Raw genomic sequence first — 230,686 nt, 5'->3', positions numbered from 1 at the left:
CCGCCCACCTGGATCCCTCCTCCAAGAAAAATAATTCTTTTTATAGAGGCCAGGCCTTTTAGCGAAAGTTCTATCCCGATCACAAACAACAGAAAAATGATCCCAATTTCTGAAAGTAATTCTACTTCCTCGCGGGAACTTATAAGGTTGAATGCATAGGGGCCGGCAATAATCCCGGCCAGGAGAAATCCCAGGATCGAAGGCAGCTTGATTTTCTGAAAGCCCAGAATGATAAAGATCGACAGGCCCAGAATCACAACTATATCCTGTAACATTGGGATTTCCATGCGGTGGTTGGTTTAGATTTGTTTTAAAGATAACAAGTTATCTTTTTTCGTTGCTTATGAAAACAAAAAAGCCGCCGAAAATTTTTTTCGGCGGCATTGTACTTATTTAAAATAAGGATTATCCTTTTAGCCAGGCGTGACGGATCTCGATCTCGTCTCCATCGGCATTTTGATTTTCAACCAGTTTTTTCGTTTTGTCCATGGGGGTTACAATCCTGCCTTCAAGTGTAATCTCTTTACCATCGCGAATTACAGTCATAGTGATAGGCGCATCTACGGTCCATGTTTCTGTTTCTTTTATCAGTTCAAAAATATTTTGACTAGTATATTCTTCACCATTTATATATTTCAGAACATCGCCACCTTTAACTCCAAGGCCTTTTAAAAAGGAATTGAGCTCAATATCATCCCGAAAATAGATATCTCCGGTTTGCCGATCGGCAAAAACGTAAGGAGTTTGGCCATTCAGGAAATAACCCACTTCACTCATAACCATTTCTTCTTCCAGTCCAGCCTTGGCAAAAAATTCATAATATGGAATAGGAGTAGTGCCGGTTACATATTTATCAAAGAAATCCTGAATTTGAGGATAGGTCAAATCTACAATGGTCGGAATTAATTCCTCATCGCTGAAAGGTTTATCCTTTCCGTACTTTTCACTGAGCTTTTTCATTAGCTCGAGCACTCCCATTTTTCCGCCGCTTAATTCACGAAGGCGGAGGTCAAGAGCCATTCCAATGAGTGCGCCTTTTAAATAGACATTATAATAATTGTCTTTATAAGGATCTTTGAGGATATTCCGGCTCATTTCAGTAAAAGACATGGAATTGTCAAAATGCCTGGAAGTCTGAATTTTTTCTACCATCCGGTCATAAAACTCCTGATTGGAGATTAGGCCCTGATTTACCTGGAACAAATTGGCAAAATATTCGGTTACTCCTTCGTACATCCATAAATGTTCAGACATTTTCGGATCGTTATAATCGAAATAATGGATCTCTTTGGAATGAATCGAGAGAGGCGTTATGGTATGGAAGAATTCGTGCGAAACTATATCGGTAAGGGATTCTTCAAGAGCCGGTTTTGTCATAGATTCTGAAAGTACCACTACTGTTGAAGTATGATGCTCTAAGGCACCAAAATTTCGTGCGTCAGGCTTATCTTCTTCCGCAAGGTAAAGCAGAATAGCATATTTATCGGTGGTATTGATATCACCCATAAATCGTTTCTGTGCCCTGATCATTCGGCTAACCGCAGGTTTAAGATCCTGTGCGCTAAACTTGTCATTGGGAGAATAAACATCCAGAATAACATCCATTCCCTGTGCGTCAATATGAACTGTATCCGGTTCGGCGTACATGATAGGATGATCGATCACCTCAAAATAACGATTGATATTGTAAATATCGGTTTTAGTATTTTCAGCGTCATCAGCCGTAGTAGTTGAAACTTTTAACGAAGTGCCGGGGATCAGATCAGAAGGCCTTTCAATTACCAGTTTATACTGTTTTTCTTTCATTCCTTTAAAATAGCCCACAAAACCGTGAAGATTTAAAAGGAAATTCTTATCCTTTAAAATATTTGTGCCGGCCATGGAATATAAGCCGCCTTCATTTTCCCAATCGAAAGAGTCATTCACCAGATAAGTCACCTTATCGAGATCTTTCGCATGGGTGATCATCCAGCTGTTTTCGTCGAGCTTTTTGAATTTCATTTCACGGCCTTTGTAGTCGAATGCCTTAAAATTTTCAGAAAACTTTCCGTAGTTATCGGTAGAATAGGTGCCGGGAACGGTTTTAGGAATAAAAAAAGTGGTGGTGTCGCTGGTAAACCTGTCAGGATCTACGCTTACCTGAACTTTATCATTTTGGACATCTACCAGATTGATCGTAGCAGTGATGGGCTGCTCCGGGGTGTTAACTTGCCGGGTCTTACAGGAAAACAGCATCATTGCCCCTGCAAGCCCCATAATTAATTTTCTCATAAAATTTGATGTTTTCAAGGTTAGACCTAATTAATGGGTAATTGTTACATAAAAAAAGCGCCAAACGGCGCTTTTTATTATATAGAATTTCAAATTTATACTCTCACGTGCCCTTCACCAAGTACATAATACTTATTCGTTACTAATTGTTTCAATCCTAAGGGACCGCGGTGGTGAAGTTTGTCGGTTGAAATAGCGAGCTCGGCACCCACGCCCATTTGTCCGCCGTCGGTAAATCGGGTGGAGGCATTGTGATAGACCGCAGCGCTGTCTACCTGTTCCATAAAAGTCAGGGCTTCGTCTTTATCGGTAGTGATAATAGAAGCTGAATGGCCTCCGGAATATTTGTTGATCTTCTCGATCGCTGCATCCAGGCCGTCCACCGCTCCAATTACGATCTTCATAGCGAGGAATTCTTCGTACCAGGTATCTTCAGAAGGGATTTTCTCTTCATCGGTCAATACTTTTGATACTTCCTCATCTACAAGCACAGAAACCTTATTATCGCGGAATAACTGCTGAAGTTCTTTCAATTTACTTTCATAATTGTTGATATTTTTATCAACCAGCACTTTATCTAAAGCGTTACAACCTGAGATTTTATCGATCTTGGCGTTCAGCATCACTTTTTTTGCTACCTCAAAATCGGCATTTTTAGAGACATATAAAAAGTTGTTCCCTCTACCGCTCACCAGAACGGCCCCGGTAGCATGTTCCTTAACAAATGCGATCAGACGTTCTCCGCCTCTGGGTACGATAAGGTCTAATTGTTCCGGCGGATTTTTCAAAAATTCCTGGGTTTGAGTCCTGTCGAGGTGTAAAAGTTTGATCCAGTCTTTACTGAGACCATTCTCTTCCAGTGCTTCATGCCAGCATTCTTCCAGAATTTTGTTAGAATTTATGGCTTCTTTCCCACCTTTGAGATAGATCTTGTTGTTGGCTTTAAAAGCAAGTACGGCCGCCTCGATAGTTACGTCGGGACGAGATTCGTAAATAATAAGAATATTCCCGAAAGGCGCTGTTTTGTTAGTGATGTCAAGACCGGTATCCAGGGTTCGGTGTTCAATTACTTTGCCTACAGGATCTTCCTGCTCCCTCACTTCTTTAACAGATTGGATCATCCCGTCAACTTTCTTATCATCCACGATAAGGCGGTCATACATGGCCTGATCGTCTTTACTAAAAGCGTCCAGATCTTTCTTATTGGCTTCGATAATTTCTTTTCGCCTGCGGTCAAGGATTTTCATCATGGACTGCAGGACCTTGTTTTTAACTTCTGATTTTATCAACTTCATTTCTTCGTTTCTTTAAGTTATTAATATTCTTTACGAGGTAAATTTTGTTCCCACCGATTTTCCGGCCATAATGTCCAGAATTACATTTTCGCGTTTTCCATTAGCGATATAGGTGGTAATATTTTTGGCTGCCGTGCCTTTGGCTATCTTGATCTTAGATTCCATTCCGCCGCGGCCTTCACCCTCACCTTTGTCAGATTCCTGAACGTATTTTTCAACATTTTCATCGATCTGCACCTTATTCAGTTTTTCTGAATCGTCATCTTCCGGATGTCCGGTATAAAGTCCTTCGGTATCACTTAAAATGATCAGTTTTTCAGCTCCTATCAATTCGGCTACAAGACTTGCCAGTTCATCATTATCTGAAAACATAGACATGGTCACCGAAACAGCATCATCTTCATTGGCGATAGGAATGATTCCTTCAGATAAAAGAGATTCATAACAATTGATCATATTTTCCCGGTGAATTCCCGGACTAAAATCTCTTTTGGTAGCTAGAACCTGGGCACAGCGCATTCCATAATCATGGAAAATGCCGTAATAATGCCTCATCATTCTTGGCTGTCCAACCGAAGAATAAACCTGTCGTCTTTTGCTGTCGTCTTTAATATTGATCTCGCCAAGAATTTCTTTCCCGGCAATTGCAGATCCAGACGATACCAGAACGGTAAGTATATCTTCTTCGTAAAGGCTGGCAATCTGGCGAACAAGGCTTTTTAATACCGGTCCAAGAATACGGTTATCCTTGTTGGTCATTACGTTTGTTCCCACCTTTACAACAATTCTTCTTTTTTTATCCATTTTGATCTTCTATGGTTTAACTTTTTTAGAATTATTTTTCTTCTCCCAGTTCAACAGCTCTGTCAAAAGCGGCATAGGCAGCTTCTTTTATGAGCTCTTTTACATTGTTATCATCCATTGAATCTAAAGCAGCACGGGTAGTCCCACCTTTAGACGCTACTCTTTCCATCCAGGTATCGGGAGAAAGGTCGTTGCGGTTAAATAGTTCTACCGCACCTTCGAAGGTCTGACTTACCAGGACGCGGGAATCATTTTTTGAGAATCCCATTTTTAAAGCGGCTTCCAGCATAGACTGCATAAAATAGAATACGTAGGCGGGACCACTTCCTGAAATTCCTGTGGAAGCGTCTATAAATTGTTCAGATTTTACATGGATTGACTCTCCTGTGGTATCGAGCAGATTGCGAACCATTAAAAGTTCAACTCTCGATACTTCTTTAGATTGGGTATAAGAGGTTACTCCTTTTCCCACCTGGGCAGGTAAATTTGGCATTGATCTCACCACTTTTCTGATCCCAAGTCCCTGTTGGATCTTATTAATGGTAACTCCTGCCATTAGAGAAACAAAAATTTGTTCCTCGTTTACCATGGGTTTCATTTCGGCGAAAAGTTCTTCACAATGATATGGTTTTACGGCAATAAAAACCATATCGGCTTTAGGAAGACACTCTTCAAGTTTTTCATATACATCAAAATGGTCAAGATCACGAAGTCTTGCGATGACATCGGCCGATTTATCGAATACCATTAAATTTCTGCGATTCAATATCGGAGATTTGGCCATTCCTTCGGCGTAAGTAAGACCCATGTTTCCTGCTCCAATTACTAATGTTTTCATTTTCTCTTTTTTGATTTATTTTCTGGTTTTAAACCTTTTGGCTGTATATGGCACAAAGACTGTGCGAAGCCGGCAGCCAATTCGGGTAAAATCTGAAATCTGGAAAAATATAAGCTTCAATTCTATAATAAAACATTAATAAAAAATTAAATTCTCATAAATTATCCTCAGTCATCTGTCATATATTTTTAAAAATCACAAAATTACGCTGGTGCTTTTTATGAGTTTCGCATTCAATTCATAAAACAAATAGGAGATCTTCAAAACCTAAATTGGCTCATATTTTTTTCTCCTGCGTAATTCTCAGGTAAAACTTTAAGAATAATTTAGGATTTATAGATAGTTGCGTCTGCCATTTCCGCATGTTACTTTGGCAGTCCCTTTAATGAAAGGAGCTGGCACAAAAGTTGAAAAGTTAAATTTTTTTTAATGGGAGCGATTTTTAACTCCTAAAAATAGGCTTTAGCTCCAATAACCGCAATATTTGTTATAAAAACCGTAATTGGTATGACGAAAATTATTTATAATTAACATTTTATAAGAAGAAGTTATTTGCCTTCACTAAACCTGTGATTGATATTAATGAAAAGAACCAAGGAAAGTCCAAAAAATAATACGGCACAAGAAAAATTAGTTAAACATTCAAGAGTTATTGCCGTGGGAGCCAGTGCCGGAGGTTTGGAAGCTTTAAAATCCTTTTTTAAGAACATACCAGCCAGCGATACCAACTCTTATGTGGTAATTCAGCATCTTTCTCCAGATTATAAGAGCATGATGGGGGAATTACTTACCAAAAACTCCAATTTACCCATAGTACAGATCACAGATCAGATGGAGCTGCAGCCGGGAAAAATATTTCTTATTCCGCCGGCACATAACCTGGTTCTGGAGGATAATAGGCTGTGTTTAAGTGAAAAGCCAAAGAATCAGCAATTAAATCTTCCTATTGATATCTTTTTTGAATCGCTTGCCGAGCAAAGGGAAGAGCAGGCGATAGGAGTGATTTTAAGCGGAACCGGAAGCGATGGAACTCGTGGAGCGAGAGCTATCAAAGAAAAGAATGGAATGGTAATGGTGCAGGAACCTTCAGAAGCGAAATTTGACGGGATGCCTAAAAGTGCTATTAATACCGGACTTGTAGATTACATACTGCCGGTTGCGAAAATGGGCCCGGAGCTGAAAAATTTCATTTCTACTCCACCAATTTTTCATTTTAAGGATGGTGATGTTCAGTATGACGAAAAGGAGCTTAATAAAATTCTCAATTATATAGACGAAAAGGCGGGGCTTGATTTTCGGGAATATAAGTATGCTACCCTGGCACGACGCGTGGCAAGAAGGGTTAATATTTGCAAATGCCCAAACCTCGCCGATTACTATGAATATCTCACAAAAAATGAGGAAGAGGTTGAGATCCTGTATCGTGAATTTCTTATTGGAGTTACCAAATTCTTCCGAGATGAGGAGGTGTGGAAGGTTTTACGAGAAAAGGTCTTTCCTAAACTTATTTCAGAAAAAGAAGATGGAGAAGTCCTAAAAGTGTGGGATGTTGGCTGTAGTACCGGGGAAGAGGCTTATTCGTTTGCCATGAGCCTTTATGAAGAAATGGAAAAGCAAGGGAAAGATCTTACCATCAAGATCTTCGCGACCGATATTTCCAAACCGCATCTCGATATTGGAAGTAAGGGTGAATATCCTGAAAGTATTGTGGCAGATGTTTCTAAAGAATTCCTTCTGAAGTACTTTTTAAGTAAATCGCATAGCTACCAAATCGTGGAGAAAATCAGAAGAATGGTTATTTTCTCCAAGCATAACGTTATCAAAAATCCGCCTTTTAGCAATATGGATATGGTAGTATGCAGAAATTTGCTGATTTATTTTCAGAACAGCATTCAGAAAAAGGCGATGAACGTATTGCATTACGCCTTAAAAAAAGATGGTGTGCTGGTTTTAGGTACAAGTGAAAGTGTGAACAGCAACCGTGATAGTTTTGCCGAAATAGATCGGCGCTGGAAAATTTACAGGAATATAGTACCGAGTAAAAGACTTAATAGTGGTATTACCCCTGGAGCTTCAGCGGCTTCAAAGATCAATGGAGCCAAACTCATAGAGAATAAAATGAGCAGGGATCGAAAATCTTTCAGGAACAATGCTAAAAGCAATCCAATAAAAACGAAGTTACAGCAGCAGCTGCATGAAACACTTCTGGAGCAGTTTGGAGGGGCATCGGTCTTTGTAGATTCCAATTATAACATACTTCATGCAGTGGGGGAATTTCGAAAATACGCCAACCTTCCCGTGAGCGGATTTTCGATTAACCTTTTAGATATGCTGGAATCTGATCTCAAATATGTAGTGCAAACAACCTTTAACCAGGCGAAGAAACAGAATGATAAAGTAATTTACCGCGATGCGATCGTTACTAAAAACGGGATAAACACTGGTGCTGATATTATTGTAAAACCTTTTACCGAACACAATCTTAATGGCGAGGTTAATTATATTATCACTTTTGTTGAAAAAGAGCTGGATCTGGAGCAAATGAAAGAGGTTCCAAAGATCAGCCCTTCAGAGCAGACCAAAGAATATGTCGCCGGTCTTGAAGAGGAACTCAAGAAGACCAAGGAAGATCTTCAAACTTCACTGGAAGAGGTTGAGACCAGTAATGAAGAGCTGCAGGCTGCCAATGAAGAATTACTGGCATCTAACGAAGAATTGCAAAGTACTAATGAGGAACTTCAAAGCGTAAATGAAGAGATCAATACCGTTAATGCGGAGAACATTCAGAAAATGGATGATCTCGCTGCTTTGAACGCCGATATGAACAACCTACTGAAAAGTACAGATATTGGCGTGATCTTTCTTGACAGCAGTTTTAAAATCAGAAAATTCACTCCCGCCATTAAAAAACATTTTAGTCTGATAAATGGAGATGTGGGACGGCCTATAGATAATTTTACCAATAGTTTTGGTTTAAGCCGTAAACGCAGTTTTCTTGATCGCTGCAAAAAGGTTCTCAAAACAGGGAAGATACTGGAAAAACATATCGTTTCCCGGGAAGGTAAAAATTATCTGCAAAGAATTTCCCCTTATATAGAATCTGACGAACAAATAAATGGAGTGGTAATTTCTTTTATTGATATTGAAAGCATTCAAAAATCAAGGGAAAAACTGGAAGCCAGTGAAAAACGCTTTAAATCATTCTATGAAGATGATCCGGTTTTGCACCTTAGCGTCGATCCACGCACCTCACTTATTGTACAATGCAATAAAAAGGTGGTAGAGAAGCTTGGTTATGAAAGCAAAGAAGAGCTTATCAATAAAACTGTTTTTGATCTTTTCGACAAAGATTCCCATACCTCGGCAGATAAACTAAAGGAAAGTTTTAAGGAATCCCGCGAATTGACCAACATCAGCCAGGACATGATCACGAAAGACGGGGAGAAACTCCCCGTGATCCTTAATGCCACTGCCGAGAAAGATGAAAAAGGAAACCTTCTCACTATCAGGTACACCTGTGTGGATATTTCTGCACTTAAAAAGGCTGAGGTACAATTAAGAGAGCAGAAGGCCGATCTTGAAAGGGCCAACCGCGATCTTGAACAATTTGTCTCTATTTGTTCTCACGATCTCCAGGAGCCGCTTTCTACCATAAAGTTTGGAAGCGATGTGCTGGGCAAGATGTATGCCGACAAACTTGACGAAAAAGGAGAGAATTATGTGAAGTATATCAAGAATGCTTCAGATCGCCTTTCTGCACAGATTCGTGCGCTGCTGGAACATTCAAGGATTGGGAAAAACGGGCGAAAAACCACGGTAGATGTGAATGAAGTTGTAGAAGTCGTAAAATACGATCTCACCAAGAGTATAAAAGATTCGAAGGCAAAAATCCATTCTGGTTCCCTGCCTCATATCCAGGGTTATGAAATCGAGTTGAGGTTATTATTTCAGAATCTCATCAGCAACGCTATTAAATATGTTCCGAAAGGCCGAAAACCGGAGATACGGATCTCCGCTTACAGGGAAGAAGATTACTGGGTTTTCTCAATAATGGATAATGGCGTGGGAATTTCTGAAGAAGACAGGAAGAATATATTTACCATTTTTAATCGTGTGCCGGGAAATGACTCCGTAGACGGAACCGGCGTGGGGCTGGCGCACGTTGAAAAGATCGTGCTTTTACATGAAGGTACTATTTGGGTGGATTCGCAGGTTGGAGTTGGAAGTACCTTTTACTTTAAATTAAAAGCCAGCTAGATGTCTCAAAGGGAATACTACCCACAGAAGGTAGATATTAGCAACTGCGAAAAAGAACCCATTCACATCATCGGAAAATCACAGGCTCACGGGGTTATTGTGGTTTGTGATAAGAGAAATCTTGACATCACCCAAATCGGGGAGAATGCCGAAGTTTTCTTCGGCATTTCTTATCAAGAACTGCTCGGTAAAAATTTAAAGCATTTACTTGGCGAAGTGATAAGCGGGGAAATTGCGAATACCAGCCAAAAGGAAGAAAGCCAGGTAGTTAAAGAAATAAGTATAAATAACCGCAATTTCGTGATCATTCCTCATATCTCTGGGGAAAGTATTATTCTTGATTTTGAGCTAAAAGAAACTGGTTATGATCCGTATGAATACCAGCGGCAATTAAGCCATATTCTTAAAAAATTGGGAGCTGCTCAGGGACCAGCCGAGCTATGCAATGAGGCGGCCCTTATTACCAGAAAGATCTTTGGTTATGACAGGGTGATGATCTATAAATTTGATGAAGAATGGAATGGGGAAGTAGTAGCTGAAGAAAAAGAGGATGAACTGGAGAGCTGGCTTGGACTTCATTATCCCGCCAGTGATATTCCAAAACAATCGAGGGAACTTTTTTTAAAGCATCGCGTGAGGATCATAGCTGATGTCAACAGCAGTCCGGTACCCATTCAACCAGAAATATCGCCAATAAATCTGCAGCCTATCGATCTCTCAAAATCTGAATTACGAGCAGTTTCCCCGATTCATATTGAATATCTTCAGAATATGAAAGTGGGAGCCTCGCTTACTGCAGCTTTGATCAGCAATGGAAAACTATGGGGATTGCTGGCATGCCATCACTATTCCGCAAAAATTATAAGCTTTTATCATCGTCAAACCTGTGAATTTTTAACGCAGATCTTCTCCAATGAATTATCGCTAAAAGAAACCCGTAGGTATATTCAAAAGCTTGATGAATGGGGGAAAGTTCGCACAGAACTGGTCGAACAGATGAAAGATGAAGACAAGATCAAAAACGGTTTGCTTAAGCAAAAGACAATTTTTACCGATTTGCTGGAATGTGACGGTGGAGCCTTAATTCTTAATGGAAAAATAAGATTACTTGGAAAAACTCCCACCAAAAAGCAGGTGAAAAAGCTCACGGCAGATTTTTTATCTAAAAGTAAAGAAGCTTTGTTCTTCACCAGGAATCTGAGCAAATTTTATGAACCGGCAAAGACTTTTATCAGTACCGCTTCAGGAATCCTGGCTGTAAAACTGGGAAATAATGACCATGATTTTCTTATGTGGTTTCGGCCTGAGGTGGTTCAGAATATAAGCTGGGGAGGGAATCCCGATAAAAAAGCCAGTTTTGATGAGCAAAAGCAACGAATCACTCCCAGGAAATCTTTTAAAAAATGGACCCAGCAGCTCACCGGCATTTCCAATTCCTGGCAGGATTATCAAATAAGCGCGGCCAGGGCTATTAGGGAAAGCCTGAGCAATATTATCCTTCAAAAGCAAAAACAAAAGATCGAACGCCTCAATGAACAGCTTTTTAAGGCTCATAAGGAATTGCAGTTATTCAGTCACGGACTTTCCCATGATCTAAAAGCTCCTTTGCGCGGAATTGATGGATATGCCCAAATATTAAAAGAAGATTATTACGATAAACTAGATGGGCCCGGCCAACAGGCTATAAGCACCATTTTGAATTCAGTAGCTGAAATGAATGCGCTTATCGACGATATTCTTTCCTTTTCAGGTGTTTCTGCAGTGAAATTGAAGAAATCTGAGTTTTCTGTAAATGAATTATTACAGGATATTTTGAAATCTTTCAACCTTAAAGTTAATTATCCTCATTCAGAAATAATAGTCCAGACAGATATGCCGCAGATGATGGCGGATAAAAGAATGCTGGTGCAGGTTTGGTCGAATATTCTAATGAATGCTTTGAAATACAGCGAAAGAGCAGAGAAACCTAAAATAGAAATCGGATCAAAAGCCCTTCATGATAAAACTGTTTATTTCGTAATAGATAATGGGATAGGTTTTGACCCTGAAAAGAAAGAAGAAATATTTCAACTATTCACAAGATTTGCTGAAAAGCCTTTTAAAGGAACCGGAATTGGTTTAGCCATTGCCAAGAAGATTATCGAAAAACATGGTGGAGATATATGGGCTGAAAGTCAACCGGGAAAAGGCGCCGCTTTTTATTTTTACCTCTGATTTTTAAAAATTTAATAAAAAAGATTAATTCCTGAAGATGATAAAAACGCCCCTGAGAATATTACTTGTTGAAGATAATGAAGTTGATGCAGGTCTTATAAAAAGACAGCTGGGAAAAATTGCCGAAAAATCTCAAATTGAAGTTACCGATACCCTTACAGGCTGCAGGGAATTTCTGATAAATTTCGCACCCGATGTTGTACTTTCAGATTATAATCTACCTGGTTTTACAGGTCTTGATGTACTTGAAATGGTAAAGGAATTTGACGAAGAACTGCCGCTGATCTTTGTTACCGGAACTATCAATGATGAAGAGCTTGCGGCTCATACTATATTAAGCGGAGCCTCCGGGTACATCCTTAAAAAACATATGAAGAACCTGGCCGCTAAGTTGGAGCCTTTTCTTAAAAAAGTGGTGGTGAATATGACTGCCAGGGATGAAGTTCGGGAGCGTATTAGGAATAATAGGATAACCGTGAATCAAATTCATGAATACCTGGCAAAGATCGATGCAGATAATGCCGAACAGGTTGATAATATCGAAAAGATAAAACAGGCCATTAGCCGATTTAAAATTGATGACAATGCTGAATAGGTTGAGAGAAGAAACCCGGGAAATCCATGAAGCACTGGAAAGTAAAAATCTGGCTCAAAAAATTATTGATCACAGTATTAACCACGAAGAATATTTGTTGCTTTTACTTCAGAATTTTCAGGCTTACCGGAAAACAGAAAAATTGCTTCAAAAATATCTCAACTTTCATCCTTTTTTGAAGGCAGAAAGGATAAAAAAGGATCTTGAAAATTTGGGAGTTAAAAACCCCGATTTTTTCTGGGATTTTCCTTTTGAATGTAAAGATGAGATAGAGGCTCTGGGAATTGCCTATGTGGTCGAAGGCTCGGCCATGGGAGGAATGATGATTGGGAAGCAAATAAAATATTGCGGGGCCCTCCACGGGCTTCCCGAACAGTATTTCTATAATGCCTCAAAGGAGAACGCAAAGGGCTGGAATAAATTCCAGAAAGAAATTAGAAATAGAGATTTTTCTGAACAGGAAACTCAACTGGCGTCACAAAAAGCCATTGAAACTTTTCGTTTGTTTGAAGCTGCTTTTAAAATTGAAAGAAGTTTGAGTAATCAATAAATCGATATTGTAATTTCGGGCAACTGGAAATAATGGAGTTTGATAAGCGATAGGTTAAAGTTCGAAAAATTCTTTTTCGATCACCTCTCCCGGCAGCATATTTTCAATTTTTTCATTTCCTATACGAACGCGAACCAGCCGCAGCGTGGGAAATCCTGCGGCGGCGGTCATTTTTCGTACCTGGCGAAATTTTCCTTCGGTGAGGGTGATTGAGATCCAGCTGGTTGCGCCATGCCGGGGATCCCTTATCTTTTTGCCTCGTTCGGGGAATTCAGGTGTTTTGTTCAGTTTAAAAGCCTTACACGGAAGGCTGAGGTAGATTTTTCCGTTTATACTAATTTCAATCCCATTTCTGAGCAGTGATAAAGCTTCTTCGGTAATTTCGCCATCAAGCTGCACGTAATATTCCTTTTCTACATTTCCGGCGGTGATAAGTTTGCTTAATTTGCCGTTGTTAGTGAGCAGTAAAAGTCCTTCAGAATCTTTATCTAGCCGACCTATAGACATGGTCCCTTCAGGAAAATTGAATAATTCTCCCAGAAAATGTGACTTTTCCTGCTTTTTCTGATTTGAGATAAACTGGCTCAAAAAACCATAGGGCTTATAGATCTTGAAATGTTTATACATACCCGGAAAAGTAGAAATTTCTATGGAAGAAAAAAATAAAAAGTGTCGGTAGATACCGACACTTCAACTGTGAGATGAAATAGAGATGATAAGCAATACTTATTGAATGGCTAATTCAAATTTTAATGAAATTTTGATGATCTTGATTGATGAATGATTGTCCCCTTTGAAAGAGTTTATCAAATTGCTTAACATTTCTACTTAAAATTGGGGGAAGGCTTTTGCACCAGGAGGGGAAGTGCAACTAAAAGATCAGTACTAAATTATTTCACTAATATAGAACAGGAAATAATCCCGTAAAAGGGGAAAAACACCCTTTTATTAAAATTATCGACTTCTTATTTCGCCAGGTTTTCTTCCTGCTCAACAGGTGTTCCCTGTAGTACTTTTCGCGGCGAAACACCATATTTTTCCTTAAAGATTTTTGAGAAGTAGCTTCTGCTTGAAAGGCCCAGCTCATAGACTACTTCGCTGACATTTTTCTTGCCATCGGACAGCATATCAAGTGATTTTGAAAGCCTTTCATCGCGAAGGTATTCATTAACGGTTTTACCGTAGATTGCCTGAAAACCTTCCTGCAGTTTATTGGTGTTTATGCCTGCACGGCGTGCGAGCTGTTGTACAGTTCCCGCATTTGCAATATTGTCTTCAATATATTCCACAACTTCCTCTATGGCTTTAAGATCCTTTTCCTTGAGGTTATTATTGTGAAAATCATCTTTTTTGTTCTTAAATCTATAAAGCATATAACTCAAGATCTCCAGGGCTTTTGCTCCCATAAAATTTATACGTGGAAAGCCATCCACATTGCAGGTTTTTATCTCTTTAATAACTTCGGCGGTGCGAAGACTGAATTTACCTAGCTCACAAACTCTTTCCTCTCCTTTTACATCGCTGAAAATATCATAGAATATTGGTTCCGCATCCCTTAGACTAAAAGAGAGATATTCCTGAAAGCGGAGCCTGTCTATTTCGAGATAACATATGTTATAATGCTGATCTTTTCTTAAAATAAAATGATGATTATCTCCCCTGGAGGGGGCGTAAATAAGATGTTGATGATGAGTGATCGTAATATTTCCAGATTTTCCGCTAAAATGATTTTCCAATTCTCCTTCCATGCAATAAACAAACCTTAAAGGCTGGATCTTTCTATGGTTGATTTGAAGTTTAACATCTTTGGATAATTGGCACTGGTACGTATATAAACCTACACCGTTGGGAAAATTTATTCCCATGATGGAACCGCTACCCAGAGAGTCTGGAATAATTAGTTTTTGCTCCCCGAGATTATTTTCATAGCTAATATTTAGAGTATCGGCAAGTTTTGGTATAAAATCGTTAACATCGTCTATTTCTAAATGAAAAATTTCCATTTTTTTATTAGGTTGATTCGTTATTTAAGGTAATCATTCAATCTCTAACTTCGGCCTACTGTGCCGTTAATTATTATTTAAAGAAATTTTTTTATTAGAAAATATTTAGAAAATATAATATTTAATAATATTCAAACTTGAATTGGGGGGTGATTTTCCCCTGTTTAAATCCAGTTTATTATACTAAATTAGATTTGTAGTCGCGTAACAATTTCTATGATAAGTATTTGGAAATTTATTTTTTTAAACCTTTTGCTTTTTTTTTCAAACTTATTAAGCAGTCAGGAGCAGAACTATTGGTTCCGGAATATAAGTGTTGAAAATGGGCTTTCTCAAAATACCGTGCTTGATATTACCCAGGATAGTTTAAATTATATGTGGATCGCTACTCCCGATGGCCTTAACAAATATGATGGTACTAATTTCACCTATTATCCTATATCGTTTGATTTTAATGTTTCCGGAACTGATGTGCGAACGGGAAGAATAGAAGTGTACGGCGAAGATTTATGGATGATAGTTCGTGGGGGCAGACTTGAAAAGATGGCTCTTAAGACAGGCGATTTTTGCAAGTATTTGAAATTTAATAATTCAGAGATTGTTATTCCTCCTTTGATAGACCTATTGATAGAAGATGATAACAAAATATGGCTGGCTACCAGGAATGATGGAGTTTACCTGGTAAATAGGAATATGGATATTATTAGTCGTTTTTATGCTACTGCACCTTTATCTAATAAAATCAGCTCCGATAAAATCAATAAGCTTTTCAAAGATTCTACTAATAAAATTTGGATACTTACAGATAACGGGATAAATGAGATACAGAAAAACCATACCGCTTCTTATTTATCCGGTGAAAATATTATATGGGCTGAAGAATTATTTGGTAATCTTTTTTTTGGCAACACCAAGGAATATCAATTCGTACTTCCGGTAAATTCAAACCAATTCCATAAATCCAATGCTCCTAAATATGTTCATTTATCACATCATCATAAAGATGATGCTATGCAATGGTTGGGAACTTATGGGCAGGGCTTATATCTTTTAGATAAGAAATATAGGAATAATGAGCATTTGGTAACCAATAAAAATAGGCGAGGTACCCTTTCAAGCAATTATATTTTGTGCATTTTTGAAGACAGTGAAGGCGCTATTTGGATAGGCACGGAAGGCGGAGGTATTAACTATTTTGATAAGAGTTTTAGAGATTTTCACTTTTTAGATGTCCAAAATCTATCAAAAGAAATTTCATTATATCAAACGCGGGCCATCACTAAAGATAAGGATAATAATCTCTGGCTAGCTGCAGATGGGAATCTAATCAAACAGATTGATGAATATTCTTTCCAACGTATCAAAGTAGATTCCCTTTTTAAAACCGAAAATAAACTGAGAATCAATGCACTGCGGGCAGATAAGCAAGGAAATATTTGGATGGGAACTCACGGGCGCGGGATTGCCGTAATTAATTCAAAAACCAATGAAAAAAAAGTGTTTGACGATGAGGAGGAGAAAAAAAAGATCATCTGGTGTTTACTGGAAGGCTCGCAGGATAATCTTTGGGCTGGTAGTCAGTCTTCCGGTTTAATTTCTTTAAATAAATCATCTGGAGAGGTAAAAGAATTTTCTCCTCATGGCGCGGATAATAGCGCGGTTAAATCTATAACAAGAATTAATGATTCGCTCATCGCTGTAGGATTTGATCCTGGAGGAATTCAACTTTTCAGTGAAAAAGATCTGGAATTTCAAGAGTTAAGTAAAACTGTAAACAGAGAGTTGAAAAATGTGGTTATAAATACTCTTTATTACCTGAATAACTGGTTATGGATCGGTACTTCTGGAAAGGGATTATATGCCATTAATTTAAATACGGGAAAATTTATAAATTTTGGTAAAAAAAGTGGTCTTACTACCAATATCATTAATGGGATTGTGGAGGAAAATTCCAGAAAATTATGGATCAGCACCAATGAAGGATTACTTCGTCTGACTTACGAAAAGGTCGGCGATAAAATAAATATTGAGGAAATCCAGCAATTTCATCCTGCTAATGGTCTTCAGGGTAAGGAATTTATAGCCGGTTCATATTATAAAGATACCGAAGGCACCATTTACTTTGGAGGGATCAACGGACTAAACTTCTTTACGCCTGATAATTTTAAGTATAAACCCGAAGAGATCGATGTTAGGATCAACGAGGTTTTAGTAGACAATATTCCTATAAAAAGGGATACGAATACTGTATATCTTAAAAATATCCAACTCAGTTACAATCAAAATTCTTTAGCATTAACCTATTCAGCTCCAAATTATCTTTTTTCAGATAACTTTAATTATCAATATATGCTTGAGGGTTATGACAAAAATTGGATAAATTCAGGAAGTCGTAATTTTACATCCTACACCAATTTGCCACCGGGAGATTATAAATTCAAAGTCCGTTTAAATAATGTAATTCATAAATTTGCACCGGTAAGTACCATGGGAATTCATATTGACACACCATTCTGGCGGACCTGGTGGTTTATTTTTCTAATTATTACCCTAATAATTTTAGTCATTTACTCCGTTTACAGGTATAGACTAAACCGATGGATGGAAATGCAGAAGGTGAAAGATAAAATATCAGCAGATCTCCACGACGATCTTGGATCACGTTTAACTTCAATTAATTTGCTTTCAGCTATTTACAGAAACCAGAAAGAATCGGTTACGAAAGTGTTGGAAGATATTGAAAAGGAAGTTCGGGCGTCCTCAGAAGCTTTAGATGAAATTGTTTGGAATATTAGGTTAACCGATGAATCTGTAGAGGAGATAATAGCCAAAATAATTCGTTATGCCGGAGAATTCCTGGAAAGTGCTGATATATCTTATAAGATTATAAAAAATGAAAATTTTAGTTCCGTAAATCTTAAGATGCATAAGAGACGGGAGCTTTTTTTAATAAGCAAAGAGATCATAAACAATATTGTAAGGCATTCAAATGCTCAAAATGTCACTATTGAAATAAGAAAAATTGGTAACTCAATTCGTTTAATATACCATGATGATGGCCGGGGCTTTGATCCTCAGCAGATCACGCACCGAAATGGTTTGGTGAACCTGAAAAAACGCATAAAGAACTGGAAAGGACAATTAGAAATAACTTCCGAAATAAATAAAGGAACAACAATAAGTATTTCTTTGCCTGTTGATAAACCGAATTTGTGGAAAAAATTTTTAGGAAGGAACTAGAAAATCAATTCTGCCCTATAAAGGGGATAGATAAGAGTTAGGATTATATGTAAATTGGTGTATGAATTCACGCCTTTTAATTTTCGAGGATAATGATTCTCTAAGGGCATCTATGGTTTCCTTGCTTCAAAACGAGGAAGGATATTTTCTTGTGGGTGATTTTTCAAATGTTTTAGATGTGAAAAATATACTGGAAAAGTTAAATCCGGATATTGTTATTTTAGATATAGATATGCCGGGTAAAGACGGTATCTGGGCGATACCAATAATAAAGGAATTTAATCCACTTATTCATATTGTGATGTACACCCAGTTTGAAGATGATGAAAAACTTTTTAAAAGTTTATGTGCCGGAGCAGATGGCTACGTTCTGAAAAAAACTTCACCTTTCAAATTGGTAAAGGCAATTAAAGAAGTTGAAAAAGGCGGTGCACCAATGTCGCCTTCGATAGCAAAAAAAGTCTTAAGCTCTTTCAAACAGATAGAAAGAAAATCAACATTCTCTTACGATCTTACTGAAAGAGAAATTCAGGTTTTAAACCTTCTGGTAAAAGGTTACAGTATAAAATATATGGCATCAGAATTGGGGATAGCCTACGAAACCTGCCGTTCGCATTTAAAGAATATTTATACTAAACTTCATGTAAACTGTGGGAAAGAGGCAATAGCGAAAGTACTATCTGAAAAAATTGAACTGGAATGAAAAAAATGATGCTATTTTTTTCTTTCCTATTTCTCTATGCAAATTTGATTGCTCAGGATCAATTTACGGTCAATAGTTCAGATGATTATCCCGATATTGATTTGGCTGATAAAGTATGTGCCGATAAGAATGGAAATTGCACCCTGCGTGCAGCAATAGAAAACGCTAATAAATATCCAGATAAGACACTCGTCTTTTTCAATATTCCCGGCATAGGTCCTCACCGTATAAAATTAAAGAAGAATCTTCCCAAACTAACCGAAACAATAATTTTAGATGCGACTACTCAAAAAGACTATCAACCCGGTTGCTTACAAATAATTCTGGATGGCGCCGAAGTTCGCGGGGTTACTCGAAAACAGCGTATAGAAAATGAAGATTTAACTCCAACGGGTTTTAAATTAGAAAGAAATAGTTCAGGAAGTATTATCAAAGGATTCGTCATTGGAGGATTTGGAAAAAAAATTGTGGATCCAAAAGGTAGGATTATCGAATTTAGTATGGGATGTGGAATAAACATCAATACGGAAAATAATCTTATAGAATCTAATTTTATTGGAGTTGAAGGTGACGGAAAAACTAGATTGCCTAATATTTTTGGGATTTACGTGATTTCTGAAAATAATCAAATAGGAAGTTATAATGAGAATGAGCGAAATGTTATTTCCGGAAACTGGGCTGGGATGTTGATCTCATCTTCCAAAAATAAAATAATAGGAAATTATATAGGAACAGATTGGACTGGGAAAAAGGAAACAGGGCAAATTACAGGTTTAGATTTTTCTCCTAATGGGAATAATAATTTTATTAGTTCAAATTTAATTTCAGCTAATGAGTATGGTGTGGAAATAAGAAGTAGTAATATTACCTTTATTAACAATATAGTGGGTCCTGATGTGAATAAAAATATATCTCTTCCAGTACAGAAAAAAGGGATATTTATACGCGCTAGTAAAGAAAATATAATAGGCCTGCCCGGGCAGGGAAATATTATTGCCGGAAATGAAACGGGAGTATATGTTGCAGATAGATTTAATCCAAAGATAAATTTTAGAATATTTTCTAAAAATAACAGAATCTCGGGTAACTTCTTTGGCACTGATGTAGAGGGTAAACTGGATCTTGGGAATGGTATTGCAATTCATTGCGTTGGGAGCTATTCCAATATCATCGAAGAAAATATAATTGCCAATAGCGATGATACCGGTATTTTACTGGAAAGCACACAACTTAATATCGTTAGATATAACTTCATTGGCACTGATTGTTCTGGAAATATAAACCTGTCTAATGGAGTTGGAATAAAAATGATAGCAGAAGATACCATTTGCGCATATAACACCATACACGATAATCTATTTTCAGGCAACACAATCGCGGGAATTGAAATAAAAAACGCCGATTTTAATTGTTTTTACGATAACAAGTTCATGTCATCTTCTAAACCTAAAGCATCACTATCATCGAGTAAATATGCTATTTCCCTGGAAAATGCGAATGAAAATCTAATAGGAGGAGCCACGCCAGATAAAAAGAATATCATTAAGAATTATCCTGTGGGAATAAAAATCATCAATACAAAACCTTCAGATTCCCTTATCCCCTTAATTTCTGCACTTAAACAAAATAATAAATTTTCTGCCTGCGAACAGTCAGTTCTTACCACCTTTAAATAATTTAATTTTAACTTTTTGGATTTTATCCCCCCAAAAGGGGATTGATTACTATTCTTATTCCATCTATTTTTAAAATTATAAATCCAAGCTTGAGCCGGATTTAAGCCCTCAATCCTTTAGTGTAATTATTTAGAAAATTAATTTTTAAAAGGAATCTTATGAAAACTAATTTATTTAAGGGCTTTTTCCGATTTGCTTTCCTATTAATTATTTTATTGATTTTTGGGTCTTGTACACGGGAAAATATAGTAGAAGAAAATGGTTATAATAAATCTGATCTTTCGGTAAGGCAAAATTCTGATAAATTTGCGGCCGGATATATAATTGTTTTATCTTCCAAACCAGCTGCTATGAGTTCCCAGGCGGCATCAGTACTGAACAATCTTTCTCAAAAACTAAATATTCCTGATCGTCAGGTTAAATATAAATACAAACATACCCTTACAGGTTTTGCTGCTAACTTAAATCCAAATCAGTTAGAAGCATTAAAACATAATCCGTTGGTAGAATTTATAAAGGAAGATCAAACTCTGGCTACCAATGGAGATATTACCGTTCAGGATTATCCTACCTGGGGACTTGACAAAATTGATCAACGAGAGATCAAAATGGATCGGGCTTATACCTATACAGCTACAGGGAAAGGGGTAACCGCTTATATTATTGACTCTGGGATCAATTACTCCCATGAAGAATTTGAAGGAAGAGCTTCCAATGGCCATGATTTTGTTCTTGAAGAAGATCCTGGAAATACTGATCCAAATCAAAATGCTGGTGAGGATTGCCTCGGTCATGGAACTCATGTAGCCGCAACCGTTGGTGGAAAAACTTTTGGAGTAGCTAAAGAAGTCAAATTAGTTTCGGTGCGTGTATTTGGTTGCATTGGTAGTACTCCTGAATCAAGGGTGATAGCTGCAGTAGATTGGGTTACTGCCAACGCAATTAAACCAGCTGTGGTCAATATGAGTTTGGGAGGTCCATCTAATTCTGGAACTAATCCCCTAGACATAGCCATTCAAAACTCTATTCAAACAGGAATTAATTATGTAATAGCGGCCGGAAACAGTAGAGATGATGCATGTCTTTATTCCCCGGCAAAAGTACCCGAAGCTTTGACAGTTGGTGCCAGCGATATTTATAACAGGGCGGCTTATTTTTCTAATTATGGTGACTGTGTTGATCTCTATGCTCCAGGGGTTAATATTACCTCTGCTTCGAACGAAGATAATACCTCGTCAACTGAAAAAAGTGGTACTTCTATGGCTTCACCTCATGTAGCTGGAGTAGTAGCATTATATCTCGAAAAAAATAATGATTCCTCGCCCGAAGAGGTCAGTAATGCCATTATTGCAAATTCCACATCGAACTATATTAATGACGTAGTAGACGGTAATAACAACTTTTTAAATAGCCAGTGGGGTCAAGTTAGTTTTACACCACCAGATCCACCAAATCTTAATTTAAAAGCCCTAGCATATAAAGATAAGAGAACAATAACTATCTCACTCACCTGGGATCCGACCAATGATGAGATGGTAGAAATTTATAAAAACGGCATAAAATATTCCCAATGGTATAATGAGGGAGTATACAAACTGACGACCACAGGCAAAGGCGACGATGTATTTCAAATATGTGAATTGAGTTATGTTAATTGTTCTGAAACCATTACTCCAGTATTTGTAGATGACCCATCGCTGTTGGCCAATATGTCTCCAATTGCTGATTTTGGATTTTCCTCGGAAGGTTTAAAGGTTAATTTTTGGGATGGAAGTACGGATCCTGATGGTTCAATTCAAAAATGGAGTTGGGACTTTGGGGATGGTTCGACCTCTAATCTTCATAATCCTTCTTATACCTATAAAGCAGAAGGAATATTTGAAGTTTCTCTTGTTATTACCGATGATAGGGGAGGAACTGACAATAAACAGATGTATATAAAAGTTCAACCCCTTCCTGAGCCCCAGCCGGTAGACCTTCAATTATCTGCAGAAGTAAGTACAAGTAGAGGTAGATCTTATGCCAATCTTTCCTGGACTCCTTCGGGTACTTCCGATAACATTGAAATCTATAGAAATGGCAGCCTATATGTTACAGTACCAAATGATGGAAATGAAACTTTACAAATAGGCAAAGGTAGTGGTATAGAAACTATAAAAGTTTGCATTCCCAATAGTGCCTATTGTTCCAATGAAATAACGGTAGAGTATTAATACAGTCATACATCTAAAATAACCATTATAAAATAAAGAGTTTCCCTACATACTCTTCTTTAAATATTTCAATTTATAACTAACCATTAAAGAGTATACTTATGGAAACTAAAATTAGCCTCTTCCATGCATGCAGGATGCATAAACTTTTAGTAGGAATTATATTTTTACTGAGTTTTAATTTTTATGCGCAGGCACCAACTACCGCCTCTTCGAATTGGAGTATTTCGAATATAGATGGGGATCGATTTTACGTAAATTTCACGAAAGGTGATGGTGAAAAAAGAATAATTATAGCCGGTACGAATGCGATAACAGCTACTCCCAAGGATGGCACCGATTACTTAGCAAATTCTACCTTTGGTCTGGGAAATGAAATTGCTCCTGGAGAGTTTGTTGTATATAATGGCAACTCTTATTATGCCAATACGGGAGCTTACATATACGGTTTAAATCCTTCGACCACCTATTATTTTAAAGTTTTTGAATACAACGGCAGCGATTTTTCTACTGAATATCTCATCGATACTTATTTAGAAGGTAGTGGTACTACGCTTTCTGCTCCTACTATGCAGGCGAGTAATATTACTTTTAGTAATGTAAAAGGCTCAGAGATGACAGTCAACTGGTCCAGTGGCGATGGAACACGTAGAATTTTGATAGGGCGGCCGGAAATCGCCGTGGACGCAGAGCCTCAGGATTTAATTAATTATAGTTCTTATTCCAATGCACTGGCCTATTCTGGAAGTAATAGCTACAGTATAGAGACCAATGATCAAAAAGTTCTATACGAAGGAAGTGGAACATCAATAAGGATAACGGGATTAAATCCGAATGTGACCTATCATTTTGCTTTATTTGAATATAACGGCAATTATGGTCCGGTTTATTTAAGACCTGGTGCTACTGGCAGTCAGCTTACCAGTTCTTATCCTACAGTGGCGGGTAGTAGCTTTTCGACAAGTTATAATGATGGGGATCGTTTGGTCTATTATTTTACTCCAGGAGATGGGCAAAAACGCGTAGTAATTGCTAAACAAGGTAGTGCTGTGACTGCTGTACCTGAAGATGGTATTGACTATACTGCAAATGCAACTTTTGGAAATGGTACAGAAATAGCTCCTGGAGAATTTATAGTTTATAGTGGTACGGGAGGTTCTGGTACTTGGCTCTATGGTTTAAATCCATCTACTACTTATTATTTTAAAGTTTTTGAATATAATGGGAGTGGTACCGAGACTTATTATTTAACGGATACTTATTTAGAAGGTAGTGGCACTACGCTTTCTGCTCCTACTATGCAGGCGAGTAATATTACTTTTAGTAATGTAAAAGGCTCAGAGATGACAGTCAACTGGTCCAATGGCGATGGAACACGTAGAATTTTGATAGGGCGGCCGGAAATCGCCGTGGACGCAGAGCCTCAGGATTTAATTAATTATAGTTCTTATTCCAATGCACTGGCCTATTCTGGAAGTAATAGCTACAGTATAGAGACCAATGATCAAAAAGTTCTATACGAAGGAAGTGGAACATCAATAAGGATAACGGGATTAAATCCGAATGTGACCTATCATTTTGCTTTATTTGAATATAACGGCAATTATGGTCCGGTTTATTTAAGACCTGGTGCTACTGGCAGTCAGCTTACCAGTTCTTATCCTACAGTGGCGGGTAGTAGCTTTTCGACAAGTTATAATGATGGGGATCGTTTGGTCTATTATTTTACTCCAGGAGATGGGCAAAAACGCGTAGTAATTGCTAAACAAGGTAGTGCTGTGACTGCTGTACCTGAAGATGGTATTGACTATACTGCAAATGCAACTTTTGGAAATGGTACAGAAATAGCTCCTGGAGAATTTATAGTTTATAGTGGTACGGGAGGTTCTGGTACTTGGCTCTATGGTTTAAATCCATCTACTACTTATTATTTTAAAGTTTTTGAATATAATGGGAGTGGTACCGAGACTTATTATTTAACGGATACTTATTTAGAAGGTAGTGGCACTACGCTTTCTGCTCCTACTATGCAGGCGAGTAATATTACTTTTAGTAATGTAAAAGGCTCAGAGATGACAGTCAACTGGTCCAATGGCGATGGAACACGTAGAATTTTGATAGGGCGGCCGGAAATCGCCGTGGACGCAGAGCCTCAGGATTTAATTAATTATAGTTCTTATTCCAATGCACTGGCCTATTCTGGAAGTAATAGCTACAGTATAGAAACCAATGATCAAAAAGTTCTATACGAAGGAAGTGGAACATCAATAAGGATAACGGGATTAAATCCGAATGTGACCTATCATTTTGCTTTATTTGAATATAACGGCAATTATGGTCCGGTTTATTTAAGACCTGGTGCTACTGGCAGTCAGCTTACCAGTTCTTATCCTACAGTGGCGGGTAGTAGCTTTTCGACAAGTTATAATGATGGGGATCGTTTTGTCTATTATTTTACTCCAGGAGATGGGCAAAAACGCGTAGTAATTGCTAAACAAGGTAGTGCTGTGACTGCTGTACCTGAAGATGGTATTGACTATACTGCAAATGCAACTTTTGGAAATGGTACAGAAATAGCTCCTGGAGAATTTATAGTTTATAGTGGTACGGGAGGTTCTGGTACTTGGCTCTATGGTTTAAATCCATCTACTACTTATTATTTTAAAGTTTTTGAATATAATGGGAGTGGTACCGAGACTTATTATTTAACGGATACTTATTTAGAAGGTAGTGGCGCTACGCTTTCTGCTCCTACTGTTCAGGCCAGTAATGCGTTTATAAGTAGCCGAAGCACAAGTAATATAAATATTTCATGGACCAAAGGTGACGGAACTTCTCGAATATTAATTGGAAGAGAAGAAGGCCCCGTGTCAGTTGAACCTGAAGATTTAAAATCTTATTCTAGCTACGCTGGTGGCATGGGCAATTCCTATTATGAAATTGGTACTACAGGTAACTTTGTTTTATATTCTGGAAGTGGTAATAATGTAAACATTTCGAATTTAAAATCTGGAACTAATTATAATTTTGCTTTGTTTGAATACAATGGAAGTTCTGGAAGACTCTATCTACGGCCAGGATATAAATTTGCTTTGGAAACATATGGAGAAAGACCTATTACACAAGTTTCTTCGGCAGAGTTCACCAATATTAATTATAATTCTTTTGATGTTAACTTTGTCGCAGGGAATGGTTCCAGAAGGTTAGTGCTTGCAAGAGAAGGAGGGCCCGTTAGTACAGACCCTGCCGATTTTACTACGTATAATTCAAACTCCACTTTCGGATCAGGTCAGGAAATAGGGAATGGAAATTTCGTTGTATATGATGATGTTGGCAATAGTTTTAGCCTTGACGGTTTAAACGCTGGTAAAGAATATTATTTTTCGTTCTATGAATATTCCCTATCCAGTACAGGAGAGCTCTACATGGTTCCCGCCTACACCTCTAGCCAAAAAACCCTTGGACCACCAACCACCATTTCATCAAATTTAAGTGTTACTGATAATTGCACTACAAACCCTACTATTTCATGGACGAATGGAGACGGGGACGGACGTATTGTTGTGTTAAGTAATGAACCTATAAATGTTACTCCTACAAATCTAACGACATATTCTGCAAATGCTGTGTATGGTAATGGTGATTTGTTAGGAGGAGGATATGTTGTGTTTGACGGAACAGGAAGTTCGGTTGCAGTTTCAGGATTAGAACAATACCAGGAATATTACGTGAACGTCTTTGAATATAATACTTCTCTTGATGGCCCTCTATACAATATGACACCCTTGAATGGTATGTTAGGAGATACCGAATCTCCTCAGGTACAATGCAACGAGGATTTTGAGGTGTTTTTGGATGAAAATGGAGGCGCCAGTATTAATCTTTCTGATATAGAGGTGAGTTCTACGGATAACTGCGGAATTGATACTAAAGAACTTAGTATTTCGAGCTTCTCTTGTACGGACGCCGGTAAAACAATTCCCGTAACTTTGAGTGTTACCGATTATTACGGCAACGTTGGAACCTGTACAGTAAACGTAAAGGTTAGTGATAATTTTTCTCCTGCAATTACATTAAACGATCCGATTGTTACTTCTGCCTGTTCAGGAGAGGTTCAAATCGTAGAGCCTACTGTAATAGATAACTGTAGCGGATATACTGTTGAAGCCTTTGTTGGAAATCAATTAATTTCCCTCGATAATTATACATTACCTCAAGGAACAACAGTGATCACCTGGAAAGTTAGTGATGCGGTCGGAAATATTGCCACAAAAGATCAGACGTTTGACGTAAAAGTTGCAGCTACGGCTACTTTATCTTCTGTAGCTTCCTACAACCTTGATCAATTCGTCTCACCTCAAAATGGAACTACTGATGCCAATTTTGAATTTAAGGTGGTTTATTCCAATCCTGATGGCTCATTACCTGCGAATGGTTTCCCAAAAGTCGAATTAGATGCTAACGGTGATGGGGATGCTTTAGATCCACTTGATCGAATAATAAGTATGCAGGAATTAGATGTCACAGATACTGACGTTACTGATGGAAAAATATATACGGCCAGCGTTACAAATCTCGAAGAATTACAATGGTATTCCAGAATTATAACTGAAACTGCAGATGGCTGTATGGTAGAAACCTCTTTTAGTGCGGCTCCTTTTGTTTCCGATAATCTACTGGATCTATCAATATTTGCAAGTGATATTTCCTTTAGTAAAGAAAATCCGGCATTAGACGAACCCATAAAAATTTATGCGCGAATTCATAATCCTTCAGATTATCCGGCTGAGAATTTTGTGGTTTCGGTCTATGCGGAAGATCAGCAATTATTTTCACAAACTGTTCCTTTAATTGAAGCAAATTCAACCTTGACCCTTGAGTGGGAGCATAGCTTTGCTATAGCTGAATTTTACCCAATAAAGGTTGTTATCGATGAAACTGATTTACTTGATGAGCAGAATGAACTTGACAATTTTGCAATTAGGCCGGTTATAGTAGGAGATTATGTAATTCCCGGAGGTATAACGATCAACGCTTCTTTAACAGAAAATCAATTATATCCAAAAGATTATATTCATATTACTGGTAATTCAATCTATTATGGAATTGCTGAAGGAGTAGATCCAGATGTAGCAGGAGCAACTTTAACCGGCACAATAGAAGGAGGAAGGTCCGGTCAAACCTATTCCAGATCAGATGGGACGTTTGACCTGTATATTCAGGTACCAGATACTCCTGGAACTTATTCAGTATCGGGCGACATTACAGATTATACATTATCACAAGAGTATGGACCTTTGACATTTGAGGTTTTAGAAACTCCTCCAAGCCCCGATTTAATATCAGACATTAGTCTTTCTAACGCTAATCTTTTAGCAGGGGAACAGGTTTCCGGAACGGCTACAGTTAAAAATATAGGCAATTTAACTGCTGAAAATTTCACCTTCAAATATTATAATTGTGAGCAAGTGATAGGGGAAGTAGCTATAAGCTCTTTAGAACCCGGAGCTTCTCAAAGCTTTCCATTTTCAGTCACTGTGAATTCTGTTACCAATTGCCTGAATCCTAACAATTGTAGTTTTATTTCTACTGCTGATTCAAATAATACCGTAGCCGAAAGCAGTGAATACAATAATTCAACAAATAGGGCAGTAACGGTTCTTCCAAATTCTCCGGATCTTATATCATATCAGTCAAGCATTCCTTCACGGGTGAATATGTTGGAGGCAACCACTTTTAATATTCGTGTGAATAATATTGGTGGAGTAGGTGTGACATCAGCATTTAACGCCAATGTTTATATAGATGATAATCTAATTCATACTGAAACTGTTTCGGAAATAGATAAATGCGGAGCTTTTGTTTTTGAAGTTCCTTATAATTTTAATGATACTAATGATCACGTATTATCTGTAAAAGTTGATGAAGAAGGAGCAATTACCGAATATTCAGAGTCTAATAACAACTATTCTAAAACAATATCACATTTACCACCTCCGCCGGAGCTTCCCAATCTTAAGATTAACGTTGATAATTTGACGGTAAATCCGGTCTTACCTCTTGAAAGTACAAATTTTGAGATACAGGCTACTTTTAGAAATAATGGTACAGGTACGGCTATAGCCCCTTTTGATATCAAATTTATTATTACTGAAAATGGGCAGCAGCGAGAAGAATCACTAACGATCACAGAAAATGTTGATCCGGGAATGACTATTTCCCGTTCTGTCCAAACCAGTATTGCCAGCTATGGTAATCATAATGTACAAGTAGTACTTGACCCCGGTTTTTCTATAGTTGAAGTATCTGAAAATGACAATCAGGCAACTATGCCTTTATGTATTGACTTCAAGCCGGATCCTGCAGGAAGAGTTTGGAATGGCGGATTTTATCGTGATACTCAGCAGCAACTCGAAGCCTTTATTAAAAATAAGGGTCTTTTTACAGCTCCCGATGCTGAAGTTAATTTTTATCTGGATGGTGAACCTATAGCCAGTACAACTTTAACTAATGTGGGACCAACTTTTTACTCCTCAGGCATTGTGGTGCAGATTCCTTATACATTTTCAGAAGCCGGAGAACATATTTTGAAGGTTACTGTAGATGACCCTGATAATTATGTAGAATGTAATGAAGCCAATAACAGTTATGAAAAATCAATCTTTATCAGGGAACCACAGCCAGATCTAAGAGTTTTGTCTGAGTATATTTCACCTACCGAGTTGAATCCAGACATAGATGAACCTATTAATATATTCCTATCGTATGAAAATATAGGAGTAATGAGATCAGATCCTTTTATGGCGAAAGTAGTAGTCGATGATGTTTTATTAGGTGAAGAAATTGAAATACCGGCACTTGATCCTGGTCAGGATGGAACTATTGCAATTTCAGCTCCGTTTGCAAGTTCGACTGGAGGAACCAGGATTATTAGGGGATTTGTAGATCCTGATAATCTTATTGGTGAATCTAATGAATCTAATAACGAAGCTTCGAGGGCTATTATAGTTGGTGATGCTCCAAACCTGACATTTGAAAGCCTTAATTTTGATATTGAATGTCCGGTTGGTGGAGAAGAAGTGAATATTACAGCAAATCTGGTCAATGAAGGAGATCTTGATGTAGATGCTGATATTCAGTTTTATTATATAGCCCAAAACGATACGATTCCTATAGCCAAAAACTCGATTTCAGCAGCAGCCAACGGTAGTTTGTCTACGGCAATTCAATGGACTGTAGTTAATACAGATTATAAAATATATGCTGAAATTCAAAATACATCTTTACCTGAATATGATATTCTTGATAATTCTATAACCGGGGAATTTTGCACTGCAGCCCAGTTTGTCCTTAAGGGGAATACTCAAGGTCAGGGTATAATTAAAAAAGATCCTCTCCTATACAAATATGCACAGGATGATCAGGTAACTGTTCAGGCGATTCCTGCACAGGGATGGTACTTTAAAAATTGGACTGGAGACCTTACCGGTTCTGAAAATCCAGCCTCTGTTTTAGTAGATGCAGATAAGAATTTTACTGCAATTTTTGAACCTATTCCAGATGCCTCCTATACCTTGGCGGTTGATATTCAGGGACAGGGAACCGTAGCAAAGTTACCTGATAATTTAACTTATAGCTCAGATGAGACAGTACAATTAACTGCGACTGCTGCTGAAGGTTGGACATTCCTGGAATGGCGCGGCGATATCTCCCAAAGTAATAGCAGTACAAGTGTTACCATGGATGCTAATAAATCTATTGTAGCTGTGTTTGTCGAAAATCTTCATCTTTCTTCATCAGTAATTAATGAAAGCTGTAGTTCTGCAGCAGATGGTTCGGTGATATTGAATGTTAGCGGAGGTACTTTGCCTTATCGTTACGACTGGGATAATGATGGATTAGCACCAGAAGATACTGAAGCTGACTCAAAAGACTTAAAAAATGTCTCAAGTGGTACTTATACAGTTTTCGTTACTGATATCAATGGTTTTACCGCTCAATTAACTGCTGAAATAGTAGTGGAAGATAACGAACCACCAACCATTGTAGTTCAGGAAAATGCTACGCTATCTCTTAATGTTGATGGAATAGCTACATTAACAGTTGATGATATTGATAATGGAAGTACAGATAATTGTGCCATATCTACAATGATATTCGATCGTGTAGATTTTACCTGCGAAGATCTTGGTGTACAGACTGTTCTCTTTACAGTTACCGATTCAAATGGAAACTCAGTAGAGCAGGAGGTGATCTTTGAAGTTACATTAGGAGACTATTCACTTTATACGTGGTATCCGGATGAAGATGGAGATACATACGGTACCGAGACCGGAGCTATTGAAACTTGTAATGCTTCAGAACCTGGTTACACTTCCAGGGCAGGTGATTGCGATGATTCTGACCCAGAAATCAATCCCGGCATGACAGAAATTCCTAACGATGGTATTGATAATGATTGTTTAGATGGAGATCTTATTACTCTGGGTGATGAAGGTTGCTCAGCCGATTTCTGGAAAAATAGGATTACCTGGTGTGATAGTCATAATCAACAGGACGATTTCTATTCTACTTTTGGAATTACAAATGAACAGGGACTTGGTCATCTTACACTCCTTTCTTCCCTGGATGGTAAAAAAGGAGAATGGGGAAAACTGGCGCAACAGGCTACAGCTGCAATTCTTAACTCTTGTGATACAGGTGTTTTATATTCCATTACGGAAGTTGATATAGTTTCACGCGTGCAGGCTGTTTTTGATGATCCTGCTGCCGGTAGAAATGAAGCAAAGGCCTTAAGAGGGGAACTTGAATTAGCTAATAATGCAGTTTGTCCTCTTAATCAGGTAGTTGTTGATCGAGAAGGATGTAGTACAGATTATTGGTTTACCACAAATCTTTGGTGCTCAAGTTATTCCCAAAATCAAAGTTTTTTCACTGTTTTTGCAATTACGAATACCTCAAGAATAGGAGCCCCATCATTGACCTTGCAAGAAGCTTTGACATTAAAAGGCGGAGGCTTTAATAAATTAGCTAAAGAAGCAACAGCTGCTCTTTTAAATGCCTGTAATACCGGCGTGGACTTTCCATTAACTGCAAATCAAATTCTTGATGGAACGAGAGAACTTTTTGATAATCCTGTATATGGGAACAAAGAGGCTAATGACCTGAGTTCTTTGTATGCCAACGCAAATAATGCTAATTGTCCGCTCGCAGCTTCATTACAAATGGCAAGTACTTTATCAAGCGATATAGGGATGACATTAGATATTTATCCCAACCCTCTTCAGCCAGAAGGTGTGTGGTTTAATTTTTCGCCAAGAGAAATTGACGAAACATTCCACGTAGGAGCTTACGATCTCTACGGAAGACAGCTGGATGAGACTTCTCTTGAAGTTAGTAATAATGGGGGAGAATACTACTGGCCACTAGATCATAGTGGATGGGAGGAAGGAATCTACCTCTTTGTGGTGAAAAGTTCAACCCAGGAATATCAAATTAAGGTTATTAAATAAAATTAGCTCAATAAGTAAAAGACTCTCACTTTAGAGAGTCTTTTTTATTGATTATTAGTTAATTAGGGTGTTTTTCCCCTTTTCAGAATTTACATGATTATTTATATTGCACCAACCTACTTTTTTGATACAGAAAGATTACAAATCCCATTCGGTATTCCCTACGAGACTCTTTACTTATAATTAAAGATATTTATAATCAAATTCTAAGCAAGATTGGATTGAACTGAAAAAAAATAACCGCTAGAAAGCTTTCAATCGAAGCAAATTTGAAAGATCCTTATTAACTGATTTCCTAAGAGATAGAGAGAACCTTTATAAAATTTATAGCTATGAAAATAATGATAAGGAAAAACTAAAATAAAGGGTTTTCCTTTATATAGGAAAACGATAAAAGCCCTTAATTTAAACTTCCAAATAATTGGTATCCAATTATTTAAAATTTATACAAGAAATTGTATAATATTAAATTCCCTACAAGTTGTCCCTTTTCTTTTAAAATTGATCTGCTTTTTCCTACAGGTAATTTTACTAACTAACACTTCTAACAATGGGAAATTTTTACCTTTTCTTAAGAGATAATCTATTTTATCTTTCAATTTTATTGTCTTTAACAATAACTGCGCAAAATCAAATTAATATTAATGAGGGAGGTTCAATTCCTGGCGAAATTGGATCGGCAGAGAGAAATCGGCCTTTTTTCTCCAATGCAAGTAGAGCAAGGCCTTTTCAGCTTAATTCGGAAATTAAAAATTATAAAAGGTTAAACAAAGGTGATCTCATCAAATTGGAATTATTTGACAATAGGAAATTCAATTCTGTTATTCAGAATATGAATACTGATGTTAACGGAGTAACCTCAATAAATTTAAAACTTAAAAATTATGAATATGCCTTCGGGTATATCACTATTTCGAAAAGTTCTTATTTAATAAATATTGAAATACCTGAGTTAAATGCCCGGTATATTACAAAGAAAAATATTGCTACAGGTAAAACTTATTTATTTCGCCTGGATGAAAAAATATATAAAGACTTTAAATGTGGAACTTCTTCAGATGGAATACAGAAAAAAACCTCAAAAAATTTAAATAATTCTTTTAAGGCATCAAATATTATTGTTGACCCTTCAAGTTGTTCAGTCACTTTACCAGGAGAACAGGAAACAGCAACAATAAATTTGTTGGTAGTTTACACTCCGGCAGCCTCAACATGGGCTATAGACAATGGCACCGATATAGATGCAGTAATAGCAAGTGCAATTTCTCAGGCGAATCAGGTTGTAACTAACAATGGCGTAGGCGTAGTATTTAATTTAAGTCATTCGGAACAGGTAAATTACACCGAACAAAGCCTGGGTACAGATTGGGGAGCTCTTTTGCAGATTAATGACGGAATTTTAGATAATGTTCATGAGCTCCGAAAAAATTATGCTGGGGATTTGGTAATTATGCTTACATCTTATCCCACCTCTGGTAATGGAGGTATTTCTACTCCGTTAAAATCTCGTTTCGGAGCACCTGCACAAGCCTTTTCTAACGTCAGGGTAAATTATGCCTTATATACCGATGCATTTATTCATGAGATCGGACATATGATGGGCGTTGGACATAATAAATATCAAGCCACCGATCCGGGGCCCACAAACTGGTATGACTGGCCGGAAAATACCTGGTCTGCAGGATGGAGATGGCAGGGTTCTGATGGCTTATATTATTCTGATATAATGACCTATCAGAATTCAACAGAATTTACTGATGGAAATCCAACAACACACATACCCTATTTTTCAGATCCGGGTGTTACTCATTTAGGACAAGCGGCTGGCGATCCTGTTGAAGGAGATGGGGCGAGGACAGTCAGGGAGATGAAACATTATGTAGCGAATTATGACGAATCAGCGCAATATTGTTTATTTAATCCTCCAAACAATTATTTAGATGAATTTTACATAGCCTCTGTTAATATAGGGGGAATCTCCAACACTAGTATTGGAGAGGGGTATGCTGATTATACTTCTTTAGCAACATGTATTCTTCCAGGAGAAATCCAGGCTTTAACTGTTGATGTGGGAGAAACCCAGGATTATAATCCCTACTTGTCTGTTTGGATTGACTGGAATGATAATAAAATTTTTGATTCTTCGGAATTAATGTATGAGTCAGAGAATGGAGGTAATCAGTTTCTGGCAGATATAACGGCTCCTGTAGGTTATCCTGCCGGTCCAAAACGAATGCGAATACGAACTCATTATACGTCAGTTGGAGATCCCTGTAATGGTGATAATTATGGTGAAGTTGAAGATTATACCATTTTTCTTGGTGAGGCCGCTGCCTGTACGGGGCCAACAGTACCTCAAAACTTTATTCTTACCGGCGCGGGAAGCAATTATGCTTCCTTTTCATGGGATCCTATTGAGGGGGTCACATCTTATGAATTAAGATATCGAAAAACCGGATCTACAATTTGGAATAATATTCCCGATATTCGATATCCTTTTTATACGTTGAATGGCCTCGAACTTTTAACCGAATATGAAGTTCAGATTCGAAGTATATGTGCTGGAAGTCCATCTGACTATACTAATTCGGTGATTTTTTCTACCACCGACTATTGTTCATCCAGTGGAACAAATGCTAGCGTTTCTATTACTAGAGTTGCATTTTCTACAATTGATAACTCATCTACTGGGGATGATTCAGGATATACAGATTTCACGTCAATTTCTACAGATCTTCAACAGGAAAATCTTTACAATATTACAATTGAAAACACCGGTCCTTCCGGTTCAGGCTTTCCAAAAAGTTATAGGGCGTGGATTGATTATAATGCTGATGGAGATTTTGAAGATCCCGGAGAATTGGCAATAGATATTAGTAGTTCTAATAATGTAGCCAGTGCTGATTTTACCGTTCCTGCCACTACTAATTTAGGGCCAACGAGGATGCGGATTTCTATGAAAATGTATTCTAAGCCTTCTCCATGTGAGGAATTTCAGTATGGCGAAGTTGAGGATTATACCGTTAACATTCTTCCTAATTGTGAGACTCCATTACGTTATTATGTTGATAGCGATGGTGATACCTATGGAGATAGCAGTGATCCAGGGACCTTATTCTGTAGTGATCCTGGTACCGGCTGGAGTTCAACCAATGATGATTGTGATGATACGGATGCTACTATCAATCCAGAAACGGTATGGTATGCAGATGTTGATAGTGACGGATATGGAGATCCCGCAGTATCGACTACCTCTTGTACACAACCTTCCGGTTATGTTTTAAATAACACCGATTGTGATGATACGGATGCTACTATCAATCCAGAAACGGTATGGTATGCAGATACGGATGGTGATGGTTATGGTAACCCGGCTGTATCGACTACCTCTTGTACACAACCTACAGGATATGTTTTAGATAATACCGATTGTGATGATACGGATGCTACTATCAATCCAGAAACGGTATGGTATGCAGATGCTGATAGTGACGGATATGGAGATCCCGCAGTATCGACTACTTCTTGTACACAACCTTCCGGTTATGTTTTAGATAATACCGATTGTGATGATACGGATGCTACTATCAATCCTGATACGGTATGGTATGCAGATGTTGATAGTGATGGATATGGTGATCCCGCAGTCTCGACTACTTCTTGTACACAACCTTCCGGTTATGTTTTAGATAATACCGATTGTGATGATACGGATGCTACTATCAATCCAGAAACGGTATGGTATGCAGATGTTGATAGTGATGGATATGGAGATCCCGCAGTCTCGACTACTTCTTGTACACAACCTAGAGGATATGTTTTAGATAATACCGATTGTGATGATACGGATGCTACTATCAATCCAGAAACGGTATGGTATGCAGATGTTGATAGTGATGGATATGGTGATCCTGCAGTCTCGATTACTTCTTGTACACAACCTTCCGGTTATGTGTTAGATAATACCGATTGTGATGATACGGATGCTACTATCAATCCAGAAACGGTATGGTATGCAGATGTTGATAGTGATGGATATGGTGATCCTGCAGTCTCGACTAATTCTTGTACACAGCCCACGGGTTATGTTTTGAACAACACCGATTGTGATGATAGCAATGCAGCCATTCATCCGGGAGCTACAGAAGTCTGTGATGGTATTGACAATGACTGCGATGGATTGATTGATGATGAGGATCCTAATCTTGACCTGAGTACCGCCTCTACTTGGTATGCAGATAGCGATGGAGATGGCTATGGTGATCCTGCAGTCTCGACTAATTCTTGTACACAGCCCACGGGTTATGTTTTGAACAACACCGATTGTGATGATAATAATGCAGCCATTCATCCGGGAGCTACAGAAGTCTGTGATGGTATTGACAATGACTGTGATGGATTGATTGATGATGAGGATCCTGATCTTGACCTGAGTACTGCCTCCACGTGGTATGCAGATAACGATTCTGATGGATATGGAGATCTGGCCACTTCTGTTCAGGCTTGTTCAGCTCCTTCAGGATATGTTGCCGACAACACTGATTGTGACGACAATGATGCTACAGTCAATCCGGGAGCTAAAGAAGTCTGTGATGGTGTAGATAACAACTGTGACGGACAAATTGACGAAGGCGTAAAAACTACGTATTATGCCGACACTGATAATGATGGATACGGTGATCCTGGAAATACTATTGAGGCTTGTTCAGCTCCTTCAGGATATGTGTCCGATAACACGGACTGTGATGATAACGACAACACGGTTTATCCCGGAGCACCGGAGATTTGTGACGGAAAAGATAATAACTGTAATGGTCAAATTGATGATGGCGCTTCTCCTGCAACCTGGTATGTAGATACCGATGGTGATGGATATGGTGATCCTGCAGTCTCGACTAATTCTTGTACACAGCCCACGGGTTATGTTTTGAACAACACCGATTGTGATGATAGCAATGCTGCCATTCATCCCGGAGCTATAGAAGTCTGTGACGGTGTAGATAATAACTGTGACGGACAGGTAGATGAAGGCGTGAAAACTACGTATTATGCCGACACTGATAATGATGGATACGGTGATCCTGGAAATACTATTGAGGCTTGTTCAGCTCCTTCAGGATATGTGTCCGATAACACGGACTGTGATGATAACGACAACACGGTTTATCCCGGAGCACCGGAGATTTGTGACGGAAAAGATAATAACTGTAATGGTCAAATTGATGATGGCGCTTCTCCTGCAACCTGGTATGTAGATACCGATGGTGATGGATATGGTGATCCTGCAGTCTCGACTAATTCTTGTACACAGCCCACGGGTTATGTTTTGAACAACACCGATTGTGATGATAGCAATGCTGCCATTCATCCCGGAGCTATAGAAGTCTGTGACGGTGTAGATAATAACTGTGACGGACAGGTAGATGAAGGCGTGAAAACTACGTATTATGCCGACACTGATAATGATGGATACGGTGATCCTGGAAATACTATTGAGGCTTGTTCAGCTCCTTCAGGATATGTGTCCGATAACACGGACTGTGATGATAACGACAACACGGTTTATCCCGGAGCACCGGAGATTTGTGACGGAAAAGATAATGACTGTAATGGTCAAATTGATGATGGTGCCTCTCCCACAACCTGGTATGCAGATACCGATGGAGATGGCTATGGTGATCCTGCAGTCTCGACTACTTCTTGTACACAGCCCACGGGTTATGTTTTGAACAACACCGATTGTGATGATAATAATGCAGCCATTCATCCGGGAGCTACAGAAGTCTGTGACGGTGTGGATAACAACTGTGACGGACAAATTGACGAAGGCGTAAAAACTACGTATTATGCCGACACTGATAATGATGGATACGGTGATCCTGGAAATACTATTGAGGCTTGTTCAGCTCCTTCAGGATATGTGTCCGATAACACGGACTGTGATGATAACGACAACACGGTTTATCCCGGAGCACCGGAGATTTGTGACGGAAAAGATAATAACTGTAATGGTCAAATTGATGATGGCGCTTCTCCTGCAACCTGGTATGTAGATACCGATGGTGATGGATATGGTGATCCTGCAGTCTCGACTAATTCTTGTACACAACCCACGGGATATGTTTTGAACAACACCGATTGTGATGATAGCAATGCTGCCATTCATCCGGGAGCTACAGAAGTCTGTGATGGTATTGACAATGACTGCGATGGATTGATTGATGATGAGGATCCTAATCTTGACCTGAGTACCGCCTCTACTTGGTATGCAGATAGCGATTCTGATGGATATGGAGATCCGGCCACTTCTGTTCAGGCTTGCTCAGCTCCTTCAGGATATGTTGGCGACAACACCGATTGTGATGATAACGACAATACGGTTTATCCCGGAGCTCCAGAGATTTGTGACGGAAAAGATAATGACTGTAATAGTCAAATTGATGATGGCGCTTCTCCTGCAACCTGGTATGTAGATACCGATGGTGATGGATATGGTGATCCTGCAGTCTCGACTAATTCTTGTACACAGCCCACGGGTTATGTTTTGAACAACACCGATTGTGATGATAGCAATGCTGCCATTCATCCCGGAGCTATAGAAGTCTGTGACGGTGTAGATAATAACTGTGACGGACAGGTAGATGAAGGCGTGAAAACTACGTATTATGCCGACACTGATAATGATAGCTACGGCGATCCCGGAAATACTATTGAGGCTTGTTCAGCTCCTTCCGGGTATGTTTTAGATAATAACGATTGTGATGATACGGATGCTACTATCAATCCTGATACGGTATGGTATGCGGATGTTGATAGTGACGGTTATGGTGATCCTGCAGTCTCGACTACTTCTTGTACACAACCTTCCGGTTATGTTTTAAATAACACCGATTGTGTTGATAATAATGCAACCATTCATCCGGGAGCTACAGAAGTCTGTGATGGTATTGACAATGACTGCGATGGATTGATTGATGATGAGGATCCTAATCTTGACCTGAGTACCGCCTCTACTTGGTATGCAGATATCGATTCTGATGGATATGGAGATGCGGCCACTTCTGTTCAGGCTTGCTCAGCTCCTTCAGGATATGTTGCCGACAACACCGATTGTAATGATAGCAATTCTGCTATTAATCCTTCCGTAACCGAAATTTTAGGGAACGGAATTGACGATGATTGTGACCCTAATACACCTGATACTGTGGAAGGAACAGATTCTGATGGTGATGGAATAGTTGATTCTCTGGATAATTGTCCTTTTACGTATAATCCACTTCAGGAAAATTATGACCGGGATGCAGAGGGAGATATCTGTGATCCAGATGATGATAATGATGGAATTGCTGATGAAGAAGATTGTGATCCTTTCGATGAAAATATCGGTAGGGCTACCACAATTTATTATGTTGATAATGACAATGATGGCTTTGGAGCTCAATCTGATTCTGGGGAAACTTATTGTTCAGATCCTGGAGAAGGTTACAGTTTATTAAACACTGATTGTGATGATTCAGATAATTCCATTTATCCAGGAGCCTTTGATGTTCGTGGAGATGGAATAGATCAGAATTGTGATGGAATTGACGAACCTCTTGAATGTATAGGTAATGATATACTTAATATTTCGGAAGTATGCTCAGATGTCGAAAATATGAGCCGTTGGCTGGTCAACAATCCTTCTTCATGTAGTGTAGAGGTGAATTGGCAGGTTAAGAAATATAAAGGAAGTGCAGGAAGAGGATCCTTTATAGCAAATCCCGGAGATAATTATTTCTATACTCCTGTACATCCCAAAGGAATCACTCAGGTAACTATTTCCTGGAAAGATAGCAAAGGAAAGGAAAAGAAAAGGACCATGGTTTCTACTGGCTGTTATTCAGCAAGTTTGTCCTTATACTCGAACAGCTATCGATTAACCGTTTATCCCAACCCTCTTCAGCCAGAAGGTGTGTGGTTTAATTTTTCACCAAGAGAAATTGACGAAACATTCCACATAGGAGCTTACGATCTCTACGGAAGACAACTGGATGAAACTTCAATTGACGTAAGTAAAGATGGGGGAGAATACTACTGGCCACTAGATCATAGTGGATGGGAGGAAGGAATCTATCTCTTTGTGGTGAAAAGTTCAACCCAGGAATATCAAATTAAGGTTATTAAATAAAAATAGCTCAATGAGTAAAAGACTCCCATTTTCGGGAGTCTTTTTTATTGATTATTAGTCAATTAGGGTGTTTTTCCCCTTTTTTACAATCTTTATTTTTAATACTTTATGTTTCTCATCCCCGGAAAGAATCAATTTAAAATGTATTCAAATGAAATCTCAGCAAAGTTGCCATTATTGCGAGTTCGAGGAAAAGAGGTATGTGGGCGGGAAATATAAGATTTGTGCTTATTGTATGCGGCCTGTTAAGCCTGAAGAAGAAAGAATAGATCATTCTTCTTCGGAAAATAAGACGAAAAAAGCTAAAGTATCTTTTTACGATAATGTAGGCGGCCTTAGGGAAAGCACTTCTTTTCTAACTACTTCCGGTGTTGCTTTTTTCGCCATTTTCGGACTGCATTTGTCATCTTTTAACGCCTTTATTCTGGGAATAATTTCTGCAATTTTGATGGTAGGCTTGATTAAACCAACCATTATTATGCTGAAAATCCTGGTGTCTCTGGTTGTTTTATTTTTATTGGGAGGTAAAATAATACAAGGAGTATGCTTCCTTGTAGATCAGGCTATTAAATATTTTGAACTTTGGAAGTTGCTGGAGAAAAAGGATGAGCTGATAAGAGGTTTTTCCATGGTCTTTCTACCTGGTACTTCTATAAAATATCTCCGGAAAATATTTTCTAACTTTTAATTTTAGGAAAATGGATCATAAAAGTAGATCCTTTTTTAGGTTGGCTACATACTTCGATCTTCGCATCGTGTTCTTCCAGAATGTTTTTTACCGAATTTAGACCAATACCGGTACCTGTTTTTTTATTGGTGTAAAAAGCATCGAATAATCGTTCTTTTTCTTCTTTTTTCATCCCAATTCCATTGTCTTTTATGATGAGGATAAATGAAGAATTTTCACTTTTGATCGTAATTTCAACTTTCCCTTTTTCGGGAGGAGTTGCTTCGCTGGCGTTTACAAGAATATTAAGGATCGCGATTTCCAGTTTTTCTTTATCTGCCTTTATTGAATAGACACCATCGAAATTTTTCTTTAGATCGATGCCTGCGAGATAAATCCTGTCTGCAGCTTTTTCAATACTGGCCTCCACAATTTTCCCCAGATCTTCCTTGCGAAGTACCGTTGGCGAATAGTTAGAAGAGTTCAATAGATCACCAACCAGTACATTCAATCTTTTGGTGCAGCGAGTGAGAATATCCAAATAATTCTTCAGATCTTCTTTTTGTTTTTTTTCCATTTTATGGCCGATGACCTCGGTAGCCATTCCTATACTTGCAATCGGATTTCGTAATTCATGGGCAAGTGTACGGGCAATTTCTCCCTGGATCGAAAATTTTTCGGCTTTCAATAATGCCTGATTTGTTTTCTTCTGCTGATGAATATTTCTTAAAAGGAGCACATATTCATCTACCCAATTCTCATCCCGCCTTTGAAAAATAGAGCCACGAACGCTAAACCATTCCCAGGTGGAACCATCAAGTTTTAAACGGATTTCTGTATCATGAATTTCCTCTTCACCAGATTTAAGAAGTGTGCGGTGGAGACCTGTAATTTTTTCCCTGTCTTGCGGATGAATGTATGGCAAAATCTCAGGAAGGGAAGTTCCCTCAATCCTTTCTTTCGTCATGCCTTCTTCTGAAAAAAGGTCCTTATTGAGATATCGCACAGAAAAACTATTGAGATTGACGATCATAATAGTTTCCGGCGTGGTCCTTACCAAATGTTTTTTGAAGCGTAAAGCCTCGACAAGCTTTTGGGCTGCGAGTTTTACCCCGGTAATATCTTCAATACTTACGATTAGAAGATCGGAATGAGGCCTTGCGGTTATTCTGAACCATAAATTTTTTCCTGCACGGTCAAGATGGATCTCCTTATCCATGTCATTCCCACTGCGTATCACTTCGCTGAAATCTTCAAATAATTCCGGACGGAATCCAAATTTAGCAACTTCCAGAAAGGTCTTGCCAAGCGGATCAACCTTTTTATATAAGTCTTTCAATACTTTATTGATGCGCAGGTATAAGAAATCTTTTATCTCTCCCTTGTCATCAAATTGGGCTTTTAAAACGGCAATTCCGAGGTTAGTAGTATCAAAAACAGTTTGAAGCAGCTCTTTTGATTTCTGAAGCTCCTGCTGGTGACTTAGAATATTTTGTTGCAGTTTTTCTGAAGTTTCCTTCTGGCTGAGTTTTGCCATTTTCTCCTCGGTTATATCCCGAAAAAGAACCGCTACCTGTCTGCTGTTTTGGTCACCTCTTCTTAAGGCAAAAAGATCAAACCAGCGCTGCTTGGTTTTTTTCGCCTGATACTGAAAACGAACTGATTTGCCTGAAAGCGCGACCTTACCATAGACTTCAAACCAGTAATCTTCATGGTCAGGGATGAGTTCCCGCATGGTTTTCCCCACAACATTTCCGAGTCCTATCTGTTTTTCAAAAGCGGGATTTGTTTCCAGGAATAAATAATCGGTCGCTTTCCCATCGCAATCGTAGATCATTTCAAAAATACAGAAAGCCTCATCTATAGTATTGAACATCTGCCGATAATCATCATCTTTTGGCTCTTTCTTATTATTTTTTGCCGCAATGCTGAGAAGCATATTTTTCTGCTGATCTTTATGGCCTTTGTATGGCCGATGCTGAAATACATATTCTTCCCAATTGGAATCAGGATTTTTTCTGAATCGAACAACCTGTTCCCGTCCAAAACTACTTGCCGGTTTTTTAACTCTTTTCAAAGTTTTTAGAAAATCTGAAAGGTCGTCCTGATGCACCAGATTTTCATAAAAATCTTCCATACAGGGTCTATTTTTCCAGTTTTTTTCCTGCTCCAACCGAATTTTATCGTTGCAATAAACGATTTTATGGTCATCCAGATCAGTGATGATCAACAATTCACTCGAGGTGATCGAGGATAGTTTTGCAGAGCTGGCAGGCATATAATTTTTTATAGGAAAACAGATTAAAAGTTAAAGTAATCTTAAAGATATGTAAAATTTGATTATGAGCATTTTAGAAATTGAACTTTGTTGGATACAGTTACTTATAAAACGATACGGGCTAAACTTCTTTTCTCAAAACCTGAAGTGGTGGACTTTTTAATACGCTCAAACTACTTGACAGGCCTATGACCACCACAAGTATTACAATGGCCGGAAGCAGGAACACAAAGGGGCCTACAGATGGAATAAAGGTGGAATCAAATACAAAATAGGCTAATAACAGGCTTCCCAAAAGAGAGAGGAATATTCCCGTAATACAACCTATCATTCCTAAAAAAAGATATTCCAGCGCAAGAATTTTCAGGATCTGTTCTTTCCTGGCCCCGAGCGTTCTCAACAGCACACTTTCCTTTATACGCTGATATTTACTCGTCCTAACGGCGCCGATTAAAACTATTATTCCTGTGATGATACTGAAAGCCGACATAAAATTGATCAGCCAGGAGATTTTATTTAAAATTTCCTGAATGACGCTTAGCACCTGCCGCAGATCAATAATTGAAACATTTGGAAATTTTTCTACAATAGCCTGCTGTAATTCAGCCGATTTCTGCGGGTTGGGGGTTTTTGTTGTTAATACCAGGAATTGTGGCGCCTCTTCAAGTACTCCTTTCGGAAAAACGATCGAAAAATTCATCTGCATCCTGCTCCAGTCAACTTTTCTAATGCTTTCCACGTTCGTTTTCAAAAGAACTCCCTGGACATTAAAAATAATTTCATCACCTACTGAAACTTCAGCGTCTTTTGCAAAATCTTCGCTCACCGAAATAGGTACGATTTCCTGATCATCTTTCATTTTTGGCACCCAATTGCCATTGCTTATAGATTCGGAAGAAATTAATGAATCACGGTATGTAGTGCGAAATTCATGATCCAGGATCCAGCGGTTAATTTGGGAAGTCGTGTCTTTTCTGATCTCTTCAACCGGTTTTCCGGCAAGACTTTTCACCTTCATCGTCACAATTGGAATTGCTTCGATCACCGGCAGATCCTGTGCTCTTACGGTTTGAGCTACCGAATCTTTCTGATTGGTTTGTACGTCAAGCAGGATGAGATTCGGACTATTAGCCTGATCTTCCAGTTTTGCCTGAGAAAGCAGCATATCTTTGGTAAAATAAAGCGTACTAATTAAAAATGCTCCAAGGCCAATGGCAAGGATCAGGATCAGGGTTTGGTTTTGCGGCCTGAAAAGATTCAGTAAACTTTGTCTTGCCTCGAAACTCCATTTCGAAGGAAAAAAATGCCTAATCAGATAAATAAACAAACCTGCGATTCCGGCAAGACATAGAAAAACCACCGCTATTCCACCTAAAAATGATAAAGAATACTTCCAGTCTTCAAGCAGCCAAAAGGAAAAGCCAAAAAGGAAAAGCACCAGGAGGCCTCCTATTATTGCTCCGGCTTTTTTAGAACCGGAAGTTTTGCTTTCATCAATTCGCAATGCCTGGAGCGGAGAAGTTTTAAGAGTGAAAGTGAGTGGATAGAGTCCAAAAAGCACCGCCATTGATACTCCTATGATCATTCCCATAAATATCACTTTCCAGGCGATGGATATTTCAAGTTCAAGAGGAAGAAAATCCTGCATAATTAGCGGGAAAAGCTGTTGCAGGCCAAGCCCCACCAGAATTCCGAGGATGCTTCCAAGCAATCCGATAGCGATAAGTTGTATAAGGAATATGATGAAAGTTTGCCTGCTGCTGGCCCCGAGACATTTTAAAATCGCTACCGATTTCAGTTTTTCCTGGATATAAATATGGATGGCGCTCGCGATCCCGATACAACCTAGCAGAAGCGCCACAAAGGCTACCAGATTCAGGAATTTTCCGAAGTTTTCATAGCGCCTGCCCAGCCGTCTGCTGGTAGAAAGGTGCGTATCTATATCGGCATCGTGAGCATCCAGAATAGGATTCAGTTTTTTTTCCAGTTTTTCCAAATCGGTACTCGCGTTCGCTTTAAAATAAAATTTATAATCGATCCTGCTTCCGGTTTTGACCAGTTCCGTTTCCTCAATGAACCCGTATGGAATAAACACCGGCGGCGCGATAGAACTGAATAAGCCAGAACTTCCCGGTGTGGAATTCAAGGCGCCTCCAACAGGTAAAATTACTTTCCCGATTTTGATACTATCGCCAACTTTTAGATTCATTTGAAGCATAGTAGTGGCATCTACCAGGGCTTTTCCATTTTTCAAACTTTCGGAAGCTCCTGAAGGTGTTGTTTCCAACTTTCCGTAAAACGGAAAAGCTTTTTCAATTCCCCGCACCTGCATGAGCTTTGTATTTCCGGTTCTGGAAGTCGCCATCATGGAAGCAAAACTAATTTCCCGCGCATCGGCCCCTCCAAGGGAATCGATGATCTCCTGCACTCTTTCATCCGGTGGATGGTTGCTTTCAATTATATAATCGGCACCCATTAAGGATTTGGATTGCAGCGAAATATTCTTCTTCAAATTATCGCTAAAAGACTGGATGGAAACCACGGCAGCAATTCCCAGCACTATAGATGCCATAAAGAGGAAAAGTCTGCCCAGGCTGGCTTTACCATCGCGCCATGCCATTTTCAGCAACCAGCCGGAAGATCCTGAATTTTTAAAGCTTTTGCTCATGGCCGGAGGTTTTTACTAACTCCGGAAGTTTTTCCACCTTTGATATGCAGGATATTTTCGGTTTTCTGGGCCAGTTCCATATCGTGAGTGACGATCACAAGCGTGGTATTTGAAAGCTGATTTAGTTCCAGTAACAGTTGAATTACATTGCCGCCGGTCTCCGCATCCAAATTCCCGGTAGGTTCATCGGCAAAAAGAATTTCAGGGGAATTGCTAAAAGCTCTTGCCACCGCCACTCGCTGCTGTTCTCCACCCGAAAGTTGAGAAGGGTAGTGGTCAAGCCTGTCGCCAAGGCCTACCTTTTCCAGTAATTTCCTGCTTTTTTCAACGGCTTTTTTATCGCCTCGCAGTTCAAGAGGCACCGCCACGTTTTCAATTGCCGTAAGCGTAGGTATAAGCTGAAAATTTTGAAAAACAAATCCTATTTTTTCATTTCTCAGGGCCGCTTTTTCATCTTCATTTAACAGCCGGAGGTCAGTGCCGGCAATCTCGACCATTCCGCTATCGGGATTATCCAGTCCGGCGCAAAGGCCTAGAAGCGTGGTTTTCCCACTTCCGGAAGGCCCTACAATGGCAAAAGTTTCACCTTTTTCAACCTCAAAATTGATATTTTCGAGCACTTTTATATTTTTCGATCCGCTTTTATAGGATTTATTCAGGTTTTCGATTTTTAAAATTTTTGCCATTTCACAGCTTTTGGTTTTCTTTACTCACAGGAGGATTTTATGGCCCGGGAATAAAGAACTAAAAAATTAACCACCTCATTAAAAACTTCTCTCGCAATCCGGGAGAGTTGAAGTATAAAGCTAAACAAACAAATGGTTTTTAAAAATAAATACCTTTCAATGAACGAAACTTTCAAAAGTTTAACGCTTGTTCTACTGTTATTGATCACTTCCTGCGGGAATTCTGAAAAAAAGGAGCAGAAAACTTCAGAAGAATCAGAAGCGAAAACGCTGGTTTCCAAAGATCAAAACCAGGAAAAAACCATCCTTTTTTTCGGCAACAGTCTAACGGCCGGTTATGGTTTGGAGGAAGGGCAGGCTTTTCCGGAATTAATTCAGAAAAAAATAGATTCGTTGGGACTGAATTATGAAGTGATAAATGCCGGGCTGAGCGGGGAGACTACGGCTGCGGGTAAAAATCGCCTGGATTGGGTGCTGAAACAGGGCGTGGATATTTTTGTTCTCGAATTGGGGGCCAATGACGGCTTAAGGGGAATACCCCTGGAAGAAACGCGAAAAAACCTCCAGGACATCATTGATAAGGTGAGAAAAAAGAATCCGGAGGTAAAGATCATTCTCGCCGGAATGCAGATCCCGCCTAATATGGGACAGGATTATACGGAGAAGTTCCGTAAAATTTTTCCAGAATTGGCTGAAAAGAACAATGTGTACCTGATCCCGTTTTTATTAAAAGGTGTGGCCGGAAACTCTGAGCTTAATCAGCAGGACGGGATTCATCCCACTGCGGAAGGCGATAAGATCGTAGCCAAAAATGTCTGGGAAGTGCTTAAACCTTTACTAAAAGAAAGTGCCGGGCCGGAAGCCTAAACTTATAGCCTGGCACTTAAAAAAATTTTATTTTCCTTCTGCCTTTTGTGGTGGCACGGAAGAGCTAATTATATCGCGAAAGATAAGCCAGTCGCCATTTACCTTTTTCCAGAGAGTAGAGTAGTAGCCCGTGTCGATAGTTTGATCATCGGCATTTATAACCTTATAAGTACCTATTTCTGTAGCAAATTTATTATTGGCATAGACCTCTTTGGTAGTTGCGTCGATTCTAATTCCATGCTCTGCCATAGGTCGGTGCATATCTATAATTGCCTGCCGACTCGTAACGGGGTCTTTGCCCGAAAACTTTATCATTGCATCTTCGGTCCAAACGGAACCGAATTTCTGAAAATCCTTTTGTTGCAGAGCATTCTCAAGCTTTTGAAGATTATTTTCTATAGCCGTCTTTGCCTCGTTGTTTTCCTGCGCAAAAACAAAATTGGTAATGAGTATGAATAATAAACTTAGCTGAAATAAATTTTTCATAAAAATTGGATTTTGGTTAATTATGGTTGAACTACAATTTATAAAAAAAATTTCATTTACCTGATTTTCAGTAAATACGAGCTTTATTTAAAAAAAATTATTAAATTTAAGAGTCCCTCATTAATGAAGGAAATGAATCTTCCCTACACCATATCATTTCCACATTTGGTTTTACTAAGCAGATTAAGAAAATAACTAACCAAAAACCTTTACTCATGAAAAAAAAAGGAACACAAATTTCACGTAAGCAATTCTTAAAAAGCCTCGGTCTGGGAGCTGGAGCCCTGGGAACAGGAATTTTCTTTCCAAACATGCTTGCAGCTCAAAGTTTTATTAACGACAAAACTAATAAGCCTAAAAAAGTGCTGGTTCTTGGGGCTGGTCTTGCCGGCCTGGCTGCGGCATGGGAACTTAAGAACGCCGGTCATGATGTGACCATTCTTGAAGCAAGAAATCGTCCAGGAGGCAGGGTTTCCACTATTAGAAAACCTTTTTCTGAAGGACTATATGCTGAGGGAGGTGCTGCAGGATATTCTGATGCTTATACGCATGCGAAAAAGTATATCAACGAATTTGGGCTGGAAAAAGCACCGTATCCATTACCTGAAAAACCTGTCATCTATTATCTGAACGGAAAGCAATTTACGGTGGGAGGTGCAGAAAATGTGAAATGGCCTTATGACCTCACCGAAGAAGAGCAGAAATTAGGACCCATGGGAATAGTGAAAAAATATATTATAGACACTCTTCCCCAGGAAATTGGCGACCCTGATCTGTGGGATAAAGAACCCCTGGTCACTCTTGATAAAAATTCTATGGCCGAATACCTGAAAAATCAGGGAGCCAGCGAAGGCGCTGTAAACCTTATACAGGCAACACAATGGTTTGGAGCTGTTCCAACAAAAACTTCTGCTTTATCGATGGCGGTTTCAGATTTTGGTTTATTTATGGGTGGTACTCCCTTTGTACTTGCGGGAGGGAATGATAAACTTCCACGTAAAATGGCTGAAAAACTTGGTAATATCATACATTATGAAAAAGAGGTAAAGAAAATTGAAGATACGGGATCAGGAGTTAAAGTTACTACCATGGGTGGAATGCCTGAAGTCCACGAAGCAGATTATGTGATTTCCACCATTCCTTTAAAGGTCATGAATAAAATAGAATTTAGTCCGGAGCTGAGTGCGTCAAAAAAACGCGCGTCTGAAAACTGGCCTTATCTAAATATTACGCGTACATATTCGCAAATAGACAAACCTGTTTGGGATGAAAAAATATCGGGGGTTGCAATTACCGATCTGCCAATAGAGCAGGTTTATCCGCATTTAACAAACGGCACATCCATGACTCAACCGGCTGTGCTGGAAACTATGACTGCCGGTCCGCCTGCTGGTGAGATTGGCCGCAAAACTGATGCTGAACTCAAAAAAATGGCCCATGATAATCTGGCGATAGTGTATCCAAATATCGACGGACATTTTCAGAAATTCTATTCCAAGGCCTGGAGCGAAGATCCTTATGCTCTTGGAGGGCCAAGCTGGCCTGGCCCAGGGGATGTTACCAAATATCTGAAAGATCTTCAGGCACCGCATGGAAGAGTTCATTTTGCCGGGGAGCATACCAGTATTTTGAGAAGTACCATGGAAGGAGCCCTGCGCTCGGGAGCCAGAGCAGCAAAGGAAATTCATGATTTGGCTTAAGCAAAAAAATCTGGCGGGTAATAAGATTTACTCCGCCAGATTCTTTAAATGTTTTCAGTGAAATTTCTTATTCGAGGCCCAGTACATTCACTCCCTGGTCAAAAACCACGTCTACAGGAATATTTTTATCCTGGAGCTGTTGAAGGGCAGCTTTAAGCTGTTCGTCGATCTTTCCTTTTTCTTCGAATAATTTTCCAGTGCCTTCATAATCACCTTCTCCCTGGAGCACGAGAATATCATTGGAAAGAGCATTAATGGCATCTTTGAATTTTTCCATATTTACGCTGTAACGGCCATTTTCATTGAGGGTAAAGGCGCCTTTGTCTTTAAAATAATTAAAACGAACGATATTGGCCTTTCCATGGGCTTCAGAAGCTCCAAATCTCACTGAACGAAAGATACTGGCAAGAAAGGTCACGTAATAATCCTTTAAATCGGCGTCTTTTAATTCACCTTTTTCGTGAAGTTTGGTGATCATATAAATCCCAAGCACGTCAGCTTTTCCTTCCTCTAAAGCCGAATAGTTTTCTTTCAACGCCTCGCGAACGGTACCTTTTTTATTGATGGTATTTTTAATTCCCAGGCCGTGAGCGACCTCGTGGAACATTGTATTGGCAAAGAAGGCGTCAAAAGTGATGTTCTTTTGCTGGTCTTCGGCAATAAGTTCATTGGCAATAGGAACGAGGATCTTATCATATTTCGCGCGCATCGCATTTTTTAGCTGAAGACGCCTGCTGCCATATTTACCCTGAACCCGTTCATCGTTTGGCAGATTAATGGCAATGGTCTTACTTCCGGCATTCGAATCACCCGCATAATAGACCACGTCATAGGCGTTAAGATCAGATTCCGTTCCGGGCTTTTCGGTTTTATATTTCGCTTTTACCGGTAATTCTTTTTGAAGCATGGGAAGAAAGGCGATATATTTTGCCAGTTTTTCGCTCCATTCTTTGTCTTTGATAAGTACATACGATTCGTAAGAGGTCTTGGTTCCAAAAAGACGATCTTCATAAGACTCTATAGGCCCGGTAACCATATCTAGCGAATTGTTCTTCATTTGCATCCAGGCCACGTCACTCTGGTAATATTCATCGGTTAGCAAAGCTTCGGCACGAAGCTTAAGGTATTTTTTAAATCCTGGGTCTTCAGCCAGTTCGGCAGCCTGCTTTAAAAGATCGGCTGCTTTTTTCACTTTTTCAGGAAACATTTCATGGTACCAGATCCCTTTCAGGTTTCCGTTTTCATCCCTCCTGATAAAAGTGTACTGGCTGTCTTTATCAGAGACATCTGCCGATTTAAATTCTTCTTTGGTCATATCTACCGGATAAAAATTAGCCCCTTCCGGTTTTTCTCCGTAGCCCTTGATAAAAGGCTCAAGATTATTCAGCCTGTCCCACGGACCATAATTGATCTGAACATACTTTGCAGCGGTTTCATCAAGTTTCGGCATTAAAGTATCCCTGCCGCCAAAAGACTGATACCAGAAAAGGCTGTCGGTAATTTTTGCTGCTTCAATCAAAAGAGGAATTATTTTCTTCTGATTTTCGGTGAGCTTAGAAACATCTGAAGTGAGTTTCACTTCGGCATATTGGTTCACCTTTTTCTGAATATCAATTCCTGAAGCCACCATAGTGGAATCCTGTTTTTCGATAGTTTCATCATTTTCCCGGCTTTCATTTTTACAGCCTGTCAATAGAATTGAAGCTAGTAATAATGAAGAAAAAAAGTATTTATTCATTTTTTGTGTTTTTGGTTAAATCGAGCTTAAAGTTAGTGGTTTTTCTGTGTAGGTAACAGGTTGCCGGTTTAAAAAGTATAGTCAATATGAAATCTGGCCGTAATATGAGGAGCTTCTTCTCTTTTTGATAATGGTGGGATTTCCATATCTATAAATTCGATTTTTCCGTTATTATTCTTCCAAACACTGAATATTGTAGGTAGCAGTTTGTTTTTTGGAGCATTGATCAGTTGTGTGAAATATTGATGAACAGTTGAATTTTCTTTTTTGACAATTTCCTGATTATTGACGGCCCAACGCTGCGCTTCCATACCATTTTTTTGATGGGTAATAACGGTAATGGTATCATCGGTAATGGTAATTGAAGTATTTTTCCATTTATACGGGGAATCTAATTCGTAACTGCCGTAACGGTATTCGGTAAGTGAAGAATTGAAGGTCTGAGCTTGCGCACTGCAGAAAATCAGTAGGGAAAGAATTAAAAATCTGAACCGGAATTTCATATCCGGAAGATATGCAATTTTCGAATTTGGAGAAAAATTCAGGATCTGTAGTTTCAGAATAGGAAATAAAAATGAATAATAGGAAGGAATAATTCTCAATATTATAAGTTGAAGTGCTAAGATTTGTCAGTTTTTATAATTACTTTTGAAAAATTTTAGTGTGGGACAGAAAAAATCCCCCAACTATCCGAATACATCCTTCAAAAAGATACTTCCCGCTCATTTACCGGAATTCGTTTAGTGGTTCAAAACATGAAAAAGAGTATTCATTAAATAACATATATGGCAAAATCCAGACAAACACAAAGTAAAATTGAAAAAGAGAAAAAAAAATTAAAAAAGCGTAAAGAAAAAGAACGCAAAAAGCAGGAGCGTAAAGATAATTCTAATAAAGGTGCTTCTTTTGAAGATATGATCGCCTATGTAGATGCCGACGGAAATCTCACCGATACGCCTCCGGATCCTTCCCAAAAAGTTGAAGTTGCCGCCGAAGACATTGAAATCAATGTTCCCAAAAAAGAAGATCGCGAGCCCGAAGAAGTTGAAACCGAAGGAAAAGTTACCTTTTTCAATCATTCCAAGGGATATGGCTTTATTAAAGGAACCAAATTCGGCGAAGAATATTTTGTTCATATCAGCGGCCTCGTGGATGAAATTCAGGAAAACGATAAAGTGAGTTTCGATCTTGAAAGAGGAATGAAAGGAATGACGGCTGTAAATGTGAAAAAATTAGCTTCTTAATATCCTTATTCTGTAGTTTATTGAAAATTAATCTGATAAAATAGTTTAAGCTATTTAAATAAGACTATATTTGCTGCGTTGTTCAATTTAGTATTCTTCACTTTTTAATTTCTTACAGGATCTTCTCAAGTTAATCTGAATTACCAAAAAGACGACGTTTAAAAATAATAAGTATCAAAAGTAATCCAAGATTCAGTCAAAACAGAGGATCTGATTTTTCAAAGACTCTGAGACAACGGGTAAATTCCTATTTCAAGAAAAATAACCTGAGTAAACATGCCAATGGCAGTATGATCGCGAAGACAGTGATCATGTGCCTGTTGTACCTGGTTCCGCTTGTTGTCATCAATACTGGGATCGTGGAGAGTATTTGGCTTCTTTTTAGCCTTTATATTTTAAGTGGTTTTGGAATGGCCGGAATTGGTATGGGGATCATGCATGATGCCATTCATAATTCGTATTCCAAAAACAGCCGGGTAAATAAATATCTTGGTTATACCTTGAATTTAATCGGTGCCAATGCGAGTGTTTGGCGAATCCAGCACAACGTTTTGCATCATACCTTTACCAATGTAGAGGAAGCTGATGACGATATTAACCCGCCTTTCTTTTTAAGATTTACACCTCATACCCGCAGGTATGGAATCCATAAATTTCAGCATATTTACTCCTGGTTTTTTTATGGATTGTCTACTGTTTCATGGGTGACGGTAAAAGATTTTGTGAGAATGGCACGCTATCGTAAAATGGGATTCTTTAAAGATCAAAAATATTTCAGCAATGAGCTTATGAAGGCGATCATGTGGAAGTTGATTTCATTTTCACTGGTATTGATAGTACCCATTATTGTGGTTCCTATATCCTGGTGGATAATTGTTCTGGCCTTTTTAAGCATGCATTTCGTTACCGGTTTACTTATTACCACTGTTTTTCAGCTGGCGCATATTGTACCCAACAGCGAATATCCTTTACCCGATGAAAACGGGTTTATCGAAGGCGACTGGGCGAGCCATCAGCTGATGACCACCAGCAATTTTTCTCCAAAAAGCCGCATTTTTTCATGGTTCATAGGAGGATTAAATTACCAGATAGAACATCATTTATTACCTAATGTATGTCATGTACATTATCGTAAGATTTCCCATATCGTGGCAGAAACCGCACGGGAATATGGGTTACCATATCATAACAAACACACTTTTTTCACCGCTATAGGTCAGCATTTTAAAATGTTACGTCAGTTAGGACAAAAAGACGGCCTGAGCGCGGGATAAAATAAAGATAAGGATTGGAGGCCATACAATCTAAAAACGAAAATGGCGAAGTAATAATATTAATACGCAAAGTAATGCAAGAAGGAAAAGTAAAGTTTTTTAATACTTCCAAAGGATTTGGATTTATTAAACCAAGTGATTCAGATGAAGATATCTTCGTTCACCACAGTGGACTTATCGATGATATTCGTGAAGATGACCACGTAAAATTTGATGTAAGTGAAGGAAAAAAAGGATTGAACGCGATCAATGTTGAGTTAATCGACTAATCCAGAAGTTTATATTCAAAAGGTAAAATCCCGCTTAATGCGGGATTTTTTATTGCTTAATTTCAGAAAATTTACAGTGGTCTGACCCAGATATTTCTGAATTGAACCGGAGTGCCATGATCCTGAAGGGAAATTACATCTTTACCGTGGGCTTCGGGATAATGGTGCAGCCCGATATAAAGGGTAAGGCCATTAATTATAGAATTATTTTGAACAACCACTCCGTTATGAAGCACGGTTATTCTAGCCGGATATTCTACCTTTCCATTATCGTCAAAGCGAGGCGCGGTGTAAATCACGTCATAACTATTCCATTCATTGGGCGGACGCATGGCATTGACCAATGGAGCATGATCTTTATAGATACTGGCTGCCTGACCATTACGGTAGGTTCGGTTTTTATAGGAATCCAGGATCTGGAGTTCGTACCGATTTTGGAAAAAGAGTCCGCTGTTACCACGTCCCTGTCCCTGGTTATCTGAATTATCAGGTGCACTGAATTCTAAATGCAGCTGGAGGTCACCAAATTTCATCTTTGTCTGAATCCCACCACTTCCGGGAACCACTTCAAAATAACCATCTTTTATCGCCCATGGAGCGGTTTTGGTGGTGTCATTTTGGCTTACCCACTGATCAAGGTTTTTACCACCGAATAAAATAATGGCATCTGAAGGCGCATCTCCAGGCTTTTCTCCGGGAGTGATGACAGGAACTTCAGGTTCCCAGATCTCAGTCATTTCCGGTTTCATTGGCATGGGTGAAACTTCAGGAGGAGTGTTTGGGTATTCCTGGGCGTTGGATAAACTTGTGATGCCAAACAGGCAAAAGATAAAGAGGTAAAGTCTGGATTTTTTCATTTTTTTAAAATTTGAAAGAAAAGTACGAAATTTTCAAAATAACATTGATATTTTCCAGAAGCTTTGCTGCTTTTCCCTTTTTTTATAAGTTTTTGATCACTTTGTCAAGTTTATTTTTAATTTCCTCAGCAATAGGTTTTAGTTTCTCATTATCAATAGCCATCATAGAGGCGATGGGATTTATAGCCGCGACCTCAACTTCACCTGCGTCAGTTTCCTGAACGATCACATTACAGGGTAACATGGTTCCAACTTTATCTTCAGCGGTCAGCGCTTTATGGGCATAAGGAGCATTGCAGGCGCCAAGGATCCTGTATTTTCTAAAATCAATATCGAGTTTCTTTTTAAAGGTCTCGTTGACATTGATCTCGGTAAGCACGCCAAAACCTTCTTTTTCAAGTTCCTTTTTTGTTTTTTCAATCACCTCTTCAAAAGAACCTTTGACTTTCTTTACATTATAATATTTCATTAGTTTCTGTATTTAAAATTAGACCATAATTTCAGAAATTTAATGCTCTTAGAAAGTAACAATAGTTACTAAAGGCTTTTTTTAGGAAGATTTTAATATAACTTTTAAAGATCCTTTTAATGCCTTTTTAATTCAGCGACCTGTATTCATTGGGAGAATAGCCGGTATTCTTCTTAAAAACCCTGCTGAAGTGTTGCGGATATTTAAAACCTAATTCATAGGCGATCTGGCTAATAGATTTATCGGCATCGAAGATCCTGTCTTTAGCGATATCGATCAATTTTAACTGAATATGCTCCATCGCCGATTTTCCGGTTTCCTTTTTAACGAGGTCGCCGAAATAATTAGGAGACAGATTCAGTTCTCCCGCGAAATAACTCACTGAAGGAAGACCGTATTTTTGTGGATTTTCAGATTGAAAATAATCATTCAATAACTTTTCAAAATTCGCCAAAACTCCCTGGTTAAGGTTTTCACGGGTGATGAACTGCCGGTCGTAAAAGCGTTCACAATAGTTCAACAGCAATTCGATATTATTAGCAATGATGGTTTTGCTGTGCTTATCTATAGACTGATCTAATTCATAATCTATTTTTGAAAACAGGTCTTTGATGATCTGCTGTTCCTTTTCCGATAAATGCAGCGCTTCATACAATTCGTAAGAAAAGAAGGAATAATTGCTCATTTTTGCTCCCAGGGCGGTGCCTTTTATAAAATCGGGGTGAAATAGCAGCGCGTAGCCTTTTGGGTTATAATCTTTCTGGCTTTTGATGCCCACCGTTTGTCCGGGACCTACAAAAACCAGGGTTCCTTCCTCATAGTCATAAGAATTCCGGCCATACTTCAGTTCACCGCAATTCACACCTTTTAAAAAAACGGCATAAAAGCCAAAGTTGAACTTGCCGCTGGGAAGAGGTTTAGCATTCGCGCTATCAAAAAACGTGATAAGCGGGTGTCTGGTTTTAACTTCCTTCAAAGCGTTGTACTGAGAAATCGTCTCCAGTTTTAAAATATCTTCCATTTTTTTCAAATCTTATATGCTCTACAAATATAGGGTTCAGATTATGAGAACGTTAATTGAATTCACCAAATCAGTAAAAATGGTTGTGATCCCAGTAATTTATATACTTCAAAAATCTTTATCTTAAAGGATATTTGTTAAAGCTTTAAAATTCAATAATATGAAAAAGAGAAAATTAGGGAAAAGTGGTCTGGAAGTTTCAGCCCTTGGTCTTGGTTGTATGGGATTGAGTTATGGTTACGGTCCGGCGACCGAAAAAGATGAGGCGATAAAATTGATACATGAAGCCTATGATCTCGGCGTCACTTTTTTTGACACTGCGGAAGCCTACGGACCCTTTAAAAATGAAGAATTACTGGGAGAAGCCCTGGCGCCTATCAGAAAAGAGATCGTCATTGCTACCAAATTCGGATTTAAAGAAGGAGAGCCCGCTAAAGGTTTGGATAGTCACCCCGAGAGGATCAGAAAAGTGGCAGAAGAATCTTTAAAAAGACTGAATACCGATGTGATCGATCTTTTTTATCAACATCGAGTTGATCCTAAGGTTCCAATGGAAGATGTTGCAGGAACGGTGAAAGATCTTATCCAGGAAGGAAAAGTAAAGCATTTTGGATTATCTGAAGCCGGTGTGGAATCAATTCGAAAAGCCCATGCCGTGCAAGCGGTAACCGCACTGCAAAGCGAATATTCGCTGTGGTGGCGGGAACCTGAAAAAGAGATAATTCCCACTCTGGAAGAACTTGGAATCGGATTCGTACCTTTTAGTCCGCTGGGGAAAGGATTTTTAACAGGAAAAATTGATTCCAGTACAAAGTTCAGTGAAAATGATTTCAGGAATAAAGTTCCACGCTTCAATGAGGAAAACCGAAAAGCGAACAAGGCACTGGTCGATCTTTTAGCTAGAATAGCAGAGGAAAAAGAAGCTACTCCTGCGCAGATCGCCTTAGGCTGGCTACTGGCTCAAAAACCTTGGATCGTACCAATTCCCGGAACTACGAAAATCCATAGATTAAAAGAGAATATCGGTGCAGCTTCTGTACATCTTTCAGCTTCAGATATTCAGGAAATCGATGATGCTTTCTCAAAGATCGATATCAAAGGCGCCAGGTATCCTGAGCAAATGCAGAAAATGATTGATAAAAAATAACAGAAAAACCTAATACACAAAAACATGAAAAAGTTACTTATTTTATTCCTTGGAATACTTTCTACGCCCGGATTTTCACAGGAGGCAAATATTTTTCCGATAGGAGAAAAAGCACCAAATGTGCACCATACCGGTGATGTTTGGCTTAACCATCTGGCCGAGGCCGATGAGACCTTCGATTTTAACGGGACCCTTGCCACTTTTGCTCCCGGAGCGAAACTCAACTGGCATTATCATCCAAAAGGTCAGCAATTATATATTACCCAGGGTGTGGGTTATTATCAGGAAAAAGGGAAAGAGGTCCAGGTGGTTAGAAAAGGTGATGTTATAAAATGCGATCCTAATATTGAGCACTGGCACGCTGCGGCACCTAACAGCGACTTTGCTTACCTGGCCATCACCATGAATGAGCCCACCGTCTGGACTGATACGCTTAGCGCTGAAGCCTACAACGCGATCAAAGCCCCGGAATTGTCTCAAAAAGACACCAAACAGGAAATTCTCGATCTTTCCCAAAAGAAATGGGACTGGATGGCCGAAAAAAATACCGATTCTCTTGCCGTTCTTTTCCATGACAAAGCGCAGTTCGTTCATATGGGCGGCAGCTGGGGGAAAGACCGCGAAATTCCTGTAATAAAAAGTGGAGGAATATGGTATAAAAAAGCCGATGTTCATGATGTTTCAGTTGATATTATAGGAAATACCGCCATTGTACTCAGCAATATCACCTTGCTGGCAGAGGTGGGCGGCAATGAGGTTTCCCACGATTTTATAGTTACTGAAGTGTACGTTAAAGAAGGAGGTGACTGGAAACTTGCCAATCTGTCGTTTGTAAATCAGCTTAGAGGTCCACGAGAAGATTAATTATGAAGCCTTTGTTGATCATATTCTGCCTTTTGCTTTCAGTATGTAGTAATACAAAAACTGAAAATGAGGTAAAAAATATGCCCATGTCAAAGTCAGGAAATATTCTGATCATTTACCTAACCCGGACCAATAATACAAAAGCCGTTGCTGAGATCATTCAGGATAAAGTGGGAGGCAGGTTAGTCGCTTTGGAAAAAGAAAATCCTTACCCGGAGAATTACCAGCAGATAGTGGCACAGGTAGATCGTGAAAATGAGGAGGGCTATCTGCCACCTCTAAAGACAAAAATTGAAAATCTTGAAGCCTATGATACGGTATTTGTTGGATTTCCCACCTGGGATATGCAAATGCCTCCGCCAATGAAAAGTTTTCTAACCGAAAATGATCTAAGCGGGAAAACGGTCATACCTTTTAATACCAATGCTGGTTACGGTGTGGGCCAGGGATTTGAGCAGCTCAAAAGATTATGCCCTAATAGCAAAATACTCGAAGGATTTTCGGTAGAAGGAGGTTATGAAAAGAGAGGCGTTTTTCTGGCGATAAAAGGCGACAGGGAAGAAAAAGTAGCGAAAAAGGTAGAGAACTGGTTAAGAGATATTGGAGTTTTATAGTAGAAAGAGATTAAGATCCTAAACCGAAGGATCCGGTAATTGATGAAAATTAAGAAGTTGAAAAATTTAATGTTGTAATGAAAAAAGTAAAACTGAATAACGGAGTTGAAATGCCGGTTTTAGGTTATGGGGTTTACCAGATTCCTGACTACGATGAATGTAAAAAAAGTGTATTGGCGGCACTCGAAGCCGGCTATAGAAGCATTGATACGGCGCAGGCCTACCAGAACGAAAAAGCTGTGGGAGATGCCATTAAAGAAAGCGGAATCCCAAGAGAAGAAATATTTGTGACCACAAAACTCTGGATTTCTGACTATGGCTACGAGAAAGCGAAAAAAGCATTTTCAGCTTCCATGGAAAGATTGCAATTAGATTACCTTGACCTTTACCTTTTGCATCAACCCTTCAATGATATTTATGGATCCTGGAAAGCTATGGAAGAATTGAACAATGAAGGGAAGATAAGGGCGATTGGAGTTAGTAATTTCTTTCCCGACCGTCTTGTTGATCTTATTTGTTATAATGAAATCCCACCGGCTTTGAATCAAATAGAAACAAACCCGTTTTACCAGAGAGAAAAAGCGCATAAAGTGATGAAGGAATACAATGTTCAACATGAGTCCTGGGCACCTTTCGCCGAAGGCAAGAGCGACTTTTTCAGCAATCAGGTTCTGTCGAAAATTGGAGAAAAATATAATAAATCGGTGGCCCAGGTTAGTCTTCGGTGGATGTTGCAGCGAGACATTGTCGTAATCCCCAAATCGGTTACCCCATCACGAATTAAGGAAAATATCGATGTTTTCGATTTTCAACTTAGCCCCGAAGACATGGAAAATATTCAAAAACTGGATACCCATAAAAGTAAATTCTTTGATCATCGCGATCCGGAAAAAGTAAAATGGATGGCTGGTTTGGTAAGATGACCTTATCTGGCCAATGTCTTTGGAGAGAATTTCAATGATCTTCACTATTTATATGGGAAAAATAGTAGGATTGACACTTGTTAATTCAGCTTTTCTACTATTATAAAAACGGATATTTTTAGTATTTTAACAGGATTAAAATTAAATCTCACGTATCATGGCAGAAATCAGTTTAAAAATTAATGGAAAAAGTCATACTATTGACGTGGATCCCCAAACTCCCTTACTCTGGGTTCTAAGAGATCACCTTAAAATGGTGGGTACAAAATACGGTTGTGGGATCGCCCAATGTGGTGCCTGTACCGTTCATCTCAATGGTTCTGCCATTAGATCCTGCCAGCTTCCGATATCATCGGCTGCAGGTAATGAGATTACTACCATTGAAGGACTTTCAGAAAATGGGGATCACCCGGTGCAGAAAGCATGGCTGGAGGTTGATGTTCCACAGTGTGGTTATTGCCAGGCCGGGCAGATTATGACTGCTTCTGCTTTGCTGAAAAGAAATCCGAATCCGAGTGATGAAGAAATAGAAAACGCCATGAACGGAAATATTTGCCGTTGCGGAACCTATACAAGAATAAAAGCTGCTATTAAAAAAGCTTCCCAGATCGTTTAGTCAGTTTAATTAAAAATCCAGAAAATGAGTATTGTAAAAACAGGAATAGGAAGAAGATCCTTTTTAAAAACGGTATCTATTGCAGGTGGCGGTTTGGTGATAGGATTCAACTGGCTGGCATGTAAACGTGCTGAAGAAGCAGGCGCTGAAGAAATGGCAATGGAAATGCCTGATGAGTGGTTTGAAATTAATGGTTATCTGAAAATCGGAGACAACGGCGTGGTGACCATCTATTCGCCCAATCCGGAGATAGGCCAGAATGTCAAAACCTCTATGCCTATGATCGTGGCCGAAGAGCTCGATGTAGACTGGAACAATGTGATCGTGGAGCAGGCACCTTTGAATACCGATATTTTCACTCGTCAGCTTGCCGGAGGAAGTCAGTCTATCCGCCAGGGATGGGAATCTTTACGAATGGCGGGAGCTACAGCAAGATATATGTTATTGACTGCTGCGGCGAATCAATGGAACGTTCCTGTTTCAGAATTAACAGTTGAAAATGGTGTTATCAGGCATTCGGGGAGTGATGAAACTTTGGGCTATGGAGATGTTGCCAGTGCGGCTTCCAAGCTGGAAGTCCCCGGGGAAGTAGAGCTGAAGAGCAAAGATGAATTTAAAATCATCGGAACCTCGCGGAAAAATGTCGATGCCAAGAAAATTGTTACCGGTCAGCCGCTTTACGGCCTTGACACCTATAAAGATGGGATGCTTATCGCCATGGTAGTGCACCCTCCGGCTTTTGGAATGCAGTTCAAATCTATGGATGCTGAAAAAGTCAAAAACATGCCGGGCATTAAGGATGTTTTCACTATTACTACCTATCCTGAAGATATGGAAAAGGAATGGAGTGACGTGGATGCTTTTCCGAATCCCGTGGTTATCGTGGGTGAATCCACCTGGCAGGTGATGCAGGCGAAGAAAGAGCTCAATGTGGAATGGGAATTAAATCCAGAGCTTACCAAAGAAATCCAGATACTCGAGAAATCTGCGGGAATGAAAGGTGCTACGGGACTGGAGAGTACGGCTATTCACAGTGCGCTGATGGAAGAAGGAAAAGCGAAAAAATCGGAGGTGGTCAGGAAAGATGGTGATCCTGAAAAAGCATTTAAAAACGCGGCGAAAGTGATCGAAAGATCATATACCTGTCCGTTTCTTGCCCATAACTGTATGGAACCCATGAATTTTTATGCAGATGTTAGCAATGGTAAAGCTGAATTACTCGGTCCTGTTCAAACTCCTGAATATGCCGAAAAGAGCGTGAATAAACGCCTGGGAATGCCATTGGAAGATATAGATATCCAGATGACCCGAATGGGTGGTGGATTCGGCCGTAGGTTGTATGGTCATTTTTTAGTTGAAGCCGCGGTGATTTCAGAGAAAATGGAAAAACCTATCAAACTGGTATATTCCCGTGAAGATGATATGACAGATGGTGTTTACCGTCCTGCTTATCACGTAAAATATCGTGCAGCCCTTGATGAAAATAATAACCTTCTGGCCTTTCATGTGAATGCCGGTGGAATTCCTGAAAGTCCGCTTTTTGCCAATCGTTTTCCGGCTGGCGCGGTAGATAATTACCTCGCTGAGAGCTGGACCATTGGTTCGAATATTTCTACCGGAGCTTTTCGGGCTCCACGGTCTAACTTTATTGCTGGAGCTGAGCAATCGTTTTTAGATGAACTTGCCGAAGAAATGGGAAAAGATCCTATTCAATTCCGCCTTGATCTGCTCGATCGTGCTGAAAAGAATCCCGTGGGCAAGGAAAATGATTACGATGCCGCCCGGTATGCAGGCGTATTGAAAGTGGTAAGGGATAAATCTGGTTGGGAAAACGGAAATTCCTCTTTAAGCCGTGGCGTTTCTGCCTATTATTGCCATAATTCATACGTTGCCCAAATTCTGGATATGACGGTGAAAAATAACGAACCCATTATTGATAAGGTCACCTGTGCCGTTGACTGCGGAATCGTGGTGAATCCCGATGCGGCTAAAAATATGGTGGAAGGTGGTACCATTGATGGTATTGGCCATGCTCTATACAGCGAAATGACTTTTAAAGATGGAGTGCCTCAAAAGAGCAATTTTGATACCTACAGGTTGATTCGTCATAAAGAGGCGCCGAAAGAGGTGGAAGTTCATTTTGTGAAGAACGATATAGATCCCACGGGTCTTGGTGAACCACCATTTCCTCCTGTGCAGGGAGCCCTTGCTAACGCCCTTTATAAAGCCACCGGAAAAAGATTTTACAATCAGCCGTTCATTAATCAGTTAAGAAATAGTGCGGGGCAAAGTGATTTGAAGACATAATTAGATCACTTTCAATATGAAAAAGGTCAAATTTAAATGCTGGGTGGAAGATGATGGAGAAAAGTTTTATGGCCCCGGGCCCAATGAGCTTTTAAAGTTGATTCAAAAGCAAGGTTCTTTATCGAAGGCGGCAGAGCAGATGCACATGTCTTATAAAAAAGCCTGGGAACTCGTTCAAAGGCTGAACGAACATTCTGAAGAACCACTGGTGATTTTGAAAAAAGGCGGTCAGCATGGCGGAGGAGCCGAGGTGACTCCCAGAGGTTTGGGAATTATAAAAGAATATGAAAACCTTCAGGGAAAAATGAAGGAATTAGTTGATCAGCAAACCGGTTTGATCAAAAGCTTAAAATAAAAATGAAAGGCTTCAGGATCGTCCTGAGCCTTAAATTTTAAACAGCGATATATTTACAAATACATAACGCTTTTCAATGCCAGTAGAGAAGAAAATATATCTTGATTATAACGCGACCACACCGGTGGATAGCCGGGTGCTGGATGAGATTTTGCCTTACTTTACTGAAAAATTCGGAAATGCCAGTAGCGACCATGTGTTTGGCTGGGACGCCGAAGAGGCCGTGGAGACCTCAAGAGAAAGAATAGCGAACCTTCTCCAATGTAAACCGACAGAATTAACCTTTACTTCGGGTGCGACGGAAGCTGCAAATCTTGCTTTATTCGGTTTCTGTGAAAAAAATCGTTCTAAAGGGAGACACATTATCACCTGTAAAACCGAACACAAAGCTGTACTTGATACTGTAAAAGCTTTGCAAAAAAGAGGTTTTCAGGTCAGTTTTCTGAATGTGGATTCTGAAGGAAATATCGATTTGAATGAGCTGGAGAATTCTATTACTTCTGAAACTATTCTGGTTTGCCTGATGCTCGCCAATAACGAAACCGGACTTATCCATCCTTTGCGAAAAATTGAAAAAATAGTTCATTCTAAAGGCTCGAAGCTTATGAGCGACATTACTCAGGCAGTAGGAAAGATTCAGGTTGACATTGGTCAGCTGAATTTAGATCTCGCGGTTTTTTCTTCTCACAAAATCTACGGACCCAAAGGTGTTGGCGCTTTATATATCAATAAAAAAAATAAGGTGGAGATAGAACCTCAGGTATTCGGTGGCGGACAGGAAAAAGCATTGCGTCCCGGCACCCTGAATGTTCCGGGAATCGTGGGATTTGGTAAGGCATCGGAAATTGCTTTTTCTGAATTGGAAGAGCAATCGACCAGGTCAGAAGAATTGCGAATTAAACTTGAAGAACTACTTGGAAGTATTGAAGGTGCTCAAATCAATTCTAAAAATTCCCAACGGCTACCCAATACAGTGAATGTCACTTTTGAAAATATAGATGGTACTCAGCTTCTTAGAAGGCTTAATTCACTTGCTGTATCCCGGGGTTCTGCCTGTACTTCCAATACTGTTCAGCCTTCCCATGTTTTAAAAGCGATGGGTTTAAGCGATGAGCAGGCTTTGGCTTCACTGCGGATAAGTCTGGGGAGAAATACGAATTTTGCCGATATCAAATTCGCAGCTGACGAAATAAAAGCACAGGTAACTATGCTTAGAACAGCAAAAGTATGAGAGAACTCGATGCAATCATAACGGAATATGAACGCCTGAAAAAGAGCGGAACCGGCTGTGTTCTGGCCACGGTGGTTCATGTTGAAGGCTCTTCTTACCGACGTGCCGGCGCCAGGATGCTCATCGATGAATTCGGTAATATTACCGGCGCAATCAGCGGGGGCTGCCTGGAAGGTGATGCTTTGCGCAAAGCACTTCTTGCCCTGCATCAGCAAAAGAATAAGTTGATCACGTATGACACCAGTGATGAAGATGACGCGGTGATAGGTGCACAGTTAGGCTGTAACGGTATTATTCAGGTTTTGTTTGAACCTATTAATTATGATGATCATCTGAATCCTTGCGAGTTATTAAAGTTGATTATAACCAGAAACGAACCTGTAGCGGTTTTGATCCAGTTTAATTTGAATAAAACGAAAGTTCAGCCGGGAACAAGCCTTGTGATCAATAAGGATTTAGAGAAAACCGGAAAATATCCCGAAAAGGATATATTTAAAAAGATCCTGGAACATTCAGAAACCGTATTAAAAAACAATAATTCTGATTTTTTGGAATATGGCTTCGGGGAAGAAACCAGCCATGTTTTTATTCAGAACTATCAGCCACCGGTGAAACTCATAATTGTCGGCGCAGGGAATGATGCTCAGATCCTTGCACAACAGGCTGAATTACTTGGCTGGGATGTGATCGTGACCGATGGAAGGCCCACTCATGCCAATAAAGAGAGATTTACGAGTTCCTGCCAGGTGATCGTTTCAAAACCGGAGAAAACCCTGGAAAATATTGAAATCGATAACCGAAGTTGTTTTGTGCTGATGAGTCATAATTACAATTATGATCTGGCTGTTTTGAAGCTCCTTTTAGACAAAAATGAGATTCCGTATATCGGAATTCTTGGTCCGAAGAAAAAATACCAGCGAATGCTTGATGATCTTTCGGATGAAGGCTTTGAACTAAAAGAAGGGTTTTTGGATAAAATTCATGCTCCTGTTGGGCTAGAAATCGGCGCGGAAACGCCGGCAGAAATTGGGTTATCCATTTTAGCTGAAATTCAAATGGTTTTGACAGGGAAAAGTGCCAGATCCTTGCGTGATAAAGAAACGCCGATACATGAAAAGAAGAATAATCGCTTTCAAAAAGTATTAACGTATGATAGTAAGTTTACGAGATCCTGAGAGAAATTCAGGATAACGCGTTTTAAAAATTAAATATAGAGTTTGATCGAAAATAAAAAAATAGGAGTAGTGATCCTGGCGGCGGGAGCTTCCAGTCGGCTTGGTTATCCAAAACAACTGGTGGAGTTTGAAGGGAAAAAATTGCTTCAAAAAATGATCGATCTGGCCGATGATTTTTCTTTCGATTCCAAAGTGCTGGTTTTAGGAGCAAATGCGAATGAAATTAAAAAAGAGATCGACAGTAAAAATTTTAGTATAGCTATCAACGGAGAATGGAATCAGGGAATGTCCTCGAGTATTATAAAAGGAATAACCTCTTCCGAAGAACTTGAAAAACTGGATCATCTCCTTATCCTTCTTTCAGATCAGCCGTTTGTAAATCGCGAAAAAATCGAGCAGTTGATACGGCTTCAGATTGAAAATAAAAGTGAGGCAACTTTTTCTGAATATGAGGGAGACATTGGTGTTCCCGCGATTTTTTCCAGGTCGGTTTTTCAAAAATTGAAAGAGCTAAAGGGAGATCACGGTGCCAAAAAACTCATTTATAATGATAAAATAGAGTTTCAGACAATAAAATTTGAAAAAGGAAATTTTGATGTGGACACCAAAGAAGATGTGGAATTATTAAAGCAGTTGGAAAAGAAATGAAAGTGAAGGTAAAATATTTCGGAATGATCGCCGAGGCAGCAGGAAAGAGTGAAGAAGTGCTGGAGCTTGAAAATAAGCTTTCGGTTTCCGAATTAAAAAAAAGACAAATAGTAAACTATAAAATTCCAGATCCGGATGCTGTACAGATTGCAGTTAACCACGATTTGAAGACTGAAGTAGAATTAAAAGAAGGCGATGAGGTGGCATTTTTACCACCCTTTGCAGGAGGCTGATGAGATACGACCGACAAATTAAACTAGATGAGGTTGGGGTTTCCGGACAGGAGAAACTTCGTAATGCCAGCGTGCTAATTCTTGGCGTTGGCGGACTTGGTTGCCCCGCCGCGCAATACCTGGCAGGTGCTGGTGTAGGCAGAATAGGATTGATGGACCATGACAGGGTTTCTCTTTCTAACCTGCATCGACAAACCTTATTTAATGAAGGGGATATTGGAAAATCCAAGGCTGAGGTAGCTCAACAAAAGCTGCAGCGACTGAATTCAGAGATCTCACTGGAGGCTATTCCGGAGGCTTTGAGTATCGAAAATGCGCAGAAAATTTGTGGGGAATATGACCTAATTCTGGATGGAACCGACAATTTCGAGACCAAATACCTTATTAATGATGCCTGCATTCTTGCCGATAAACCCTGGGTGTATGCTTCTATCTATAAAAATGAAGGTCAGCTTTCGGTTTTTAATTATCAGAATGGGCCTTCTTATCGCTGTCTTTTTCCAAAGACCACACGGCAGAATATCAGCTGTGAAGCGACTGGAGTTCTTGGCGTGACACCCGGAATCCTCGGAACCATGCAGGCCACTGAAATTTTAAAAATCATTCTGGGTGCAGGAAATGTACTTTCAGGAAAATTAAAACTGATCCATGTCCTATCTGGGCAGGATCAACTTTTATCTATTTCAAAGAGAGAAGAGGAGATCGGGAAGATCAAAGACCACGGAATTATTCCGGTTCGTATAGAATGTAAAGTAAAGGATGAGAACAGGAAGTATCTGGACATCCGGGAAATCTTTGAGCAGCCGAAGATAAATTCAGAAAATGTTATTCAAATTCCCATGAGTGATCTTGATGAGCGTTTATGGGAAATTCCGAAGGAGGAAGAAATCCTGGTCTTCTGCCAGTCGGGTAAGAGAAGCCGTAAAGTCGTGGATTTATTAAAAGCAGAATATGGCTTCGAAAATTTAAAGAATGTTGAAGGAGGAATAGAAACAATTATTGATGAATGAAATTAAACTGTTATTTCCAGTCATGCTGAACTCAGAAGAACGTCATGCTGAACTTGTTCAGCATCTATTGAGATCGAAGGGAAAAACATTTATGATGAGACCCTGAGTCAAGCTCAGGGTGACGATAGAAATTAGCACGTCATGCTGAACTTAGAAGAACGTCATGCTGAACTTGATTCAGCATCTAATGAGATCGAAGAGAAAAACGTTAATTAATGAGACCCTGAGTCAAGCTCAGGGTGACGCTAAAAAAAAGACGATAATAAGAAAAGGTATTAATCGATGAATAAGAAAAAACCAAAAAAAGTATTCGTTCAGGGTGCGATTCCGCCGGAAAAGATCGCGAATTCCATTGGGAATCATCAATCTAAAACAAATATTGGTGCGCACAGCATTTTTCTGGGTCAGATTCGAGCCGATGAGATTGATGGCAAAACAGTAAGCGCGATAGACTATTCGGCTTATGAAGAAATGGCCGAAAATGTATTCCATGAGATCAGGGAAGCTACCTTTTCGAAATTTGATATTACCTGCGCCCATATTTATCATAGCCTTGGCAAAGTGAAAACCGGGGAAATTTGTCTTTTCGTGTTCACCTCTTCGGCGCATAGAAAAATAGCCATAGAGGCCTGCAATTATTTTGTAGAGGAAATTAAGGCGAATGTACCAATTTTCGGAAAAGAGATTTTCGAGGATGAAACTCATCAATGGAAAGTGAATAAATAGATGGTAGATATAACGCATAAGATAAAAACGCTACGGGAAGCTACCGCAATTGCTGTCGTACGAACTTCGAGAGAAGAAACAATAAAAGCGATTAGAGAAAATAAGGTTCCCAAAGGGAATGTTTTTGAAATGGCCAGGGCCGCCGGCTTGTTGGGCGTCAAGAAAACACCTGATCTACTTCCCGATTGTCATCCGCTGCCTATTGAATATTCTGAAATCGAGTATGAAATTCACGGACTTGAAATTACCATTTCGATGACCGTGAAGACCATCTATAAGACCGGTGTGGAGGTGGAAGCCATGCACGGCGCCAGTGTCGTTGCGCTTACGATGTACGATATGCTGAAACCAATCGATAAGAATGTGGAGATTGGGACAATTCGGCTTCTGAATAAAAAAGGTGGAAAATCATCTTTTAAGGTCAATTCTGAAGGATTGACTGCCAAAATTGTGGTTTGTTCAGATACTATTTCAAAAGGTGAGGGTGAAGATAAAGCCGGGAAGGCAATTGCTTCAAAATTGAAGGAATTCGGAATCAATTCAGATATTATCATTATTCCCGATGAACCCGAAGAAATTAAATCGGCTTTAAAAAATGCCAAAACCGATTTGGTCATTTTCACCGGTGGCACGGGAGTTGGCCCACGTGATGTAACTCCTCAAACCATAGAACCATTGCTGGATCTGAAACTAAAAGGCGTAGAGGAGCAAATGAGGAATTATGGGCAGCAGCGAATGCCCTACGCGATGTTGTCAAGATCTGTAGCCGGGATAATGGACGGAAAAGTGGTACTGGCATTGCCAGGTTCGACGAAAGGTGCCGCAGAGTGCATGGATGCGATATTTCCGCATGTATTGCACGTTTTTAAAGTGATAGATGGAAAAAGACATGATTGAAGAAAAGAAGCAAATAGTAGACAATTTTGGAAGAAAGCATACGTATCTCAGGATTTCCCTGACCGATAGGTGTAATCTTCGATGTTTCTATTGTATGCCGGAAGAAGGGATCGAGCTAATGGAAAAAGAAAATATCATGAGCCTGGAGGAAATCATAAAACTGGCCACAAAATTCCGGGATTTGGGGGTGGATACGATTCGATTAACCGGTGGGGAGCCTTTGGTGAGAAAAAATTTCGGTTACCTGGTGGAGGAACTGGCAAAACTCGGAGTGACTTTAAAGATCACCACGAACGGGATCATGCTCGATAAATATTTGGATCTTTTTCAGAAGATTGGTTTAAAAAAGATCAATCTGAGTCTTGATACCCTTAATAAGGCGAAATCTGTTTTCATCACCAAGCGTGACTATTTTGACCGGATCATGAAGAATCTTGAAAAGGCGCTGGAGATGGACATGCAGGTCAAGCTGAATATCGTTTTGATAAAAGGTGTCAATGATAATGAGATCAATGATTTTATAGAACTTACGCGCTATAAAAACCTAACCGTTAAATTCATCGAATTTATGCCTTTTAAGGGTAATAAATGGGACTGGAGTAAGGGTGTTTCAGAAAAGGAAATTCTAGATATAGTTTCAGAAAAGTTCGGGAATATTGAGGAATTAAAAAATCCGAAACACAGCACATCCAATAATTTTAAGGTAAAAGGACATGCCGGAAGTTTCGCAATTGTGAGCACCATTACCAATCCGTTTTGTTCTGAGTGCAATAGAATCAGGTTAACGGCCGACGGGAAAATGAAGAATTGCCTTTTTGCCAATTCTGAAACCGATCTTTTAACGCCGCTGCGCAATGGCGAAGAAATGGATCCAATTATCATAAATGCGATCAAAAGCAAGAAATATTCCCGGGACGGAATGGATGTGAAAATGGATCCCGAACATTACGAAAAGAACAGATCAATGATTTCAATAGGAGGCTAATGGTAAGCATCGAAGAAGCTTTAAAGATCATTTCAGAACAGCAGGTGGAACTAAAATCTGAATTCCGGCAGCTCCATGATTGTTTAGGATATTCCCTTTCCAAAGATATTATTGCGCCTTTTGATATGCCTGCTTTTGATAATTCAGCTATGGATGGTTACGCCTTATGCGGAATATTTTCTGAATATGACATCGTAGGGGAGGTCGCGGCAGGAGATATGAGCGAAATAAAACTGAAGGACGGGGAAGCTGTCAGGATCTTCACAGGCGCTAAAGTCCCGGAAAATACTACGGCTGTGATGATGCAGGAAAGAACCAGTGTGGAAGGAAGTAAGCTTTTTCTGGAACTGGAGCCTAAAGTAGCCCAGTATATTCGAAAAAAAGGCGGGGAGTTTGAAAAAGGACAGGTGGTTCTCGAAAGAGGTTACTCCATTACGCCAGCCGGAATAGGATTGATGGGAAGTCTCGGATTTAATAAAATAGAGGTTTTTAAAAATCCTTTAGTTAACCTGATCACCACCGGAAACGAACTGGTAGAACCCGGGAAACCTAAAAGGGAAGGACAGATCTATGAATCGAACAGTTACGCCCTGGAGACCGCCTGCGCACAGTTTGGGTTTAAGTGTGAAAACAAGAAACAGATTAAGGATGACTTTGAGGCGATTAAAGCTGGAAGTAAAGAATCCATTGAAAATGCTGATGTTTTGATACTTTCCGGTGGAATTTCGGTTGGAGATTATGATTTTGTAAAACAGGCACTGGAAGAAAATGGCGTGGAAGAACAATTTTATAAGGTTTTTCAAAAGCCGGGAAAACCGCTTTATTTTGGAAGAAAAGGCAATAAGTTCATATTCGCACTGCCCGGGAATCCTGCGTCTTCATTAAGTTGTTTTTACATTTATGTATTGCCGTTCCTTCAGAAATTCAGCGGCTCTAAAAAAATCGGACTTCCTAAATATTCATTTCCTGTAAAACATGATTTTGAAAACAGAGGGGATCGGCCTGCTTTCCTTAAAGCAAGAATTATCAATAGCGAGGTGGAAATTTTGGATGGACAGAGTTCGTCAATGATCCAATCTATGGCGGTTGGAAATGCCCTGGCTTTTGTTGATGCTGAAACTTCAGTTAAAAAAAAGGAAAAAATAGAATGCTATCTAATTTCATAATATGCCCATAGAATACCTGCCGTTCATTTTCTTCTTTATCGCCCTTTTCTACAGTTCGGTTGGTTTTGGAGGCGGCTCCAGTTACCTGGCAATTCTGAGCCTTGTCCTTACCGATTTTTACGAAATACGCTCCACGGCGCTAATTCTCAATATTTGTGTGGTGACCATTGGGACGATGGTTTTTATAAAAAACGGCGTTTTAAAACTAAAGTTGATATGGCCATTTTTTATTTTTAGTATTCCTATGGCCTACCTGGGTGCACAGATCAGGCTTTCACAAAAAGTTTTCTTTTTGATCCTGGGAAGTGCGCTGGTTCTTGCCGGGTTTTTTATGATCTTAAAATTTGTACAAAGCAAGCTGGAATCTCATGATTTTTCAAATCCTAAAAAGTTTTTATTAGGAGGAAGTATTGGTTTATTATCCGGGGTTTCGGGAATCGGAGGCGGAATTTTCCTGTCTCCCGTTTTAAATTTACTTAAGTGGAAAGATCCGCGAATCATAGCTTCCCTGGCTTCGGTCTTTATTCTGGTGAATTCGGTTGCCGGACTGGTTGGACTCAATGTCGCGGGGACCTTTCGGGTAGATGGTGAACTTATTTTCAAACTGATCATCGCTGTAGTACTGGGAGGAAGTCTGGGCTCTTACCTTTCCAATAAAAAATTCAACCTGAAATTTTTAGGAATTCTCACCGCTATTCTGGTTTTCTATGTGGGTCTGAGGTTGATATTATTAAATGGATTTGGAATTCATATTTAGTAGATAAAATAAGCTTTCCATAAATCGAAAATCTTCCCTTTAAATAACCAAAATAAATTATATAAAGTATGATAAGTGTCATTGGTTAAGGGCATGTTATACATTAATTTAACTCTGTTATTCTATTAATACTTCAGGTATGAAAACTTTAACCAGAGAAGAATGCCTCAATATTCTTAGCCACAATTATATTGGCCGAATTGCTTATACAGCGAAGGGAAATCCCGAGATCGTTCCCATTACCTATTATTTTGATCCGGCTCAGGAAGCAATCATCAGTTATTCCGGTGAAGGAAATAAGATTAATTGCATGCGTAAAAATCCTATAGTTTCCTTCCAGGTTGATGAAATTGAAACCCTGGTAAAATGGAAATCGGTTCTGGTAAAAGGTTCTTTTGAAGAATTAAGCAGGAGCGATGCCAAACATATGTTGCACAGTTTTTCGGAAGGAGTGAAAAAAATAATTTTGGATAAGAAAAATAAAAATCTCACCTATTTAAAAGAATTCTCAGCAAAAATGGATGCCCCGGATGAATCAATCATTTACCGGATCAAAATAAGTGATATCCAGGGAAGAAAAAGAGAGGACAATGAAATTTCCGAATAACTAAATCCATTTTTACCATCCTTAAGCCATGGAGTATGAAAATTCAAAATATCCAAGCTCCTTATGCTGCGACCATAGATGAGGTTGTAGAACAAATCCAATCTGATACAGATGAAGGGCTTGGCCAGGATGAGGTAATAGAGCGGCAATTAAAATTCGGAAAAAACATACTCCAAAAGCAGAAGAAAAAAAGCGTCTTTCTCATTTTTGTTAGCCAGTTCCTCGATCCTATAATTTACATTTTAACTGCGGCCATGTTCCTGGCTTTCATTTTCCAAAATTGGATCGAAGGCCTGGCGGTACTTTTTGTCATTGTCATGACAGCTCTTATAGGTTTTTTTATGGAGTTACAGGCAGTAAGATCGGTAGAGGCACTTCAGAAACTTTCGCCTGCCATGTGCAGGGTTTTACGGGATTCAGGCATTCAAAAAATTAAATCAAGTCTATTAGTCCCTGGGGATATCATTCTTTTTGAAGCCGGAGATGTGATTCCGGCTGATGGGAGAATAATTAAATCGAACAGCCTGGCGATCAAAGAATCGGCTTTGACCGGTGAAAGTGACCAAATTGATAAGACTGCAGAGGTTTTACAAAATGGAATTTCCCTGCCGGAACAAAAAAATATGGTTTTTAGTGGAACCATTGTCTCCCGGGGTAACGGAAGGGCTATAGTTACAGCTACTGGCAATCATACCAAAATAGGTGAGATCACAAAACTTTCGCAGGAAGCCGAAAAATCTCGATCACCATTAGAAAAAAAATTAAGGAAACTTAGCAGGAAACTTATCTGGCTCACCATTATTCTCGCTGCAATTACTGCTCTTAGCGGATATCTGCAGGGAAAAGATCTTGTATTTATGATCAAAACCGGCATTGCCCTTGCCGTGGCCGCTATTCCCGAAGGTTTACCAATCGTTTCAACCATTGCCCTTGCAAGAGGTATGCTCAGACTATCCAGGGAAAATGTGATCATAAAGAATTTAGAGTCGGTTGAAACCCTTGGGGAAGTTGGGATCATTTGCACCGATAAAACCGGAACGCTTACCGAAAACAAAATGAGGGTCGACAGCATTATCCTTCAGGAAGAAAAGATCAAAAATTCCAGTATTGCCAGGGATGGTTTGGCATGTAGTAAGGCAGTTAAAGATCAGATTTTAAAGATTGCGGCCCTTTGTAATAATGTGGGTTTAGATGAGCATAATTCTGGTGATTCTTTAGAAGCAGCACTTATTGAATTTATAAAGGAACAGAAAGGAAATGTAAAGGAGTTAAGAAACAATTTTCCACGTGTTAAAGAAATTCCTTTTGAAACTGAACGCAAGCGGATGATCACCATAAATGAGGAAAATGAAAAATATCTTTTTTGCGTAAAAGGGGCTATGGAAGCCGTGGTGCCACATTGCAACAGGGTTCAACAGGGAAACAGGATCGTTCCTTTACCGAATAAGAAAACCTGGATGGAAATGGGGGAGCAGATGGCTTCTGAAGGTTTACGCACGCTGGTTTTTGCTTACCGAAATGATAAAATAAAAAGAACGGATGTCGGTGATGACCTGGTGCTTTTGGGTATCCTCGGCTTTGAAGATCCTCCCAGGAAGGATATTTTTAAAGCCATCCAGACCTACCGAAATGCAGGAGTAAAAGTAGTAATGATCACCGGCGATCATCCCAAGACGGCGCAAAAAATAGGACAGGAAATAGGTTTGTTAACGCCTGAAACCACTTCAGAAAATATAGTGACTGGTACTGATCTGCCAGATTTGGAAAACTGCAGTAAGGAAGAAAAAAGCAGGTTTTTAAAGGCCGATATCTACGCCCGAATGATTCCCGAACAAAAGTTGCAACTTGTAAAATTTTATCAGGGAAATAATTACGTGGTAGGTATGCTTGGTGATGGGGTCAATGATACTCCCGCCTTAAAAAAAGCCGATATTGGTATCGCCATGGGGATAAGAGGTACTGAAGCCGCCAAAGAGGTTGCCGATGTGATACTCATGGACGACAAATTCACTTCTACTGAACTTGCTATCAGGCAGGGCAGGGATATTTTTGATAATATTCGGCATTTTGTGATATTCTTGTTGTCCTGCAATTTGGCAGAGATCATCACAGTGGCTATTGCCGCTGTCTCAAATTTACCGCTACCACTGCAGCCATTACAAATACTTTTTCTAAATCTGGTAACCGATGTTTTTCCTGCTTTGGCACTGGGAATGGGAAAAGGCAATAAAAATGTTATGAAACAACCACCGCGTCCTTCAGATGAAGCTATAATTACTCCAGAATTATGGCGTTCCATTGCAATGTACAGTTTTTCTATTATAGCTTCAGTAATTGGTATTAGCGTTTATGCGGCTTTTTATCAGGATTATAGTAATGCGATAATTAATAACATGGCTTTTTATACCTTAATCTTAGGACAACTTTTAAATGTTTTTAACCTGCCGGAACGGAAAACATCGTTTATTAAGAACAAAGTGACACGAAACCTGTGGGTATGGGGCGCCATTCTAATATCTTTGCTCATTATGGTACTGGCTTATTGGATCCCTTTTTTAAATACCATGCTTTCTCTTATTCCATTAAGTGTTAACCAAATTTTGGCAGTGATCATTTTTGGAATCTCTTCCGTCATTCTTACACAAATAATAAAAAGGGCAGGAGGAATTATTTAAGCTTCAGATTACCTGCATTATGGGAAAGGATAAAACCAAAAAAGTCCCGCGCTTGAGCCGCAGGACTTTTTTTTATTCAGATTTGAGCTAGCTTAACTTTCAGTTGTTACCGGGCGTTGTACGGATCGAAGCATCTGATCAACTGAATATCTTCCGCTGCCCAGGATCAGCAAAGGCAGGTAAAGGAAGAGATAAAGCAATCCTAATTCCTGGTTTGCAAAGGGATCACTGAGGTGGATCATAAATACCGCTATTAACATGGTGATAATGGGAGGAATTACGGCTAATCTGGTTGCCAGTCCTAACAGGATCAATATGGAACAGAAAAATTCAGCAAAGACTGCAAGGCCAAGCGAAAAAGCAGGGCTTAATCCCATTACGCCCGGAAACTGGATTTCACCGCCAGCCAAAAGGCTTTGCAGTTTTGGAATTCCGTGGGTAAGCATTAAAGTTGCTACCGCTACTCTTATGATCAATAATGCACCGTCAACCTGTGAGGGTGAAAAGTCAATTTTAAATATTTTATTCATATTATTTATTTTAACCAATTTTTACTGAAGTCATTGTTAAAGACCCGGCTACTGCTGAATTTTAAAGAGAGGAAGCCGGTAGGGTGATCCAAATCTCTGAAGCTTTGAGATCTTCAGCTCCCTCCTGAAAAAGATCTATTGTTTCTTGAACTCGGTATCGATATCAAGCAATATGTTGTCGCTCAGTACAGCTTCAGGAAAACCTGACCCTAAATTGTAATCAGATCTTTTTACATTTCCTGAAATGGCAAAACCCGAACTGATCTGACCGTTTTGAGGATTTTTCACCTGACCGCGGTACCATACTTCGAGAGTTACCGGTTTGGTAATTCCGTGGAAAGTAAGGTCTCCAGTAACGGCATATTTATTGTCATCAATTTTTTTAGAAGAGGTGCTCTTAAAAGTCATTTTTGGATACTTTTCTGCGTCAAAGAAATCGGCACTTCTTAAGTGGTTATCACGCATTTCTACTCCAGTATTAATAGAAGGAACATCAATGACCATTTCATATTGAGCGTCGCTAAAATCATCTTTAGTTGCTGTAATACTGCCATCGAATTTGTCAAATTTTCCTTCCACTTCAGAAATTCCCATATGGGTTACTCCAAAAGATATCTGTGTATGTGCCGGGTCGGCTTTCCAGCTGGTTTGTGCAAAGATGGGGACGCTAAAAAACGCAATTGTTAATAAAGTAAATACTTGTTTCATTTTATTCATTTTTAAAGTAAAGTTTAATTTATCTGTTTTTTTTAAGAAGCGCAGCGGTCTTTTCTCTATTTTCATAAAGCGTAGCGCTCTTTTTTTTTCAAGGATTTTTTTTCTAAAACTTCTGGACCTACAAATCCCGTAGTGTCTAAAATTGCAGTTTTATTTTACTCTTTTCTAATCACAGGTTCCATCCGTAGAACAGGAATCACCTTCGGATATCTTTAATTCCGGATTTCTTTCTTCCCAAACTTTTTCAAGGGTCTGTAAGAATGCTTCGGTGGGCTGGGCTCCGGAGATGGCATATTTATCTTCAAATACAAAAAAAGGAACTCCTCTCACGCCAATATTCCGGGCTTCCATTTCATCCTGTTTCACCTCGTAAGCGAAAGCATCAGATTTTAAAGTATCACGTACTTCTTCAGTCTCCATTCCTATAGATTCGGCTAGCTGTACAAGAACTTCGATATCATCAATATTCTTTGCTTCTTCAAAATGAGCTTTAAAAAGGACTTCTTCGATCTCATTTCCCAAATCTTTGGTTTTGGCAAGTTGAATGAGTCGATGTGCCATAAACGAATTAGCCAGGATCCCTTTTTCGATATTCAGGTTTATTCCTGCTTCTTTCGCCATGTTTGCAGCTCCGCTAAACATTTGTCGTGCCTGTTCTTCACTTACACCTTTGGTCTTTACAAAATACTCAAGAGTGCTGGAGCTTGCATCTGTTTTCAGCGAGGGATCTAACTGAAAGCTTTTCCAGATGATCTCTACCTCATCTCGCTGCGGAAACTTTTCAAGCGCTGCCTCCAATTTTTTCTTTCCTATATAACAGAAAGGACATCTTACATCTGACCAGATCTTTACCTGCATAATTTTATTCTTTAATTTGATAGTCTGAATTTTCAAAAAACTGACGAATCTCTGACTTAGCTTCGGCATCTTTACCGCAAAGAGAAATTTCTTGTGTCTTTTCCTTCAGGCCAATTTCTATTACCCGTGAATTAGGAAGCAGTTGCTTAAGGTCGACCTGTTTTGTGGCTTCAGGATCTTCTGAAATTACCCAGACAGGTTTTTGAGTAGCAACCTCTTTTATTTTTTCAATGAGTTCTACCGAAGGCTGTTCTGGTTTCAGAACCACGATCCTATCGGCTTCCCAGCATCCTTCTTTTTCACAACTGGTGAAATCGATCTCGGCATTAAGCTCTAAGGGTTTTAATACTTCAATAAGACCTTTTTTGTTGTCTTCATCTTTCGCAACAAAGAGCAACCGGAGCTTAGGCTTATCCAGAACCTTTAATAGTTCAGGGGATATTTTCCAGCTCTCTGCCAAAATTGCTATTGTTTTCGTCGCCATCAGTTTTGTTATTTTTTTCAGCAGTTCCCCGGAAGGTGACTATTTCACCTTCCGCTGCTGCTAATGATTTATGCCTGTTTTATGAACTGAACCTCTACGTTTATTCTTACCTGGTCGCTCACTACCACGCTACCTGCCTCGGTAACAGCATTCCATTTTAATCCGAAATCTTTTCGGCTGATCTTTCCGCTTACTGTCAATCCTGCTTTTGTCTGACCGTAAGGATCTTCTACTACTCCTCCAAAATCAACATCAAGAGTGACAGGTTTGGTCGTGTTCCTTATAGTTAATTCACCCTGGATTTCATCTGAATCCACATCAAAACTTTCAGCTTTAAAGACCAGTTGAGGGTGTTCTTCTGCTGCAAAGAAATCGTCAGATTTCAGGTGTTCATCACGATCTTTGTTGTTAGTATCTATAGATTTTACGTCGGCTTTAAATTCAATATTCTTTACCTTTTTAAAATCCTCGCCTTCGCTTTCAACCTCGCCTTCAAAAACTTTAAATTTTCCGGTTACGGTAGAGATCATTAAATGTTTTACTTTAAAAGTTACTTCACTGTGTGAAGGATCGATATTCCATTTTGTAGCTGCCATAATTTTCGGTTTTTAGATTACTAATTTATTTATAGTGCAAATTTAAGGGGATACCCCTCTTAAGAACAATGACCTATGATAAGAAATGGGTGTGATCTATGTCACATATTTTTACTAAAGAGATGTTAATTCAGGGAAAGGGGGGTAGGTATGATCACAGAATAGATTTTTTCGATATAAAATTAAAGCCGGACCACAAAATAAGGGGTTCTATTAAGGATACTATTGCTTTTTCTACCTCCGGATTGCTTTACCGGATCTTTCAATAGCTAAAATAAATCTTAATTGATTAAGAGTATGGTACTAAAATCAAGGGTAGGCTCAAATATAAAAGATAAAAAGGTCTTTTATAAAATTATTTGTATTTTTGACTTTATTAAAACCCAACAAAGTGATCTCAAAATCCTGTAAATATGCAATTCGAGCAGCGATCTTTTTAGCGTCCCGTGCCGGAGAGGATGTTAAATTTGGAGTAAAGGAAGTTGCCGAAGAAATTGAAGCACCCAGTGCCTTTACCGCAAAGATCCTGCGAAACCTCAACAAATATAAGATCGTAACTTCTCTCAAGGGGCCTTACGGTGGCTTTTACTGTGAGAACTATCAGCTGCAATTACCCGTAATTGAGATAGTGAATGCAATAGATGGCCTGGCTGTATTCAAAGAATGTGTAATGGGGCTCCACCAATGTTCAGATGAACATCCGTGCCCTATGCATCATACTTATGCAAAAACACGTAACGATTTCTTCAAATCTTTTGAGGAGACCACTATAGGAAGCCTGGCATCAGACCTCTCCAAAGGAGCTGTATATCTAAAGAATCCTTAAGATGATGAGATTAAAACACCTAATTTTAATTTTAAAAAGGATAAACTTGTCCTTTATAGAATTTATGTTTAACTTTGAAGTGAATTTAAAAATCAGAAACTCATGAAAAATTCAGCAAAACCAAGGTCAGGAAACAGCAAGAATCTTGTTCTTCAACTTTTTCTTCTTCTTGCCTTTTTAACCGGGCCTTTAACTTTCGCTCATTGTGATTCTTATGACGGGCCGGTGATAAAGGATGCCTATGCAGCGCTAAAAGCGGAAAAAGTAGCACCCGTTCTAAAGTGGATCGAGCCAAAATATGAGGACGAAATCACTATTCTGTTTAAGAAAACGCTCCAATATAAAGAAAAGGATCCCCAGGTCTATGACCTTCTGAAAATGCACTTTTTTGAAACCCTTGTACGTCTTCACAGGGAGGGAGAAGGGGAGCCCTATACAGGTTTGAAACCTGCAGGCAATATTTCTCCAGTAATTCAAAAGTCTGATGCGGCAATGGAAGCCGGTACAGTTGAACTTCTTTTGAAGGATCTCAATAGCCGCACAGGAAATCTTTTAAAGGAAAAATATGAGCGGCTCCTTGAATTAAAAGCTCATAAAGAGGAATCTACAGCCCAGGGCAGAGCCTTTGTCGCGGCTTATGTAGATTATACTCATACGGTGAAAGCCATATATGATCTACTGGCGGAAGCTTCAGATGGACATCATGTTCCTGCAATTGAAAAAATTCACAAGAATTAATCAACACAGATATGGAAACTAAAAATTATTCAAAATTGGTATTATGCGCTATTAAAGGAATCCAGGAAATGGAAGAATGTGCAATACACAATGGAGTGGAGCAGCAACTTTTGGAGCTGGTAAAACTAAGAGCTTTTCAAATTAATAGTTGTACTTCCTGCGAATCATTGCAAATGGACGATTCCCGGGAACGGGGAGAAGATATGTCGCGGCTTGAAATTCTTTCAGATTGGAAAGAAAGCGATCATTTCAGCGAAAGGGAGAAAGCAGCTCTCACCTGGACCGAGGCACTTATGTATTCGCCTGTCAAAGTAGATATAGATCAAATCCTCGAGGAAATAGGAGCTCATTTTACAGAACAGGAACTTATCTCCATAACTGTAACCGTAAATGCCGTGAACAATTGGAACAATCTTTCGCTGGTCATTAAAGCCGCCTACGGAAATTAAGACCAGGGGTGTAGTTTTAAAAATGTCAATCATAAAGTTGTAAAAAAATTAAGCTGCTTCTGGGCAGCTATAAAAGTCCAGAAAAACTTAAATATTCACCTTCCGGAAGTAAAATGAAAACTTCGGAAAAAATTAAAAAAATGAATACATACCTAATTTCAGTTTCAGCAGCACTTGTCATGCTCTTTACCGGAAACAATTCAGCAGTCATTTCAGAAAAAGAAAACCCAGTAAAAATTGAAGAAAGCAAAGCGGTTCGTACTATTGTGATCAATGCCAATGATCAAATGCGATTTGACACCAGTGAAATTAAAGTCAAAGCAGGAGACCGCGTCAGGCTTACCCTGAACCATACGGGGAAATTAGCCAAAAATGTGATGGGCCATAATTTCGTGTTGCTTACCCAGGGCACCGATGTTGCAAAATTTGCGCAAGCCGCTATGAGTGAAAAAGACAATGATTATATTCCTTCAACGGGATTTATTGCTCATACAAAAATTGTTGGGGGCGGGGAATCTACAAGCATAGAATTTAACGCGCCAAAGAAGGGAACCTACGACTTTCTTTGTAGCTTTCCCGGGCATTATGCCATGATGAAAGGTAAATTCATTGTAGAATAAGGGTTTTTTAGAATTAAGGCGCCCGACACTTGCTTTGGCGGGCGCAATTTTGAGGATAATCAGCTTGAAAGAGAAAAACGAAAGAATATTATGGATAAAAAAAAGCCAATAAAACGAGATCCAAATCTGCAGCCTCTTAGCAGGGACCACCATCATACCTTGTTGCTTTGTTGGAAGATAAGAAAGGGGTTTTCAAAAAACATCGAGGTCGGAAGGATCAAAGCCTATACAGACTGGTTCTTTGAAAACCACGTGCTTCCACATTTTAAGATTGAGGAAAAATACCTTTTTCCGGTGCTGGGTGAGGAGGATGCGATGGTCAAAAAAGCACTTGCAGAACATCGTCGGCTGAAAAGGCTTTTCAGGGAAGAAAAGGACGTGGAGAAATCACTTAACCTTATTGAGGAGGAGCTGGATCAACACGTGCGATTTGAGGAACGGGAGCTGTTTGGAAGGATACAGGCAGCCGCGACCGCTGAGCAACTGGCTTTTATAAAGCAGCACCATACAGAGGCGCAATTCGAGGAAAATACCAGGGATGAATTCTGGAATTAATCAAAAGTAATATTTCAATGACGGCAAAACTATTAACGCGGTTTAATGATGACCACGAGAGACTTAGAGAAATGTGCCTTCATATTAGGCAGGGATTGAGCACGGGAATTGCTACCAAAAGGATCAGGCACTACGTGGATTGGGCAAGTAAAAAATTCCTAATTCCTCACATTCAGAAAGAGGAAGAATTCTTAACCCACCAGGATAAAAATACGCGCATAAAAAGAGCTATGGCGAATCACAGGAGGATTCTTCGGCTTTTGACCTGCAGTTGTGAAGACATTAAAGTCCTCAATCTTTTGGAAGAGGAACTGGAAGTGCATATCAATTTCGAGGAAAAAATTGTTTACAAAGAAATTGAAGAAAATTCCACTTCCACAAAAAATACTTCCCATTACGTGAGTACGGAAGAAAATTCCTGTAAATGGAAAGATCCATTTTGGGAAAGCTGAAAAAAAACCATTTTTCAGAAGGAAATTTTAACCCATAAATGATTTTGATCCTCCTTAAACGATGCAGGATAACAAACTTTAAAATAAAAATATTATGAAAACAGCTTCATTATTAGACAATCTCAGTTTTGATGACAAAAAGCCTGCAGTACAGGTACTAATGGATACCGATAGCAGCAAGGAGATCCGCATAGCGATGAAAAAAGGTCAGCAAATGAAAGAACATAAAACACCTTATCCCATTGTGGTGGAACTTTTTGAAGGCATGATTACTTTTGGCGTAAATGGCGAATTGTACGAAATAAAAAAAGGGGATATGCTGACTCTTGAAGGCAATGTACCTCATGATCTGCGAGCTGAAGAGAACAGCATCATACGTTTGTCCCTTTCTAAACAAGATACCGCTGAGCGTGTAGAAGGAGTTGCCCGGGATTCTCAGTAAAAATTTGGTTTTGGCTTGAATTGTTAAAAATGCCATAAGAGAAGACTTAAATTTTTCTTTCTATGGTTAATTTTAAAATAAATCAGGAACAAATATGTCCACTACTTCAGAAAAAAAGGTCCTTTATACCATAGGTCACTCCACTCGTACTTTCAAGGAGTTTGTGGCGATATTGCGCTCCTTTTCTATTGAACAGGTTGCGGATATAAGACGTTTTCCCGGTTCGCGTAAGTTTCCGCAGTTCAGTAAGGAAAATTTGGAGATTTCATTACCTGAGAAGAGCATTAAATATACTCATTTTGAGGCTTTAGGAGGAAGAAGAAAATCCGAACCTAATTCTGAAAATACTTCCTGGCGCAATCAATCATTTAAAGGCTATGCAGATTATATGGAAACCAAGGCTTTCCGGGAAGCAGTAGGGAAATTATCTCGATTAGCAGCAAAAAGAAACCTTGCAATCATGTGTTCTGAAGCGGTTTGGTGGCGCTGCCATCGGTCCATGATCTCTGACCATTTTAAGTCAAAAGGCTGGAAAGTGATGCATATAATGGGGGAAGAAAAGAGCAGGGAACATCCATATACGCAGCCGGCAAGGATCATAGAAGGAGAACTCACTTATAAGCCTGAAAAACAATAAAATAGCTGAGAAAAGACAAAATAATGAATAATATGGACCTTTTAGATTATGTATTTTCCTATTTCACAAAGCCGAAAAAGGAGGTGAGGGAGCCCTTGCCTGATGGTGAATGTCCTGTTTGCTGGGGATACCAGGAATACGACAGCAAGATCCGCACGATCTCAAGAGATAAGCACATCGATGTAAAGAACCACAAAGACCATTATATGAAAGTCCAGAGATTTATGGTAAAGCACCTTGATGGCATTCGATATAAAGGAGGAAAAATTGAACAAAATTGCACTTCTGCCAAAAATATCTCTTGAGGGTGTTGAAAAAATCTTCTAGAGCATTGGATGCTGCCATAGACCTGCAGGGAATTCAGGATAAATAAAATGAATGGGGCTTCATTGTTAACTATTCTGAAAATAAGACTGGGAATAACTTTTCAAAAGTGAATATCAATACAGCTGACTTCTCAGGCGGCTCAGGGTTTCACGGGTTACTCCAATATAAGAAGCGATCATGTGCTGGGGGATGCCACTTTGGTCTTCAACTGGTTTGTCACCAGTTCCATAAATAACGGTCATATGGATAATAGCAATATAACCAGTTTTTGCGCAAATAGTGTGCTGGAAAAGCAATGCAGTAAGAAAAACAATCGATTGAATAGCTCGTTTATTGATTTTCAGATCATTCATTGCTCGCATCCAATTTTAATTTGTGCTTTCTACAGGAAGGTATTTTTGTGGTATTTTATCGTCTTCGTTTTCATTCTTGTAGTACATATTTAGTACATACCATCGATTTCCATCATTATACAACTGGATGCTCGCCGTGCCTATTTTAAATGGTTCAGAGTCATTAGGCCCTGAGAATGAACCATAAGTACTAAAGACCTGGGCCATGTTACCAAAAACTTCCGTTTCGTGGATCAAGTCCTTCTCATAAAGGTCAATGCCCTTGAAATAATCTCGGTAAGTATCAATGTATTCGTCGACACTTAAGAATTTGACCTCGTATTCTCCTTTGTCATTGGCGAAATTAGATATGATTCTTGCCTTGGGATGAAAAATTGTTTTGTGTAGCTTCCAATTTCGGTCTTCCCCTTTTTTACCCGAGATCACCTGGTAAACGGCGGATACTATACTGTCAATCGAACTTACCTTTTCAGAAAAATCTTCATTTTGTGAATTAGCGATAATAGAGTAAAAAAACAGCATCAAACAAGCAGTTACTTTCATGAGTATTCATTTTTTCTAAAAGGATAGTTAAAACTAAAGAAAAATTGTTAGCTGCCAAAATCTCAGTGTTGAGACTCAATGATAGCAGTTTCACCTCATATTCGCCATGGCGAACAGCCAGAAATTTTCATCTTCACGTAGTTCTAAATTGTTCAGTGGCAGAACAAGCAGTCCTTTTCAAGTTTACCACCCTCCTTTTCTTTTTTTTTCATCAAAACTACAACATTCAAGATCGGAGACGTCATAAAGCCGTTTGGCCGCGCCTGCGCTATTTTTACGTCTCTTTCGACCGGAATGTGGTCCTGGGTTGGACATTAAAAGCTTGAATACTGGCTGGAAAAAAATCTCTGTTCAATCAAAATACAGCGTCATGAAAACTCTCGTCAATGAATTCACCATCCACTACAATGGGAAATTAAAAATTGGTCAATCCCCAAAAATTAACTCCTCAAATCATGCCTATGAAATCCTCTTCTCCATATGGAACTTGTTTTAAGCTGGATCAACAAATCTCTTGATTGACTGTAAACGCATTGCATTTTCGGTTTCCTTTTCTACTGAAATTCCATTGACGTTGGCCTGCTAATACCGGCATTATGAATAAGGATGTCAATACCGCCCATGCTTTTAACGGCTTCAGCCACCATCTTCTCAATGCTTTTACAGGCCCCAATGTCGCAATACAGAACAACAGAACCCGGTGTTTCCCGAGAAAGATCTTTCAGTGAGTCCCTGTTAATGTCGCAAATACAGATTTTATCTATTTCCTCCGCAAAAGGTTTGGCGATTTCCTTGCCTATACCAGAAGCACCGGCAGTAACTAAAATACGTCTATATTTAATGGTTTTAGGTTTAGGAGGTACAAAAACTAGCAGTAAGATGTAAAATATAATTTGAATAATGTAAGCCTACTTTATTCGTTTTGAATCTTTAATGCAAATGGTTTTCCTACACTGGCAGAACTAATTCGCTAAAGAAAATTTATTAATACAGCTGACTTCTCAGGCGGCTCAGGGTTTCACGGGTTACTCCAATATAAGAAGCGATCATGTGCTGGGGAACCCGCTGACTGATATCGGGAAAATGCTCAAGTAGCTTAAGATAGCGCTCCTCAGCAGTGGTACTCATCGTTCCCATTAATCTTCTTTGGGTAGCAATAAGATTGTTTTGAATTAGAATTCTGAAGTAGCGCTCAAAGGCCGGAACTTCCTTTAACAGCAGGTCCCAGGAATCTTTGGTGATAAGCAGGAGTTCACTATCCTCCAGCGCTTCAATATTATAATCTGAAGCTTCACCGGTAAGAAAGCTGTAAAGATCGGCCACCCACCAGCCCTGCATTGCAAATTGCAGGATGTGCTCGTTCCCCTTGTCATCTACCGTAAAGCTACGTAGTAGACCTTTTTCTACAAAGGTGGTATAAATACACGGCTCTCCATCTTCCAGCAGAAAGCGTTTCTTGCGCAGTTTCTTTGGAATAAACAGGGTTTTCGCATATTCAAATTCTTCATCGGTGATGCTGATGGTTTCTTTTACCTTTTTATGAAGAAAATCGTACATATTGAGCTAAATCAAAGGAGCTTTAAATCCTGTTTTTCCAATTGGTGTATAAAAGTAGAAAAATATGAGGAAAAATAACATTATAATATCCTGCATCCCATCTCTGCCCGGACGGATTTACAAATGGAGCTATGGTCTTTAAACGCATCAGAAATTTTCATATTTTGATAATTTCGCTAGTTCACTTTTTGTTTTTCTGAAATGGGATATTTTCCATTCTAATGGATTCATTCCAATACTTGGAAAATTCTTTCTATTTTTACCTTTTCTGAAGTCCCAGTATGAAAGATCAGTTATTTGCGGTTATTGATGTGGAAACCACTGGGGGAGGGATCAACGGAAATCGGCTTACCGAGATCTGTATCGTTCTCCTGAAGGATTCGGTGATCATTGATAAGTTCACGAGCCTTATCAATCCTGAAAAGGAGATCCCGCGGCAGATCACGGCGCTAACGGGCATCGATAATGCGATGGTGGAAGATGCTCCCAAATTTCATGAAGTTGCGGGAAAGATCGAAGAGCTCACCCGTGACGCCATATTTGTGGCTCATAATGTGAATTTCGATTATAATGTGCTGCGGAATGAATTCCGTGAGCTCGGCTATGAGTACAATCGAAAGAAACTTTGCACCGTGCGCCTCTCCCGAAAACTCATCCCCGGCCTGTTCTCCTACAGCCTGGGCAGGTTGTGCGATTCCATTAACATTCCTATTTCCAATCGTCACCGCGCCGAAGGAGATACCGATGCTACAGTGATCCTGTTCCAGCGCCTGCTGTCGCTGGACGATGATTTTAAAGTGATCAATTCTTTTCTCCACGTACGTTCCCGTCAGGCCACTTTGCCGCCACACATCGAAGCCGAACAGATCCAAGAACTTCCGGAAAGTCCCGGAATTTATCTTTTCAAAGACCGTCAGCATAAGGTGATCTATGCCGGCAAGGCGATCAACATCAAAAAAAGGGTAGTTTCTCATTTCTATGACCGAATGAGTAAAGAGTATAATTTGGGGCAGCAAACTTATCACATAGACCACGAAACAACGGGCAACGAGCTAATCGCCCTCTTGCTGGAAGCCGAATGTATCAGGAAATATTATCCAAAGTTCAACCGTGCACAAAAGAGGCCGGGGCCGGTGTACCAGATAGTGAGCTATACTAATCAGCGTGGTATCCTGCAACTGGCCCTGGAGAAAACGACCAAAAAAAGAGAGTCTATCGGCACTTTTTACAGCAGAACACTGGCCCAGGAAAAACTGGAGTATTTGTGCCGGGAATTCAAACTATGTCCTAAATACTGCAGCCTCCAAAGTAATGTAGAGGAGTGCTCCCATTATTCCATTGTGAGTTGTGAGGGCATTTGCTCGGGAAAAGAACCTGTTCATGCCTACAATAAAAAAGTAAAAGCTGCGATTGCTTCGCTTGTCGAGGAATCATCCACCTTTGTGATCAGGGAAAAGGGGAGACACTTTGAGGAAGAAGCTTTTGTTCTGGTAAAATCCGGCCAATACCAGGGTTTTGGGTTTATTGATACAGATGCGCAGGTAAGTAGGATTGATGATTATGAACCTTTTCTAAAGCGTCAACCTGCAACTTATTACACGCATAAGATCCTGAGCAATTATTTGCGAAAGCAGGGAAAACCGAAAGTGATCTTTTTTGAGGAAGAGCCTGAAGTGCCGCAGCAGGTAAATACAGCAAGAGCTGAAATGAATGCAGCGATCCTGGCATCACATGGAACTTTATCATTGTTCAGTTAATTTAATTCACTAATCTACCAATTAACCAATTTCAATTTGAAGATTTTCTATTATCCAACAATCCAACAATCCAACAATCCAACAATCCAATTAACTATTTAACAAATCCCCAATTCTAACGAAGAGATTTCGGAACAAATTGAAGATGAATTTCCAAAGCAAGGTATGAGAATCAGTCTCTTTAAAGGGTTCCATTGTAAGAAAATACTTTCGATTTATTTGCTCCTACACTCTTTTTTATCTCAAATAAAAAGCCACAGAATTAGATTTTCTGTGGCTATTTCTAATTATAAAAATATCTTGTATTGTCCTTATAGCGTAGCCCAACAGGATTTTGTATGGAAGATAATATAGAATTTTCCATCTTTATTGGTATCACCCGAATTGACAAATTTTCCGGGAGCCGGTCTTTTTACGGGCAGGGTTTCTCCAACATAGACATGTATGTCATTGCTTATAGACGTGTAGAACCAGGTAGGAATTGCAGTAACAATTCCATTAGCATCTACAGAGACAGTAACTGTACCTATTTGGAAACCCTTATCCAGATCATTCAAACCTGCGCCTGCCCAAATTTCAAAAACTTCTGAAGATCCAAATACGGCTGTATCATAATATTGATACCAACCCCAGTTTACATTAGATTTTTCATGGTAATAACTATTTAAAGTAGTTTCCGGATTGCTTAGCATATAGGCAGAGTCGCAAACTACAACTTCATCATCTAAAGCACATTCCCCATATTTAAAATACCACCATAGTTCGTGGTGATCATTGCCTCCTAAAATATCTCCTGCATAATGCTGGGTATCGGGACCGCCGGCAGTAAAAATTGCCCATGGTGCTATATAAATACAACTCTCAGGAAAATCAGATAAGGGAAATTCATAAATATATTCAGAAACACCTCCCTGGTTTTCGAAGCTGCCCATTTTTCCTGGAGGTAAATTTCCTCCATTAGTGTCAAGAAAATCTGCTGGATTTGCAACGATGTCAAGTCGGGAATTGATTAATTTGTGACCTTGATTGGCCACGAATTTTACATATAATGTTTCAGCATCATTATATACGGTCACATAACCTGCTGGTCCAAATGATTGGGTGACAGGGTCATTAACAACACTTAAATTAAAAACAGAAAGAGCGTCATTAGTCTGTTTTTCTTCATGGTCAACACTACAGGATGTTATTCCGAGTAAAACCAAACTCAGGTAAAATAAATTTTTCATAATTAAGGAAATTAGGTTAATAAATATCCAAAATTAGGCTTTTTTAATGTCTGTAAAACACTGGTTTTCAGTAATTAGACGTAAAAAATAAATAATCGACAGGAATCATTTTTTATAGCTGCAAGAGATAAATATTTCTTCAAAATTGTAAGAATTTGAACCGGGTTTCTATTTGTTAATATTTATCAAAAAAAGTAGTTAAATTTTGTCTGGTGCTTATATCAAGATTTGCAGATTTTCTTTTTTCCAGTCATCCAGTAATCCAGTCATCCAGTAATTCAGTAATCCAGTAATCCAGTGATCCAACAATCCAATCCTCAATTAACCAATTCACCAATCACCGAGCCCTAATCACTATTTCCCAACATACACCACCTTTTTATTCAAAAACTCCATCATCCCGTCTTTAGCGAGTTCCCGACCGTAACCGGAACGTTTGGTGCCTCCAAATGGTAGTCTGGGATCTGATTTTACGAGTTCATTAATGAAATAAGCACCGTCACTTACGCGGTGGGCATATTCTACAGCTTTGGCAGTATCTTTCGTAAAAACTGTAGTCCCGAGTCCATATTTGGATCTTTCAGAAAGCTCAAAGGCCTCCTCTATATCTTTTGCTTTGATTATCGCCGCCAAAGGTCCGAAGGTTTCATCATCGAAGGCTGGCATTCCGGGCTTTACGTTGGCAAGTAATGTAGGCTGGTGAAAACAATTTTCCTGTTCTCCGCCAAGCAGAAGTTCCGCGCCTTGTGCGATAGATTGTTTTATTTGGCGATTAAGCTGATCGGCCAGATCTTTCCGGGCCAGCGTGCCCACCTGTGTCCCATCATCCATAGGATCTCCACTTTTAAGCTCGCTTACCGCCTGGGTAAATTTAGAAACAAACTCGTCATAGATGCCTTCCAGAATGATGAAGCGTTTGGCAGCTATGCAACTTTGTCCGCAGTTAAGCATCCGGGCCGAAACCGCCGTTTTTACTGCCTGATCAATATCGGCTTCTTCCCAAACGATAAAAGAATTATTCCCACCCAGTTCCATCAGACTTTTCTTCAGGTATTTTCCTGCAAGCTGTGCCACTGCTGAACCTGCCTTCTCGCTGCCGGTAAGCGTTACGGCTTTTACCGCGTCGTGGGCTATTATTTTTTCGGTTTGGTCCTGATGAACAATAATATTCTGAAAAACTCCTTTTGGATATCCTGCTTTCAGGAACACCTCTTCCATCATTTGAGCGCAGCCAAAAACATTCGGAGCGTGTTTCAATAAACCGGTGTTTCCGGCAGTAAGAGTAGGTGCCGCAAACCGGAAAACCTGCCAGAAAGGAAAATTCCACGGCATAATGGCAAAAACGGCTCCCATAGGGTCGTGTCTTACAAAACTCCGTTTGGCATCGGTAGCTATCTCTTCAATTTTTAAAAAATCTTCTGTATTTTCCGCATAATGATCACATACCCAGGCGCATTTATTTACTTCGGCGCGTGATTCTGAAATGGGTTTACCCATTTCCATAGTGATCATCCGGGCATAATCTTCCTGATCATCCCGCAGCAATTGTCCTACTTTTTTGATCAGATCGGTGCGATGGGAAAGCGGTTTTTGGCTCCAGCTTTCAAAAGCAGTGGTAGCGCGCTCCAGGATGGCATCAAGTTCTTCTGAAGTATGCGCGGTATATTCTCCTACCTGCTTGCCGTTATACGGATTCACGCTTTTAAATTTCATAATTGTTTCTATTGAATAAATGATGTTTATTTTTTGTCTTTTTCAGCAGACCGATTTTTTGGCTTGCTCCAGAATCCGGCGAAGCTACTCCAGGAAATCACTCCAGGTTTCAGGATCTTCCGGCGCAGCTTTTCCAGCTGTGACTTATCTAAATCTGGATTTTCTTTAGCCACCGCATGCACAAGGCTTTCAGCGAGGTTTTCTTTCCAGTCTTCAGGAGGATATTTTTCGGAGGATGTTTTTCCTGTTCCCGGTTCTTCCCAGGATGAAACTATCTGTTCTTCTTTACTAAAATCGATTTTGGTGTAAGCCTCGCTGAAATTTTCAAAGGTTTGTACCAGTTTTTCGCCGGGCCAGTGCAATTCTGCTATTCCTTTTTCCGGACGGTAAACCGCCGTATAGAGTGTCCCAAATCCTTCAGAAAATCGAGTGTTATAAAGCGGTGGCTCGAGAAAGGCCTGTAAAATTCCCTCGGGATCCATTTTATTGATTTGCAGGGTTTTTTCCAGGGAAGCCGATCGTTTTAAGGTTTGATTATGCAGCGCATTTTCAGGCCAGTGTATAGTCTCCTGGTGGTTGGTTGCAAAATTAGCTTCAGTGACAATAGCTGGCTTATCGGGTACCAGGCGTACTGTTTTATGGTTTCCGCTTTTATCTACCACGGTTACATTATAAGCCATATGCGACGGAATCCTTTTTAAAGCTACAACCGCTTCTTTTGTGGTACTGCAGAATTCAAGAATATAGCGGAGGATAAACGGAATACCGAACCCATATCCCACCTTTTTCCGACCTCCAAAAGAAAGGGAGATCGCCAGGCCGTCTTCGTTTATTCCATCCAGAGCGCCTATAAGGCAATCACCGGTCGCAATAACCTTTTTTCCGTTCCACGAGCTCAGGAGCTGTGTGCCCTCTAAAAGATGGGGATGGTAATCGTAATTACGAATTAGCCGTACTTCCTTTCCCTTATGAACCGCCTGGGCACATCCAAAAACGTAAGCCGGTGGCTGAAAACCAGTAAGGAATACTGCCGCTTTGCGATCTGCCTTTACCAGTTTACACAAATGCCTGTGGAGAGGAAGCATTTCAGGCATATATTTTTTTAGCGCTGCTTTTGAGGCTTTTAGCGTGGGTAGTTTGTAATCTTTTTTTGATTCCAGCCAGTTTTGATAGGCCGGCCAATGTGTATTATATAATTTTTGCCATTTCTCTCCCGGTTTCCCGATTTCTGAAATCGCATAAAAATGAAGTTGCATATTGCAGGGCAGATTACAATTTATTCAGGATTAAGAAAAAAGTTCCCGAACAAATATGAGGAAATTCATGGTATTGCCCGGAAACTATTGTGTTATTTAGTTAAAGTACCGCTTAATTTCGGCTTCTTTTTATCTTCAACCATCTCTGATTTATACTGGTTTCTTATCGCCTTTATCCAGTGTTTCGCACGGTGGTTGAGTTGAAAATCATCGGTCATCATGCGGCCCCGGGTAACAAGAATTCCCATATCGGCTCCTTCATAAAGATAATCTCCCTTTTTGGTAATTCTCAGGAAGAAAGCCTCGTTCTCATTTTCAACGGCCCTTCTGTGTGTATCCATACGGTCAAACTGAATATGGCCGGTGTCGTACATTCTGTAAATACCCGATTTTGGGGCTTCGGTCACATATTCTATGGTGTCTTCGGTACGTTTGATGATAAGCTGACTCCAGCTATCAATATTTTCCTGCCTTGACCAACGATCATTAATAGCTTCCACATCTAAATCATATTCAATATCCATCCATTCCAGGATATGGAAAATAAATAGCGGAGCGTCGGCAAGCGCAAAAACTGCGTGATTGGTGATGGAACTCGCACCGGTAACACGGGGATTGAGCTCTCCAAGATAAATTTCACCATTGTCCTGATCGATAAGGAAATCAAGTTCAAAATAACCTTTATAGCCTTCTTTTCTTAACTGATTACCGAAAAGCTGCGTGTATTCAACCGCTTTTTTTCTTAATTCGGGTGTAAAAGCATTAGGATAAATTTCATTACCACACCAGCCGCCTTCATAGGGAGTAAGGTTTGAAAATCCTACAAGCTCGGTCATTAGCGGAGCAACTATAGTCCCATGCCTGGTAACACAAGCCTCAATAGCCGATCCCCTGCAACGTATACGTTTCATGATCTTAACTTCCTTCTCCTCGATGATCTCAGCTTCGTGCTTTTTGAACTGCTCTTCATTGGAAATAAAAAAGGTGGTATGGCCCGAATCTCCAAAGGGAGTCTGAATTACGAGTTCACTACCCAGCTTTTTAGCCTTTTTTGTAAGATCTTTATAATCCTTTACCTGCGATAGCACATAAGGAACACAGGGAACTCCTGCTTTTTCGGCGATCCTGTTGGTGTTCACCTTATTGTCCATAGAAGTCCGCATCTCGGCTTTCGGGAACATGATTTCAAGACCCAGTTTTTCAGCAAGCTCTTCGGTTTTTTCATTGAACATTAAGAACATGGCTTTACCGGCACGACCGTCTACAGATCTTGCTTTTATATAATCCTGTACTTCGGGATGGGAAAGCAGGTAATTGTTGATGTCTTCAATTCCTTCAAAATCATCATGCGGAATTTCGTTTTGCGGAGAAAACACATTTGGATGTAAGCCGTCAAAACATTCAATATGGCAGATGAATTTGAAACCTTTTATCCACTCGTCTGCACCCAGAAGATTGAAATTCGTGGCGCTTATAAAATAAAGAGGTTCTTCATTCTTATGAAATGATCTTCGGATATCTGAAACACCGTTTAACTGGGTTTTTTTAGTGCGTTTTGTTTCCGGTTTTGCAGAAGCTGTCGTTTTTTTAGCACTGCTTTTTGCCGAAGCAGAAGTTGTTTTCTTTCCTTTTGCCTGCGTTTTTGTTGCAGGAACCCTGGTTTTTGAAACCGCAGGCGTCTTCTTTTTATTCGTGGCTTCTTTTGAGTTAGAAGTTGTTTTCTTTTTTGTAGCCATAATGTTTTTATTTAGTGATTAGTTTTTTATTAGTATTGTTTTTAGATCCCATAGAAGTTATGGTTTTCTGCCTGTTCAGTACGCTGTCTTTAAAAAGCCGAAGTCCCAGGTCGGCACGGTAGCCATGGATTTCAGAGACGTCCAGTGCCAGTAGGAAACTTACGATCTCTTCACTCACAACCTGGCCGGGAACAAGCACCGGGAAACCGGGCGGATAGGGAATAATGAACGACGAGGCCACCAGTATTCTTCCTTCTTTAATGGCAGGAAGGCAATCCTTAATTGGCATGTATTCATAATTATCTTCGTTATATGCCAAAAAGAAGGCTTCCCGTATATTTCCTCCGGGTACACCGGGTACTGCCTGAAACGAATGATGGAAATAACTGAAATCAGGTAATGGCGGGAAATCTTTGGTTAGCGATTGTATTTTGTCCTTGCGTATTTTTGCTTCTTTGGCGCTGAGTGAAATAAATTCTTTATCCAGCTCATCGGCAATTTTTAGCAAGGCATTGGTAAGGTAGGTAACACTACCGCGGGTGGTCCCAATATTCGTCATAAAAAGCACCGTATTTCTTGATGTTTTATTGATCTGAATATTAAATTTATCCATCAGGTATTTGTTCTTGAAAGTATCTCCATCAACGCCCGTACGGCCAATGTGGAGCGTGATCTTTGTGGGGTCGAGAACAAATTCATCATTTGCCCATGCATTTTCCATACGATTCCAGCCATCTTTCTGACTGTAATATTCAGAAAGTCCCGATTCCCGGTATTCCTTCGGAATGAAATCGCTAACCGTAAGCACATCAAAGTATTTGTTCAAACGTGGGTGGTTATTGACCTTGGCCCGTAATACCATCGCCATTTCAATACTTTTTTCTACCAGTTCATAGCCCTCAAACTGTACCTGCCGGCGTCCGGCATCTAATGAAGCAAGCATCTGATAATTGGGAGAGGTAGAAGTATGCGTCATATAGGCTTCCATAAAAGTGTTCTCGCTTTTTCGGCGAAAATCCTCATCCCATATATGGATCATGGAACCCTGCCGGAAACTGCTTAAAGTTTTATGTGTACTCTGAGTTGAATAGACGCGGATCCTCACTTTATCAGGGTCAGGCAACTTCGGAATTTCATCTTTTTTAAGACTTTTTATATGGGCCTTATATTCTTCGCGATAGCTGTTGCTATTGTACTTTTCGTGCAGTTTTTTCGCGGTAAACATTCCGGTTCGCTGCTTATAATTATAGGTAAATCCGGCGAAGGCAAACCAGGCTTCATCCCATAGAAAGACCATATCTGGTTTAATGGCAAGTACTTCTTCCATTACCTTTTCCACGTTATAGACCAAACCGTCGAAGGTGCAATTGGTTAGAAGCAGCATTTTTGCCAGATCCAGTCTTCCTGCTTTTTTGAGTTTCAGGAGTTTCTCCTTTATTTGTTCCAGGGGCACAGCGCCGTACATGGAATATTCCTCAATAGGGTAGGAGTCCAGGTAAACCGGGTAAGCTCCGGCAAGCACAAGACCGTAATGATGTGATTTATGACAATCTCTGTCGATCAGTACAACATCGCCTGGCCGGATCATCGCCTGTACCACAATCTTGTTGGCCGTGGAAGTACCATTAGTAACAAAAAAAGTATTGAGTGACCCATAGGTATCTGAAGCCATTTTTTGCGCTTTTTTCAGTGATCCCTTGGGTTGCAGCAGCGAATCTAAACCGCCGGTTGTCGAAGAGGTTTCGGCAAGGAACATATTGCGTCCATAGAAATTTCCAAAGTCATTGATCCACCTGGATTTGAAAACCGAATTTCCTCTGGAAATAGGCATCGCGTGAAAGATACCGGTTGGCTTTTTACTGTATTCTTTTAAAGCGGAAAAGAACGGTGTTTCATAGCGTTCGCTAATTCCTCTTAAAACTGAAAGGTGTAGTTCCTGAAGGTCTTCCACACGATAAAAGATACGCCTGAAGCTTTTGAGGGTGCTGTCTTTTAAATTATTAAGTGCTGTATCGGTAACGTAATAGGTGTCTATTTCCGGTCGGAATTTTTTGATAATTTTTCCAAGGATAGGACCGAGTTCGGTTTCGGGATATGAAGAAAAATCAAGATTCAGCGCGTTTTGAATAAATGGTTTTATAAGAGAGGTAATATTTTTAGACCTGTATGGTGGAGCATAACGTACGACCACCGCCTGAATATTGTAATTAAAGAGCAGAGCGATCATAGCATCTTCAAAAGAACGCTGTACCACAATACCATAACTAAACTGCTCATTGGAACCCCGAAGATCCTTGAGGTCATGCCTCAATTTTGTTTCTTCTTTCGCTGAAATATCTTCTACAAAAAGGACTTCAAAATAGTTTTTTCGAACACCCTGCTGCAGTTCCCCGTTTTCGGATTCCATACCGGGTTCCTCATCTTCGGTAAAATCAGGACTATTTCGGTACCCATCACTCACCAGTAATCTTGTAATTTCAGCAACCTGATGCGAAAGAGCGGTAAATTCCTTTCGGTTTAGCATTTCACTTAAGCCATTGATCTTTGCCAGGCCCGGAAAAGCAAAATAGCACTCAATACCCATGCAGTCTTCCAGTAATTTTAAAACCTGTTGACGGTGGGTTTTATAATCATCAGATTGTCGCTCGGAATTTGCCAGTTTCGCAGTCTCCCTCTTCAGACTGTTCCATTGATCAATACGCAACTGCCCAATATTATAGTAATGTGAACTGATATTTTTCTTCTCTATCATAAATTAATTTTTTGAATGCAGGGCTAATTTGTTTCCTTCAGAATCGATAAAAATCGCGAAGTAGCCTGATTCTTTATTGATCAGGGTTTTGGACATTACAATCCTTCCGCCGGCCTCTTCTACTTTCTGAAGAATGGCATTGAGATCATTACCTGCATTGAGGTAGATCAGTGGTCCTGAATCGCTGGGTGTGGAACCTGGGCCGGCCACTATTGCACCACCAATACCATTTTTAGCGGGAAAGAAAGCCATGGCGTAATTGCCATTTACATTTTTTTCCATTTCAAACCCGTAAATATGATTGTAGAAATCTACGGCCTGCTGAAAGTTTACCGCAGGTATTTCAAACCAACTCACGTAATTTTTGATTGGTTTTTCTTCCTTTTTATTTTTTGATGGTACTCCACCCATATTTAGTTGTTTTTATTATAATTCTCCAAATCCCTTATAGCCGGTAGGTCCTGATGGCGGTTCATATTCATTTTCCTTCATTTTCAATTTTGCCAAAGCCTCCATTTTCGTCGGTTTTATTAGTGGCCCCAGCGAATTGAGATAGGGCAGATGTGCTCCCGGCTGGTAAATATTAAACTGCCCAATGTGATCGCGAAAGCTCTTCAGCGGTTGGCCGAGCCGTAGAACTCCATATTCGCGACTTCGCCGAACTCGTTCAATATTAAGCTCTAACGGAAATATCTCTTCGTTTCCTTCAGCCTGGTAAATAACTCTTCCGTCAGGTCCGCATACGATAGATTTACCATTACCCCCAGATTCGAGCCCGTTGACATCAAAAAGATAGCATTGGTTGACCGCAGCCATGGCACGGACGATGGAGAGTTCAATATCCCGATCTATAGTTCCGGTCATGGTGGGATGCAGAATAACTTCGGCACCCATAACCGCCAGGGTACGTATGGTTTCCGGGAACCACATATCGTAACAGATAGAAAGTCCGAATTTCGCTACTCCGGGAACATCAAAAACGCAGTAATGCGATCCCGGGGTCACTCCGACTTCATAAGGATAGAACGGGAACATTTTCCTGTATCGGGTAACTACCTCTCCATCCGGATTGATAACGGTAGCCGTATTATAAATTTTATCATCATGTTTTTCGAAAATCGAACCGGGCAGCAACCAGATATTATGCTTTTTTGCCAAAGCCTGCATCTGGTGTTCAAAATCGCCAGGTATATGAGTAGCGGTATGAGTTAAGGGGCCGTAGCCACATAATTCACTGAAAACAACCATTTCTACCCAGGGATAGAGGTTCATGGTAATATCCAGTTTTAGCTTCATCATCTCTACATTTGGAGTGACCGCCGAAACTTTCATTTGTATTCCTGCTATTGCAAATGGTCTCATTAAAGGGGTGGATTATTTTATAATTATTCTTTTTTTTAAGCTTAGGCGTACCTTACTTTTTAGCAATTCAACATGTAGGTGCTAACTATACTTTCTAATTTGACTCTCAAGAATATCAAGTCCCTGTTCCAACTGTTCATCGGTAATTACCAGAGGTGAAAGTATCCTTACCACATTCTTGAAAGTCCCGGCGCTTAAAAGGATCAATCCTTCTTCGGCACAGCCTTTCACGATCTTATCGCAAAGTTCAGAATCGGGATTGGCGGGATCATTGTCTTTTACAAACTCAATTCCTATCATAGCGCCTATACCGCGCACATCTCCTATGGCGGAAACTTCAGATTGAATTTTTTCCATGCGTTGTTTAATGATCTTTCCTATATGCAGGGCGCGCTGGTTAAGGTTTTTGTCCTTCATATACTGAATGGTAGCCGAAGCTGCAGCACAACAAATAGGGCTACCAATGTAGGTGCCTCCGATTGTTCCCGGAGCGGCCGCATCCATAATATCGGCACGACCTACAACCGCAGCTATAGGCAAACCTGAACCCATTGATTTCGCATAGGTGCTCAGGTCGGGCTGAACACCGTAATGTTGCCAGCTTGCCCAGTGACCGGTTCGGCAAAAACCACTTTGGATCTCATCCATTATAAGCAGAACTCCATGTTCATCACAAAATTTACGGAGTCCTTCAAGGTATTTTTTAGGAACGGGATTAAAACCACCTTCCCCCTGGATGGGTTCAATGATTATGGCGGCTACACTGTTGACATCAACCATACTATGCGCACTGTCACTCAGTCGCTGGAGCTCTGTTTCTACAAATTCATCCATATCACGTGTTCCGTGGTATTTATAGAAATTAGGAAATGGGATACGGTAAACTTCGGGTGCGAAGGGTCCGGAAAAAAACTTGTAATTGACCTTACTGGTGAGGGTCATAGCCATAAGGGTACGCCCGTGGTAGGCATCGGTAAAACACAGCACAGCAGGTCTTTTTGTGGCCTGTCTTGCTATTTTTACAGCATTCTCTACGGCTTCAGCTCCGGTACTGATAAGCATGGCTTTTGTCTTTTCCCCATGAGGCAAAATTTCAGCCAGCTCTTCACATAGCTGAATATAAGGTTCATAGGTCACCACATTAAAACTGGTATGGATATACTTTCCGGCCTGTTCGCGAATCGCTTCTACAACGGGTTCGGGACAATGCCCCGCATTGACCACACCTATGCCACCGGCAAAATCTATGAGTTCCCGGCCGTCCATATCGGTAATGATGGCTCCTTTTGCTTCCTGTACCGTTGCGGTGTTATAGACACCTACACCATTGGCCACTATATTTTTTCTCCTTTCCAGGAGATTTTGGGATTTTGTTTGTTCTTCAATCATATAAACTATGGGTTGGGTAAATTAATCAGCCGCACCAACAGATTGGAATTTTTTAATTTTCGAAAGATTTTATTGAGATTTTTTTTATTCAGATGCGACATCTGTGTTAATATACAATCTTTTTAATCAAAATTTTGCGAATGTTATCTTAAAACTTTTTTGGCTACTCAGTGAAGGAGTGAAGGAGTGATGGAGTGAAGAAGTGAAGAAGTGATGTTGGGATGTTGTGAAGTATTGAAGTTGTGTGAAGCAGTCCCCTCGTCTCCCAGTCCCCACGTCCCCAAGTCCCCTGGTCTCCAATTCACCCATCCCCAATTAATTACAAAACCCACTATTTAATCTCATTTAAAGTAATAACTTTGTATTTACAAAAATAAATATTATGGAAGCTTCGATTATACAAATTGGAAATTCTAAAGGACTTCGTTTGAGCAAAACAATCCTTGAAAAATATCAAATAAAAGATAAAGTGGAACTTATTTTAGAAAAAGACGAAATTATACTTCGTCCAATTGATTCGCCCCGAAAAAATTGGGAAGAAAAATTCCGGGAAATGGCCGAAAATGAAGATGACCAACTTTTAATGAATGATGTCTTTGATGATGAAAATTTCGATGAATGGAATTAAATCAATACGATATTGTGCTTGTGAACCTGGATCCGACAATTGGCAGCGAGATCAAAAAAACAAGGCCTTGCGTGATCATTTCTCCAGATGAAATGAATAAATATTTAAGGACCATTGTTATTGCTCCTATGACAACAAAAATTAAAGAATATCCCACGCGGGTTCCTGTAAAATCTAATGAGAAAAAAGGAATGATCGCCATTGGCCAGATTCGGACAATTGATAAACAAAGAATAATCAAAGTCTTTGAACATCTTTCCGCCTCTGAAATTAAAAGATGTAAAAAAGTGCTTAAGGAAACTTTTGTTGATTGAAGAAGTGAAGCTGTGATGCTGTGAAGCAGTCCCCTTGTCTCCCAGTCCCCAAGTCCCTAAGTCCCCACGTCCCAAAGGTCTCTAATTCTTCCAGTTCAAACCAGGAGATCCTGAAACAAGTTCAGGATGACGTGGTAATTGATAATGAAGAAGTGAAGTTGTGATGTTGTGATGCTGTGATGCTGTGATGCAGTCCCCAAGTCTCCCAGTCCCCTCGTCTCCCAATCCCCACGTTTCCCAATCCCCACGTTTCCCAGTCCCCACTTCTCCAAGTCCCAAATCTCCAATTCACCAATCTCCATCCTACAGTAACAGCAAAGGTGCAATCAGGCCAATGCGTACTTCATTTTTGTTATAACTGGAAGCGTTCAGGTTGTCAATGGCATAATTGGAATAATCATAATAGCGGCCGATATAAGCCAGAAAAAATCGAAGATCAATTTTTTCAAACGGACTGTAATATACGGTTGGGATCATGCCGTAGCTCGTTCTAATGTGGTCATTGCTGGTGGTGGAATTTCCGTAAGCGGTGCTGGTCATGAGGGTGAGCAGGCCTTTGAACTTCGGACTGAAACGGTATTCTGCTCTTAACCAGTTTTCGATATAGGTAACATTCTCAGCGATCTGGTCGTTTCCAAAAATATTTGTTACGATCCCTTTGGTATCAACTTGTTCATAGCTGTAATCAAAGTCATACATCAAGGTGAGATTACGGTTCTGGTACTTGTGGCCCAGTGTGAAAAAGTAAGTTCCTCTTTTTCTTACCTGGTTGGAGTAACTAAGGCTGTAATTTGTTTCTAACTTTCCGTCTAAAAAGCTGCCGCGCCAGTTTCCTACCACCGCGACCGGCCAGTCGGGTTCCTGGATGTCTTCTGCCACCACGTCTCCGTAAATATCGGAGTAGAGCATGGTACGGGAATTTAATACCTGCAGGCCAAATTGATGATCTTCAAATGCCTGAAATGTAATTCCCGCTCCCGTTACATACGCCAGCACGTTATTGTGGATATCATTGTATTCCAGGACGAACATTGGGCTGAATTCATATTCATATCCGCCGAAAAACGCGCTCATTTTTCCCAATAAAAGGTCCACTTTTAGGCTCAGGTCCAGGTCGAGGTATGCCAGTTCTATATTGCTGCCAAGCTGATCCAGTGTTTGCACGGCACCACCTTTGTTAAAGCGGTTTCTAAAATGAAAGTCAAGCCGGTCATGCAGTTTTGCGGCAAATCCCATGGCCGTATATCCGTTTTCAAATTGAATTCCGTTGTAGTAGTGATCGCCGCCCCTAAAGGTATATGCCTGGAATTCCATGCGCATATCAAAGGTGATATTTATATTTTTCAGAAGTTCGATTTTTGAAGTGGGGATAAGTGGTTCAGAAAGGCTGTCTCTTACCTGGGAAATCATAAGAAATGGGGTTAAAAGAAGAACGCTGATCAAAAATGATTTTAATGATTTTCTCATGATAATGCCGGGCTTTAACTCCAGTTTTTTCTGTTTACTGAAGCATTTTTCAATATTTTCTAAGATCTTCATCCTAATTAGCCGAAAAAGTCTTACAAACAGAACCTGGAAAACCAGGGGCACCGGTGAAGGTCAGCAGATCTATCAGCTAATTTTTCCTTTTCCAGCTTAAGTTAGCTATTTTTTTTAAAATCGGATTTTTAGAAAATATCCCAGGGTTTGCGAATAATACTTATTCTACCGGTTTTCTTTTTAGGTTCCTGTGAGAAATAATTATTAGAATGGAAATGACAATTACCGAAACAATTGAAGAATTCAGTGTTCCCAGGTCCAGACCGCCTTTGGCAACGGGTTTGGTTAAAAAATCCCCAAAAGTTGCTCCAAAAGGCCTCGTGAATATAAAGGCGATCCAAAACAAGATCACCTCGTTGATTTTTGTGAAGTAATGTAATAGCACCACGATAAGGATTATTCCGGCAGTGACCATGGCACCGTATATATAGCTTAAGCCCACCACGTCACTTAAATAATCACCAAAAGCGGTTCCCAGACTATTTGAAAATAAGATGGCGATCCAGTAATAAATTTCTTTGTCCCTTTCAAAAATAGGATAAACACTTAAGGATCCGAACCTCTTTTTCCAGAGAACCAGGCTTAGAATTAAACCCGAAAATAAGACCAGACTGCCTAAAGTATATCCCAAATGCAGACTCCTGTCAAGAAAATCGGATATTTCAGTACCTAATGTAGTTGTTGCAATAATTACCAGCCAGTAGAAAACCGGGATGTATCTTTTAGCTGTTAACTGAATGGAAAGTACCACCAAAAAGAAGATCAGTGTTATGATTATTCCCGTTAAATAGCCAAGATCTAAGGTCATCGACAAATAATCTCCAAGCGTTTCACCGAGGGTTGTTGCCACAATCTTCATTAACCAGAAGATCAGGGTTATTTTGGCAACTTTATTAAGTTTTTCCATATTCTGTTATCGAAAGACCACCGCATATTGATTGCGCTGAAGAATTTTGAAGGTACTAATTTTCTTTTTAAGTGAAGTTGTGAAGCTGTGAAGCTGTGAAGCTGTGAAGGAGTGATGCAGTCCCCCAGTCTCCTCGTTTCCCAGTCTCCAAATCTCCCAGTCCCCAAGTCCCCCAGTCTTTAATTCTCCCAGTCCAAACCATAAGATCCTGAAAGAAGTTCAGGATGACGATAATTATACCAGCAGAATCTGAAGGAGGTGCCGTATTAATTTAAAAAACAGACAAATAGGTGTTATAAAGGATAATTTTCAGAATTTGAGTTTTCCTTTTTCTTTTAATCTTTTCTGCTAAAAAAGAATTAAGCCCCTCGTGATCACGAGGGGCTTTTGAATTGATTGAGATGACCTTTAGTAGTAGGAATATTTGATGTTTTCCTGGTTATCATTGCGTTTGCGTTCTATCAAATTTCCTTCTGTATCGAAAATGTGGAGATAGTAAAAATTATCTGTGATGCTGTTGTTTTGAACTTTCAGGATCATGTAAAGATTCTGTTGCGGGAACAGGAATGGAGTAACTTCTAAACCATAAGAAGGATCTGGTAACTGGCTATAGGAATTGAATGTATGGGTAGAAATTTCTGTCCAGACTCCATTTATAAGGGTAGTGTGTACTTCTGTAGCTAAGGTCCCGTCGCTATTATAGGTATAGGCATATCTATCAGTTTCATTTGCATTTCTGTTAAGATCAAGATTAAAATCTCTTTTTAAACTCAACTTGCCATTTTGATGTTCATAAACACTTTGCCTGATTCCGAAGAATCCAACGACTACTTCAGATCTTACGATCTTTCCATTCTCCCAGAAGAAGGCTTCATAATCCCCGGCAATTTCAGCAATACCGGTTAATTTTCCGTTTTCATCATACCAATAGGTTTGAGTAACGATATATGACGAACCGTTTGTTTCCCTTTTCACCTTGGAAATGCGCCCGTTGGAATCATACTCAATAGTTTTTAAAACCTTTCCGGCTCCTGTGGTTGTCTCTACCGTATGAAGTTTCCCTGCCAGCTCATCATCCTTAAGCAGTAATGATAATTGCAGTCTGTTACCTTTTACTAGCGAACCTGTGGCTTCAATAATGCTGAAGTTGATCGTGTTGTGTTTCTCAAGTAGATTATTATTAACAGGTTTCAATTTAATAGTGGTGGAAGTTGCTCCGGATGGGATTGTTATCTCTATGACATTATTGGCATCCATTGCCGGTACAGTTTGTAGTAAATTAGCTACAGATTCCCCTTGGACCAGAATCTTTAGTTTTCCCTCTCCCGGAACAGCCGTCGGGAAATTGATGAAAATTTCAGGCTCTGAGGTGTTATTCTCTAAAATCTCAAGATTTGACCACGCAAATTCCGCAGCAGAAGCCTGCTCATTGTCAAGAATGGTTACTTCCAGAATATTTTTTTCCCCCACCAGGAAATTGTCATCCATTTCCACCAATTCAAAATAGATTCTTTGGTTTTCTTCAAACTGGTCGTTATCCTGGGGAATGAAGCTAAAAGAGGCTTTGGTAGCACCCTTGGCAACAGGAATGTTAATTTCACCATTTGAAATTGCAGGTACTGTTGTAAAACCTGTAGCATTAAGGTCACTCAATTCAACTTTAATTGTTCCTGCGACTTGAGCCGGTTTGTTGAAGTTGATGTTGATCTCCTGCCCTGTAGAGAGCTCAGAGATCATTACATCTGCGGTGAATTCCATCGTTACCGGTAGTGCTGCTGCCGGATTTTCGTCATCATCCTTTGAACAGGAAATGGCGAGAGCCGTAAAAAGGCCTAATATTATGTTGTTTAATGTTTTCATTTTATTGATTTTAATGATTGATTGATGTGTGATTGATGAAATTAGACCTCCCCACCGGTTTGGATGGGGAGATCTTTTAATTAGATCTTATATTCAAGCCCCAGGTTGACGGCTGAAACAGTGAATCCGTCACGATTAATTCCTGAATAAGAACCCAGTACTCCGAGTTTTCCGAAGTTCACTCCCACGTGAGGTTTATAGTAAAGTCCGCCTTTGTTACCTTCATTGATCCCTACAGCATATCCAAGATCTCCACCTGCAAAGAATCGCTTTACATTTACACGGGCAGAAGCCGCTAAAGGAAGAAATTGAATGTCTTCAACTTCCCAACTTCCGAATTCATCTTCTCCGGAATCCCCAAAGAATTGTGAGTAAGCTGCAAGTGCACCAACTTGAACTTTTTGTCCCAGGTTAAACCTGTAGGCTGCATCTGCACCAAGATTAAAGGTGGTAAATTCTTTGATTTCACCGGTAGGTACAGCACCACTAACACCAACACTAAAATTTCCTTTTTGGGCGTTAGCCAGACCCATGGTCATTACAGCTACAACTGCTAAAAAAACTGATTTTTTCATTTTGATTGATTTAAGTTGATAATTGCTTTTTTTGATGATTTGAAGAAGTCCCCATTTCCTGCTTTTTGTTACCAGAGAATATGAAGAATTCTACCATACAAAGATGTGGCAGAAAGCGGAAGTTGGAAATACCTGAACGGCAGGGTTTATTATACCAAAGGCAGGGTATTTTTAGTCTAGTCAAATACCACATAGAGGGTAGTACAGAAGAAAAGAGGCTGTAAATAAAAGAAAAACAGCCGGCTGGACAGCGACTGTTTTTAGATAGGTTTCATAAAAGGCCTTTTTTACTACTCTTCCAGGAGCTTATGTTTGACCGCAAACTTATAGACTCCCAATGAGTTTTTAACCTCAATTTTTCTCATGAGGTTTTTCCTGTGTGTTTCCACGGTCTTCGGACTAATAAAAAGGAGATCGGCGATTTCTGTATTGGAATGCTCGAGGGCGATTAACTTAAGGATCTCCAATTCTCTTTCGGTAAGGCTTTTTAAAGGATCTTCTAAATCGTTCTTTTGTTGGAAATTGCGTAGAAGATTCTGTGCAAGTTGATTACTAATTGTTTGACTAAGATAAGGTTCTCCTTTCATAACCTGCCTTAACGCCAGTTCAAGTTCTGTTTTCCCGGTGTTCTTTAGAATGTAACCTGAAGCTCCTGCTTCCAACATACGGGTGACGAGTTGAAGATCATTTTCCATAGTAAGGCCAAGAACCTTTATGTGCGGATATTTTTCTTTGATCTTTTGGGTGGTTTCGAGCCCGTCCATGACCGGCATGTTAATATCCACAATAACAAGATCTGGAGCGAGACCGGTAAGTTTAAGCATTACTTCCTTTCCACTGTTCGCGGTAGCAATCACCTCTACATCCTCTAATTGAGACAGGAGGGAGGCGAGTCCGTCGAGGAACATTTGATGGTCGTCTGCCAGAATAACCTTGATTTTTGCCATTTTTTAAACCTTAGTTGGAATACTTATATTAAAGACAGTTCCATTGTTGATCGAAGAGTCGATATCCAAATGGCCGTCCAGCAATTTGATACGCGAGTAGATATTTTTCAGCCCGAGGCCAAAGCTTGTAAGATTTTTATCAAAGCCTTTCCCGTCGTCTTCCACAAGCAGGTTAACAAATTGGTGATTTGTAGTCAGAGTAATGATCACTTTACCGGCCGAGGCATGTTTAATAATGTTTTGAAAGATCTCCTGGAGCACCCGGTACAATGTGTACTTGCCAGCTGGAGAGAGGTCATCCCCCGAGCCATAATAACTGAAACTATATTTTATCTCCCCGGTTTGCCTATATTTTTCAATAAGGTTTTCGAGTATTTCTTTCAAGTTCTTGTGATCAAGATCTGGTGGCATAAGGTTGTGGGAGATAACTCTTACATCTGAACAACCTTCGTCTATAAGTTGCATGACCTGTTCCAATAGAATTTTCTGCTCTGTTTGAAGTCCGTCCTCATGAAGGCGGGACAGGTTGATCCTGCTCAAAGCCAGAGTTTGGCCTAGGCTGTCATGAAGGTCACGGGCTATTCGCTGTCTTTCCTTTTCCTGAGATTCAATCACAGCTTCAATCCTGTTTTTTTCCTGCCGCTTGAGTTCTCTGTTCAACTCATCATTATTATCATAATAGATCTTGCTTGCAAGTTTCGAAGAAACAAGTTCTAAAAGGAGCAGGAACTCCTCTCTTTCAGCTTCAGAGAAATCGGGAGAGTTTTCCAGGTAAAGCAAACCTACGGTCTGACCGCTTTGGCTTATAGGAAAAACAGTGAGATTTTCAGGTTGTTCTTTTCGCAGGTAAGCATCTACAGCAAAAAGAGGATCTCTCGAAAGATCCTTTAAAAATATTTTTTCTCCTTTTTTAATGCTGTAGTTTATTACACCCACAGGCAAGTGCGCTTGCAATACACCAATAGATCTGTTAATTATCCTTCTGTTATTAGGTGTAAAGGCTATAACTTTCCAATGGTTCTCATCACAAAGAATAACGCCCGCCTTTTCCGCAGCTTTTTCTTTTAGCAGGAGAGCAAGTAGATGTTCTGTTAATTCTACCAAAGAAATTTCACTTCGGGTAGTAGTTTGACCAAGAATATTTCGAACTGTTTCAATAAATCTCACCGATTGTGCAGCATCGCCTGATGCGGTCCTATCGCTGTAGAAGGCAGGATACAATTCTTTAAGCTGATTGACCTTGGCAGTTGCCCCCCAGTCTCTGTAGAATTTGATGCTTTTCTTTAAATAGCTTTTCGCCTGTTTGTTTCGGCTCTTATCCCGGTAGTATTCAAATGCCCTTTCAGCAGCGATGGCAGCGTGATGAATGAATTCCTGTTCTTCAGCCTCCTCAATGGCCAGATCATACAGCAGGGTAGCCTGTTCAAAATCTCCTTTACATTTGGCAATTTCGGCTTCCAGAAGATATACCTTGTGAAGGTAATTTCCGCTTTTAAAGGTGGAAAGCCGCTGTAGTTCTCCCAGCATAGGCGCTATATTTTCCAATACCTGCGGAAGTATATTAGGTTCGTGATAAGCCTTCTGAAGCAGGCTTAAAGAATAGAATAAAAAATGCTCAAGTTCTATTTGATATCCTTTGCCAACAAATTCCAGCCCGGCACATTCTTCTCCGGCTGAAATTGCATTATCTAAGAACCCGCCGATGTAGTTCAATTTTTCCCTTGCCAGGAGTAGATTATATCTGCTGGTGGGGTTATATTTTGATTCTGTCAAAATTTCTTCAGAAAATTCGAAATGTCCCCGGGTAAAACCAGGCTTTTCTCCGGTGAGATAAGTCGCAAAAACATGATCTGTGCCTCTGATGAAAAATACATGATAATTTTCCAGTTTTGCACAATCATTAAGGTGCTGTACAAGGTTCTTACCTCTGTAATTATTCTTAATGCGAATGATTGTCTCGCAAAAAGAGGCAAAATGAAGGTCTCCTGCTTCAATAGCCTGTTTAGCAGCCTCTTCCAGCTTTTCAATGCAGAGTTTGTAGTGAAGATCCCAGGGCAGGAAATTTAAGGCTGCAACGTAATAAACCATATAAGAGTACCTCTTAAAAGGCTCTTTTTGAATCATCTTGAGCGCCATTTTTCCGAGAGAATGAGCTAAATCCCGATTTTCTTCACTTAAAAAACCGGTAAAAAAGCTGGCAGAAAACAGAACAGGCGTAACCGGAGTAAAACCCTTCTCCAGGCTAAGGAGCAATGTTTTTGACACCATATACAAAGACTTGTAAGGATCTCCATAATACATTAAAGTCATTGAGGTAGAAACCAGGTTCATAAGATCCTGATATTCAATGTCTGCGTTGATGAACCTTGTAAAATCGACCTGCTGTTCTAAAAGTGTAGCTTTTTCAATGAGCCTGAGACAATCTTTGGAACATTTTTCTATAATTTTTTCTCTATCAGCAGGAATGTCTATTCCGTAGGTTGAAAGACACCCTTCAAGACTGGCAATGGCATCGAAGAGGATGTGTGGAACATTATTTTGATGTACAAGGGCAGAGCAGATCATCATTTTGAGAAGAGTCGCCTGCAGGCGTTGATGCCGGCTGCAATCAAGACCCATTATTTGTTGTACGTAATCAAGCGCGCCTTTAAAATCCTGAAGCAGGAAGGAAGTTTGGGCATGGCCGTAGTAAATTGAGAAGTGGATGCTTGTTTTATCGATATCAACTTCTTTAAAAATCTCATTAAGCCTGTGATCTGCGATCTTTATATTTGAAATATTTTCTGAAAAAAGATCTTCTGCAGTAGAAAAATACCTCCGGGCTGTTTCAAAGGCCGTATTCTTTATAGCTATATTTCCTGCATGAAGGTTCAGCAAGATCTGTTCACTTCGACCTAATGTTTTGGAAGGGTTTAGTTGTCGGGCCTGGTTGAGATGGTTAACAGCACTTAAGAATTGCCTGCCTTTGAAGGCTTCCATTTTTTCAAGTAAATGACGGCCGGTTCTGTAATGAAACTCAAACTTTTCAACATTTGAAAGTAGTGAGTTAGCAGCAGAAAAAATGGTGTCATGGCTAAAGATATAAATGTTTCTTTTCCTAATAAGTAGCTCCATCCCCGTAAGTTGCCGAAGGTGATTTGTAACCTCCCTTTCGGGGAGGTTTAGAATTTTCTTCAGCAAAACCGAGTCGAAGGAATACCCCAGACAGGAAGCTGATGCCAGGACCTGTAATTGATGGAACGGCAGGTCACGCAACCGTTTTTGAATAAAAGCTATGGTATCTTGTTGGGTTCCTAATTTTGGCAGACTTTCCCAAAATGATGGATCGTGTAATTCGATTCTGTCTGACCGGTCCCGTTCAATAATCCTGAGGATCTCTTTTATACGAAATGGATTGCCACTACTTTCCAGCCATAGATAATTTTGAAACTCTTCCAGGTGCTGCTGTGAAAAATTCCAATGCGCCGGCACCATTTTTTTGACAGAATTGCGCGACAGTGGCTTCATTGGGATAAAAGTTACATTTTTAAGATATTTCAGAGAATGGTAGTCAGAAGGCTTTTGTTCTGGTTCTTCAATGGCCGGTCTCGCTGCCGTGACAAAACACAACCCCTTGACATCATTGCTGACCAATAGCTCTTCCAGGAGGAGGTAAGATGCCCTGTCACACCACTGCAGGTCGTCAAGAAAAATAATGATCCTGTAACCTAAAGCGGTAATGCTTCTAAAAAATTTCTTCAGGAAATAATAGAATCTTGCCTTTAGCTGATGTGGCTGGACCACAGAAGAATTACTTAATAAATACTTACGGCTAAAGAATACTTCTAATTCCTCAAAAATATCTGTAATTGCTGTGACATTGGTTTGCAGGGCAGAGGTGACATTATCTTTTAAAGAATCATACTCCTCGTCAGGCAAAAGAAGGATTTGCTGTGCCCAGGAGGAAAAAGCCTGTCTAAAAGCAGAATATGGAGTATTCTCCCGGTGGTTCTCAAACTTCCCATAGAGTTGAAAGCATTCGGGATCACGGCAATTTTCAAGTACTTTTTTGATCAACGTAGTTTTGCCAATTCCGCCCACACCTTCGATTAGCAATAATGAAGTGCCCAACCTGTGGTCAAGCACCAAGGCTTTTTCAATCGCTTTTAATTCTTTATCCCTTCCAATGATGGGTTTGGAAACCGTGGTGGACAATTTTTCTAGTGGACCTGGCATTTGCTCGTATGTAACGTTCCTGATTAAGAGTTGTTTAGCCGATAAAGGTTTAAAAATAAATTAAAAACCAAAACGAAATCTAACTCTTGATAATTTTTTTTGAAGCGTAAAAATAATAGTAAACATTTGATAAACAGGTGACTGATGTTCAGGTAAGGAGGCAGGAAACAGCCAAAACAGCTTTCTCAACCTCTTGGTATTTTTATTCATTCAGCCTGAGAAACTTCCTTTTGCATACTTTGTTCCAACCATTGTGCTGCATCATGTATCCTTTTGAAGATCCTTATTCTAAAGATCTTGCCCGGTTGTATCTCTTTTTCCATTTCCAGATTGCTAAAGAGATTTTCTGGAGAAACGTATGCCACTTTTGAAATCCCCGCCTTGAACAGCCTTAATAGATTTAGCCTTTCTACCCACGCCAGGTCCTCGGGAGGTAAGATCTTGCCGTTGTTTACCTTAATGAGATATGCTTTGAAGCTGCCGGAAGAGATCGTGTTCAATATCTGCTTTAGTTCGAGTTTAGTCAAAACATGAGCTCTAAGATGTTCCTGGTAAAGAATTGTTCCCGCAGGATTAGAAGACAGGCTATAATCTTCATTTTCTGCCAGTATTATTTCCTGAAAACTAAATTGTTTCATAATTGCGATTATAGGGGTCAAAAATCAATTTATCTGCGTTTAACCAAATTAAGATGAATCAGCTTTTCAGCTTTTATAAACGGCAGAAGTTAGCTTGTTTTTAAGACCTCTTCATTTATACAAAAACCAACTCCAATTGCCCGTTTTGTCCTAATTCGAAAATTAAAATTGCGTACTACAAATGTGCAAACTAAAAAGGTTTCGACGAATACCCTTTTGGAGGGGTTTTATCTACCCTGTTCATGGTATTTGTAACAAAAAATATGCTTTTTAGAATTAGGATAATAGTAGAAGGAGTGAAAAAGTGATGTTGTGATGCTGTGATGCAGTCCCTTCGTCTCCTTGTCCCCCAGTCTCCACGTCCCCTCGTCCCCAATTCTCCCAGTCCCCAAGTCTCCTGGTCCCCATGTCTCCAAATCCCCCTGGTCTAATCTTCTTCTTTTATAATCTCAATTTTATCGATCTCTTTCATGATTCTGTCGGTTTCGGTGAGGGCGACGATGATCTTCTGGTAATGCAGGATATCTTCAAAGCTCAGTTTTCTGCCCTTGCGGTCTTTTAGCCATTTTTGTGCGGGCTGGTAACCGCCGATGTAAAATTCCCAGGCGACTTCGGGAACATTATCGAAATATTGTTCGTCGTTGATCCAGACTTTTCCAACTGGAGACTGCTTCGTCGTTTCTCTTCTCACAGTGACGTTTTTTTCGCTGTTCTCGACTTCCTGCCCGTCCGGCAGGCGGGCGCTCGAACTGACATTGTTCCCGATTTCATTGGGACTGCTATCGTTCCCGACTCTCTTTGAATTATCTTTTTCGTCATGCTGAACCTGCCTGTCCGGCAGGCGGGCTTGATTCAGCATCTCTTTATTTTGAGATCCTGAACCAGATTCAGAGGGATGAGCGTTCTCGACTTCGATCGAACTGACATCTGAGCTCGAACTGACCTTGTTCCCGACTCCCTTTGAATTATCCTTTTCGTCATCTTGAACCTGCCTGTCCGGCAGGCGGGCTTGATTCAGCATCTCTTTATTTTGAGACCCTGAACCAGATTCAGGGTGATGAGCGTTCTCGACTTCCTGCCCGTCCGGCAGGCGGGCGCTCGAACTGATATTTTCACTGGAACTGACATTTTTTTCGAAACCGGGTGAATTTTTGGTCATTTTTCGCGATACCAGGTTGTCTCCGCCGGCGGGATAAGTGGTGATAAAATCTTCCACTTTCTTGCTTTCCAGTAAATGAATGCTTCGCAGTTCACCGCCCAGTTTTACAAGTTGCCAGAATTTCTCCTGGGCTTCGGGATAGGGAACGCGCGGGAAATCGATCTTTAAAAATTCTTTATAGGTTTCGCGGTAGGTGGGCGAGTGGAGCACGGCATAGATATAATCCAGCAGGTCAAGCGGTGTAAAATATGTTTTGAACTCGGGTCGCAGTTCTTTGCTTTCTGCAAAACAAACTTCGCCTTCTCCCGGTTCTTCGGCTAAAAACTCCAGACCTAATTTTTGAGAAATTTGCTCGACGATCTTTTTGTTGAAAGCAGGAATTCTTTCTTCTTTAGGCTTATCAACCTCATAAAACCGGGCATTTACAGAATCTAAATATTCTTGTAAAGACATGCAGTGGTTGTTAGCATTAGGCAATTCGACTGGCAGGGCAGAGGTATTGCAGATTTCAGGATCATAAATCTATAAAAAATTTGGAGGTATTTGCTAACAGAAAACAGATTTATACACGAAAGCCACACTTCACCTTCATAAATTAAACTCAATTTGTTACCAGCGGAGGGTCTTTTTCTAAAGCTGTTATTCTTTTAAGAATAGTCGAAAGGATCAAACTGAATAAGACGAAGCCAATAAAGATGAGGAAGCCCGGTTGTAAAGATGTTTTATTGGTTGAAATGCTCACCAGGGAATTCGTTTCCATGTTAAGCCTGGAAAGCTGGTTATCAAAAATTCCCTGAAAGCCTATGTATGCCATAAAGATAGCGATTACATACACATCGGCCATGCTCCATTTCCCTGATTTAAATGCGAAAAAATGCAGGATTTTGTTCTTTCTGGTTTTTTCATTTCCGCCCAGATATATTTGTGTGGCCAGTAATTTTGAAATCGGAAAAATAATGCTGAAGGTAAGGATAAGCAGCCCTACGAGGTAGGAGTCCACTTTTCCGGTATTAAAGAGTATCCCAATGACCTCGAGGATGCTCTTGCTTTGAAAGAAGATCACCTGATCGTTAAATGTTATGCTTTCGCCTATCAGCTGAAAATCGACATGTTGAAAACGGGCATCAATTTCGATCATTGGCGCCGTAATACCCGAAAAAAGAACTACCAGAGATACCAGCACAGAAATAATGAAAAGCGGCGTGTGTAGCGCTTTTTGGTTTCTTAACAGCCACCACAACACAAGAAATATTCCGATGATTCCAAGGAGTATAAAGGCGTGAAAATAAGTTTGAGCTTCCAGTTCTTCAATCTTCTGCGGCATTTTCTCATTGAACCCATGGAGATCTTCTACTTCATACTTGTCTAAAAGGGTTTTTAACCGTAATTCTGCCTCTTGTGAATCATCATGAGTAAGGTCACTATATTCCTGCAACTTGCTTTTTATCACATATTTGAGGGCCTCCTTGTTTTCCGGCTTCTGAATTTCATTGACGATAGTTTGAGCGAACATGGGAACAAGAGCTCTTATCTTATCTTCGGGAACCAGGGCTTTTACTGCAAATTTTCGAACTTTAGCCTTGATGCCTTTCTGTTTTTGGTCCAGAAGGTCGGCGCCCTTATCAATGCCCGCGGTTAAAATATTTTCAACCTGGATCACCAGAGTATCTTCCTGGGCCTCTGTAAACTCAAATTCATCAATGCGATTGAGGACCATGGTCGTGAGGTGGTCCCGCCAGAGGTTTACTGACATTAATCCGTGGGTAATACTGTTGAGCTCGCTGTAATCTCTTTTGATTTCGGCTGCTTCCGAAGAATATCTATAGACCGAATAGCTGCTCCATCCCGCGAGTAGCAATAAAGCACCCGCAAAAAGAATCAATAAGAACTGCTTTAAAATTCTGGACATAGCGGCTGAAATTTATTAAAGGTAGTCTTTAGATTGATTACCTGTCACTTACAGCTTACCTATTGTAAAAAATAAAAGAGATTGTTTTTAAAATTCACTAAATACGGGGGATACCCTTTCGTTTATAAAATCAACTAATTTTTCTGAGCGGTATTAAATGGTCGGTGATTGGACAGCTTTCGGAAGCAAATCCGGATTTCATAGAAGATGAGAAAAAAACTCTGTGGAAATCAGCGGGGATCAGCGGGGAATTTAAGGAAGTAGGAAACAAGATTTTATTTGAATTCACTTTCATTAAATTCTGGATTAACCAATCTCGAATCCCCAATTAACTATTCCCCAATTAACCAAACTTACTTCCCAATACATAAATTAGTTTTGCAGTAATTATGGTGTTTTTGAGAGTTTGAGGTACAATAGGCCTCGGAAAGTAACACAGAAATTAACAAGTCATCCAAATTTATAATTTTCTAATAAATTCTCCAATAATTTCTCCCTTCTAGACAAATAGTATGTATGGTTGATAATTGGGGTTTCATTTTTGAATTATTAGCTTTAATAAGTTAATATTTTAAATTCAAAATGATGGAAAATTTTTCATACAGATATGCAGTTTTAGATCTACTTCACCTGCAGGATCAAGTAGAGCGTCTTATCAAAAAATATCCAAAATATAAGGAGATCGCTGAAGTGCTTTGTGGGAAAGACTATTTTGCCGAGGATTTTCATATTTCTTTCCCAACGATGGCTTCGATAAGTCGAGATACAGATTTACCTTATTCAAGAGTTAAAAAATATATTAGGGATATTCATGATTTACTATTTACTGATGATGCGCATAACCTGATCTTTAATAAAGTAAAATATAGATTCTGTTTTGCTTTTGATGAAGACCATTTCGAGTTTACTTTGAATAGTCTGCCGGTTATTCCTAGAGTAGGTGAAAATATTTATATCCCTTTTTTTAAAGCAAATTTAAATATGGACTTTTTTTACGTGGAAGAGGTAGATTATGTTTTCGAAAAAGGATTTCAGATAGTTGAGATTTGGTGTAAATCAGGTTTTGGAAATCAATATTTGAAATTGAGAAAAGATAAAGCACAGGCTCTAGGCGAAATAAGCAGTGATGAAATATGGAAATTTAATAATTCGGCAATACAAAGAAAATTAAGGAGTAGAGAATTAGATCTATAATTTCAATCCTTAATGTGTTCTTCTTAAAATTGATATTTACTTCATGAAAGTTCTATAACTATGTTTATCCCCTACATATTTTATCTTAAAGAGTTATATTGGTCCTTATATAACGAGTTGTAGCGCATTTATTAAACAATGAGAATAGTTAAATACTTAGTTTCAATTTTATTAATTATCTGGGGGATATTAATTGGATGGATAAAATTATATTCAGTTGGGTTTCACATTCCAATTCTTACAATAATTACCACAATAGCGATAATTAGTGGAATTTCTAAAAGTAAATATTCTAATATCATATTTTTTATCTCAGCTATTTTATGGGTAATAGTAAGTGCAGAAAATATTGGATTCGTTATATTTTTTGATAATGGAAACTATGAAAGAATGATATTTGGGATTATTCCACTTATTCTTAGTACTACAATATTATTTACTACATCAATAGAGTTTAAATACATTAATTCATTTTCAAAAAAGATTTTTCTGCTAGTTGGTTTAGTATTATTAGGAATTGGTTCCTATATCTACAAACCCACAATTAAAGAAATAAATTGCTGGTACTACTTTGATAAAAATCAAGATTTTAAAATTTCATTTGCAGACTCGCCTAATAGTAAATTTGAAGTTGAATTAAATTCGGATCAATTAAAGAAACAAGTAAAAAAAGAAGGTATGCAATATTCTAGTAGAGAAGGATATCACTGCCCTGAGACAAAGGTTCGAGTTATAACAAGCTTTGGAAAGATAATTTCAGCTAAAATAAAATCATTTAGAAATACAGATATAGATAAGAAAGTGGTCTTTGAAGAACCAACAGAAATTCCAATATATAAGATAAATGGAAATCGAGAAATTTTAAAACCATTTATGATTAACCTTTGGAATTAATAAACGCGCAACAACAACGGTTACCGCAAATGGCGGGTTTCATAGAAAAGAACTAAATTAGTTTCCATAACAAACAAAACCGTAAGCCGACAAATTCGCTTCTATAATTCCGCGCCACTTGTCGTTAACCGGGACCGTTGTGCAGCATTAAAGAAAGATGGAAAAAAGAACAAAATTTACTCAACAAGAAATTGACATTTTAGAATCTCTGATCAAAAAAAGAATTAAAGCCGACAGAACCGAACAAAAATCTATCAGGAACAAAATGAGAAAACTTGGTTTTTACGGCTCTTATTTCGGCATATCTGATCTACAACCATCTGATTTACAAAATTTAATTCGCTCCAGAAGAATTACAATAGTTGATCACAATAAAGAAAATAATCTTAATCCAGAAATTAAAAAAACTGTAGTTAAAGAACAAGGTATTAAGACTTCAGAAGAATTTGAATTTTTAGTTTTTAATCCACAAAAAAGTTCAATTACAGATATACCAAATGAGCCTGGAAATTATATTGTTTGTCTGAATAAGAATTCGAAATTACCTGAAATTGGTATTGAACCAGAACTAACAAAATTTAAAGGATTAGAAGTTATTTATACCGGAATAGCAGGAACAAGTTTAAGAAAAAGAGATTTTAAACAGCATTTCACAGGTAATAATGCTGGAACTTCTACACTTAGAAAATCAATAGGTTTATTATTTGGTTTTGATAAAATACCAAGAGATAAAGATCCAAATACAGGAAAAACTAAATTCAAATATGACGATGAATTGAAATTATCAGAATGGATGAATTCTAATTTGACTTTATACTTTATATCCAATCACAAACACAATGAATTGGAAAATGAACTCATTAAAAAATTAAATCCACCACTAAACTTGAGTAAGAACAAATCGATTATAAATCAAGATTATAGGAAAAAACTATCGAGATTGAGAAGGGCTTAACGCTGCACAACAGCGGTTCATCTGAAATTCCGGGTTTAATCGAAAAAGTGTAATTTTAGAAACCAGGAAAAAAAATGGTTAAGCCGACAAAGCCGAGTCCCACTCCACCACATACGAACCGTAACCGTTGTAGCGCATTTTTCTATGGTTGGCGGTTATAATATTAAGAATAAATCTTAGGACATTTGTAAATTATGAACCAACTTTTTCTTAATATAATATTAGAGATAATGGCTTTTAATTCTACTAGATGAAAATTATCTTAGTTCGAAATTCAGTTAAAATTAAGGACAAAGATTATTCATTTTATATGTATAATTATGAATACCGCTATTTAATTTTAATTTGGAAAACTGATTTGAAAATTGAGGAGGACGAGAATAATTATCACGAAAATGAAGACTGTACTATTATAACAGAGCAGACACTTGAATCACTTATTTATGTAAAAGCATTTTCCAATTTATTCAGGCTTGAACCTAATTTTGAAAATTTTAATGTGATTCATCAAATTGAGGATCAGAATAGAGCAACATTTCATTTTTATGAGAACTTTATTGTCCCAGTATATAAATTCAGAAACTCTGCAGAAATAGAAAAATATAAAAAGTTTCCAAAATTACATTTCTGTACTTGTCACTATGGCGGTAGATCCTATAATACGGAGTATACATTTTATCCAATTAATGACATAACTTGTTTAAACACAAAAAAAGTTTATCATGATCAATCTTTAGAAATTTGTAATTTTTGTGAACCAAATAACTATTACAAGGAACTATTAAAATCTGGCATTGCATTCCATACTTCAAATTTCTTTTATAATATCTCAAATGAAAATTTAAGGTAGTATCAAATAAATAACGATCGTATCCTAAATTTGAAGTAAGAATCGTTACCAAAAACGCGCAACAACATTGGTTCATCGCAAATAACGGGCATTCTGTTGAAAAGTGTTATTTTAGAGATCAAGTAAAAACCAACAAAGCCGACAAGAACGTGTCCCTAATCCACGCCACTTGCCTTAACCAAGACCGTTGGGTGCAAGCTTTAAAATAAATTATGAGTAAACAAGATAGATTATTAAGAGAAATAGAAGAGAAGAAAACAGAATTTAAAACCGATAGCTATCCAATGTCAATCGGAGAACTGATTAATCTTCATAAAAATGACGAATTGTTAATTAATCCAGATTTTCAGAGATACTTCAGATGGAGTAATACTCAGAAAACAAAATTGATCGAATCTATTCTTTTAGGAATTCCAATTCCTTCGATATTCGTATTTCAAAGAGAAGATGGAATATGGGAAGTTGTAGATGGTTTACAAAGAATATCAACTCTTCTTCAATTCATGAGTGAATTACCAGAAGTAGAAGATGTTCCTAAAAAAGATAGACTAGTTTTAGAAGGAACTAAATATCTACCCCACTTGGAAGGAATGGTATGGGAGAAAAAAAACGATGATGATATAGAATTACCTAGTCCACTAAAATTACACATTAAAAGGTCTAAACTGAATCTCTCAATCATCTTGAGTGACTCAGGTCCAAATGCAAAATTTGATGTGTTCCAAAGATTAAACACAGGTGGTTCATATGCATCAGATCAAGAAGTTCGGAATAGTGTAATGATAATGATTAAAAAGGACACTTTTACGTGGTTTAAAAAACTGTCTAATAATGAAGATTTTAAAAATACTATCTCTTTAAGTGAACGATTATATGATGAGCAATATCCTATGGAACTTGTATTAAGATTCATTGCATTGACAGAATACGATTACACAACAAAAAAAGAACTTAGTGACTTTTTTGATGAAATCGTAGAAACTATTCTTGAAGATCAGCAATTTGACTACCAAGGGATAGAGAGTAGATTTAATAATGTTTTCGAAGCAATTAATAATGTCCTAGGTGAAGACGCCTTTAAAAGGTATGATGGTACAAAATTTAAAGGAAAATTTTTAGAATCTGCATTTGAAGCAGTTACAGTAGGTCTTTCCGAGAACTACAGTAAATATACTTTTCCAGCAGATAATGAAATATTTAAAGAAAAGGTTCAAGAGTTGCATAATGAAGCTACATTTCAAAGGTATACTGGTTCTGGTTCTAACGCAAGAACAAGAATTCCAAAAATAATTCCATTTACCAAAGATCATTTTGATAAATAATGGGTAAAAACGTAATCACATTTGATCAGTTAACAGATAAAATTATTGCAGATTTTTCTTGGAGAAGAAAGGAACTTACAGTTCTAAAAAGTAAAATTCCGAATACTAAAAATCCACTTCAAACCGCAATGATAAGAGCCACAATGCCCTTATTATATGCTCATTGGGAAGGATTTGTAAAAATTAGTTTGTCATATTATTTAGAATATGTTTCGAACAAAGGTCTCAAACATGATGAGCTTAAAAATCAATTTGTTGCACTTTCACTTCAAAAAAAATTAGGCACCCTTCAAGAAAATAGTATAGAAAGTAAAACTCAAATTATTGATTTTATTTTTGATAAAGCAAGTAAACAATCAAATATTCCAACCAAAAACGTCATCAATACAAAGTCCAATTTAAAATATCATGTTTTAGAAGAAATACTTTTCATAATGGATCTAAAAGATGTTTATTTTGAAAGTCAGAAAGATCTAGTTGATGATTTGGTAGATGAAAGAAACCATATTGCACATGGTGAGCATAAGTTGGTGGACTATGATACATTTATAGAGTTTCATGATGATATTATTGCTTTGATGGAATATTTAAAAACTAAAATTGAAAACAGTGCAGTACTAGAATCTTACAAAAAGCCAGCACCCAACACCGCTTCATCGCAAATAACGGGTTAAATCGAAAAAGTGTAATTTTAGAAACCAAGATAGAAAATGGTAAGCCGACAAGTCCGCGTCCCTACTCCCGCAACTTGTGTTAACCGTATTCCAAGATCAAATCCAAGCTATTTTACTTTAAATTTTAAGCTGCATATTTACACAAATCCACGTATGGTGTTCCTCGTTTGATTACTGCAAATACCCTGGATAACAGTTTATTTCGGACATTATTTAATGCAACCATCTTCGGTTTTCCTTCTGCTACCTTTCGTTGGTAATATTCTCGTAATTCACCATCATGCTGAATGGCTGAGACACTGGCCATACTCAGCAGACTTTTCATCTTGCGGTCACTCATAGGATGCCCTTTTGCTCGTCTAAAGACACTGGTGCCTGAACTATGTTCAAAAGGCGCTGTACCACAATAACTCGAAAACTGTCGCCAGCTGCTGAAGCGCTCAAAGTTACAGGTGTGATAAATTAACTGACAGGCCAGGATCCTTCCTACTCCTTTTAAACTGGTGAGTAATTTGTAATTCATTCCCAAACGTTCTTCTCTTTTTAAGAGCTGGTCGATCTGCTTCTCCAGTTTCAGGATCTGTTTACTCAGGTAAGCTATGGTGTGCTTTAAACTTTTACAGCTAACATCTGTAGAGGGGCTGGATAAAAGCCCCGTAAGCTCTTCTAAGGTTCCCATAAGACCCGTGCGATTTCGCACTAGCTGATCTCTTAGACTTAATAACCTTCCCAGTTCTAATAAAGCTTCATCACGAATACTGCTGCATTCTAACTCTTCCCTGTGCAACCAGGCATACCTGGCGATCATTTGGGCATCCACGCGATCTGTCTTCGTGCGAACCAGTCCGGAAGATCTTTTAATAACTATGGGATTCTCCTGTACATAATCCAGACCGTTAGCCTGCATGAAGATGGCCAGCTTTAAGGAGTAATTTCCAGTATGCTCAAAACAGTATAAAATATCATTTTCTGTTTCTGAAAATTGACTCACCCATTTCACAAGCGAGAAATAACCTGATCTATTGTTATCAAATACCCGATGTTTACTATGGTTATGAATAAAAACATCTAAGGTTTTTTTGGACACATCAATCCCTACCGCTAACTCGTAATTTTTCATATCTTTAAAATCGATTAATTATTGAGTTGCGTTAACTATCTCCTTTAACGGGGCCTACAAGACCTGGTATTCCAATTAGTTCTTCGCAACAGTTAGTAGAAGCTAAGGGGACTCTTACGCTTAATAGGACTTTACTAGAGACCGTTATGGTTCTCCCCTTAGTTTCTCTCTTAAGATAGTAAACAAAGTAAAGGAGACCGTTGGCAACAAGCAAAATGAAAACTCAACTTAAAACGAAATGATGGAAAATTGGAATAAACTCTGCTACTACCTTTCAGAAAAAATTCAAACTGATATTCCTGAAAATGAATTTGAACCCATTGTTGAGAAAGGATTAGAAATTTTAGGTTGGGATGAATTCTCTGGAGATTTTGAAATTAGACCAAATTACCAATTGGGATCGACGAAAAATAGCTTGAGACCTGATTTTGTAGTTAAATCAAATGAAACGGGAGAAAAATTATTTGTTGTAGAAATCAAAAGACCAAAAGTACCTTTAAGTAGCCAAAACCAAACTCAACTATCGACATATATGCGGCAGTTTAAGTTAGATTTCGGAATTCTAATTGGACCTCAAATTCAAATATTTTACGACGGACATTTGAATAATAAGGAAAATGCAACATTAATTGAAAACATTGAATTTAAACGTGAAAATGAAAAAGGAAAAAAGTTCATAGAATTATTTTCAAAAAGTTCATTTGATAAGAATCAACTGGTCAAATTTGCACAGAAATCCTATAAAAGGATTAACGAACGTGAGACTGAGAAAGAAATAAAAAAAGAAATATTATCAAAGGAATTTAAAGAGAGCATCTGGGATTTAGTTATAAAAAAACTATCTACAGAGTATGATATTAATTTGGTTTCAAATGTAATAGAGAATTTCAAATTAAATATTTCCGAAATAAATAATGAGACAATTCCTGAGAAGACTTTTCAAAATTACACTTCTAACAAGGTGAATTACTCAAATGATATTTTGCCGATTGAATTAAATCCTCCATCGGAAAAAGAATTCAAAGAAAAATTGCTGATAACAAAAACAGCTTATATAACTACCTTTTACAAAGATGGAAGAATAAAAGAGAAAGTTTGGAATGCAAATAGATTTAGTGAAGATTCTCACCTACTTGGAAATATAAGATCTAGACCAGATTTTAGGAATGGGACTTGGCAAAAATTAAAAATTGAAAAGGTTTTAGTTTCTATACATAAGTAAGGTGAAATTTGCCAGTTGCCAACAACGTGTACCGCAAATGGCGGGTTTTACAAAAAAGAACTAAATTAGTTTCTATAATAAACCAAACCGTAAGCCGACAAATTCGCATTCATAATTCCGCGCCACTTGTCGTAAACCGGGACCGTTAGCTGTAATTTAATATTAAATTTCTAATAAAATTAAACCATGAACAATTCCCTTAAAAATGAGTAACCTTCTACATCGAAACACTAACCGCTGCCAATTAATAAAAGATGTTTCAAAACAATTTTGGGAAGACATTATTTCATTTCATTCTACTGGCCAAAATTCTTCTGAAATATATTACACAAAAAAATTGGTTTCAACTATTTTGGGACACGCAACGTCTTTAAACTATTCAATTTTTGCTAAAGAACCAGGAATGGAAAAAAGATGGGGAAGTGATATTGATATTTATATAGAAAGAGGTGTAAATGACTTTCTTCTTTACGCATTTCAAGCAAAATTATTGAAAACTGGTCAAGAATATAGTGACTTAGATAGAAACAAAAACGGTATATATCAATATCAAAAACTTGTAAACTATGGAGTTTACAAGCAATGTTATGTCTATTATCTATTTTACAATGGAGTTTTGAACTACACTCACTCTGGAAACAATAAGTGTAACACAGCATTTGATGAAGACCAGTTTGGCTTAAGTTATGTAGAAATTGATGACATTCAAACCGTTATACCTCATAAGATAAATTGGACTTTTAATCATTTTCACCCAAATTTAGCCTCGCCATTATCTCAGCTTGTTTGTTGTAAAAATAGTAGGCGAAATAATATAAAATCATACGATTATGAAGAAATCATAAAAGAGTTGGAAGATTATGAAATAATAAACCAAGAAAATGTAGAAGCTTTTTTTGGTAAAGCGATAGATCTGAACTCGCAACAAACTACTGATCAAATTGATAAAATTGAGTCAGAAAGAAAATCTGATGTTGTTATAGTAATAAGAAATACAAAGAGTACATATTAAACTACAGCTAACAGCGATTAACGAGGCCAATATGCGGTTTTCAAGGAAAAACAATAACTTAGAACTCCAAACAACAAAAAAATAAGCCGACTACTCCGCGTGCTAATTTCCGCTCACTGGCGATAATCGCAGCCGTTGTGTGCAATATTTAATCAAGTATGGATAAAGCAGAAAAATTTATTGACACTTATAATAAGATAGATAAGTTTCTAAGAGAATCTGAGAATTCTGGGTCTTACGTCACATTTTCTCAAAAGATTAAAAATTCAAAAAACCAGGTTGTCCAACGTTATGGAGATGAGTTAATATCTCTTGGTGAATTGAGAAATGCGATTGTTCATAATCCTAGATATGGAAATAAACCAATAGCAGAGCCATATGAGAGTACAGTAAAAAGAATTGAGGAATTATTTGAAAAAATAACAAACCCTAAAAAGGTTATTCCTTTATTTCAATTTGAAGTTTTAGGCGCACAAGAAGAGGATTTTGTAAATGATATATTGATCCAAATGAAAAAGAACTCTTTTTCTCAATTTCCAGTATTTGATGAAAATAAGGAAGTAATAGAATTAATTAACAATAATACTATTTCAATATGGCTTTCAAGCCAATTGGAAGAAGATGGAACTATAATGACAGAGAAAGTAAAGATAAAGGATTTAATTCCCGAAATTGAATTTAATGAAAATTATAGATTCGTTTCTAGATCAACATCAATTTATGAGGCTTATCAAATGTTTATAGATCAAATAAATAATAAAGAAAGGAATTTAGATGTAATTTTTATTACTCATTCTGGTAAGAAAAATGAAAAATTATTAGGACTCATCACTATAGAAGATATAGCAAATCAAGTATAGTACAAATACTGCAAACAATAAGGTATATGGTGCATGGTCTCCTAAAGCCAGCCGCGATACAAAATACTAATCGTTATTCAAAACTTTGAGCCGTCTTGAATAAAAGCTACGTAATTTAAATGGATTTTTTGACCTAAAAATAGGTAATTCATATCTATTTAGAAAAGTGATGGTTTATAATTCCAAACCCTTCCAAACCTTAAACGGATCCATTTTTGCAAGTATTTGGTCTTTTCTATTAATTGACGGATCCATCCAATCTGCTTTTTCGCGGGCCCAGCTAATTAATTGGACTCGTTCTTCTGAATATTCAATTAAATTTAGTTCTTCAAGATGATCTATATAAGCTCGAAATTATTGAACCCGGTGCCATTGTTCAGATTGATCTATTAATTTCTTTAGCTTACTAAGTTCAGCGTCCCTTTTAGCTTTAATCTTTTTTTCTTTATCCTCTCTAATTCTTTGTTCGGCCCAACTTTTTTCCAGCCTGGCCTGGTATTCTTTTTCATTTTTTGCGAATAGTTCTAAACCCGCAAGAATGGTTAAAATTTTATCTTCAAGTGGTTTGGTGGCAGACCCATACCATGACTTATCATGAAGACTCCGGTATACCTGGAAAATTAAAATCCCGGTTGGTACTAATTTGGTAAAGGTATAATGACCAATAGTTTCATCTGGAACTCTTTTATTTTTTTCTCTAAGCCTTATGGTGAGTTCCATTCCATCAATCACTACTTCTGATTTATCACCCTTAAAGTCTAGTTTATGGCCACGTTTTCTCAAAGCTTTGAAAATAGTATTTAAAATACGGAAGGCTCGAGGTAGTAACTCTTTAGAAACTTCAGGTACGAAATACTCTATCCCTTTAGAATCACTCTTTTTAAATTTCTCATGTAAAGGTTCTAATTTACCCGTAACAATTTTCTTTGATGTTTTATTATTGGATCTGGATTCGCTAGTCTGTCAGGAACAACCAGAGATAAATTTTTATCTTTTAATAATTCTTTCTTGATTGAATGATACTTGTAGGAGGCACTATTTTCATTTGGAAGAGCGGAGGCATTTTCACCAAATACCTTTCTCTCATGATCCCCTTGTGGCAATGAAATTTGGGGAGAAGACTTCCCAAATTTAAGCTTTATCCAATGACCATTCTTTGGAGTAGGTATATTGTATTCTTCGCAAATCTTTTTTAATTCATTATATGAACATCCTAACTCCTGAATTAATTGGTTAATAGGTTTGGACCATATCAATTCATAGATGTCTTTCACGGTTAAGTTTTCTGTTGATTTTTTATTTTCCATCATTACGGTTTTAAACTATACTGATAATCATACAATTAGGAACTTTATATTTTCATAGGGATTTTTCTTTAACATTACACTAAGATTTTTCTATATTTACTTCTGGCAAGGCCATTGGAACTTATACTAATTCGCCCTCATTCTAGAATTATTATGCTGGAATAATAGGATTGTAAGATAAATTTGGTCTATTTATTACCCTACATGATATTCGCTTATAAGCTAGGCGAGTTACTTTAAATTCAAAAACTCAATGTCAAAAAATAATTTATCAGTGGATAGGAAATATATTGAACTATTTGCTGGTTGTGGCGGTTTAAGTTTAGGCCTTGAATCAGCAGGCTGGAAATTAGATTTAGCAAACGAGATTAGTCCAATGGCTGGAGAAACTTTTGCCTATAATATATTAGGTGAAAATATAACTCAAAAGAAGGATGGTACTGAAAGTAAAGTATGTAACGTTAACGATCTTCACTCTATCAATATCGATGAATGGAAAGGTAAAAAATTAGTCATTGGTGATGTTGTTCGCTTAGTTGATACTCTTAGGCAAAACCCTAAATTATCGAAAAGATTTAAGAATATAGATTTGGTTTCCGGAGGTCCGCCTTGCCAGGGTTTCAGTATGGCCGGAAGGAGAACGGAAAGAGATCCAAAAAATCGTTTGCCTTATGCCTTTGTTGATTTTGTTGAATTGATAAAACCAAAAACCGTAATTCTAGAAAACGTGGAAGGTATCTTACGACCTTTTAAAAGTGAAGGAGGAACTAAGGAACCATGGTTAGAAATTGCGAAAGCTTTTGCTTCTATTGGTTATGCTCCATTGTGCTTTTTGATTAATGCGAGGAACTTTAAGATACCTCAAAACCGGCCTAGGTTTATAATGCTGGGTATCCACAAGTCATTAAAAAAAAGAACTCTATCTAAACTCAGTGATAATTTAAATTCAGAAATAAAAAGAGTTTTTGAGCATGCCTTTATTTTTGCAGAAAAGGATCGGGAGTTTATTTCAAATTATAATGGTCATGATCCGGCAGTTCACATAGATGTAATTAAAAATGACTTTGCGAAAAATAGGAATCTTCCATTAAAGGAAATATTTAACAGCCATAACCTTTTTCCTGAAATGAACTCAAGGGAGGTTAGTGTAAAAGCAGCAATCGAGGATCTCTCTAATAATGCAGGTATAAGAGAAACTAAGAATAAGGAGCTATTAATTAAATCATCAGAAGGATCTGAATACTCAAATTTTCTTTCAAGGAGCTTATCTAAAGTTCTAAGACATCCGCAAACCCACGTAAAGGGATTGTACAACCATGAGCTCAGGAAACATTCTTCAAAAATTGTGAAGCGTTTTACTTTTCTTCAAGAAATAAAAAAGTTAAACGATGCAAAAAGTAGAACAATATTTGAATCTTGTTTGAGAGGAAAAGAAGTTTCAGAGGAAGATCTCGAAAAAGCTAGGTTAGAGCTTGCCAAAAGCACAAGATTAAGAGAAGTAATTGATTTCTCCTCATCTGCTAACCTCAAATCTTCCATTGAAATGATCAGGTCGAAAAAGCATTCTCAACGAGCTATTAAAGAGGATGAGCCTGCACCCGCACAAGTTACAATTCCAGATGACATTTGTCATTATTCGGATAAACAACCTAGGGTCTTGACAGTAAGAGAAATGGCAAGAATCCAATCTTTTCCTGATGATTTTGTATTTAGAGCGAAGGTCACAACTGGGGGGGGAATAGAAAAACAGAAGTACCTCAATACACGCAAGTTGGTAATGCTGTACCCCCATTGCTTGGTAAAACAATTGGAACTTGGGTGAATAAAATTCTAGATTAAATTATTGTTTTATGAGCAGAATTCCAGGTGGAGAAAAAAATAAAAAGTCAGGAAAAAAATGGAGTGAGGACGAGCTACGTGAAGTTTATTATCTATATAAAAAGCTAAACGGGGAAGGGCTACATGAAAGAAATCCTCTAATTAAAGAAATAGCTAAAAGGTTAGGTAGAACCGTTAGGTCAACTGAGGCCCAAACTCTAATGTACAGGAATTTAGACAGGGGAGGGGAATATTCACATGGAAATATGAATAAGTTGTGTAGGAAGATTTGGTTAGAAGAGGAAGGGGATTACATTTTAAAGGAAACTGTTAATACTGCGAACTTAGATTTTAAAGACACTAAAAAAAATCAACAAATGTTATATCCGTCAGCTTTACTTGATTGGGCTGGTTCTGGGAGTGGAGGTGTGAAAAAACCTTTTGACGTTAATTCCGGAAGGCCAACTGGGGAACATATACAGACTTCTCTTACCTATAAAATTGATAATTGGATTAAGGAAATACCTAACCATTCTCCTCGGATTATTCTTCTGGTTGGTGGACCAGGCAACGGAAAAACTGATTCCTTGGAATACCTTGTTCAAGAATTTGATAAAGAGTTTAAGACAGATTATTTCATTGAAATAGCTCATAATAATAGGGATGCAGGAATCACCCCACCAAGGTCAATTACTGTAGATTTGAATATTAAAGATCTTCCATACAAAAGATTAAAGGTGGTTCAAGATGCTACACCGGGTGAAGGAAATGTTTCAAGTGAGCAAAGTCTTATTAATGATTTTGAGGAAGCGATTAATGAAAATATGCTATATATAGCATGTATTAATCGAGGAATTTTAGCTGATACCATTAGATTAGCTGAGAAGAATAACACTGAAATCTACAAAATATTAAAGACAGTAATTACTGGTCTAACTGATTATTTGGATCCAAAATCGTTATGGCCTTTAACAATAAAAGGAAAATTGAAAGACCAAATTGGTGTTTGGCCGATGGATGTTGAAAGTCTTGTTGAAGCAAATGATAAATTTAAAAGCCCTGCTGAAAAAATTTTTCAGGCTGCATTGAATAAAGATAAATGGAAATGTAAAGTTTGTACTGTCAATAAAGACTACTGTCCTTTCTACCAGAATAGAAAAAATTTAAGTAAGACCGAAAATCTTGATGGTCTTTTAAGAGTTTTACGGGATTTTGAATTAATTTCTAACAAACGGTGGACCTTTAGGGATTTATATGCATTGATTCCATATTTAATTGTTGGGTCTAGAAAAGAATTTGCCAATCAGGACCCGTGTAAATGGGTTGATCGAAATATAAAAGTCCTTAACAAACCCATGGTAGATCAAAGGATTAAAACTGTATGGAAACTTTCTGATCATCTTTACCATGCCAAGCTTTACAGTAAATGGCCAAGTTTTCACTCATTTGTGCGATCTAAAAAGAATAGAGATATAAATCAAATTTTACATCATTCAGAATATGCTTCTGCTCTGCTAGGTTATTTTTCTTACAACAGGTCTATGAATGTAAATAAACCAGTTATAGGATCTTTTCTGGATGACCACTTTTTTCCGCTCATTAATCCCAGCCAGTTAAGTAATATTAATGACGATTTTAATAAGCTTTTTGAGAACGTTAAAAAAATTGAATCTTACTTTTCGTACTCTGTTCGAGCAGGTTACGATCAAATAAAAGAATATTTGAATCCTCTAGAAAATGAGCTTTTCAACCAATTGATTGAGGTAGAAAGGGAATTGGATGAAAAGGTAAGGGAGATAAACTCTTCAAATTCGCAAATAGATAGATTTTTATCAATTGTTAGGATTATAGCTATAAGGTATTTCAAAAGGGTTTACTTCACTAGCAAAGGATTGTCTAAGGATGAAATTTATTTACGAGAATATAGACAATTGAATCCACAAATTGATAAGAGTAAGCAGCAATTAAAGGAAGCCAAAAATTTATTTGATTCCTTAATCCAAGGTAAAGATGACTTATCCTTAGTGTTGAACTCTTCAATTTCGCAACCATCATTATCCATAGATTCCCAAGTTAAACTCATAGTTGGAAGGGTAACATTGGATCATGAGTATGTCATTAATGATGTGGATGATGTGCCTAGGAATAATATTGCAGTATTTAAAATAGTTTTTGCTACAAAAGACATTCCAGTTCCTCTCACTTATCAATTATATAAGGCATTGGCGCAATTAAAGGAGGGTGTTAGAGCTTCCTCCCTTCCAACCGAAGTGTTGGCAATGTTAGACAATATTAAATCTCGACTTACCGGTATAACGGTTCGAGGAGGTTTAAATATTTTGAGAAATGCGAAAATACAAATAGGAGATTCTTCATTCTATTATCGGGTAGATGATCCTAGGAAGGAATTTGAAATTACAAAACAAACATATGAATAATGAAAATTAATGGTATTCCTAAAGATACAGAGATTTATTCTGATTCAATATTCAACTTAGGTTTTAGTCCTGAATACAGTAATGGAGAGGTTTCTCTTGCGGCTTTATACCGCCATGTAGGATGGAAATTGAACAAAAAAAGATTTCCAGAAGATAAAGTAAATGAATATGGAGAAATATTCTTTGATAAGGAGAAGAACTCAGAATCACCAGAGAAAGATGATATACTGGATCTTCAAGATTGGAAAAAGTTAATTTTATCCTCGCTTGCATCTCCTAAAATGCCTAGACAAAAAAGAATTAATCCCACATTATATCCCTATGTGCCGGATTGTGCTTTATATTCCAATTCAGCCAGAGAAGGAAATAATCCATGGAACCCAGGAAACCTATTAGAACGATTAGTAATTCAAGGCAGCGGCTCTCAAAAAGATGCTGATGAACTGTGGGAGAAGCTTTTTGTCGCACTATCAAGTAATTTTGAAATTGAAGAAGAAGATATATTTGCAAGGTTAGTTACTAAACATTTTTATAATCGTAGACCTGAGCAGATTGAATGGGATATAAATCAACTTTCATTACCGAATTCTTTAGAACATTTAGAAGAGGAGGTGAAGGAAACTTCGCCAGCAGCTAGATTTTTTAAGGATTTAAATAAAATTTTAGATTTAAAATCAAAATTGAGTAGGAGACAATGGTTAGCTATTTTAGAATCATGCCTTAGGATAGGGGGAGCTTCTCACGTTCTTTGGATTTGTAGGCTAAATACTGTGGCATGGGAGTACCTAAGGGCTCAAATAAATGATCAAAAAGAAATATCCGAAAATGAGCTTCTAAATAAATTTAAAACAGATTCTCTTAAGTTCTGGAAAATCGAAGAAAAAGCAACAGAAATAATTCAAAAAGAGATGCAGTTTTATGTTAGAGCACAAGTTGGCATTAACTATATATTAAAAAAATTTGATGATGAAGGGGTAAAGGTAAAATTAGGTTCTATTAGAGATCTTTATCGTTTAGGAGAGAAGTTAAATAAAAAAATTCGCACTGGGGATTGGAAGGATGATATCTTATTAGAGATTCACAACATTTATGAAGCAAATCCGAGAATTATTTCTTGTAAAGATGGCAGAACAAAAAATTTGTTTGAATTTATTCGTCATTCTTTAGGACAGAAACAGACAGCCGAATCTCATAAGAAAAATTATGACCAATCCTATTGGCTCCAGAGGAAGGGGAACCGGTACAATTCCCCATGGATTTTAGAATTGGGTCCTGTATCTATACTATCAATGGTATATTGCTGCAGTTATAAAAGCGGTGAAAACAGAACAATTCTTGATTTATTAGACCACCTTGGAAATTATGGGATATCTATGTCTCAAACCGAATTAGAACAAAGCAATTTAATGCAAACTTTACAAACTTTGCAGGTAGTACAAGATTCTCCAGATGCAGAAGGAGGGATGGTAATTATTAACCCATTCTAAATTATTATCTATGAATATTTTCCATGAAAATTTAAAAAATTATATCGAATCGGAAGCTTCAAAGCTTTTAGAAAAATCTGAGGGAACTAACCGGTTATTATTAAAAGGATTACCTTATACAATAGCAAAGGATTTCATTTCTTTTATTAATGAGGACAACCCTATGCAAGTTAACGACAGGATTGTACCTATATTTCTATTCGATAAACACATTCCAGAAGGCAAAAAACCCCGAGATACGAAAATAGCTGGGACTTGTGGAAAAGATTATGTTCTTAATTTTAGAAATAGTGTGCATATTCAGGAAATAATTATAATTCTATCAGAAGGATCTTCATTGGATAAATCCAATATTACAAGTTTTGAACCTTTTGGAATTTCGGAAAAAACTGATGAGGAAGATTGGGGCGCACACCCAATGGTAGAGTCACTATTAATTCGTTCCATCAAGAATGGGAGCTTAATGAAAAAGTGTTTGAATGACATTTCATTTATTTTTAACCGATTTAATTCAGGTAACTTTTCTAAAGAAGATCATTCTGATCAATGGAAACTAATCCAGTACATTAGCTCGATTAGGGGAAATCTCACAATGCAAAAATTAAGGTCAATATTTGGTTTAATTAGCGATCCAAATACCGAAGTTTTTCGAAATGATAAATGTGATTTTATATTTAAAAAAATTGCAGACTCCTTCGAAAATTATGGAATTAAAAACTCTATATCAGAATGGATGGACCAAGATATTAAACAGGAAGCAAAAGATGCCCTTCTAGATTTTCAAACGCATTTTATTAAAAGTTGTGATTTACCTCAGGATTTTAGTCAAAACCCTTACTATTATTATAGTGAATTGGCTCGCAATGGTGATGGTGATAAATGGTGGAGCCTACTAGACGTCAAAACTTGGTTAGAAATTCTAGGTGCTAATAAAGATGATAATACTAATTTTGATCTCAACATCGCTAATGAAATCTATCCTAACAGCAAAAATAACCTTTCTCCTATTGTTTTAAATGAAGCAGAGTTTATTTTCTATAATACAAAAGGGTTTCCTAGTGATATCAATTTATCGGTATTTGAAGGAAATAAAAAAATTGGATCACACCAACTTCCAAAGGGAGATAAAAGATCTAATTACAACCTTCAACCGGGAGATCACAATTCGCCGATCAGGTTAAAATTTGATACAGGAAATAGTGAAATTAGCGAAAAAATAATTTCCTTATCAAATTATGAACCGGGATTTGTATTTGATTTTCCTGACTTAGTCAAAGTCAAAAAATTATCTAGGAGGAAAAATGGAGGGTGGAGAACAAATGTTACGGTAAGTAATTCTGGAAACCAAGAAATTGAATTTTATTTTTCAAATTCTAAATTAGAATTTGAGAAAATTACAATTAGTGATTTAGAAGACGATGCCTCAGAAACTTCATTACCAGTCAATATTGAGGAAGGAAAAGGAGTATTGAATTTCGAATTATTAAGTACTGAAAGCAAACTAAAATTCTACTTTGTAAATATTGAAGATTCAAAGGAACACTTAATAGAATTGCTGGTAAATGTAAAGGAATCTGATCCGAGAGGTGTGGATAACGTTTTTCAAAAATTGTTATATCAAAACAGGTCTTCTAAAGGCATTTTGACCAATTTGTTTGTAAACCCGCCGAAATGGAATATTCTGGATAAAATCCAGAATTCCCTATCAAAAAGGGATAATAAATTTTACCCAGTTATTCTCGGTTCAGATCTTAACAAGGTTTCTGTAAAAAAATTATCATCAAATAATTTAATCACGAATGGCCAGTTAATTAATGACTGCAGACCTCCTAAGAAAGAATTTAATCCTCCCGAGGAATTATTAAAAATTAGGGAAGAGATCATAGCTATCACTGTAAAACGGCATGGCGAGGACGATCATGAATTTAATAGCCTAATTGAACAATGCGAATTATTCCAGAATAATATTAAAGGGAAGTTAGAAAAACTTATTGAAAAATATTTAGATGAATATGAAAAATGGCATAATGAATTCCCTAAGCTTGCTTCCTGGTTCGAGGTTGTAGCAATATGTGATGTTTCTGATGGTGTAATTGATAGTGAACCTTATGCAATAATGTTGACACCTTTTCACCCGGTTCGCATTGCTTGGCTTTTCCAAAGTCAAAACTATATGTACGAAAGTCTTAAAAAGAAAATTCCATGTCCTGCCGCAGGAATATTAGAATCACCAAAATTCCCCGATTGTTACGTATTATCCGTTTTTCGTCCTCATGGACAAAGTCAACAGGATGTCTTTTTATCAGTTGATAATGATAGTGATTACTGGAATATTCTATGGAGAGGAAGCCTTCTAAAAGATTTACAATCGTCAAAATTAGCAGGTATATTTAATGATGAGTTAGGGGCTGAAGTTCAAGGATTGGTAGGCGGACTTACTTCTTCCCAAGTAGAGAGAACCCTGAGCGATATTTTCAAAATAAAATCTGCTCAAAACAAGATCAAGGTTAACGTTCACAGTGAATCAACAGAAACTCAACTTTTTAATGAGGGAGTTGAAAACTGGGTGCATCAAAATCTTGGTAATCCTAGTAAATTAAATGGGAGGAATGAAAAGGATATATGGTTCTCAAGTGGTGGCAGGGAATTAAGGATTAATGATACTAGGCCTTGGAACCTTCAGCCTTCATCAGAGGAATTACTCGATACTACCATTGATTCCGGCTATACTCTTACTTGGTATAATAATAAGCAAAATATGGAAAGACTTTCTGATATATCAATTGTAAGTCATTTATCTAACCTTAGTCCAATTTTGCTAAATTCAAAACCATCCTCAGTAATTTTCAAAGGAGGTGTATGTCGCCAAAGAATACGTCATTCTTCTATCAGTTCTTCAGGTGATTTAAACTTTATTGAATCGCGAAGTTTTATTGAATCAAATCCAATAAATGAAACCAATGCTCTTTCAAAAAGACTTATTAATTTAATTAATAAAATTGAAAGTAAATCCAGCGATTTACAAGGAGGTCATTTAAGTTCAACTCCTAAACTTAGGTTTATAGAAGAACAATTAAATATTTCAGATTATTGTGCCATCTCCTCTAATGTTGTGGATCCATCAGCATTTTTCAGCTCACATGGAGAAACATATATTTGGGATTACGACCTACCATCTTATTCTTCCAAACATTCTGCCCAGAATGGATTTTATTTATTAGCTAAAAATTCAAAAACTGTTTCAGATGCCGTGAAAAAAAGTTTAGAAGCTATGCCCAATATGGAAAGAATAAGTGCTGAGTTAACATCAGAACTTCTCCAAGAAATATCAGGCAGAGGAATTCCAACATTAAAATCTTTAGCCTCCGGTGGTACAAGTGCTAATGGAGAGATTGGAATGTTAGTAGCTATGAGATTGCTTCAAAACCTGAACTCACAAGAGGGAGATTTCGAGTTTTTACCCTTTAAAAAATCTGACTCTTATAATATTTTAATTCCGGTAGATCCATATACAAGCCAATTAAATACTTTATCTCAGAGATTAAAAATTGATAAATTAAGACCTGACCTTTTAAGCTTAAGTTTTCAATTTAAAAAGGGAAAAATAGATTGTGCAAAGATTACACCTATAGAGGTAAAATATAGGTCTCAAAGGATGAATCAAAAAGACCTAAAGACTGCCCATTTTCAATGTCAAAATTTTCATCTATTTTATGAAAAGTTGTTAGAAGTGAGTCGTGAATCTACTTTATGGGATTTAACAAGAATTAGGCTTTTAACTGATATGATATCATTCGCTTTTTCTATTTATAGTAAAAAAATGGAAAATGATGACGACAAACTAGAATGGGCCCAAATCGAAAATTCACTATTAAATTCTTTAAATAATCCTCACACTATAAAAGTCGATAAACAGGGTAGAGTAATAGTGCTTTCTAACTATTCTATTACAAAACTGGTTAAGGTATCCTCCAAAACAATCGAAGATACTTTATTATTAAGTTTTGAAGACGCAAAGAATCTTCTGATTAAACAGAATCTAGATGATTTCAAAAAATTAAGTTTAAAAATTAAAAACTGGGATTTAATTTGCGAATGCAATGCCGAAACTAGAGAATTAATAACCAATAACGAATTAAAGGCTGAAGTTGCAGAGGAGTCTGAAGAATTAATCGTAAAAGACAGTCAAAACGAGAATGAAATTAATTCTAATCAAGAACCATTAGAAAAAGATCTTGAAATAAAAAATAAACAAACTGAGGGATCAAATGGATTTAATAATGTTGGCATTAAGTTCATGGTAGGCCGTCAAGAGGGTGTGTTTGAAAACTTGGATTACATTTATTATCCTAGTAACACTAATTTGAACCAACTAAATATTGGTGTCGTTGGTGATTTAGGCACAGGGAAAACTCAATTGTTAAAGGCATTAATCTATAATATTTCAAGGTATCCAGAAAAAAATAGAGGCAAGGCACCTAAATTTTTAATAATGGATACCAAAAGAGACTATGATGGCAGTGGTGACAAAAAAAGTGACCAAAATTTTATAAAAAATATTAATGCTAAAGTTGTACAACCAGTTAATTTGCCAATAAACCTTTTTGATATTAAGAATTCGCAAGATGGAAACCCAGCAGTTTCTAAAGCAGAATTTTTTATAGATATTTTAAAGAAGATTTTTGGTGGGATAGGTGGCAACCAAGAACATAATATTTTGAACGCTGTTCTGGGAGCATTTGAGGATAGAGGCTACCAGGCTCACTCGGATAATTATCATGATTTTGTTTCACCTACCTTGCAAGATATTTTAGAAAAATACGAAGAAATTATTGGGGATAAAAAGGACGTTCCTTACGCCATAATGTACAAATTATCTTTAAATAGGTATTTTGAACCAGATCCTGGAAAAACTATTGATTTTAAAGATTTTTTCAATCAATCAGTTGTTCTTAGTTTAGGAAACCTTGCAAGTAATGATAAGAATTTAAAAATGGTGATGATAATCTTCCTAAATATGTATAGGGATTATATGTTAGGTGTTAAAAAATCAAAATATTTACCAAAAGGCGATCATCAATTACGAAAAATTGATAGTTATTTATTGATTGATGAAGCGAATCTGGTAATGGAATACGAATTACCGGTACTTCAAGATATTTTACTGAAAGGAAGAGAATTTGGTGTTGGCGTAATCCTTTCTTCACAATATTTAAGACATTTTAGAAAAACAGCAACTAATTATATGGAACCATTATTGACTTGGTTTATTCATAAAGTTCCTAACATCACAGTCAAGGAGTTAGAGGCTCTAGGTATGAACGAAATTAGCAAATCTCTAGTTAGTGAAATAAAAGCTCTTCAATGTCATTACTGCCTTTATAAAAGCTTAGATTCGAAAGGTGATCAAATTAACGAAATAATTAAGGGAATACCTTATTATATTCTTGATGATGAAAATTCATAAATTTTATTCGAGGATGTTGTCGTTAAAGTAGAGGCAATTTTCCTTTAAAGGACAAATTTGGCAATTAGGATTTTTTTTCTTGCAAACCATTGCTCCTAGGTCTAGAATTGCCCAGTTTATTTTTTTGGGAAATTTATGGTTGACAACATCCATTGATAATTTTTTTAAATATGGGTCATATCTAATATCTACAAGTTTACGAGGTCCAAAATACCTTTCTAGAACTCTCGCCATATTCACATCGAGTAGGGGAGCAGGTTTATTTAGTATGAATAACTCATAAGCATTCGCAATGTATTGACCCATCATAGGTATTTTTTCCACCTCTTCTCTTGATTTTGGGAATCTACCATTCTTACATCGCATTTCTTGGGCCATTTTATATAGTCGAGAACCTTTTTGATTATAAAGTCCGATGGGTCTTAATACTGATTGAATGTCTTTTTCTGACGCCGTGGATAATTTTTTCCAAGATGGATATAATTTTAAAAAATCGGAAAAAAAATTTGCTATTGTCTCGGCTTTTGTTCTTTGTAAAAGGACTTCTACTATAATTTTTTGGTAATTGCTAGCTGAAGGGTTTCGCCATTTAAAATGACGGCCATTTTCTTTATACCAGTTTAAAATAACCCTTTGAAATTTAAAAATTTTGGTATCCGGAATTTCTTTCATTCATTGCTGATTTTGTGCTCAATAAAACAATTAGAGCATAAACTATTCCTAGAACTTTATAAACTAATGAAATCTAAATTTTAAAGAAATTGAAAGAATAGAAAAGTTATAATTAAGTAAACGAGGTAGTAATTTGATTAATGTTAAACTAAAAGAAAGTCTTTATTTTTCCAATAGTAGTTTACTTGAGATCTAAATTTTTAAAATCAATATTTTAATTCCGAAGGTCCTTTTCTCATTATTTCAGGCATTTCGTGAGGATATCTATCTAACTTTAATTTTTCTTCCTTTTTCTTACAGGTACGGCATAACACCATCAACCTATTCCCATAAATAACCTTACCTTTAAAATCATTTTCAATATTCGAAATTGAAATGGAATGGTTACCCCGGTTAGGGATATCTTTGATAACGTTTTTTAATACTTTTTTTGAAGTTAGAACTGGCTTTTCAAAGACGGAGGGGAATTCTCCACTTCCACACCGTTGACACTTTGGATTATCAGTCAAATATTTCTCTTGCACCTCTTTTTCCCAGTTGTTTGATAAAGGTTTAAGGTGCTTATAAATTTGTTTTCTAGTCCCTACCAAATCGCCTTTAATTAACTCCTTTGGTTGATTGGGTTGAAAAAGATTTATAAAGAATTCATAAATCTTTTTGAAGATCGATTGCCCTCGATTCTCAGTTTTTCTCTTGATTCTGTTCTTAGCTGTTGATCTAGGTTTTTTAGATGACTTAGTATTTTTAAATTTTTTAGATATTGGATGTGATTGTCTATACCTATATAAAGCTTTAATAGCGGCTCTATATAGTCCATGGCTTTCGTATCCAAATTCTGAAAATCTTCCATCAGTGTCATAAAATCCTTTAATTCTTTTCAAGTGGCCATTATCTACTTTATAAATGTTAGTAGGGTTTCCTGTATGACTACTGTAATGTTCAGAAAGTCTATTAATTGCTCTTGAATAACTGCGCCCAGTGGCTTCAATTTTTCCTTCAACTTTTACTAACCAAGCACTAAATTTTTCCTCCATCTTCTAAGGTTGTTAGTTATTATAAATTTTTGATTATATAATTATGGTTATCAAATCTGGTTTATGTCAATAATTTAACGGCCGTTGCCAAACCATTGCAACGGCTATTACAAGATTTATTGAAGAGCCATTGCTAGGCCGTTGCAATGGTTGATATAGATAAATGTAATTAAAATAAATTTTATAAGATGCTGTATTATAGCTTAATATGATATTTGGGATTATCTAGGCTATGGCAGTCAAAAGTTGCCTAGCTTATATATTTTGCTGATAATCCTGCTCAATATTCCCCTGCAATTTTAATATCCTTTTTAGCTTAAACTGCCTTCTGATTTTAAGTTTTTTTTCCATTAAGATATTAAGTTCCACTTTGATTTCATCTAATCTTCTCTGAACTAATCCAAAATCAAATCTTCCGGTAGGTTGTATAATTTTATAATCGGCTCGATCTAGCTTGAAAAACAATAAAAGTGATTTTAATTCATTTTCAGTGATAGTATATCTGCTGTCATGCTCCTCTTGCCTATGAAGGATCTGAATATTCTCATAGTCAAAGTAGACCTCTTTATTACCTTTTCCATGAAGTTTAAATGCATGTTTCCTTTTGATTTTATCCCGGTTCGATGTAGTTTCTTCGAATCCAAATTTTATCAAAGTATTTATAAGTACCTCATTTGCCTTAAATATCTTCATTGTAATTATTTTTATTTTAATATCTACTAACGGTCTGAGTTAAGTTACCCCTGCAACGGTTCTATTAAGACCAGTTGCGGTGGCAATTGGAAACACCGTTGCAGCCGTTTTAGTTATAAATTTATTTATAGTACTTCTTCAATGGTTTTGTTAAGTGAATTAAGCTTTTTAAAAAAGGTTTCAAGAACTATTTCTTTACATTGAATCTTCTGATTATTTTGTCCAATTTGAATTTTATGAAGAATTGATTTTAATTCTTTACGATCAACATGTTTTTTTTCCTTGGATTTGTATCTTCTTTTTATTGCCTTACGCTTAATTTTTTCTCTATACCTTTTGGTGTGAATTGGAAGTAGTCCACGCTTATACAGAACATCATAAACATAGGCCTTACCATAAGGTATTTTCCCTGAGATTTTAAATTCCTCAAAACATTCAATTATTCCATTTAAAACCAATAATGCCTTTTCAACTTCAGACATACTTTTTTTCTCAATAGGCTTTGAGATAGGAAGATTATTATTTCCTCGGATATTCCGTAGCCAGACCTTATATTTTATTAGTATAGTAGAAACATATTGGGCATTGAACAGCTGGAAATGAGGTGTAGGTTCCCCATGCGTGCCATATCTATCTATTTTGAATGCGTAATCTATTTCTTCTAATGAAAGACCTCCAAATCGGCTTAAAATTAATTCTAAAATATCTTGTTTGTTATTTGGGCTTATTGGATCTTTTATTCCAACCATGTTAGACGCTTTTGTGAATATTACTGAAAGTCCATGCTGGAAATACTTTTTATCATTTTGATCTTTAAGATTAAAATCTTTGATTTTGGTATACTCGTGAGTCTTTTTTGCAAATCCAACCTCAGTCAAGGTCCCAGCCTTGGAGATTTTGGTTAATAGTGTTTGCTGTTTGACGGTTAATTCTTTGCTCGTCGTTTCCATGATGATAGTTTTTTGATGATGAATTTTTAAAATCGGATATTCTCTTTATCCAAGAGCTGACAGATGGTTTCCAGCTCACCATTTTATTTTTTCCTACTTTCCAGCCATTAGATTCATAATGGTTGAAATAAGCTTGAGATTCTTTTTCGGCTTCAATAGATTCTAAACCTAAATTTTCCATTTCATGTAATACTTCATTGACTGAGGGAGCGCAAAAGTCTACATCTCTTCTTTCTTTTTTTAATTCTTTAGTATTCTTAATTTCTTCTATTGTATGCCGTTCATGTTTCCCTTTTGGGTTCTTTATTGTAGTTGTTAATGTATCGTTTAATGATTCCCTATCCGTTTGATATTCCTCGTAATTGGTAATGTTTATAAGGGTTGTAGAGTGTTTCCCTTTTCCTATGGTCTTCCTGGTTATCATCTCATCACTTTCAAGCAGATCAAAAAAACTTACAGTTGCTTTAGGCCCACAATTAAAAAGCCTTGCCCAGGTCCTAATTGAATTGGTTGATGATCCTCGCTCTACTCTTAGTAGACTATTTCCAAGGACCATTTTACCATGGGTATAATTCACTTCTAATAACATCGTTATCCACATCTGGGCCTTTACAGGGTCTTCCCAAATCCAATGATTGATTGTCTGCCTATGAACCTTTATCCATCCTTTAGAAGACATTTAATACCGGTTATTTAGAAGATATTCATCAGCTTTTCTTTTTATATCCTCGGTGGTAGTTTTCTTCCCGTTTTTAAGCCATTCCATTATTTCTGACTTGAGGAAAAATAATTTCCCTCTCTTGTGATAAGGTATCTTGTTCTTCTGGACTAGTCCGTATATGGAAGTTTTCTTATAACCAATCAGTTCGCCTAACTCTTCAATTGTTAGGTATTGATCTTCTTGACTTACGTCTTGCTCGAGTAACTGCTTAAGAAGAATTTTAGCTATCAAGTGTGCGTTTTCTTCAGTTACTTCGTAAACTACTTTTCTCATTTTGTTATTTATATTGATTAATAATCTTCAGCTAATAAAGCGACGTTTTAGAGGGTGACGAAAGATGTAGTTCAGGCGCAGTAGATGGTAGTTGAAATCAAAGAGCCTCACAACTAAGGGATTGTGAGGCTCTTTTTATATAAGAAGATCTTATTATTTACGTAAAATAGTTCATTTTTTCTTTATACTCCTTTGAAACTTCACTTCTTTTTGTCTTGCGAGATCCACTTTTATGGCTCCTTTTAAGTTGTCAATTTCTAAATACTCTATCTGGCTATATAACATTTTTAATTTCGCGGTAGCCTTCTTTGTTCCATAGTATTTATGTCCTTTTTGAATTTTATTGTAGAGTGTATTTTCTCTTGCACTTTCTTGAAAAATTGAAATGTCTACTGGGGTTTTTCCAAGCAGAGCAAAAATCTTAACCTTTTCAGTGTTCGTTAGGGATTTATATTTTAGTAGGTAATGAATTAGAAGTAGCTTTTCATCATCGTCTAAGTTAGGAAGAGGGGAATCTTCTATGGGTTTCTTTTCTATAGGTTTTGATTCTTTTAAAATTTCATCTTTTTGATTTTCAATATAGAACTCACCATAGGGATCTATATCTATCTTCTCTAAATCTGTACTACTATAGGAAGGATATTTTTCTTTTACCAACCGATTAAAATCAGAGTACTCTTTATAATGATTTAGAGGTTCTAATTTGAACCTGAATAGTTCGTCTTGGTCATAATAGGTTTTTACTATTCTACTTATTCTTCCAGATAAGTTATATACATCATAGATGGCTTTATACTTTGAAAATGTTTGGATAAATTCAATGTAGGATCCGAATGTCGAATTTTCGTTTTCTTCATATAAATCTCTAACCTCGTTGGAAAGAATCTTACTTATGCTATTGCTTGTGTAGTGCTTGTCTTTATTATCAAAGCCTTGTGCTATTTCGTAGAAAAAGTTTTCTTGATTTTTAGGAGGAATAGCAAAATAGTCATCATACACTTTTTGTCTGCTTCTTTTTTCAGCGGATCTATAGGTTCGCTCCTCCTTTTTGTATTTAACCAATTCCAGCTTTAACCACTTTTCGTAATGTCGAAAAGTGGATTTATAATACTGTTCAAATAGTTCTTTATAATCCATCAAATTCAAGATTTAGTTTTTTCGAGGCTTCAATTTTTTGTCGGTCCATTACTTTGCCATAGATCTGGGTTGTAGTAACATTCTTATGACCTAACATTTTGGAAAGCGTGTAAATGTCGGTTCCTTTTGATAATTGAAGGGTAGCATAAGTATGGCGGAAATTATGAAAGGATATTTTTTTTTTGATATCTGCTGCGTCTAACCAATCCTTTAATGGGCGGGTAATTTGAGAATACTTGATATTTTTAAAGACTTTTCCTTTTGTTGTACCTTCCTTTACCAATAGAGCCTGAGCATTATTAGGTATGAAGTGATTTTGAATATTTCCGGTTTTTCTTTCCTTAAGTTTAATGTAATACCCTTGAGATTTGTCATGGAATACATTCTTCCACTCCAGATTATTAATATCCGCAAATCGTAACCCTGTCATCACAGAAAAGAATGCCATCCGTTTGAGAGAAGGAAGGGCACAGGTTGCTTTAGAAAGCTCTTTTAATTCCTCTTCTGTTAGGTATTCGCGATAGGTTTCTTCCTCCTTAATGTAAACTGCATCCTCCGCTAAATTAGATGCTAATAGCTTCTTTTTATGAGCTCTTTTTAAGACATTAATAAAGTTTTTATAATAGGCAGAAGCAGTGTTGCGTGAAAGATCTTTTTCGTTATTCCTCAAGGTTTTTGCGGATAACAAAAAATCACGGAATTTTTCTACGTGATAGGGTAAAAGCTGTTTACTCATTAGGCTCTTCCCAATATACTTTTCCCAGTAATCTAAAGAAGACTTCCAGGAATGATAATTTCCTTTACTACCGTTGTTGTAGTATTCACCTACAATACTCTTGAAGAAGTCATAAAAGTTGATGTCCAGATTCATATGTTCTTTTAGACCATATTCTTTATTTCTTATATCTATTAGTCTTTTGGCTCGAATTTGTTCTGCAAGTTGAATTTGTGTGGAATTATGTTCACGCTCAATTTCATTTTTGGGATTTTCAAAGATCTTGAGTTTTAGAAACTCCCTACGGGTTGGTTTGCCAGTTTTAGGATTAACTATTTCTGGATAGAAGTCAAGATAAAGGCTTAGTTTTCCTTTTGCCAATTTTTTACTTCTCAATGTTACGTTAGCCATAGAATTGTTTTAATTTTTAAATAAATTATCAATTTCACTTCTTTTTACCCGGGTAGATCTTTGGGAGAATTTAACCGCTTTTAAATTCCCCTCTTTAATTAATCTATAAACTGTAGCTTTAGAAAGCCGCAAAAGTTTAGCTACTTCTGGAACAGTTAGAAATTCAGTTTCTTTTATTATGCTCAGGTAGGAGGAGGAAGGTCCCGGAACCTTTTTAATAATTTCTTCATTATTAGAAACGCTGTCACCATTTAACTTTTCATACTTTTTTTTCTCTTTATATGCTCTGCTATTGCAAGTGTGCGAACAGTATCTGGTGACCATTGTCTTAGCTATAAACGTTTTGCCGCAGTGTTCGCAAATTTTTTCAACCCTAATATTAGTCGCCATTTCGAAATAAATTAGTTCTATAAATACTTCTAAAGATTTTTAAGAATCTATTGGTTACATTAAGAATCATTTTCTCGCCATTTATATGTTTGTTCTTTTTCAATTAAAAACGAGGTACAACAAAGGTACAATTTTGACCCAAGTTTAAATGATTTTTCCTGATTATTAATTAGAGTGTAAAAATAAAACCCCTATAAAATAAGGGTTCGTGAATAAAAATACTTTTTAGTAAATTAGATCATTTGCCAATACAAAAATTCGCAAAGATATTCCCCAGTAAATCATCGTTGGTGATCTCGCCGGTAATCTCACCAAAATGGTAGAGCGCCTGGCGAATATCGATAGCCAGAAGATCTCCCGATAGATCCCGGTTCAAGCCTTCTTCCACCTTATTGATCTCTTCCAGTGCTTTTAAAAGGGCGGCGTAATGCCGACTGTTCGTGACTATCGTGTCGCTGTTTCTCAGGGCGCCGGTGTTCACATATTCCAAAAGTCTTTGTTTTAATTCTTCGACCCCGGCTCCGGTTTTTGCGGAAAGCAGCAAGTATTGAATGTATTCTACGGAGCCTGTGCCGAGCGAAGCCGAGGTGCTCGAAATGACTTCCAGCTCCGACTTTAAATTATTTAATTCTTCTTCGGAAAGTTTATCAACCTTATTCGCAATAACGAGAATAGGTTTTTGAGGAAATTTGTTCCTGATCTTCTCAATTTCCACTCTGAACTCTGAACTCCGAACTCCGAACTTTTCTGCATTCAGCAGAAAAACAACTACCTGCGCCTGTCCGATCTTCTCAAAGGTCTTTTTTATACCTATGCTTTCAACCACGTCTTTGGTTTCCCTGATCCCGGCAGTATCGATAAACCGAAAACCCACACCGCCAATGCTCATTTCATCTTCAATCGTATCACGCGTAGTCCCGGCAATTTCGGAAACTATCGCTCTTTCTTCATTCAAAAGTGCGTTCAGTAAGGTCGATTTTCCCACATTGGGTTCACCAACAATGGCTACGGGAATTCCGTTTTTCAGCACATTTCCGGTGGCGAAGGAATCGATCAGCCGTTTCAGCACCGTTTGAATTTTTGCGATAAGTCCTTTGAACTGGTCACGATTGGCAAATTCCACGTCTTCTTCAGCAAAGTCGAGTTCCAGTTCAATTAGGGATGCAAAATTGAGCAGTTCTTCGCGCAATTTCTGAATTTCATTCGAAAATCCGCCGCGCATCTGCTGCATGGCCATCTGGTGAGAAGCTGCATTTTCAGAATTGATCAAATCGGCAACCGCTTCGGCCTGGCTGAGGTCCATCTTTCCGTTTCGAAAAGCCCGAAGGGTGAATTCCCCCGCTTCCGCAGCACGACAACCTTTTCTGATCAGTAATTGAATGATCTCCTGCTGGATATAAGGGCTTCCATGACAGGAAATTTCCACGGTTTCTTCCCCGGTATACGACCTGCTGCCTTTAAAAATAGATACCAGCACTTCATCTATGGTACGTTGCCCGTCCATAATATTGCCGAGGTGTAGCGTGTGAGAATCCTGTTCCTCAAGTTTTTTTCCGCTTTTAGCTTTAAAAAGAGGAGAAACAATCTTCAAAGCATCCGGCCCGGAAACCCTTATCACGGCTATGGCTCCGGCACCTGATGGAGTTGCAAGCGCTACAATGGTATCGTTCATTTTCATGCGGCAAATTTAGCAAAGAAAAAATTGCCTGCTAAAAATATGTAACAAAGCCTGATTGCAGGCGTCTTTATAATACAGCCAACCATCAAAATTTAAAAAAATGAGAGAAGATAATCAGTTGATCATGCTAACGCACTTGAGTCAGTTATTAGATTTAGTTACGGGATTTGGCGGATTTATCGTTCCGCTGGTGATCTGGTTAACGCAAAAAGACAAGGTTGCGGGAATGGATATGCACGGGAAAATGATCCTGAATTTCCAGATAAGTCTTTTTATATATACCATTCTTTCGATCCCGCTAATACTTTTATTCGGATTGGGAATTTTCGTTTTAATGGCTGTAGGTCTTCTCGCCCTGATATTTCCTATTATTAATGCGATCAAAGCAAGCAATGGAGAAATGCCGTATTATCCTCTTTCCATTGAAATTATTAAATAGAAAGTAAAAATAAGCTTTCCTTAAGGGATATAAAAAAAGCCATTGCTCCGGGCTCGGAGATGGCTTTTAATATTTCAGTTCTTAACTGTTTTATCAGGACGAAGAACCTGCTTCTTCTACAGTTATGGTTTTTTCTATGAATTCATTGGGAGCAGTCTGGAATTTTAAAACATACTCTCCGGTAACTTCTGGTGTGAATTCATAAGTTGCTGTTTTGGTAGTTATGACCTGTGCACAGGCGCAACCTTCATAAACAGCTTCAACGGCAATGGTTCTGGTGGTTCCGTCAATGCTTTCATCAAATTGGGCAAATTCTCCGCAGGCGTTCTTCACCTGAAAAGTAACATTCACACTAACCACTTCATTAACCGTAGCAGTTGCCGGTGCTTCTACATTGGTCACCTTGGCTACATCGTCATAATTAATACATTCTTCCTCATTGTCATCTTCTGAACAGGCAATAAAAAAGAAAATACTTAAGAACAGAATTAAAATGTTTCTCTTTTTCATGGCTTTAAAATTTTTATGATTATTAATTGCTTTAAGAAGGTATCGATATAGGCAATTAAAGTGTAGGGAAGGGGGCTGCTGCTTAGTTTCTTGCAGATCCCCGTGATTGAAAAAATCAGGATATCGATACCTGCATTTGCCTTTAATTTAAAAAGTAACGTTGAAAAATTCTTCTGTTTAACAGAGTTTATAATTGCGGCCGGAAAATTCAAAAATGAATCTTAAACAGAAGGCAAAACGGAGATAATTGTTAAATTTTCTTCGGATGAATTCCTATTGAAAAAGCTGTTTTCTAAGGTTTTGGATATTTAATTTTATGGATAAAAAAAACCCGCCTAAAATTTAGACGGGGATCTCTATTTAAATTGAATTAGCCTTTCAATTATTGAGCATCACCGGCATTACCAACATGGTGATCTTTTCGCCTTTATCAAGGCCGTCAACCGGGGTAAGGATTCCCGCACGATTGGGCAGGCTCATTTCCAGCATCACTTCGTCTGAGGTCAAATTCCCAAGCATTTCGGTAAGGAAGCGTGAGTTGAAACCTATCTGCATATCGTCTCCCTGGTAAGAACAGGTTAGACGCTCTTCCGCTTTATTGCTGTAATCCACATCTTCAGCAGAAATATTCAGCTCGGCACCGGCAATTTTTAAACGAACCTGGTGCGTTGTTTTATTAGAGAAAATCGAAACCCTTCTAACGGAACTCAAAAATTGATTTCTCTCGATGGTTAATTTATTAGGATTTTCCTTCGGAATTACCGCTTCATAATTCGGATATTTCCCGTCAATTAAACGGCAAATAAGCTGTGTATCGTCAAAAGTGAATTTGGCGTTGGAATCGTTGTATTCGATAAGAACTTCGGTTTCACTTCCGGCAAGTATACCTTTCAGCAGGTTCAAAGGTTTTTTAGGCATGATGAATTCAGCAGCCTGGTTGGCTGAAACATCTTCACGCGAATATTTTACCAGTTTATGGGCATCGGTAGCCACGAAAGTGAGTCCGTCTTCCTTGAACTGAAAGAAAACGCCACTCATCACCGGTCTCAAATCATCATTACCAGAGGCGAAAATAGTTTTTGCAATAGCAGTAGCAAGGATATCGGCTTCGACAACAGTGCTGCTGGGCTCTTCAAGCTCTACAGGATTGGGAAATTCCTCCCCATCGGCATAAGCCAGCGCGTATTTCCCGTAATTAGAGCTAAGCTCGATGGTATTATTTTCTTCAACTACGAAAGTAAGCGGTTGTTCAGGAAAGGTCTTCAGGGTATCTAAAAGGAGTTTCGCCGGCACGGCGATCTTTCCTTCAGAATCTGATTCTACTTTTAGTTTAGCCGACATTGTTGTTTCAAGATCGGAAGCGGAAACGGTTAATTCATCATTTTTAAGATCGAACAGAAAATTGTCTAAAATCGGTAAGGTATTGCTGTTATTGATTACCCCTCCAAGTATTTGTAGCTGTTTCAGCAGATAATTGCTGGATACAATAAATTTCATCGGCTTTTCTTGATTTATTTTGAATCAATTACAAATATATTTTAATAAGTCAAAAATTCAGGGATGGAGGCTGAGTTTTTATTAACAGAAAATAAGGCTTTTACATATTTAAATAATTGAATTTCAATTATTTAATGATATTTGTTTGAATAAAATTGTTAATATGTTGACTTCTGAAAAAAATGGCTTTTTTAGAGGCTTCCTATTTTACGTATTTTCTTTTTCGGTAGAAACGGAAAAGAATGCCAAAGATCAGAAGCAGTAGCAAAGGCCCGGCCAGATTGAGAATTTGCCAGAATTGTCTTTCTGAAGCCACCTTTTCAGTATCGAGAAAAGGGATGCTGATCTCTTTTGAGCGTATGTTGATGAGCCCGGTATCGTCGAGCAGGTAATTCACCGCGTTCAGCAAAAATTCTTTATTTCCGTACATGTTGCCGGTGTATGGCTGGAAACCGAGTTCCAGAGGCCTGCCGTTCTGCAGCTCGTTCCTGATCACATCACCGTCTGAAACCACCAGCAATTTGGTCTCTTTGCTTTCGTCTTTTGAATTAGGGATCTCAAAAGGCTTGATCCTGTTCTTATAAACCGATTTGAATCTCCCTTCCAGTAAAACGGAAAGTGGTTGTTCACCATCATCATATTCGCTTATATCTGGCTTTTTTCCAACCATTCCCAAACTGATTTTTTCAGGAAGCCCTTCCACCTTTGTCCGCGGGGAACTGCTGAGTAAAATTGTCTTTTTAACTTGGTTTTTCAGGGTATCCATGGGATTGGCATATTCAAATTTTACCGCCTCGATATTATTGATTATCGGATGTTCGTTAGGTGAAGTTGTAAGCGGACTGTAAAACCAGGGATAGGGGTTAAAACGGGTGTCATTTCCCTGACCTGTTGCCAGGATGATGGGAGCTGAATAAAGATCGTTTACCAGCGCGGGATTGATGCGAACTCCATACGAAAAGAAATAGTCGCCAAGGTTCAGGTCTCTGGGCAGGGCAATGGCCATTCCCTCTTCGTTGAGCAGGCTGTCTTTTTCCATATTGGTCATTTCAACCAGCCAGAGCATTTTTCCACCATTCATCAGGTATTGATCGAGTACGTATTTCTCCTTTTCTGAATATGGCTGAGTTGGTTTTGGCTCCAGGATAAGATCATATGCCTCGAGTTGCTTCAATGTTTTTTGCGGATTTGCTTCCACCGAATCCAGGGTGAAAGGCGCGGTGAAATAATATTCCTGGACCGTCTTAACAAAATCGGCGATTTTGGCATCCGGAAGTTCGCCATTTCCCCGCATAACAGCGATCTTCTTTTCCCGCGGATAAATAAGTTTGCTCAATCCATTCGCCAGGACGTATTCCAGTTGCTGTACCGAGGCGGTAATTCGCTCCTCATCGCTGGCGCCGATCTGGTTTTTAAGAAGCGGGATCTTTACCGTTTTCTTTCCATAATTTACAATTGCCCAGGGAAAAATAATGCTTTCGCTGTTCTTTCCATTTTCTTTTACATTTACCCGCGCCGGGGTCATTCCCATTTTATAGAATTCTTCGGCTACGGCCTGCGCATCTTCGCCTTCTTCCAGCGGATTGATAAAATTGAACTTGATATTATGGTTATAAGCCGCGAATTCTTCCAGCATTTGCCTCGTTTCATTGCGAAGTCTTCTGAATTCTGAAGGGAAACTGCCTTGGAGAAAAACATCGAAAATGATAGGCTGATCAACGTCTTCAATAATCTTACGCGCAGCAGGAGAGAGGCTGTACCGCTGATCCTGAGTGAGATCAAACCTGTAATAGAATTCCGAAGCAAAGAAATTCAGGATTATAAGTCCGGCGATGATAATGAGCAATGATCTTATTCTGTTTCCTTTCTTCACTACCGGCGGTTTTTAGATTGCGAAAGATTGAATTCCGTTAGTTTCAGAAACAGAAAAATAATGCTCAGAAAATATATGATATCCCGGGTGTCGATCACGCCACGACTGATGCTTTGGTAATGATAGCTGATGCCGAAATATTCCAGGATGTAGCTTGAATTTCCAAAAATTCCCGTCTCGCTGAGGCCTTCAAATCCGAAATAAAGTACGAAACAAAAGAAGAGAGCAAGGAGAAAAGACACGATCTGGTTGGAAGAAAGACTTGAGCTGAAAATACCAATCGCGGCATAGCTTCCGCCTAACAAAATGAGTCCGATGTACGATCCCAAAGTAGCCCCGGCATCAAAATTTCCGGGAGGTCTTCCTAATTTGCTGATGGTGTAAACGTAAAGCAGGCTTGGTAAAATGGCTAGTATGACTAAAATTACCACACCTAAATATTTTCCGAAAATCAGCTTTTTTAAACCAATTGGTTTTGTTAGCAGGATCTCCATAGTGCCCATACGGTTTTCATCGGCAAAACTGCGCATGCTTATAGCCGGAATCAGAAATATAAAGATCCAGGGCGCGAGATTAAAGAACGATTTCAGATCGGCAAAACCGCTGTCAAGAATATTGTATGAACCTGAAAAAACGAAAAGAAAAAGTCCGCAAGCCAGCAAAAACAGACCAATCACCAGGTATCCCGTGAGGGAGCTGAAGAAGGATCGTATTTCTTTATTTAGAATGGCAAACATCTATTTCAATTAACAATTAACAGTTATCAATTATAAGTGATTGGGGATTGGGGATTAGGGATTGATTTATATCTATTTTCAGCATACATCACAACTATACAATTTACATTTCTCAATATTAAGTATTCACTACTAACTACTCACTACTAACTACTAACTACTCACTACTCACTACTCAATACTCAATACTAACCAACTTATCCACGCTCCAGGCTTCCGGTTTTTCGTTAAAAAGCACTTTGGTATTTGCCCAGACTTCTTTAAAAAGTGAGGAATTCCTGTAGTTTTCAAGAGATTCTTCATCTTTCCAGTAACTATACGTAAAAAAGCGGTTTGTATTGTGTTTATCTCGGTATAGCTCCAAAAATTCACAACCTTCAAAATTCCTTATCTTCGATTTATTCTTTTCGAAATTTGAGAGAAACTCATCGATTTTTTCTTCCTGAAATCCCATTTTCACTATTCTCACAAACATTTATTCAAAATTTATGCTTATGGTATCCAGATAATCCAAACCAAATAAAGTGGAAGCTCCGCCCACAGTTTTAAGATTGCTCTTGTAAACAGCCAGTTCGATAAAACCTGCCGAATTGAAAAGTGCTAGTTTTTTACCGTCTTCTTCCTGCCTTTTATCCTTTTCAACATTGAAATTTATCGCATGGCTGTAGGTCTCATGAATACTGGAAAAACTGGTATTTCTTGCCCTGATTGTAAAATCTCTTCCTTTTCCAACATTTTCAAAAAATTTCCGGGAGATATTGGTGACCACATTTCCATAATTGTCAATATAGATCACATGCCCAAGTATCTGGTTTTTGTCTGAATTAACCGTTGGTTCGTACTGTTTTATATATTTAATATCCTGAATGCTTTTTCCTATTACCTCAAGGGTTCCGCCACGAGCGAGATGACAGGCAACCTTTACAAACACGTCAAGCACTGTGAAATTTGTCTGAACTTTATCATGAATGTTGATCTCGACGATCTTTTCTGGTTTAATTTCAGAAGCGATCAAAGAAAGGATCCCGTTATTGGCGCAAATGAAATAATGCTCATCGAGTTTTACTGCAAGGTGCTTGTTTTCAGGTGTAAGTTCAGAATCGATTCCTATAATGTGAATGCTGCCTTTTGGAAAATTCTTATAGGCATTTTTAATGATGTAAACAGCCTCGCTAATATGAAATGGGGAAACCGAATGCGAAATATCAACAATTTTCACGTCATTTAATTCACTATAAATAGCTCCTTTAACCGCGCCAGCGAAATAATCTTTTTCCCCGAAGTCGGTCGTTAAGGTAATGATGGCCATAGGCGATTGTTAATATTTTTTTAATCTGAGACTGGTTATTTTCCTTAAGTTTGTATAGAAGGCGAATATAAATTTAATTTTTAGGGATTCGCTTTAGCCAACTACATTCATTTCCAAAATTAGGATATTGAAAGCGAAGGACAAATAAAAATTTAAGAAACAAATTCTAATGCTTCACATTAAAAATACCTGCTTTTGAACGAACTTCTTATAGAACTTTCAGAGATCAGCCCACGCGAATTCTTCGGGCAACAAAACGAACACATTGAATTATTAAAAAAGTACTTTCCTAAACTCAAGATCGTAGCCCGCGGCAGTAAAATTCGCGTCTTTGGTGATGAGGAAATGCTTGAGGAGTTTGACCGGCGGTTTTCTATGCTGATGGATCACTTCGGGAAATACAATCGCCTCGATGAAAATATCATTGAACGGGTGCTGACCAGTGAAAGTGAAGAAGATTATCAAACTTCAGCAGAAAGTGGGGAAACGCTGGTGCATGGTGTAAGCGGGAAAGCAATAAAAGCGCAGACAGCCAATCAGCGCAAATTGGTGGAGCTTTCCAAAAAAAATGACCTGGTTTTTGCCATAGGACCGGCGGGTACCGGAAAAACCTATACCGGCGTGGCTTTGGCAGTGAAAGCACTAAAAGAAAAGCAGATAAAAAGGATCATTTTAACACGTCCCGCAGTGGAAGCCGGCGAAAATTTAGGTTTTCTTCCCGGCGATCTAAAAGAAAAACTCGATCCGTACATGCAGCCTTTGTATGATGCCCTGAGAGATATGATCCCGCATGAAAAACTGGAAACTTTTATCGAAAAAGGAATCATCCAGATCGCGCCACTGGCTTTTATGCGCGGACGTACTTTAGATCATGCATTTGTAATACTTGATGAGGCCCAGAATACCACCCATGCCCAAATGAAAATGTTCCTTACCCGAATGGGTAAAAACGCCAAATTTGTCATTACTGGTGATCCGGGGCAAATAGATCTACCCCGGCGGGTGATTTCAGGATTAAAGGAAGCATTATTGATCCTGAAAGACGTCAAAGGCGTTGGTATTGTTTATCTCGACGATAAAGATGTGATTCGTCACCGGCTTGTGAAAAAGATCATTGCCGCATACAAAACCATTGAACACAACGATTAACAGAAAAAGGATTTTTTCCTGATGAATAACACTATAATTAAAACAGATTTTAATTTCCCCGGACAGGTTTCGGTATACAAGGGCAAAGTACGGGATGTTTATTTTTTAAATGATGACCGGCTTGTCATGATCGCGACAGACAGGCTTTCGGCTTTTGATGTGGTCATGCCGAAGGGCATTCCGTACAAAGGTCAGATCCTGAACCAGATCGCGACCAAAATGATGGAGAAGACCAGCGATATCGTTCCAAATTGGCTGGAAGCAACACCAGATCCCAATGTTGCAATAGGAAGAAAATGTGAACCTTTTAAAGTGGAAATGGTCATTCGCGGATACCTTTCTGGCCACGCTGCCAGGGAATATAAGGCTGGGAAAAGGGAATTATGTGGCGTGAAAATGCCGGAAGGGATGAAGGAAAATGATAAATTTCCTGAACCTGTAATAACACCCGCAACCAAGGCTGAACATGGCGATCACGATGAGGATATTTCACGTGAAAATATTATCAAAAGGGGAATAGTTTCTGAAGAAGATTATAATAAACTGGAAGATTATACTCGTAAACTTTTCCAAAGAGGAACCGAAATTGCAGCAAAACAGGATCTTATCCTTGTAGATACCAAGTATGAGTTTGGAAAAACTCCGGAAGGTGAGATCGTATTGATCGATGAGATCCATACTCCAGATTCTTCCCGATATTTTTATGCTGATGGCTATGAAGAAAGACAGCAAAAAGGAGAACCTCAAAAGCAGCTTTCCAAGGAATTTGTGCGCCAATGGCTAATTTCGAAAGGTTTCCAGGGAAAAGAAGGTCAGCAGGTGCCGGAAATGAGCGATGAGTACATTGAAACAATTTCAGAAAGATATATTGAACTTTACGAAAATATCACCGGCGATAAATTTAAAAAAGCTGATGTCTCTAATATTCTTGCAAGAATTGAAAAAAATGTCGTTGCTTATCTCAAAGCTTAAGAATTTGCTCATAAATTAAAAATTTATACTAATTTCTTCGAATTTTTAAAAATTTTGATCTTTTTGTAATTGCTTTATTTTTTGAATTGGAAACGATTTAATAATTTTAGAAACCAAAACCGGTAAAGGCCGGTTTTCTTTTTCTAAAATCAAATACAAAAAATGAGTAATTATCACATCAAGAATCTTGAAGAGTACTTTCAGGTATACCGAAAATCTGTTAGAGAACCCGAAAATTTCTGGCAGGAAGTAGCCGAAGAACATTTTGTTTGGAGGAAAAAATGGGATAATGTTCTATCGTGGGATTTTTCCAAACCAGAAGTAAAATGGTTTGAAAATGCCAAACTCAATATTACCGAAAACTGTATTGACAGGCATCTTTTAACCAAAGGCGAAAAAACGGCGATTATCTGGGAACCTAATGATCCCAAAGAAGAAGCGCTTCATATTTCTTATAATGAGCTTCACAAAAAGGTAAATAAATTTGCCAATGTTCTAAAAGACCATGGGATAGAAAAAGGGGATAGGGTTTGTATTTATCTGCCCATGATTCCCGAACTGGCCTATGCTGTATTGGCCTGCGCGAGGATTGGCGCGATCCATTCGGTGGTTTTTGCGGGATTTTCATCTTCGGCACTTGCTACACGAACCCTGGATGCCGATTGTAAGATGATGATTACTTCAGATGGTTCCTATCGGGGTTCAAAAACAATAGATTTAAAAGGCATTGTAGACAAAGCGCTGGAAGAATGTCCTGATGTGAAATCGGTACTGGTTGCGAAAAGGATAAATTCTGATGTTGAAATGAAAGAAGGGCGTGATGAATGGTTGCAGCCGTTGCTGGATGAGGCTTCTGAACATTGTGAGCCGGAAGTTATGGATGCTGAAGACCCATTATTCATTCTTTACACCTCTGGTTCAACAGGCAGACCAAAAGGAATGCTCCACACCACTGCCGGGTATATGGTTTATACAGCTTACACTTTTAAAAATATTTTTAATTATCAAAATGATGATGTTTACTGGTGTACAGCAGATATTGGCTGGATTACCGGGCATTCCTATATCGTTTACGGTCCGCTTGCCAATGGAGCCACCACGATGATGTTTGAAGGGGTGCCTACGTATCCGGATTCCGGACGTTTCTGGGAAATTGTCGAAAAACATAAGGTTAATCAGTTTTATACCGCCCCCACAGCGATTAGAGCACTGGCCAAGAAAAACATTGATATTTTAGATAATTATGATCTTTCTTCTCTAAAAGTCTTAGGAACCGTAGGTGAACCCATAAATGAAGAGGCCTGGCACTGGTATAATGATAACATTGGAAAAGGAAAAAGCCCGATTGTTGATACGTGGTGGCAGACAGAAACCGGCGGTATCATGATCTCGCCTATTCCATTTGCCACACCTACCAAGCCAACTTTCGCAACCTTACCGTTTCCCGGTGTTCAGCCCGTTTTGATGGATGAAAATGGTGAAGAAATAAAGGGTAACCAGGTTGATGGCCGACTTTGCATTAAATTTCCATGGCCTTCAATGGCAAGAACTATCTGGGGAAATCATAAAAGATACAGGGACACCTATTTTTCAGCTTTTGAGAATAAATATTTTACGGGTGATGGAGCGCTTCGTGATGAGGTGGGCTATTACAGGATAACCGGTAGGGTAGATGATGTGATCATCGTTTCGGGCCACAATCTTGGAACCGCGCCTATAGAAGATGCTATCAACGAACATCCGGCCATCGCCGAGTCCGCCATAGTTGGATTCCCTCATGAAGTAAAAGGAAACGCGCTTTACGGATTTGTTATTCTGAAAGAATCTGGAGAATACAGAAATCAGGATAACCTAAGAAAAGAGATCAATCAGCAGATCTCCGAAAAGATAGGTCCCATTGCCAAGCCTGACAAAATCCAGTTTGTAGAAGGACTTCCGAAGACCCGCTCTGGAAAGATAATGAGAAGAATTCTAAGAAAAATAGCATCTAAAGAAACCTCTGATCTTGGGGACACTTCTACTTTGCTGAACCCTGAAGTGGTTGATGAGATCATTAAAAATGCGTTGTAAATTTTAAATTCTTGTAACCCGGTAAAAATTTATTTTCTGTTTTTCCGAGGGTTTAATAATAACTAAAGGTTGTTTGAAAGAATCGAATTTCGTCAAAAAAAGACGAATTTAAGATTTTTTCAGGCAGCCTTTTTTATAACCTGTATCTGAACAGGTTCTTAGAATTCATTTTTTTAGATTTACTTATTCTGGCCAGGATCTTAATGAAAATGATGGCTGTAATATAAGCATCTCCTAAAGCGGTATGCCTATCAGACAAGTCAATATTATAAGCTTCAGCAATCTCATCGAGAGTATAAACTTTTTCCCGGTCTATCAAATTGGTAAGAATTCGGGTTCTTTTATAAAGTAATGCAGTGTCCAGGTATTTGTTTTTCAACTTCGGTAAATCATGCCGTTCCAGGGCCTTATTGATCATTTTTATATCAAAATTGGCGTGGTGGGCAACCAGGACCGAATTTCCAATGTATTTAAGAAATTTTTTTAAAGCCTCTATTTCAGATAATTTTTCGGTCTTTTCACTTTTTATAATTCCGTGAATCTTAACTGTTTCAGGATTAAAGATTTCCTGCTCCAGGTAAATTTCAAAATTCCTGTTGATCTCGATGGCCTGTTTTTCTACAGTGACCGCTCCAATACATAATATCCGGTCGTTCTCAAAATCGAATCCGGTCGTTTCGGTATCGAACACGATATAGGTAATATCCTGAATATTTTCCGGGATCTCCTGTTGGAAAAGTCGGGCGTATTTTTTCCAGAAATCTGGCAGGTTCTCCGGTTGATCTTTCTTTTTAAACCAATTAAGAATCATAAATAGAAACTGGTTTCGTATCGTACTTTAATAAGCTCCTGTATATCTTTAATGCTTTTAAAACAACGTTTTAATTTGATCTTATCTTCTTTGCCCAAACTTTCCAGATCGATAAAACGACCACTGTCTTTATGTAGAAGTCCCTGGCGTGTCCTGAATTTAATAAGAGCTTTAGAGGAGTAGGCGCAGGCCTGGTAAATTTCTTTATTATTGGGTTCCAGCTGGGCCAGCTTTTCAAATCGATCAGCGGTATTGCTGATATTTTTTACCCGATGATCGAGAATGAGAAGTCGTGCAGCATCGGTAAGCGGCATAATTCCTCGTTTTTTAATATCAAACAGGTCTTTTTTCTCTCCATCCTGCTCCACCAGAAATTGTCGGAAAAAACCTAAAGGAGAGGGATTCCGAAGGGCCTGCACAGCCAGGCCTTTAATGAAATGTCGGTTCCCTTTTAAAGTATCGAAAATATGATCAGAAATGGCATTGGTAAGTTTAATATCCCCGTAACTAATATCAAAATCAAAGAAAATCTGGCAAAGTAGAATCTCATCGTTCCCGGAAGTGGTGATCCAACTTGTGAATTGTTGTTTCCACTCGCTTTCAGAAAGACAATACTTCGGATTTCGAGCCATCATTTCAGCGGGACAAAATTCATAACCAATAATGTTCAATCTTTTGGTCACTTTGGTAGCCAGTTTCAGAAAATAGCTGCGGGTTTCTTCCAGTTTTTCCTCAGGAACATCTTCAAAAACAAGCGCGTTATCCTGGTCGGTTTGGAGTAATTGCTCCTTGCGGCCCTGGCTTCCCAGCGACATCCAGGCGAAATTTACCGGAGGCGGGGAATCCATTTTCTGAATGCACCTGTCAATAACACGTTTAATTGTTGCATCATTCAGCTCGAACATTATTTTGCTGATATGGGTAAGAGGAATATTGCTTTTGATATAACCTTCCAGCAAAAACATGATTTTTCCGCGAATGCGGTTGAGCTTTGCCGTGCTTCTGGCTCTTTTAATAGCCTTCATAAGCACCGAAGGATTATTTCCCTGTGAGAAAATGATATCGTGTTCAGAAACTATTCCCTTGACCTTAGTGTTTGGGGTGCCGTCTTTGGTGATGCAGATGTGGTTAATATTATGCTTCATCATGGTTAGCTGGGCCTGGGCAAGCGTTAGATCTTTGGAATAACAAATCACCGGCGACTTCATTATTTTACCTATTTCGGTACTGGTTTTAACTTTTCCGGTTACCACCTTTTCCCGGAAATCAACGTCTGTAACAATACCTACGGGAATTTTGTTTTCCACAACGATCACAGAGCCAACCTTTCTCTTACTCATCTGGCTGGCGGCTTCCTGTATACTTGTACCCGGAGTGACCATTAGCATCTTTTTGCTAATTTGAACGGGTTGTAGATCAAAGAGGGCTTCTTTTTTTAAAATTACGTCCTGTTCTTCGGAAAATAATTTCCCTCTATGTTCATTGGAATATGGATTTCGGGTATTGGAAGCAAAACTTTCCATCAGGAAATTCCCTACTTCTGAATTTGTTATCGCGAAAGGTTTGAAATCGGTTAAAGGAATTGCATACAGAATACTTTCCTCTGCGGTGATCGCATTTATTTGGTAATTTTCTTTTGCGAAAAGAGGCCGAAGCCCAAACACATCGCCTTCATCACATTTGTCGATGGTCTCGGGTAGATCTTCTTTATCTGTTTTCTGAAGATCAACAGCTCCTTTATGAACAATATAAAAATAGTCGTGGCCGGCTTCTCCTTTTGAGAAGACCATTTTTCCCTGCTCAAAGTAAAGAACCTTTACTTTTTCTGAAATTCCCAGTAACTGACCGGCTTCCAGCAGGGAAAAAGGAGGAAAGTTGCCAAGGAAATCGGCAATTCGAACGGCAATTGTGTTACTCATACAGCAAATTTACCTAATTGCGGGAAACTTTTTTAAACGTCTTAATTAGATAATTCAATCTTATAATCTTTTATAAGTTTAAGAATTGTTTTTTCAGTTTCTGAAAGTTCGGTATAAGCAGGCTCCCTGTCATCTTTCACTTTCCGAAAATAAGGGACAATTTTTCCGTTTTCGTAGGTTTCCACCACTTTTGGATGAACATAATAACTACGGCAAACAGATCTGCTGTTACCTAAACCTTCTGCCGCAGCATCAAAAGCCCTGATGATATTTTTTTTATTCTCTTTTTCGACTTCGGTATACCCAAGTTCCCGAAGGGTTTCAAAGAAGATCTTGGTTGCAGACCAGGTTCTGAAATCTTTGGCTGAAAAAATATCTCCGCTAATTTCATGAATATACTCATTTATCATATTGCTGTCAATGCTTTCTTTTTCGCCATTTTCATCATAAAATTTAAAAAGCTCCCAGCCGGGAATTTCTTCACATTGATTGATGAGTTCTACCAATTTGCGATTTTCAACCGTTATAGAATGCTCTTTTCCTTTTTTTCCGACGAATTCGAATTTGAGTCCGTTTTTGAAGGTCTTTACATGTTTGGTTCTGAACGTTGAAAGTCCATAGGTCTTATTCTTTTTAGCATAATAATGGTTGCCAATTCTAATATGCGTTTCTTCCATTAATCGAATTACCAGTGCAAGGACTTTGCGCTTTGGCATCCCTTCAAGATCAAGATCTTTATTTACCTGTTTTCTGATTTTCGGCAAGACTTTTCCGAAAGCAGCCATTTTAAAGAATTTGGTCTGATTTCTTATTTTGGACCATACCGGATGATAAATGTATTGTTTCCGCTCTTTTTCATCCCGACCAACAACCTGTATGTGTCCGGTTTTCAAATGTGTAATTCGCACGTTTTTCCAGCCTGGTGGGATCACAAGATTTTTAATTCTTTCAAGGGTTTTCTCGTCAGATATTTTTTCATTTTTCCTGTAATAAGAAAATCCGCGTCCTACTTTTTTACGTTCAATCGAGAGGTGATTTTCATGAACATAGGTAAGGTTGGCAAGTTGCATTGCTTCCTGCGGATCCTTGATGAGAGTTGTAATATCCTCCTGCGATAGCGCCATAGCCTTTTTCTTTAAATATAAACTGAAAATGGGCGGAGGTTATTTAAAATAATGTGAAACTTTTTCAGGTAGAGGAGAAGCATTAAAAAAAGCCTTCAAAAAGTCATTTTCTGAAGGCTTCTTTATAAAAAAATGATCAATTATTCGAAATAACTGAAACTCTCCTTTCCTTTTATTTCAAGTAAAGTCTCATAGATCAGGTTGATCACATTTTCCACGTCATCGCGATGAACCATTTCAACAGTGGTATGCATATACCTTAGCGGAAGGGAAATTAAAGCTGATGGAACTCCGCCATTGCTGTACGCGAACGCATCGGTATCTGTACCCGTAAATCGCGAGGAGGCATGTCTTTGAAAAGGAATTTTTTTCTTTTCGGCAGTATCCAGGATTAGCTCTCTCAATTTATTTTGAACAGCCGGAGCATAAGAAATTACCGGCCCATCACCAATTTTTGTGAGTCCGTTGGTCTTTTTCTCGATCATCGGCGTGGTAGTGTCATGAGTAACATCGGTCACTATGGCAACATTTGGCTGGATCCGGTGAGTGATCATTTCGGCACCGCGCAGGCCAATCTCTTCCTGTACCGAATTGGTGACGTAAAGACCAAAAGGGAGTTTCACCTTATTTTCTTTGAGTAACCTTGCCACCTGGGCGATCATAAAACCTCCCACACGGTTATCAAGGGCACGGCAAACAAATTTATTTTTATTTAAAATGAAGAATTCATCAGGATAGGTAATCACGCAGCCAACATGTACCCCCAGTTTTTCTACTTCTTCTTTTTTGGAACAGCCAACATCAATACAAATATTTTCCAGTTTTGGCGATTGCTCCTTTTCTTTATCCCTGGTGTGGATTGCAGGCCATCCAAAAACACCTTTTACAATTCCTTTTTTGGTGTGGATGTTTACGCGTTTTGAAGCCGCAATCTGGTGGTCGCTTCCACCATTCCTGACGACATAGATTAAGCCGTCATCACTAATGTAATTCACATACCACGAAATCTCATCGGCATGCCCTTCAATTACTACTTTGTACTTGGCTTCAGGATTGATGACTCCCACGGCAGTTCCGTAGGTGTCGGTAATGAATTCGTCTACATACGGCTTCAGGTATTTCATCCAAAGCTTCTGACCTTCTGATTCATAACCGGTTGGCGCAGCATTGTTAAGATAATTCTCTAAAAATTTAAGTGACTTTTCGTCTAGAATTTCAGATTTCTTCATATTTCTACAATTTTAGCGAAATTAAGAAGTTTTGAATGGAAGACAACGCCATATTGATTAATTTTGGAATGATTTTGGTTCAAACCATATTCAATTAAGAAATGTTTATGAGAAGGAGAATTTTTTTGCTGATGTCTTTTTTGATTGGTGTTACAGGTTTTTCACAGGAACAACAAAAACCTGAAGAAACCGATAGCCTTTCGCCGCGATATATGATTATTGCCGGTGATTCCATTCCTCGTGAAACAATAGACCTGGAAGAAGTCGTGCTTCTGCGGAAGTTGAAATTTAATAGTTACGAAGACCGGAAACGTTATTTGATTTTACGCCGAAAAACAAGAAAAGTCTATCCTTATGCCAAATTGGCTTCCGAAAGGCTGGTAGAACTGACCGCCAGACTCGATCAGATCAAATCGAAACGTGACAGAAAGAGATACACAAAGATCGTTCAGGAATATATTGAAAATGAATTTTCGGGAGAGCTCAAAAAATTAACTCATACCGAAGGACAGATTTTGGTTAAGCTCATCCATCGCCAAACTGGTTATACTGCTTTTGACCTGGTAAAGAATCTTAAAAGCGGATGGAGGGCATTTTGGTATAATACTACCGCAGGTTTATTTGATATATCTCTAAAAGAAGAATACCATCCTGAGTCGAGCCAGGAGGATTTTTTAATAGAAGATATTTTACAGCGTTCATTCAGGGATAACATTCTGGAAAGGCAGGCAAGCGCGCTGGATTTTCAGTATCTCGACCTTACAGACAAGTGGAATAATCACTCATCAAATAAAAGGAGCCGATAATTTTTGTATATTTGTAGTTGATCTTCAGGATTTTAATTTTTGATCCATAATTTCTCTGAAATTTTTTAAATTTTAATTTGGAATAAAACGAATGTTCGTTTTATATTTGCACCCGCTTTCTCAGGGAAGCTTAGTTCATTGAAGGGGTAGTTTGATTATAGAAGTAGGGGAAGTTAGGGATTTTTCTTAGGGTAAAAAGGTGCTGAGATTTTTTTAAAAATAAAGTTTAAAAAGTTTTGGTTGGAAAAGAAAAGTCGTTGTATATTTGCACCCGCTTTGAAAAACAAGCGACGTTCTAAAAGAGAGAGTGAGATAAAAACAGAAACCACCCGGATGGGGGGAGAAGGGGTTCGAGTCCTCGGGTTTTGGCAAGACAGTGATCAATTAACAATGATCAATAAGCAATGAGAAGTTGTGATAATTGTTAACTGTTAATTGATAATTGGTTCATTGACATATTGAATTGACAGGGATTACATTATAAAGATGTAATCAAGTATATAAGAATTAAGACAAAAAGACGTCAACTGAGCAATTTCTACTAGTAGTTGTTAAGAGATATAAGAATTAACGATGAAGAGTTTGATCCTGGCTCAGGATGAACGCTAGCGGCAGGCCTAACACATGCAAGTCGAACGGTAACAGGGATTAGCCTAGCTAATTTGCTGACGAGTGGCGCACGGGTGCGTAACGCGTATACAATCTACCTTCAAACGGGGGATAGCCCATGGAAACGTGGATTAATACCCCATGGTATTATCGGTTCACCTGGACTGGTAATTAAACATTTATGGTTTGAAGATGAGTATGCGTCCTATTAGCTAGATGGTAAGGTAACGGCTTACCATGGCGACGATAGGTAGGGGTCCTGAGAGGGAGATCCCCCACACTGGTACTGAGACACGGACCAGACTCCTACGGGAGGCAGCAGTGAGGAATATTGGACAATGGAGGCAACTCTGATCCAGCCATGCCGCGTGCAGGAAGACTGCCCTATGGGTTGTAAACTGCTTTTATACGGGAAGAATCACTCTCACGTGTTGAGGGCATGACGGTACCGTATGAATAAGGATCGGCTAACTCCGTGCCAGCAGCCGCGGTAATACGGAGGATCCAAGCGTTATCCGGAATCATTGGGTTTAAAGGGTCCGTAGGCGGGACAATAAGTCAGTGGTGAAAGTCTTCCGCTTAACGGGAGAATTGCCATTGATACTGTTGTTCTTGAGTTGTTATGAAGTGGTTGGAATGTGTAGTGTAGCGGTGAAATGCATAGATATTACACAGAACACCTATTGCGAAGGCAGATCACTAATAACCAACTGACGCTGATGGACGAAAGCGTAGGTAGCGAACAGGATTAGATACCCTGGTAGTCTACGCCGTAAACGATGGTCACTAGCTGTCCGGCCTAATTGAGGGCTGGGTGGCCAAGCGAAAGTGATAAGTGACCCACCTGGGGAGTACGTTCGCAAGAATGAAACTCAAAGGAATTGACGGGGGCCCGCACAAGCGGTGGAGCATGTGGTTTAATTCGATGATACGCGAGGAACCTTACCAGGGCTTAAATGCAGTCTGACAGGTCTGGAAACAGATTTTTCTTCGGACAGATTGCAAGGTGCTGCATGGTTGTCGTCAGCTCGTGCCGTGAGGTGTCAGGTTAAGTCCTATAACGAGCGCAACCCCTTTCGTTAGTTGCCAGCGAGTGAAGTCGGGAACTCTAACGAGACTGCCGGTGCAAACCGAGAGGAAGGTGGGGATGACGTCAAATCATCACGGCCCTTACGTCCTGGGCCACACACGTGCTACAATGGTAGGGACAGAGGGCAGCTACCCCGTGAGGGGATGCGAATCTTGAAACCCTATCACAGTTCGGATCGCAGTCTGCAACTCGACTGCGTGAAGCTGGAATCGCTAGTAATCGCACATCAGCCATGGTGCGGTGAATACGTTCCCGGGCCTTGTACACACCGCCCGTCAAGCCATGGAAGCCGGGGGTACCTGAAGTCGGTCACCGCAAGGAGCCGCCTAGGGTAAGACTGGTAACTGGGGCTAAGTCGTAACAAGGTAGCCGTACCGGAAGGTGCGGCTGGAACACCTCCTTTCTAGAGCAACGCACGCTTATACGTGCTAGCGCAATTACTGGAAACAAAGGAAGTGTAAAGAAGGCCTCTTTGGTCTTGATTCTTATCTGTCAATTTGATATTATAGTACTGAGTACACAGTATTGAGTATTGAGAAGCTTAGCGCTTGTCTAAATACTCATTACTAGCTACTCACTACTAAAGGACAGTCTCATAGCTCAGCTGGTTAGAGCGCTACACTGATAATGTAGAGGTCGGCAGTTCGAGTCTGCCTGAGACTACTCGTAGAGTAGACGCAGGGAGCGAGAGGTTTACCCTGAGCGAAGTCGAAGGGAGTCTGCCTGAGACTACTCGTAGAGTAGGCGCAGGGAGCGAGAAGTTTACCCTGAGCGAAGTCGAAGGGAGTCTGCCTGAGACTACTAATCGCGCACAGCGCGATAGTTATGAGTTAAAAGTTCTGAGTTCAGAGTTTTTGCTCAAAGGCAACTAAGTTCATAAAAAAGTATTGAAAGGAAATTCTAGAAGCTAAGAATTCTAATTCTAAATTCTGAATTCTAAATTCGGAATTCAAATGGGGGATTAGCTCAGCTGGCTAGAGCGCCTGCCTTGCACGCAGGAGGTCATCGGTTCGACTCCGATATTCTCCACCTACGCTCACCGAAGTGAGCTTCGGTGGACTCAGGTCCACAGAAGGTTACGAAGGCGAGCCTCGCATAGAGCGATCTATCGAGTAAACGTTCATTGACATATTGAAGAAACAAAGAATACGAGAACACAAATAGATAGAACTATTTTAAGTAAGTAATACATTAAAAATTCCGGGCTATAGGCGCGAGCCAATGGTCCGGGACGAGCATTAGAAGCAAAACGCATACAAGCTAGATAAGGGCGTATGGGGGATGCCTAGGCTCTCAGAGGCGAAGAAGGACGTGATAAGCTGCGAAAAGTCGTGGGGATTGGCACATACAAATTGATCCGCGAATATCCGAATGGGGCAACCCACTATACTGAAGGTATAGTACCCGACTTGTCGGGGGCAAACCCGGGGAACTGAAACATCTAAGTACCCGGAGGAAGAGAAAACAACAGTGATTGCGCTAGTAGCGGCGAGCGAACGCGCAAAAGCCCAAACCAATGAGTTTACGGACTTATTGGGGTAGTAGGACTGCGATATGGGTTGTATAAGGAACTAGAATCATCTGGAAAGATGGGCCATAGACGGTGACAGCCCGGTATAGAGAACTTGATACAATCTTAGCAGTATCCTGAGTAGTGCGGGGCACGAGAAACCCTGTATGAATCTGGCGGGACCATCCGCTAAGGCTAAATACTCCTGAGAGACCGATAGTGAACCAGTACCGTGAGGGAAAGGTGAAAAGAACCCTGAACAAGGGAGTGAAAAAGAACCTGAAACCATACGCTTACAAGCGGTCGGAGTCCGCCAATGGCGGATGACGGCGTGCCTTTTGCATAATGAGCCTACGAGTTAACGTTTCCAGCAAGGTTAAGCACTTAAGGTGTGGAGCCGTAGCGAAAGCGAGTCTGAATAGGGCGAGATTCATCCTTAGGGGATGAAAGCGCACTTGTGCGCTTAGTTGGTAGTGTTAGACGCGAAACCGTGTGATCTACCCTTGGGCAGGTTGAAGCTGTGGTAACACACAGTGGAGGACCGAACCCGTTGACGTTGAAAAGTCTTGGGATGACCTGAGGGTAGGGGTGAAAGGCCAATCAAACTCGGAAATAGCTCGTACTCCCCGAAATGCATTTAGGTGCAGCGATATAGTTAGTTTTATAGAGGTAGAGCTACTGATTGGATGCGGGGGCTTCACCGCCTACCAATTCCTGACAAACTCCGAATGCTATAAAATGATGCATATCAGTGAGGGCATGGGTGCTAAGGTCCATGTCCGAGAGGGAAAGAACCCAGACCATCAGCTAAGGTCCCCAAATGTATGTTAAGTTGAAGAAACGCGGTTGAACTGCCCAGACAGCTAGGATGTTGGCTTGGAAGCAGCCATTCATTTAAAGAGTGCGTAACAGCTCACTAGTCGAGCGGTTCGGCATGGATAATAATCGGGCATAAACATACTACCGAAGCTATGGATTTCATACAAAGGTATGGAGTGGTAGGGGAGCATTGTAATGGGGTTGAAGGTGAACTGCGAGGTTTGCTGGACTAATTACAAAAGAAAATGTAGGCATAAGTAACGATAATGCAGGCGAGAAACCTGCACACCGAAAGACCAAGGTTTCCTCAGCTATGCTAATCAGCTGAGGGTTAGTCGGGTCCTAAGGCGAACCCGAAGGGGGTAGTCGATGGACAAGCAGTTAATATTCTGCTACTTGCCCCACGTTAAAAGCGGACGGAGGCGTAAAGTTGGTGCGTACTGACGGAATAGTACGTTGAAGCCAGTGGTAACACGGCGATAGTACACCAAAGCTACGGCGGCGGTGATAATCCAGCGGCGCGACTTCCAAGAAAAGCGAGTGGCGGCAACCCGTACCGTAAACCGACACAGGTAGTTGGGAAGAGAATTCTAAGGTGCTCGAGAGATTCATGGCTAAGGAACTAGGCAAAATTGGCCCGTAACTTCGGGAGAAGGGTCGCCCCGAGCAATCGGGGCCGCAGTGAAAAGATCCAGGCGACTGTTTATCAAAAACACAGGGCTCTGCTAAATCGAAAGATGATGTATAGGGCCTGACACCTGCCCGGTGCTGGAAGGTTAAGGGGAGACGTCATCCGCCATTGGCGGAGAAGCGTTCAACTGAAGCCCCAGTAAACGGCGGCCGTAACTATAACGGTCCTAAGGTAGCGAAATTCCTTGTCGGGTAAGTTCCGACCTGCACGAATGGTGCAACGATCTGGATACTGTCTCAGCCATGAGCTCGGTGAAATTGTAGTATCGGTGAAGATGCCGATTACCCGCTACGGGACGAAAAGACCCCGTGCACCTTTACTATAGCTTAGTATTGACTTTGAACAAGTGATGTGTAGGATAGGTAGGAGACTTTGAAGCAGCCTCGCCAGGGGTTGTGGAGTCGTTGTTGAAATACTACCCTTTACTTGTTTAGAGCCTAACCCCGAGAACTTGGGGGACAGTGCTTGGTGGGTAGTTTGACTGGGGTGGTCGCCTCCAAAAGAGTAACGGAGGCTTCTAAAGGTTCCCTCAGCACGCTTGGTAACCGTGCGTAGAGTGCAATGGCAAAAGGGAGCTTGACTGAGAGACATACAGGTCGATCAGGTACGAAAGTAGAGCATAGTGATCCGGTGGCACCGCATGGAAGGGCCATCGCTCAAAGGATAAAAGGTACGCCGGGGATAACAGGCTGATCTCCCCCAAGAGCTCACATCGACGGGGGGGTTTGGCACCTCGATGTCGGCTCGTCACATCCTGGGGCTGGAGAAGGTCCCAAGGGTTGGGCTGTTCGCCCATTAAAGTGGCACGCGAGCTGGGTTCAGAACGTCGTGAGACAGTTCGGTCTCTATCTGTAGTGGGCGTTAGAAATTTGAGTGGACCTGACTCTAGTACGAGAGGACCGAGTTGGACCAACCTCTGGTGTACCAGTTGTTCCGCCAGGAGCACTGCTGGGTAGCTACGTTGGGAAGGGATAAGCGCTGAAAGCATATAAGCGCGAAACCCACCACAAGATGAGATTTCTTTAAAGGACCGTGGGAGACTACCACGTTGATAGGCCACAGGTGTAAGAGCAGTAATGTTTGTAGCCGAGTGGTACTAATACTCCGTAAAGCTTGATGCGCAAGGCCCCTTCTAAAGGAGGGGCCGGTAATGCTTTTAGCATGTAAAGCTGCTGTGTTTTAAGTGTTTTTTGTTTCTTTAAGTATGTCAAGATATTGGTCACGCCCAGGCGTGACAGTTAAAAAGTGAAAGAGTGAATAAGTGAAAAGAGCTTTTCTTTACAACTTTAGAACCTTTGAAACTTTCTAACTCAAAATTTAAGGTGGCTATAGCAACGGGGCTCACCTCTTCCCATTCCGAACAGAGAAGTTAAGCCCGTTAGCGCCGATGGTACTGCTTCTTGTGGGAGAGTAGGTCGCCGCCTTGCTCGCCTGCCGAAAGGTAGGTTCTTGAAACCCTTCATCTTTACCGATGAAGGGTTTTTTTATGATTAAAAATCACGAAGCCCTATTCTTAATGGGATTTGCTAATTTTAGAATATCTATATTTGAGAAAAATATTCTGAATAATGTCCAAAAAGCGCGATTACAAAGTGGTTATACTTATCCTAATCACTTTTTTTGTTATCTCTTTTCTAACCAATATCCTCGGAGCATTAAATCCCAGTGCCACAATTAGTTTTGATTTAAGTGAAACCATGGCCGGTTTTTTGCCATTTTCCTTTTTTATAGCCTATGGTATCATGTCTATTCCCGCAGGTTTCTTACTTGAAAAATTTGGAGAAAAAGTAATGATGATTTCGGGATTTGTGCTGGGTCTGGCCGGTTCAATACTCTTTGTGATTTTTCCTTTTTTTAAAGTTTTTATTTTGAGCCTTTTTATTATTGGAGCAGGAATGGCCATTTTACAGGTGGTTATAAATCCGTTATTGAGGGTTGCTGGAGGAGAAGAGAATTATGCGTTCAATTCAGTTTTAGCACAATTATTTTTTGGTGCTGCTTCCTTTATCAGTCCATTTGTTTATTCATGGCTTCTGCTAAACACCGGTGATACTTCCATTAAAGATCTACCTTTTATGGAGGTTTTAATTTCTTCAGATAAAATTTGGATCATCATGTACTGGTTATTTGCAGTGATTTCTTTCGTCATGATTTTCATTGTTTATCTTATCCCTATACCAAATGTTAGTTTAAAGGAAGAGGAGAAAGTTGGAAGCATAAAGGTTCTTAAAGATATGATTACCAATAGAACAGTAATTCTTTATTTCCTGGCTATTTTTGCCTATGTGGGAACTGAACAGGGGATCTCTTACTGGATGTCTAAATTCCTTTCCATTTATCACGATTTCGATTTTAGAACCACTGGTGCCGTTGCTGTAGGCCGGTTTTGGGGCTTAATGACCATTGGAGGAATATTTGGTTTATTTTTGTTAAGACTTCTTGACAGCAAATTAGTACTTAAAATTTTTACGTTTCTAGCCATTTTAAGTCTTGCGCTCGCACTTTTCGCACCGGCTATCATATCTCTATATTCCTTTCAGGCCTGCGGATTTTTCCTTTCCGTTATGTATCCTATAATTATTTCTTTAGGATTGAATTCTATTAAAGAACATCACGGCTCTGCTGCCGGAATTTTCATGTCGGGAATAATGGGTGGTGCAGTCGTGCAAATAGCAATAGGAATATTAGGGGATGCTTTTTCTTTAAAAGCAGGAATGCTTTTAATTTTTCTTACGCTGGCCTATATTTTGAGCATTGGTTTTTGGGCTAAGCCACTTATTCGAAATAAAACAATTACAAATAATTAAAAAATCCCTGCGGTTTAACCGAAAGGATTTTTTGAACTAATTCAGGCAAAATTCAAATCTTTATTTACCTGCATGTAAAGGGTATACATGGATGGAATATTCTATACCATTTTAATCTTAAAATTCCGCTGATTTAACTATTGAGTCACAAAATTCAATCCTCCGGAGATAATATTTGCGGTAAGGCCGGTATTCCTTTTATAATGGTCATACTTTAAATCCACGCTTTTCAGCCCAAAATTTCCTAAATGGAAACTGGTAAGTATATCGGTATAGTTGATTCCGAAGCCAAATTGATTGGCGTTAAATGCCGAAAGGTCATAATCTGAGGTATAATATTTTTCATTTGAAGTATGCTCTTCGTAAGGAGCAAAATAGTCGGCAGCGGTTTGGGAATAGTATCTGTAGGCCGGATAAATAGTGAATTTATCACTTATTTTTAAGGGTATTTCAATGCTTGCGGTGTGGGATTTTATTCCCCAATCATCACTATAATATCGATAATAAGTTCTGAAGATCAGTAATTCGCTTAAATAATAATTCAGCCTTCCGCCAAGGGCAACTTTAAATCTGGAAGATGGAAGATGTTCAATATCATCGGCCAGCTGAAAGTTTTCTATATAATAATCATTCCTATCACTAAAATATACTCTTTGGAATGGCGTGGATAAAAGCCCATTTTGCAGCACCAGGTCTGTCATGAGCGATCCCTGTAGTTTTTCTGAAAGAATTTGTGAAAAATTCAACCCCAGAGAATATGAATTTCTTCCTTTAGAGTTTAATTCTTTGAAATCGGGATTGTAACTGCCATCGCCAGTGATATTATAAACCTGGAAAAGAAAATCATTGAATCCCCGGCCATTTCCCGTGAAAGGCCGTAATTCATACGGATAGATCAATTTCCAGGTATCTATATAAACATTTCCGTGCAGGCTTATTTCTGTATTCCTTTCATTGAAAAGTTTGGTGAAACTCCCGCCAATGCCAAAAGAAGAATAATCAAATTCGTTGGAGACGGAAACTTTTCCTGTCCAGATAGTATTTCTATCATCACTGCTGTGGCTGTAGGTACCTGTTGCGCCAAACCAGGTATCACTATAGGAAGCACCTGAAGACGCATCGAAAGGATCGGCCTTTGCTCCATCAAAAGGATTTATGTTACTGGAAGAAGCAGAAGTATATGCCGATATGCCTGCATCAATAGAAAGTACATCATCTGCATTCACAGGAATGGAAACCACCACAGTAGGAGCTCCTTCCGTGAGTTTTTCAGTTCCTATTCCGCCGCTCACTGCAGCATTATTCCCATCCTGTGCATAATAACTCGCGAGGAAATCTACTTCGGTGGCTTCTAAAACCCTTTTCTTAAAAGAAGGAATGGTATCCTGGGAAAATCCAAAAAAACTGAGTGAAAACACGCAAAAAAACAAAATAAGCTTTTTACTTTCCATAAGTCTTCTAATTTAATTACAGCCGCAGCCACCGCCTGTTTTCCCCCCATTTGCACCCGCAGCTGCTTCACGGTACGCGTGGAAATTAACATCAAATCTCTCAATTTTTTTCGTTCCCAGTACCATATTGGGATCATTGATGTAAACCTTTTGATATTCTTTGACTGCTGTGCACGAACTAAAAGATAGTAGCAGAATTAATAATGCAGCGAATCTCATTTTCATAAAGCTTCGAGTTTAATATTATTAGAAGTATGGACTTTTCCCTCTTCATCTACGATAATACATTCTACTCCGGGAAGTTGATTTATACGGTCAATGCCGGCATCGATTCCCATTACGAATACCGAGGTAGCAAGCGCATCGGCCAGTTCGGCTTTGGGAGCGAAAACAGTAGAACTTATAATTCCAGTTGCGGGATATCCGGTTTTTGGGTTTATAATATGAGAATACCTTATGCCATTGAAATTCACAAATTTTTCATAGTCGCCTGAAGTTACCACCGCCCGGTTTTCAATAGGCAAGAGAGCAAAGGCATGCTCTTTGTTCATCGGGTTGGTAATCGCAATTTTCCAGGCTTCACCGTTTGGTTTGGTGCCCCAGGTGTTCATATCTCCTGAAGCGTTTATAATTCCAGCTTCAACTCCTTCCTTCATCAGAAGCTTTTTAGCCTGATCGGCGGCATAACCTTTGCCAATTGCGCCAAAACCAATTTTCATCCCTTGCTTTTTTAGAAACACAGAGGTATCTGCAGGATTCAGAATAATATTTTGATAACCGACTTTAGAAACCGATTCTTTTATTTCATCTTCTGAAGGCATCTTCGTCATGCTTCCGTCAAATTTCCAGATTTTATCCATGGAGGCATAACTTATATCGAAAGCACCATCAGTAATTTCTGAAATTTTAAGAGCGCGATCGATCAAATTGTAAAGTTCAGGAGAAACTTTCACCGGTTTTATTCCGGCATTCCTGTTGATTTGGGAAGTTTGAGTGGAAGGATCCCAGCTGGAGATAAGTTTTTCTATTCGGGTAATTTCGTTTACCGCGAGCCCTATATACTCTTCAGCTTTAGACTGATCAGAAGCCGTAACGGTAATTTCGAAACGGCTTCCCATCAGTTTTAATGTCTTCTTATAAATTTCCTGCGCATGGCCGTAAAGACCGAAAAAGAGAAATAGGATGCACAGTGATCGCTTCAAATTTAGCTTTTAAAAGAATCTAGGATGTCAATAAATTCATCAACTGAAACATTCTTGTAGCCCGTCTGGCCAAGAACCTTTCCATTTTCATCCATCACCACCACTAACGGGAAATAGCCATGTGGATTATATTTTTCAGCTAATTTTTCATTTTGTTCCATCTGTTCCTGGGGAAGCTGGTGATCTTTTTTCTTTGGAAAATCGGCCTGGAGCATTACATAATGGTCTTTGGCGTACTTTTTAAATTCACCGGTGCTCCAAACCTGCTTATCCAGTTTGATACATGGTGCGCACCAGTCTGAACCCTGAAAGACCAAAACAATAGGTTCATGCTTTTTTGAGGCGATCTCTTTAGCTTCTTTGAAGTTGGTATGCCAGGTTTGCGCGTTAGCCGAAATGAAGAATATTCCGAAGAAAAGGCTTAAAATTATCTTTTTCATAGCGTTAAAATTAGAAGTTTTAGTCAGTATAATGCAGTTATCATACCAGATTAACTTCCATTTAATACGAAACGTTAAAATCATTGTCTCTAGTATGCGCAGCCTACTTCATTCTTTAATTCTTGTGAAGATCTTTTTATCTACGAACTTTTTGGTTATCTAAAGAGTTTACTAATTTTTGATGAAATCCGAGAATTCGGTAAAGAATTCCTCCAGTAATTTCATGTTTGTGGCCAGAAATTCTTTCACTACTGGCCAGTCATTTTTGTTGTGAATATTGACATTTTCAAGCTCCACATAAATCCTGGAAATCACTTTTTCTTCCGGTAGTTCATAATTTTTTTCAAAAATTGCTTCAGGGAGATATTCAGCTTTTAGAATTTTTTTCAAGGATTCCAGTTTTTCAAAGTAGTATTCGCGAATCAGTTCATCTGCATTATCAATATCCAGAGAAACCTGCGCAAATTTGCGGTTAAAAGTAAATTTCAGCTGAATTTCCTTCATTTTTGTATTGTAGAGCAGCCATTTCCGCGGATATTCTTTTCCGAAGCTCGTCCAGAATTCCTGCCGTATCTTTTTGGATTCCTCCCGACTGTACATCAGATAAAATAAGCTAATAGAATTCCCAAAATTACCACGAAGAGTTTTTTGGCATTGAAAGAATGATTTTTTGAAGATTCAAACAGGATCGTAGTCGAAACGTGCAGAAAGACCCCAATAACCATGGCATTGACGTAGGGAGCATAGTTATTGAAAACTTCTACATGATTTTTCAGCCAGCTTCCGGCCGGCGTCATCAACGCGAAAAAAACCAGGAAAAGAAGAATTTTCAATTTTCCCAACTTGCTTTTATGAAGAAATACGGAAAGAATGGCCGCCACAGGAATTTTATGCACGACCACCCCATGTAATAAATGGGAGTCCTGATCAATAGGGAAACCTTCCAGCAACGAGTGTAAACTTAAACTGATAAGTAATAGCAGGGGAAAATTCCTCGATTCTTCATGAAAATGCAAATGTCCGTGTTCCACGCCTTTCGAAAGAAATTCCAGAATGATCTGAAATAACAGTCCCAGCATAATGAAAACTCCAATTCCCTGATCGCCTTTTTGGTAAACATCAGGTAATAAATCGAGGACCGTCACTGAGAGCAAATAGGCCCCACTGAAAGCCAGCAATAATTTAAAGCCAGATGAATCACCGGTCTTTAAAAATAGTGAAATAATGTAGCCAATAATTACGGCCAGGATGGGAAGGATATAGATGTAAAGCTGGTTAGACAAGAACTTGAATATTTTTGGCTGGTTTTTAAAACAGTTTGGATGAATTCTGCTTTCGCACAAAATTAACCTATTTTTGTGGTTCTGTAAAGAAGCAATATGGACAAAAATTTTAAGATGACGGCCAAGACGATGTATGGTTTAGAAGCTGTACTGGCTAAAGAATTACTCGAGCTTGGCGCTATGAATATTGAACAGGGCACCCGAATGGTTAGCTTTGAGGGAGATAAAGGCTTTATGTACAAAACAAATCTTTGTTTAAGGACGGCCATTAAAATTTTGAAACCCTTAAAAGGTTTCAGGGTGAATTCTGAAAAGGAGTTATACGATCAAATTTATGCGATGCCCTGGGAAGAATGGATGGATGTTAATGATACTCTGGCTATCGAATCTACCGTTCATTCTGAAATTTTTACCCATTCCAAATATGTTGCCTTGAAAACCAAAGATGCCATTGTGGATCGCTTCAGGGATAAGTTCGGAAAGCGGCCAGATGTTGATTTAGATTTTCCGGTATTGCGGGTTAACATCCATATTGAAAAGAATTTTTGTCATGTAAGTCTTGACAGCTCCGGCGAATCCCTTCACAAAAGAGGTTATCGTTCGGCTACCAATATCGCCCCGATCAATGAAGTTCTTGCCGCGGGAATGCTTTTACTTTCCGGCTGGCAGGGGCAATGTCATTTTCTTGACCCCATGTGCGGGAGTGGTACAATTCCTATTGAAGCGGCGATGATTGCATGTAATATTCCACCAAACCTCCATCGTAAAGAATTTGGTTTTGAGAAGTGGAAAGACTGGGATGAAGCTCTTTTTGAAAAAATTGAAGAATCAGTGCTTAATAAGATCAGGGATTTTCATTTTAAAATAAAAGGCTATGACAAAGCTCCATCAGCAGTGATGAAGGCGAAAGAAAATGTAAAAAATGCCCATCTTTCAGATTTTGTGGAAATCGAACAGAAAAATTTCTTTGAATCTGAAAAAGAAAATGAAGGTTACCTGCACATGCTTTTTAATCCGCCTTATGGGGAGCGTCTTGAGATTGATGTGGAAAAGATTTATGGCCAGATTGGTGATACTCTCAAACAGAATTATCCCGGGACTCACGCCTGGTTTATTTCTACAAATTTTGAAGCGATAAAAAGTGTGGGACTTCGTGCATCCAGAAAAATTAAGCTTTTTAACGGACCTTTAGAAGCTAGGCTTTTAAAATATGTAATGTACGAAGGTTCGAAAAAGCAAAGCAAGCAATGATCAATGCCGGTTTTTCTTGTATAGCGGAATAAGATAAGAGATGGTATAACCATAACCGGCACCAAACATACTTTCATCATAAGTGCGCCCGAAGCCGGGGATTGCCAGATTATCAAAATTATCAGGAGTTTTTTGGGCTATCCTTCGTTTTAGCTGAACATTGGCCGAGAGAAAAAGGTTGTTGAAAAGTTCAACTTTTATACCTATCATCATTTCTATCCAACTGGCGTTCAATCCCGAAACTTCATTGTTTACCATTCTTACATCCGGCCCGTAATAGGCAGAAGACGAATAAACCCGGTACCAGTCCAGGGTTTGGGAAAAAGTTGAAAAGCCGTAACGCAGTCCCACAAAAATGATATTCTGCATATCCTGCCAGTTATCATAAGCATTATAATCAGCTCCAATTTTTATATAACTGCCATTTGCAGTTGTCCCTATATTGTCACCTTCAAAGGTTAATTTTTCATTTCCCAGTTCGGCAGCGGCATAGAATTTTTCACTTACCCGGTAATCACCAACTAATTCCAGCCCGGAATAACCATCTTCAAGGAATGTTCGCAAAGCTTTGCTAATGTCGATCCCCACACGCAAACCATATTTATCCTTATATTGAAGACTGTCGGAAAGCTGTTCATTCTGAGCCTGCACAGAGGTAAAACTGAAAAACAAGAGCAGTAATAATTTAGAAAAATATCGATACATGAGCCTGTTTTTCATCTTCTACGTTGGGTTGTTCTATAGTAATATCATCGATCCAGTTTTCAGCGGAAGCAGGATCGGTAAGTTCGATATTTAAACCTACAAAATTAACTTTGTAGGCGCAGGCCCTGTTTAAATATTCCTGTTCCCTTCCGTAGGAAAATCGGAGGGTATCGGTAATTCCAGGTACAGGATTCGTAGCTGAAGTATCTGGTGCATTTACAGTGAAAAGAAGTTCAGTTACGTCCTGGTCTGTTCTCAACGGAATGGCAATACTATCGCGGCTGTATCTGTAATAAATATAACTGCTATCATTTCCCAATTCCCTAACATTGAGGTTTTGGGGAGCCTTTAGGTCAAAGGGATCCTGGTTTTCATGAAACCTGATAATAAGAAGGGGAGTGGTATCGGTCTTTTCCGGACAAATATCATCACGCTGGCAACTTATAACCGACACCAAAACCAGTAATATCAGTATGACTGAAGATCTTTTCATTTTCTTCTTTCCAGTTTTACCACATTCTCAACATGATGGGTTTGCGGAAACATATCCACTGCCTGTGTAGCGGTAACTTTGTAATGTTCGTCCAGCAAAGCCAGATCTCTTGCCTGGGTTGCCGAATTGCAACTAACATAAACGATTCGTTCCGGCAAGATAGCAATAATCTGAGCTACCACATCTTTATGCATTCCATCTCGCGGAGGATCGGTAATGATCATATCTGGCTTCCCGTGTTTCTGAATAAACGAGGCAGTAAAAACCTTCCGCATATCACCAACATAAAATTCAACATTTTCAATAGAATTTCTTGTGGCGTTTTCTTTTGCGTCTTTGATGGCTTCAGGAACAGCCTCCACACCAATCACTTTTCTGGCTTTTTTTGCGATGAACTGAGCAATGGTTCCAGTGCCCGTGTAAAGGTCATAAACCAGTTCATCGCCCTTTAAATTCGCGTAATCCCGAGCTATTTTATACAAATTGTAAGCTTGTTCAGAATTGGTTTGATAAAAAGACTTCGCGTTGATCTTAAACTGAAGACCTTCCATTTCCTCAAAAATATGATCACGGCCTTGATAGCAAATGATCTCCTGGTCGTAAATGGTGTCGTTCGCCTTATTGTTGATGACGTATTGCAGCGAAGTGATTTCAGGGAATCTTTCAGCGATGGCAGCCAATAAAAGTTCGCGTTTTTCTTCGTTTTCTTCAAAAAACTGAATTAGCACCATAATTTCGCCGGTAGAGGAAGTCCTTATCATAAGGGTACGGAGCAAACCTTCCTGCTGGCGTGTATTAAAAAATGAAAGCTGGTGCTCTGAAGCGAATTCCTTTACAAAATTCCTGATGTCATTGCTCGGGTCTTCCTGTAAATGACATTTTTCGATATCGAGGATTTTATCCCACATTCCCGGGATATGAAAACCAAGGGCATTGCGATTTTCGATATTTTCACCACTTTGTATTTCCTGTTGAGTGAGCCATCTGCTATCGCTGAATGAAAACTCCATTTTATTTCGGTAAAAATAGATCTTTTCGCTTCCCAGAATAGGAGTGATCTCAGGCAGCTCTATTTTCCCAAGCCGTTTCAGGTTATTGGTGACCTCGTTTTGTTTGTATTCCAGCTGATATTTGTATTCCATATTCTGCCATTTACAACCACCGCAGGTTCCAAAATGCCTGCAAACAGGAGTGGTTCTTTTTTTTGAGAATTCATGGAATTTTACGGCGGTACCCTGGTAATATGATTTTCTTTTTTTGATCGTCTGTATATCAGCCACATCGCCTGGAACAGCATTGTCTATAAAAATCACACGGCCATCTGGAGATTTGGCTACCGCCTTACCCTTAGCGCCGGCATCGATAACTTCAATTTGAGTAAAAAGCTTATTCTTATTTTTTCGCGCCATAGCGCAAAAATAGAATAATTAACAAGATTTAAAGGCTGCCCGGTTGAAATTTTCCTTAACTATTTAGTATTTTGCAGGAATTCAAAAAATGGGATGATTTCTCTCCTTTTTCCTTTAAAATTAAAGGAAGCGAAGAAGGAATAGTAGAACACTAATACACAAAATTCAACTAAAAAATGCCATTACAAAAGATCAGTTCTTCAGAAGAAGCTATCAAACTGGAAGACCAGCATGGAGCTCATAATTATCATCCGCTGCCTGCTGTTCTTAGCCGTGGCGAAGGAGTTCATGTTTGGGACGTAGAAGGCAACAAATATTACGATTTTCTTTCTGCTTATTCGGCAGTGAACCAGGGGCATTGTCACCCTAAGATCGTGGAGGCGTTACACCAACAAGCCTCAAAACTCGCTCTTACTTCCCGGGCTTTTCATAATGATGTGCTGGGAGCCTATGAGAAATACGCTACCGAATATTTCGGATTTGACAAACTTCTGCCCATGAATACGGGTGCTGAAGCTGTTGAAACGGCTATTAAAATTGCGCGAAAATGGGCTTATGAGAAAAAAGGTGTAAAAGAGACTGAAGCCGATATCATTGTTTGTGAAAATAACTTCCACGGAAGAACAACTACTATAATTTCATTTTCCAACGATGAGGAAGCAAGAAAGAATTTTGGCCCTTATACACCGGGATTCATCAAAATTCCTTACGATGATCCTGAAGCCCTTGAAAATGCAATCAAGAATAACCCTAATGTCGCCGGATTTTTGGTAGAACCTATCCAGGGTGAAGCAGGAGTTTATGTGCCTTCAGATGATTTTATCCAGAGAGCCAAAGATATTTGTAGTAAAAATAATGTGCTTTTTATGGCTGATGAGATCCAGACGGGAATCGCCAGAACAGGCGGGTTACTTGCCGTTTGTGGTCATTGCACCTGTGAGGGACATTGCGAAAGACAGGAAACTTATACACGGCCCGATATTCTCATTTTAGGGAAAGCGCTTTCTGGAGGAAATTATCCCGTATCGGCAGTATTAGCCGATGATGATATTATGAATGTGATCAAGCCGGGGCAGCACGGTTCTACTTTTGGAGGAAATCCTGTGGCTGCGGCAGTAGCTGTTGCGGCGCTTGATGTGGTAAAAGATGAACACCTTATCCAGAATGCCAGAAAACTGGGAAAACTTTTTAGACGATTGATGGATGACTACATCAGGGAATCTAATATCGTAAATCTTGTTCGTGGTCGCGGGCTGCTGAATGCTATTGTAATCAATGACTCAGCCGAAAGCACCACTGCCTGGGATATTTGTTTGGCTTTAAAAGAAAACGGATTACTTGCAAAGCCAACTCACGGCAACATCATTCGTTTTGCACCTCCACTGGTAATGACCGAAGAACAGCTTCGCGATTGCGTGAAGATCATTACAAAAACCCTGAAGCAGTTCGAAAAATAAAACAGCAACAGGCTGTCTGCCACCAGATGCCGTCATTTAAAGAGAAACGAAGTAAAACTGAAAACTTTTAAGTTTAAAATTACTTCGTTCCTCAAAATGACGGTTTTTTTAACCTCCGTATTGGCGTGAAATTTCCTCCATGGCATCCTGCCAGGCGTCAAAACCACCGAAGAATACCAGACCAATTATTGAAGCTATAATGCTAATAGCACTTAAAGCAAGACCGATGATTGCTAAAATTCTTCCGGTTTTTACATTTTGAAATCCGGTATATAGTTCAGGATCGGCGTTATAAATTTCTATAGCGCGTTTAGACATTACCAAAGCGATAATACCAAAAACAACTCCTAAAACACCGTAACAGCAACAGCCTAAAATTGATAAAATTCCGAATACAAGAATGAGCGTGGAATTGGGTAATTCTCTTTTTTCCATAAGGTTTAATTGGTTAGTTGAAAAATATGATACATTTTTAGAATATAAGCTACCGCGATGACCACTGCATTAAATATGATGAGGCCAATTTTAATGCTGTAATCATATTTGAATTTAACGAAAAGGTTAAAGATCAAAAAGAGCAATAAAAAAACGAGACTGTAAATGGCCGGATACATCTGGAAAGCCTTTAGAAACTCTCCCTGAAAAAGAAATACTGCAGCACGCTGAGCCCCGCATCCCGTACAATCCACTCCGAAAAGCGTTTTGTTCAGGCATGGTAGCATGTATTCCTGTAAATCTTTCAATTTTTAACAGTGATTTTTTTGGTGAGCTCTTTATTGTCGGTGGTTTTTACCTTTACAATATATACCGAAGAACTCAGTTTTCCTGTTGGAAGATAATATTCTTTTTGTTTTTCTTTAAAATTTTGACGAAAAATAAGTTTACCGTTCAAATCATAAAGCTGAATATTGCTGAAATCGGTGCTATATAAAATTTTCAGTTCCAGTCTTTCTTCAGCATTATTCTGAAAAATATCGATGCTGTTCAGGAGAACATTTTTAGGTTTGGAAACGGAAATTTTCTTTCCTTCTTTTAGAATTTCTTCCGCGGGTAAATTCTCAACAAAAGTCAGATAAAATCGGTTTCTATAATCTCCTGCAGGCAGTGACATTTGAAAATATCCGGTTTTTATTCCATAATAAAGATCTTCTTTGGTATCAAAAATTAAGATACGGTCTGGATTGAAATTAGATAATTCGCTAACTGAAATATTAAGGGAGGTAGCTTTATTAAGAGAAATAAATAAAGGGATCAGGTCTTTTTCTTTTGCCGGCAGTACATTTATAACAAAATTTTCCCCGTCTATATCCCAGCTTATATCGCTGATGGCAGCATCGAGATTTCTCGCATCCATCGCGTGATCTTCCTTTAATGTGGAATCATTTCTGAATGCCAGCGCCAGTTGCCTGGTATAACTGGAATCCATTTCAACATTTATTTTAAGCGAAGGAATTATCCGGATAGGAGATTTAAATTGTGACAGATCTTTATCTTCTTTTTGATAGGCTCTTTGGTTATTACCGAAGAAAAGCTTGCCATTTTCCTTTCCTATAACCATAAAACCCTGGCCGATTGGGCTAAATTTTCTTCCGTAGACTTCTCCGGTATTGCCGGTATCTTTTCCTTCCAGATATTTCTGAAAAATAGCCGGAACATATAAGCTCGCGCCCGGAGAATAGGTTCCATATCCTCCTTCGTAATCGGAAAGCATGTGTGAATTTACATCCTTTCCTGAATCCCAGAAATAAGCGATTCCGGTGGTTGCGGTATTTTCGGTTAGAAAAAGATCGAGGTTCAGCGTGGACGGATAAGGATTTCCTACTAGCAGAATTTGATCTTTACTGATGGGCAAATCAATTTGGCCGTTATTGGGAATTCCTCGGAAATCATAAACCTGTGCAGAACCCGAATTTATTATTTGACCTTCAATTACGCTATTGTTTACACCCTCGACTCCCTTCATTGTAAAACCCTGGCCAGGCAATAGGTCAAAATTTTCCCCGGCATACTGCCAGTTAGAATAATCTATTCCTGAAAAACTGTAGATCCACTTCCTGGAAATTGTTAATGGAGAACTGGAACCATTCAAAGAATTTGTGAGCCGTGATTTACGACTTTTAGTCTTCCCCATGGGTTCATAAATAAAATCATTAAGCTGAGAATTAGAACCATTTCTCCTGACAGGAAGACTCCAGTAGTTATAATCATAAGCATTGGAAGTGCCCTTTTGATAAACAGAAATTTTGCCTTCACCAGGATTTGGTAAATTATTTTCTGAACCCTGGACAAGTTGGGCATCTTTCCTTAAATAGATACTCGCACTCGTCTCGTCCTCACGATTTTCCTGAAGGTTGAGTTCATTTTTCACAAATATCACTCGATCCCGTACATATAAATAACTATCAGAATTTTTAGAAGGGGCCACATATAACTGCGCATAAAGGCCACTTGAAATAAAAATTACCACAAAAAGGAGAGGAAGCTTCATGAAACCTATAAATTTGCAATAAATGTAATAAATAAAACATTCCGAAATTAAGCGGTATAAGTTTTAATGTATTGATTATGAAGAATTCACAGGTTTTAAATACTATTTTAATCATCATAGGTGGAGCATGTCTTATTTATGCTATCGCCGTTGAAAATACGAGTCCATTTATTAAAATCATTGGATTGGTGATCATCATGTTCGGACTTTACCGTGCGACCAATCACTGGGCTTCCACCAAGGATGATCATTTAGATGAAGAAAAAGAAAATCAGCAATGAATTTGATCCCCGGAGACAGAGTAGAACTGCTCGATGATGAGTTATGCGGAGTCGTGGAGCAGGTGGATGAAGATGAAGTTTTGATTAAGACTTCAGAAGGATTTTTGATGAAATTTCCGGTTTCACAGGTGGTTAAAATTGAAGATGATTTGGAGAATTTTAAAGATGGAGCCGAAATAGAGGAAATTCTGAAGGAAAAACAAATAAAGAAGAAGCCTTCTTCCTCGAGAATTAAGCCTAAAGAACGCAATGCTCCTCCCATGGAAGTAGATTTGCATATACATCAACTGGTGAAATCTTCAAAAGGGATGAGCAATCATGAAATACTTAGTCTTCAGCTCGATACGGCGCGGCATAAACTGGAATTCGCCATGAGAAAACGTATTCAAAAGATCGTTTTTATACATGGAGTAGGTGAGGGAGTTCTTAAAATGGAACTGGAATATCTTTTTGGTCGGTATTCCAACGTGAAATTCTACGATGCCGATTATCAGAAATATGGACTTGGAGCTACCGAGATCTATATTTATCAAAATGCTTAATCCCATTTACTGGCCTCCATTACAAGAAGGATCTACACTGGGGCATTGTGGAAAGGGTATCCCGCTTTCCTGTATATTTCCCAGATTATAGGTTTGAAACTGAATAGATTCGCCTGAACCATCACTACGGGTAAACTTGAGATTGTTAACCGTGATCTGGTAGCCATATTTTCTGGTGATATCATGGTCAAGATAAATATCGTGCTGCAGGCTAGCCGTTTGTTCCGGATTTAAATAATTGGGAATTCCCTGTGCGGTTTGGAAAACCGTAGGATTGTTCTCATCTCCTTCTTTTACTTCAAAGCGGGTCAAAACCCCATCATTATCATCATCATTATCCAGATAATTGGGAATTCCATCTTCATCGGTATCTCGGTAGCCGTTTTCGTTTACGGGATCATTGGCGCTATTGGCAAGTTCGGTCACTGTTTTTACATTATCATTGTCATCATCAATATCGAGGTAATTTGGTATTCCATCTTCGTCTGTATCCTGGCTTTGTCCATTCGCAACCCAGCCTTCTTCTGAGTTCTTAAGGCCATCTCCGTCAGGATCGGCATTTCCCGTTTCATCGGCAAAACCTGTTTGTATTACCACAGTCGCACCACTTCCGCTCACCCATTCTTCAACAACTGCCGGTTCGCTCGGCGGCACCACATTACAAAAATAATCGGCTGGAACATTTCCGTTGTACATCCTGTAAACCATTCGGTTATTTCCTGAAAGCTGGAAACTGTACGGGTCATTTTCAGGTGGCAATATATTCCCATTCTCGCCAAATTCCAGAATAGAATTGCTGAACTCAAGGGAAATAGATTCATTTACATCCTGATTGTTTATGGCATAGATCACATTTTTATTTGTTCCGCGGCAGGTTTTCAAGGCGCTGTTTTCAAAGTCAAAATTGGTAACAATTATCCCTCCGTCATCACAGGAAATAAATAATATCAGGATGAAAATGCCTAAAAACGATCGGTTCATCAGGTAGCTTTTTCAACAAAAATAAAGGAATCAAACTTATAAGAAAGGCTTGCACGAAATTATTTTATTTGCTTTAATTTTGCGGCCATGGAAAAAGTTTATTTCGACTCAGCGGCTACTACTCAGTTACGTGATGAAGTAATAGAAAAAATGACCAGGGTTCTAAAAGAAAATTACGGGAATCCTTCTTCTACCCATAGTTTCGGTCGTTCTTCCAAGTCACTTGTCGAGCAGGCAAGAAAGTCTATTGCTGGGATTTTGAAGGTGAAAGCTTCAGAAATCGTATTTACTTCCGGTGGAACTGAAGCAGATAATCTTGCCCTTAACAGTGCCGTTCGCGATCTTGGAGTTAAACGTATTATCACTTCCAAAATTGAACATCATGCGGTGCTTTATACTGTTGAACAGCTCGAGCAGTATTATGGGATTACCGTGGAGTATGTCAGGTTGAACGATAAAGGTGAAATTGATCTTGAAGATCTGGAAAAACGTCTTGGATCTTCTAATGAAAAAACCCTGGTAAGCCTGATGCATGTGAACAATGAAATTGGCAATAAACTCGATCTTAAAAGAACTTCGGAAATTGTAAAATCTCATGGAGCTTTATTCCATTCAGATACCGTGCAGTCTATAGGTCATTATGAACTTGATCTCGAGAAAATTCCTGTCGATTTTACTGCGGTAAGCGCTCATAAATTCCATGGACCCAAAGGCGTGGGTTTTGCTTTTGTTCGGAAAAATTCTGGTTTAAAACCTCTGATCTTTGGTGGAGAGCAGGAGCGAGGACATAGGGCGGGCACAGAAGGAGTTCATAATATTGTAGGCCTGGCCGAAGCTTTTAAAATTTCTTATACTAAACTTGCAGAGGAAAAGGATTATGTACTTTCTCTGAAAAATTATTTCATCCGGCGACTTAAGGAAGAAATTCCCGGTGTGAAATTCAACGGGACCTGCGAAGATCCTGAGAAAAGCACCTATACGCTTATAAATGTTTGCCTCCCGGTAAGCCAGGAAAAAGCACTGATGCTTTTATTTCAGCTCGATCTTAAGGGAATTGCCTGTTCCAAAGGAAGTGCCTGCCAGAGCGGAAGCGACAAAGGCTCTCATGTTTTAAGCGCTTTCCTTCCGGAAGAAGACCTTCAGAAACCTTCTCTGAGATTTTCATTCTCACATTACAATACCCAAGAAGAGATTGATTATACGGTTAATGTCCTGAAGGAATTTATTGAAGGCTAGTTATTGTTTTCTGTGGAAAGTAGCCTGATAAACAGTAGTGTTACCTACATTGTCTGTTACTACAACTTTAAGGTTGTTTTCTCCCGCATCAGTGACATTATCTGAAAAATCATAAGTGAGCGTATTGTTCTTATATTCATACTCCATGAGAATCCATTTTCCGTTCACGGTAGCGCGATAAGCGTTTATTCCGGAAAGGTCATCACTGATCTTCAGCTGAAGTGTTTCGTTATTGGAGATCCACTGTCCGTCATAAAAATTTACCGGCCAGACTTTGGGAGGAGTGTTATCTTCAGCTAAGGTGTAGGTGCCGAAATTCCTGGTACTCGTGGTAAAACGGTTTCCTTTTTTATAAGTGGTGGAATATTCTGGTCGCCCGGAACTGCTGATTTCAGCAACAAAAAGTTTCTCTTTTTCTTCTTCTGAATATTTGCTCACATCAAAACCGATGGTAAAATTGTCGGCCAGCGGAATTATATCACGATGGACCTGTACGGTGTCGCCTTTAAATTTGATGTCGAGATAACCATCTTGATAAAGGCTGCCTGCCGGGATAAAAACATCAGCCTTTTCGCCTTTCGCTGAAAAGTTTTCCCCGGAATTGACGAAATAATCGGTTTTTTCAGGTTCTTTTTTTTGAAAATTGTCGCTAAATCTTCCCTTTATAGGAATTCTCACGATTTTCTCATTTCCTTTTATATCACTCACTTTAATGGTGTACAGATAGTCAAGGCTGTCTTTTATGTTTAATTTTCCGTCTGAATTCTCGGCGTACATACTGAAATTATTGTCGGGATTTTTGAACAATTTCTGGATACGCTTGTGCCTGTCTTTATAATATTCATAGTCAATGAGACGGTTGATATTCCTGGTTTCTGAAAACGCGAATTTGTCAAAATTTATCTCAAAAACTTTTTCGCCATTCAAATCTGCTTCGATGGTGAAAACACCGTTATGGTTATAAGCCCCATCCTGCTGGTCTACTGTTGAAATTCCGAAACCAATTTCGCCACAGGCATCTACTTCGGGAGTGGTGTAAGTGCCGTCGTTTTGAGGAATAAGCCGTAGCTGCTGTCTTTCCTGAGAATTGTTTACATGGGCGTCTTCTCCAAGCGGGTATGCGTAAAGCCCTTCAACTAAAGGATCTTTATGATCGGGAATATCAATTCCGAAGAGCTGCGCGTTCATTGGCCTCTGGCTGCCGTCCCTGATCTCAAAATGAAGATGAGGCCCGCCGCTGCCACCGGTATTTCCGCTAAAAGCGATCACTTCGCCCTGTTCGATCTTTAGTTCGCCGGGTTCAGGAAAAAGTTCGATCTCATAACTTTCCTTTTCATATTGACGCCGTTTCAGATATTCCTGGAGTTTGGGCGCGAGTTTTTTTAAATGTCCGTAAACAGTGGTGTAACCGTTTGGGTGCTGAATATAAAGAGCTTTTCCGTAGCCATAATGCTGAATATTGATGCGGCTCACATAGCCTGCAGCTGCGGCATGAACCTCCAGGCCCTGTCTTTGTTGGGTTTTAATGTCCAGCCCACTATGAAAATGGTTGGAACGCAATTCTCCAAAACTTCCCGCGAGTACAAGCGGAATATCCAGAGGATTTTGAAAATAATCTTGTGGTAGCGGGTTTTGTGCCTGTATGGATGTACATAAAATAAGGAAAATCAGGCTTAGTGCTCTCTTCATAAATCTGGGGAAAAATATCATTTTTAAGCTTGGCCTAAATGTAAGTAATCTTGCTTTAAAATTAAATAGCTTCCTGCCAGACAATTATTCAAATTGTTAACTATAATTTGAAATCGGATGAAAAAGTATTGGGATATTTCAAAGCGTATGTTAACTTTGTATGGGTTGACATCGCTTTTTTACGCCTATGAGTGAAATTACAGAAATAGTTGATAACCTTGAGAATAGAATCAGTAAGTTGCTGCATAAGTTTGAAATTATGAAGCAGGCGAATGAATCTCTTCAGCAGGAATTGACTTCTGTTAAACAGGAATACCAGAAACTGGAAGAAGATTTAGAAGCTTCCAATAATCAGGTCCAGACGCTTAAGGCGGCGAATGCGATGCTTGGCAGTACCGACCATAAAAGAGAAACAAAGCTCAAGATAAACAGCCTGATCAGAGAGATCGATCAGTGCATTGTTCAGTTATCAGAATAAGAATTATGGAAGATAAGCTGAAAATAAAAATTTCAATAGCAGATCGTGTATATCCGCTAACTATTCAGCCTAAGCAGGAGGAAGGTTTGCGTAAAGCGGCTAAGAAGATCGAAGCTATGATCAAACAGTTTGAGCAAAATTATGCGGTAAGGGATAAGCAGGATGTACTGGCTATGTGTGCGTTACAATTTGCCGCCCAGACCGAGCAAAAAAATATTGAAAAATCAAGTGAAATGCTTGAAGCTGAAGAAAAACTGAAATCACTTAACGATCTCATTCAGCAGCATTTGGCTTAGACGTTCTTAAAATAAACAAGGTTACTGCCTGTATTAGTGCTTTTTTGATAAACTCAACGCGAATTCTTTAAAAAGGGTGAGTCTAAGTTGTAAAAGCGTGCCGTGTCCTTTCCGGTTTTACCGGAACAGGAGAGCGGATTCTTGATCAGCTTGTTAGCCCTAAACCTGATTTTAAGGAGTTTTATACAAAACCCAACTAATACAGGCTTTTTTTATATATAACTAAATTGAGAATATGGACATATTGATCATAGCGATAGCCGCCATTATAGGGATTGCCCTGGGGTTTGGAATCGCAAAAATACTGGAGAAAAAGCAGGCGTCACAAACTATAGCTGATGCAAAGAAAGAAGCCGCCGGTATTATAAAAGAGGCCAAAACAGAAGGAGAAAGCATCAAAAAAGACAAGATCCTTCAGGCCAAAGAGAAATTTATTGAACTTAAATCGGAACATGAAAAAGTAATTTTAACACGTGATAAAAAGATCAATGATGCCGAAAAGAGGATCAAAGACAAAGAATCTCATGTTTCCAATGAACTTTCAAAAAACAAAAAGCTTAACAAAGAACTCGAAGATAAAGTAGCCGATTACAATCATCGTTTAGATTTTCTCGAGAAGAAACAGGAAGAAATTGATAAACTTCACAGCAGTAAAGTACAGCAGCTCGAGGTGATCTCTGGACTTTCAGCCGAAGAAGCCAAGGCCCAGCTTGTAGAATCGTTAAAAGAGACTGCAAAAGCCGATGCCATGGCCCTCATCCAGGATACTGTAGAAGAAGCGAAACTTACCGCCCAGCAAGAGGCTAAAAAGATCATTATCAACACCATTCAACGGATAGGAACTGAAGAAGCCATTGAGAATTGCGTATCGGTATTCAACCTTGAAAGTGATGACGTAAAAGGAAGGATTATTGGCCGTGAAGGTCGAAATATTCGTGCCCTTGAAGCAGCAACAGGAGTAGAGATCATCGTTGATGATACTCCTGAAGCAATCATTTTAAGTTGTTTTGATTCTGTAAGAAGGGAAGTGGCAAGGCTTTCATTGCATAAACTGGTAACCGACGGCAGGATCCATCCTGCGCGTATTGAAGAAGTGGTGAAGAAAACCAGTAAGCAAATTGAAGAAGAAATTATTGATATTGGTAAAAGAACCGTAATTGATCTTGGAATCCACGGTTTACAGCCCGAATTGATTAAAATGGTAGGGAGAATGAAATACCGTTCTTCTTATGGCCAGAACTTATTACAACATTCTCGTGAAGTTTCTAAACTTTGTGGAGTGATGGCTGCAGAATTGGGATTGAATCCGAAACTGGCAAAACGCGCCGGTTTACTGCATGATATCGGGAAAGTCCCAGAAACCGAAACAGAGGTTCCTCACGCCATCCTCGGTATGCAATGGGCGGAGAAATACGGTGAAAAACCTGAAGTTTGCAACGCTATTGGAGCCCACCATGATGAAATTGAAATGAATTCATTACTCTCACCAATTGTTCAGGTTTGTGATGCGATAAGTGGAGCAAGACCAGGAGCCAGAAGACAGGTTCTGGATAGCTACATCCAGAGATTGAAAGATCTTGAAGATATAGCTTTTGGTTTTGGTGGCGTCAAGAAAGCCTATGCTATTCAGGCCGGGCGGGAATTGCGAGTAATAGTGGAAAGTGATAAAGTGACCGATGATAAAGCTGCAAATCTTTCTTTTGAGATTTCACAAAAAATCCAAACAGATATGACCTATCCCGGTCAGGTAAAAGTGACAGTGATCAGGGAAACCCGGGCTGTCAATGTTGCCAAATAACCTAAACCGCCATAGAAAAAAAGGGGCTGCAAGCGCAGCCCCTTTTTTTTGCTTAATTTTCACCTAATCATCATAGATATTCTGGTATGAATTGCCTTCAACTTCAAAGAATTTACCTGTGACGTATCTATAATGTCTGTCCAGATCGGCAATTTTCTTCATATCCTTTTCATCCAGCTGAATTTTATCGCTTTCCAGATTTTCCTTTATTCTTTTTTCATTGGTAGATTTTGGAATTACGGCCGTACCTCTTTGTACACTCCACTTGATAAGGATCTGTCCTGCTGAAGCTTCATGTTTTTCAGCAATTTCCTTAATAACAGGATTTTCAAGAAGGGAAGGTTCGTTATCGGCTTTTAAATTATCCGGCCTGTCCCCGCTTCCCAGGGGAGAATAGGCGGTTACCCTGATAGAATTCTTGTTGCAGAATTCCAATAAATTTTTCTGTTGCAGGTAAGGATGCATTTCCACCTGGTTCATTTCAGGATGATGATCTGTTTGAGCCATCAACCTTTGCAATTTTTGCCTGCTGAAATTGGAAACCCCAATGTGTTTTACGAGTCCGTCTTTTTGAGCTTTTATCATTTCATTCCAGGTTTCGATAAGTGGAACTTCTTCCAAAGAAAGGTAATCATCAGGACCTTCGGGAAAACCATTGATCTCTGGTTTAAAGGCTACCGGCCAGTGGATAAGATAAAGATCCAGATATTCCAGTTGCAGGTCTTCCAGCGTTTTCTTTAGGGCCGGAATAACATCCTCTTTTTTATGGGCATTGTTCCAAAGTTTGGAAGTCACCCAAACCTCTTTTCTTTTTATCTCACCCTTTCCGAAGACTTCAACCAAAGCATCACCAACTTCCTTTTCATTTCCGTAAGTAGCGGCGCAATCTATATGGCGATAACCATTTTCCAAAGCAATGCGTACAGCATCGGTTACTTTTCCTTTATCTGATTTCCATGTTCCCAGCCCAATGGCGTCCATAGAATCACCATTCTTAAATTTAAGTTGCTTCATTTTTATTTTTTCCTGAATTTAATAAGAAACTTTCCCGAATTAAAGAAATAGCAGGGCTTTAGCAGAATTTTAATATCTGTTACCGTCGTGGATGGAATTTTTCTACTACCTGTCGCAGGTGGCTTCGTTCCACATGCACGTAGACCTCAGTGGTAATGATGCTTTCATGGCCTAGCATTTGCTGGATTGCTCTTAAATCAGCTCCATTTTCGAGCAGGTGAGTGGCAAAAGAATGCCGGAAAGTATGCGGACTCACTGTTTTCCTGATCCCTGCAGCTTCAGTTAATCTTCTTACAATTGTAAAGATCATGGCTCGAGTGAGTTTTTTTCCTCTTCTGTTCAAAAAAAGGGTGTCAGTATGGGCAGGGGAGATCTCCAGGTGGTTTCTTACTTCATCTTTATAAATATTGATGAATTTAACAGTGTAGTTGGAAATCGGAACAAAACGCTGTTTATCACCTTTTCCGGTGACTTTAATAAAACCTTCTTCAAAAAAAAGATCAGATACTTTTAAATTGATAAGTTCAGATACCCGTAATCCGCATCCATAAAGCGTTTCAATAATCGCACGGTTGCGTTCTCCTTCATTTTTACCTAAATCAATGGCCGCAATAATTTTGTCAATTTCAGAAATTGAAAGCGTATCAGGCAGTTTTCGCCCGATTTTTGGAGCTTCTATTAATTCAAGAGGATTGTCTTTTCTATATTCTTCAAAGATCAGGAAGTCGAAAAATGAACGCAATCCTGATATTAATCGTGATTGAGATCGTGCATTTACCTTTTTAGAAGCATCATAAATGAATTCCTGGATGGTTTTTTCTGAAATCGAGAGCGGACTATCACTAATTCCGTTAACATCCAGGTATTTCATCAGTTTCTTTACATCGAGGCCGTAATTTTGAATGGAATTCGCTGAAAGTCCCCGTTCTAACCGAAGATAAAACCTATAATCGTCAAGAGCCTGCTGCCATTTCATATGTTAAAGATACTAATTATGAGCCGCAGTCTTAGCAATACTTTAGCCTAGCCTAACATTTTTTTAACAGGGTGAGCCCTACATTTGACCTGAATTTAAAAACCAAAAGTGATGAAAAAGACAGTTTTATTATTTGCAATCGCGTTATTTGGAATAGGCGCTAGTGTAAATGCTCAGGAATACTGGAAATTTGGGATTAAAGGTGGCGTAAATTTCACCAATATGACCTCAGATGGTTTTGATGAGACAAACTCCCGTACGGGTTTTAATATTGGTTTACTGGCAGAAATTCCTGCCGGAGATCGTTTTTCTGTTCAGCCGGAAGTTCTATATTCCACTCAGGGAACAGAAGCTACAAGAACTGTTGCGGGTAATACCTACACAGGGGAATACCAATTAGACTATATTCAGGTACCTGTACTTGCTAAATTTTATCTTGTAGATGGTTTAGCACTGGAAGCAGGTCCGTCTTTCAATTTTTTAGTAAATGAAAAATATGATTACAGCGGAACGCTTTTAAATTCAGAGACCAATACCGATATGGCAAGTAGCTTTGAATTTGCCGGTGCAGCAGGCCTGAGCTATAAATTTAATAATGGTTTCTTTTTAGACGGTCGTTATGTACAAGGATTCACCGATGCTTTTGATAGCAGTAATTGGGACGAGGATGCCGTTAAAAACAATGGCTTTCAACTAGGCGTTGGATTTGAATTTTAAGTTTTAGAATATACCTATGAAAATCAGAGAGCGGAAAGAAATTTTCGCTCCTTTTTTTATTTGAAAATTTGATATTTAGATGATGAAACAATGAAATAGTGAAGTATTATAGATTCTTTTGAAGTTCCGATTGATTTAATCAGTACATTAGATATGTAACAAACTAAAAAACAATTAATTATGAAAAAATTTATCGTTTTAGTAGCACTGATTCTTTGTGCAACTACCTCTGGATTTTCTCAGGGTTTTAAAGCCGGCTTGAATTTAGGTATTCCTGTTGGTGATGCTTCAGATTTTTCGAATCTTCAGTTTGGAGCTGACGTGGCGTATTTATTTGCAGTAGCCGATTCTTTTTCGGTGGGACCTATGCTCGGCTATTCTAATTTCTTCCCGGAAGATTCAGATAATTTTGACAACATTCAATTCTTACCCATTGCCGCTTCTGGCCGTCTGGGAGTGGGTGACGCCTTTTTCCTGGGTGCTGATCTGGGCTATGCAGTTGGAATTGATGACGGAAACGATGGTGGCTTCTATTACCGTCCACAAGTAGGTTATGATTTTGGCCTCATCGGTCTTATCGCTTCTTATTCGGGGGTGAGTAGGAACGGTGGTTCTATAAGTTCTGTTAATCTGGGAATTGAATTTGGTTTGTAAAAAGAGAAATCAATAAATAACTTAAGCGGGCATTTGCCCGCTTTTTTTATCTTTTAATTTAAAATATCTTTACGATATGAAATTAATAATCATAAACGGCCCAAATCTGAACCTTTTAGGCAAAAGAGAGCCAGACACCTATGGGAATAAGGATTTTGAGAGTTTCTTTTCAGAACTCCAATTCAAGTTTAAATCTGTTGAGCTATCCTATTATCAAAGCAATATTGAAGGAGAACTTATAGACGCGATCCAGAAAGCCGATGAAGATTTTGATGGTATCATTTTAAATGCCGCAGCTTATACCCATACTTCGGTGGGAATAGGGGATGCGGTAAAGGCTATTAAAATACCGGTAGTAGAAGTACATATTTCCAACACTTTTTCCAGAGAGGAATTCAGGCATAAATCTTATATTTCGTCTGGTGCCCGTGGTGTAATTCTCGGCTTTGGTTTGCAGAGTTATGAACTTGCCATACAAAGTTTTCTAAACGATCCAGAATGAAAAAAGCCTGGTTGAACTGGAGTAGTGGAAAAGATTCAGCCCTGGCTTATTATTATATTCAGAAGGAAAATCTTTTGAAGGTTGAAAAACTTTTCACCACTGTTGACGCTGCCTCGAAAAGGATTTCCATGCATAATATAAAAAAGGAGTTGTTGCTCGCTCAGGCGGATAGCATTGGAATAGGCCTACAAATTGCTGATATTTCTACCGAATCTTCCTTAGAAGAATACAATCAAAAAATGGACGAACAGATCGGGCGTTTTAAAAACGAGGGATTAACGCATAGTATTTTTGGGGATATATTTTTAGAAGATCTTAAAGAATATCGGGAATCCCAGTTACAAAAAGAGAATATTAAAGCGGTTTTTCCACTTTGGAAAAAAGATACGGCCGAATTAATACATGAGTTTATTTCCCTGGGATTTAAAGCGATTTGTGTTTGTACCAATTCAAAATATCTGGATGACATATTCTGCGGAAGGATCATTGACCAGAAATTTATTTCTGAATTGCCTGAAAATGTTGATCCCTGTGGTGAAAATGGCGAATTTCACAGCTTTGTTTTTGACGGACCTATTTTTACAAAACCAGTTAGTTTTAGGATAGGAGAGAGGCAAAGGCAATCTTTTCCTTCTAAAGTTAAAAAATGGGACGCTGAGTTCTGCTATCTGGATCTACTTCCGGAATCCTGAGATTGCTTCTAAATAAATCAGAATATAGAGAATTACCAATTACGATAATTATTAATTCAGGTGAAGGGCGTTAGGCTTAAAGCTTACTACTTATAGCTTTTTTTCACTGTTAAATTTCCAAATAAGAAATCCCCGGCAATTTCTCACACGGGGATTTTTCTAATATCTAACTTCTAAAATCTAAGTTCTATAAATGAATTACTTCATCATAAGCATCGGCTACGGCTTCCATCACCGCTTCACTCATGGTTGGGTGAGGGTGAACGGTTTTTAGTACTTCATGGCCCGTAGTTTCGAGTTTTCTGCCAAGAACCGCTTCCGCGATCATATCGGTTACACCGGCGCCGATCATATGGCAGCCCAGCCATTCGCCATATTTTGCATCGAAGATCACCTTTACAAAACCATCAGATTTTCCAGCGGCTTTTGCCTTACCAGATGCAGAAAATGGGAATTTTCCAACTTTAATATCATAACCGGCTTCCTTTGCCTGTTTTTCGGTCATCCCTACTGAAGCAATTTCGGGAGTAGCATAGGTACAGGCGGGAATATTGCCGTAATCAAGCGGCTGAACATTCATTCCTTTTATTTTTTCCACGCAAATGATCCCTTCTGCAGAAGCGACGTGCGCGAGAGCCGGCCCGTGAACCACATCACCAATGGCATAAATTCCTTTTACATTGGTTTGATAGAAATCGTTCACCACGATCTTATCTTTTTCGGTTTTTATACCTAATTCTTCAAGACCGATATTTTCAATATTTGTTTTAATACCAACCGCCGAAAGAACCACATCGGCTTCAAGAGTTTCTTCTCCTTTTTTGGTTTTTACTTTAGCCTTAACCTTGTCTCCAGATTTTTCAACGCTTTCTACTGAAGAATTGGTCATCACTTTAATTCCCGCTTTCTTCACGCTTCTTTCGAATTGCTTCGAAACATCTTCATCTTCAAGAGGCACAAGGTTTGGCAGGAATTCAACGATGGTTACATCAGTTCCCATTGAGTTGTAGAAATGAGCGAACTCAACACCGATGGCACCGGAGCCTACTACGATCATTTTCTTTGGTTGTTTTTCCATAGACATCGCTTCGCGGTAACCAATCACGGTTTTTCCATCCTGTTTAAGATTTGGAAGTTCACGAGACCTGGCGCCGGTAGCCACGATGATATTATCGGCTTCGTAGGTTGTTTTTTTATTGTCTTTATCGGTAACCTCGATCTTTTTGCCAGTTTTCAGTTTACCAAAACCGTAAATAACGTCAATTTTATTCTTCTTCATCAGGAATTGAACACCTTTGCTCATTCCATCGGCCACATTTCGGCTTCTTTTAATTACCGCGGAAAAATCCTTATCGGCTTTTTCAAGTTTTAGACCGTAGTCCTCGGCATGTTTAAGATAATCGAAAACTTCGGCACTCTTTAAAAGTGCTTTGGTAGGAATACATCCCCAGTTGAGACAAACCCCACCGAGGTTTTCTTTTTCTATGATGGCCGTCTTGAATCCTAATTGCGAAGACCTGATAGCGGTTACATAGCCCCCAGGGCCACTACCAAGAACAATAACATCGTATTTACTCATTATGGTATGTTTTGAATCTGTTTCAGAAGTTGCGAATTTAAGCAATTATAGGCTAAACTAAAAGGATGAAGGGCAGGTAAAAGGCAATAAAAAAAGCCCCTCCGTAAGGATAGGGCTTTATAGGGTTAAGCTTTTGCTTATTTATCCATGCTGTGGGCAACGGGAAGATTCGCGTCTTTAAGATCTAACGCAGCTTTTACCGCCTGGTAATTATTGATATCTACTCCAGAATTCAGAGCGTAATCTGCAGGTAAAACTACCAGTCTGAAGGTCTGATTATCTGTAAAAGCTGGTCCTAAAGTACTCAGGTCTACATTTCCGTGCAGATAAATATTTACGTCACTTGAGGTGTGATTATAATTATATTGCACTTCTCCGCTTCCATCTAAATAAAATGTTTGAGGTAAAAGACTCCATACATCGGCACCTGTTTGGTCATCTACGCTTTCAAGAAGGTACACGAGCACAATATCGGTGTCAAGCACCTCAATTCCAGCTGGGATATCAACAAACACCGAATAATTTGGATCGGTAAAATCAACAGTCGCTTCAAAAGCCTGGCCTACTATATACTGGCCATCTTCACCGGGAGGACCGGGAGGGCCAGGAGGGCCCGGATCACCTGTACAGGAAATAAACAATATGGAGGTTAATGCTAAAAGTGATAATATCTTCTTCATAATTAAAAGTTTTAGGTTATTTATTAAAATCTATACTTGCAGAATTTACACAATATCTCTGGCCTGTTTCGGTAGGGCCATCATCAAAAACATGGCCTAAATGGCTGCCGCAATTGGCGCAAAGGATTTCGGTACGGATCATTCCAAAACTTCGATCCTGTACATATTCTATTTTGCCTTCAATCGCATTATCAAAACTTGGCCAGCCACAACTGCTCTCAAATTTGGAATCGCTTTCAAAAAGCTGCTCTCCGCAAGCGGCACATTTATAGGTTCCATCTTCAAAATGAAGGTTATATTTACCGGTGTGGGGAGCTTCGGTGCCTTTTTGCCGTAAAACACGGAATTGTTCAGGAGAAAGTTCTTCTTTCCATTCCTCCTCGGTTTTATGTACTTTATAATTTTTCATTTTATTTGTCATCAGGAATAAAATTTAAGGCCACTCCGTTTATACAATGTCTTTTTCCTGTGGTTTCTGGTGGACCGTCGTTAAAAACATGGCCCAAATGACCTCCACATTTTGCGCAATGGACTTCCTTTCGTTCAAAACCCAATTTTGAGTCTCTGCCATAAGCAACCCCGCCATCAATGGGACGATCAAAACTTGGCCAGCCGGTACCGCTATCGAATTTATATTTTTCTTTATAGACAGGGTTTCCGCACGCGGCGCAAACAAAAGTACCCGGTTCATCCACCTTCAGCAATTCGCTCGAAAAAGCCCTTTCTGTAGCGGCTTCTCTTAAAACGGCATACTCCTGAGGGGAAAGTTCGTTTTTCCATTCGGCTTCTGATTTTGTCACAGGAAATTTCTTCTGATCTTTTGAATCAGAATTTTTTTGAGCATTTCCGTTACATCCCAGGAAAATTGCACAAACGGCAATGAAAAGTATCTTTTTCATAATTTATTTTTCTTAAAAATACAAAGATTATGCCGTGATGAAAGTTGTGATTTTGTTAATTACAATTTCATTTCCCAGGATCCTACGATGCCCCAGTCCGTGTGTGATAAAAATTTCACTATTTTCCAGTGCTTCATGAAGTTCGTAAGCATCGCTTACCGGCACATCAACATCTTTCTCATCATGGATAATTAAGACAGGTAATTTCAAAGTTTTTGCTGAAACCGCCCCGGAATATTCTTCCATGTCTTCACCAAATTTCCGGTCGAGGTAAGATTTCATTAGTTCTGCGACCTTATGGTTCATATTCATAGTTGTTGCGAAATCACGACTTATTCTTGTAACGCTGTTAGCTGTACCTATAATAACAAGCTTTTTGGTGGAAAATCCTTCTTTAATAGCCCGCAGGGAAGACATTCCTCCCAAAGAATGACCTATAACAGCTTCAAAAGGGCCATATTCCTTATTCAGAAAATGCATGCTTTTAATAAAAAAAGGCATCATACTAATTTTACCCGGAGCTTTTCCATGGCCGGGGGCATCAAAACTCACCACGGCGAAACCTTCTTTTAAAAGATGTTTTGCAATCTTTGCAAGCTGTGTTCCACGGCCACTCCAGCCATGAACCAGAAGGATTTTTCTGGTGGAATTGCCGTACTCATATACCACAATTTCCCGGTTTATAGCGGGCACCAGTCTCATGGATTGGGCAGAATTTTTATCCATTTCTTTTTCCCTTTCCGGAAGCGGATATCTAAAAGGTGTTAGAAAAAGTCTGGCGGCAAATCTACTGGCAAGAAATGGGGAAAGAAAGGTTAGGAATTTTGAAATTTTGAGAATATAAGAGGGAACCAGTAATCGCTGAACTGGAAGCTTATCTCTGCTTTCTTTAGTCATATTTTAAGATATCGACAAACTTAGGCTTTTCAAAAGTAATAAAATTGAAGGGAAGCTTAAACCCTGTAAACACAGGGAATATGAACAATGGTATTGTTTTTGAAACATGTTATTTGTTAAATCATACTTAAACGCTGAAGAGCCGGAGTTTAGCTTTTGTAAATTTAAATCACTAAACAAACAATTATGAAACCAAGAAAAATTTTTATAGCCTTTAGCATGCTGCTTTTATTGGTGGCTTGTAAAACAAACCCCTTCACGGGTGAAAAGACTCTGAATTTCGTTAGTAATGACCAGTTATTTCCAGCCTCTTTCGCTCAATATAACCAGTTTCTTGATGAAAATAAGGTGGTTACCGGCACCGAGGAATCCCGAATGGTTAAACGGGTAGGAAACAAAATCGTAAATGCGGCAGAAAGGTATTTGAATGCCAATGGCTACCAGGGATTTATGAATGATTTTGAATGGGAATTCAACCTTGTTAAAGATTCGGCAGTCAATGCTTTTGCCATGCCTGGAGGTAAAGTAGTTGTTTTCACAGGAATTTTACCAGTGGTAAAAGACGAAACAGGCCTTGCAGTAGTGATGGCACATGAGGTTTCTCACGCCCTGGCCGATCACGGTGCACAGCGAATGAGCGCAGCCCAGCTGCAACAATTAGGTGCTGTTGCAGGTAGTGTTGCCTTAAGCGGAAAAAGTGAACAAACTCAACAGATCTTTGCCCAGGCTTATGGTTTGGGCACTCAGGTGGGAGTAATGCTACCTTTTAGTAGAAGGCACGAAGCAGAGGCCGACAGGATTGGCCTTACCTTAATGGCCATTGCCGGGTATGACCCTGATGAAGCAGCGGATCTGTGGAGAAGGATGCAGCAACAAAGCGGTGGACAGGCTCCGCCAGAATTCTTAAGCACCCACCCTTCAAACCAAACCAGGATCAATAATCTTGAAAAATGGGCACCGGAAGCAAAAGCTGAAGCTAAAAAATATGGAGTAACCTCTTTCAAAGAATAACTTTACATAAAATACATTTGAAAAGCCACTGTTTTCAGTGGCTTTTTCTATTTTTAGGGAATGAAGAAATTACCAAAGGGAAGTAAAAAATTAATTCAGGCCTGGGCCTTCTATGATTGGGCCAATAGCGTGTACAGCCTTGTGATCTCTTCAGCTGTTTTTCCCATTTTCTATGGAGCACTTACCATTGTAAAAGATGAAAATGGAAATAAAATCAAAGATACCGTTGAGTTTTTAGGAATTTCATTTAATAATGATTCGCTCATAAGTTATGTTACCGCATCTGCCTTTTTGCTGGTTAGTTTTTTAAGTCCTTTGCTGTCTGGAATAGCCGATTTTGTGGGAAATAAGAAGAATTTCATGAAATTCTTCTGTTACCTTGGGGCTGTTTCGTGTATAGGTTTATACTGGTTCAGCCTCGAATTTCTCTGGTTTGGCTTACTTTGTTATTTTCTTGCGTTAATAGGTTTTTGGGCAAGTCTTGTATTTTATAATTCATATTTGCCTGATATCGCCTTTCCCGATCAGCAGGACAAGGCAAGTGCCAAAGGTTTTTCCCTTGGATATATTGGAAGTGTTCTTCTACTTATTCTTTGCCTGGTCATGATCCTCAATTATGAGAAATTCGGATTTGAAAGTGAAGCTTTTCCCACGAGACTTTCTTTTGTGCTTACAGGCCTGTGGTGGATTGGCTTTAGCCAGTATACCTATCATTATCTTCCGAAGGGAAATAAAAAATCAGGAATTTCCCGGCATGTCTTCTTGAATGGTTTCCGCGAAATAAAAAAAATATGGCATGCTTTAAAGGAAAATATCCAACTGAAGCGATACCTGATCGCTTTTTTTGTGTACAGCATGGCGGTTCAAACAATAATGCTGGTGGCTACTTATTTTGGAATTGAAGAACTTGAATGGGGTCAGCAGGATCCTACTACCGGGCTAATTACGAGTATTTTGCTTATACAATTAGTAGCTGTGGCCGGGGCGACCCTTACTTCTCGTCTGGCGGTAAAATATGGTAATATCAAGATACTGATTTGGATAAACCTTGTGTGGATAGCCATTTGCGGGTATGCCTATTTTATTACACTTCCCGTCCAGTTTTATTTTGCCGCGGCTATGGTCGGACTGGTAATGGGAGGGATTCAATCTTTATCCCGATCGACCTATTCAAAAATGTTGCCTGAAGATGCGATTGATACCGCAAGCTATTTTAGCTTTTACGACGTTTCAGAAAAAATAGGAATTGTAATAGGAATGTTCATGTATGGTTTTGTGGCGCAGATCACTGGCAGCATCAGGTATTCCATTCTTTTTCTTGTTATCTTTTTTATTGCGGGAGTACTTTTATTATTAAGGGTTCCCAAAAAAGTTATTGCATAAAAAAACTGCCCGAAAATCCATTTCCGGGCAGCCTTTTCAAATATTTTATAATCAGTAAGAAGAAACACTCCCCGAACCTGAAGTATTAAAATCTTCTTTTTTAGGATTTCCTTTATAAACAACATCTCCGGAGCCTCCAACAGAAGCTTTTAAAGATTCAGTCGCGGTTACCTGAATGTCTCCTGAACCTGAAATTTTAGCTTCCACATTTTCAGCTTTAAGATCAAAGGCTTTAAAATCGCCGCTTCCGGTCACTTTACATTCCAGATCCTGGGCCCTTCCTTTTAATTTGATGTCACCTGAACCTGTGATCTGCCCTTTAAGATCATTCACATCCACGTTAAGCAGAATGTCACCTGAACCGGTTACCTGCATTTTAAAGTTATTGGCTTTGATCACGTCATCATTCCAAATATCCCCGGAGCCTGTTATAGAAACTTCGTGAATATCCCGAAACGGAACAGTGATTTTTATTTCTTTTGTCGGATGGATGTTTACATCGTCATCAGTAGAAATTTTAAGGACATTATTTTTAACCTCGGTTTTTATATATTCCTGCAGGTTACTTTCAGCTTCGATTTTCAAATTTCCTTCATTGCCTGAAACCAGTACAACATTCATTGAGCCTACAAGCTGAACGCCATCATAGTCTCCAACACTGCGTGATTTAGTAATGACCTCTCCGTTTCCTTTTACTTTATCTTTACTCCACCACTGTGCATTTGCCGATGAAAAAGCTAATAACAGGCTTGTGACGATTAAAATTGTTTTTTTCATGATTTTCTTATTTTGATTGATGATTTACTTTCTATTGAAATTTACATTGCCGTAGCTGGTTGAAATATTAATTATGGCGCCATCGTTTTCAGAACCATAATAGCCTGAAACTTCGTTGCTGGTGTTTTCTTTTCTCCTTTTGGTTACATTTAAACCATCCAGGCCGCTAATATCTCCGTATGAGGTTTTTACCTGGAACTGGAATGCCATCTCATTGTCATATCCAATTTTCACTCCGGTATAATCGGTTTTAATATTTATTTCCCTTGCGCCTTTTATGATCTTTTCGATACTTAGGGATCCGTAATCCATATTTACATCTACTGAAGTAAATACCCGGTTGATCTTGGTGGTTAGGTAATCGCCATTTCCACGAAGTATTTTTACCTTGTCTAAAGTAAGACTTCCGTAGTCGCAGGAAAACTGCATACGGGAAACCTTGTTGATCTTCGAATTTGTATAATCTGCATTTACCTTAAGAGAACTCGCTTCTCCCACTTCATAATCAGAATAATCGGCGTTGATCTCAGCGTTAGTTACAAAACCAATATGGCTGTTCCTGGAATAGTCGAAATTGAGATAATTTGAATCTCCATGCAGCTCCCCAATATCTATTTTTCCGTAATCACAGTTGATCTTTGTATTTCCTGAAGTTTTGTCTATATAGATTCCGCCGTAATCGTTGCTCAGGTGGAGATTGTTTTGAACCGGAGCCTTGATTACATAATTGATCTCCATGTTTACGTTGTTAAAACCTTCAAAAAGGCTTTTCCACCATGATTTCCCTTCTTTAGAAAAGCGTGTTTTAGCAATGACACCAGAAGAATTCTGTTCAAAATCTACAGAAATATTATCAAGTTTACTTTTTACTTTATCTTCATCATCACCACTGGTTTTTACAGTCACCTCTATCACCACCCGGTTCTCATCCCAGGTTGTAACATCTACATTGCCATAGGAGTTGTCAATAGTAAGGTCACTCGTAGCGCTTACATTAAAGGCTTTTTTTATTTTCTTTTCTTCGGTGTGTTTAGCCTCTTTTACAGAATTCTTCTGCCTTTCATTTTCAGGAAGGCTATGAGGGAAGATCGATATTCTTGGCCCCAGGACCGCCATAAAGATTAAGCTAGATAATATTGTTTTCATGGGTGTTTGTTTTTAGTTGTTTGATATGTTCAATTTTTTCGAGAACGCTATTCAATAAGTCAATTCGTTGTTGGAAATTTTGGATCATAGCATAGATTACACGATTATCATTACCGCTTTCATGCAGGTCTTTTTTAAGTCCTTCATACTCTTTCTCCAGTTTTTCCATTTGTTTCAGCGCATCATTAACAATAGCTTCGGTTTCTGGAGTTTTTTCTTCAGCAAGGGAACTCAGTTCTTTGGAAATCACGCTTGTATAAAATTCCTGTGTTTGTTTCATTTCAGGAGAAATGCTTGCCAAATCGGCCTGTTTAGTCTGAAGATCATCTCCAAAGAATTGGCCGGCCAGGAATATTGCGAACAGAAAGCCTGCTGCAATGCCCATAAAAGGATTCCAAAGCTTTCTTACTTTAGACTTTCTGGAAGAACCCGATTGCTTTTCCAGTTTTCTGCGGAAGCGCTCCCGGTGTCCGCTATGTGGCTCTTCTATATCGAAGTTGAGGTCTTCGAAAAGCTCTTCCATATTTTTGTTAGTTTTCATAGTGCTGCAAATTTTTTCTCAGACTTTCTTTGGCCCTGGATACCGTTGTGCGGCAATTAGCATAAGAAATATCCATAATTTCACAAATTTCATCGTAGTCGTAACCTTCTATCAGGTGGAGGGTAAGTGCAAGCCGGTAATTTGGTTTCAGCTTTTCCATCTGATAAAGGATAATACGAACCTTTTCGTTGTTTCTATCTTCGCTATCTAAAGCAAGGCCTCCATCATCCACTTCATTTTTAAGCTCATCGTTGTAGCTCACTTCGCTCAGTTTTTCTTTTTTATGATAGGCGCTGATGCTTTCGTTTACCACAATTCGTTTGAGCCATGCGCCAAATGTTGAGGTACCCTGGAAACTTTCAATTTTTGTGAAAGCGCTTAAAAAAGCTTCCTGCATTACATCTTCGGCTTCAGCCGGGTGCCTGGTTATTCGCAAAGCGGTATTGTACATAGCTTTATGATAGCGTTCATAAATTTCCATTTGCGCCCGTTGATCGCCATGGCGGCAACGGTCAACTAGTTCATTGATATGTGTGATGGTTTGTGTCAATTAAAACTTAGTTTCTACTATAAAGATGGGCTTAAGTTACGATTGTTACAGTTTTGAAAAATTATTTTAAAAAAAAGCATGGCATAGGAATTGAATAAATGAAATAGAAATCAGCAAAAGTTTGGAATTCACTTATAAATCAGGACTTTTGAGAATGTAATCGAATTTGGAAGAATCCGGATTCTGTGACAGTTTGACTTAAAAACAGCTATGGCGAAAACAAAATTTACAGATATTGACAGTTTGTCATTACAGGGAATGGACGAGGATGCAGAATTAATTCCTCTTATGACCCCTGAAGACGAAGAAGAAATAAATCGAGAAAATCTCCCCGAAACCCTGCCCATACTTCCGCTCAGAAATACGGTATTGTTCCCTGGGGTGGTTATTCCAATTACCGCGGGAAGAGATGCATCTATTAAACTGATAAATGAAGCGAATAACGGAAGCAAGATCATTGGGGTGGTTTCTCAAAAAGATGAGGAAGTAGAAAACCCCAGCGGGAAAGACATTAATAAAGTAGGAGTTGTCGCGCGTATTCTACGCGTTTTAAAGATGCCCGATGGAAATACCACAGTGATCATCCAGGGGAAAAAACGTTTTAGAATTACCCAGATCGTTACCGAGCAGCCTTATATGAATGCCACGATCACCGAAATGCCTGAAACCAAACCTGAAAAGGGAAATGCGGAATTCTCAGCTATTATAGATTCAATTAAAGATCTCGCGCTGCAAATTATAAAGGGGAGTCCGAATATACCTTCTGAGGCTTCTTTTGCGATTAAAAATATCGAAAGCAACTCCTTTTTGATCAATTTTGTTTCATCTAATATGAGCCTTTCTGTGGAAGAAAAGCAGGCCCTGCTTGAAATGAACGATTTGAAAGAGCGCGCCCTGGCCACTCTGAAACATATGAATACTGAATACCAGAAACTGGAACTCAAAAATGATATCCAGAGCAAGGTGCAGAGCGATATGAGCCAGCAGCAACGCGAATACTTCCTTCACCAGCAAATGAAAACCATCCAGGAAGAACTTGGAGGGGTTTCTCATGAGGGTGAGATTGAAGAAATGAGGCAAAGCGCCAAAGACAAAAAATGGGGTAAAGACGTTCAGGAGCATTTTGAAAAGGAACTTTCCAAGATGCAGCGAATGAATCCTCAAGTTGCCGAATATTCTATTCAGCGTAATTATCTGGATCTTTTCCTGGATCTTCCATGGAATGAATTCAGCAAGGACAAATTCGACCTTAAAAGGGCGAAAAAAATACTCGATCGCGATCATTATGGTCTCGATGACGTAAAACGAAGGATCATTGAATACCTCGCGGTGCTGAAACTGCGAAATGATATGAAATCTCCAATTCTTTGCCTTTACGGGCCTCCGGGGGTTGGTAAAACTTCTCTTGGGAAATCTATAGCTGAAGCTTTAGGCAGGGAGTATGTAAGAATTTCTCTGGGAGGTTTACGTGACGAAGCCGAGATTCGCGGACACCGAAAAACCTATATTGGAGCAATGCCCGGAAGGATCATTCAGAGTTTGAAGAAGGCCGGAACCAGTAACCCGGTTTTCGTACTCGATGAAATTGATAAACTTGCCATTGGTAATTCCGGAGATCCGTCTTCAGCTTTACTGGAAGTGCTGGATCCTGAGCAAAATCATGATTTCCACGATAATTTCCTGGAAATGGGATTTGATCTTTCCAAAGTGATGTTCATCGCGACCTGCAATTCTTTAAGTACCATTCAGCCTGCGTTAAGGGATCGTATGGAGATCATCAATGTGACCGGATATACCATTGAAGAAAAAGTTCAGATCGCCAAACGACATTTATTACCCAAGCAACTTGAAGAACACGGTTTAAAAGCTGAACATCTTAAAATTGGTAAAAAACAACTCGAGAAAATCATCGAGGGATATACCAGAGAATCTGGGGTTCGAAGCCTCGAAAAGCAAATCGCAAAGGTGGTTCGTTATGCCGCCAAAAATATTGCGATGGAGGAGGAGTACAATGTTAAGATCAGCAATGAAGATGTGATCGAGATTCTGGGAAGTCCGAAAATGGAACGGGATAAATACGAAAACAACGATATTGCCGGTGTGGTTACAGGTTTAGCCTGGACTAGCGTTGGTGGGGATATTCTTTTTATCGAATCTATTCTCTCTAAAGGAAAAGGAAACCTTAGCATTACCGGGAATCTTGGAAAAGTGATGAAAGAATCTGCCACCATCGCCATGGAATATATCAAGGCGAATGCTGAAAGATTAGGAATAATTCCTTCGATTTTCGATCAATATAATGTGCATATCCACGTGCCCGAAGGAGCAACACCAAAAGACGGTCCGAGTGCGGGAATCACAATGCTTACTTCCCTGGTTTCCCTCTTTACTCAGAAAAAAGTGAAAAAGAGTATCGCCATGACCGGTGAAATCACACTTCGGGGAAAAGTGCTTCCGGTAGGGGGGATCAAAGAAAAAATACTCGCTGCCAAAAGAGCTCGTATAAAAGAGATCATTCTTTGTGAAGATAACCGCCGGGATATTAAAGAGATAAAAGATGAATATCTCGAAGGTCTTACTTTTCATTATGTGAAGGAAATGAGCGAGGTAATTGATATCGCCATTACCGATGAAAAGGTGAAGAATGCTAAAAAATTATAAAATTACGAATGCTGCCTGAAAGCTGAAATACGAGGCAATCGGAATTTGACAACGAACCTAAAGCATTAAATATCAAAGGCTTTAGAATCGCGACCAAATTTAGTTATCCGAACCCCGCCCTTTTAGCCGGCCTTTTTTCATTCTTATTTTATAAAGAAAAAAGTACCTTTACCTGCGCAGAAAAAATTGAATGGATAAAAAAATAACAATTGCAATAGACGGATTTTCGTCAACAGGCAAAAGTACCGTAGCAAAGAAGCTGGCCAGGGAGCTTGGATATGTATATGTAGATACCGGCGCGATGTACCGTGCCGTTACCTTATATATGATGCGCAAGGTTTTTGTGGCCGATGGTAATTTTGACCGCGAGGCAATCATTCGGCATCTTCCTTTCATCAACCTTAAATTTGTCTTTAATAATAGCCTTGGTTATGGAGAAATTTATTTGAATAATGAAAATGTGGAAAAAGAAATTCGTTATCTGGATGTTTCTAAACACGTAAGCCAGGTGGCTGCGATACCTGAAATTCGTAAAATGCTGGTAAAACAGCAACAGGAAATGGGAAAAAATAAAGGTATTGTTATGGATGGGCGTGATATTGGGACAGTGGTTTTTCCTGGGGCAGAATTGAAAATTTTCATGACCGCTTCTACCGAACAACGGGCAAAACGACGTTATGATGAACTGAAGGAGAGGGGCGATAATATTGAATACGAAGCGGTACTTAAAAACGTCAAAGACCGCGATTTTCTTGACTCTACCCGTGAGGATTCCCCACTTCGGAAAGCTGTAGATGCGGTTGAATTTGACAATTCTCGCATGAATTTGGAGGAACAATTTGAAAAAGTCTTAAAACTTGCAAATGATAAAATAAAAGAAGTAAATTCTTAATACTTGAAAATTACCTGAATAGCTGCAATTAATTGGAATATTAGTTGCAGCTTATTTTATATAATCTTATTTTTGCACTCCTTTTTGGCAGAAGACCGGAAATCCAAAAAAGGTTTGATAATCAAAATTGTAAAATCACTTCTGTGTTTCATTTTTGCTGAAAGATTTCCGGAGAAACTCAGAATACAAAATTTATAGTCAGTAATGGCTGAAGAAACAAAAAACAAAGAAGTTCAGGATTCTACTGAAGAACTTGAAGTACAGGATGTTGCAGGTATGGATACCGATTCACAACCTGAACCCGAAAAACAACAGGAAAGTCCTGAAAAATTCCTAAAAGAATTCAACTGGCATAATTATGAAGAAGGAATTGATCCTATCGATGATGAAAAGCTGGAAGAATTTGAAAAGCTGGTTGAAGAGAATTTCGTAGACACTTTAGACGACGAAGTTGTGACCGGAAAAGTGATCAATATCACCGACCGTGACGCAATTATCGATATAAACGCGAAGAGTGAAGGAGTTATTTCTCTAAACGAATTTCGTTATAATCCAGATCTTAAAGTAGGAGATGAAGTTGAGGTATTGATCGATGTTCGTGAAGACGCAACCGGTCAGCTTATCCTTTCTCACCGTAAAGCCCGTGTTATTATGGCGTGGGACCGTGTGAACAAAGCACATGATGAAGGTCTTGTGGTTAACGGATTCATTAAATGTCGTACCAAAGGTGGTATGATCGTAGATGTTTTTGGAATCGAAGCTTTCCTTCCAGGTTCACAAATAGACGTGAAACCTATTCGTGATTACGATGCTTACGTTGGTAAGAACATGGAATTCAAAGTTGTGAAGATCAACCATGAATTTAAGAACGTGGTAGTTTCTCACAAAGCGCTTATCGAAGCCGATATCGAAGAACAGAAAAAAGAGATCATTAGTCAGCTTGAAAAAGGTCAGGTACTTGAAGGTACCGTTAAGAACATCACATCTTATGGTGTATTTGTTGACCTTGGTGGTGTTGACGGACTTGTTCACATTACAGATCTTAGCTGGTCAAGGATCAACCATCCAAATGAGATCGTTGAACTGGATCAAAAATTGAATGTGGTAATTCTTGATTTTGATGAGTCTAAAACAAGAATCCAACTTGGTCTTAAACAATTAAGCCAGCACCCATGGGATGCTCTTGACGAAAATCTTAAAGTAGGTGATAAAGTGAAAGGTAAAGTAGTTGTGATCGCAGATTACGGTGCGTTTATCGAAGTAGCTGAAGGCGTTGAAGGTCTTATCCACGTTTCTGAAATGTCCTGGAGTACTCACTTGAGATCTGCTCAGGATTTCGTAAATGTTGGTGATGAGGTTGAAGCTCAAATCCTTACTCTTGACAGAGAAGACAGAAAAATGTCTCTTGGAATTAAACAATTGACTCCAGATCCATGGACAGATATAACTTCTAAATATCCTGTTGGTTCTAAACACAAAGGTATCGTGCGTAACTTCACCAATTTTGGTGTGTTCGTAGAACTGGAAGAAGGAATCGACGGACTAATCTATATCTCTGATCTTTCCTGGACTAAGAAGATCAAGCATCCATCTGAATTCTGTAATGTAGGAGATGAGCTTGAAGTAGTTGTACTTGAATTGGATGTTGAAGGCAGAAAATTGAGCCTTGGTCACAAACAAATCGAAGACAACCCCTGGGATAAGTACGAGGAAGAATTCGCGGTTGGAACCAAGCATACAGCTAAAATTGGTGAGATCGTAGATAAAGGAGCGACTATCGACTTTAATGAAGATATCACTGCTTTTGTACCTCAGAGACATCTTGAAAAAGAAGACGGAAGTAAACTGAAGAAAGGTGAAGAAGCCGAATTCCAAATCATTGAATTCAACAAAGAATTCAAAAGAGTGGTAGCTTCTCACATGACTGTTCACAAAGAAGAAGAGCAGAAAATTGTTAAGCAGGCTGCTAAAAAAGCGGCAGCACAAAGCAATGACAAAACCACTATTGGTGATGTAAATGCCGATCTTCAGGCACTTAAAGATAAAATGGAAGGGAAGAAATAATTTCCCTGTTTCTAAAATAGAAGAGGTTGTCTATACAGGCAGCCTCTTTTTTTTATAATGCCGGAGAAGGAGTGAAGGAGTGAAGGAGTGACGAAGTGAAGGAGTGATGAAGGATGAAGCTGCTGCCAGTTTACCTGTTAGATCGGAGGTTTGGCAATTTGATGTACATAAAAGCACACGAACTGTGAAAATAAAAATGCCAGAATTATTAACTTTTTTTTTAAACTAATTTCACGAAATTAGCCTCCCGAATTTATCCTGGATCATTATAAAGATTAAAATTTATTCTTTATTCCAGATTCATTACCTATTTTAAAATTAAAACCGGATTTTTTAAGATTTGTATAGGTATATATGCTTTTTTTACGAAAACGTTTTCTTGAATTTTTTACGTAGATCTTTATTTATTAACAATTATTTATATAAATTAGTCGCTGTTGTGAGCTTTGATTAAACTATTCCAAACTAAAACTAAATCTTATGAGAAAAATTATTTTCAGGAGCCTTTTGTATGCTTTAATCTTTTTGGGTTTCAGCATGGCAAAAGCGCAAACTGTATCGGGTACAGTAACAGATGAAAGTGGTCCGCTTCCCGGTGCAACAGTTGCCGTAAAGGGAACATCTAATGGTACTACTACCGATTTTGATGGAAATTACACTTTGAACAATGTCCCTAGTGATGCTGTTCTTGTTGTAAGTTTTATCGGTTATGAAACGCAGGAAGTAAATGTAAATGGAAGATCCGTTGTTAATGTTAATCTAGCGGTTGATGCTTCTGAACTTGAAGAGGTTGTCCTTATTGGATATGGCCAAACAACTGTTCGGGATGCAACTGGTGCTGTAGCTTCGGTAACTGCTGAGGAATTTAATAAAGGAAATATTTCCTCTCCTGAAGAACTTATTCAGGGTAAAACTGCTGGGGTGCAGATCACTCAGGCCAGCGGGGAACCAGGAGCCGGAGTGGCCCTTCGGGTAAGGGGAACTACTTCAGTAAGATCAAATAATAACCCATTATTTGTAGTGGACGGGGTGCCTTTAGCTGGAGATGATACTGCGGCAGGTACTGGTGATTTAGGATTCGGATCAAGTTCTGCTCGAAATCCTCTCAATTTCATAAACCCTAGTGATATAGAAAGTATAAGTATTTTAAAAGATGCTTCTGCTACCGCAATTTATGGTTCCCGTGGAGCTAATGGAGTTGTGATCATTCAAACTAAATCTGGTAAAGGTGTTCAGGGAAGTAGTTTCAGTTATGATGCGTCCGTTGCCCTATCTAAGCCTGCCAATAAATTCGATCTTTTAAATCGCGAAGAATATTTAAATGCCATTGAACAATATGGAGGAGATCGAGAAGCCCAGGATTTTGGAGCCGATACTGACTGGCAGGATGTAATTACACGAACAGCAATTTCACAAAATCACGCACTTTCCTATATGAATAACTATAATTCAGGAAATGTGAGGGTGTCTTTTGGCTATAATGATATTGAGGGGGTTGTCGAGAATTCTGATATGGAGCGTATAACCGGAAGAATAAATGCAAATCAAAGGTTTTTCAATGATAAATTAAACCTTAGTTTACAATCTACAATTTCAAGGGTGAATGACCAGGCAGCACCTATTAGTAATAATGCCGGTTCTACCGGAGATTTGTTGGGTGCAACTTATTATGCAAATCCAACATGGCCTGCCGATCCAACATTTGAAGTAGGAGGCGGCCAGATTAATCCATTGGGCTTACTGGAATATTCAAGTGATATCACCCATACAGACAGGGTATTATTAAATTTTTCAGCAGATTACGATATTTTATCAAACTTGAACGCTAAAGTAACAGTTGGTTATGACAAATCAAGTTCTGAAAAAACCGCGGTAATCTCTGGAGATATTTCTGGACTAACAAACGGTACTCCAGGGAATGGAAGAGGATTTATTAATGATTTGGATAATACCAACACACTTTTTGATTTCGTTCTAAATTATGAGAAAGAGTTCGAAAATTCCAATTTTAGCGCATTGTTAGGATATTCTTATCAAAAATTCAATCGGGAAGGCCGTTACGCCAGTGGTTTTGGATTCGGAACTACAAATTTAGACGCAATGCGGTCCAGCTTTAGGAATGATCTTGATGCTCTGGCAGGAACTATAGACCAGTCTTATCAGCAACTTTATTATAGTGATGCTGGTTTTTTTGCAGATGGTTTATTTCCTGAAATATATAGAGGTCAGGAATTCACGGCGCCTTCAGATATATCATTAAAGGCAATTACGAGTGGTGTATTTGATAACTATGATGAACTACAATCTTTCTTCACAAGGTTGAACTATTCCTTAATGGATAAGTACTTATTCACTTTTACCTTGAGAGCAGATGGTTCCTCTAAATTTGGACCTAATAACCGATATGGTTATTTCCCTTCAGGTGCTTTCGCGTGGAAAATTGACGAGGAAGATTTCGTTTCTGAAACGCTCTCTACCTTGAAATTAAGATTAGGATATGGAATCACTGGAAACCAGGATGGATTAGGTTATGGTAATTTTACCATCCGAAGGGTATTAAGTGGATATGGAATTGACAACGGTGGAAATATAAACGGAGGTGGTCTTGCAAATGCCGGATTTAACAATCCTGATCTAAAATGGGAGGAAACAACACAAGCAAATATTGGTCTTGATTTTGGATTCTTCAATGATAGATTATCAGGTAGTATAGATGTGTACCATAAGGACACAAAAGATTTACTTTTAATGGCGCAGCAGGCACAACCAGCTCCTGCACCATTTGCTTTCGAGAACATTGATGGAAATGTTATTAATAAAGGGGTCGAATTTGCTATTGATTACGATATTTTTGATAATGCAGATTTTTTCTGGAATTTTGGTTTTAATATTTCCTATAATGATAATGAGCTGAAAAATTTTGACGGATTAATCGAAACTGCTCAAATTTCCGGTCAGGGTTTAACAGGAGCTTTTGCTCAATTATTAGCAGAAGGTAGACCATTATTTTCTTATTATTTAAGAGAATTTGGTGGTTTTGATGAAAATGGACTTTCCATTTATCCAAACGGAGATGAACAGGTGTTCGTAGGAAAAAGTGCTTTACCTACAACAAATATCGGTATAAACACGAGAGCTGAGTATAAGCAATGGGATGCTTCATTGTTTTTCGCCGGGCAATTTGGACATTATATTTATAATAACACCGCAAATGCCTTCTTTACCGCAGGTAGTATAAATGGAGGTCGAAATGTGACTCAGGATGTATTGACAAATGGAGAATCTCCTGCGAATGCTCCCGATGTTTCAACACGGTTCCTTGAAAAAGGAGATTTCTTACGTCTGCAAAGTGCCGGGATAGGATATACTTTTGTTTTGCCACAAGATTCTTTCCTGGATAACTTAAGATTATATTTGAATGGACAAAACCTTTTTGTGATAACCGGTTACAGCGGTTTAGATCCTGAAGTTAATACTCAAACACCTCTTAATGGTTTGCCTACGGCCGGTATAGACTATACTGCTTATCCAAGACCAAGAACTTTCACTTTTGGTTTTAATGCAAAATTTTAAAAAGTTGATCATGAAAAATAATAAAATAAAAATTTTTATCGTTGGTGGTGCCTTGGCCTTTAATGTTTTCGCATGTACCGACCTTGAAATTGATGAAACCGATTCTCTAATTGTCAACCAAACAGGAGAATTTACTGGTGTAGCTGATGTTGAAGCAACTCTTGCAGGAATTTATGATGCATTAAGAGGTCAGATTGAAAACCAGGCCAACCTTTATGCGCTTAATGAAGTAAGTTCAGACGAATTAGTAGTACCTACCAGAGGAACGGATTGGGGCGACAACGGTGTTTGGAGGACCCTTCATCAGCATTCCTGGTCAGCAATTCACCCCTACGTTAGAGATACATGGAATGAACAAAATTCAAATGTTTTTAGAACTACAGAAGTAATAGACTCTAGAAGTAATCCTTCTGCGCAACAAGAGGCAGAAGCAAGATTTCTTCGAGCATTCAGCATGTTTTGGATAATGGACCTTTATGGCCAGGTACCGTTTAGGGAACCAGACGAAGGAATTGATGTTGATCCACGTGTTTTTTCTCGTTCTGAGGCTTTTGATTTCATTGTAAATGATCTCACCACAGCTTTACAAAGTCTGCCAGAAACAGGACCCGGTCCTCAAAACGACAAAGCTACGGCCGCTGCTGCCCATTTTTTATTGGCCAAATTGTACTTGAATAAGCATATATATTATGGTAATGAATCTGCAGATCCGGCTGATATGGAAAAAGTTGTGGAGCATGTAGATGCCTTACAGGATCTGGGTTTCGGGTTAGTAGACGGATATTTCGAAATATTTCAGCCTGATCTTGATAATGAAACTATTTTTTATACCCATTCAAGTGTTGGTAACAGAATTTGGAATACCCTTCACTATAACCAGAATTCACCTGATAATGAAGGTGGAGGTTGGAATGGTTTTACCACCCTTGCTGAATTCTATGATCTTTTTGAAGGAGATCCTAATACTAATTTTGTAGGAGACGGTCAGGAAGAAAGAAGGGGATGGGTTCCAGATGCTACTACGGCCAATGATCAAAACTATGGTATTGGATATGGCTTCCTTATAGGTCAGCAATATGACACTGACGGTTCAAAATTAAAAACACGTCCTGGAGCTGATCTTGTTTTTACAAAACAACTTCCGGGGCTATTGGGTAATAATGAAAGAACTGGAATTCGAGTTATAAAATATCACCCGTTTGATGGAACTGAAGCAGCTTCTTTTAGAGGACATGAAATCGTTTTCAGGTATTCCGATGCACATCTAATGAAAGCTGAAGCAATCTTTAGAGGTGCTTCCGGAGATGCTCTTGCTCTTGTAAATGAACTTCGAACCCTTCGAAAAGCAAGTCCTTTAAGTAGTTTAACTGAAAAGGATTTAATAGATGAAAGAGGAAGAGAGCTCTACGGTGAATTTTGGAGAAGAAACGATCAGGTTCGCTTTGGAACCTTTACTACGCCTTGGGCCTTTAAAGAAAATACTCAAGATTTTAGAGTTCTTTATCCAATCCCTGCTTCAGCAATCATTTCAAATCCTAATTTAACTCAGAATCCGGGATATTAAGAAGAATCTAAATAGTTTGTTAAGAAAGAGGGTGTTAACGCCCTCTTTTTTTTAATATAAATTTATATATTTAGCCCGTGTTGTGAGCTAAACTTGTTTTACGGGCTTAGTTTTTTATGAAGTTATACTCCGGAATTTTTCTTTCCCTCTTGCTTTTATTGGGAATATCTTCCTGCGAAAAAAAAGATCATCTTTTTGAGAAATTAGATGGCGAAGCTACCGGTGTGCACTTTTCTAACGTCCTGAATAAGAAATCTTCTTTAAATATTTTAAACTATCTATATTATTATAATGGCAGTGGTTTGGCCGTAGGCGATTATAACGGCGATGGAAATATAGATATCTATTTTACGGCTAACGAGGCTCCCGATAAACTTTATCTCAACAAAGGCAATTTTAAGTTTCAGGATGTTTCTATAAGATCTGGAATTAAAAATCCCGATGCCTGGACCACTGGTATTACTAATGTTGATATCAATAATGATGGTTTACTGGACCTGTATATCTGCAAAGTTTCGGGTGTTGAAAATATTAAAGCTCATAATCTGTTGTTGATCAACCAGGGAAATGACGCTGAAGGAATTCCGGTTTTTAAAGAAAGTTCTTCTGAATATGGTCTTGATTTTTCTGGTTTTTCCACGCAGGCAGTGTTTTTAGATTATGATCGCGATGGTGACCTGGATATGTACCTTTTAAACCATTCCACTCATCCTAACCTCAATTATGGGAGAGGCTCCAAGAGGAATACTGTTGATGAAAAATCCGGAGATCGGTTTTATGAAAATATTCATGGAAAATTTGTCGATGTTTCTTCCGCTACTGGAATTCACCAGGGAGTAATCGGGTATGGACTTGGCATATCGGTTGGGGATCTCAATGCCGATGATTATCCTGATATTTATGTAGGGAACGATTTTTTTGAAAACGATTACCTGTATATTAATCAGAAAAATAAGACTTTTCTTGATCTTATTTCCACAACTCCTCAAAACCTGGGACATACCACCCATTTTTCTATGGGTAATGATATTGCAGATGTAAATAACGACGGTCTGGCTGATATTGTTTCCCTTGATATGTTGCCTGAAGATCTCCAAACCTATAAGACCTCCGGCCTTGAATATCCTTTTCAAACATATGCGAATTACCTGAAAAAAGGATTTTCTCCTCAGTATATGCAAAATACTCTGCATCTAAATAACGGTAACCTTCACTTTTCAGAAACAGCTTTTCTTAGCGGAATTGCGGCTTCTGAATGGTCATGGGGAGCCCTTCTTGCCGATTTTGATAATGATACCAATAAAGATCTTTTCATTACCAACGGGATTAAAGGAGCCACCAATAATATGGATTTCATCAAGTATATTTCTAATGAGAAAATTCAGAAAAAAATAAGTCAGGGTGGGAATGCTGATTTTGAAGATCTAATTAAAGACCTCCCGGAAAAAAAAGTGCCCAATTATATTTTTCAAAATAACGGCGATAATACTTTTTCTGATAAAAGCAGGGAATGGCTAGATTCGAAAGCCAGTTTTAGCCACGGACTTGCTTATGCCGATTTTGATAATGACGGGGATCTTGACCTTGTGGTTAACAATATGGATGACGAAGCGGGGATTTTCAAGAATAATTCTGAAAAATTAAAAAAATCCAATCACTACCTTGATCTTAATTTTGTGGGCGACTCACTAAATTTGCTTGGAATTGGAGCCAGGGTTAAAGTGTTTCTGAATGATAAATTCCAGGTTCAGGAACATTATTTGAGCCGCGGGTATCTTTCTTCGGCTGCTCCCGGGATGCATTTTGGCCTTGGAACCCATACTTCAGCAGACTCTGTTGAGATAGTCTGGCCCGGCGGAAAGATTCAAAGGCTTTATAAAATTCCCGCTGATCAGAAAATAACTTTGGATATAAAAAATGCTGACCTGCGCGGGACCAATGTTATCGGAGAACCAGTTCCTATTCTCCAAAAAATTGATTCTGTTCTGGCATTTCGGCACGTGGAGCAGTCAACGCTGGAATTTAATCGGGATATTTTGATTCCTTTTGCTTACACTAATTTAAGTCCTCGTATAGCCGTGGCAGATATTAACAATGACGGGCTTGATGATCTTATTGCAGGAGGCGGAAAATCCCAACCTGCAAGTCTCTGGTTTCAAAATAAGGAGGGGAAATTTGCCAAATCCCACAGTCCGGTTTTTGAAAAAAATGCGATTTCTGAAGATACCGATGAAGTTTTCTTTGATGCCGATGGCGATGGCGATCAGGATCTTATAATCGTGAGTGGTGGAAATGAATTTAGATCAGGGGAAGCTCTTCAGCCTCGATTTTACAGAAATAACCAGGGAAGTTTTTCCCTGGAAGAAGTTGTTTTTAAAGGGATTTCCATGAATGCTTCGCGAATTTCCATTGTCGATCTTGAGAATGATGGTGATATGGATATTTGTATTTCTGCAAATGTAGTTCCGCAGGAATATGGAAAAACTCCGCGCCAATTTCTTTTCAAAAACGATGGAAACGGGAATTTTACCGATATCACCAAAGATTTTGCCCCGGGATTTTTGAATGTTGGGATGGTGCAGGATATAGTTTGGGCAGATCTTGATAAGAACGGTTATAAGGATGCCATAATCGTCGGACACTGGATGCCTTTAAAGATCTTCCTTAATAATGGAAAAAATCTTCATGAAGCACAAACCGGTCTTCGAAAATCAAATGGGTGGTGGAATTCTGTTAAGGTAGCCGATTTTGATAAGGATGGCGACCTCGATATCGTTGCTGGAAACTGGGGGTTAAACTCGAGATTATCGGCTTCAGAAGACCAGCCCGTTAAACTTTACCTCAATGATTTTGATGGGAATGGTTCTACAGATCCGGTAATGACCTATTATTATCAAAATACTGAAACGGCTTTTTCGTCAAAAGACGAATTAGACAAACAAATGCCTTTCCTTAAAAAGAAATTTCCTAATTATGCCGATTATTCCAAGGCATCTTTTGAAGATGTTTTTCCGGCAGATAAAATTTATAAATCTACAAAGAAGCAGGTTTATGAGCTTGCAACCTGTTATTTCGAGAATACCGGAAAAAACTATTTTGTGAAGCATAAACTTCCTTTTGAAGCTCAGGTTTCAACAGTTTTTGCAATTCAGAATTACGATTTTAACGGGGACGGATTTGAGGATATTTTGCTGGTGGGAAATAATTATGAGATCAGTACCCAGTTGGGAAGACTTGATGCCTCTCACGGAACACTTCTGTTAAACGATAAAAATGGTTTTTTTGAGGTTTCCAGCACAAAATTGCCTGATATTTCGGGCCCTGCCAGGGATATAAAAAAAATCAGGATTGGAAATAAAGACTGTTTCATAATAAGTATGAATAATAATGAACCAATTGTATTGAGAAGTAACAAATAAACTATGACAAAGAAATTTTTTCCAATATTTTCGCTTGCTACCTTGATGGTTTTATTTTCCTGTAAATCAGATGAAGAAAATAAATCTGCCGCGGTTGAAAAAGTGAATAAGAATACCCTTTATTCTCTTATGCCTTCTTCAGAAACAGGCGTCACCTTTGTTAATGAAGTAAAGAACCGTCCCGATTTTAATATTTTTAAATACAGGAATTTCTATAATGGCGGAGGGGTTGCCATTGGGGATATCAACAATGATGGTCTGCCAGATATTTACCTTTCCGGAAATATGAAGCCTAATAAACTTTATCTTAATAAAGGTAATTTCAAATTTGAAGATATTTCGAAATCAGCCGGAGTGGAAGGCAATAAACCCTGGTCTACGGGAGTGAATATGGTTGATATCAACCAGGATGGACTACTGGATATTTATGTGAGTAACGCCGGGAATATGGAAGGCAACAACCATGACAATGATCTCTATATCAATAATGGCGATCTTACCTTTACCGAAAAAGCAAAAGAATACAATCTCGCTGAAACAGGTTTTAGTACCCATGCCTCCTTTTTTGATTACGATAAAGACGGCGATCTTGATGCCTATATCCTTAATAACAGTAATATTCCGGTTACCAGTCTGGGCTATGCGGAACAGAGAAATGTAAGGGCCCAGGACTGGGAAGGGGTTCCTAAAATTTTCAGGGGTGTGGGTGATATGCTTATGCGAAACGATAACGGAAAATTTGTTGATGTTAGCGAAGAAGCGGGAATTTACGGAAGTTTAATAGGCTTTGGACTGGGCGTGATGGTGAGCGATTTCAATAATGACCTGTATCCTGATATATACGTTTCAAACGATTTTTACGAACGTGATTATTTGTACATAAATAACCAGGATGGAACTTTTACCGAAGATATCGAAAACTGGACCTCTCATCTTTGCCTTTCAGCTATGGGAATCGATTTTGCCGATATCAATAATGATGGTTATAACGATATTTTTATCACTGACATGCTTCCAGATTCTGAAGAACGTACCAAATCGGTCATGGAATTTGAAGGCTACAATGTTTTCAAATTAAAACAGAGCAAAGATTTCTTTCAGCAATACATTCACAATACACTGCAGCTTAATAATGGTAATAATACATTTTCTGAAATAGCCCATTTTAGCGGTGTCGAAAGCACCGACTGGAGCTGGGCAGGGCTCATGTTTGATATGGATAACGATGGGAACCGCGATATTTTTGTAACCAACGGAATCAATCATGATCTTACGGATCTTGATTTTGTACAGTTCTTTGCCAATGAGATCATTCAAAAAATGGCTCTTACAGGTAAAAAGGAAGCCATTGATTCCATTATCAATAAAATGCCGGTTACTCCACTCCCCAATTATGCTTTTATGAATACCGGGGACCTGAAATTTAAAAATATGGCCAGTGAATGGGGACTTGGTATTCCAAGTCTTTCTAATGGCTGCGCTTACGGTGACCTTGATAACGATGGTGATCTTGACCTGGTGGTGAACAATGTGAATATGGAATCTTTTGTGTATCGCAACAATACCGAAAAACTGAAAGATCGAAATTATCTCAAAATAAAACTTGAAGGAGATGAGAAAAATAAATTTGCCATTGGCAGCAGCGTGCGTTTATATCATGACGGACAGGTAATTCTTCAGGAAGAAAATCCTTCCAGGGGCTTCCAGTCTTCGATGGATTACACTATGAATATTGGCCTTGGAAAAACCAAAAATATTGACAGCCTTCGTATTATCTGGCCAGACGATTTTACGCAATTACTAACCAATGTGGAGCCTAATCAAACGCTCCTGCTTAAGCGGGCAGACGCTACCGAAAAATATAAGATCCCTGCTGCCGAAAAGCCAAAACAGTTGCTCACAGAACTGCCCAATACTACTTTTGATACCCATCATGAAAATAACTATACCGATTTTGATTACGAGGGAATGATCTCTAAGCAGCTTTCTCAGGAAGGACCTGCACTTGCCGTAGGCGATATTAATGGGGATGGGAATGACGATATCTTTGTTGGGGGCGCAAAAGAGCAGCCAGGAGTTATTTATATAGGTGCAGGAAATGGAAAACTTCGAAAAACTACTCAGCCGGCTTTGGTGACAGATTATTTATTTGAAGATACTGCTGCCGAACTTTTTGATGCCGATGGGGATGGTGACCTGGACCTGATGGTCGGTTCTGGCGGAAATGAAATTGGAGAACAGCAAAATTATCGTCCGCGTTTGTATCTAAATGATGGAAAAGGAAAATTTACTCCTTCAACTGAAATAATTCCATCTGTAAACCAAAATGTCTCTGTGATCGCGCCTTTTGATTTCGATAATGATGGTGATATTGATGTTTTCGTAGGCTCCAGGAGTGTACCGGTGAATTATGGCGTGGATCCTCAGCATTTGTTCCTCGAGAATCGCGGTGGCGGTAAATTTGTAAATGCTACCGAACGCATTGCTTTCGATACCAAATATGCCGGGATGATCACCAGTGCGATCTGGGAAGATATTGATGGAGATAAAATCAAGGATCTGGTAACGGTTTCCGACTGGGGTGCACCCATGATTTTCAAAAATTCAGGTAAAAGGCTTTCAAATTATAAAACCAATTTGAGCAATTATACCGGCTGGTGGAACACCGTTGCAGCTGCCGATCTTGATAATGATGGTGACCAGGATCTGATTATTGGCAATAATGGCACTAATATCGCCTATGAAACTTCTAAAGAAAATCCCATGCGAATGTGGATCAATGATTTTGACAATAACGGAACGATAGAACAGATAGTAACCAAGCAGAAGGATGGAAAAGATTATCCCTTACACATGAAAAAGGAAATGATCGGACAGCTAAGTTTTCTGAAAAAGCAAAATTTGAAGGCTTCAGATTATGCAAAAAGAACCATTCAGGAATTGATGCCTAAAGACAAGCTCCAAAATGGTATTATGAAAGAAGCGATCATCTCGGCAACCGTGATCGCCGTAAACAATGGGGATGGCAGTTTTGAAGTTAAGGAACTTCCCGGCAGGGTTCAATTTTCCTGCGTTTGCGGAATTTCCTGTTCCGATATTAATAATGACGGGAATCTGGATCTGCTTATGGCCGGCAACAATTTTGAATTCAAACCTCAGTTTTCACGCCTGGATGCAAGTTTTGGGAATGTTCTTTTAGGAGATGGTAAACTGAATTTTGAATGGCAGGATTATAATAAAAGCGGATTTGCAATAAAAGATGAAGTTAAGTATCTGAAAAGATTTAAAGACAGCAAAGGGAGGACTTTTATCATAGCGGCAGTTAACAATGAAAAACCAAGAATTTTTGAAATTACCAATTAATAAAATAACGATCCTATTATTGGGACTGGTCATTACTGCCTGTAGCAATAAGGAAAAAAAGTTTTTTTCAAATCCTTCAGCTAAAGACTCGGGCCTTGATTTTACCAATACCCTTACCGAAACCAGGGATCAGAATATCCTGGACTACCTGTATTTCTATAACGGTGGGGGAGTAGCCATTGGAGATATTAATAATGATGGCCTTGTTGATGTTTATTTTACAGGAAATCAGGTGAAAAATCAGCTTTATTTGAATAAAGGAAACCTGAAATTTGAAAATATTACCGAAAAAGCAGGTGCTGCCGGAAACAGTACCTGGAATACGGGCTGCACAATGGCCGATGTCAATGGAGATGGACTTCTGGATATTTACGTTTCAGCGGTCGTGGGAATAAACGGCTTTATCGGGCATAATGAGCTCTATATCAATAATGGAGACCTCACTTTTACCGAAAGCTCAGAAGAATATGGTCTTGACCTTGAAAATTACTCTTCTCAGGCCGCCTTTTTTGATGCCGATAATGATGGAGATCTGGATGTCTATATTCTGAATCATGCGGTACATACCAATGAGTCTTTTGGACCCGCTGATATCAGAAATCATCGTGTGAATGAAAGCGGCGATAAACTCTTTCTAAATGAAAATGGAAAGTTTGTAGATGTTAGTGAAAAAGCTGGTATTTACGGAGGTGCGAACAGCTACGGCCTTGGCATAAGTACCGCCGATTTCAATAATGATGGATTTACAGATATTTATGTAGGCAATGATTTCCATGAAGACGATTATTATTATCTGAATAATGGTGACGGGACTTTTTCTGAGCAATTAAAGTCGAAATTTGGGCATATTTCGCGTTTTTCCATGGGAAATGATGCTGCAGACATCAATAATGACGGATTTGTTGATCTAATTACCCTGGATATGCTTCCGGAAGATGAAAAAGTGTTAAAAGCTTCTGCCGGAGAAGACAATGTTAATTTGCACAATTTCCGGATCAATAAGCTGGGTTATCATCCGCAGTACAGTCGAAATATGTTGCAGATGAACCAGGGCGGTGAATTTTTTGCTGAAACAGCTTTAATGAGTGGAGTAGCGGCTACCGACTGGAGCTGGGGTGCACTTTTCGCCGATTTTGATGAAGACGGTCAGCAGGATCTGTTCATTTCTAACGGAATTCCGAAGCGGCCGAATGACCTTGACTATGTGAAATTCACTTCTAATGAGCAAATTCAGCAGAAACTCGATCAAACCACTCTGGTAGATAAAAAGGCGATTGACCTGATGCCTTCGGGAGCGGTGACAAATTATGTTTTCAAAGGTGGTAAACAGGGGGAGTTCGAAAATATGTCAAAGCACTGGATTTCTAATGATTCCATTATCTCTACCGGGGTAGCTTATGCCGATCTTGATAATGACGGTGATATTGACATCATCACTAACAACATCAATAAACCGGCGTCCATTTACCTAAATGATTATGCCGAAGGTGATTTCCTAAAATTGAAACTTTCAACATCTACAAAGAATACCCGCGCCATTGGTTCTAAGGCTATCCTCTATACCAGTGAGGGCAGGCAATATCGGCAGCTCTATGCTACAAAGGCGTATCAAAGTTCTTCAGAGCCCACACTGTTCTTTGGGATTAAAAAGGCTGTAAAGATAGATTCTTTGAGTATTATCTGGCCAGATCAGCGCTTGCAAACCCTTGTGAATGTAAAACGTAATTCAACTTTAGAACTGAGCCCCAAGCCTGGAGATAAAAAAGTAGATATCCATAAGTTGTTTTATGAAGATCAACCAAGGTGGTTCACACCGGTTTCCAGCGATCATGGCCTGGACTTTAAGCATGAGGAAAATCTTTTTAACGATTTTGACCTTCAGAAATTAATTCCTCACATGCTTTCAGATTATGGGCCAGCCGTAGTGGTTAGCGATTTAAATAATGATGGTAATGAAGATGTGGCTTTTGGATCTTCAAGATATCATCCTTCTAAGATTTACCTTCAGAACAAGGATGGTTTTCATGATGATCTCCAAATTGATGAAATAAGGAATGATTCCCTCGCTGAAGATGTAAATATGCTTGTGGAAGATTTCAATGCTGATAATTATAAAGATATACTTATTGTTTCGGGAGGGGGCGAATCTGTTGGCAAGAGCGAATGGCTTTTAAACCGTCTCTATTTTGGTTCGGCTGAAGGAAAATTCACAAAAGATTCTTTATTTCCCAAAATATACAATAACGCTTCTGTTGCCAGGGCTGCAGATTATGATAATGACGGGGACCTTGATATTTTTATCGGCTCCAATGCCAGCAATTATGACTATGGGGCCATTCCTTCCTCTTACCTTCTAAAAAATGATAATGGCCATTTTTCTGTAGTTAAAAATAATGGACTTTTCGACGATCTGGGAATGGTGAATGATGCTATTTGGGAAGATTTTGACGGCGATGGTGATCAGGATCTTATCGTGGTTGGAGAGTGGATGTCTCCCATTTTTCTAAAAAATGACAAAGGTAATTTCAGTAAAGCCCAGGGAATTCTTGAAGATGAAAACCTTAACGGTCTTTGGCAAAAGATCTTGGCTTTTGATATAGATGGCGATGGTGATAAAGACTTTTTATTAGGCAATTGGGGATTGAATACCAAACTCCAGGCTTCTGCTGATCATCCATTATTAATGTATTATAAAGATTTTGACGATAATGGGCTCAGTGAAACTTTAATTGCTTCTGCTAAAAATGGCAAGTATTATCTTATAAATGGTATGGATGAGCTTGCATCACAGCTTAGTCAGTTAATCAGAAAGCGGTTTAATACCTATAAAGAATTTGCGGGGAAATCTGTAGACCACGTGTTTACAAAAGAAGAGCTGGAAAGTGCCAAACTTCTTAAAGTGCATACCATGGCTTCGGGTTACCTGGAAAATAACAATGGGCACTTTAGCTTTAAACCCTTTGATCATCAGCTGCAGGTAGCACCTTTGCGTGCAATGTTGGCTTATGATTTTAATAAAGACGGAAAAAAGGAAGTCTTGCTTGGAGGTAACTACTTTGGAATCACCCCTTACCATGGGAAATTCGATTCTTTTGGTGGTGCGTTACTTATAAATTCATATAAAATTCTTAATTCCAGCCAGATAGGTTTAAATTTGTCGCAAAAATCGGTTAAAGATTTATCGGTTCTGCATATTTCCGAAGACCCCTATTTACTGGTTACTATTAACGATTCAAAGATTGAGTTATATAAAATTAATTACTGATATGAAAAGGATTGTAATACTTGCTGTTTTTAGTGCTTTTTTGATTTCCTGCAACCAGGGAAACAAAGAGATAACAGTAACTGCAGATGATTATCACTATGCTAATGATAATGTGAGTAAAACCATGGTGCACGACATTTTTTCGCCACCTGTGGCCAGCAGGGTATATGCTTATACCAACATCGCTGCCTATGAGGTGATGGCCCAGTTTGATAAAAATTATAAAAGCCTTGTGGGTCAGGTTCATGGCCTAAGTCCAGTACCAAAACCAGATTCTGATAAGATCAATCCCGATATTGCAGCGATTGTTGCTTTTTATGATATAGGGACCGAGCTGGTTTTTTCTGAAGATATTTTAAAAAGTAAGCGGGACAGCCTTTTTATTAAATGGAAAGAAATGGATGAGGAAACCTTCAATATCTCTGAAAAATATGGATTGAAGGTGGCATCACATATAAAAGACTGGATGGCTAAAGATAATTATGCCGAAACCAGAACGATGCCTAAATTCTCAGTTCATACTGAAGATGAAGGACGCTGGCAGCCTACACCTCCTTCGTATATGGACGGTATTGAACCTCACTGGATGAAAATCCGACCTTTTGTGATTAAAACCTGTGATCAGTTCAAACCCGCACCACCGCCAACTTTTTCTATGCAGGAGGGAACCAAATTCCACAATGAACTGATGGAGGTTTATAATATTAAAGAAGAAATAGATTCAGTTGGCGATGATGATGAACGAATGGATATTGCCAAATTCTGGGATTGTAATCCTTACGTGTCCATCAACCGCGGTCATCTTATGTTTGCTACTAAAAAGATCACACCGGGGGGTCATTGGATTGGCATCACCAAAATCGCCTGTAAAAAGGCCAATGCCGATCTTGACAAATCCATTTCAGCATATACTCAAACCGCTATTGCGATAGCCGATGGTTTTATTAGCTGTTGGGATGAAAAATACCGAAGTAACCTGGTTAGACCGGAGACTCTTATCAATAAATATATAGATGAAAACTGGACGCCGGTATTACAAACTCCTCCTTTTCCAGAATATACCAGTGGACATTCGGTGGTTTCGGGAGCTGCCGCTATTTCACTAACCGATATTTTTGGAGATGATTTCGCATTTGATGACGATACTGAAATGGATTATGGGCTGCCTATAAGAAGCTATAATTCTTTTAATGAAGCATCGGCTGAAGCTGCTAATAGTCGTTTATATGGAGGGATCCATTATAGATCGGCTATCGAGGTTGGACTTGTTCAGGGCCGCCAACTTGGCAATTATGTGATTAATAATCTTCAATTGACTAATACTGATCAGGATCAGGTAGCATCTAAATAATTTATGAAGAAATTGCTTTTTTTTCTGCTTTTTTTAGCAGCCGGAGGATTATTATGGTTCCTCTTTTTAAAGAAATATGATTATGAATTCAGGATGGATGCTAAATATGGCCCCGGCTCGGTTTACCGGGAGATTTTTGAATGGGAAGAGTTTATAAAACAGAATTCGGGAGAAATAAAGATAAAAGATACTATACCTTACCGGCAGCTTGTTCAGGAATTTAATTCGGGAACACCTGAACAGCTCGATTTATTGTGGGAATTTGAAAAGGAAAATGACTCAGTAACCGGGATCACCGTAAATGTCAGAGTTCCTAATGACAGGTTGAAAAATCGCCTCGCAATTTTAAATCCATTTAAAAAGAGCGAACTAGTAGACAGTCTTAAAAATAAATTGCTGGATTTTAAGCGTCAGTTAAATAAAAAACAAGAAGCTTATCGTATTCATATCTCCGATTCTATTGTGAAATCTCCGGCAATGGACTGCATTTGCCACTCCTCCAAAAACATTAGCTTAAATGGAAAGGCCTGGGAAATGCTACAAACCATTGAGTTTTTACAAGATTATGTTATGGCCAATGATTTGGATTTAAGTGGAAGTCCTTTTGTTAAAGTTACGCGCTGGGACAGAGAAAAAGATTTAATGGATTTTGATTTTTGTTTTCCCGTAAATCTCGTGCAAAGCCTTCGCGAAACAAAAGACGTGCAATTCAAAACTTATTCTTCATCTTCTTCCTTAAAAGCTGTATTTAACGGAAATTATCGTAGTTCTTATCTTGCATGGTTCGATTTATTGGAGAAAGCCGAAGAAAGAGATCTGAAATATTCTGCTCTTCCCCTCGAAATTTTTCATGACAACCCCCAGTCGGGAACTGATGCTATTACCTGGAAAGCCGATATTTATCTTCCGGTTCTTCCGCAGGGAAATCCTTAATTTGGTTTAGGAACGGCTATTTTTAATTTTTGAGGAAGTATCCTTATTTGCACATCGGTTACTTTTCCAAGGTATTCACCGTCTGCCTGAAAGGCCTCGGGTTTGCGACATTTAATACGGGCACTTTTAACAGGGAGTATCTCGACCACTGAAGGGTCAAGATCTACTTCGTTTCGAAGGGTTTTTATGATTTCCATAAAATTGAGCCTTTTGAAGATCAGAATTTCAAAAACCCCGTCATCTGGCTTTCCTTTTGGATTCACATTGGCTCCCGTACCATATTTGTTCGCATTGGCAATACCCAGTAAAACCGCTTTTTCTTCGCGCTTAAAATCTTCTGTTTCAATAGTAAAATGAAAAGGAAATTCGCTTTGGATGAGTGTGGGAAGGGATTGAAGTAAATAGCCAAACTTCCCGCGAATAGAAGAATCTTCGTAATTTCTGATCAGTTCAGCGTTTATACCAAGATCGCTCATGTGTAAGCAAATGATCTCGTTAAGGCACAGAACATCCATATTGATATAATGACCTCCAAGAGCTATATCAATTTGCTTGTCAAGCTGTTTGGGGATATTTAAATTCACAGCCAGCCCATTCGCCGATCCGGCAGGAATTATTCCCATACTTACATCAAGCTCCTTTATCGCGTCGGCAACCAAATTGATAGTTCCATCACCACCACCAACCAGAAGATGGTCAATTTTTTTATCGCCAATGAGATTTTTGATATCCTGTATATCTTCCTTGCCCGAAGTTGTATACAAGTGAAAACCGACCGATAATTTTTGTAGCCTTTCGCGGACTTTTTCAATGATTTCTTTTTTGGAAATTCCTCCCGAAATGGGATTTACAACCAATAAAACTTCCTTAAAATTTACCATATAAGCAGAATGTTCTGCCTAAAATTAATTAATTTGTAAGGAAAGGCTTTGTAAAAAAAACACAATATTTTGAAACTTGACCTAAAGTTGTACCGTGGTTATGTTAACCATGAGGAACTTATCGTTTTTGGACATCTTTTTAAATCCTGGGCGCCTGATAAATACAGCCTCGAAAAGAAAGGTATAAAACATGCTTATTCCATTTTGCACAAATTCAGGATTAAACCTCTATATAATGTTAAGATCAGGCTTAGGTTTAAAGATATTGATGTCACCACCAAAACCTGGGAAGATGGATATTTCCGTTTTAGTATTCCTTTTCATCAGGAACTGGATCCCGGCTGGCACAGTTACGAGGTAACCTGTGATCTTCACGATTTCGGAATAATTGAAAAAGGGGAACTTCTCAAACCATATCCCAGCAAAATGGGAGTGATTTCAGATATTGATGATACTTTTTTAATTTCCCATAGCAATACATTTTTTAAGAAACTATATGTCATGCTTTCCAAAAACATCAATAAGAGAAAGATCTTTGATGATGTTGTAAAGCATTACCAGAGGCTTAGCCTTGCCGGCCAGGATAGTGAAAAAGCATCTAATTCCTTTTTCTACGTTTCAAGCAGTGAATGGAATTTGTATGATTTTATAGAGGAATTTGCCACTTTGCACGAGCTTCCCAAAGCGGTAATCAAATTGAAAAAAATTAAAACCGGCCTGAGGGATTTTTTACGCTCCGGAAGAGGAAATCATGAGCATAAATTTGTGAAAATTAAAGATATCATCTCCTTTTACCCCAATTTGAAATATGTGCTTTTAGGAGACGATTCACAACATGATCCTTTTATTTATGAAAAGGTAGTAAAAACGTTTCCCCTGAGTGTTCGGGCTATTTATATCAGGCAAACTACCCATCATCAAAAGAAAGTAGTCCAAAAGGTGCTGGCAAATATTGAAAGTATGGGAGTGAGCACCTGTTATTTTAGAAATAGTGAAAAAGCCATCAATCACTCAGAAAGAAAAGGTATTATATAAGAAAAGTCCGTTGAAAATAGGTCAACGGACTTTTAATTTAGGTAGTTAATTTCCTATAGTTTATCACGGTTTGTGAATTCCCTCCTGTCATAAAAAGAATCTTCACGCTCCTGTTCCCGGGTTCTTCGTTTACGGGTAACGTAGGGATCTTCACTTTCAAAATTTCGATCCCTTTCCCAATTGCTATCTTCATCCAGTGTTTGTTCAGGATGTACATCGGTATTTAAATGATGGGTTCTTCGCGGAGGATTGTATTCATTATCTACGGGCTTATCTCTGTCGGATTTATAGGTGAGATTTTCCTTTTCTCTCCTTATTTTTTCATCCATATCAGTAGAAGCGGTACGGCTATCGAATTTCCTTCCCGAGCGCGGTTGTTCTTCCCGCATCTTTTCTTCTTCTTTTCTGCGCAGATCACGGTCTGTCATTTCATGTTTTTGCTCCGTTTCTTCTGGCCATAAAGTTCTGTCCCCACGATTGTAAGATCCCAGCACATGCCTTTCGTAATCCCGTGTAATTTCGGTTCCGGGGCGGTAACGTTTTGTTTCCGCAAAGGTTTCATAATTGATATTTTCAGTATAGACAAATTTTTTGTCACTGTTTATATGAACAAGACCTATGGGAATAATAATATGATTTTCCCCTTTTTCATTGATAAATTCGTGCAGGGAAGGATCATGATGAGGCGAATAGGGGTCATGATTAGCATCGATGATGCTTTCATCCACTTCCACATCAATATAGACAACTTTTTCCTTTTCTTTGTTCACCAGAAGGTTATCTACCTTTCCAATAACACGATTATCGCGGTCTTTAACACTCCATCCTCTTACGTCAGGGTCTTTATGATTGACCTTGTAATCTTTTAGCTCGTCAAGTTTATACAAATGTTTTTCGCGTGTACTCATGATTGTCGATTTTTTTAATTTGTTCTACATCCTTCAGTTGCAGGAAATCCTGCGTGTTGACTGAAGTCACATCTTCCATTTCTTCTGTTTGAATTTCCTCATTGTCATCGTCATCACTTCCGTAAATAAATAGGAAAACGACCACGGCAATGATTACAATTAGAAGTATCCATGGCCAGATTGGCTTTCTTTTTTCTACTCTGATATCGGCCATAATAATTTTTTTTGGTTCCTGACTAAGGTAACCATGACGAATGCTAATTTTTTTTAAGCTTAGTGTAAAGTATTGTTAATTAAGATTATGTGAAGAAAAAAACCTGAAAATGAAGAGGATATTCGGGCCATTTAAAAATTAAACAGTAAAACCAGATGAAGGCCAGTCTTCAAAATTTTATTTTCCGGAAAATAAGATTTGCGAGGTTCCCTCGAATTGGTTTTAAAGAACCAGGAACTAGGATTCTTTAAGGAGATTCTTTAATCGTTGCCAGGCCTTGTTATAAGCAGCACGATTGCCCTTATCTGCTTCAGGAGATTCGCCCATTCTCATAAAGGCATGCCCGGCATCTTTATAAATTTCAAAACTGTATTTCTTTTTAAGAGAATCCATTTGTTCTGCCGTTCTTTCAATTGTTGAATTTACCCTTTCGTCTTCCTCTCCATAATAACCATAAACCGGAGCCTGAATTTTTTTTATTGCAGCACTTTCCTTTGGTGCGGTGCCGTAAAATACATGAACTGAGGAAATTTCAGGATTATGGGTCGCATATCGGAAAGCCTGCGATCCACCCCAGCAGAAACCTACCACAGCGACGTTTGCATTAGAAGCAGGATCATTTTTAAGAAATTCATAGGCTGCATCAAGATCGGCGGTCACCTGTTCAGGGTCAAGATCATAAATCGCCGTCCTGGCAGCATCGGGTGATTCAAAATCGCTGGTTCTTTTTTTGCCTTCAACTGAATTGGAAATAAGATCAGGTGCCATGACCAGATATCCTTCTTCCGCAAGTTTATCGATGAAAAGTCTTGCCCAGTCATTAAGGCCACGGTTTTCATGGATCAGCAGGATCGCCCCGGTGGCATGATTTGTTTGCGGATAAGTAACAAAAGCTTCAAACTCCCGGTCACCATGAGAAAGTTTTACCCACTCATGATGCCTTGGCGAATTTGAAAGTTCTTCAGCTTCGCTTTTTTCTCCGGGTTTTTCATTTTTCTGATCTTTACAGGAAACCAAAGAAAAGAGGATAACCAAAGCTGAAAAAATAAAACCTTTATTACTCATATTTCTTATTATCTAAAAACTCCCGAAGGAAAAGTTACCAGACTTTCATGTCCGTCTTTTCCAACCGTGGCCACCCCGAAGAAATAATTATCGACTACGATTCCTTCAAGAGTAAACCCGGTGACATCACCTACAAAGCGTGAATATTGCCAATGCGGTGCAGTTGTATCCCGCCAGTAAATCTTGTAACCTGCGATATCGCCCTGCACTGGTTCCCATTTAAGTTTTACTGAAGGTTCAACAGCCCCTCCAATTTCCACATTTTCAGGAGCAGGCGGAGCCCAGCCCAGAGCTGCAAGGTTGATAGCATTTACCGCAGTAAGTTTTTTAGCATAATCAAAATTAACGCCTTCAACCACATCACCATATTTTATTCCATTTTCAACACGAACATCCTGATGCTGACGGTTATAATTTTCGTGAGCTTCCATAATACGCACTCCCGCATAGCCCAGGTCATTGAAGGAACGATGATGCCCGCCTCGTCCAAATCGATCGAGACGATAGATCATCATAGGGTTCATCTCTGGCATATAGGTTTCGGTGGTTTTATAAATATAGCGCGCCAGCTGGCGGGATATTCCATCAACTTCGCCTCCATAAAAGCGTCGCATGGTACGCTGTCTTTCTGTTTCGTTAGGAGGGACAGGCTCAGAAAATATCCTGAA

Annotated in this window: 186 protein-coding genes, 2 tRNA genes, 3 rRNA genes and 1 other RNA gene (2 of these 192 cut by a window edge); 97 read left to right on the top strand and 95 right to left on the bottom strand. The window is 38.8% G+C overall.

Translation table 11 applies throughout. The features are described from left to right. The 5 genes from C7S20_RS17285 to proC form a co-directional block, all read right to left on the bottom strand. A protein-coding gene (locus C7S20_RS17285; RefSeq protein ID WP_107013640.1) for a monovalent cation:proton antiporter family protein crosses the window boundary here: on the bottom strand, positions 1–287 show its 5' portion. The gene continues 1,720 nt to the left of window position 1, outside the view; 287 of the gene's 2,007 nt are visible here — the first part of the coding sequence; its start codon is at positions 285–287; the stop codon falls past the left edge of the window. Between the two features lie 118 nt (positions 288–405). Then, positions 406–2,271, bottom strand: coding sequence for a M61 family metallopeptidase (locus C7S20_RS17280; RefSeq protein WP_107014293.1), 1,866 nt, complete (start codon positions 2,269–2,271; stop codon positions 406–408). Positions 2,272–2,366: 95 nt separating this feature from the next. After that, entirely contained in the window at positions 2,367–3,566 is a 1,200-nt protein-coding gene (locus tag C7S20_RS17275; RefSeq protein ID WP_107013639.1) for a glutamate-5-semialdehyde dehydrogenase, read from the bottom strand. Positions 3,567–3,596: 30 nt separating this feature from the next. Continuing rightward, complete coding sequence (gene proB, locus C7S20_RS17270; protein WP_107013638.1) at positions 3,597–4,370, bottom strand: glutamate 5-kinase; 774 nt, start codon at positions 4,368–4,370, stop codon at positions 3,597–3,599. Between the two features lie 31 nt (positions 4,371–4,401). Further along, positions 4,402–5,208: a pyrroline-5-carboxylate reductase gene (gene proC, locus C7S20_RS17265; RefSeq protein WP_107013637.1), complete on the bottom strand. Its 807-nt coding sequence runs from the start codon at positions 5,206–5,208 to the stop codon at positions 4,402–4,404. 582 nt (positions 5,209–5,790) lie between these two features. On the opposite strand from proC, the gene C7S20_RS17260 reads away from it, so the two are divergent. From C7S20_RS17260 to C7S20_RS17245, 4 genes are read left to right on the top strand one after another with little or no spacing between them, the layout of a single operon-like run. Further along, on the top strand, positions 5,791–9,465 hold the full coding sequence (locus C7S20_RS17260) for a CheR family methyltransferase (RefSeq protein ID WP_107013636.1): 3,675 nt from the start codon (positions 5,791–5,793) through the stop codon (positions 9,463–9,465). Beyond that, positions 9,466–11,679, top strand: coding sequence for an ATP-binding protein (locus tag C7S20_RS17255; RefSeq protein ID WP_107013635.1), 2,214 nt, complete (start codon positions 9,466–9,468; stop codon positions 11,677–11,679). Between the two features lie 37 nt (positions 11,680–11,716). Further along, a complete protein-coding gene (locus C7S20_RS17250; RefSeq protein ID WP_107013634.1) occupies positions 11,717–12,274 on the top strand; it encodes a response regulator in 558 nt (185 codons plus the stop codon). Then, positions 12,264–12,824, top strand: coding sequence for a biliverdin-producing heme oxygenase (locus C7S20_RS17245; protein ID WP_227009042.1), 561 nt, complete (start codon positions 12,264–12,266; stop codon positions 12,822–12,824). Before C7S20_RS17250 ends, C7S20_RS17245 begins: the two co-directional genes overlap by 11 nt. A 54-nt stretch (positions 12,825–12,878) precedes the next feature. Here C7S20_RS17245 and C7S20_RS17240 read toward each other — a convergent pair whose 3' ends face one another. Both C7S20_RS17240 and C7S20_RS17235 read right to left on the bottom strand, forming a co-directional pair. Next, a complete protein-coding gene (locus C7S20_RS17240; RefSeq protein WP_107013632.1) occupies positions 12,879–13,451 on the bottom strand; it encodes a pseudouridine synthase in 573 nt (190 codons plus the stop codon). Between the two features lie 338 nt (positions 13,452–13,789). After that, a complete protein-coding gene (locus C7S20_RS17235) occupies positions 13,790–14,827 on the bottom strand; it encodes a helix-turn-helix domain-containing protein (protein WP_107013631.1) in 1,038 nt (345 codons plus the stop codon). A gap of 252 nt (positions 14,828–15,079) precedes the next feature. Here C7S20_RS17235 and C7S20_RS17230 point away from each other — a divergent pair, with 252 nt between their 5' ends. The 7 genes from C7S20_RS17230 to C7S20_RS17200 all read left to right on the top strand — a co-directional run bounded on the left by C7S20_RS17230 (position 15,080) and on the right by C7S20_RS17200 (position 41,026). After that, positions 15,080–18,067 carry a ligand-binding sensor domain-containing protein gene (locus C7S20_RS17230; protein WP_159039973.1) on the top strand — a complete coding sequence of 996 codons (2,988 nt, stop codon included), beginning with the start codon at positions 15,080–15,082 and terminating at the stop codon, positions 18,065–18,067. Between the two features lie 61 nt (positions 18,068–18,128). Further along, positions 18,129–18,770 carry a response regulator gene (locus C7S20_RS17225; RefSeq protein WP_107013629.1) on the top strand — a complete coding sequence of 214 codons (642 nt, stop codon included), beginning with the start codon at positions 18,129–18,131 and terminating at the stop codon, positions 18,768–18,770. After that, positions 18,767–20,446, top strand: coding sequence for a right-handed parallel beta-helix repeat-containing protein (locus C7S20_RS17220; RefSeq protein WP_107013628.1), 1,680 nt, complete (start codon positions 18,767–18,769; stop codon positions 20,444–20,446). The genes C7S20_RS17225 and C7S20_RS17220 overlap by 4 nt, the downstream gene beginning before the upstream one ends. Before the next feature lie 158 nt (positions 20,447–20,604). Continuing rightward, positions 20,605–22,659: a S8 family serine peptidase gene (locus tag C7S20_RS17215; protein WP_107013627.1), complete on the top strand. Its 2,055-nt coding sequence runs from the start codon at positions 20,605–20,607 to the stop codon at positions 22,657–22,659. Between the two features lie 101 nt (positions 22,660–22,760). Beyond that, positions 22,761–32,171 carry a CARDB domain-containing protein gene (locus tag C7S20_RS17210; protein ID WP_107013626.1) on the top strand — a complete coding sequence of 3,137 codons (9,411 nt, stop codon included), beginning with the start codon at positions 22,761–22,763 and terminating at the stop codon, positions 32,169–32,171. An 832-nt stretch (positions 32,172–33,003) separates the two neighbouring features. Then, the gene (locus tag C7S20_RS17205; protein ID WP_159039972.1) at positions 33,004–40,338 is read left to right on the top strand and encodes a MopE-related protein; all 7,335 of its coding nucleotides are present in this window, start codon (positions 33,004–33,006) and stop codon (positions 40,336–40,338) included. 151 nt (positions 40,339–40,489) lie between these two features. Next, positions 40,490–41,026 (top strand): hypothetical protein, encoded by a 537-nt coding sequence (locus tag C7S20_RS17200; RefSeq protein ID WP_159039971.1) that lies wholly within the window; start codon positions 40,490–40,492, stop codon positions 41,024–41,026. On the opposite strand, the gene C7S20_RS17195 is transcribed toward C7S20_RS17200, so the two are convergent. From C7S20_RS17195 to C7S20_RS17185, 3 genes are all read right to left on the bottom strand, one after another. Next, entirely contained in the window at positions 41,016–43,283 is a 2,268-nt protein-coding gene (locus C7S20_RS17195) for a PAS domain-containing sensor histidine kinase (RefSeq protein ID WP_107013623.1), read from the bottom strand. The two genes, C7S20_RS17200 and C7S20_RS17195, sit on opposite strands and share 11 nt — an antisense overlap. A gap of 121 nt (positions 43,284–43,404) precedes the next feature. Next, positions 43,405–45,951 carry an ABC transporter permease gene (locus C7S20_RS17190; RefSeq protein WP_227009041.1) on the bottom strand — a complete coding sequence of 849 codons (2,547 nt, stop codon included), beginning with the start codon at positions 45,949–45,951 and terminating at the stop codon, positions 43,405–43,407. Beyond that, positions 45,948–46,637, bottom strand: a complete 690-nt coding sequence (locus C7S20_RS17185) for an ABC transporter ATP-binding protein (RefSeq protein WP_107013622.1) — start codon at positions 46,635–46,637, stop codon at positions 45,948–45,950. Before C7S20_RS17185 ends, C7S20_RS17190 begins: the two co-directional genes overlap by 4 nt. Before the next feature lie 159 nt (positions 46,638–46,796). Here C7S20_RS17185 and C7S20_RS17180 point away from each other — a divergent pair, with 159 nt between their 5' ends. Further along, positions 46,797–47,504 carry an arylesterase gene (locus C7S20_RS17180; protein WP_107013621.1) on the top strand — a complete coding sequence of 236 codons (708 nt, stop codon included), beginning with the start codon at positions 46,797–46,799 and terminating at the stop codon, positions 47,502–47,504. 27 nt (positions 47,505–47,531) lie between these two features. Here the strand turns inward: C7S20_RS17180 and C7S20_RS17175 are convergent, their stop codons facing one another. Then, a complete protein-coding gene (locus tag C7S20_RS17175) occupies positions 47,532–47,990 on the bottom strand; it encodes a YybH family protein (RefSeq protein WP_107013620.1) in 459 nt (152 codons plus the stop codon). 215 nt (positions 47,991–48,205) lie between these two features. Between C7S20_RS17175 and C7S20_RS17170 the strand changes: the two genes are divergently transcribed. Next, complete coding sequence (locus C7S20_RS17170; protein ID WP_107013619.1) at positions 48,206–49,690, top strand: flavin monoamine oxidase family protein; 1,485 nt, start codon at positions 48,206–48,208, stop codon at positions 49,688–49,690. A gap of 67 nt (positions 49,691–49,757) precedes the next feature. Here C7S20_RS17170 and C7S20_RS17165 read toward each other — a convergent pair whose 3' ends face one another. Both C7S20_RS17165 and C7S20_RS17160 read right to left on the bottom strand, forming a co-directional pair. Next, the gene (locus C7S20_RS17165) at positions 49,758–51,428 is read right to left on the bottom strand and encodes a dipeptidyl-peptidase 3 family protein (protein ID WP_107013618.1); all 1,671 of its coding nucleotides are present in this window, start codon (positions 51,426–51,428) and stop codon (positions 49,758–49,760) included. 68 nt (positions 51,429–51,496) lie between these two features. After that, positions 51,497–51,931 (bottom strand): hypothetical protein, encoded by a 435-nt coding sequence (locus tag C7S20_RS17160; protein WP_159039970.1) that lies wholly within the window; start codon positions 51,929–51,931, stop codon positions 51,497–51,499. Positions 51,932–52,213: 282 nt separating this feature from the next. On the opposite strand from C7S20_RS17160, the gene C7S20_RS17155 reads away from it, so the two are divergent. From C7S20_RS17155 to C7S20_RS17145, 3 genes are all read left to right on the top strand, one after another. Beyond that, on the top strand, positions 52,214–52,672 hold the full coding sequence (locus C7S20_RS17155) for a cold-shock protein (protein ID WP_107013616.1): 459 nt from the start codon (positions 52,214–52,216) through the stop codon (positions 52,670–52,672). A gap of 290 nt (positions 52,673–52,962) precedes the next feature. After that, positions 52,963–53,946, top strand: coding sequence for a fatty acid desaturase family protein (locus tag C7S20_RS17150; protein ID WP_107013615.1), 984 nt, complete (start codon positions 52,963–52,965; stop codon positions 53,944–53,946). A 74-nt stretch (positions 53,947–54,020) separates the two neighbouring features. Further along, positions 54,021–54,215 carry a cold-shock protein gene (locus C7S20_RS17145; protein ID WP_107013614.1) on the top strand — a complete coding sequence of 65 codons (195 nt, stop codon included), beginning with the start codon at positions 54,021–54,023 and terminating at the stop codon, positions 54,213–54,215. Between the two features lie 71 nt (positions 54,216–54,286). On the opposite strand, the gene C7S20_RS17140 is transcribed toward C7S20_RS17145, so the two are convergent. The 3 genes from C7S20_RS17140 to C7S20_RS17130 all read right to left on the bottom strand — a co-directional run bounded on the left by C7S20_RS17140 (position 54,287) and on the right by C7S20_RS17130 (position 56,562). Beyond that, on the bottom strand, positions 54,287–55,072 hold the full coding sequence (locus tag C7S20_RS17140) for a 3-keto-disaccharide hydrolase (protein ID WP_107013613.1): 786 nt from the start codon (positions 55,070–55,072) through the stop codon (positions 54,287–54,289). Between the two features lie 82 nt (positions 55,073–55,154). Next, on the bottom strand, positions 55,155–55,541 hold the full coding sequence (locus C7S20_RS17135) for a DUF302 domain-containing protein (protein ID WP_107013612.1): 387 nt from the start codon (positions 55,539–55,541) through the stop codon (positions 55,155–55,157). Positions 55,542–55,668: 127 nt separating this feature from the next. After that, a complete protein-coding gene (locus C7S20_RS17130; RefSeq protein ID WP_107013611.1) occupies positions 55,669–56,562 on the bottom strand; it encodes a helix-turn-helix domain-containing protein in 894 nt (297 codons plus the stop codon). A gap of 160 nt (positions 56,563–56,722) precedes the next feature. Here C7S20_RS17130 and C7S20_RS17125 point away from each other — a divergent pair, with 160 nt between their 5' ends. The 19 genes from C7S20_RS17125 to C7S20_RS17035 all read left to right on the top strand — a co-directional run bounded on the left by C7S20_RS17125 (position 56,723) and on the right by C7S20_RS17035 (position 75,498). Continuing rightward, the gene (locus C7S20_RS17125) at positions 56,723–57,709 is read left to right on the top strand and encodes an aldo/keto reductase (RefSeq protein ID WP_107013610.1); all 987 of its coding nucleotides are present in this window, start codon (positions 56,723–56,725) and stop codon (positions 57,707–57,709) included. A gap of 24 nt (positions 57,710–57,733) precedes the next feature. Next, positions 57,734–58,573 (top strand): DUF4440 domain-containing protein, encoded by an 840-nt coding sequence (locus C7S20_RS17120; RefSeq protein ID WP_107013609.1) that lies wholly within the window; start codon positions 57,734–57,736, stop codon positions 58,571–58,573. An 86-nt stretch (positions 58,574–58,659) separates the two neighbouring features. Continuing rightward, the gene (locus tag C7S20_RS17115; protein WP_227009040.1) at positions 58,660–59,187 is read left to right on the top strand and encodes a flavodoxin family protein; all 528 of its coding nucleotides are present in this window, start codon (positions 58,660–58,662) and stop codon (positions 59,185–59,187) included. A gap of 77 nt (positions 59,188–59,264) precedes the next feature. After that, positions 59,265–60,110 carry an aldo/keto reductase gene (locus tag C7S20_RS17110; protein ID WP_107013607.1) on the top strand — a complete coding sequence of 282 codons (846 nt, stop codon included), beginning with the start codon at positions 59,265–59,267 and terminating at the stop codon, positions 60,108–60,110. Between the two features lie 157 nt (positions 60,111–60,267). Next, positions 60,268–60,726 carry a (2Fe-2S)-binding protein gene (locus C7S20_RS17105; RefSeq protein ID WP_107013606.1) on the top strand — a complete coding sequence of 153 codons (459 nt, stop codon included), beginning with the start codon at positions 60,268–60,270 and terminating at the stop codon, positions 60,724–60,726. 24 nt (positions 60,727–60,750) lie between these two features. Further along, positions 60,751–63,033, top strand: coding sequence for a xanthine dehydrogenase family protein molybdopterin-binding subunit (locus C7S20_RS17100; protein WP_107013605.1), 2,283 nt, complete (start codon positions 60,751–60,753; stop codon positions 63,031–63,033). A 16-nt stretch (positions 63,034–63,049) separates the two neighbouring features. Further along, positions 63,050–63,388, top strand: a complete 339-nt coding sequence (locus C7S20_RS17095; protein WP_107013604.1) for a winged helix-turn-helix domain-containing protein — start codon at positions 63,050–63,052, stop codon at positions 63,386–63,388. Between the two features lie 76 nt (positions 63,389–63,464). Continuing rightward, positions 63,465–64,619: a cysteine desulfurase family protein gene (locus C7S20_RS17090; protein ID WP_107013603.1), complete on the top strand. Its 1,155-nt coding sequence runs from the start codon at positions 63,465–63,467 to the stop codon at positions 64,617–64,619. Beyond that, a complete protein-coding gene (locus C7S20_RS17085) occupies positions 64,616–65,794 on the top strand; it encodes an XdhC family protein (protein ID WP_107013602.1) in 1,179 nt (392 codons plus the stop codon). The genes C7S20_RS17090 and C7S20_RS17085 overlap by 4 nt, the downstream gene beginning before the upstream one ends. Positions 65,795–65,836: 42 nt before the next feature. Further along, positions 65,837–66,442 (top strand): nucleotidyltransferase family protein, encoded by a 606-nt coding sequence (locus tag C7S20_RS17080; protein WP_107013601.1) that lies wholly within the window; start codon positions 65,837–65,839, stop codon positions 66,440–66,442. Next, on the top strand, positions 66,439–66,675 hold the full coding sequence (locus C7S20_RS17075) for a MoaD/ThiS family protein (RefSeq protein WP_107013600.1): 237 nt from the start codon (positions 66,439–66,441) through the stop codon (positions 66,673–66,675). Before C7S20_RS17080 ends, C7S20_RS17075 begins: the two co-directional genes overlap by 4 nt. Then, on the top strand, positions 66,675–67,685 hold the full coding sequence (locus tag C7S20_RS17070) for a HesA/MoeB/ThiF family protein (protein WP_107013599.1): 1,011 nt from the start codon (positions 66,675–66,677) through the stop codon (positions 67,683–67,685). Before C7S20_RS17075 ends, C7S20_RS17070 begins: the two co-directional genes overlap by 1 nt. A 282-nt stretch (positions 67,686–67,967) precedes the next feature. Further along, positions 67,968–68,411, top strand: coding sequence for a molybdenum cofactor biosynthesis protein MoaE (locus tag C7S20_RS17065; protein WP_107013598.1), 444 nt, complete (start codon positions 67,968–67,970; stop codon positions 68,409–68,411). Further along, positions 68,412–69,308 (top strand): bifunctional molybdenum cofactor biosynthesis protein MoaC/MoaB, encoded by an 897-nt coding sequence (gene moaCB, locus C7S20_RS17060; RefSeq protein WP_107013597.1) that lies wholly within the window; start codon positions 68,412–68,414, stop codon positions 69,306–69,308. It begins immediately after the preceding gene. After that, entirely contained in the window at positions 69,301–70,293 is a 993-nt protein-coding gene (moaA, locus tag C7S20_RS17055) for a GTP 3',8-cyclase MoaA (protein ID WP_107014291.1), read from the top strand. The genes moaCB and moaA overlap by 8 nt, the downstream gene beginning before the upstream one ends. After that, entirely contained in the window at positions 70,293–71,459 is a 1,167-nt protein-coding gene (locus C7S20_RS17050; RefSeq protein WP_107013596.1) for a molybdopterin molybdotransferase MoeA, read from the top strand. The genes moaA and C7S20_RS17050 overlap by 1 nt, the downstream gene beginning before the upstream one ends. 1 nt (position 71,460) lies before the next feature. Continuing rightward, positions 71,461–72,216: a sulfite exporter TauE/SafE family protein gene (locus tag C7S20_RS17045; protein WP_107013595.1), complete on the top strand. Its 756-nt coding sequence runs from the start codon at positions 71,461–71,463 to the stop codon at positions 72,214–72,216. A gap of 139 nt (positions 72,217–72,355) precedes the next feature. Further along, positions 72,356–72,823, top strand: coding sequence for a pyridoxamine 5'-phosphate oxidase family protein (locus C7S20_RS17040; RefSeq protein WP_107013594.1), 468 nt, complete (start codon positions 72,356–72,358; stop codon positions 72,821–72,823). A 35-nt stretch (positions 72,824–72,858) separates the two neighbouring features. After that, positions 72,859–75,498: a cation-translocating P-type ATPase gene (locus C7S20_RS17035; protein ID WP_107013593.1), complete on the top strand. Its 2,640-nt coding sequence runs from the start codon at positions 72,859–72,861 to the stop codon at positions 75,496–75,498. Positions 75,499–75,590: 92 nt separating this feature from the next. On the opposite strand, the gene C7S20_RS17030 is transcribed toward C7S20_RS17035, so the two are convergent. The 5 genes from C7S20_RS17030 to C7S20_RS17010 all read right to left on the bottom strand — a co-directional run bounded on the left by C7S20_RS17030 (position 75,591) and on the right by C7S20_RS17010 (position 78,683). After that, entirely contained in the window at positions 75,591–76,028 is a 438-nt protein-coding gene (locus tag C7S20_RS17030) for a DoxX family protein (RefSeq protein WP_107014290.1), read from the bottom strand. Between the two features lie 135 nt (positions 76,029–76,163). Beyond that, on the bottom strand, positions 76,164–76,736 hold the full coding sequence (locus C7S20_RS17025) for a YceI family protein (protein WP_107014289.1): 573 nt from the start codon (positions 76,734–76,736) through the stop codon (positions 76,164–76,166). Positions 76,737–76,910: 174 nt separating this feature from the next. Beyond that, complete coding sequence (locus C7S20_RS17020) at positions 76,911–77,603, bottom strand: DsbA family oxidoreductase (protein ID WP_107014288.1); 693 nt, start codon at positions 77,601–77,603, stop codon at positions 76,911–76,913. Between the two features lie 4 nt (positions 77,604–77,607). After that, positions 77,608–78,087: a hypothetical protein gene (locus tag C7S20_RS17015; protein WP_107013592.1), complete on the bottom strand. Its 480-nt coding sequence runs from the start codon at positions 78,085–78,087 to the stop codon at positions 77,608–77,610. A 68-nt stretch (positions 78,088–78,155) separates the two neighbouring features. After that, positions 78,156–78,683: a YceI family protein gene (locus tag C7S20_RS17010; protein ID WP_107013591.1), complete on the bottom strand. Its 528-nt coding sequence runs from the start codon at positions 78,681–78,683 to the stop codon at positions 78,156–78,158. A 367-nt stretch (positions 78,684–79,050) separates the two neighbouring features. Here C7S20_RS17010 and C7S20_RS17005 point away from each other — a divergent pair, with 367 nt between their 5' ends. The 9 genes from C7S20_RS17005 (at position 79,051) to C7S20_RS16965 (ending at position 83,707) form a co-directional block, all read left to right on the top strand. Continuing rightward, the gene (locus C7S20_RS17005; protein ID WP_227009039.1) at positions 79,051–79,509 is read left to right on the top strand and encodes an RrF2 family transcriptional regulator; all 459 of its coding nucleotides are present in this window, start codon (positions 79,051–79,053) and stop codon (positions 79,507–79,509) included. A gap of 102 nt (positions 79,510–79,611) precedes the next feature. Beyond that, positions 79,612–80,247, top strand: coding sequence for a DUF6448 family protein (locus tag C7S20_RS17000; RefSeq protein WP_107013590.1), 636 nt, complete (start codon positions 79,612–79,614; stop codon positions 80,245–80,247). 11 nt (positions 80,248–80,258) lie between these two features. After that, positions 80,259–80,696, top strand: coding sequence for a carboxymuconolactone decarboxylase family protein (locus C7S20_RS16995; protein WP_107013589.1), 438 nt, complete (start codon positions 80,259–80,261; stop codon positions 80,694–80,696). A 140-nt stretch (positions 80,697–80,836) separates the two neighbouring features. Next, positions 80,837–81,316 carry an azurin gene (azu, locus tag C7S20_RS16990; protein WP_193510776.1) on the top strand — a complete coding sequence of 160 codons (480 nt, stop codon included), beginning with the start codon at positions 80,837–80,839 and terminating at the stop codon, positions 81,314–81,316. Positions 81,317–81,406: 90 nt separating this feature from the next. Next, positions 81,407–81,871, top strand: coding sequence for a hemerythrin domain-containing protein (locus C7S20_RS16985; RefSeq protein ID WP_107013587.1), 465 nt, complete (start codon positions 81,407–81,409; stop codon positions 81,869–81,871). Positions 81,872–81,888: 17 nt separating this feature from the next. Then, a complete protein-coding gene (locus C7S20_RS16980) occupies positions 81,889–82,323 on the top strand; it encodes a hemerythrin domain-containing protein (protein ID WP_159039969.1) in 435 nt (144 codons plus the stop codon). A 94-nt stretch (positions 82,324–82,417) separates the two neighbouring features. Next, complete coding sequence (locus C7S20_RS16975; protein WP_107013585.1) at positions 82,418–82,765, top strand: cupin domain-containing protein; 348 nt, start codon at positions 82,418–82,420, stop codon at positions 82,763–82,765. A gap of 94 nt (positions 82,766–82,859) precedes the next feature. Next, a complete protein-coding gene (locus C7S20_RS16970) occupies positions 82,860–83,402 on the top strand; it encodes a DUF488 domain-containing protein (protein WP_107013584.1) in 543 nt (180 codons plus the stop codon). 32 nt (positions 83,403–83,434) lie between these two features. Next, entirely contained in the window at positions 83,435–83,707 is a 273-nt protein-coding gene (locus C7S20_RS16965; RefSeq protein WP_159039968.1) for a hypothetical protein, read from the top strand. Between the two features lie 135 nt (positions 83,708–83,842). Here C7S20_RS16965 and C7S20_RS19680 read toward each other — a convergent pair whose 3' ends face one another. The 4 genes from C7S20_RS19680 to C7S20_RS16945 form a co-directional block, all read right to left on the bottom strand. Further along, the gene (locus tag C7S20_RS19680; RefSeq protein ID WP_193510775.1) at positions 83,843–84,091 is read right to left on the bottom strand and encodes a hypothetical protein; all 249 of its coding nucleotides are present in this window, start codon (positions 84,089–84,091) and stop codon (positions 83,843–83,845) included. Positions 84,092–84,097: 6 nt separating this feature from the next. Continuing rightward, complete coding sequence (locus C7S20_RS16955) at positions 84,098–84,625, bottom strand: hypothetical protein (RefSeq protein WP_107013582.1); 528 nt, start codon at positions 84,623–84,625, stop codon at positions 84,098–84,100. A gap of 554 nt (positions 84,626–85,179) precedes the next feature. Beyond that, entirely contained in the window at positions 85,180–85,452 is a 273-nt protein-coding gene (locus tag C7S20_RS19975) for an SDR family oxidoreductase (RefSeq protein ID WP_227009166.1), read from the bottom strand. 157 nt (positions 85,453–85,609) lie between these two features. Continuing rightward, positions 85,610–86,182 carry a Crp/Fnr family transcriptional regulator gene (locus C7S20_RS16945; protein WP_107013580.1) on the bottom strand — a complete coding sequence of 191 codons (573 nt, stop codon included), beginning with the start codon at positions 86,180–86,182 and terminating at the stop codon, positions 85,610–85,612. Positions 86,183–86,463: 281 nt separating this feature from the next. Between C7S20_RS16945 and C7S20_RS16940 the strand changes: the two genes are divergently transcribed. Further along, a complete protein-coding gene (locus C7S20_RS16940; RefSeq protein ID WP_107013579.1) occupies positions 86,464–87,939 on the top strand; it encodes an exonuclease domain-containing protein in 1,476 nt (491 codons plus the stop codon). Between the two features lie 311 nt (positions 87,940–88,250). On the opposite strand, the gene C7S20_RS16935 is transcribed toward C7S20_RS16940, so the two are convergent. The 8 genes from C7S20_RS16935 to gabT form a co-directional block, all read right to left on the bottom strand. Beyond that, positions 88,251–89,168, bottom strand: a complete 918-nt coding sequence (locus C7S20_RS16935; protein ID WP_107013578.1) for a hypothetical protein — start codon at positions 89,166–89,168, stop codon at positions 88,251–88,253. Positions 89,169–89,522: 354 nt separating this feature from the next. Beyond that, on the bottom strand, positions 89,523–90,881 hold the full coding sequence (locus C7S20_RS16930) for an NAD-dependent succinate-semialdehyde dehydrogenase (RefSeq protein WP_107013577.1): 1,359 nt from the start codon (positions 90,879–90,881) through the stop codon (positions 89,523–89,525). A gap of 26 nt (positions 90,882–90,907) precedes the next feature. After that, positions 90,908–92,137, bottom strand: coding sequence for a C45 family autoproteolytic acyltransferase/hydrolase (locus tag C7S20_RS16925; RefSeq protein ID WP_107013576.1), 1,230 nt, complete (start codon positions 92,135–92,137; stop codon positions 90,908–90,910). Positions 92,138–92,229: 92 nt separating this feature from the next. Further along, on the bottom strand, positions 92,230–93,873 hold the full coding sequence (locus tag C7S20_RS16920) for a biotin carboxylase (protein WP_107013575.1): 1,644 nt from the start codon (positions 93,871–93,873) through the stop codon (positions 92,230–92,232). 7 nt (positions 93,874–93,880) lie between these two features. After that, the gene (locus tag C7S20_RS16915) at positions 93,881–96,625 is read right to left on the bottom strand and encodes an aminotransferase class I/II-fold pyridoxal phosphate-dependent enzyme (RefSeq protein WP_107013574.1); all 2,745 of its coding nucleotides are present in this window, start codon (positions 96,623–96,625) and stop codon (positions 93,881–93,883) included. Between the two features lie 3 nt (positions 96,626–96,628). Next, on the bottom strand, positions 96,629–97,036 hold the full coding sequence (locus C7S20_RS16910; RefSeq protein WP_107013573.1) for a VOC family protein: 408 nt from the start codon (positions 97,034–97,036) through the stop codon (positions 96,629–96,631). Positions 97,037–97,051: 15 nt separating this feature from the next. Continuing rightward, the gene (locus C7S20_RS16905; protein WP_107013572.1) at positions 97,052–97,987 is read right to left on the bottom strand and encodes a carbon-nitrogen hydrolase family protein; all 936 of its coding nucleotides are present in this window, start codon (positions 97,985–97,987) and stop codon (positions 97,052–97,054) included. An 81-nt stretch (positions 97,988–98,068) separates the two neighbouring features. Then, entirely contained in the window at positions 98,069–99,376 is a 1,308-nt protein-coding gene (gene gabT / locus C7S20_RS16900; protein ID WP_107013571.1) for a 4-aminobutyrate--2-oxoglutarate transaminase, read from the bottom strand. Positions 99,377–99,758: 382 nt separating this feature from the next. On the opposite strand from gabT, the gene C7S20_RS16895 reads away from it, so the two are divergent. Next, positions 99,759–100,004: an AbrB/MazE/SpoVT family DNA-binding domain-containing protein gene (locus tag C7S20_RS16895; RefSeq protein WP_107013570.1), complete on the top strand. Its 246-nt coding sequence runs from the start codon at positions 99,759–99,761 to the stop codon at positions 100,002–100,004. Continuing rightward, positions 99,995–100,318, top strand: a complete 324-nt coding sequence (locus C7S20_RS16890; RefSeq protein WP_107013569.1) for a type II toxin-antitoxin system PemK/MazF family toxin — start codon at positions 99,995–99,997, stop codon at positions 100,316–100,318. Before C7S20_RS16895 ends, C7S20_RS16890 begins: the two co-directional genes overlap by 10 nt. 303 nt (positions 100,319–100,621) lie before the next feature. On the opposite strand, the gene C7S20_RS16880 is transcribed toward C7S20_RS16890, so the two are convergent. The 9 genes from C7S20_RS16880 to C7S20_RS16835 form a co-directional block, all read right to left on the bottom strand. Further along, on the bottom strand, positions 100,622–101,785 hold the full coding sequence (locus C7S20_RS16880; protein ID WP_107014286.1) for a porin: 1,164 nt from the start codon (positions 101,783–101,785) through the stop codon (positions 100,622–100,624). A gap of 232 nt (positions 101,786–102,017) precedes the next feature. Next, a complete protein-coding gene (locus C7S20_RS16875) occupies positions 102,018–102,764 on the bottom strand; it encodes a COG4705 family protein (protein ID WP_107013567.1) in 747 nt (248 codons plus the stop codon). Positions 102,765–103,172: 408 nt separating this feature from the next. Then, on the bottom strand, positions 103,173–104,624 hold the full coding sequence (locus C7S20_RS16870) for a hypothetical protein (RefSeq protein WP_107013566.1): 1,452 nt from the start codon (positions 104,622–104,624) through the stop codon (positions 103,173–103,175). A gap of 80 nt (positions 104,625–104,704) precedes the next feature. Then, complete coding sequence (locus tag C7S20_RS16865; RefSeq protein WP_107013565.1) at positions 104,705–105,199, bottom strand: hypothetical protein; 495 nt, start codon at positions 105,197–105,199, stop codon at positions 104,705–104,707. Positions 105,200–105,489: 290 nt separating this feature from the next. Further along, positions 105,490–106,146: a response regulator transcription factor gene (locus C7S20_RS16860; RefSeq protein WP_107013564.1), complete on the bottom strand. Its 657-nt coding sequence runs from the start codon at positions 106,144–106,146 to the stop codon at positions 105,490–105,492. Positions 106,147–106,149: 3 nt separating this feature from the next. Further along, a complete protein-coding gene (locus C7S20_RS16855; protein ID WP_107013563.1) occupies positions 106,150–110,361 on the bottom strand; it encodes an AAA family ATPase in 4,212 nt (1,403 codons plus the stop codon). A gap of 206 nt (positions 110,362–110,567) precedes the next feature. Next, positions 110,568–110,999, bottom strand: coding sequence for a hypothetical protein (locus C7S20_RS16850; RefSeq protein ID WP_107013562.1), 432 nt, complete (start codon positions 110,997–110,999; stop codon positions 110,568–110,570). Between the two features lie 427 nt (positions 111,000–111,426). Then, positions 111,427–112,611: a type ISP restriction/modification enzyme gene (locus C7S20_RS19820; protein ID WP_227009038.1), complete on the bottom strand. Its 1,185-nt coding sequence runs from the start codon at positions 112,609–112,611 to the stop codon at positions 111,427–111,429. A 148-nt stretch (positions 112,612–112,759) separates the two neighbouring features. Beyond that, a complete protein-coding gene (locus tag C7S20_RS16835; RefSeq protein ID WP_107013561.1) occupies positions 112,760–114,067 on the bottom strand; it encodes a paraquat-inducible protein A in 1,308 nt (435 codons plus the stop codon). Positions 114,068–114,649: 582 nt separating this feature from the next. Here C7S20_RS16835 and C7S20_RS16830 point away from each other — a divergent pair. From C7S20_RS16830 to C7S20_RS16805, 6 genes are all read left to right on the top strand, one after another. Beyond that, positions 114,650–115,261: a hypothetical protein gene (locus C7S20_RS16830; protein WP_159039967.1), complete on the top strand. Its 612-nt coding sequence runs from the start codon at positions 114,650–114,652 to the stop codon at positions 115,259–115,261. A 138-nt stretch (positions 115,262–115,399) separates the two neighbouring features. Beyond that, positions 115,400–116,155 (top strand): hypothetical protein, encoded by a 756-nt coding sequence (locus C7S20_RS16825; protein WP_107013559.1) that lies wholly within the window; start codon positions 115,400–115,402, stop codon positions 116,153–116,155. A gap of 157 nt (positions 116,156–116,312) precedes the next feature. Continuing rightward, positions 116,313–117,110 carry a GIY-YIG nuclease family protein gene (locus C7S20_RS19675; protein WP_193510774.1) on the top strand — a complete coding sequence of 266 codons (798 nt, stop codon included), beginning with the start codon at positions 116,313–116,315 and terminating at the stop codon, positions 117,108–117,110. A 250-nt stretch (positions 117,111–117,360) separates the two neighbouring features. Next, a complete protein-coding gene (locus C7S20_RS16815) occupies positions 117,361–117,960 on the top strand; it encodes a hypothetical protein (RefSeq protein ID WP_107013558.1) in 600 nt (199 codons plus the stop codon). A gap of 212 nt (positions 117,961–118,172) precedes the next feature. Then, positions 118,173–119,282 (top strand): DUF262 domain-containing protein, encoded by a 1,110-nt coding sequence (locus C7S20_RS16810; RefSeq protein WP_107013557.1) that lies wholly within the window; start codon positions 118,173–118,175, stop codon positions 119,280–119,282. After that, positions 119,282–119,956 carry an MAE_28990/MAE_18760 family HEPN-like nuclease gene (locus C7S20_RS16805; protein ID WP_107013556.1) on the top strand — a complete coding sequence of 225 codons (675 nt, stop codon included), beginning with the start codon at positions 119,282–119,284 and terminating at the stop codon, positions 119,954–119,956. Before C7S20_RS16810 ends, C7S20_RS16805 begins: the two co-directional genes overlap by 1 nt. A 124-nt stretch (positions 119,957–120,080) precedes the next feature. On the opposite strand, the gene C7S20_RS16800 is transcribed toward C7S20_RS16805, so the two are convergent. Beyond that, positions 120,081–121,076 carry an IS110 family RNA-guided transposase gene (locus C7S20_RS16800; RefSeq protein WP_107013555.1) on the bottom strand — a complete coding sequence of 332 codons (996 nt, stop codon included), beginning with the start codon at positions 121,074–121,076 and terminating at the stop codon, positions 120,081–120,083. 238 nt (positions 121,077–121,314) lie between these two features. Here C7S20_RS16800 and C7S20_RS16795 point away from each other — a divergent pair, with 238 nt between their 5' ends. The 3 genes from C7S20_RS16795 to C7S20_RS16785 all read left to right on the top strand — a co-directional run bounded on the left by C7S20_RS16795 (position 121,315) and on the right by C7S20_RS16785 (position 124,170). Further along, the gene (locus C7S20_RS16795) at positions 121,315–122,298 is read left to right on the top strand and encodes a type I restriction enzyme HsdR N-terminal domain-containing protein (protein ID WP_107013554.1); all 984 of its coding nucleotides are present in this window, start codon (positions 121,315–121,317) and stop codon (positions 122,296–122,298) included. Positions 122,299–122,503: 205 nt separating this feature from the next. After that, the gene (locus tag C7S20_RS16790) at positions 122,504–123,310 is read left to right on the top strand and encodes a hypothetical protein (protein ID WP_107013553.1); all 807 of its coding nucleotides are present in this window, start codon (positions 122,504–122,506) and stop codon (positions 123,308–123,310) included. A gap of 158 nt (positions 123,311–123,468) precedes the next feature. Beyond that, on the top strand, positions 123,469–124,170 hold the full coding sequence (locus tag C7S20_RS16785; protein WP_107013552.1) for a CBS domain-containing protein: 702 nt from the start codon (positions 123,469–123,471) through the stop codon (positions 124,168–124,170). 354 nt (positions 124,171–124,524) lie between these two features. Here the strand turns inward: C7S20_RS16785 and C7S20_RS16780 are convergent, their stop codons facing one another. Together C7S20_RS16780 and C7S20_RS16775 are read right to left on the bottom strand one after the other, a co-directional pair. After that, a complete protein-coding gene (locus tag C7S20_RS16780; RefSeq protein ID WP_107013551.1) occupies positions 124,525–124,953 on the bottom strand; it encodes a hypothetical protein in 429 nt (142 codons plus the stop codon). Positions 124,954–125,072: 119 nt separating this feature from the next. Next, complete coding sequence (locus tag C7S20_RS16775) at positions 125,073–125,480, bottom strand: hypothetical protein (protein ID WP_159039966.1); 408 nt, start codon at positions 125,478–125,480, stop codon at positions 125,073–125,075. A gap of 250 nt (positions 125,481–125,730) precedes the next feature. Between C7S20_RS16775 and C7S20_RS16770 the strand changes: the two genes are divergently transcribed. The 4 genes from C7S20_RS16770 to C7S20_RS16755 are packed head-to-tail and all read left to right on the top strand — an operon-like array spanning position 125,731 to position 136,687. Further along, positions 125,731–127,299 (top strand): DNA cytosine methyltransferase, encoded by a 1,569-nt coding sequence (locus C7S20_RS16770; protein WP_159039965.1) that lies wholly within the window; start codon positions 125,731–125,733, stop codon positions 127,297–127,299. Positions 127,300–127,327: 28 nt separating this feature from the next. After that, positions 127,328–129,733: a hypothetical protein gene (locus C7S20_RS16765; RefSeq protein ID WP_107013549.1), complete on the top strand. Its 2,406-nt coding sequence runs from the start codon at positions 127,328–127,330 to the stop codon at positions 129,731–129,733. Further along, positions 129,733–131,220 carry a hypothetical protein gene (locus tag C7S20_RS16760; protein WP_107013548.1) on the top strand — a complete coding sequence of 496 codons (1,488 nt, stop codon included), beginning with the start codon at positions 129,733–129,735 and terminating at the stop codon, positions 131,218–131,220. The genes C7S20_RS16765 and C7S20_RS16760 overlap by 1 nt, the downstream gene beginning before the upstream one ends. Before the next feature lie 10 nt (positions 131,221–131,230). After that, positions 131,231–136,687: a hypothetical protein gene (locus tag C7S20_RS16755; RefSeq protein WP_107013547.1), complete on the top strand. Its 5,457-nt coding sequence runs from the start codon at positions 131,231–131,233 to the stop codon at positions 136,685–136,687. A gap of 3 nt (positions 136,688–136,690) precedes the next feature. Here the strand turns inward: C7S20_RS16755 and C7S20_RS16750 are convergent, their stop codons facing one another. The 10 genes from C7S20_RS16750 to mnmE all read right to left on the bottom strand — a co-directional run bounded on the left by C7S20_RS16750 (position 136,691) and on the right by mnmE (position 145,361). Beyond that, a complete protein-coding gene (locus C7S20_RS16750; RefSeq protein ID WP_107013546.1) occupies positions 136,691–137,359 on the bottom strand; it encodes an HhH-GPD family protein in 669 nt (222 codons plus the stop codon). Positions 137,360–137,565: 206 nt separating this feature from the next. Beyond that, on the bottom strand, positions 137,566–138,393 hold the full coding sequence (locus C7S20_RS16745; RefSeq protein ID WP_107013545.1) for a hypothetical protein: 828 nt from the start codon (positions 138,391–138,393) through the stop codon (positions 137,566–137,568). A gap of 255 nt (positions 138,394–138,648) precedes the next feature. Next, positions 138,649–139,086: a hypothetical protein gene (locus tag C7S20_RS16740; RefSeq protein ID WP_107013544.1), complete on the bottom strand. Its 438-nt coding sequence runs from the start codon at positions 139,084–139,086 to the stop codon at positions 138,649–138,651. Between the two features lie 125 nt (positions 139,087–139,211). Next, positions 139,212–140,036, bottom strand: a complete 825-nt coding sequence (locus C7S20_RS16735) for a hypothetical protein (RefSeq protein ID WP_159039964.1) — start codon at positions 140,034–140,036, stop codon at positions 139,212–139,214. Continuing rightward, on the bottom strand, positions 139,957–140,715 hold the full coding sequence (locus tag C7S20_RS16730) for a hypothetical protein (RefSeq protein ID WP_107013542.1): 759 nt from the start codon (positions 140,713–140,715) through the stop codon (positions 139,957–139,959). Before C7S20_RS16730 ends, C7S20_RS16735 begins: the two co-directional genes overlap by 80 nt. Further along, positions 140,716–141,030, bottom strand: coding sequence for a helix-turn-helix transcriptional regulator (locus C7S20_RS16725; RefSeq protein ID WP_107013541.1), 315 nt, complete (start codon positions 141,028–141,030; stop codon positions 140,716–140,718). It abuts the gene before it with no gap. Positions 141,031–141,201: 171 nt separating this feature from the next. Beyond that, the gene (locus C7S20_RS16720; protein ID WP_107013540.1) at positions 141,202–142,167 is read right to left on the bottom strand and encodes a hypothetical protein; all 966 of its coding nucleotides are present in this window, start codon (positions 142,165–142,167) and stop codon (positions 141,202–141,204) included. Then, entirely contained in the window at positions 142,157–143,293 is a 1,137-nt protein-coding gene (locus tag C7S20_RS16715; protein ID WP_107013539.1) for a site-specific integrase, read from the bottom strand. Before C7S20_RS16715 ends, C7S20_RS16720 begins: the two co-directional genes overlap by 11 nt. A gap of 9 nt (positions 143,294–143,302) precedes the next feature. Then, positions 143,303–143,683 carry a helix-turn-helix transcriptional regulator gene (locus C7S20_RS16710; RefSeq protein WP_107013538.1) on the bottom strand — a complete coding sequence of 127 codons (381 nt, stop codon included), beginning with the start codon at positions 143,681–143,683 and terminating at the stop codon, positions 143,303–143,305. A gap of 238 nt (positions 143,684–143,921) precedes the next feature. Further along, positions 143,922–145,361: a tRNA uridine-5-carboxymethylaminomethyl(34) synthesis GTPase MnmE gene (gene mnmE, locus C7S20_RS16705; protein ID WP_107013537.1), complete on the bottom strand. Its 1,440-nt coding sequence runs from the start codon at positions 145,359–145,361 to the stop codon at positions 143,922–143,924. Between the two features lie 100 nt (positions 145,362–145,461). Between mnmE and C7S20_RS16700 the strand changes: the two genes are divergently transcribed. Then, positions 145,462–145,800, top strand: coding sequence for a DUF4870 domain-containing protein (locus C7S20_RS16700; RefSeq protein ID WP_107013536.1), 339 nt, complete (start codon positions 145,462–145,464; stop codon positions 145,798–145,800). Positions 145,801–145,893: 93 nt separating this feature from the next. Here the strand turns inward: C7S20_RS16700 and C7S20_RS16695 are convergent, their stop codons facing one another. The 6 genes from C7S20_RS16695 to C7S20_RS16665 form a co-directional block, all read right to left on the bottom strand. Next, the gene (locus C7S20_RS16695) at positions 145,894–146,310 is read right to left on the bottom strand and encodes a hypothetical protein (protein WP_107013535.1); all 417 of its coding nucleotides are present in this window, start codon (positions 146,308–146,310) and stop codon (positions 145,894–145,896) included. 378 nt (positions 146,311–146,688) lie between these two features. Continuing rightward, entirely contained in the window at positions 146,689–147,807 is a 1,119-nt protein-coding gene (dnaN, locus tag C7S20_RS16685) for a DNA polymerase III subunit beta (protein ID WP_107013533.1), read from the bottom strand. Positions 147,808–148,009: 202 nt separating this feature from the next. Beyond that, positions 148,010–149,680: a gliding motility-associated ABC transporter substrate-binding protein GldG gene (gene gldG, locus C7S20_RS16680; RefSeq protein WP_107013532.1), complete on the bottom strand. Its 1,671-nt coding sequence runs from the start codon at positions 149,678–149,680 to the stop codon at positions 148,010–148,012. Next, the gene (gene gldF, locus C7S20_RS16675; RefSeq protein WP_107013531.1) at positions 149,680–150,417 is read right to left on the bottom strand and encodes a gliding motility-associated ABC transporter permease subunit GldF; all 738 of its coding nucleotides are present in this window, start codon (positions 150,415–150,417) and stop codon (positions 149,680–149,682) included. Before gldF ends, gldG begins: the two co-directional genes overlap by 1 nt. A gap of 175 nt (positions 150,418–150,592) precedes the next feature. Continuing rightward, the gene (locus C7S20_RS16670) at positions 150,593–150,892 is read right to left on the bottom strand and encodes a putative quinol monooxygenase (RefSeq protein ID WP_107013530.1); all 300 of its coding nucleotides are present in this window, start codon (positions 150,890–150,892) and stop codon (positions 150,593–150,595) included. Further along, positions 150,893–151,726 carry an SAM hydrolase/SAM-dependent halogenase family protein gene (locus C7S20_RS16665; RefSeq protein WP_107013529.1) on the bottom strand — a complete coding sequence of 278 codons (834 nt, stop codon included), beginning with the start codon at positions 151,724–151,726 and terminating at the stop codon, positions 150,893–150,895. A 195-nt stretch (positions 151,727–151,921) separates the two neighbouring features. On the opposite strand from C7S20_RS16665, the gene C7S20_RS16660 reads away from it, so the two are divergent. The 3 genes from C7S20_RS16660 (at position 151,922) to acs (ending at position 155,917) form a co-directional block, all read left to right on the top strand. Beyond that, positions 151,922–152,875: a PhoH family protein gene (locus C7S20_RS16660; RefSeq protein ID WP_107013528.1), complete on the top strand. Its 954-nt coding sequence runs from the start codon at positions 151,922–151,924 to the stop codon at positions 152,873–152,875. A 21-nt stretch (positions 152,876–152,896) separates the two neighbouring features. Then, the gene (locus C7S20_RS16655; protein WP_107013527.1) at positions 152,897–153,847 is read left to right on the top strand and encodes a phosphoribosylaminoimidazolesuccinocarboxamide synthase; all 951 of its coding nucleotides are present in this window, start codon (positions 152,897–152,899) and stop codon (positions 153,845–153,847) included. A 162-nt stretch (positions 153,848–154,009) separates the two neighbouring features. After that, a complete protein-coding gene (gene acs / locus C7S20_RS16650; protein ID WP_107013526.1) occupies positions 154,010–155,917 on the top strand; it encodes an acetate--CoA ligase in 1,908 nt (635 codons plus the stop codon). A 133-nt stretch (positions 155,918–156,050) separates the two neighbouring features. Here acs and C7S20_RS16645 read toward each other — a convergent pair whose 3' ends face one another. From C7S20_RS16645 to C7S20_RS16630, 4 genes are all read right to left on the bottom strand, one after another. Next, positions 156,051–156,728, bottom strand: coding sequence for a 3'-5' exonuclease (locus tag C7S20_RS16645; RefSeq protein WP_107013525.1), 678 nt, complete (start codon positions 156,726–156,728; stop codon positions 156,051–156,053). Beyond that, positions 156,725–158,647, bottom strand: coding sequence for a DUF294 nucleotidyltransferase-like domain-containing protein (locus C7S20_RS16640; RefSeq protein ID WP_107013524.1), 1,923 nt, complete (start codon positions 158,645–158,647; stop codon positions 156,725–156,727). The genes C7S20_RS16645 and C7S20_RS16640 overlap by 4 nt, the downstream gene beginning before the upstream one ends. A 41-nt stretch (positions 158,648–158,688) precedes the next feature. After that, positions 158,689–159,771, bottom strand: coding sequence for a DNA topoisomerase IB (locus tag C7S20_RS16635; RefSeq protein WP_107013523.1), 1,083 nt, complete (start codon positions 159,769–159,771; stop codon positions 158,689–158,691). Positions 159,772–159,911: 140 nt separating this feature from the next. Then, positions 159,912–161,000 (bottom strand): M42 family metallopeptidase, encoded by a 1,089-nt coding sequence (locus C7S20_RS16630; RefSeq protein ID WP_107013522.1) that lies wholly within the window; start codon positions 160,998–161,000, stop codon positions 159,912–159,914. A gap of 107 nt (positions 161,001–161,107) precedes the next feature. Between C7S20_RS16630 and C7S20_RS16625 the strand changes: the two genes are divergently transcribed. The 7 genes from C7S20_RS16625 (at position 161,108) to C7S20_RS16595 (ending at position 169,332) form a co-directional block, all read left to right on the top strand. Next, positions 161,108–161,806, top strand: coding sequence for a DUF4294 domain-containing protein (locus tag C7S20_RS16625; protein ID WP_107014285.1), 699 nt, complete (start codon positions 161,108–161,110; stop codon positions 161,804–161,806). A 570-nt stretch (positions 161,807–162,376) separates the two neighbouring features. Further along, a 16S ribosomal RNA gene (locus C7S20_RS16620) occupies positions 162,377–163,908 on the top strand. A 186-nt stretch (positions 163,909–164,094) separates the two neighbouring features. Beyond that, positions 164,095–164,168, top strand: a tRNA-Ile gene (locus C7S20_RS16615). A gap of 292 nt (positions 164,169–164,460) precedes the next feature. Further along, a tRNA-Ala gene (locus C7S20_RS16610) sits at positions 164,461–164,534 on the top strand. A 223-nt stretch (positions 164,535–164,757) separates the two neighbouring features. Beyond that, positions 164,758–167,646 (top strand): 23S ribosomal RNA (locus C7S20_RS16605). A gap of 197 nt (positions 167,647–167,843) precedes the next feature. Next, positions 167,844–167,952: ribosomal RNA gene (rrf, locus tag C7S20_RS16600) — 5S ribosomal RNA — on the top strand. The 16S, 23S and 5S rRNA genes sit together here with 2 tRNA genes alongside, the layout of an rRNA operon. Before the next feature lie 141 nt (positions 167,953–168,093). Next, positions 168,094–169,332, top strand: a complete 1,239-nt coding sequence (locus C7S20_RS16595; RefSeq protein WP_107013521.1) for an MFS transporter — start codon at positions 168,094–168,096, stop codon at positions 169,330–169,332. 137 nt (positions 169,333–169,469) lie between these two features. Here C7S20_RS16595 and C7S20_RS16590 read toward each other — a convergent pair whose 3' ends face one another. The 6 genes from C7S20_RS16590 to C7S20_RS16565 all read right to left on the bottom strand — a co-directional run bounded on the left by C7S20_RS16590 (position 169,470) and on the right by C7S20_RS16565 (position 173,708). Next, a complete protein-coding gene (locus C7S20_RS16590) occupies positions 169,470–170,783 on the bottom strand; it encodes a DUF3570 domain-containing protein (protein WP_107013520.1) in 1,314 nt (437 codons plus the stop codon). 12 nt (positions 170,784–170,795) lie between these two features. After that, positions 170,796–171,008 carry a DUF4266 domain-containing protein gene (locus C7S20_RS16585; protein ID WP_107013519.1) on the bottom strand — a complete coding sequence of 71 codons (213 nt, stop codon included), beginning with the start codon at positions 171,006–171,008 and terminating at the stop codon, positions 170,796–170,798. After that, a complete protein-coding gene (locus C7S20_RS16580; RefSeq protein ID WP_227009037.1) occupies positions 171,005–171,985 on the bottom strand; it encodes an FAD:protein FMN transferase in 981 nt (326 codons plus the stop codon). The genes C7S20_RS16585 and C7S20_RS16580 overlap by 4 nt, the downstream gene beginning before the upstream one ends. Before the next feature lie 2 nt (positions 171,986–171,987). Beyond that, on the bottom strand, positions 171,988–172,425 hold the full coding sequence (locus C7S20_RS16575; RefSeq protein WP_107013517.1) for a thioredoxin family protein: 438 nt from the start codon (positions 172,423–172,425) through the stop codon (positions 171,988–171,990). Between the two features lie 171 nt (positions 172,426–172,596). After that, complete coding sequence (locus C7S20_RS16570; RefSeq protein WP_107013516.1) at positions 172,597–173,025, bottom strand: DUF4268 domain-containing protein; 429 nt, start codon at positions 173,023–173,025, stop codon at positions 172,597–172,599. Continuing rightward, positions 173,025–173,708 carry a ZIP family metal transporter gene (locus C7S20_RS16565; protein WP_107014284.1) on the bottom strand — a complete coding sequence of 228 codons (684 nt, stop codon included), beginning with the start codon at positions 173,706–173,708 and terminating at the stop codon, positions 173,025–173,027. The genes C7S20_RS16570 and C7S20_RS16565 overlap by 1 nt, the downstream gene beginning before the upstream one ends. A gap of 96 nt (positions 173,709–173,804) precedes the next feature. On the opposite strand from C7S20_RS16565, the gene C7S20_RS16560 reads away from it, so the two are divergent. Next, positions 173,805–174,959 carry a THUMP domain-containing class I SAM-dependent RNA methyltransferase gene (locus C7S20_RS16560; protein WP_107013515.1) on the top strand — a complete coding sequence of 385 codons (1,155 nt, stop codon included), beginning with the start codon at positions 173,805–173,807 and terminating at the stop codon, positions 174,957–174,959. Here the strand turns inward: C7S20_RS16560 and C7S20_RS16555 are convergent, their stop codons facing one another. The 3 genes from C7S20_RS16555 to rlmD are packed head-to-tail and all read right to left on the bottom strand — an operon-like array spanning position 174,960 to position 177,566. Further along, positions 174,960–175,664, bottom strand: coding sequence for a DUF6048 family protein (locus C7S20_RS16555; RefSeq protein ID WP_107014283.1), 705 nt, complete (start codon positions 175,662–175,664; stop codon positions 174,960–174,962). Further along, positions 175,645–176,157: a DUF6452 family protein gene (locus C7S20_RS16550; protein ID WP_107013514.1), complete on the bottom strand. Its 513-nt coding sequence runs from the start codon at positions 176,155–176,157 to the stop codon at positions 175,645–175,647. Before C7S20_RS16550 ends, C7S20_RS16555 begins: the two co-directional genes overlap by 20 nt. Continuing rightward, complete coding sequence (rlmD, locus tag C7S20_RS16545; RefSeq protein ID WP_107013513.1) at positions 176,154–177,566, bottom strand: 23S rRNA (uracil(1939)-C(5))-methyltransferase RlmD; 1,413 nt, start codon at positions 177,564–177,566, stop codon at positions 176,154–176,156. The genes C7S20_RS16550 and rlmD overlap by 4 nt, the downstream gene beginning before the upstream one ends. 176 nt (positions 177,567–177,742) lie before the next feature. Between rlmD and rocD the strand changes: the two genes are divergently transcribed. Continuing rightward, positions 177,743–179,023, top strand: a complete 1,281-nt coding sequence (rocD, locus tag C7S20_RS16540) for an ornithine--oxo-acid transaminase (RefSeq protein ID WP_107013512.1) — start codon at positions 177,743–177,745, stop codon at positions 179,021–179,023. Positions 179,024–179,131: 108 nt separating this feature from the next. Here the strand turns inward: rocD and C7S20_RS16535 are convergent, their stop codons facing one another. The 3 genes from C7S20_RS16535 to C7S20_RS16525 are packed head-to-tail and all read right to left on the bottom strand — an operon-like array spanning position 179,132 to position 181,511. Beyond that, complete coding sequence (locus C7S20_RS16535; RefSeq protein ID WP_107013511.1) at positions 179,132–179,458, bottom strand: CCC motif membrane protein; 327 nt, start codon at positions 179,456–179,458, stop codon at positions 179,132–179,134. 5 nt (positions 179,459–179,463) lie between these two features. Beyond that, the gene (locus tag C7S20_RS16530) at positions 179,464–179,766 is read right to left on the bottom strand and encodes a DUF2752 domain-containing protein (protein WP_107013510.1); all 303 of its coding nucleotides are present in this window, start codon (positions 179,764–179,766) and stop codon (positions 179,464–179,466) included. Next, positions 179,763–181,511 (bottom strand): T9SS type A sorting domain-containing protein, encoded by a 1,749-nt coding sequence (locus tag C7S20_RS16525; protein ID WP_107013509.1) that lies wholly within the window; start codon positions 181,509–181,511, stop codon positions 179,763–179,765. The genes C7S20_RS16530 and C7S20_RS16525 overlap by 4 nt, the downstream gene beginning before the upstream one ends. A 77-nt stretch (positions 181,512–181,588) precedes the next feature. Here C7S20_RS16525 and C7S20_RS16520 point away from each other — a divergent pair, with 77 nt between their 5' ends. Both C7S20_RS16520 and C7S20_RS16515 read left to right on the top strand, forming a co-directional pair. Further along, positions 181,589–181,792, top strand: coding sequence for a hypothetical protein (locus C7S20_RS16520; RefSeq protein WP_107013508.1), 204 nt, complete (start codon positions 181,589–181,591; stop codon positions 181,790–181,792). Then, positions 181,789–182,334, top strand: coding sequence for a Smr/MutS family protein (locus C7S20_RS16515; RefSeq protein ID WP_107013507.1), 546 nt, complete (start codon positions 181,789–181,791; stop codon positions 182,332–182,334). Before C7S20_RS16520 ends, C7S20_RS16515 begins: the two co-directional genes overlap by 4 nt. Positions 182,335–182,340: 6 nt before the next feature. Here C7S20_RS16515 and C7S20_RS16510 read toward each other — a convergent pair whose 3' ends face one another. Beyond that, the gene (locus C7S20_RS16510; protein WP_107013506.1) at positions 182,341–183,315 is read right to left on the bottom strand and encodes a hypothetical protein; all 975 of its coding nucleotides are present in this window, start codon (positions 183,313–183,315) and stop codon (positions 182,341–182,343) included. Positions 183,316–183,402: 87 nt separating this feature from the next. Here C7S20_RS16510 and C7S20_RS16505 point away from each other — a divergent pair, with 87 nt between their 5' ends. Continuing rightward, positions 183,403–184,551: a cysteine desulfurase family protein gene (locus tag C7S20_RS16505; RefSeq protein WP_107013505.1), complete on the top strand. Its 1,149-nt coding sequence runs from the start codon at positions 183,403–183,405 to the stop codon at positions 184,549–184,551. Here the strand turns inward: C7S20_RS16505 and C7S20_RS16500 are convergent, their stop codons facing one another. Beyond that, on the bottom strand, positions 184,552–186,240 hold the full coding sequence (locus C7S20_RS16500) for a M23 family metallopeptidase (protein WP_107013504.1): 1,689 nt from the start codon (positions 186,238–186,240) through the stop codon (positions 184,552–184,554). It lies immediately after the preceding gene. Between the two features lie 187 nt (positions 186,241–186,427). On the opposite strand from C7S20_RS16500, the gene C7S20_RS16495 reads away from it, so the two are divergent. The 4 genes from C7S20_RS16495 to rny all read left to right on the top strand — a co-directional run bounded on the left by C7S20_RS16495 (position 186,428) and on the right by rny (position 188,812). Beyond that, positions 186,428–186,718, top strand: a complete 291-nt coding sequence (locus tag C7S20_RS16495) for a hypothetical protein (protein WP_107013503.1) — start codon at positions 186,428–186,430, stop codon at positions 186,716–186,718. Between the two features lie 5 nt (positions 186,719–186,723). After that, positions 186,724–187,014 carry a cell division protein ZapA gene (locus C7S20_RS16490; protein WP_107013502.1) on the top strand — a complete coding sequence of 97 codons (291 nt, stop codon included), beginning with the start codon at positions 186,724–186,726 and terminating at the stop codon, positions 187,012–187,014. Between the two features lie 51 nt (positions 187,015–187,065). Further along, positions 187,066–187,196: non-coding RNA, 6S RNA (ssrS, locus tag C7S20_RS16485), on the top strand. A 53-nt stretch (positions 187,197–187,249) separates the two neighbouring features. Continuing rightward, on the top strand, positions 187,250–188,812 hold the full coding sequence (gene rny / locus C7S20_RS16480; protein ID WP_107013501.1) for a ribonuclease Y: 1,563 nt from the start codon (positions 187,250–187,252) through the stop codon (positions 188,810–188,812). 63 nt (positions 188,813–188,875) lie between these two features. On the opposite strand, the gene C7S20_RS16475 is transcribed toward rny, so the two are convergent. Then, positions 188,876–189,826, bottom strand: a complete 951-nt coding sequence (locus tag C7S20_RS16475) for an aldo/keto reductase (protein ID WP_107013500.1) — start codon at positions 189,824–189,826, stop codon at positions 188,876–188,878. Positions 189,827–189,905: 79 nt separating this feature from the next. Further along, positions 189,906–190,802 (bottom strand): site-specific tyrosine recombinase XerD, encoded by an 897-nt coding sequence (xerD, locus tag C7S20_RS16470; RefSeq protein ID WP_107013499.1) that lies wholly within the window; start codon positions 190,800–190,802, stop codon positions 189,906–189,908. A 111-nt stretch (positions 190,803–190,913) separates the two neighbouring features. Between xerD and C7S20_RS16465 the strand changes: the two genes are divergently transcribed. The 4 genes from C7S20_RS16465 to C7S20_RS16450 all read left to right on the top strand — a co-directional run bounded on the left by C7S20_RS16465 (position 190,914) and on the right by C7S20_RS16450 (position 193,367). Next, the gene (locus C7S20_RS16465; protein ID WP_107013498.1) at positions 190,914–191,519 is read left to right on the top strand and encodes a porin family protein; all 606 of its coding nucleotides are present in this window, start codon (positions 190,914–190,916) and stop codon (positions 191,517–191,519) included. Positions 191,520–191,699: 180 nt separating this feature from the next. Beyond that, complete coding sequence (locus tag C7S20_RS16460; RefSeq protein ID WP_107013497.1) at positions 191,700–192,173, top strand: hypothetical protein; 474 nt, start codon at positions 191,700–191,702, stop codon at positions 192,171–192,173. A gap of 76 nt (positions 192,174–192,249) precedes the next feature. Next, the gene (gene aroQ / locus C7S20_RS16455; protein ID WP_107013496.1) at positions 192,250–192,675 is read left to right on the top strand and encodes a type II 3-dehydroquinate dehydratase; all 426 of its coding nucleotides are present in this window, start codon (positions 192,250–192,252) and stop codon (positions 192,673–192,675) included. Further along, a complete protein-coding gene (locus C7S20_RS16450; RefSeq protein WP_107013495.1) occupies positions 192,672–193,367 on the top strand; it encodes a Dph6-related ATP pyrophosphatase in 696 nt (231 codons plus the stop codon). The genes aroQ and C7S20_RS16450 overlap by 4 nt, the downstream gene beginning before the upstream one ends. 187 nt (positions 193,368–193,554) lie before the next feature. Here C7S20_RS16450 and lpdA read toward each other — a convergent pair whose 3' ends face one another. The 5 genes from lpdA to C7S20_RS16425 form a co-directional block, all read right to left on the bottom strand. Beyond that, positions 193,555–194,946 carry a dihydrolipoyl dehydrogenase gene (lpdA, locus tag C7S20_RS16445; protein ID WP_107014282.1) on the bottom strand — a complete coding sequence of 464 codons (1,392 nt, stop codon included), beginning with the start codon at positions 194,944–194,946 and terminating at the stop codon, positions 193,555–193,557. 137 nt (positions 194,947–195,083) lie between these two features. Then, on the bottom strand, positions 195,084–195,626 hold the full coding sequence (locus tag C7S20_RS16440) for a dihydrolipoamide dehydrogenase (protein ID WP_107013494.1): 543 nt from the start codon (positions 195,624–195,626) through the stop codon (positions 195,084–195,086). Between the two features lie 16 nt (positions 195,627–195,642). Continuing rightward, complete coding sequence (msrB, locus tag C7S20_RS16435; RefSeq protein WP_107014281.1) at positions 195,643–196,035, bottom strand: peptide-methionine (R)-S-oxide reductase MsrB; 393 nt, start codon at positions 196,033–196,035, stop codon at positions 195,643–195,645. Position 196,036: 1 nt separating this feature from the next. Next, on the bottom strand, positions 196,037–196,525 hold the full coding sequence (msrB, locus tag C7S20_RS16430; RefSeq protein ID WP_107013493.1) for a peptide-methionine (R)-S-oxide reductase MsrB: 489 nt from the start codon (positions 196,523–196,525) through the stop codon (positions 196,037–196,039). Positions 196,526–196,552: 27 nt separating this feature from the next. Continuing rightward, positions 196,553–197,422: an alpha/beta fold hydrolase gene (locus tag C7S20_RS16425; protein ID WP_107013492.1), complete on the bottom strand. Its 870-nt coding sequence runs from the start codon at positions 197,420–197,422 to the stop codon at positions 196,553–196,555. A 186-nt stretch (positions 197,423–197,608) separates the two neighbouring features. Here C7S20_RS16425 and C7S20_RS16420 point away from each other — a divergent pair, with 186 nt between their 5' ends. Both C7S20_RS16420 and C7S20_RS16415 read left to right on the top strand, forming a co-directional pair. After that, positions 197,609–198,433 carry a M48 family metallopeptidase gene (locus tag C7S20_RS16420; RefSeq protein ID WP_107013491.1) on the top strand — a complete coding sequence of 275 codons (825 nt, stop codon included), beginning with the start codon at positions 197,609–197,611 and terminating at the stop codon, positions 198,431–198,433. A 60-nt stretch (positions 198,434–198,493) separates the two neighbouring features. Beyond that, on the top strand, positions 198,494–199,816 hold the full coding sequence (locus C7S20_RS16415; protein WP_107013490.1) for an MFS transporter: 1,323 nt from the start codon (positions 198,494–198,496) through the stop codon (positions 199,814–199,816). Between the two features lie 51 nt (positions 199,817–199,867). Here C7S20_RS16415 and C7S20_RS16410 read toward each other — a convergent pair whose 3' ends face one another. From C7S20_RS16410 to C7S20_RS16395, 4 genes are read right to left on the bottom strand one after another with little or no spacing between them, the layout of a single operon-like run. Continuing rightward, entirely contained in the window at positions 199,868–200,593 is a 726-nt protein-coding gene (locus C7S20_RS16410; protein ID WP_107013489.1) for a head GIN domain-containing protein, read from the bottom strand. 24 nt (positions 200,594–200,617) lie between these two features. Then, positions 200,618–201,739 carry a DUF4097 family beta strand repeat-containing protein gene (locus tag C7S20_RS16405; RefSeq protein ID WP_107013488.1) on the bottom strand — a complete coding sequence of 374 codons (1,122 nt, stop codon included), beginning with the start codon at positions 201,737–201,739 and terminating at the stop codon, positions 200,618–200,620. Further along, positions 201,720–202,280: a hypothetical protein gene (locus C7S20_RS16400; RefSeq protein ID WP_107013487.1), complete on the bottom strand. Its 561-nt coding sequence runs from the start codon at positions 202,278–202,280 to the stop codon at positions 201,720–201,722. The genes C7S20_RS16405 and C7S20_RS16400 overlap by 20 nt, the downstream gene beginning before the upstream one ends. Further along, the gene (locus C7S20_RS16395; protein ID WP_107013486.1) at positions 202,270–202,830 is read right to left on the bottom strand and encodes an RNA polymerase sigma factor; all 561 of its coding nucleotides are present in this window, start codon (positions 202,828–202,830) and stop codon (positions 202,270–202,272) included. The genes C7S20_RS16400 and C7S20_RS16395 overlap by 11 nt, the downstream gene beginning before the upstream one ends. Positions 202,831–203,040: 210 nt before the next feature. Here C7S20_RS16395 and lon point away from each other — a divergent pair, with 210 nt between their 5' ends. From lon to C7S20_RS16345, 10 genes are all read left to right on the top strand, one after another. Then, on the top strand, positions 203,041–205,491 hold the full coding sequence (lon, locus tag C7S20_RS16390) for an endopeptidase La (RefSeq protein ID WP_107013485.1): 2,451 nt from the start codon (positions 203,041–203,043) through the stop codon (positions 205,489–205,491). Between the two features lie 190 nt (positions 205,492–205,681). After that, the gene (gene cmk / locus C7S20_RS16385; RefSeq protein WP_107013484.1) at positions 205,682–206,383 is read left to right on the top strand and encodes a (d)CMP kinase; all 702 of its coding nucleotides are present in this window, start codon (positions 205,682–205,684) and stop codon (positions 206,381–206,383) included. 204 nt (positions 206,384–206,587) lie between these two features. Then, positions 206,588–208,447: a 30S ribosomal protein S1 gene (rpsA, locus tag C7S20_RS16380; protein ID WP_107013483.1), complete on the top strand. Its 1,860-nt coding sequence runs from the start codon at positions 206,588–206,590 to the stop codon at positions 208,445–208,447. Between the two features lie 480 nt (positions 208,448–208,927). Next, positions 208,928–212,020: a SusC/RagA family TonB-linked outer membrane protein gene (locus C7S20_RS16375; RefSeq protein ID WP_107013482.1), complete on the top strand. Its 3,093-nt coding sequence runs from the start codon at positions 208,928–208,930 to the stop codon at positions 212,018–212,020. Between the two features lie 10 nt (positions 212,021–212,030). Further along, complete coding sequence (locus tag C7S20_RS16370) at positions 212,031–213,584, top strand: RagB/SusD family nutrient uptake outer membrane protein (protein WP_107014280.1); 1,554 nt, start codon at positions 212,031–212,033, stop codon at positions 213,582–213,584. A gap of 116 nt (positions 213,585–213,700) precedes the next feature. Next, positions 213,701–217,003 carry a VCBS repeat-containing protein gene (locus tag C7S20_RS16365; RefSeq protein WP_107013481.1) on the top strand — a complete coding sequence of 1,101 codons (3,303 nt, stop codon included), beginning with the start codon at positions 213,701–213,703 and terminating at the stop codon, positions 217,001–217,003. Positions 217,004–217,006: 3 nt separating this feature from the next. Further along, positions 217,007–220,366, top strand: a complete 3,360-nt coding sequence (locus C7S20_RS16360; RefSeq protein ID WP_107013480.1) for a CRTAC1 family protein — start codon at positions 217,007–217,009, stop codon at positions 220,364–220,366. Continuing rightward, on the top strand, positions 220,332–223,631 hold the full coding sequence (locus C7S20_RS16355; protein WP_107013479.1) for a VCBS repeat-containing protein: 3,300 nt from the start codon (positions 220,332–220,334) through the stop codon (positions 223,629–223,631). Before C7S20_RS16360 ends, C7S20_RS16355 begins: the two co-directional genes overlap by 35 nt. A gap of 1 nt (position 223,632) precedes the next feature. Then, positions 223,633–224,982, top strand: coding sequence for a vanadium-dependent haloperoxidase (locus tag C7S20_RS16350; RefSeq protein WP_107014279.1), 1,350 nt, complete (start codon positions 223,633–223,635; stop codon positions 224,980–224,982). A 3-nt stretch (positions 224,983–224,985) separates the two neighbouring features. Beyond that, positions 224,986–225,915 carry a GyrI-like domain-containing protein gene (locus C7S20_RS16345; RefSeq protein WP_107013478.1) on the top strand — a complete coding sequence of 310 codons (930 nt, stop codon included), beginning with the start codon at positions 224,986–224,988 and terminating at the stop codon, positions 225,913–225,915. Here the strand turns inward: C7S20_RS16345 and C7S20_RS16340 are convergent. Continuing rightward, positions 225,912–226,796 (bottom strand): diacylglycerol/lipid kinase family protein, encoded by an 885-nt coding sequence (locus C7S20_RS16340; protein ID WP_107013477.1) that lies wholly within the window; start codon positions 226,794–226,796, stop codon positions 225,912–225,914. The two genes, C7S20_RS16345 and C7S20_RS16340, sit on opposite strands and share 4 nt — an antisense overlap. Before the next feature lie 69 nt (positions 226,797–226,865). Between C7S20_RS16340 and C7S20_RS16335 the strand changes: the two genes are divergently transcribed. Then, positions 226,866–227,831 (top strand): App1 family protein, encoded by a 966-nt coding sequence (locus tag C7S20_RS16335; protein ID WP_107013476.1) that lies wholly within the window; start codon positions 226,866–226,868, stop codon positions 227,829–227,831. Positions 227,832–227,884: 53 nt separating this feature from the next. On the opposite strand, the gene C7S20_RS16330 is transcribed toward C7S20_RS16335, so the two are convergent. From C7S20_RS16330 to C7S20_RS16315, 4 genes are all read right to left on the bottom strand, one after another. Next, entirely contained in the window at positions 227,885–228,739 is an 855-nt protein-coding gene (locus C7S20_RS16330; protein WP_107013475.1) for a YlmC/YmxH family sporulation protein, read from the bottom strand. Beyond that, positions 228,711–228,953, bottom strand: coding sequence for a hypothetical protein (locus C7S20_RS16325; protein ID WP_107013474.1), 243 nt, complete (start codon positions 228,951–228,953; stop codon positions 228,711–228,713). The genes C7S20_RS16330 and C7S20_RS16325 overlap by 29 nt, the downstream gene beginning before the upstream one ends. 237 nt (positions 228,954–229,190) lie before the next feature. Continuing rightward, positions 229,191–230,018 (bottom strand): dienelactone hydrolase family protein, encoded by an 828-nt coding sequence (locus C7S20_RS16320; protein WP_107013473.1) that lies wholly within the window; start codon positions 230,016–230,018, stop codon positions 229,191–229,193. Positions 230,019–230,026: 8 nt separating this feature from the next. Beyond that, a protein-coding gene (locus tag C7S20_RS16315; protein WP_107013472.1) for a M28 family metallopeptidase crosses the window boundary here: on the bottom strand, positions 230,027–230,686 show its end. Its footprint extends 699 nt past the window's final position; the window shows 660 of its 1,359 coding nt (coding positions 700–1,359); its start codon lies beyond the right edge, outside the window — the gene reads right to left on this strand; it ends in the stop codon at positions 230,027–230,029.

The sequence above is a fragment of the Christiangramia fulva genome (assembly GCF_003024155.1).
Classification (GTDB): Bacteria; Bacteroidota; Bacteroidia; order Flavobacteriales; family Flavobacteriaceae; genus Christiangramia; species Christiangramia fulva.
The sequence above is the reverse complement of the archived record's forward strand: the minus strand, read 5'-3'. Positions and strand labels throughout refer to the sequence as shown.

What these genes read in the sequence shown, in the direction of transcription:
- C7S20_RS17280 (WP_107014293.1), bottom strand. Translation starts at nt 2,271, where the DNA reads ATGAGAAAATTAATTATGGGGCTTGCAGGGGCAATGATGCTGTTTTCC.
- C7S20_RS17275 (WP_107013639.1), bottom strand. Translation starts at nt 3,566, where the DNA reads ATGAAGTTGATAAAATCAGAAGTTAAAAACAAGGTCCTGCAGTCCATG.
- proB (WP_107013638.1), bottom strand. Translation starts at nt 4,370, where the DNA reads ATGGATAAAAAAAGAAGAATTGTTGTAAAGGTGGGAACAAACGTAATG.
- proC (WP_107013637.1), bottom strand. Translation starts at nt 5,208, where the DNA reads ATGAAAACATTAGTAATTGGAGCAGGAAACATGGGTCTTACTTACGCC.
- C7S20_RS17260 (WP_107013636.1), top strand. Translation starts at nt 5,791, where the DNA reads ATGAAAAGAACCAAGGAAAGTCCAAAAAATAATACGGCACAAGAAAAA.
- C7S20_RS17255 (WP_107013635.1), top strand. Translation starts at nt 9,466, where the DNA reads ATGTCTCAAAGGGAATACTACCCACAGAAGGTAGATATTAGCAACTGC.
- C7S20_RS17250 (WP_107013634.1), top strand. Translation starts at nt 11,717, where the DNA reads ATGATAAAAACGCCCCTGAGAATATTACTTGTTGAAGATAATGAAGTT.
- C7S20_RS17245 (WP_227009042.1), top strand. Translation starts at nt 12,264, where the DNA reads ATGCTGAATAGGTTGAGAGAAGAAACCCGGGAAATCCATGAAGCACTG.
- C7S20_RS17240 (WP_107013632.1), bottom strand. Translation starts at nt 13,451, where the DNA reads ATGTATAAACATTTCAAGATCTATAAGCCCTATGGTTTTTTGAGCCAG.
- C7S20_RS17235 (WP_107013631.1), bottom strand. Translation starts at nt 14,827, where the DNA reads ATGGAAATTTTTCATTTAGAAATAGACGATGTTAACGATTTTATACCA.
- C7S20_RS17225 (WP_107013629.1), top strand. Translation starts at nt 18,129, where the DNA reads ATGAATTCACGCCTTTTAATTTTCGAGGATAATGATTCTCTAAGGGCA.
- C7S20_RS17220 (WP_107013628.1), top strand. Translation starts at nt 18,767, where the DNA reads ATGAAAAAAATGATGCTATTTTTTTCTTTCCTATTTCTCTATGCAAAT.
- C7S20_RS17215 (WP_107013627.1), top strand. Translation starts at nt 20,605, where the DNA reads ATGAAAACTAATTTATTTAAGGGCTTTTTCCGATTTGCTTTCCTATTA.
- C7S20_RS17210 (WP_107013626.1), top strand. Translation starts at nt 22,761, where the DNA reads ATGGAAACTAAAATTAGCCTCTTCCATGCATGCAGGATGCATAAACTT.
- C7S20_RS17205 (WP_159039972.1), top strand. Translation starts at nt 33,004, where the DNA reads ATGAATACTGATGTTAACGGAGTAACCTCAATAAATTTAAAACTTAAA.
- C7S20_RS17200 (WP_159039971.1), top strand. Translation starts at nt 40,490, where the DNA reads ATGAAATCTCAGCAAAGTTGCCATTATTGCGAGTTCGAGGAAAAGAGG.
- C7S20_RS17195 (WP_107013623.1), bottom strand. Translation starts at nt 43,283, where the DNA reads ATGCCTGCCAGCTCTGCAAAACTATCCTCGATCACCTCGAGTGAATTG.
- C7S20_RS17190 (WP_227009041.1), bottom strand. Translation starts at nt 45,951, where the DNA reads ATGAGCAAAAGCTTTAAAAATTCAGGATCTTCCGGCTGGTTGCTGAAA.
- C7S20_RS17185 (WP_107013622.1), bottom strand. Translation starts at nt 46,637, where the DNA reads ATGGCAAAAATTTTAAAAATCGAAAACCTGAATAAATCCTATAAAAGC.
- C7S20_RS17180 (WP_107013621.1), top strand. Translation starts at nt 46,797, where the DNA reads ATGAACGAAACTTTCAAAAGTTTAACGCTTGTTCTACTGTTATTGATC.
- C7S20_RS17175 (WP_107013620.1), bottom strand. Translation starts at nt 47,990, where the DNA reads ATGAAAAATTTATTTCAGCTAAGTTTATTATTCATACTCATTACCAAT.
- C7S20_RS17170 (WP_107013619.1), top strand. Translation starts at nt 48,206, where the DNA reads ATGAAAAAAAAAGGAACACAAATTTCACGTAAGCAATTCTTAAAAAGC.
- C7S20_RS17165 (WP_107013618.1), bottom strand. Translation starts at nt 51,428, where the DNA reads ATGAATAAATACTTTTTTTCTTCATTATTACTAGCTTCAATTCTATTG.
- C7S20_RS17160 (WP_159039970.1), bottom strand. Translation starts at nt 51,931, where the DNA reads ATGAAATTCCGGTTCAGATTTTTAATTCTTTCCCTACTGATTTTCTGC.
- C7S20_RS17155 (WP_107013616.1), top strand. Translation starts at nt 52,214, where the DNA reads ATGGCAAAATCCAGACAAACACAAAGTAAAATTGAAAAAGAGAAAAAA.
- C7S20_RS17150 (WP_107013615.1), top strand. Translation starts at nt 52,963, where the DNA reads ATGATCGCGAAGACAGTGATCATGTGCCTGTTGTACCTGGTTCCGCTT.
- C7S20_RS17145 (WP_107013614.1), top strand. Translation starts at nt 54,021, where the DNA reads ATGCAAGAAGGAAAAGTAAAGTTTTTTAATACTTCCAAAGGATTTGGA.
- C7S20_RS17140 (WP_107013613.1), bottom strand. Translation starts at nt 55,072, where the DNA reads ATGAAAAAATCCAGACTTTACCTCTTTATCTTTTGCCTGTTTGGCATC.
- C7S20_RS17135 (WP_107013612.1), bottom strand. Translation starts at nt 55,541, where the DNA reads ATGAAATATTATAATGTAAAGAAAGTCAAAGGTTCTTTTGAAGAGGTG.
- C7S20_RS17130 (WP_107013611.1), bottom strand. Translation starts at nt 56,562, where the DNA reads ATGGAAGATATTTTAAAACTGGAGACGATTTCTCAGTACAACGCTTTG.
- C7S20_RS17125 (WP_107013610.1), top strand. Translation starts at nt 56,723, where the DNA reads ATGAAAAAGAGAAAATTAGGGAAAAGTGGTCTGGAAGTTTCAGCCCTT.
- C7S20_RS17120 (WP_107013609.1), top strand. Translation starts at nt 57,734, where the DNA reads ATGAAAAAGTTACTTATTTTATTCCTTGGAATACTTTCTACGCCCGGA.
- C7S20_RS17115 (WP_227009040.1), top strand. Translation starts at nt 58,660, where the DNA reads ATGTCAAAGTCAGGAAATATTCTGATCATTTACCTAACCCGGACCAAT.
- C7S20_RS17110 (WP_107013607.1), top strand. Translation starts at nt 59,265, where the DNA reads ATGAAAAAAGTAAAACTGAATAACGGAGTTGAAATGCCGGTTTTAGGT.
- C7S20_RS17105 (WP_107013606.1), top strand. Translation starts at nt 60,268, where the DNA reads ATGGCAGAAATCAGTTTAAAAATTAATGGAAAAAGTCATACTATTGAC.
- C7S20_RS17100 (WP_107013605.1), top strand. Translation starts at nt 60,751, where the DNA reads ATGAGTATTGTAAAAACAGGAATAGGAAGAAGATCCTTTTTAAAAACG.
- C7S20_RS17095 (WP_107013604.1), top strand. Translation starts at nt 63,050, where the DNA reads ATGAAAAAGGTCAAATTTAAATGCTGGGTGGAAGATGATGGAGAAAAG.
- C7S20_RS17090 (WP_107013603.1), top strand. Translation starts at nt 63,465, where the DNA reads ATGCCAGTAGAGAAGAAAATATATCTTGATTATAACGCGACCACACCG.
- C7S20_RS17085 (WP_107013602.1), top strand. Translation starts at nt 64,616, where the DNA reads ATGAGAGAACTCGATGCAATCATAACGGAATATGAACGCCTGAAAAAG.
- C7S20_RS17075 (WP_107013600.1), top strand. Translation starts at nt 66,439, where the DNA reads ATGAAAGTGAAGGTAAAATATTTCGGAATGATCGCCGAGGCAGCAGGA.
- C7S20_RS17070 (WP_107013599.1), top strand. Translation starts at nt 66,675, where the DNA reads ATGAGATACGACCGACAAATTAAACTAGATGAGGTTGGGGTTTCCGGA.
- C7S20_RS17065 (WP_107013598.1), top strand. Translation starts at nt 67,968, where the DNA reads ATGAATAAGAAAAAACCAAAAAAAGTATTCGTTCAGGGTGCGATTCCG.
- moaCB (WP_107013597.1), top strand. Translation starts at nt 68,412, where the DNA reads ATGGTAGATATAACGCATAAGATAAAAACGCTACGGGAAGCTACCGCA.
- moaA (WP_107014291.1), top strand. Translation starts at nt 69,301, where the DNA reads ATGATTGAAGAAAAGAAGCAAATAGTAGACAATTTTGGAAGAAAGCAT.
- C7S20_RS17050 (WP_107013596.1), top strand. Translation starts at nt 70,293, where the DNA reads ATGGTAAGCATCGAAGAAGCTTTAAAGATCATTTCAGAACAGCAGGTG.
- C7S20_RS17045 (WP_107013595.1), top strand. Translation starts at nt 71,461, where the DNA reads ATGCCCATAGAATACCTGCCGTTCATTTTCTTCTTTATCGCCCTTTTC.
- C7S20_RS17040 (WP_107013594.1), top strand. Translation starts at nt 72,356, where the DNA reads ATGAAAACTTTAACCAGAGAAGAATGCCTCAATATTCTTAGCCACAAT.
- C7S20_RS17035 (WP_107013593.1), top strand. Translation starts at nt 72,859, where the DNA reads ATGAAAATTCAAAATATCCAAGCTCCTTATGCTGCGACCATAGATGAG.
- C7S20_RS17030 (WP_107014290.1), bottom strand. Translation starts at nt 76,028, where the DNA reads ATGAATAAAATATTTAAAATTGACTTTTCACCCTCACAGGTTGACGGT.
- C7S20_RS17025 (WP_107014289.1), bottom strand. Translation starts at nt 76,736, where the DNA reads ATGAAACAAGTATTTACTTTATTAACAATTGCGTTTTTTAGCGTCCCC.
- C7S20_RS17020 (WP_107014288.1), bottom strand. Translation starts at nt 77,603, where the DNA reads ATGCAGGTAAAGATCTGGTCAGATGTAAGATGTCCTTTCTGTTATATA.
- C7S20_RS17015 (WP_107013592.1), bottom strand. Translation starts at nt 78,087, where the DNA reads ATGGCGACGAAAACAATAGCAATTTTGGCAGAGAGCTGGAAAATATCC.
- C7S20_RS17010 (WP_107013591.1), bottom strand. Translation starts at nt 78,683, where the DNA reads ATGGCAGCTACAAAATGGAATATCGATCCTTCACACAGTGAAGTAACT.
- C7S20_RS17000 (WP_107013590.1), top strand. Translation starts at nt 79,612, where the DNA reads ATGAAAAATTCAGCAAAACCAAGGTCAGGAAACAGCAAGAATCTTGTT.
- C7S20_RS16995 (WP_107013589.1), top strand. Translation starts at nt 80,259, where the DNA reads ATGGAAACTAAAAATTATTCAAAATTGGTATTATGCGCTATTAAAGGA.
- azu (WP_193510776.1), top strand. Translation starts at nt 80,837, where the DNA reads ATGAATACATACCTAATTTCAGTTTCAGCAGCACTTGTCATGCTCTTT.
- C7S20_RS16985 (WP_107013587.1), top strand. Translation starts at nt 81,407, where the DNA reads ATGGATAAAAAAAAGCCAATAAAACGAGATCCAAATCTGCAGCCTCTT.
- C7S20_RS16980 (WP_159039969.1), top strand. Translation starts at nt 81,889, where the DNA reads ATGACGGCAAAACTATTAACGCGGTTTAATGATGACCACGAGAGACTT.
- C7S20_RS16975 (WP_107013585.1), top strand. Translation starts at nt 82,418, where the DNA reads ATGAAAACAGCTTCATTATTAGACAATCTCAGTTTTGATGACAAAAAG.
- C7S20_RS16970 (WP_107013584.1), top strand. Translation starts at nt 82,860, where the DNA reads ATGTCCACTACTTCAGAAAAAAAGGTCCTTTATACCATAGGTCACTCC.
- C7S20_RS16965 (WP_159039968.1), top strand. Translation starts at nt 83,435, where the DNA reads ATGGACCTTTTAGATTATGTATTTTCCTATTTCACAAAGCCGAAAAAG.
- C7S20_RS19680 (WP_193510775.1), bottom strand. Translation starts at nt 84,091, where the DNA reads ATGCGAGCAATGAATGATCTGAAAATCAATAAACGAGCTATTCAATCG.
- C7S20_RS16955 (WP_107013582.1), bottom strand. Translation starts at nt 84,625, where the DNA reads ATGAAAGTAACTGCTTGTTTGATGCTGTTTTTTTACTCTATTATCGCT.
- C7S20_RS16945 (WP_107013580.1), bottom strand. Translation starts at nt 86,182, where the DNA reads ATGTACGATTTTCTTCATAAAAAGGTAAAAGAAACCATCAGCATCACC.
- C7S20_RS16940 (WP_107013579.1), top strand. Translation starts at nt 86,464, where the DNA reads ATGAAAGATCAGTTATTTGCGGTTATTGATGTGGAAACCACTGGGGGA.
- C7S20_RS16935 (WP_107013578.1), bottom strand. Translation starts at nt 89,168, where the DNA reads ATGAAAAATTTATTTTACCTGAGTTTGGTTTTACTCGGAATAACATCC.
- C7S20_RS16930 (WP_107013577.1), bottom strand. Translation starts at nt 90,881, where the DNA reads ATGAAATTTAAAAGCGTGAATCCGTATAACGGCAAGCAGGTAGGAGAA.
- C7S20_RS16925 (WP_107013576.1), bottom strand. Translation starts at nt 92,137, where the DNA reads ATGCAACTTCATTTTTATGCGATTTCAGAAATCGGGAAACCGGGAGAG.
- C7S20_RS16920 (WP_107013575.1), bottom strand. Translation starts at nt 93,873, where the DNA reads ATGGCTACAAAAAAGAAAACAACTTCTAACTCAAAAGAAGCCACGAAT.
- C7S20_RS16915 (WP_107013574.1), bottom strand. Translation starts at nt 96,625, where the DNA reads ATGATAGAGAAGAAAAATATCAGTTCACATTACTATAATATTGGGCAG.
- C7S20_RS16910 (WP_107013573.1), bottom strand. Translation starts at nt 97,036, where the DNA reads ATGGGTGGAGTACCATCAAAAAATAAAAAGGAAGAAAAACCAATCAAA.
- C7S20_RS16905 (WP_107013572.1), bottom strand. Translation starts at nt 97,987, where the DNA reads ATGAGACCATTTGCAATAGCAGGAATACAAATGAAAGTTTCGGCGGTC.
- gabT (WP_107013571.1), bottom strand. Translation starts at nt 99,376, where the DNA reads ATGATTGAAGAACAAACAAAATCCCAAAATCTCCTGGAAAGGAGAAAA.
- C7S20_RS16895 (WP_107013570.1), top strand. Translation starts at nt 99,759, where the DNA reads ATGGAAGCTTCGATTATACAAATTGGAAATTCTAAAGGACTTCGTTTG.
- C7S20_RS16890 (WP_107013569.1), top strand. Translation starts at nt 99,995, where the DNA reads ATGGAATTAAATCAATACGATATTGTGCTTGTGAACCTGGATCCGACA.
- C7S20_RS16880 (WP_107014286.1), bottom strand. Translation starts at nt 101,785, where the DNA reads ATGAGAAAATCATTAAAATCATTTTTGATCAGCGTTCTTCTTTTAACC.
- C7S20_RS16875 (WP_107013567.1), bottom strand. Translation starts at nt 102,764, where the DNA reads ATGGAAAAACTTAATAAAGTTGCCAAAATAACCCTGATCTTCTGGTTA.
- C7S20_RS16870 (WP_107013566.1), bottom strand. Translation starts at nt 104,624, where the DNA reads ATGAAAACATTAAACAACATAATATTAGGCCTTTTTACGGCTCTCGCC.
- C7S20_RS16865 (WP_107013565.1), bottom strand. Translation starts at nt 105,199, where the DNA reads ATGAAAAAATCAGTTTTTTTAGCAGTTGTAGCTGTAATGACCATGGGT.
- C7S20_RS16860 (WP_107013564.1), bottom strand. Translation starts at nt 106,146, where the DNA reads ATGGCAAAAATCAAGGTTATTCTGGCAGACGACCATCAAATGTTCCTC.
- C7S20_RS16855 (WP_107013563.1), bottom strand. Translation starts at nt 110,361, where the DNA reads ATGCCAGGTCCACTAGAAAAATTGTCCACCACGGTTTCCAAACCCATC.
- C7S20_RS16850 (WP_107013562.1), bottom strand. Translation starts at nt 110,999, where the DNA reads ATGAAACAATTTAGTTTTCAGGAAATAATACTGGCAGAAAATGAAGAT.
- C7S20_RS19820 (WP_227009038.1), bottom strand. Translation starts at nt 112,611, where the DNA reads ATGTCTTTACAAGAATATTTAGATTCTGTAAATGCCCGGTTTTATGAG.
- C7S20_RS16835 (WP_107013561.1), bottom strand. Translation starts at nt 114,067, where the DNA reads ATGTCCAGAATTTTAAAGCAGTTCTTATTGATTCTTTTTGCGGGTGCT.
- C7S20_RS16830 (WP_159039967.1), top strand. Translation starts at nt 114,650, where the DNA reads ATGATGGAAAATTTTTCATACAGATATGCAGTTTTAGATCTACTTCAC.
- C7S20_RS16825 (WP_107013559.1), top strand. Translation starts at nt 115,400, where the DNA reads ATGAGAATAGTTAAATACTTAGTTTCAATTTTATTAATTATCTGGGGG.
- C7S20_RS19675 (WP_193510774.1), top strand. Translation starts at nt 116,313, where the DNA reads ATGGAAAAAAGAACAAAATTTACTCAACAAGAAATTGACATTTTAGAA.
- C7S20_RS16815 (WP_107013558.1), top strand. Translation starts at nt 117,361, where the DNA reads ATGAAAATTATCTTAGTTCGAAATTCAGTTAAAATTAAGGACAAAGAT.
- C7S20_RS16810 (WP_107013557.1), top strand. Translation starts at nt 118,173, where the DNA reads ATGAGTAAACAAGATAGATTATTAAGAGAAATAGAAGAGAAGAAAACA.
- C7S20_RS16805 (WP_107013556.1), top strand. Translation starts at nt 119,282, where the DNA reads ATGGGTAAAAACGTAATCACATTTGATCAGTTAACAGATAAAATTATT.
- C7S20_RS16800 (WP_107013555.1), bottom strand. Translation starts at nt 121,076, where the DNA reads ATGAAAAATTACGAGTTAGCGGTAGGGATTGATGTGTCCAAAAAAACC.
- C7S20_RS16795 (WP_107013554.1), top strand. Translation starts at nt 121,315, where the DNA reads ATGATGGAAAATTGGAATAAACTCTGCTACTACCTTTCAGAAAAAATT.
- C7S20_RS16790 (WP_107013553.1), top strand. Translation starts at nt 122,504, where the DNA reads ATGAGTAACCTTCTACATCGAAACACTAACCGCTGCCAATTAATAAAA.
- C7S20_RS16785 (WP_107013552.1), top strand. Translation starts at nt 123,469, where the DNA reads ATGGATAAAGCAGAAAAATTTATTGACACTTATAATAAGATAGATAAG.
- C7S20_RS16775 (WP_159039966.1), bottom strand. Translation starts at nt 125,480, where the DNA reads ATGATGGAAAATAAAAAATCAACAGAAAACTTAACCGTGAAAGACATC.
- C7S20_RS16770 (WP_159039965.1), top strand. Translation starts at nt 125,731, where the DNA reads ATGTCAAAAAATAATTTATCAGTGGATAGGAAATATATTGAACTATTT.
- C7S20_RS16765 (WP_107013549.1), top strand. Translation starts at nt 127,328, where the DNA reads ATGAGCAGAATTCCAGGTGGAGAAAAAAATAAAAAGTCAGGAAAAAAA.
- C7S20_RS16760 (WP_107013548.1), top strand. Translation starts at nt 129,733, where the DNA reads ATGAAAATTAATGGTATTCCTAAAGATACAGAGATTTATTCTGATTCA.
- C7S20_RS16755 (WP_107013547.1), top strand. Translation starts at nt 131,231, where the DNA reads ATGAATATTTTCCATGAAAATTTAAAAAATTATATCGAATCGGAAGCT.
- C7S20_RS16750 (WP_107013546.1), bottom strand. Translation starts at nt 137,359, where the DNA reads ATGAAAGAAATTCCGGATACCAAAATTTTTAAATTTCAAAGGGTTATT.
- C7S20_RS16745 (WP_107013545.1), bottom strand. Translation starts at nt 138,393, where the DNA reads ATGGAGGAAAAATTTAGTGCTTGGTTAGTAAAAGTTGAAGGAAAAATT.
- C7S20_RS16740 (WP_107013544.1), bottom strand. Translation starts at nt 139,086, where the DNA reads ATGAAGATATTTAAGGCAAATGAGGTACTTATAAATACTTTGATAAAA.
- C7S20_RS16735 (WP_159039964.1), bottom strand. Translation starts at nt 140,036, where the DNA reads ATGGAAACGACGAGCAAAGAATTAACCGTCAAACAGCAAACACTATTA.
- C7S20_RS16730 (WP_107013542.1), bottom strand. Translation starts at nt 140,715, where the DNA reads ATGTCTTCTAAAGGATGGATAAAGGTTCATAGGCAGACAATCAATCAT.
- C7S20_RS16725 (WP_107013541.1), bottom strand. Translation starts at nt 141,030, where the DNA reads ATGAGAAAAGTAGTTTACGAAGTAACTGAAGAAAACGCACACTTGATA.
- C7S20_RS16720 (WP_107013540.1), bottom strand. Translation starts at nt 142,167, where the DNA reads ATGGATTATAAAGAACTATTTGAACAGTATTATAAATCCACTTTTCGA.
- C7S20_RS16715 (WP_107013539.1), bottom strand. Translation starts at nt 143,293, where the DNA reads ATGGCTAACGTAACATTGAGAAGTAAAAAATTGGCAAAAGGAAAACTA.
- C7S20_RS16710 (WP_107013538.1), bottom strand. Translation starts at nt 143,683, where the DNA reads ATGGCGACTAATATTAGGGTTGAAAAAATTTGCGAACACTGCGGCAAA.
- mnmE (WP_107013537.1), bottom strand. Translation starts at nt 145,361, where the DNA reads ATGAAAATGAACGATACCATTGTAGCGCTTGCAACTCCATCAGGTGCC.
- C7S20_RS16700 (WP_107013536.1), top strand. Translation starts at nt 145,462, where the DNA reads ATGAGAGAAGATAATCAGTTGATCATGCTAACGCACTTGAGTCAGTTA.
- C7S20_RS16695 (WP_107013535.1), bottom strand. Translation starts at nt 146,310, where the DNA reads ATGAAAAAGAGAAACATTTTAATTCTGTTCTTAAGTATTTTCTTTTTT.
- dnaN (WP_107013533.1), bottom strand. Translation starts at nt 147,807, where the DNA reads ATGAAATTTATTGTATCCAGCAATTATCTGCTGAAACAGCTACAAATA.
- gldF (WP_107013531.1), bottom strand. Translation starts at nt 150,417, where the DNA reads ATGTTTGCCATTCTAAATAAAGAAATACGATCCTTCTTCAGCTCCCTC.
- C7S20_RS16670 (WP_107013530.1), bottom strand. Translation starts at nt 150,892, where the DNA reads ATGTTTGTGAGAATAGTGAAAATGGGATTTCAGGAAGAAAAAATCGAT.
- C7S20_RS16665 (WP_107013529.1), bottom strand. Translation starts at nt 151,726, where the DNA reads ATGGCCATCATTACCTTAACGACCGACTTCGGGGAAAAAGATTATTTC.
- C7S20_RS16655 (WP_107013527.1), top strand. Translation starts at nt 152,897, where the DNA reads ATGAATAACACTATAATTAAAACAGATTTTAATTTCCCCGGACAGGTT.
- acs (WP_107013526.1), top strand. Translation starts at nt 154,010, where the DNA reads ATGAGTAATTATCACATCAAGAATCTTGAAGAGTACTTTCAGGTATAC.
- C7S20_RS16645 (WP_107013525.1), bottom strand. Translation starts at nt 156,728, where the DNA reads ATGATTCTTAATTGGTTTAAAAAGAAAGATCAACCGGAGAACCTGCCA.
- C7S20_RS16640 (WP_107013524.1), bottom strand. Translation starts at nt 158,647, where the DNA reads ATGAGTAACACAATTGCCGTTCGAATTGCCGATTTCCTTGGCAACTTT.
- C7S20_RS16635 (WP_107013523.1), bottom strand. Translation starts at nt 159,771, where the DNA reads ATGGCGCTATCGCAGGAGGATATTACAACTCTCATCAAGGATCCGCAG.
- C7S20_RS16630 (WP_107013522.1), bottom strand. Translation starts at nt 161,000, where the DNA reads ATGAAGAAATCTGAAATTCTAGACGAAAAGTCACTTAAATTTTTAGAG.
- C7S20_RS16625 (WP_107014285.1), top strand. Translation starts at nt 161,108, where the DNA reads ATGAGAAGGAGAATTTTTTTGCTGATGTCTTTTTTGATTGGTGTTACA.
- C7S20_RS16595 (WP_107013521.1), top strand. Translation starts at nt 168,094, where the DNA reads ATGTCCAAAAAGCGCGATTACAAAGTGGTTATACTTATCCTAATCACT.
- C7S20_RS16590 (WP_107013520.1), bottom strand. Translation starts at nt 170,783, where the DNA reads ATGGAAAGTAAAAAGCTTATTTTGTTTTTTTGCGTGTTTTCACTCAGT.
- C7S20_RS16585 (WP_107013519.1), bottom strand. Translation starts at nt 171,008, where the DNA reads ATGAAAATGAGATTCGCTGCATTATTAATTCTGCTACTATCTTTTAGT.
- C7S20_RS16575 (WP_107013517.1), bottom strand. Translation starts at nt 172,425, where the DNA reads ATGAAAAAGATAATTTTAAGCCTTTTCTTCGGAATATTCTTCATTTCG.
- C7S20_RS16570 (WP_107013516.1), bottom strand. Translation starts at nt 173,025, where the DNA reads ATGTACAGTCGGGAGGAATCCAAAAAGATACGGCAGGAATTCTGGACG.
- C7S20_RS16560 (WP_107013515.1), top strand. Translation starts at nt 173,805, where the DNA reads ATGGACAAAAATTTTAAGATGACGGCCAAGACGATGTATGGTTTAGAA.
- C7S20_RS16555 (WP_107014283.1), bottom strand. Translation starts at nt 175,664, where the DNA reads ATGTATCGATATTTTTCTAAATTATTACTGCTCTTGTTTTTCAGTTTT.
- C7S20_RS16550 (WP_107013514.1), bottom strand. Translation starts at nt 176,157, where the DNA reads ATGAAAAGATCTTCAGTCATACTGATATTACTGGTTTTGGTGTCGGTT.
- rlmD (WP_107013513.1), bottom strand. Translation starts at nt 177,566, where the DNA reads ATGGCGCGAAAAAATAAGAATAAGCTTTTTACTCAAATTGAAGTTATC.
- rocD (WP_107013512.1), top strand. Translation starts at nt 177,743, where the DNA reads ATGCCATTACAAAAGATCAGTTCTTCAGAAGAAGCTATCAAACTGGAA.
- C7S20_RS16535 (WP_107013511.1), bottom strand. Translation starts at nt 179,458, where the DNA reads ATGGAAAAAAGAGAATTACCCAATTCCACGCTCATTCTTGTATTCGGA.
- C7S20_RS16525 (WP_107013509.1), bottom strand. Translation starts at nt 181,511, where the DNA reads ATGAAGCTTCCTCTCCTTTTTGTGGTAATTTTTATTTCAAGTGGCCTT.
- C7S20_RS16520 (WP_107013508.1), top strand. Translation starts at nt 181,589, where the DNA reads ATGAAGAATTCACAGGTTTTAAATACTATTTTAATCATCATAGGTGGA.
- C7S20_RS16515 (WP_107013507.1), top strand. Translation starts at nt 181,789, where the DNA reads ATGAATTTGATCCCCGGAGACAGAGTAGAACTGCTCGATGATGAGTTA.
- C7S20_RS16510 (WP_107013506.1), bottom strand. Translation starts at nt 183,315, where the DNA reads ATGAACCGATCGTTTTTAGGCATTTTCATCCTGATATTATTTATTTCC.
- C7S20_RS16505 (WP_107013505.1), top strand. Translation starts at nt 183,403, where the DNA reads ATGGAAAAAGTTTATTTCGACTCAGCGGCTACTACTCAGTTACGTGAT.
- C7S20_RS16500 (WP_107013504.1), bottom strand. Translation starts at nt 186,240, where the DNA reads ATGAAGAGAGCACTAAGCCTGATTTTCCTTATTTTATGTACATCCATA.
- C7S20_RS16495 (WP_107013503.1), top strand. Translation starts at nt 186,428, where the DNA reads ATGAGTGAAATTACAGAAATAGTTGATAACCTTGAGAATAGAATCAGT.
- C7S20_RS16490 (WP_107013502.1), top strand. Translation starts at nt 186,724, where the DNA reads ATGGAAGATAAGCTGAAAATAAAAATTTCAATAGCAGATCGTGTATAT.
- rny (WP_107013501.1), top strand. Translation starts at nt 187,250, where the DNA reads ATGGACATATTGATCATAGCGATAGCCGCCATTATAGGGATTGCCCTG.
- C7S20_RS16475 (WP_107013500.1), bottom strand. Translation starts at nt 189,826, where the DNA reads ATGAAGCAACTTAAATTTAAGAATGGTGATTCTATGGACGCCATTGGG.
- xerD (WP_107013499.1), bottom strand. Translation starts at nt 190,802, where the DNA reads ATGAAATGGCAGCAGGCTCTTGACGATTATAGGTTTTATCTTCGGTTA.
- C7S20_RS16465 (WP_107013498.1), top strand. Translation starts at nt 190,914, where the DNA reads ATGAAAAAGACAGTTTTATTATTTGCAATCGCGTTATTTGGAATAGGC.
- C7S20_RS16460 (WP_107013497.1), top strand. Translation starts at nt 191,700, where the DNA reads ATGAAAAAATTTATCGTTTTAGTAGCACTGATTCTTTGTGCAACTACC.
- aroQ (WP_107013496.1), top strand. Translation starts at nt 192,250, where the DNA reads ATGAAATTAATAATCATAAACGGCCCAAATCTGAACCTTTTAGGCAAA.
- C7S20_RS16450 (WP_107013495.1), top strand. Translation starts at nt 192,672, where the DNA reads ATGAAAAAAGCCTGGTTGAACTGGAGTAGTGGAAAAGATTCAGCCCTG.
- lpdA (WP_107014282.1), bottom strand. Translation starts at nt 194,946, where the DNA reads ATGAGTAAATACGATGTTATTGTTCTTGGTAGTGGCCCTGGGGGCTAT.
- C7S20_RS16440 (WP_107013494.1), bottom strand. Translation starts at nt 195,626, where the DNA reads ATGAAGAAGATATTATCACTTTTAGCATTAACCTCCATATTGTTTATT.
- msrB (WP_107014281.1), bottom strand. Translation starts at nt 196,035, where the DNA reads ATGAAAAATTATAAAGTACATAAAACCGAGGAGGAATGGAAAGAAGAA.
- msrB (WP_107013493.1), bottom strand. Translation starts at nt 196,525, where the DNA reads ATGAAAAAGATACTTTTCATTGCCGTTTGTGCAATTTTCCTGGGATGT.
- C7S20_RS16425 (WP_107013492.1), bottom strand. Translation starts at nt 197,422, where the DNA reads ATGACTAAAGAAAGCAGAGATAAGCTTCCAGTTCAGCGATTACTGGTT.
- C7S20_RS16420 (WP_107013491.1), top strand. Translation starts at nt 197,609, where the DNA reads ATGAAACCAAGAAAAATTTTTATAGCCTTTAGCATGCTGCTTTTATTG.
- C7S20_RS16415 (WP_107013490.1), top strand. Translation starts at nt 198,494, where the DNA reads ATGAAGAAATTACCAAAGGGAAGTAAAAAATTAATTCAGGCCTGGGCC.
- C7S20_RS16410 (WP_107013489.1), bottom strand. Translation starts at nt 200,593, where the DNA reads ATGAAAAAAACAATTTTAATCGTCACAAGCCTGTTATTAGCTTTTTCA.
- C7S20_RS16405 (WP_107013488.1), bottom strand. Translation starts at nt 201,739, where the DNA reads ATGAAAACAATATTATCTAGCTTAATCTTTATGGCGGTCCTGGGGCCA.
- C7S20_RS16400 (WP_107013487.1), bottom strand. Translation starts at nt 202,280, where the DNA reads ATGAAAACTAACAAAAATATGGAAGAGCTTTTCGAAGACCTCAACTTC.
- lon (WP_107013485.1), top strand. Translation starts at nt 203,041, where the DNA reads ATGGCGAAAACAAAATTTACAGATATTGACAGTTTGTCATTACAGGGA.
- cmk (WP_107013484.1), top strand. Translation starts at nt 205,682, where the DNA reads ATGGATAAAAAAATAACAATTGCAATAGACGGATTTTCGTCAACAGGC.
- rpsA (WP_107013483.1), top strand. Translation starts at nt 206,588, where the DNA reads ATGGCTGAAGAAACAAAAAACAAAGAAGTTCAGGATTCTACTGAAGAA.
- C7S20_RS16375 (WP_107013482.1), top strand. Translation starts at nt 208,928, where the DNA reads ATGAGAAAAATTATTTTCAGGAGCCTTTTGTATGCTTTAATCTTTTTG.
- C7S20_RS16370 (WP_107014280.1), top strand. Translation starts at nt 212,031, where the DNA reads ATGAAAAATAATAAAATAAAAATTTTTATCGTTGGTGGTGCCTTGGCC.
- C7S20_RS16365 (WP_107013481.1), top strand. Translation starts at nt 213,701, where the DNA reads ATGAAGTTATACTCCGGAATTTTTCTTTCCCTCTTGCTTTTATTGGGA.
- C7S20_RS16360 (WP_107013480.1), top strand. Translation starts at nt 217,007, where the DNA reads ATGACAAAGAAATTTTTTCCAATATTTTCGCTTGCTACCTTGATGGTT.
- C7S20_RS16355 (WP_107013479.1), top strand. Translation starts at nt 220,332, where the DNA reads ATGAAAAACCAAGAATTTTTGAAATTACCAATTAATAAAATAACGATC.
- C7S20_RS16350 (WP_107014279.1), top strand. Translation starts at nt 223,633, where the DNA reads ATGAAAAGGATTGTAATACTTGCTGTTTTTAGTGCTTTTTTGATTTCC.
- C7S20_RS16345 (WP_107013478.1), top strand. Translation starts at nt 224,986, where the DNA reads ATGAAGAAATTGCTTTTTTTTCTGCTTTTTTTAGCAGCCGGAGGATTA.
- C7S20_RS16340 (WP_107013477.1), bottom strand. Translation starts at nt 226,796, where the DNA reads ATGGTAAATTTTAAGGAAGTTTTATTGGTTGTAAATCCCATTTCGGGA.
- C7S20_RS16330 (WP_107013475.1), bottom strand. Translation starts at nt 228,739, where the DNA reads ATGAGTACACGCGAAAAACATTTGTATAAACTTGACGAGCTAAAAGAT.
- C7S20_RS16325 (WP_107013474.1), bottom strand. Translation starts at nt 228,953, where the DNA reads ATGGCCGATATCAGAGTAGAAAAAAGAAAGCCAATCTGGCCATGGATA.
- C7S20_RS16320 (WP_107013473.1), bottom strand. Translation starts at nt 230,018, where the DNA reads ATGAGTAATAAAGGTTTTATTTTTTCAGCTTTGGTTATCCTCTTTTCT.